Source organism: Serratia sp. TSA_7 (assembly GCF_052692135.1).
The window spans coordinates 1-230,686 of the sequence record NZ_JBQZFU010000003.1 but is presented as its reverse complement, the minus strand read 5'-3'; the positions used below and the strand labels follow the sequence as shown (position 1 = coordinate 230,686).

General features: G+C 56.0%; 207 protein-coding genes, 7 tRNA genes and 1 pseudogene (1 of these 215 cut by a window edge). 112 read left to right on the top strand and 103 right to left on the bottom strand.

The window, feature by feature from the left end; all coding sequences use genetic code 11:
- From ACUTQW_RS13445 to yncE, 10 genes are all read left to right on the top strand, one after another.
- Positions 1–1,266 carry the 3' end of an amino acid adenylation domain-containing protein gene (locus ACUTQW_RS13445; protein ID WP_445654876.1) on the top strand. It extends 6,930 nt beyond the left edge of the window, so 1,266 of the gene's 8,196 nt are visible here — the last part of the coding sequence; the start codon falls outside the window, past its left edge; its stop codon occupies positions 1,264–1,266.
- A 29-nt stretch (positions 1,267–1,295) separates the two neighbouring features.
- The gene (locus ACUTQW_RS13440) at positions 1,296–2,999 is read left to right on the top strand and encodes a thioester reductase domain-containing protein (RefSeq protein WP_231106864.1); all 1,704 of its coding nucleotides are present in this window, start codon (positions 1,296–1,298) and stop codon (positions 2,997–2,999) included.
- A complete protein-coding gene (locus ACUTQW_RS13435; protein ID WP_235196040.1) occupies positions 2,996–4,750 on the top strand; it encodes a fatty acyl-AMP ligase in 1,755 nt (584 codons plus the stop codon). The genes ACUTQW_RS13440 and ACUTQW_RS13435 overlap by 4 nt, the downstream gene beginning before the upstream one ends.
- Positions 4,747–6,489 (top strand): acyl-CoA dehydrogenase family protein, encoded by a 1,743-nt coding sequence (locus tag ACUTQW_RS13430; RefSeq protein WP_041417522.1) that lies wholly within the window; start codon positions 4,747–4,749, stop codon positions 6,487–6,489. Before ACUTQW_RS13435 ends, ACUTQW_RS13430 begins: the two co-directional genes overlap by 4 nt.
- Complete coding sequence (locus ACUTQW_RS13425; RefSeq protein ID WP_006323401.1) at positions 6,479–8,179, top strand: acyl-CoA dehydrogenase; 1,701 nt, start codon at positions 6,479–6,481, stop codon at positions 8,177–8,179. The genes ACUTQW_RS13430 and ACUTQW_RS13425 overlap by 11 nt, the downstream gene beginning before the upstream one ends.
- A 4-nt stretch (positions 8,180–8,183) precedes the next feature.
- Positions 8,184–8,735 carry an NADPH-dependent FMN reductase gene (locus ACUTQW_RS13420; protein ID WP_235196039.1) on the top strand — a complete coding sequence of 184 codons (552 nt, stop codon included), beginning with the start codon at positions 8,184–8,186 and terminating at the stop codon, positions 8,733–8,735.
- 46 nt (positions 8,736–8,781) lie between these two features.
- Positions 8,782–9,039 (top strand): acyl carrier protein, encoded by a 258-nt coding sequence (locus ACUTQW_RS13415; protein WP_202291518.1) that lies wholly within the window; start codon positions 8,782–8,784, stop codon positions 9,037–9,039.
- A 14-nt stretch (positions 9,040–9,053) separates the two neighbouring features.
- On the top strand, positions 9,054–10,277 hold the full coding sequence (locus ACUTQW_RS13410; RefSeq protein ID WP_020438389.1) for a cytochrome P450: 1,224 nt from the start codon (positions 9,054–9,056) through the stop codon (positions 10,275–10,277).
- 44 nt (positions 10,278–10,321) lie between these two features.
- The gene (locus ACUTQW_RS13405) at positions 10,322–11,545 is read left to right on the top strand and encodes a Bcr/CflA family efflux MFS transporter (protein ID WP_231106865.1); all 1,224 of its coding nucleotides are present in this window, start codon (positions 10,322–10,324) and stop codon (positions 11,543–11,545) included.
- A gap of 285 nt (positions 11,546–11,830) precedes the next feature.
- Positions 11,831–12,907, top strand: a complete 1,077-nt coding sequence (yncE, locus tag ACUTQW_RS13400) for a 7-bladed beta-propeller protein YncE (protein WP_037432124.1) — start codon at positions 11,831–11,833, stop codon at positions 12,905–12,907.
- A 31-nt stretch (positions 12,908–12,938) separates the two neighbouring features.
- Here the strand turns inward: yncE and ACUTQW_RS13395 are convergent, their stop codons facing one another.
- Complete coding sequence (locus ACUTQW_RS13395; protein ID WP_006323395.1) at positions 12,939–13,253, bottom strand: hypothetical protein; 315 nt, start codon at positions 13,251–13,253, stop codon at positions 12,939–12,941.
- Between the two features lie 255 nt (positions 13,254–13,508).
- Here ACUTQW_RS13395 and ACUTQW_RS13390 point away from each other — a divergent pair, with 255 nt between their 5' ends.
- The 3 genes from ACUTQW_RS13390 to ACUTQW_RS13380 are packed head-to-tail and all read left to right on the top strand — an operon-like array spanning position 13,509 to position 16,201.
- The gene (locus tag ACUTQW_RS13390) at positions 13,509–14,888 is read left to right on the top strand and encodes a glutamine synthetase family protein (protein WP_062791011.1); all 1,380 of its coding nucleotides are present in this window, start codon (positions 13,509–13,511) and stop codon (positions 14,886–14,888) included.
- Positions 14,889–14,945: 57 nt separating this feature from the next.
- Positions 14,946–15,485 carry a GNAT family N-acetyltransferase gene (locus tag ACUTQW_RS13385; RefSeq protein WP_006323393.1) on the top strand — a complete coding sequence of 180 codons (540 nt, stop codon included), beginning with the start codon at positions 14,946–14,948 and terminating at the stop codon, positions 15,483–15,485.
- Positions 15,486–15,499: 14 nt separating this feature from the next.
- The gene (locus tag ACUTQW_RS13380; RefSeq protein ID WP_006323392.1) at positions 15,500–16,201 is read left to right on the top strand and encodes a trehalose-6-phosphate synthase; all 702 of its coding nucleotides are present in this window, start codon (positions 15,500–15,502) and stop codon (positions 16,199–16,201) included.
- Position 16,202: 1 nt separating this feature from the next.
- Here ACUTQW_RS13380 and sfnG read toward each other — a convergent pair whose 3' ends face one another.
- Entirely contained in the window at positions 16,203–17,294 is a 1,092-nt protein-coding gene (gene sfnG / locus ACUTQW_RS13375; RefSeq protein ID WP_445654875.1) for a dimethylsulfone monooxygenase SfnG, read from the bottom strand.
- A gap of 312 nt (positions 17,295–17,606) precedes the next feature.
- Between sfnG and ACUTQW_RS13370 the strand changes: the two genes are divergently transcribed.
- The 4 genes from ACUTQW_RS13370 (at position 17,607) to yjiA (ending at position 22,646) form a co-directional block, all read left to right on the top strand.
- Positions 17,607–18,806 carry a serine hydrolase domain-containing protein gene (locus ACUTQW_RS13370; RefSeq protein ID WP_261149931.1) on the top strand — a complete coding sequence of 400 codons (1,200 nt, stop codon included), beginning with the start codon at positions 17,607–17,609 and terminating at the stop codon, positions 18,804–18,806.
- A gap of 279 nt (positions 18,807–19,085) precedes the next feature.
- The gene (locus tag ACUTQW_RS13365; RefSeq protein ID WP_013811350.1) at positions 19,086–21,266 is read left to right on the top strand and encodes a carbon starvation CstA family protein; all 2,181 of its coding nucleotides are present in this window, start codon (positions 19,086–19,088) and stop codon (positions 21,264–21,266) included.
- A 191-nt stretch (positions 21,267–21,457) separates the two neighbouring features.
- The gene (locus tag ACUTQW_RS13360; protein WP_004953088.1) at positions 21,458–21,661 is read left to right on the top strand and encodes a YbdD/YjiX family protein; all 204 of its coding nucleotides are present in this window, start codon (positions 21,458–21,460) and stop codon (positions 21,659–21,661) included.
- A gap of 22 nt (positions 21,662–21,683) precedes the next feature.
- A complete protein-coding gene (gene yjiA, locus ACUTQW_RS13355; protein ID WP_235196037.1) occupies positions 21,684–22,646 on the top strand; it encodes a GTPase in 963 nt (320 codons plus the stop codon).
- Between the two features lie 236 nt (positions 22,647–22,882).
- On the opposite strand, the gene ACUTQW_RS13350 is transcribed toward yjiA, so the two are convergent.
- Entirely contained in the window at positions 22,883–24,052 is a 1,170-nt protein-coding gene (locus ACUTQW_RS13350) for an MFS transporter (RefSeq protein WP_064798636.1), read from the bottom strand.
- 104 nt (positions 24,053–24,156) lie between these two features.
- On the opposite strand from ACUTQW_RS13350, the gene ACUTQW_RS13345 reads away from it, so the two are divergent.
- The gene (locus ACUTQW_RS13345; protein WP_064798635.1) at positions 24,157–24,924 is read left to right on the top strand and encodes an AraC family transcriptional regulator; all 768 of its coding nucleotides are present in this window, start codon (positions 24,157–24,159) and stop codon (positions 24,922–24,924) included.
- Here the strand turns inward: ACUTQW_RS13345 and ACUTQW_RS13340 are convergent.
- The gene (locus ACUTQW_RS13340) at positions 24,921–25,955 is read right to left on the bottom strand and encodes a LacI family DNA-binding transcriptional regulator (RefSeq protein ID WP_145917140.1); all 1,035 of its coding nucleotides are present in this window, start codon (positions 25,953–25,955) and stop codon (positions 24,921–24,923) included. The genes ACUTQW_RS13345 and ACUTQW_RS13340 overlap by 4 nt on opposite strands.
- A 285-nt stretch (positions 25,956–26,240) precedes the next feature.
- On the opposite strand from ACUTQW_RS13340, the gene ascF reads away from it, so the two are divergent.
- From ascF to ACUTQW_RS13310, 6 genes are all read left to right on the top strand, one after another.
- On the top strand, positions 26,241–27,686 hold the full coding sequence (ascF, locus tag ACUTQW_RS13335; protein WP_064798633.1) for a PTS cellobiose/arbutin/salicin transporter subunit IIBC: 1,446 nt from the start codon (positions 26,241–26,243) through the stop codon (positions 27,684–27,686).
- Between the two features lie 16 nt (positions 27,687–27,702).
- On the top strand, positions 27,703–29,133 hold the full coding sequence (locus tag ACUTQW_RS13330; protein ID WP_013811346.1) for a 6-phospho-beta-glucosidase: 1,431 nt from the start codon (positions 27,703–27,705) through the stop codon (positions 29,131–29,133).
- Positions 29,134–29,492: 359 nt separating this feature from the next.
- On the top strand, positions 29,493–29,819 hold the full coding sequence (locus ACUTQW_RS13325; RefSeq protein ID WP_235196036.1) for a hypothetical protein: 327 nt from the start codon (positions 29,493–29,495) through the stop codon (positions 29,817–29,819).
- Between the two features lie 176 nt (positions 29,820–29,995).
- Complete coding sequence (locus tag ACUTQW_RS13320; RefSeq protein WP_064799545.1) at positions 29,996–31,426, top strand: DNA cytosine methyltransferase; 1,431 nt, start codon at positions 29,996–29,998, stop codon at positions 31,424–31,426.
- Between the two features lie 8 nt (positions 31,427–31,434).
- Positions 31,435–31,923, top strand: coding sequence for a very short patch repair endonuclease (locus ACUTQW_RS13315; protein ID WP_081274830.1), 489 nt, complete (start codon positions 31,435–31,437; stop codon positions 31,921–31,923).
- A 128-nt stretch (positions 31,924–32,051) separates the two neighbouring features.
- The gene (locus ACUTQW_RS13310) at positions 32,052–33,266 is read left to right on the top strand and encodes a type II restriction endonuclease (RefSeq protein WP_235196035.1); all 1,215 of its coding nucleotides are present in this window, start codon (positions 32,052–32,054) and stop codon (positions 33,264–33,266) included.
- 86 nt (positions 33,267–33,352) lie between these two features.
- Here ACUTQW_RS13310 and ACUTQW_RS13305 read toward each other — a convergent pair whose 3' ends face one another.
- The 3 genes from ACUTQW_RS13305 to ACUTQW_RS13295 form a co-directional block, all read right to left on the bottom strand.
- Positions 33,353–35,377, bottom strand: a complete 2,025-nt coding sequence (locus tag ACUTQW_RS13305; RefSeq protein ID WP_235196034.1) for an AAA family ATPase — start codon at positions 35,375–35,377, stop codon at positions 33,353–33,355.
- Between the two features lie 137 nt (positions 35,378–35,514).
- Positions 35,515–35,763, bottom strand: coding sequence for a helix-turn-helix domain-containing protein (locus tag ACUTQW_RS13300; RefSeq protein WP_235196033.1), 249 nt, complete (start codon positions 35,761–35,763; stop codon positions 35,515–35,517).
- A 173-nt stretch (positions 35,764–35,936) separates the two neighbouring features.
- The gene (locus ACUTQW_RS13295; RefSeq protein WP_062791058.1) at positions 35,937–36,572 is read right to left on the bottom strand and encodes a carbonic anhydrase; all 636 of its coding nucleotides are present in this window, start codon (positions 36,570–36,572) and stop codon (positions 35,937–35,939) included.
- A 527-nt stretch (positions 36,573–37,099) separates the two neighbouring features.
- Here ACUTQW_RS13295 and ACUTQW_RS13290 point away from each other — a divergent pair.
- Both ACUTQW_RS13290 and ACUTQW_RS13285 read left to right on the top strand, forming a co-directional pair.
- Positions 37,100–40,402 carry an STY4851/ECs_5259 family protein gene (locus ACUTQW_RS13290; protein ID WP_235196032.1) on the top strand — a complete coding sequence of 1,101 codons (3,303 nt, stop codon included), beginning with the start codon at positions 37,100–37,102 and terminating at the stop codon, positions 40,400–40,402.
- A gap of 12 nt (positions 40,403–40,414) precedes the next feature.
- Positions 40,415–46,741, top strand: coding sequence for a DEAD/DEAH box helicase (locus ACUTQW_RS13285; RefSeq protein ID WP_235196031.1), 6,327 nt, complete (start codon positions 40,415–40,417; stop codon positions 46,739–46,741).
- Positions 46,742–47,157: 416 nt separating this feature from the next.
- Here ACUTQW_RS13285 and ACUTQW_RS13280 read toward each other — a convergent pair.
- From ACUTQW_RS13280 to lptF, 3 genes are all read right to left on the bottom strand, one after another.
- A tRNA-Leu gene (locus tag ACUTQW_RS13280) sits at positions 47,158–47,242 on the bottom strand.
- Between the two features lie 249 nt (positions 47,243–47,491).
- Positions 47,492–48,562: an LPS export ABC transporter permease LptG gene (lptG, locus tag ACUTQW_RS13275; RefSeq protein ID WP_020438362.1), complete on the bottom strand. Its 1,071-nt coding sequence runs from the start codon at positions 48,560–48,562 to the stop codon at positions 47,492–47,494.
- Positions 48,562–49,656 carry an LPS export ABC transporter permease LptF gene (gene lptF / locus ACUTQW_RS13270; RefSeq protein WP_020438361.1) on the bottom strand — a complete coding sequence of 365 codons (1,095 nt, stop codon included), beginning with the start codon at positions 49,654–49,656 and terminating at the stop codon, positions 48,562–48,564. Before lptF ends, lptG begins: the two co-directional genes overlap by 1 nt.
- Before the next feature lie 281 nt (positions 49,657–49,937).
- Between lptF and pepA the strand changes: the two genes are divergently transcribed.
- From pepA to ACUTQW_RS13250, 4 genes are all read left to right on the top strand, one after another.
- On the top strand, positions 49,938–51,449 hold the full coding sequence (gene pepA / locus ACUTQW_RS13265) for a leucyl aminopeptidase (RefSeq protein WP_062869416.1): 1,512 nt from the start codon (positions 49,938–49,940) through the stop codon (positions 51,447–51,449).
- Positions 51,450–51,534: 85 nt separating this feature from the next.
- Positions 51,535–51,984, top strand: a complete 450-nt coding sequence (locus tag ACUTQW_RS13260) for a DNA polymerase III subunit chi (RefSeq protein ID WP_012005017.1) — start codon at positions 51,535–51,537, stop codon at positions 51,982–51,984.
- 13 nt (positions 51,985–51,997) lie between these two features.
- The gene (locus tag ACUTQW_RS13255) at positions 51,998–54,874 is read left to right on the top strand and encodes a valine--tRNA ligase (protein WP_445654874.1); all 2,877 of its coding nucleotides are present in this window, start codon (positions 51,998–52,000) and stop codon (positions 54,872–54,874) included.
- Positions 54,875–55,077: 203 nt separating this feature from the next.
- The gene (locus tag ACUTQW_RS13250; RefSeq protein ID WP_037432108.1) at positions 55,078–55,581 is read left to right on the top strand and encodes a GNAT family N-acetyltransferase; all 504 of its coding nucleotides are present in this window, start codon (positions 55,078–55,080) and stop codon (positions 55,579–55,581) included.
- Between the two features lie 34 nt (positions 55,582–55,615).
- Here ACUTQW_RS13250 and ACUTQW_RS13245 read toward each other — a convergent pair whose 3' ends face one another.
- A complete protein-coding gene (locus ACUTQW_RS13245; protein ID WP_037432107.1) occupies positions 55,616–56,623 on the bottom strand; it encodes an acyltransferase family protein in 1,008 nt (335 codons plus the stop codon).
- Between the two features lie 402 nt (positions 56,624–57,025).
- Between ACUTQW_RS13245 and ACUTQW_RS13240 the strand changes: the two genes are divergently transcribed.
- Complete coding sequence (locus ACUTQW_RS13240) at positions 57,026–58,633, top strand: GMC family oxidoreductase (RefSeq protein ID WP_006323359.1); 1,608 nt, start codon at positions 57,026–57,028, stop codon at positions 58,631–58,633.
- 18 nt (positions 58,634–58,651) lie between these two features.
- On the opposite strand, the gene miaE is transcribed toward ACUTQW_RS13240, so the two are convergent.
- Positions 58,652–59,416 (bottom strand): tRNA isopentenyl-2-thiomethyl-A-37 hydroxylase MiaE, encoded by a 765-nt coding sequence (gene miaE / locus ACUTQW_RS13235; RefSeq protein ID WP_020438359.1) that lies wholly within the window; start codon positions 59,414–59,416, stop codon positions 58,652–58,654.
- Between the two features lie 162 nt (positions 59,417–59,578).
- Positions 59,579–60,007, bottom strand: coding sequence for a ribonuclease E inhibitor RraB (gene rraB / locus ACUTQW_RS13230; RefSeq protein WP_006323358.1), 429 nt, complete (start codon positions 60,005–60,007; stop codon positions 59,579–59,581).
- A gap of 163 nt (positions 60,008–60,170) precedes the next feature.
- On the opposite strand from rraB, the gene argF reads away from it, so the two are divergent.
- From argF to ACUTQW_RS13185, 9 genes are all read left to right on the top strand, one after another.
- Positions 60,171–61,190: an ornithine carbamoyltransferase gene (gene argF / locus ACUTQW_RS13225; protein WP_004953024.1), complete on the top strand. Its 1,020-nt coding sequence runs from the start codon at positions 60,171–60,173 to the stop codon at positions 61,188–61,190.
- 260 nt (positions 61,191–61,450) lie between these two features.
- Positions 61,451–63,019, top strand: a complete 1,569-nt coding sequence (locus ACUTQW_RS13220; RefSeq protein WP_064799551.1) for an ABC transporter substrate-binding protein — start codon at positions 61,451–61,453, stop codon at positions 63,017–63,019.
- A gap of 288 nt (positions 63,020–63,307) precedes the next feature.
- Complete coding sequence (gene pyrB / locus ACUTQW_RS13215; protein WP_004953017.1) at positions 63,308–64,243, top strand: aspartate carbamoyltransferase; 936 nt, start codon at positions 63,308–63,310, stop codon at positions 64,241–64,243.
- 12 nt (positions 64,244–64,255) lie between these two features.
- Complete coding sequence (pyrI, locus tag ACUTQW_RS13210) at positions 64,256–64,720, top strand: aspartate carbamoyltransferase regulatory subunit (RefSeq protein ID WP_004953014.1); 465 nt, start codon at positions 64,256–64,258, stop codon at positions 64,718–64,720.
- 222 nt (positions 64,721–64,942) lie between these two features.
- A complete protein-coding gene (ridA, locus tag ACUTQW_RS13205; RefSeq protein ID WP_004953012.1) occupies positions 64,943–65,329 on the top strand; it encodes a 2-iminobutanoate/2-iminopropanoate deaminase in 387 nt (128 codons plus the stop codon).
- Between the two features lie 275 nt (positions 65,330–65,604).
- Positions 65,605–67,041, top strand: coding sequence for a circularly permuted type 2 ATP-grasp protein (locus tag ACUTQW_RS13200; protein ID WP_020438356.1), 1,437 nt, complete (start codon positions 65,605–65,607; stop codon positions 67,039–67,041).
- Positions 67,035–67,964, top strand: coding sequence for an alpha-E domain-containing protein (locus ACUTQW_RS13195; RefSeq protein ID WP_006323351.1), 930 nt, complete (start codon positions 67,035–67,037; stop codon positions 67,962–67,964). The genes ACUTQW_RS13200 and ACUTQW_RS13195 overlap by 7 nt, the downstream gene beginning before the upstream one ends.
- Positions 67,961–68,767 (top strand): transglutaminase family protein, encoded by an 807-nt coding sequence (locus ACUTQW_RS13190; RefSeq protein WP_004953003.1) that lies wholly within the window; start codon positions 67,961–67,963, stop codon positions 68,765–68,767. Before ACUTQW_RS13195 ends, ACUTQW_RS13190 begins: the two co-directional genes overlap by 4 nt.
- A gap of 96 nt (positions 68,768–68,863) precedes the next feature.
- Positions 68,864–69,592, top strand: coding sequence for a proteasome-type protease (locus tag ACUTQW_RS13185; protein ID WP_004953000.1), 729 nt, complete (start codon positions 68,864–68,866; stop codon positions 69,590–69,592).
- A gap of 38 nt (positions 69,593–69,630) precedes the next feature.
- On the opposite strand, the gene ACUTQW_RS13180 is transcribed toward ACUTQW_RS13185, so the two are convergent.
- Positions 69,631–72,024, bottom strand: coding sequence for a beta-N-acetylhexosaminidase (locus ACUTQW_RS13180; RefSeq protein WP_064799552.1), 2,394 nt, complete (start codon positions 72,022–72,024; stop codon positions 69,631–69,633).
- 146 nt (positions 72,025–72,170) lie between these two features.
- Complete coding sequence (gene mgtA, locus ACUTQW_RS13175) at positions 72,171–74,879, bottom strand: magnesium-translocating P-type ATPase (RefSeq protein WP_445654873.1); 2,709 nt, start codon at positions 74,877–74,879, stop codon at positions 72,171–72,173.
- 420 nt (positions 74,880–75,299) lie between these two features.
- Between mgtA and treR the strand changes: the two genes are divergently transcribed.
- From treR to ACUTQW_RS13145, 6 genes and pseudogenes are all read left to right on the top strand, one after another.
- Positions 75,300–76,247 (top strand): trehalose operon repressor TreR, encoded by a 948-nt coding sequence (gene treR / locus ACUTQW_RS13170; RefSeq protein ID WP_006323342.1) that lies wholly within the window; start codon positions 75,300–75,302, stop codon positions 76,245–76,247.
- 300 nt (positions 76,248–76,547) lie between these two features.
- On the top strand, positions 76,548–77,699 hold the full coding sequence (locus tag ACUTQW_RS13165) for a tail fiber domain-containing protein (protein WP_006323341.1): 1,152 nt from the start codon (positions 76,548–76,550) through the stop codon (positions 77,697–77,699).
- Positions 77,696–79,972, top strand: coding sequence for an S-type pyocin domain-containing protein (locus tag ACUTQW_RS13160; protein WP_445654872.1), 2,277 nt, complete (start codon positions 77,696–77,698; stop codon positions 79,970–79,972). The genes ACUTQW_RS13165 and ACUTQW_RS13160 overlap by 4 nt, the downstream gene beginning before the upstream one ends.
- 15 nt (positions 79,973–79,987) lie before the next feature.
- Positions 79,988–80,260, top strand: coding sequence for a hypothetical protein (locus ACUTQW_RS13155; protein WP_064799555.1), 273 nt, complete (start codon positions 79,988–79,990; stop codon positions 80,258–80,260).
- A gap of 160 nt (positions 80,261–80,420) precedes the next feature.
- Positions 80,421–81,035: pseudogene (locus tag ACUTQW_RS13150) on the top strand (S-type pyocin domain-containing protein); the annotation flags it as partial.
- Complete coding sequence (locus tag ACUTQW_RS13145) at positions 81,035–81,298, top strand: hypothetical protein (protein ID WP_064799996.1); 264 nt, start codon at positions 81,035–81,037, stop codon at positions 81,296–81,298. The pseudogene ACUTQW_RS13150 and the gene ACUTQW_RS13145, both read left to right, overlap by 1 nt.
- 109 nt (positions 81,299–81,407) lie before the next feature.
- Here the strand turns inward: ACUTQW_RS13145 and ACUTQW_RS13140 are convergent, their stop codons facing one another.
- On the bottom strand, positions 81,408–81,821 hold the full coding sequence (locus tag ACUTQW_RS13140) for an Exc2 family lipoprotein (protein ID WP_064799557.1): 414 nt from the start codon (positions 81,819–81,821) through the stop codon (positions 81,408–81,410).
- A gap of 359 nt (positions 81,822–82,180) precedes the next feature.
- Here ACUTQW_RS13140 and treB point away from each other — a divergent pair, with 359 nt between their 5' ends.
- Positions 82,181–83,596: a PTS trehalose transporter subunit IIBC gene (treB, locus tag ACUTQW_RS13135; RefSeq protein WP_020438342.1), complete on the top strand. Its 1,416-nt coding sequence runs from the start codon at positions 82,181–82,183 to the stop codon at positions 83,594–83,596.
- A gap of 56 nt (positions 83,597–83,652) precedes the next feature.
- Positions 83,653–85,317 carry an alpha,alpha-phosphotrehalase gene (gene treC, locus ACUTQW_RS13130; protein WP_197912204.1) on the top strand — a complete coding sequence of 555 codons (1,665 nt, stop codon included), beginning with the start codon at positions 83,653–83,655 and terminating at the stop codon, positions 85,315–85,317.
- 206 nt (positions 85,318–85,523) lie between these two features.
- On the opposite strand, the gene ACUTQW_RS13125 is transcribed toward treC, so the two are convergent.
- Positions 85,524–86,048, bottom strand: a complete 525-nt coding sequence (locus tag ACUTQW_RS13125; protein WP_064799559.1) for an NAD(P)H-dependent oxidoreductase — start codon at positions 86,046–86,048, stop codon at positions 85,524–85,526.
- Positions 86,049–86,152: 104 nt separating this feature from the next.
- On the opposite strand from ACUTQW_RS13125, the gene ACUTQW_RS13120 reads away from it, so the two are divergent.
- The 4 genes from ACUTQW_RS13120 (at position 86,153) to ACUTQW_RS13105 (ending at position 90,765) form a co-directional block, all read left to right on the top strand.
- The gene (locus tag ACUTQW_RS13120) at positions 86,153–87,058 is read left to right on the top strand and encodes a LysR family transcriptional regulator (protein WP_197912205.1); all 906 of its coding nucleotides are present in this window, start codon (positions 86,153–86,155) and stop codon (positions 87,056–87,058) included.
- Positions 87,059–87,272: 214 nt separating this feature from the next.
- On the top strand, positions 87,273–89,411 hold the full coding sequence (nrdD, locus tag ACUTQW_RS13115; RefSeq protein WP_197912206.1) for an anaerobic ribonucleoside-triphosphate reductase: 2,139 nt from the start codon (positions 87,273–87,275) through the stop codon (positions 89,409–89,411).
- 230 nt (positions 89,412–89,641) lie between these two features.
- Positions 89,642–90,106: an anaerobic ribonucleoside-triphosphate reductase-activating protein gene (gene nrdG / locus ACUTQW_RS13110; protein WP_064799997.1), complete on the top strand. Its 465-nt coding sequence runs from the start codon at positions 89,642–89,644 to the stop codon at positions 90,104–90,106.
- A gap of 269 nt (positions 90,107–90,375) precedes the next feature.
- Positions 90,376–90,765, top strand: a complete 390-nt coding sequence (locus ACUTQW_RS13105; RefSeq protein ID WP_166728537.1) for a VOC family protein — start codon at positions 90,376–90,378, stop codon at positions 90,763–90,765.
- A gap of 243 nt (positions 90,766–91,008) precedes the next feature.
- Here ACUTQW_RS13105 and ACUTQW_RS13100 read toward each other — a convergent pair whose 3' ends face one another.
- Together ACUTQW_RS13100 and ACUTQW_RS13095 are read right to left on the bottom strand one after the other, a co-directional pair.
- Entirely contained in the window at positions 91,009–91,194 is a 186-nt protein-coding gene (locus tag ACUTQW_RS13100; protein ID WP_064799998.1) for a hypothetical protein, read from the bottom strand.
- Between the two features lie 51 nt (positions 91,195–91,245).
- Positions 91,246–92,304 (bottom strand): permease, encoded by a 1,059-nt coding sequence (locus ACUTQW_RS13095; protein ID WP_445654871.1) that lies wholly within the window; start codon positions 92,302–92,304, stop codon positions 91,246–91,248.
- Positions 92,305–92,597: 293 nt separating this feature from the next.
- Here ACUTQW_RS13095 and phnF point away from each other — a divergent pair, with 293 nt between their 5' ends.
- From phnF to phnP, 11 genes are read left to right on the top strand one after another with little or no spacing between them, the layout of a single operon-like run.
- Entirely contained in the window at positions 92,598–93,323 is a 726-nt protein-coding gene (gene phnF, locus ACUTQW_RS13090; RefSeq protein ID WP_187293378.1) for a phosphonate metabolism transcriptional regulator PhnF, read from the top strand.
- Positions 93,324–93,767 (top strand): phosphonate C-P lyase system protein PhnG, encoded by a 444-nt coding sequence (phnG, locus tag ACUTQW_RS13085; RefSeq protein ID WP_006323306.1) that lies wholly within the window; start codon positions 93,324–93,326, stop codon positions 93,765–93,767.
- A gap of 3 nt (positions 93,768–93,770) precedes the next feature.
- On the top strand, positions 93,771–94,352 hold the full coding sequence (gene phnH / locus ACUTQW_RS13080) for a phosphonate C-P lyase system protein PhnH (RefSeq protein WP_006323304.1): 582 nt from the start codon (positions 93,771–93,773) through the stop codon (positions 94,350–94,352).
- On the top strand, positions 94,352–95,437 hold the full coding sequence (locus ACUTQW_RS13075; RefSeq protein WP_004952940.1) for a carbon-phosphorus lyase complex subunit PhnI: 1,086 nt from the start codon (positions 94,352–94,354) through the stop codon (positions 95,435–95,437). Before phnH ends, ACUTQW_RS13075 begins: the two co-directional genes overlap by 1 nt.
- Positions 95,430–96,290, top strand: a complete 861-nt coding sequence (locus ACUTQW_RS13070) for an alpha-D-ribose 1-methylphosphonate 5-phosphate C-P-lyase PhnJ (RefSeq protein WP_004952938.1) — start codon at positions 95,430–95,432, stop codon at positions 96,288–96,290. The genes ACUTQW_RS13075 and ACUTQW_RS13070 overlap by 8 nt, the downstream gene beginning before the upstream one ends.
- Positions 96,290–97,078: a phosphonate C-P lyase system protein PhnK gene (gene phnK, locus ACUTQW_RS13065; protein WP_004952936.1), complete on the top strand. Its 789-nt coding sequence runs from the start codon at positions 96,290–96,292 to the stop codon at positions 97,076–97,078. The genes ACUTQW_RS13070 and phnK overlap by 1 nt, the downstream gene beginning before the upstream one ends.
- Positions 97,079–97,093: 15 nt before the next feature.
- Positions 97,094–97,798 (top strand): phosphonate C-P lyase system protein PhnL, encoded by a 705-nt coding sequence (gene phnL, locus ACUTQW_RS13060; RefSeq protein WP_004952934.1) that lies wholly within the window; start codon positions 97,094–97,096, stop codon positions 97,796–97,798.
- Positions 97,798–98,934: an alpha-D-ribose 1-methylphosphonate 5-triphosphate diphosphatase gene (gene phnM, locus ACUTQW_RS13055; RefSeq protein WP_445654870.1), complete on the top strand. Its 1,137-nt coding sequence runs from the start codon at positions 97,798–97,800 to the stop codon at positions 98,932–98,934. Before phnL ends, phnM begins: the two co-directional genes overlap by 1 nt.
- Positions 98,934–99,503 carry a ribose 1,5-bisphosphokinase gene (gene phnN, locus ACUTQW_RS13050; protein ID WP_004952929.1) on the top strand — a complete coding sequence of 190 codons (570 nt, stop codon included), beginning with the start codon at positions 98,934–98,936 and terminating at the stop codon, positions 99,501–99,503. Before phnM ends, phnN begins: the two co-directional genes overlap by 1 nt.
- On the top strand, positions 99,500–100,102 hold the full coding sequence (locus tag ACUTQW_RS13045; protein ID WP_004952926.1) for a DapH/DapD/GlmU-related protein: 603 nt from the start codon (positions 99,500–99,502) through the stop codon (positions 100,100–100,102). The genes phnN and ACUTQW_RS13045 overlap by 4 nt, the downstream gene beginning before the upstream one ends.
- Positions 100,103–100,115: 13 nt before the next feature.
- On the top strand, positions 100,116–100,898 hold the full coding sequence (phnP, locus tag ACUTQW_RS13040) for a phosphonate metabolism protein PhnP (protein WP_006323298.1): 783 nt from the start codon (positions 100,116–100,118) through the stop codon (positions 100,896–100,898).
- Here the strand turns inward: phnP and ACUTQW_RS13035 are convergent.
- The 3 genes from ACUTQW_RS13035 to ACUTQW_RS13025 form a co-directional block, all read right to left on the bottom strand.
- Positions 100,849–101,487 carry an NAD(P)H-binding protein gene (locus ACUTQW_RS13035; RefSeq protein ID WP_006323297.1) on the bottom strand — a complete coding sequence of 213 codons (639 nt, stop codon included), beginning with the start codon at positions 101,485–101,487 and terminating at the stop codon, positions 100,849–100,851. The two genes, phnP and ACUTQW_RS13035, sit on opposite strands and share 50 nt — an antisense overlap.
- Positions 101,488–101,537: 50 nt before the next feature.
- Positions 101,538–101,972 (bottom strand): YhbP family protein, encoded by a 435-nt coding sequence (locus tag ACUTQW_RS13030; protein WP_006323296.1) that lies wholly within the window; start codon positions 101,970–101,972, stop codon positions 101,538–101,540.
- A 172-nt stretch (positions 101,973–102,144) separates the two neighbouring features.
- Positions 102,145–102,303: a hypothetical protein gene (locus tag ACUTQW_RS13025; protein ID WP_020438333.1), complete on the bottom strand. Its 159-nt coding sequence runs from the start codon at positions 102,301–102,303 to the stop codon at positions 102,145–102,147.
- 701 nt (positions 102,304–103,004) lie between these two features.
- Between ACUTQW_RS13025 and ACUTQW_RS13020 the strand changes: the two genes are divergently transcribed.
- Positions 103,005–103,307 carry a GIY-YIG nuclease family protein gene (locus ACUTQW_RS13020; RefSeq protein WP_006323294.1) on the top strand — a complete coding sequence of 101 codons (303 nt, stop codon included), beginning with the start codon at positions 103,005–103,007 and terminating at the stop codon, positions 103,305–103,307.
- Here the strand turns inward: ACUTQW_RS13020 and ACUTQW_RS13015 are convergent.
- Both ACUTQW_RS13015 and ubiT read right to left on the bottom strand, forming a co-directional pair.
- Complete coding sequence (locus ACUTQW_RS13015; protein WP_006323293.1) at positions 103,294–103,797, bottom strand: GNAT family N-acetyltransferase; 504 nt, start codon at positions 103,795–103,797, stop codon at positions 103,294–103,296. The genes ACUTQW_RS13020 and ACUTQW_RS13015 overlap by 14 nt on opposite strands.
- Positions 103,791–104,312 (bottom strand): ubiquinone anaerobic biosynthesis accessory factor UbiT, encoded by a 522-nt coding sequence (ubiT, locus tag ACUTQW_RS13010; protein WP_004952907.1) that lies wholly within the window; start codon positions 104,310–104,312, stop codon positions 103,791–103,793. Before ubiT ends, ACUTQW_RS13015 begins: the two co-directional genes overlap by 7 nt.
- Positions 104,313–104,539: 227 nt before the next feature.
- On the opposite strand from ubiT, the gene ubiU reads away from it, so the two are divergent.
- The 4 genes from ubiU (at position 104,540) to ACUTQW_RS12990 (ending at position 109,404) form a co-directional block, all read left to right on the top strand.
- The gene (gene ubiU, locus ACUTQW_RS13005; protein ID WP_064798614.1) at positions 104,540–105,535 is read left to right on the top strand and encodes a ubiquinone anaerobic biosynthesis protein UbiU; all 996 of its coding nucleotides are present in this window, start codon (positions 104,540–104,542) and stop codon (positions 105,533–105,535) included.
- Between the two features lie 11 nt (positions 105,536–105,546).
- Entirely contained in the window at positions 105,547–106,425 is an 879-nt protein-coding gene (locus ACUTQW_RS13000) for a U32 family peptidase (protein ID WP_064798613.1), read from the top strand.
- Between the two features lie 1,056 nt (positions 106,426–107,481).
- Positions 107,482–108,738 carry a M24 family metallopeptidase gene (locus tag ACUTQW_RS12995; protein ID WP_006323281.1) on the top strand — a complete coding sequence of 419 codons (1,257 nt, stop codon included), beginning with the start codon at positions 107,482–107,484 and terminating at the stop codon, positions 108,736–108,738.
- A 30-nt stretch (positions 108,739–108,768) separates the two neighbouring features.
- A complete protein-coding gene (locus ACUTQW_RS12990) occupies positions 108,769–109,404 on the top strand; it encodes a CerR family C-terminal domain-containing protein (RefSeq protein WP_006323280.1) in 636 nt (211 codons plus the stop codon).
- Positions 109,405–109,419: 15 nt separating this feature from the next.
- Here ACUTQW_RS12990 and ACUTQW_RS12985 read toward each other — a convergent pair whose 3' ends face one another.
- Genes ACUTQW_RS12985 through ACUTQW_RS12975 form a run of 3 tightly spaced genes read right to left on the bottom strand, consistent with a single transcriptional unit; the run spans position 109,420 to position 112,663 of the window.
- Positions 109,420–110,559, bottom strand: coding sequence for an ABC transporter permease (locus ACUTQW_RS12985; protein ID WP_006323279.1), 1,140 nt, complete (start codon positions 110,557–110,559; stop codon positions 109,420–109,422).
- The gene (locus ACUTQW_RS12980; protein WP_006323277.1) at positions 110,556–111,710 is read right to left on the bottom strand and encodes an ABC transporter permease; all 1,155 of its coding nucleotides are present in this window, start codon (positions 111,708–111,710) and stop codon (positions 110,556–110,558) included. Before ACUTQW_RS12980 ends, ACUTQW_RS12985 begins: the two co-directional genes overlap by 4 nt.
- Positions 111,692–112,663, bottom strand: coding sequence for an HlyD family secretion protein (locus ACUTQW_RS12975; RefSeq protein ID WP_004952888.1), 972 nt, complete (start codon positions 112,661–112,663; stop codon positions 111,692–111,694). The genes ACUTQW_RS12980 and ACUTQW_RS12975 overlap by 19 nt, the downstream gene beginning before the upstream one ends.
- 224 nt (positions 112,664–112,887) lie before the next feature.
- On the opposite strand from ACUTQW_RS12975, the gene ACUTQW_RS12970 reads away from it, so the two are divergent.
- Positions 112,888–113,901 carry a luciferase-like monooxygenase gene (locus ACUTQW_RS12970; protein WP_006323274.1) on the top strand — a complete coding sequence of 338 codons (1,014 nt, stop codon included), beginning with the start codon at positions 112,888–112,890 and terminating at the stop codon, positions 113,899–113,901.
- A gap of 44 nt (positions 113,902–113,945) precedes the next feature.
- Here the strand turns inward: ACUTQW_RS12970 and ACUTQW_RS12965 are convergent, their stop codons facing one another.
- Positions 113,946–115,388, bottom strand: a complete 1,443-nt coding sequence (locus ACUTQW_RS12965) for an MFS transporter (protein ID WP_006323273.1) — start codon at positions 115,386–115,388, stop codon at positions 113,946–113,948.
- A gap of 121 nt (positions 115,389–115,509) precedes the next feature.
- Between ACUTQW_RS12965 and ACUTQW_RS12960 the strand changes: the two genes are divergently transcribed.
- On the top strand, positions 115,510–116,376 hold the full coding sequence (locus ACUTQW_RS12960) for a helix-turn-helix transcriptional regulator (RefSeq protein ID WP_004952881.1): 867 nt from the start codon (positions 115,510–115,512) through the stop codon (positions 116,374–116,376).
- A gap of 8 nt (positions 116,377–116,384) precedes the next feature.
- Here the strand turns inward: ACUTQW_RS12960 and yedF are convergent, their stop codons facing one another.
- From yedF to rlmE, 19 genes are all read right to left on the bottom strand, one after another.
- Complete coding sequence (yedF, locus tag ACUTQW_RS12955; protein ID WP_004952879.1) at positions 116,385–116,624, bottom strand: sulfurtransferase-like selenium metabolism protein YedF; 240 nt, start codon at positions 116,622–116,624, stop codon at positions 116,385–116,387.
- A complete protein-coding gene (gene yedE, locus ACUTQW_RS12950) occupies positions 116,621–117,835 on the bottom strand; it encodes a selenium metabolism membrane protein YedE/FdhT (protein ID WP_445654869.1) in 1,215 nt (404 codons plus the stop codon). Before yedE ends, yedF begins: the two co-directional genes overlap by 4 nt.
- 147 nt (positions 117,836–117,982) lie before the next feature.
- On the bottom strand, positions 117,983–119,950 hold the full coding sequence (locus ACUTQW_RS12945; RefSeq protein ID WP_004952874.1) for a DEAD/DEAH family ATP-dependent RNA helicase: 1,968 nt from the start codon (positions 119,948–119,950) through the stop codon (positions 117,983–117,985).
- A complete protein-coding gene (yrbN, locus tag ACUTQW_RS12940; RefSeq protein WP_223499600.1) occupies positions 119,940–120,014 on the bottom strand; it encodes a protein YrbN in 75 nt (24 codons plus the stop codon). Before yrbN ends, ACUTQW_RS12945 begins: the two co-directional genes overlap by 11 nt.
- A gap of 123 nt (positions 120,015–120,137) precedes the next feature.
- The gene (gene nlpI, locus ACUTQW_RS12935; protein WP_006323270.1) at positions 120,138–121,022 is read right to left on the bottom strand and encodes a lipoprotein NlpI; all 885 of its coding nucleotides are present in this window, start codon (positions 121,020–121,022) and stop codon (positions 120,138–120,140) included.
- Positions 121,023–121,150: 128 nt separating this feature from the next.
- Positions 121,151–123,274, bottom strand: a complete 2,124-nt coding sequence (gene pnp, locus ACUTQW_RS12930) for a polyribonucleotide nucleotidyltransferase (protein ID WP_006323268.1) — start codon at positions 123,272–123,274, stop codon at positions 121,151–121,153.
- 256 nt (positions 123,275–123,530) lie between these two features.
- Positions 123,531–123,800, bottom strand: a complete 270-nt coding sequence (rpsO, locus tag ACUTQW_RS12925; RefSeq protein WP_004933502.1) for a 30S ribosomal protein S15 — start codon at positions 123,798–123,800, stop codon at positions 123,531–123,533.
- 124 nt (positions 123,801–123,924) lie between these two features.
- Positions 123,925–124,869: a tRNA pseudouridine(55) synthase TruB gene (gene truB / locus ACUTQW_RS12920; protein ID WP_004952866.1), complete on the bottom strand. Its 945-nt coding sequence runs from the start codon at positions 124,867–124,869 to the stop codon at positions 123,925–123,927.
- Entirely contained in the window at positions 124,869–125,279 is a 411-nt protein-coding gene (gene rbfA / locus ACUTQW_RS12915) for a 30S ribosome-binding factor RbfA (RefSeq protein ID WP_004952863.1), read from the bottom strand. Before rbfA ends, truB begins: the two co-directional genes overlap by 1 nt.
- Before the next feature lie 68 nt (positions 125,280–125,347).
- The gene (infB, locus tag ACUTQW_RS12910; RefSeq protein WP_004952860.1) at positions 125,348–128,035 is read right to left on the bottom strand and encodes a translation initiation factor IF-2; all 2,688 of its coding nucleotides are present in this window, start codon (positions 128,033–128,035) and stop codon (positions 125,348–125,350) included.
- A 24-nt stretch (positions 128,036–128,059) separates the two neighbouring features.
- On the bottom strand, positions 128,060–129,568 hold the full coding sequence (nusA, locus tag ACUTQW_RS12905) for a transcription termination factor NusA (protein ID WP_004952855.1): 1,509 nt from the start codon (positions 129,566–129,568) through the stop codon (positions 128,060–128,062).
- Positions 129,569–129,589: 21 nt separating this feature from the next.
- The gene (gene rimP / locus ACUTQW_RS12900; protein ID WP_004952852.1) at positions 129,590–130,042 is read right to left on the bottom strand and encodes a ribosome maturation factor RimP; all 453 of its coding nucleotides are present in this window, start codon (positions 130,040–130,042) and stop codon (positions 129,590–129,592) included.
- Between the two features lie 217 nt (positions 130,043–130,259).
- Positions 130,260–130,336, bottom strand: a tRNA-Met gene (locus tag ACUTQW_RS12895).
- 60 nt (positions 130,337–130,396) lie between these two features.
- A tRNA-Leu gene (locus ACUTQW_RS12890) sits at positions 130,397–130,483 on the bottom strand.
- 77 nt (positions 130,484–130,560) lie between these two features.
- Positions 130,561–130,896 (bottom strand): preprotein translocase subunit SecG, encoded by a 336-nt coding sequence (gene secG, locus ACUTQW_RS12885; protein WP_004952849.1) that lies wholly within the window; start codon positions 130,894–130,896, stop codon positions 130,561–130,563.
- A gap of 250 nt (positions 130,897–131,146) precedes the next feature.
- Positions 131,147–132,484, bottom strand: coding sequence for a phosphoglucosamine mutase (gene glmM / locus ACUTQW_RS12880; protein ID WP_004952846.1), 1,338 nt, complete (start codon positions 132,482–132,484; stop codon positions 131,147–131,149).
- A gap of 7 nt (positions 132,485–132,491) precedes the next feature.
- Complete coding sequence (folP, locus tag ACUTQW_RS12875) at positions 132,492–133,325, bottom strand: dihydropteroate synthase (RefSeq protein WP_166728526.1); 834 nt, start codon at positions 133,323–133,325, stop codon at positions 132,492–132,494.
- Between the two features lie 92 nt (positions 133,326–133,417).
- A complete protein-coding gene (gene ftsH / locus ACUTQW_RS12870; protein ID WP_037430164.1) occupies positions 133,418–135,349 on the bottom strand; it encodes an ATP-dependent zinc metalloprotease FtsH in 1,932 nt (643 codons plus the stop codon).
- Between the two features lie 56 nt (positions 135,350–135,405).
- Positions 135,406–136,035: a 23S rRNA (uridine(2552)-2'-O)-methyltransferase RlmE gene (gene rlmE / locus ACUTQW_RS12865; RefSeq protein ID WP_004952836.1), complete on the bottom strand. Its 630-nt coding sequence runs from the start codon at positions 136,033–136,035 to the stop codon at positions 135,406–135,408.
- Between the two features lie 143 nt (positions 136,036–136,178).
- On the opposite strand from rlmE, the gene yhbY reads away from it, so the two are divergent.
- On the top strand, positions 136,179–136,472 hold the full coding sequence (gene yhbY, locus ACUTQW_RS12860) for a ribosome assembly RNA-binding protein YhbY (RefSeq protein ID WP_004933536.1): 294 nt from the start codon (positions 136,179–136,181) through the stop codon (positions 136,470–136,472).
- Positions 136,473–136,586: 114 nt separating this feature from the next.
- Here yhbY and greA read toward each other — a convergent pair whose 3' ends face one another.
- Positions 136,587–137,063, bottom strand: coding sequence for a transcription elongation factor GreA (gene greA, locus ACUTQW_RS12855; RefSeq protein WP_004952832.1), 477 nt, complete (start codon positions 137,061–137,063; stop codon positions 136,587–136,589).
- Positions 137,064–137,319: 256 nt separating this feature from the next.
- Here greA and dacB point away from each other — a divergent pair, with 256 nt between their 5' ends.
- Genes dacB through pmrB form a run of 3 tightly spaced genes read left to right on the top strand, consistent with a single transcriptional unit; the run spans position 137,320 to position 140,485 of the window.
- Positions 137,320–138,753 carry a serine-type D-Ala-D-Ala carboxypeptidase gene (gene dacB / locus ACUTQW_RS12850; protein ID WP_004952830.1) on the top strand — a complete coding sequence of 478 codons (1,434 nt, stop codon included), beginning with the start codon at positions 137,320–137,322 and terminating at the stop codon, positions 138,751–138,753.
- 8 nt (positions 138,754–138,761) lie between these two features.
- On the top strand, positions 138,762–139,424 hold the full coding sequence (gene pmrA / locus ACUTQW_RS12845; protein ID WP_004952828.1) for a two-component system response regulator PmrA: 663 nt from the start codon (positions 138,762–138,764) through the stop codon (positions 139,422–139,424).
- Positions 139,421–140,485, top strand: coding sequence for a two-component system sensor histidine kinase PmrB (pmrB, locus tag ACUTQW_RS12840; RefSeq protein ID WP_006323263.1), 1,065 nt, complete (start codon positions 139,421–139,423; stop codon positions 140,483–140,485). Before pmrA ends, pmrB begins: the two co-directional genes overlap by 4 nt.
- Before the next feature lie 52 nt (positions 140,486–140,537).
- Here the strand turns inward: pmrB and cgtA are convergent, their stop codons facing one another.
- The 4 genes from cgtA to rplU all read right to left on the bottom strand — a co-directional run bounded on the left by cgtA (position 140,538) and on the right by rplU (position 143,390).
- On the bottom strand, positions 140,538–141,710 hold the full coding sequence (gene cgtA, locus ACUTQW_RS12835; RefSeq protein WP_006323262.1) for an Obg family GTPase CgtA: 1,173 nt from the start codon (positions 141,708–141,710) through the stop codon (positions 140,538–140,540).
- A 16-nt stretch (positions 141,711–141,726) separates the two neighbouring features.
- The gene (locus tag ACUTQW_RS12830; protein ID WP_006323261.1) at positions 141,727–142,698 is read right to left on the bottom strand and encodes a DMT family transporter; all 972 of its coding nucleotides are present in this window, start codon (positions 142,696–142,698) and stop codon (positions 141,727–141,729) included.
- A gap of 105 nt (positions 142,699–142,803) precedes the next feature.
- Positions 142,804–143,061 carry a 50S ribosomal protein L27 gene (rpmA, locus tag ACUTQW_RS12825; RefSeq protein WP_004933559.1) on the bottom strand — a complete coding sequence of 86 codons (258 nt, stop codon included), beginning with the start codon at positions 143,059–143,061 and terminating at the stop codon, positions 142,804–142,806.
- Between the two features lie 17 nt (positions 143,062–143,078).
- The gene (gene rplU / locus ACUTQW_RS12820; protein ID WP_004933561.1) at positions 143,079–143,390 is read right to left on the bottom strand and encodes a 50S ribosomal protein L21; all 312 of its coding nucleotides are present in this window, start codon (positions 143,388–143,390) and stop codon (positions 143,079–143,081) included.
- Between the two features lie 269 nt (positions 143,391–143,659).
- Here rplU and ispB point away from each other — a divergent pair, with 269 nt between their 5' ends.
- Positions 143,660–144,631: an octaprenyl diphosphate synthase gene (gene ispB / locus ACUTQW_RS12815; RefSeq protein WP_006323259.1), complete on the top strand. Its 972-nt coding sequence runs from the start codon at positions 143,660–143,662 to the stop codon at positions 144,629–144,631.
- A gap of 49 nt (positions 144,632–144,680) precedes the next feature.
- On the opposite strand, the gene ACUTQW_RS12810 is transcribed toward ispB, so the two are convergent.
- Positions 144,681–145,031, bottom strand: coding sequence for a DNA-binding protein (locus tag ACUTQW_RS12810; RefSeq protein ID WP_013811267.1), 351 nt, complete (start codon positions 145,029–145,031; stop codon positions 144,681–144,683).
- 181 nt (positions 145,032–145,212) lie between these two features.
- Here ACUTQW_RS12810 and ACUTQW_RS12805 point away from each other — a divergent pair, with 181 nt between their 5' ends.
- Positions 145,213–145,473: a helix-turn-helix domain-containing protein gene (locus tag ACUTQW_RS12805; protein ID WP_004952809.1), complete on the top strand. Its 261-nt coding sequence runs from the start codon at positions 145,213–145,215 to the stop codon at positions 145,471–145,473.
- Positions 145,474–145,540: 67 nt separating this feature from the next.
- Here the strand turns inward: ACUTQW_RS12805 and mdh are convergent, their stop codons facing one another.
- Positions 145,541–146,479 carry a malate dehydrogenase gene (gene mdh, locus ACUTQW_RS12800; protein ID WP_004952806.1) on the bottom strand — a complete coding sequence of 313 codons (939 nt, stop codon included), beginning with the start codon at positions 146,477–146,479 and terminating at the stop codon, positions 145,541–145,543.
- A 466-nt stretch (positions 146,480–146,945) separates the two neighbouring features.
- Here mdh and argR point away from each other — a divergent pair, with 466 nt between their 5' ends.
- The 3 genes from argR (at position 146,946) to yhcN (ACUTQW_RS12785) (ending at position 148,473) form a co-directional block, all read left to right on the top strand.
- Positions 146,946–147,416, top strand: coding sequence for a transcriptional regulator ArgR (gene argR / locus ACUTQW_RS12795; protein WP_004952803.1), 471 nt, complete (start codon positions 146,946–146,948; stop codon positions 147,414–147,416).
- A gap of 405 nt (positions 147,417–147,821) precedes the next feature.
- Entirely contained in the window at positions 147,822–148,085 is a 264-nt protein-coding gene (gene yhcN / locus ACUTQW_RS12790; RefSeq protein WP_006323257.1) for a peroxide/acid stress response protein YhcN, read from the top strand.
- A 124-nt stretch (positions 148,086–148,209) separates the two neighbouring features.
- A complete protein-coding gene (yhcN, locus tag ACUTQW_RS12785; protein WP_006323256.1) occupies positions 148,210–148,473 on the top strand; it encodes a peroxide/acid stress response protein YhcN in 264 nt (87 codons plus the stop codon).
- Between the two features lie 191 nt (positions 148,474–148,664).
- Here yhcN (ACUTQW_RS12785) and mpl read toward each other — a convergent pair whose 3' ends face one another.
- The gene (mpl, locus tag ACUTQW_RS12780; protein WP_004952794.1) at positions 148,665–150,044 is read right to left on the bottom strand and encodes a UDP-N-acetylmuramate:L-alanyl-gamma-D-glutamyl-meso-diaminopimelate ligase; all 1,380 of its coding nucleotides are present in this window, start codon (positions 150,042–150,044) and stop codon (positions 148,665–148,667) included.
- 169 nt (positions 150,045–150,213) lie between these two features.
- On the opposite strand from mpl, the gene fbp reads away from it, so the two are divergent.
- The gene (fbp, locus tag ACUTQW_RS12775; protein ID WP_004952791.1) at positions 150,214–151,218 is read left to right on the top strand and encodes a class 1 fructose-bisphosphatase; all 1,005 of its coding nucleotides are present in this window, start codon (positions 150,214–150,216) and stop codon (positions 151,216–151,218) included.
- A gap of 42 nt (positions 151,219–151,260) precedes the next feature.
- On the opposite strand, the gene ACUTQW_RS12770 is transcribed toward fbp, so the two are convergent.
- The gene (locus ACUTQW_RS12770; RefSeq protein ID WP_006323255.1) at positions 151,261–152,814 is read right to left on the bottom strand and encodes a methyl-accepting chemotaxis protein; all 1,554 of its coding nucleotides are present in this window, start codon (positions 152,812–152,814) and stop codon (positions 151,261–151,263) included.
- Positions 152,815–153,070: 256 nt separating this feature from the next.
- On the opposite strand from ACUTQW_RS12770, the gene ppa reads away from it, so the two are divergent.
- Positions 153,071–153,601: an inorganic diphosphatase gene (ppa, locus tag ACUTQW_RS12765; RefSeq protein ID WP_004952787.1), complete on the top strand. Its 531-nt coding sequence runs from the start codon at positions 153,071–153,073 to the stop codon at positions 153,599–153,601.
- Positions 153,602–153,653: 52 nt separating this feature from the next.
- On the opposite strand, the gene ACUTQW_RS12760 is transcribed toward ppa, so the two are convergent.
- From ACUTQW_RS12760 to tamA, 3 genes are read right to left on the bottom strand one after another with little or no spacing between them, the layout of a single operon-like run.
- A complete protein-coding gene (locus ACUTQW_RS12760) occupies positions 153,654–154,001 on the bottom strand; it encodes a gamma-glutamylcyclotransferase family protein (protein WP_004952785.1) in 348 nt (115 codons plus the stop codon).
- 2 nt (positions 154,002–154,003) lie between these two features.
- Positions 154,004–157,822 (bottom strand): autotransporter assembly complex protein TamB, encoded by a 3,819-nt coding sequence (gene tamB, locus ACUTQW_RS12755; RefSeq protein ID WP_235196025.1) that lies wholly within the window; start codon positions 157,820–157,822, stop codon positions 154,004–154,006.
- Positions 157,819–159,555, bottom strand: coding sequence for an autotransporter assembly complex protein TamA (gene tamA / locus ACUTQW_RS12750; RefSeq protein ID WP_020438324.1), 1,737 nt, complete (start codon positions 159,553–159,555; stop codon positions 157,819–157,821). The genes tamB and tamA overlap by 4 nt, the downstream gene beginning before the upstream one ends.
- A 288-nt stretch (positions 159,556–159,843) precedes the next feature.
- On the opposite strand from tamA, the gene msrA reads away from it, so the two are divergent.
- Both msrA and ACUTQW_RS12740 read left to right on the top strand, forming a co-directional pair.
- Positions 159,844–160,485 (top strand): peptide-methionine (S)-S-oxide reductase MsrA, encoded by a 642-nt coding sequence (gene msrA / locus ACUTQW_RS12745; protein ID WP_004952780.1) that lies wholly within the window; start codon positions 159,844–159,846, stop codon positions 160,483–160,485.
- A 187-nt stretch (positions 160,486–160,672) separates the two neighbouring features.
- On the top strand, positions 160,673–162,004 hold the full coding sequence (locus ACUTQW_RS12740; protein WP_004952778.1) for a hemolysin family protein: 1,332 nt from the start codon (positions 160,673–160,675) through the stop codon (positions 162,002–162,004).
- Between the two features lie 136 nt (positions 162,005–162,140).
- On the opposite strand, the gene ACUTQW_RS12735 is transcribed toward ACUTQW_RS12740, so the two are convergent.
- Positions 162,141–162,347 carry a DUF1107 domain-containing protein gene (locus tag ACUTQW_RS12735; protein WP_004952776.1) on the bottom strand — a complete coding sequence of 69 codons (207 nt, stop codon included), beginning with the start codon at positions 162,345–162,347 and terminating at the stop codon, positions 162,141–162,143.
- Between the two features lie 325 nt (positions 162,348–162,672).
- On the opposite strand from ACUTQW_RS12735, the gene ACUTQW_RS12730 reads away from it, so the two are divergent.
- Positions 162,673–163,227, top strand: coding sequence for a YtfJ family protein (locus ACUTQW_RS12730; RefSeq protein ID WP_006323250.1), 555 nt, complete (start codon positions 162,673–162,675; stop codon positions 163,225–163,227).
- A 1-nt stretch (position 163,228) separates the two neighbouring features.
- Here ACUTQW_RS12730 and cysQ read toward each other — a convergent pair whose 3' ends face one another.
- Complete coding sequence (gene cysQ, locus ACUTQW_RS12725; RefSeq protein ID WP_006323249.1) at positions 163,229–163,969, bottom strand: 3'(2'),5'-bisphosphate nucleotidase CysQ; 741 nt, start codon at positions 163,967–163,969, stop codon at positions 163,229–163,231.
- Between the two features lie 256 nt (positions 163,970–164,225).
- Between cysQ and ACUTQW_RS12720 the strand changes: the two genes are divergently transcribed.
- Positions 164,226–166,178 (top strand): bifunctional 2',3'-cyclic-nucleotide 2'-phosphodiesterase/3'-nucleotidase, encoded by a 1,953-nt coding sequence (locus ACUTQW_RS12720; RefSeq protein ID WP_006323248.1) that lies wholly within the window; start codon positions 164,226–164,228, stop codon positions 166,176–166,178.
- A gap of 120 nt (positions 166,179–166,298) precedes the next feature.
- The gene (ytfE, locus tag ACUTQW_RS12715; protein WP_006323247.1) at positions 166,299–166,964 is read left to right on the top strand and encodes an iron-sulfur cluster repair protein YtfE; all 666 of its coding nucleotides are present in this window, start codon (positions 166,299–166,301) and stop codon (positions 166,962–166,964) included.
- 43 nt (positions 166,965–167,007) lie between these two features.
- Here ytfE and fklB read toward each other — a convergent pair whose 3' ends face one another.
- Positions 167,008–167,628, bottom strand: coding sequence for an FKBP-type peptidyl-prolyl cis-trans isomerase (gene fklB / locus ACUTQW_RS12710; RefSeq protein WP_004952760.1), 621 nt, complete (start codon positions 167,626–167,628; stop codon positions 167,008–167,010).
- Between the two features lie 288 nt (positions 167,629–167,916).
- Between fklB and ACUTQW_RS12705 the strand changes: the two genes are divergently transcribed.
- Complete coding sequence (locus ACUTQW_RS12705) at positions 167,917–168,582, top strand: OapA family protein (RefSeq protein ID WP_006323246.1); 666 nt, start codon at positions 167,917–167,919, stop codon at positions 168,580–168,582.
- On the opposite strand, the gene ACUTQW_RS12700 is transcribed toward ACUTQW_RS12705, so the two are convergent.
- The 5 genes from ACUTQW_RS12700 to rpsF form a co-directional block, all read right to left on the bottom strand.
- Positions 168,564–168,938, bottom strand: coding sequence for a DUF488 domain-containing protein (locus tag ACUTQW_RS12700; protein ID WP_004952755.1), 375 nt, complete (start codon positions 168,936–168,938; stop codon positions 168,564–168,566). The genes ACUTQW_RS12705 and ACUTQW_RS12700 overlap by 19 nt on opposite strands.
- A gap of 109 nt (positions 168,939–169,047) precedes the next feature.
- Positions 169,048–169,500, bottom strand: coding sequence for a 50S ribosomal protein L9 (gene rplI / locus ACUTQW_RS12695; protein ID WP_004952751.1), 453 nt, complete (start codon positions 169,498–169,500; stop codon positions 169,048–169,050).
- A gap of 39 nt (positions 169,501–169,539) precedes the next feature.
- Positions 169,540–169,767, bottom strand: a complete 228-nt coding sequence (rpsR, locus tag ACUTQW_RS12690; RefSeq protein WP_002210155.1) for a 30S ribosomal protein S18 — start codon at positions 169,765–169,767, stop codon at positions 169,540–169,542.
- Between the two features lie 4 nt (positions 169,768–169,771).
- Positions 169,772–170,089: a primosomal replication protein N gene (gene priB / locus ACUTQW_RS12685; RefSeq protein WP_004952746.1), complete on the bottom strand. Its 318-nt coding sequence runs from the start codon at positions 170,087–170,089 to the stop codon at positions 169,772–169,774.
- An 8-nt stretch (positions 170,090–170,097) separates the two neighbouring features.
- Positions 170,098–170,496, bottom strand: coding sequence for a 30S ribosomal protein S6 (gene rpsF / locus ACUTQW_RS12680; protein ID WP_004952743.1), 399 nt, complete (start codon positions 170,494–170,496; stop codon positions 170,098–170,100).
- 457 nt (positions 170,497–170,953) lie between these two features.
- Between rpsF and ACUTQW_RS12675 the strand changes: the two genes are divergently transcribed.
- Positions 170,954–171,220 (top strand): YdgH/BhsA/McbA family protein, encoded by a 267-nt coding sequence (locus ACUTQW_RS12675; protein WP_004952740.1) that lies wholly within the window; start codon positions 170,954–170,956, stop codon positions 171,218–171,220.
- Positions 171,221–171,333: 113 nt separating this feature from the next.
- On the opposite strand, the gene yjfP is transcribed toward ACUTQW_RS12675, so the two are convergent.
- Positions 171,334–172,086, bottom strand: coding sequence for an esterase (gene yjfP, locus ACUTQW_RS12670; RefSeq protein ID WP_004952737.1), 753 nt, complete (start codon positions 172,084–172,086; stop codon positions 171,334–171,336).
- Between the two features lie 126 nt (positions 172,087–172,212).
- Between yjfP and bsmA the strand changes: the two genes are divergently transcribed.
- Together bsmA and ACUTQW_RS12660 are read left to right on the top strand one after the other, a co-directional pair.
- Complete coding sequence (bsmA, locus tag ACUTQW_RS12665; RefSeq protein ID WP_004952733.1) at positions 172,213–172,521, top strand: biofilm peroxide resistance protein BsmA; 309 nt, start codon at positions 172,213–172,215, stop codon at positions 172,519–172,521.
- A gap of 111 nt (positions 172,522–172,632) precedes the next feature.
- Positions 172,633–172,908 (top strand): YdgH/BhsA/McbA family protein, encoded by a 276-nt coding sequence (locus tag ACUTQW_RS12660; protein ID WP_006323243.1) that lies wholly within the window; start codon positions 172,633–172,635, stop codon positions 172,906–172,908.
- Here ACUTQW_RS12660 and ACUTQW_RS12655 read toward each other — a convergent pair.
- The 16 genes from ACUTQW_RS12655 to nnr all read right to left on the bottom strand — a co-directional run bounded on the left by ACUTQW_RS12655 (position 172,905) and on the right by nnr (position 191,384).
- Positions 172,905–173,303, bottom strand: a complete 399-nt coding sequence (locus ACUTQW_RS12655; protein ID WP_004952729.1) for a DUF350 domain-containing protein — start codon at positions 173,301–173,303, stop codon at positions 172,905–172,907. The genes ACUTQW_RS12660 and ACUTQW_RS12655 overlap by 4 nt on opposite strands.
- 87 nt (positions 173,304–173,390) lie before the next feature.
- On the bottom strand, positions 173,391–175,019 hold the full coding sequence (locus tag ACUTQW_RS12650) for an isovaleryl-CoA dehydrogenase (protein WP_006323242.1): 1,629 nt from the start codon (positions 175,017–175,019) through the stop codon (positions 173,391–173,393).
- Between the two features lie 116 nt (positions 175,020–175,135).
- Complete coding sequence (gene rlmB / locus ACUTQW_RS12645; protein WP_004952724.1) at positions 175,136–175,867, bottom strand: 23S rRNA (guanosine(2251)-2'-O)-methyltransferase RlmB; 732 nt, start codon at positions 175,865–175,867, stop codon at positions 175,136–175,138.
- Between the two features lie 59 nt (positions 175,868–175,926).
- Positions 175,927–178,422 carry a ribonuclease R gene (gene rnr, locus ACUTQW_RS12640; protein WP_020438322.1) on the bottom strand — a complete coding sequence of 832 codons (2,496 nt, stop codon included), beginning with the start codon at positions 178,420–178,422 and terminating at the stop codon, positions 175,927–175,929.
- A gap of 59 nt (positions 178,423–178,481) precedes the next feature.
- Entirely contained in the window at positions 178,482–178,907 is a 426-nt protein-coding gene (gene nsrR / locus ACUTQW_RS12635) for a nitric oxide-sensing transcriptional repressor NsrR (RefSeq protein WP_004952720.1), read from the bottom strand.
- 233 nt (positions 178,908–179,140) lie between these two features.
- Positions 179,141–180,439, bottom strand: a complete 1,299-nt coding sequence (locus ACUTQW_RS12630; protein WP_004952718.1) for an adenylosuccinate synthase — start codon at positions 180,437–180,439, stop codon at positions 179,141–179,143.
- 97 nt (positions 180,440–180,536) lie between these two features.
- On the bottom strand, positions 180,537–180,737 hold the full coding sequence (locus tag ACUTQW_RS12625) for a DUF2065 domain-containing protein (RefSeq protein WP_004952715.1): 201 nt from the start codon (positions 180,735–180,737) through the stop codon (positions 180,537–180,539).
- A gap of 63 nt (positions 180,738–180,800) precedes the next feature.
- Entirely contained in the window at positions 180,801–181,808 is a 1,008-nt protein-coding gene (hflC, locus tag ACUTQW_RS12620; RefSeq protein WP_004952713.1) for a protease modulator HflC, read from the bottom strand.
- A 3-nt stretch (positions 181,809–181,811) separates the two neighbouring features.
- The gene (gene hflK / locus ACUTQW_RS12615) at positions 181,812–183,071 is read right to left on the bottom strand and encodes an FtsH protease activity modulator HflK (protein WP_004952710.1); all 1,260 of its coding nucleotides are present in this window, start codon (positions 183,069–183,071) and stop codon (positions 181,812–181,814) included.
- A 68-nt stretch (positions 183,072–183,139) separates the two neighbouring features.
- Positions 183,140–184,420: a ribosome rescue GTPase HflX gene (gene hflX, locus ACUTQW_RS12610; RefSeq protein ID WP_166728522.1), complete on the bottom strand. Its 1,281-nt coding sequence runs from the start codon at positions 184,418–184,420 to the stop codon at positions 183,140–183,142.
- A 98-nt stretch (positions 184,421–184,518) separates the two neighbouring features.
- Positions 184,519–184,827, bottom strand: coding sequence for an RNA chaperone Hfq (gene hfq / locus ACUTQW_RS12605; RefSeq protein ID WP_004952704.1), 309 nt, complete (start codon positions 184,825–184,827; stop codon positions 184,519–184,521).
- Positions 184,828–184,941: 114 nt separating this feature from the next.
- Positions 184,942–185,883 carry a tRNA (adenosine(37)-N6)-dimethylallyltransferase MiaA gene (miaA, locus tag ACUTQW_RS12600; RefSeq protein WP_006323238.1) on the bottom strand — a complete coding sequence of 314 codons (942 nt, stop codon included), beginning with the start codon at positions 185,881–185,883 and terminating at the stop codon, positions 184,942–184,944.
- Positions 185,876–187,750 carry a DNA mismatch repair endonuclease MutL gene (mutL, locus tag ACUTQW_RS12595; RefSeq protein ID WP_006323237.1) on the bottom strand — a complete coding sequence of 625 codons (1,875 nt, stop codon included), beginning with the start codon at positions 187,748–187,750 and terminating at the stop codon, positions 185,876–185,878. The genes miaA and mutL overlap by 8 nt, the downstream gene beginning before the upstream one ends.
- A gap of 22 nt (positions 187,751–187,772) precedes the next feature.
- Positions 187,773–189,380, bottom strand: a complete 1,608-nt coding sequence (gene amiB, locus ACUTQW_RS12590; RefSeq protein ID WP_006323236.1) for an N-acetylmuramoyl-L-alanine amidase AmiB — start codon at positions 189,378–189,380, stop codon at positions 187,773–187,775.
- 7 nt (positions 189,381–189,387) lie between these two features.
- The gene (tsaE, locus tag ACUTQW_RS12585) at positions 189,388–189,858 is read right to left on the bottom strand and encodes a tRNA (adenosine(37)-N6)-threonylcarbamoyltransferase complex ATPase subunit type 1 TsaE (RefSeq protein WP_004952688.1); all 471 of its coding nucleotides are present in this window, start codon (positions 189,856–189,858) and stop codon (positions 189,388–189,390) included.
- Between the two features lie 14 nt (positions 189,859–189,872).
- Positions 189,873–191,384: a bifunctional ADP-dependent NAD(P)H-hydrate dehydratase/NAD(P)H-hydrate epimerase gene (gene nnr, locus ACUTQW_RS12580; protein WP_006323225.1), complete on the bottom strand. Its 1,512-nt coding sequence runs from the start codon at positions 191,382–191,384 to the stop codon at positions 189,873–189,875.
- On the opposite strand from nnr, the gene queG reads away from it, so the two are divergent.
- On the top strand, positions 191,383–192,522 hold the full coding sequence (gene queG / locus ACUTQW_RS12575) for a tRNA epoxyqueuosine(34) reductase QueG (protein ID WP_006323223.1): 1,140 nt from the start codon (positions 191,383–191,385) through the stop codon (positions 192,520–192,522). The genes nnr and queG overlap by 2 nt on opposite strands.
- 310 nt (positions 192,523–192,832) lie before the next feature.
- On the opposite strand, the gene ACUTQW_RS12570 is transcribed toward queG, so the two are convergent.
- The 4 genes from ACUTQW_RS12570 to orn form a co-directional block, all read right to left on the bottom strand.
- Positions 192,833–192,908 (bottom strand) — tRNA-Gly (locus ACUTQW_RS12570).
- 55 nt (positions 192,909–192,963) lie between these two features.
- Positions 192,964–193,039, bottom strand: a tRNA-Gly gene (locus ACUTQW_RS12565).
- Between the two features lie 64 nt (positions 193,040–193,103).
- Positions 193,104–193,179, bottom strand: a tRNA-Gly gene (locus ACUTQW_RS12560).
- A gap of 204 nt (positions 193,180–193,383) precedes the next feature.
- A complete protein-coding gene (orn, locus tag ACUTQW_RS12555) occupies positions 193,384–193,929 on the bottom strand; it encodes an oligoribonuclease (RefSeq protein ID WP_004952679.1) in 546 nt (181 codons plus the stop codon).
- Between the two features lie 184 nt (positions 193,930–194,113).
- Here orn and rsgA point away from each other — a divergent pair, with 184 nt between their 5' ends.
- The 3 genes from rsgA to mscM all read left to right on the top strand — a co-directional run bounded on the left by rsgA (position 194,114) and on the right by mscM (position 199,497).
- Positions 194,114–195,163: a small ribosomal subunit biogenesis GTPase RsgA gene (rsgA, locus tag ACUTQW_RS12550; RefSeq protein WP_004952676.1), complete on the top strand. Its 1,050-nt coding sequence runs from the start codon at positions 194,114–194,116 to the stop codon at positions 195,161–195,163.
- 76 nt (positions 195,164–195,239) lie between these two features.
- Positions 195,240–196,136, top strand: coding sequence for an archaetidylserine decarboxylase (asd, locus tag ACUTQW_RS12545; protein ID WP_006323217.1), 897 nt, complete (start codon positions 195,240–195,242; stop codon positions 196,134–196,136).
- A gap of 13 nt (positions 196,137–196,149) precedes the next feature.
- Entirely contained in the window at positions 196,150–199,497 is a 3,348-nt protein-coding gene (mscM, locus tag ACUTQW_RS12540; protein WP_020438316.1) for a miniconductance mechanosensitive channel MscM, read from the top strand.
- Between the two features lie 190 nt (positions 199,498–199,687).
- Here the strand turns inward: mscM and epmA are convergent, their stop codons facing one another.
- Entirely contained in the window at positions 199,688–200,665 is a 978-nt protein-coding gene (gene epmA / locus ACUTQW_RS12535; protein WP_006323202.1) for an elongation factor P--(R)-beta-lysine ligase, read from the bottom strand.
- A 385-nt stretch (positions 200,666–201,050) separates the two neighbouring features.
- Between epmA and frdA the strand changes: the two genes are divergently transcribed.
- The 5 genes from frdA to blc all read left to right on the top strand — a co-directional run bounded on the left by frdA (position 201,051) and on the right by blc (position 204,973).
- Complete coding sequence (frdA, locus tag ACUTQW_RS12530; RefSeq protein WP_006323201.1) at positions 201,051–202,847, top strand: fumarate reductase (quinol) flavoprotein subunit; 1,797 nt, start codon at positions 201,051–201,053, stop codon at positions 202,845–202,847.
- On the top strand, positions 202,840–203,574 hold the full coding sequence (locus tag ACUTQW_RS12525; RefSeq protein WP_006323190.1) for a succinate dehydrogenase/fumarate reductase iron-sulfur subunit: 735 nt from the start codon (positions 202,840–202,842) through the stop codon (positions 203,572–203,574). The genes frdA and ACUTQW_RS12525 overlap by 8 nt, the downstream gene beginning before the upstream one ends.
- A gap of 14 nt (positions 203,575–203,588) precedes the next feature.
- Positions 203,589–203,981, top strand: coding sequence for a fumarate reductase subunit FrdC (frdC, locus tag ACUTQW_RS12520; protein WP_004952662.1), 393 nt, complete (start codon positions 203,589–203,591; stop codon positions 203,979–203,981).
- Positions 203,982–203,993: 12 nt separating this feature from the next.
- Positions 203,994–204,353, top strand: coding sequence for a fumarate reductase subunit FrdD (gene frdD / locus ACUTQW_RS12515; protein ID WP_004952659.1), 360 nt, complete (start codon positions 203,994–203,996; stop codon positions 204,351–204,353).
- Between the two features lie 86 nt (positions 204,354–204,439).
- Positions 204,440–204,973, top strand: coding sequence for an outer membrane lipoprotein Blc (gene blc / locus ACUTQW_RS12510; protein WP_006323189.1), 534 nt, complete (start codon positions 204,440–204,442; stop codon positions 204,971–204,973).
- Here blc and sugE read toward each other — a convergent pair.
- The 4 genes from sugE to efp all read right to left on the bottom strand — a co-directional run bounded on the left by sugE (position 204,967) and on the right by efp (position 206,516).
- Positions 204,967–205,284, bottom strand: a complete 318-nt coding sequence (gene sugE / locus ACUTQW_RS12505) for a quaternary ammonium compound efflux SMR transporter SugE (RefSeq protein WP_006323188.1) — start codon at positions 205,282–205,284, stop codon at positions 204,967–204,969. The two genes, blc and sugE, sit on opposite strands and share 7 nt — an antisense overlap.
- Before the next feature lie 209 nt (positions 205,285–205,493).
- Complete coding sequence (locus ACUTQW_RS12500; protein ID WP_006323187.1) at positions 205,494–205,625, bottom strand: entericidin A/B family lipoprotein; 132 nt, start codon at positions 205,623–205,625, stop codon at positions 205,494–205,496.
- Positions 205,626–205,746: 121 nt separating this feature from the next.
- Positions 205,747–205,878, bottom strand: coding sequence for an entericidin A/B family lipoprotein (locus tag ACUTQW_RS12495; RefSeq protein ID WP_006323186.1), 132 nt, complete (start codon positions 205,876–205,878; stop codon positions 205,747–205,749).
- A 71-nt stretch (positions 205,879–205,949) separates the two neighbouring features.
- Positions 205,950–206,516, bottom strand: coding sequence for an elongation factor P (gene efp / locus ACUTQW_RS12490; protein ID WP_004952647.1), 567 nt, complete (start codon positions 206,514–206,516; stop codon positions 205,950–205,952).
- Between the two features lie 43 nt (positions 206,517–206,559).
- Here efp and epmB point away from each other — a divergent pair, with 43 nt between their 5' ends.
- Entirely contained in the window at positions 206,560–207,588 is a 1,029-nt protein-coding gene (gene epmB, locus ACUTQW_RS12485) for an EF-P beta-lysylation protein EpmB (protein ID WP_006323184.1), read from the top strand.
- Between the two features lie 79 nt (positions 207,589–207,667).
- On the opposite strand, the gene ACUTQW_RS12480 is transcribed toward epmB, so the two are convergent.
- The 4 genes from ACUTQW_RS12480 to ACUTQW_RS12465 form a co-directional block, all read right to left on the bottom strand.
- Entirely contained in the window at positions 207,668–208,012 is a 345-nt protein-coding gene (locus tag ACUTQW_RS12480) for a DUF4156 domain-containing protein (protein WP_004952640.1), read from the bottom strand.
- Positions 208,013–208,258: 246 nt separating this feature from the next.
- On the bottom strand, positions 208,259–209,905 hold the full coding sequence (gene groL, locus ACUTQW_RS12475) for a chaperonin GroEL (RefSeq protein ID WP_004952637.1): 1,647 nt from the start codon (positions 209,903–209,905) through the stop codon (positions 208,259–208,261).
- Between the two features lie 50 nt (positions 209,906–209,955).
- The gene (locus tag ACUTQW_RS12470) at positions 209,956–210,249 is read right to left on the bottom strand and encodes a co-chaperone GroES (RefSeq protein ID WP_004952634.1); all 294 of its coding nucleotides are present in this window, start codon (positions 210,247–210,249) and stop codon (positions 209,956–209,958) included.
- Between the two features lie 186 nt (positions 210,250–210,435).
- Entirely contained in the window at positions 210,436–210,927 is a 492-nt protein-coding gene (locus ACUTQW_RS12465; RefSeq protein ID WP_020438314.1) for an FxsA family protein, read from the bottom strand.
- Between the two features lie 346 nt (positions 210,928–211,273).
- Here ACUTQW_RS12465 and aspA point away from each other — a divergent pair, with 346 nt between their 5' ends.
- The 6 genes from aspA (at position 211,274) to ACUTQW_RS12435 (ending at position 217,121) form a co-directional block, all read left to right on the top strand.
- A complete protein-coding gene (gene aspA, locus ACUTQW_RS12460) occupies positions 211,274–212,710 on the top strand; it encodes an aspartate ammonia-lyase (protein ID WP_004952628.1) in 1,437 nt (478 codons plus the stop codon).
- 125 nt (positions 212,711–212,835) lie between these two features.
- Positions 212,836–214,137: an anaerobic C4-dicarboxylate transporter gene (locus ACUTQW_RS12455; RefSeq protein WP_006323180.1), complete on the top strand. Its 1,302-nt coding sequence runs from the start codon at positions 212,836–212,838 to the stop codon at positions 214,135–214,137.
- Between the two features lie 126 nt (positions 214,138–214,263).
- Complete coding sequence (gene cutA, locus ACUTQW_RS12450) at positions 214,264–214,587, top strand: divalent cation tolerance protein CutA (protein ID WP_004952623.1); 324 nt, start codon at positions 214,264–214,266, stop codon at positions 214,585–214,587.
- A complete protein-coding gene (locus tag ACUTQW_RS12445) occupies positions 214,563–216,269 on the top strand; it encodes a protein-disulfide reductase DsbD (RefSeq protein ID WP_445654868.1) in 1,707 nt (568 codons plus the stop codon). Before cutA ends, ACUTQW_RS12445 begins: the two co-directional genes overlap by 25 nt.
- Before the next feature lie 40 nt (positions 216,270–216,309).
- Entirely contained in the window at positions 216,310–216,885 is a 576-nt protein-coding gene (gene dicD / locus ACUTQW_RS12440; RefSeq protein ID WP_006323175.1) for a division control transcriptional repressor DicD, read from the top strand.
- 160 nt (positions 216,886–217,045) lie between these two features.
- Positions 217,046–217,121: transfer RNA gene (locus ACUTQW_RS12435), tRNA-Phe, on the top strand.
- A gap of 400 nt (positions 217,122–217,521) precedes the next feature.
- Here ACUTQW_RS12435 and ACUTQW_RS12430 read toward each other — a convergent pair.
- The 3 genes from ACUTQW_RS12430 to ACUTQW_RS12420 are packed head-to-tail and all read right to left on the bottom strand — an operon-like array spanning position 217,522 to position 219,793.
- A complete protein-coding gene (locus ACUTQW_RS12430) occupies positions 217,522–218,625 on the bottom strand; it encodes a M20 peptidase aminoacylase family protein (protein ID WP_004953999.1) in 1,104 nt (367 codons plus the stop codon).
- Between the two features lie 24 nt (positions 218,626–218,649).
- Positions 218,650–219,117, bottom strand: a complete 468-nt coding sequence (locus tag ACUTQW_RS12425) for a YjiG family protein (protein WP_006323174.1) — start codon at positions 219,115–219,117, stop codon at positions 218,650–218,652.
- On the bottom strand, positions 219,110–219,793 hold the full coding sequence (locus ACUTQW_RS12420; RefSeq protein ID WP_006323173.1) for a nucleoside recognition domain-containing protein: 684 nt from the start codon (positions 219,791–219,793) through the stop codon (positions 219,110–219,112). The genes ACUTQW_RS12425 and ACUTQW_RS12420 overlap by 8 nt, the downstream gene beginning before the upstream one ends.
- Before the next feature lie 377 nt (positions 219,794–220,170).
- On the opposite strand from ACUTQW_RS12420, the gene ACUTQW_RS12415 reads away from it, so the two are divergent.
- A complete protein-coding gene (locus ACUTQW_RS12415; protein WP_004954009.1) occupies positions 220,171–221,067 on the top strand; it encodes a LysR family transcriptional regulator in 897 nt (298 codons plus the stop codon).
- Between the two features lie 174 nt (positions 221,068–221,241).
- On the opposite strand, the gene ACUTQW_RS12410 is transcribed toward ACUTQW_RS12415, so the two are convergent.
- Together ACUTQW_RS12410 and ACUTQW_RS12405 are read right to left on the bottom strand one after the other, a co-directional pair.
- Complete coding sequence (locus ACUTQW_RS12410; RefSeq protein WP_020438313.1) at positions 221,242–222,717, bottom strand: SulP family inorganic anion transporter; 1,476 nt, start codon at positions 222,715–222,717, stop codon at positions 221,242–221,244.
- Positions 222,695–223,351 (bottom strand): carbonic anhydrase, encoded by a 657-nt coding sequence (locus tag ACUTQW_RS12405; RefSeq protein ID WP_020438312.1) that lies wholly within the window; start codon positions 223,349–223,351, stop codon positions 222,695–222,697. Before ACUTQW_RS12405 ends, ACUTQW_RS12410 begins: the two co-directional genes overlap by 23 nt.
- Positions 223,352–223,403: 52 nt before the next feature.
- Between ACUTQW_RS12405 and ACUTQW_RS12400 the strand changes: the two genes are divergently transcribed.
- Positions 223,404–223,565, top strand: a complete 162-nt coding sequence (locus ACUTQW_RS12400; RefSeq protein ID WP_155728975.1) for a hypothetical protein — start codon at positions 223,404–223,406, stop codon at positions 223,563–223,565.
- 160 nt (positions 223,566–223,725) lie between these two features.
- Here ACUTQW_RS12400 and gltP read toward each other — a convergent pair whose 3' ends face one another.
- A complete protein-coding gene (gltP, locus tag ACUTQW_RS12395) occupies positions 223,726–225,042 on the bottom strand; it encodes a glutamate/aspartate:proton symporter GltP (RefSeq protein WP_006323170.1) in 1,317 nt (438 codons plus the stop codon).
- An 895-nt stretch (positions 225,043–225,937) separates the two neighbouring features.
- On the opposite strand from gltP, the gene acs reads away from it, so the two are divergent.
- The 4 genes from acs (at position 225,938) to ACUTQW_RS12375 (ending at position 230,638) form a co-directional block, all read left to right on the top strand.
- Complete coding sequence (gene acs / locus ACUTQW_RS12390; protein ID WP_006323166.1) at positions 225,938–227,896, top strand: acetate--CoA ligase; 1,959 nt, start codon at positions 225,938–225,940, stop codon at positions 227,894–227,896.
- Between the two features lie 91 nt (positions 227,897–227,987).
- On the top strand, positions 227,988–228,299 hold the full coding sequence (locus ACUTQW_RS12385) for a DUF485 domain-containing protein (protein ID WP_004954024.1): 312 nt from the start codon (positions 227,988–227,990) through the stop codon (positions 228,297–228,299).
- Complete coding sequence (actP, locus tag ACUTQW_RS12380) at positions 228,296–229,948, top strand: cation/acetate symporter ActP (protein ID WP_006323165.1); 1,653 nt, start codon at positions 228,296–228,298, stop codon at positions 229,946–229,948. Before ACUTQW_RS12385 ends, actP begins: the two co-directional genes overlap by 4 nt.
- A 171-nt stretch (positions 229,949–230,119) precedes the next feature.
- Positions 230,120–230,638, top strand: a complete 519-nt coding sequence (locus ACUTQW_RS12375) for an ester cyclase (protein WP_020438311.1) — start codon at positions 230,120–230,122, stop codon at positions 230,636–230,638.
- The last annotated feature ends 48 nt before the right edge of the window (positions 230,639–230,686 follow it).

The window sequence follows — 230,686 nt, the reverse complement described above, 5'->3', positions numbered from 1 at the left end:
AAGCAGGAAAACGAACGTTACGAACTGGTGGCTTACGTTGAAATCAATGAAGCCCAGCAACAGGCCGGCGACTCGGCGAACACCCTGATCGCTCACTGGGGGCAGTTGTGGAACAACGCCTACGAAGAACGCGCCAGTTATGAAGTGCATCATGAGCAGGATCGTCAATTCGCCGGCTGGTTAAGCAGCTATACCGGTGCGCCCATTCCGCCGAACGAGATGCGCGAATGGCTGAACCATACGCTGATCAAACTGCGCGCCTGCGATCGCAGCCATCTGATCGATGTGGGCGTCGGCATGGGGCAAATCATGCGTCACCTGGCGGCGGACAGCCATTCTTATCATGGGCTGGATCTGTCTCAGGAGGCGCTGAACGTCGCTCGCCAGTCACTGCCGCCGGCGCTGCATTCCGCCGCACACATCACCCTGACGCAAGGCGACGCGAAGCGGCTCGAAAACCTGGCCGCGCGGCCAGACACGCTGGTGATCCTGAACTCGGTGATTCAATACTTCCCGGACCTCGGCTATCTGAAAAGCGTGCTGGACGAAGCGCTGCGCCTCACCCAGGACGATGGCGTTATCTATCTCGGCGATGTCCGCAGCCTCGACGATCTGACCGCATTCCATACCGGCGTTCAATTTTATAAGGCAGCGCCTCTGGCCCGCGTGGCGGAAATCCGCCAACAGATCAAAAGAGACAGGGAGGCGGAGAAAGAGCTGTGCCTGTCCCCGCGTTATTTCCAAACGTTCAACGAGCGCCACGGAACCTCGCGCAAGCTGCAACTGGAGCTCAAGCGCGGGCAAGCCGCCAACGAACTGAATGATTTCCGTTATGACGTGATTGTCAGTGGCCGCAAACCGGCCGCCGCACCGCGCTATCTGGACTGGCAAGGGCAACCCCTCGATTCGCACGGGTTGACGGCGTTGACCGCGCAGCTTAGTGACGAAAACCGCGAAAAACATCACATCGTCATTCGCAATCTGCCGAATTGTCGACTGCAACGCGACGGCGATCTGATGACGCTCTTGGCCGAAGCCGATGACGACCAGACCAAATGGGATATCGAGAAACGGTTGTGGGAAATCACCGACCCTAACCCACTGCACCCGGAAGATATCGCCAGTCACTTTGAAGCTCAGGGTTACCGGGTTCGATTGACGCTAACCCCGGAAGAGGGGCTGCGGCTGTTCAATCTCGAACTGACGCTGCACGAAGCTCCGCTTACCGAACGCCGCCAGACCGGCGTTATCGCAGACTCGAAGTGAGTGGCCAAAAAATGGAAAAAAATAACGCAATGAACTCATCCACCGCACTTTCCAACAACCCGCTGGCGCAGGAACGCAACGCTGAGCTGGCCCGGCAACTGCGCGACTTTGTGCGCGGAGAGTTACCGGAAGCCATGATACCGGCCCACGTTGTGGTGATGCAGACCTTGCCGAAACTGCCGAATGGGAAAATCGACCGCAAGCAACTGCCGGCCCCGTTAAAGCAAGAGCGCAGTCAGCAGGCGTATGTCGCCCCCCGTAACCTGAACGAAGAGAAAATCGCCCGCATCTGGCAGGACGTGCTGTCAGTGTCGCAGGTCGGCATTGAAGACAGCTTTTTTGAACTCGGCGGCGATTCGCTGTCGGTGGTGCAGATGGTCTCCAGGGTACGTCGGGAGTTGGATACCGCCGTCAGCCTGCGCTACGTGTTCAAAAACCCGACCATTGCCGCGCTCTCCGCTTATATCAAAGGCAAACACCGCACCGCCTCCGCCGGTCTGCAAAACCTCAGCGACGAAGAGCTCTGCGCCGAAGCCCAACTGCCGGCCGACATTGGCGCCCAGCCAGGGGCCTTGCCCGCCGTCGACAGCGGTTTTCGCCATATCCTGCTCACCGGCGGCACCGGGTATACCGGCGCCTTCCTGTTGCGGGAGTTTCTGGATCGTTCACAGGCGATGCTGTGGGTCGTCGTGCGTTCGGCAAACCCGCAGCAAGCGGTGGAACGCATCCTGAACAACTTGCAACAGTACGGCCTGCAACGCCCGGGCGATCGGGCGCGCATCGTCGGCGTACCGGGAGACGTGGGCAAGCCTTATCTCGGCGTAGACAAACCCACCTGGCGGCAACTGTGCCAGGACGTCGAGATGATCGTGCATAACGCGGCGATCTCCAGCTACGCCATGCCTTATCGCCAGTTAAAACCCACCAACGTGCTCGGCACCCTCGAGGTGCTGCGTCTGGCGGGGCAAGTGCGGGTAAAACCGCTGCATTACATCTCTTCGCTGTCGGTGTTTCCCGGCCAGCCGGGCGAGCACCATTTCCGCGAGGAACCGCTCTTGCACCCCAACGGCCTGGCGGGAGGATACCGTCAAACCAAGTGGGTTTCCGAACGCTTGATCACCCTGGCCGGCGAACGCGGCCTGCCTTGCCGCATTTATCGCCCCGGCCAGATCACCGGCGCGCAAACCAACGGCGCCTGTTCGACGGACACCTACCTCAACGCCGCCATCAAAAGCTGCATTCAACTGCAGACGGAGCTGCCGTTTGACGTGATGCTGGACATCTCACCGGTGGACTTCTGCGCGCAGAGCGTGGCGCATATCGCCCTTTCCGGCGCCGGAGAGCATCGGATTTACCATCTGACGCAGTCAGCGCCGCTACATTGGCGCGATCTCCTCGGTATGCTGCGCCAACGGGGCTACAGGATTGATGCGGTGAGCTACCCCGAGTGGTATCAGCGCCTGGCCGCCGCGCTTGAAGCCGGCGAGCAAAACGCCCTCGGCAAATTCTTCTCGCTGTTTGGTGAAGAGGCGCCGTCGAAAGACGCCGGCGACGAAGGCAGCCTGCCGCACTATGACTATCGCAATCTGCTTCAGGCGCTGGAAGGCAGCGGCATTTCCGCCCAGCCGTTGGATCAGAGCCTGTTGAATCGTTATCTCGACTATTTCATCGCGATCGGCTTTATCCCAACGCCGGATATGGCTTACACCGCTAGCAAAGGATGCCAGTCATGATGCTGAATCCCCCTCGTTTTCCGACCCTGCAAGCGGCGGTGGATCACCATGCCGCCGTCACTCCCGAAGCGCTGGCGCTGATGATGGTGAATCACCCGCACCATGACGAAAAAAACCGTCAGGTCAATTACCGCCAGTTGCGCCATTCGGCTCTGCATCTGGCGGCGGAACTGCGGGCGACCTATGCGCCGAACAGCCGCATTTTACTGCCGTCGTCGGTCAGCGAATATTTTGCGATCGGTTTCCTGGCCTGTATGTATGCGCGAATGATCGCCGTGCCTGCGCCACTGCCAACCCAGTATCAGCATCAGCGTCAACGGCTGACCAATATCATGCATGACGCCGGAATCGTCGCCCTGCTGTATGCCCCCGGCGATGAAGGCGCGATCCGCGACTGGCTGGAACAGGCGGCCATCGCCTGCGATCAGTTGCCGATCGCCGTGCAAAATGAAGCCCCTGCCTTCAAATCCGACGCGTCTGAGGTCAATCTCGACGATCTGGCGCTGTTGCAATATACTTCCGGCTCCACCGGCAACCCCAAAGGGGTGATGCTGACCCACGCCAACCTGGTGCATAACGTCAACAGTTTCCAGCAAACGCTGGGTTATGCGGATGACACGCGTTTCGGCGGTTGGATCCCGCAATATCACGACATGGGGCTGATGGCGCAACTGCTGCCCGCGCTGTTCCTCGGCAGCAGTTGCTACATGATGACCCCGACGCAGTTCCTGAAACGGCCGCTGCACTGGCTGCAAATGATTGAACGCTTCAGTATCAATCATACCTGCGCCCCTAACTTTGCTTTTGAACTCTGTTGCCGACGCATAGCCGCCGAACAACGGCCGACGCTGAATCTCTCGTCGCTGCGTTACCTGATCAACGGTTCCGAGCCCGTGCAGGCCAGCACCATTCAGGCGTTTATCGACGGTTTCGCCGCCGCCGGTTTCAACCCCAGCGCCATGCAACCCTGCTATGGCATGGCGGAATGTACGGTGTTCATTTCCGGCAGCACGCCGCGTCCGCCGCAGATCATCAGCCTGCCGGATAGCCAACAGGCCGGCGGCCCGCAGAAACTGTCGGTCAGTTGCGGTTGCGCGCGCCACTACGACCTGCGGATTATCGATCCGACAACGTGCCAGCCGCTGGCCGAAGGGGAACTCGGTGAAATCTGGCTGCAAGGCGGCAGCGTGGCCAAGGGGTATTGGAACAACCCGCAGGCAACCCGCGACACCTTCGCCGCCTATACCGCTTGCGGCCAGGGCCCTTACCTGCGCACCGGCGACGTGGGCTTTCTGCAACAGGGCGAAATCCACGTCACGGCGCGGATCAAAGAAGTGATTATCACCCACGGAAAAAACCTCTATCCACAGGACATCGAGCACGATCTGCGACGCCATTTCGACGTGCTGGCGGGCCGATACGGCGCGGTGTTCGGCGTAGCGCTGGATACTGAGCAAGAGGCGTTGGTGGTGTGCCACGAATTGCCGGGTTCCTTTGACGACCATGAGCTGGAGCAGCTTTCGGCAGACATTCAGGGCTGGGTGCAGCGCGAATGGGGCGCGCCGCTGGCCGGCGTGATCCTGGTGCCGCCCGGCGAAGTCAGCCGCACCACCAGCGGCAAAATACAGCGCACCGCCATGAAACAACGCTTTCTCAGCCAGACATTGCGCACCCGCCATCAATGGCTTGCCGCCGCCGTCCGCGAACGCATTGCCGGCCAGGATGAAAGCCGCGTCGAGAGGGCCGAATGATGGATTTGCTGCTGCAAACGCTGCAGGCCACCCGCGATGCGCCGCTGACCGCCGAAGCTTACGCGCACTGGCGCGAACAGGCTGAACGGGCCTTTGAAAGCGCGCGACTGATGCAACACGATCGCGATGCCACCTTCCCTCAGGAGGCCGTGGACTGGTTGAATCAGCAAGGCGCTGCCCTGCTCTACCTGCCCTCTCAACACCGGGGCCGCCTGACGGGGCTGGAACAGATCAGCACGCTGTGGCGAGCCTTGGCGGCGCTGGATCTCACCGTCGCCATCGGCCACGGTAAATCCTTCCTGGGCGCGGTCAGCGTCTGGCTGGCCGGTAACGCACGGCAAGTCGAACAGATTCGCCGCGCATTGCTGGCCGATGAAGCCCTGGCATGGGGCCTGACCGAGCGCGGGCGCGGCGCCGATTTAATGGCAACCCGAACCACGGCGGTCAAGCATGCGCAAGGGTGGCGTCTTCAGGGGGAGAAGTGGCTGATCAATAACGCCACGCGCGGCAATATCATCACCCTGCTGGCCCGAACCGACGAACTCGCCGGCGCACGCGGCATGAGCGTTTTGCTGCTGGACAAGCGCCATCTGCCCGCCACGAGCTGGCGCAATCTGCCCAAGGTCAGCACCTACGGCATTCGCGGCGCGGATATCAGCGGGCAGCAGTGGCAGGATGCCGAACTGCCCGATGACGCGCTGGTCGGTGAGCCGGGCCAGGGGCTGGAGATCACCCTGCGCGCCCTGCAACTGACCCGCACCGCCTGCTGCGGGTTATCGGTCGGCGCACTCGACGCCGGGCTGCGGCTGACCACCGGGCTGGTTCAACACCACCGCTTATATGGCCGCCGGCTGTCGGAACTGGATACGGTACAGACGCTGTTGGCGGAATCTCAGGTTGTCTCCTGGATGCTGGAAATCACCGCGTGGACAGCCGCCCGCCACGCCAGTTATCTGCCGCAGGAAATGAGCGTCGTCTCCGCGCTGGCCAAAGCCGCTATCCCGTCATTGGCCGCGCACCAATTGAGCCTGCTGGAAGAACAGATGGGTGCGCGGGGCTTCGTCAGCGATTTATTTGCCGACGGCGCTTTTCAAAAGTTGATCCGCGACCATCAAATCGTGCCCATTTTCGATGGCAGCACCTTGGTCAGCCGCTCGTCCCTGGCACCGCAGTTGCCGACCCTAATCCGGCAATACCGCCGTGGCGCAAGCGACAGCGCCGCGCTGGACCGGCTGGGAAACCGGCATTCCCCCACGCCGGCTGAGCTGCCGTTGAACGCCCTGACGATTTACTCCCGCAGCGGCTGTTCTCTGGTTCAGGCCTTGCCGGCCATGATTGCCCGCGCGCAACAACAACATGCCGGGCAGGTGGCGGCGCAGGATCTCGCCGGGCTGCTGGACGCTCTGCTGCAGGCAAGCCATCGGGTTATCGATGACCTGGCGTCCGCCCCCGTGGTTTACCCACAAGTGCCTCAGCAAACGCTGCTGGGCCTGCAGCGTTATGAAAGCCTATTCATCGCCGCAAGCTGCCTGCTGTTTTGGCTGAACAACCCGGCGCCATCCACGCTCCGATGCCGGCACTGGTTGCCGCTGTGCCTGACGCTTGTCGCCCGCCAATTGGGGCTGCCGGAAACCGCGGAGCCGCACGTCGCCTGGCAAGCGCTGAAAGCGTCTTTTGCCGATCGTCCCTTCACGTCAGCCGACGCCATTCTGCAGCAGGGAACTGACCATGAACGCTGAACATCTTCTTACCGTCGACATGCTTGAAAGACAGCTGACGCCAGCCGGTTGCGACGGCTACGCCGCCTGGACCAACGCGGTACTGACGGCCGACGCCGCCTGCGCGTTGTGGGCGGAGGGCGAAGCCCGGCTCGACGAGGCCGGATTCAACCGCTGCCTGATCCCGCAAGCGATGGGCGGCCAATGGCGCGGGCTGGACGCGCTGATGGATCTGTTCAGGGTGCTCTATCGCAAGGATCCGTGCCTGGGATTGGGTTATGCCGGCAGCAGCTTTATCGCGTGCTGCAACATTTGGGCGGTCGGTTCGCCCACGCAGCAGCGCACCGTTGCCCAGGCGCTGCATCGCAATGAAAAAGTGGCCTGCTCCTACTATGAGCCGGAGCACGGTAACGATCTGTCCGCCGTGGAATTTTCCGCCGACAGGCAAGACGGCCGCTGGGTGCTGGAGGGCGAAAAACAGGTCACTTCCAACATTGCCCGCAGCAGCGTTTTCGTGGCCTTCGCCCGCACCTCGCCACAGCCCGGTAGCCGCAGCCATACCCAAATATTGATAGTGAAGTCGCAACTGCCGGACGGCGCCTTGCAGGAACTGCCGCGCCACAGCAGCGTGGGGATGCGCGGCGTACAGTTGGGCGGCGTACGTTTCGATCGTACCCGCCTGCCCGCCGCGGCCGACGACGAATTGCTGCTGGGGGCGGAAGGCAAGGCGCTGGAAACCACGTTGCGGTCGTTTCAGGTCACCCGCACGCTGCTCCCCGGCATGTTTGTCGGCGTGCTGGACTCCGGCCTGCGGTTGGCCACGCGTTTCAGCCTGCAACGGCAGCTGTATGGCCACCGTCTGGCCGATTTTCCCTCGGCGCGCCAGGTATTGAGCCTCGCGTTGCTCGATCTGCTGCTGGCGGACGCATTCAGCAGACTGGGTGCCCGGGCGCTGCATGTTCATCCTGAATTTTGCTGCCTGTATGCGCCGTCGATCAAAATTGTGGTACCCAAACTGCTGATCGGCGCCATGAACCGTCTGGCCGACCATCTGGGTGCCAGTTTTTACCTCACGGAAAGCGAATTCGGCCTGTTCCAAAAGCTGCTCAGAGACATCAAACCCGCCGGATTCGCACACGTAGGCCGCCCGGCCTGCCAGCTCACGCTGCTGCCGTTGCTGTTCATGCTGGCGCGCAAAAACGCCGCCACGCCGGAAGCGGCCCGGCTTTCACCGACGCTCGCCTCGGACGCGCCAATCGACGAGCCGATAGATTTCAACCGGCTGCAGGTGGCGCCGACGGGGCGCGATCCGCTGCTGGATTCGCTGCTCCACACTGCGCCGCTGCTGGGCGCTGTATTGGCGACACAGGTATTGGCGGCCAGAGAGCGGCTGCTGGACAAGTTGCAAACGCTGGATCCGCGAGACATTTCCGCCACCGCGCCGGCCGGTCACTATCAGCTAAGCACGCTGTACGCCGGTTTGCTCGCCATCGCCGCTTGCCTGCAATGGCATCAGACGGCGGCAGAGAAACTGCCGCTGGCGTTGACGCAATTGATGGTCAAACGCCAACTGGTTCATCTGCAAATCGCCCCGGACGAAGGCCTGGATGAATCGGAAGCCGACTATGTCTGTCAGCGCCTGTTCGACGATTACCGCCGGCGCGTCAGTTTCGACTTAATGCAATACCCGCTACAGGGTTGGGAGGAATAATTTTATGGCACACAAATTTCGTATTTTGGGCATTTCCGGCAGCCTGCGCGCCGCGTCGCTGAACAGCCTGTTTTTACGCGCCATGGCGCAGGTGAGCCCCGCCAGCGTGCAATTCGAGATTTACTCGCACCTGGACGCCATCCCCTTATTCAACGCGGACCATGAAAATCAGGACAATCCGGCCGTCGCCCATTGGCAATCCGCGCTGGCGCAGGCCGATCTGGTGCTGTTGGCCAGCCCGGAATACGCGCATGGCGTGACCGGCGTGGTGAAGAATGCTTTGGACTGGATCGTCGGCAGCGGCGAGCTGGTGGACAAGCCGTTGGCTTTTCCCAACATTTCGGTGCGCGCGGAGCTGGCGCAGGCACAGCTGGCGGAAACGCTGCAGATTATGGGCTGTCGCCTGATTGAAAGTTGCAGCCCCTGCGCCACCCTCGCCGCACCTTATGTCTTGCCGGAAGCGGATGAACAAAGGTTGGTCGATCACCCCGAAATCGGCCCACGTCTGAAAGACCTGTGGCGCAACATTGAACTCGCGCTATCTGAATCGCACTGAAACGACATTGCCGACGTCGGCAGAAAAAACACGCAAGGAAAACAAAATGGCCTCAGTACAAAACGAACTTGAACAATGGCTTGTTGAGCGCGTCGCCGCCTACTGCCGTCTCACGCCCGCCGAGATTGAAGAAGATAAAAACTTTTCCGATTACGGCATGGATTCCGTGTTCACGCTGACCATGATCGGCGAGATCGAAGATCGCTACGGCCTGGAGCTGGATCCCACCGCCATTTGGGATAATCCCTCGGTCGGGCAGCTACGCGCTTTCCTTGAAACCGAAATCAATAAAAACGCGGCCTGAGCCGGGGGAATACGATGATGTTATCCAGCGACGCTAACGCCACGCCACACCTTGAATGCCTGCCCACCCGGCGCACCTGCCCGTTCAATCCGCCGGAAGAGTACCGCTTTATCCGCCAGGAATGCCCGGTGGTTCGGGTGAAAACCCCGCGCGGGGATTTCGCCTGGCTGGTGACTCGCCACCAGGATGTCAAAAAAGCCTTGAGCGACAAACGGTTAAGCTCTGATCCACGATCCGCGGGCTTCCCGACGTATATCTCCGGCGAAGTGCCGCCACCGCCGGGTTTCTTCCTGCAACTTGATGCACCCGACCATACGCGTTTGCGCAAAGCCGTCACGGAAGAATTTCTCAACGCGCATGTGGAAAAACTCAAACCGCAAATGACAGCCATCATTCAGCGCCAGCTCGATGAGCTGCTGTCCATGCAGCCGCCGGTAGACTTCGTCAAAGCCTTTGCCATCCCCGCTTCCGCCAAGATCATTTGCGAACTGCTGGGCACGCCGGTTGAGGATCACCCTTTTGTGCAAAGCAGGACCGATACCGTGTTGGATCGCAGCAGCCCTCCCGAATTGGCCGAACAGGCGGCGATTGAGCTGATGGGTTATTTCGATCGTATCGTGACCGAAAAGGAGCGCGCGCCGGGCGATGATCTGCTCGGCAGGCTGATCCATAAGGCCCAGCAGGAGCACCAACCCAGCCATGAAGAGATTGTCGGCCTGGCCGCGCTGCTGCTGCTGAGCGCTTACGACACCATGGCGTTGGCCATGGGGCTGGGCGTGGTGACCTTGCTGAACAATCCCGCCCAGTTGCAGGCGTTTCTCGCCGATATCGATCTGGGCAACGATTTGGTCTATGAGCTGGTGCGCTATCTGACCATCAATCACGCGGGCCTGCCGCGAGCGGCGCTGGAGGATACCGAGATTGGCGGCCAGCAGATCAAGGCCGGCGAAGGCGTGCTGATCATGCTGAGCTCCGCCAATCGCGATGAGGAGATATTCGAGCAACCCGACGTCTTCAACCTTCACCGGAGAGAAAAGACCCAGTTAGGCTTCGGCCACGGCATTCACAAATGCCTGGGCATGCATTTCGCCCGCGCCGAACTGACCATTGCCTTCCACGCCATTTTCACCCGCATCCCCAGCCTGGCGATAGCCGTACCGCAAGAGACGCTGACCTACCGCGATGAAATGGTGCTGTATGGCCTGAAAGCGCTGCCGGTGAGCTGGCAACCGGCCTGATGCGCAACGATTCTCCGAAAATTCAACTCAATGATGGGGCTACCATGCAAGGTACCAGGAAAGTTTTGTTTTTAATTTACGCCGCGTTGCTGTCCACTATCGGGCTGTTCGCTTCCGACCTTTACCTGCCGGCACTCGCGAACATTCAGCAGTTTTATCAAACTGATGCAGGCACCGTCGGCTTATCGCTGAGCATCTACATGGCGGGATTCTCGATCGGCCAGCTGTTCTACGGTGCCATCTCCGATCAGCTTGGCCGCAAAGCGCCGCTGTTTATCGGGCTGCTGCTGTTTTTAGCGGGCACCCTGGGCTGCATTTACGCCCGCTCGATCGAATTCTTCCTGTTTTGTCGCCTGCTGCAATCCCTTGGCGTCTGCGCCGCCTATGTCCTGTGGCAACCGATGATCGTCGATTTGTTCGACGGTAACGACGTGCAAAAGCTGTTCACCCTGATGATGGCGCTGGGCGGGCTTTCGCCGGCGCTGGCGCCGTTGATCGGCGGCTATGTGACGGCCTACTTCGGCTGGAAGATGGTGTTTGGCCTGCTGCTGGCGCTGACCGTTCTGCTGCTGGCCTGGACGCTGTTCGGCTACCGGGAATCGCTGGCGCCCGCCAACCGTACGGCGTTTTCCGCCACCCGGGTTTTGAAGAGTTACGGCTCGTTCCTGTCCAGCCGATTTTTTATCGGGCATGCCTGCGCCATTGCCTGCGGCATCACGCTGTACCTGGTATTTCTGACCATGCTGCCGTTTATCCTGACGGGCATCGGTTATTCCGCCGACGCCATTGGGCTGATGTATCTGCCGATCGCGCTGACCTTTATTGCCGGGACCGAGGTGGCCAAACGCCAGTATGCCAAATTGGGCGACGCGGGCAGCATGAAAGTCGGCATCTGTTTCGGCATGGCCGGCGCGTTGCTGCTGTTCCTCACGCCACTCTTTTTCTCCGTATCGGCGGCCTGGAAAATCATCGTTCCCTTTTCGTTGATCACCTTCGGCAACGGCTTTTTGGTGCCGACCGGCTCGGCGTTTTTAATCAAGTGTTTCGCCGACCGAGCCGGCGCTTGCGCCAGTTCGATCGGTTTTATGGTGACCACCGTCGCGTTTATCTCCATCAGCGTCGCTTCGCTGCTCGCCGGCCCACTCGGTATGGTGACGGCCATGACGGCGACCATTTTGCTGTTCTCGGCGTTGATGGGGCTGGCATTGCTGTGGGGCCGACATGCGCAAGCCGACAGTCGCGTCTCCTACAGCGCCGACGGCTCTTGAGATAACGTTACGGGAAAACCGGTGCCTCGCTTCTGGCGCCGGTTGTTTATCGCCATCCCGCCCAGCGGCGGGAAAACGCAGCGCCATCCTCCACATTGTGATTTTCCCCCCACCCCCTGCCGAAATAGCTCCCCTCCGCCATGAATAATGATTATTATTCGCAAATACAGGATCGGCGCGCCACGACGCGACCGGCCGGATGTTCCCTTTATTCAATGTTGAGCGTTCCTGGCTCCAGGGCAACCGCCCTGTGGCGATAGGCTTTTTTAACTCCATGGAGAGGTTATGAATTCTGCAACCACCACCAGCCGCCGCTTTGGCGCACGCGCCACCTTCCCGCTGCTGTTGCTCACGTCAATGCTGTTTTCCACCCCGTTGCTGGCCCAGGGCGAACCTGATCTGCTGCGTAAACCGGTAGGTAAAGGCGCTTACGAGATGGTGTACAGCCAGGGCGAAAACGCGCTGTATCTGGCGACCTCGCAAAGCCGTAAGCTGGACAAGGGCGGCGTGGTTTATCGGCTGGATCCCAAGACGCTGGATATCACCCAGGTGATCCACAACGACATCAAACCTTTCGGCGCCGCGATTAACGGCAAGACCGATACGCTGTTCTTCGGCAACACGGTAAACAACTCGGTGACCGCTATCGACGCCAAGACCGGCGAAGTGAAAGGCCGCCTGGTGCTGGATGCCCGCCAACGCACCGAGACGGTAAAACCGCTGGCGCCGCGTGAGCTGGTGGCCGACGCCGCGACAGACACGCTGTACATTACCGGGCTGGGCGAATCCAGCGTGGTCTGGGTGGTGGACGGTAAAGATCTCACCCTGCGCACCACCATCACCGATACCGGCAAATACGGCACCGGCCTGGCGCTGGACGCCGCAGCCGGCCGCCTGTATGTGACCAACGCCGACGGCGAGCTGGTGACTATCGACACCAAAACCAACAAGGTGCTCACCCGCAAAAAACTGGATGAAGCCAAAGAGCACTTCTTCTTGAACCTCAGCCTGGATCCGGCCACCCACCGCGCCTTTATCACCGACTCCAAACAGGCGCAGGTGTTGGTTGTCGATACCCGCGACGGCACTGTCCTGAGCAAAATCGAGGTGCCGGAATCGCTGGCGGTGCTGTTCAACCCGGCGCGCAATGAAGTTTACGTGACCCACCGCAAGGCGGGCGAAGTGAGTGTAATTGACGCCAAAAGTTACAAGCTGCTGAACACCCTCAAGACGCCGACCCACCCGAACAGCCTGGCGCTGTCACCGGATGGCCAGACGCTGTACGTCAGCGTTAAACAGGCTTCCAGCCGCGAAAAAGAAGCCACGGCACCGGATGACGTGATTCGTATCGCATTGAAATAATCAAGACCGGGGGCGCTCGGCGCCCCCGCCTCTACGGCTTACCCAGAAACCCATCGGCTTCCTGAACCACCGCCTTTTGGGTCGCCCGCTGGTAGAGGCACAGCTCTTTGCCCTGCTTGTTCTTCATAAACGGCTGCGGGTAGCGCCCACTTATCAACAGCGCCGAGTAGCCGACTTTGTCATCATAATGAATGATCGCCCCGGCGGCTTTGGCCGCTTTCAATCCGCTGGCCTTCAGGCAGGCGGCCTGCATCGCTTTATCACCCTTGGCCCAGGCCGCTTCGGACGAAGCTGCCGCGTTGAAGGCAGTGATAACGGCGGCAAATACGATAATGACTCTGAGCATGGCTCTCTCCGACTTGTTTTATTCTCCGCAGTATATGCAGCCTTTTATTATTCAGCCATCGGACCGCTGCGTATTATTTACAGCTTTTTTATTCTGGGCGGAAATAAAGTTACGGCGTTTTTACAGACAGTTTTCAGGGCCACGGATAACATCATTACATCGCCGCTATGGCCTCACGAGACGGATGCCTCATGTGTTTATACCCTGCCTTGTTTATTACTGAACCCGCGTTTTTCATTAAGCTCGGGGGCCGCCATGTATTCTAATATTATTGGTTTCAACCCTCTGCTGGCGGATATTCCCGCCTCGCGGTCGCGCTCGTTTCGCAAAGAAGTCGAACAGTATTTACAGCGCTACCCGCAGACCGAACACGTCGATATTTATCTCAACGATCTGAATGGCCAGTTTCGCGGCAAGCGGCTGCCGGTTGCCGAACTGTTTTCGCTGGATAAGGGCTGCTATTTCCCGTTGTCGATTTACGCCATGGATCTCGGCGGGCGGGTGATCGAAGAAAGCGGACTGGGCCAGCAAGCGGGCGAACCGGATCGCTTGTGCCTGCCGGTGCCCGGCACGCTGCGGCCCTGCGCCCGCGATCCGCAACGCCATGCTCAACTGCTGCTGACGATGCAAAATGCCGATGGCGACGCCTGCGAGCTGGAACCGCGCGTGGTGCTGCAACAGGTGCTAGGGCGCTTGCATGCCAAAGGCTATTACCCGGTGGTGGCGGCCGAGCTGGAGTTTTATCTGCACGATCCGCAGCAACAGCCCGCCGGGGCCAACCCCTGTCCAACGCAGAGTTTTTCTGTCGATGCCCCGGAGCGCCACCATGCGCTGCTCAATGAGATTGAGCAGCAGGCCCGGCTGCAGGCGCTGCCGCTGACGGGGATCGTGGCCGAAGCCGCCTCCGGCCAGTATGAGTTGAACCTGCACCACAGTGCGCGAGTGCTGGAAGCCTGTGACCAGGTGCTGGCCCTGAAACGGCTGACGCGCCAGATGGCGGAAAAACACCACCAGCACGCCTGCTTTATGGCCAAGCCCTGCGCGCAGGCCGCCGGCAGCGGTCTGCATTTTCATATCAGCCTGCAGGATGAACAGGGCCACAACCTGTTGGCCGGCACGCCGGGTGAACTGAGTGCCGCCATGACGCAGGCGATCGCCGGGATGCTGGCGCTGATGCCGGCCTCAATGGCGATATTCGCGCCGAACATCAATGCGTTCCGCCGTTTCCGCCCAGGCATGCACGTGCCGCTGCGTGCCTCCTGGGGCCACAACAACCGCACGGTGGCGCTGCGTCTGCCCTGCGCCGACAGCGCCAACCAGCGGATCGAATACCGGTTGGCCGGCGCCGACGCCAACCCTTATCTGGCGGTGGCGGCGATGCTGAGCGGCATGCTGTACGGGCTGGAGCACCCACTGCCGCTGCCCCCGGCGGCCTGCGGCAACGGGTATGAAAACGACGATGCGGCGGCGCTGCCGCTTAACCAGCAAGAAGCGCTAACGCTGTTCCGGCAAAGCCTGCCGCTGCGCGAAACGCTCGGCCCGGCATTTACCGCGCTGTGGCACACCTGCAAAACCGCCGAATTGCGCCGTTTCGAAGAACAGGTCACCGAAGCGGAAATAAGCTGGATGCTGTAACGCCGTGGTTTCTCCCCGGTGACGACCTTATTTATTGGCAATGCACAGAGGACGACGATGAAGTATCAACCTCGGTCGGTAATAGCCGACAATAATAATCAGCCGAACGCAGTAAATGATGGGCCGCTATTCACCTGGCATAAAGGTGCATTGATGATCAGCACCGATCGCCGGCTATTGGACATCGATTTTATTCATCACTTTCTCCGTCATTCACACTGGGCGCAGGGGATCGATCGCGCCACGCTGGAGCACGCCATTCGCCACAGTCTGTGCTTCGGCCTGTACCGCAAAAAACGTCAGATCGGTTTTGCCCGGGTGGTGACGGACCACGCCACCTTCGCCTGGTTGAGCGACGTGTTTATCACGGCCGAATACCGCGGCAACGGGCTGGGGCAATGGCTGATGCACAGTTGCCTGGAACATCCGCTCATGAGCGGGCTGCACCGTATCATGCTCTACGCCAGCCAGGCGCCGTGGCTGTACGCCAAGGTGGGCTATGAACCGGTCAACCAGCCAGACAGGGTGTGGACCATCACGCAGCCCACGATTGATCGGCCCTACGACGCACTCAATATCCCCCAGTCTGTGCACTGAGTAAGGAAAACACCATGTCCCGTTTGGTTTTGATCTCGAACAAGCAGTGTGACAGCAAGGATCTGGCCTGCGCCACGCAGGCCCTTTCGCCCGACGGCGCAAATGAGGCGGATCGGGGATTGTGGCTGGGCTGGAACGGCGATGTGCAGAACTTTGGCGAGCGCCCGGTTTGCTATCGGCACAATGCCGGTTATGAACAGGTGACTTTCCCGCTGTCTGTCGACGAGTTTTGCCGCCACTATCAGGGCTATTATCACGATGGGCTGTGGCCGGTGTTCCACAACCAGCCGGAGAAAGCGCATTTCACGCCGGAGAATTACCGGGCTTACCGGCAGCTCAACCTGCACTTCGCCGACATCGCCTGCGAGTATGTTTGCCCAAGCGACATCATCTGCATCGATGATTACCAGTTGCTGCCCTGCGGCCAGGCGCTGAAGGAACAGGGATTGCTGAACCCGTGCGCGTTCTTCTTCCACCTGCCGTTCCCGTCGGCGGCGCTGCTCAGGCAGATCCCCGAGCACCGCGGGTTAATCGAGTCGCTGTTTTTCTACGATCTGATCGGCTTTCAGACGCTCGATGACCGCAATAACTTCCTCAGCTATCTGGCCAACGAATACCCGCTGGAGATGCTGCCCGACGACCAGTTGCAGGTTAACGGGCACATCTTCGCCACCGGCCTCTTCCCGGCCGGGATCAACGCCAGAAAGATTTACTGATTCAGGCTGCCGCCCGCTGGCGTTCCAGTTCACGCACCAGCGGGATCACTTCTCTGCCGAAGAACTCCACCTCTTCCTGGAAATGCAGGAACGCCAGCAGCATCAGGCTTACCCCGGCCTCTTTCAGCGCGATGATGCGCTCGGCGATCTGCTGCGGGGTGCCGATCAGGTTGGTTTTAAAGCCGTCGTTGTACTGCACCAGATCCTCGAAGCTGGATTTGGCCCAGTTGCCTTCGCCCTCCGGCGAAGCCGCCCCGGCGTTCTTCACCTCATGCTCGAAGCCTTTCACCGCCGCCGGATTGGCGTTGTCGATGATCTCCTGCAACACCGCCTGCGCCGCCTGCTCGGTATCGCGCGCAATGACAAAACCGTTCACCCCGACCTTCACGCGGTGATGGTTGGCCGTCGCCTTGGTCTGGAGATCGTCCACCTGCTGCTTGATGCCCTCGACGCTGTTGCCGTTGGTGAAATACCAGTCCGACACCCGCGCCGCCATGTCGCGCGCCGCCCGCGAGCTGCCGCCCTGGAAAATCTCCGGCAGCGGATCCAGCGGTTTGGGTTTGAGCGAGTAATCGCGGTAGCGATAAAAATCGCCGGCGAAGGTGAAGCTGGGTTCGGTCCAGATGCCGCGCAGGCAGCGGATAAACTCTTCCGAACGCAGGTAGCGCTCCTCGTGATCCAGCCAGGGCTCGCCGATGGCCTTGAACTCGCCGCGGAACCAGCCGCTGACGATATTGACCGCAATGCGCGCATCGGACAGGTGGCTGATGGTGGCGATCTGCTTGGCCGCCAGCGTGGGGTTCCACGGCCCCGGCAGCAGCGCGGCGATCACCTTAAGCCTTGAGGTGGAATCCAGCAGCGCCTGCGAGAACGCTACCGATTCATGCTGATTATCCGCCCCGTAACCGGCGGTGAAGCGGATCTGGGTCAGCGCGTAGTCAAAACCGGCGCGCTCGGCGATTTGCGCCAGCTTGCGGTTGTAGCCGATATCCCAGCCGGTACGCTGCGGGATGTTGCTGATCACCAGCCCACCGGAGACGTTCGGCACCCAGTAGGCAAACTGGATGGGCTGCTGCTCGTTCGATTTGGACATGCTTCCTCTCCTTTTTCTGAATGTCGGTGCCGTTATGCGGTGTTTATATAACCATTATTAATTTATAGATATTTAATCACGCAATTTGGTTATAAACCGATTAGCAGGATGCATGCCAACCGCCTGATCATTCGATCTAATTGAAAAATAAAAGGTTAGCGAGATAAGTAAAACGGAGCCTGTTGCATTGGCAGCAGCGGCTGTCGGGTGAGTGTTGCCCATGCAGCAGCGAGCGACGCTCTCCACAGCTGTACGAAATATAAGCTATCTTGATTGAACGCCCCTTCCGGCGTGTTGATAGAGGACAGCGCCATGCCAGACCATAGCTATCGCCCGCCGACCACCGACCAACTGGATCAATTGCTCCAACAAGCCAGCGCCGCCCAAACCGAGCCTTTCCCAGATGGGGTGGGGATTGCCATCTGCTGGGACGGCGGCGATCTCCCCGGCGCAGGTGGGATTTACCGGTACGGCAATCTGCGCGATTGGGATAACCATTCCATCGCATTCACCGATGACGTGCTGTTTAAAATAGCGTCCTGCAGCAAGACCTTTACCGCCACCGCCTACGCCATGGCGCTGCAAAAAGACATGATTGATGACGACACCACCGTCGGGGATATCGTGCGTCCTTCCACCCTCGGCAGCAATTATCTTGATATTCCCCTGCGCAGCCTGGTGAATTACACCTCGGGTTTTCCGGCCGATAATGTGCCGGGATCCGGCACCCAGCCGACGCCTTTTCCGGTTCCTTATGAAGTTGACGAGATGTTCGGGTTCCTGCGCGGCAATCCCTTTGAACCCGAAGGAACCACGGAGCGTTATACCTACTCGAATCTGGCTTTCTCTTTGCTGGGCTGGTTGCTGGCCGAAAAAATCGGCCATGCCAAATTTGCGCAGCTCATCACCCATTGGATTTTTCATCCATTGGAGATGAACGACTCGCAGTACACCCCACCCTATATCAAGGGTACTTCTTCTACCGAGTCTCAACCGCCCGCTGCACCGAAAATGCTCCCTCGTTGCTATACCTATAGCGCGGGCGACAATGGCAATGACGGCACCTACGAGCTCGCATCGCCCAGTTCCCACAACTTCGACGCCTATTACGGCGGTGGCGGCGTGATGACCTCGCCACGGGATATGCTGCAATGGCTGAGGTTTAATCTGGGCCTGAATAAGAACCTGCCGAAGAGCAATGCCCTGCTGCAAAAACTCCATACGCCCACAACCGGCGTCACCGCCGGTACGTCACAGCTGTGCATGGGATGGTTCATGACCCCGGCATCTGCTCTGTCACCGGCAATGCTCTATAAGGATGGCGACTTGGCGGGCGCCAACAGCTATCTGTTGCTGATAGCCAGCGACGCCCCCGGGCAAATCGCTTCTCCTGCCGGGGTTAGCGTAATGGTGAACGTTAAGGGGTTGACGGTGAATGGCACCACTCTTGCCACCTGGCTCGCCAAAAAAGTGATGGCGATAATGAGCGGCGAGGAAACGCCCCCCGTTTGACTCAACCCATTAAGCTGCTGCATACGGCATCGGCTGCGCTCGATGCCGTTCACCCCGAACACGGCCCCAACCGCTCACCTGCCCATTTCAACCGTTCACCCAGCGCAGGGAACCGCTGACTGAAATTCACATGTCTTCCCCTCTCCAGACCCTTGATGATGAGCTGTTGCCAAACCTACGGCTCCACCGTTATTCGCACCCGGGCCACGCGCCTGAAACATCTTATAAGCGGATTAACTCACTCATTTTTTTTGCAGATTAGAATATTAAGGACACCTCATGAACCGAGAGGGGATTTTAAAACACATTCCGTGGATGCTACTGGGGATACTCGGTGCATCCTGCCTGGGCGTGGTTGCGCTGCGCCGTGGCGAAAACATCAGTGCGCTGTGGATCATCGTCGCGTCGGTGGCGGTGTATCTGGTGGCGTACCGGTATTACAGCCTGTATATCGCCACCAAGGTGATGAAGCTGGACGCCTTCCGCGCCACCCCGGCGGTGGTCAACAACGACGGCCTGAACTACGTGCCGACCAACAAGAACGTGCTGTTCGGCCACCACTTCGCCGCCATTGCCGGCGCAGGCCCGCTGGTCGGCCCGGTGCTGGCGGCGCAGGTCGGTTACCTGCCCGGCACGCTGTGGCTGCTGGGCGGCGTGGTGCTGGCGGGGGCGGTGCAGGACTTTATGGTGCTGTTCATCTCCTCGCGCCGCAATGGCGCTTCGCTCGGCGAGATCATCAAAAAGGAAATGGGCCCGGTACCGGGCACCATCGCGCTGTTCGGCTGCTTCCTAATTATGATCATCATCCTGGCGGTGCTGGCCCTGATCGTGGTGAAAGCCCTGGCGGAAAGCCCGTGGGGCGTGTTCACCGTCTGCGCCACCGTGCCGATCGCGCTGTTTATGGGCATTTACATGCGCTTCCTGCGCCCCGGCCGGGTGGGTGAAGTGTCGGTGATTGGCATTGTGCTGCTGGTGGCGTCCATCTGGTTCGGCGGCGTGATCGCCCAGGACCCGTACTGGGGCCCGGCACTGACCTTTAAAGACACCACCATCACCTTCACGCTGATTGGCTATGCGTTCGTCTCCGCCCTGCTGCCGGTGTGGCTGATCCTGGCGCCGCGCGATTATCTGGCCACCTTCTTGAAGATTGGCGTGATTGTCGGGCTGGCAATTGGCATCGTGATCCTCAACCCCGAGCTGAAAATGCCGGCGGTGACGCAGTTTGTCGACGGCACCGGCCCGGTGTGGAAAGGCTCGGTGTTCCCGTTCCTGTTCATCACCATTGCCTGCGGCGCGGTTTCCGGCTTCCATGCGTTGATCGCATCCGGCACCACGCCGAAGCTGCTGGCCAATGAAAAAGACGCGCGCTTTATCGGTTACGGCGCGATGTTGATGGAATCCTTCGTCGCCATCATGGCGCTGGTGGCGGCGTCGATCATCGAACCGGGCCTGTACTTCGCCATGAACACCCCACCGGCGGCATTGGGCATCACCATGCCGGACCTGCACCGTTTGGGCACCGAAGACGCGCCGATGATCATGGCGTCGCTCAAAGACGTGACCGCCCACGCGGCGGCAACCGTCAGCTCATGGGGCTTCGTCATCAGCCCGGAGCAGATCCTGCAAACCGCCAAGGACATCGGCGAACCTTCGGTGTTGAACCGCGCCGGTGGCGCGCCAACGCTGGCGGTGGGCATCGCCCACGTGTTCCACCAGATCATCCCTGGCGCCAATATGGGCTTCTGGTATCACTTCGGCATTCTGTTCGAGGCGCTGTTTATCCTGACCGCGCTGGACGCCGGCACCCGTTCCGGCCGCTTTATGCTGCAGGACTTGCTGGGCAACTTTGCGCCCTTCCTGAAAAAAACCGACTCGCTGGTGGCCGGTATCGTCGGCACCGCCGGCTGCGTGGGGCTGTGGGGCTACCTGCTGTACCAGGGGGTGGTCGATCCGCTCGGCGGCGTGAAGAGCCTGTGGCCGCTGTTCGGCATCTCCAACCAGATGCTGGCGGCCGTGGCGCTGGTGTTGGGCACCGTGGTGCTGATCAAGATGAAGCGCACTCAATACATTTGGGTCACCGTGCTGCCGGCGGTGTGGCTGCTGATCTGCACCACCTATGCGCTGGGCCTGAAGCTGTTTAGCGACAACCCGCAACTGGAAGGCTTCTTCTTCCAGGCCGGCGAGTACAAACGCAAAATCGCCGAGGGCGGTGCCGAGCTGAGCGCCCAACAGGTGGCGAACATGCAGCATATCGTGGTGAACAACTACACCAACGCCGGGCTGAGCATTCTGTTCTTGCTGGTGGTGTACAGCATCATCTTCTACGGGGTGAAAACCGCGATGGCGGCGTATAAAAACCCGAACCGCAGCGACCAGGAAACGCCGTACGTGCCGGTGCCCGAAGAAGCGCCATCCCACGGCGTAACTGAGGGGGACGTCAAAGTTTCGCCGCAGCACTGATGGTGATTTAACGGATACCCTGCATAATGAAAGTTAAGTAGTACCCAATGGATTTCGGGCCGCAGCAAGGCGGCAAATGAGCGACCCTCAGGAGCTTACACAGGTAAGTGACTGAGGTTCGTGAGTGCAGCCAACACCGTTGCGGTTCGAAAGACGACGGGTACGCAGGGTAATTTTTTTGGGAGAAGGCCATGTTCGGAAATCTCGGCCAGGCGGGGAAATATCTCGGGCAGGCGGCGCGCATGTTGGTGGGCGTGCCCGATTACGATACCTACGTCCAGCACATGAAAGACAACCACCCGGACAAGCCGGTGATGACCTATAAAGAGTTTTTCCGCGAACGCCAGCAGGCCCGCTACGGCGGCGACGGCAAAGGCGGCATGCGCTGCTGCTGATTTGAGTCAATAAGGACCCGACATGAAACCCATCGCCGTCACCATTTTGACCGGCTTTTTGGGCGCAGGCAAAACCACCCTGCTGCGCCATATTCTGAACGCCGACCACGGCTACAAGATTGCGGTTATCGAAAACGAATTCGGCGAAGTGCCGATCGACAACGCGCTGATTGGCGACCGCGCCAGCCGCATCACCACCCTGAGCAACGGCTGCATCTGCTGCAGCAAAGCCAACGAGCTGGCTGACGCGCTGCTGGACCTGCTGGACGGCGTAGACGGCGGCCAGTTGGAATTCGACCGGCTGATCATCGAATGCACCGGCATGGCCGACCCCGGCCCGATCACCCAGACCTTTTTCTCGCACGAGCTCATTTGCGAACGTTTCCTGCTGGACGGCATCATCACGCTGGTGGACGCCGCGCACGCCGACCAACAACTGAACCAGTTCAGCATCGCGCAGGCACAGGTGGGCTACGCCGACCGCATTCTGCTGACCAAAACCGACGTAGCGCCGGACTGCGAGGCGCTGATCCAACGCCTGCAACTGATGAACGCCCGCGCGCCGGTTTACACCGTGACGCACGGCGATATCGACCTGAGCCTGCTGTTCGGCATCGAAGGTTTTACGCTCAACGACAGGCTGAGCCTGACGCCGCCCGCCCCGCTGTTCCGCCGCATTCCGCAGCCGCAGAACAACATTCGGTCGATCGTGGTGTACCACGACCAGCCGCTGGAACTGATGCAGATTTCTGAAGTGATGGAAGGCCTGCTGCTGGAATACGCCGACAGCCTGCTGCGCTACAAGGGCATTTTGTCGATCAGGGGCGAACCGCGCCGGCTGCTGTTCCAGGGCGTGCAACGGCTGTATAACGCCGACTGGGACCGCGAGTGGCTGCCAGAGGAAGAACGGCGCAGTACGCTGGTGTTTATTGGCGTGGATTTGCCGGAGGAGGAGATTCGGGGACGGTTTGCGGCGTTGGGTTGAGAGTGAAAAACCGCATTAATGGGTGCAACCTAATGAACTGCGCCTGATAGTGCCACAGGCGGGAGCCATACAGAACGCCGACACGCCGTGAACCCCTGCGCTCAAGGGGCGGCTAACCTGCAATGGCGCCCACCTGCCTCAAGCTTAGGGTGTAGCGGTAGTAAACTCAGTTAATCACCCCGCAGTCATTCTGCTTTCGTCAATTAACAGCTGGCGAACCCATGCTTACCCGAAGGTTACGCCTGCTCGCTATGGCGTTTACCCAATGTGGCGGTGCGTTCGCCGCGCACCACGGTCCACACCAGCAGCAGCGCGCAGGCGCTGCTCGCCATCAGCACGATGCCCGGCCGCTGCGCCAACCCGGCCAGCACCAGCCCCGCCGCCAGCATCAGGTAATACATCAGGCCAAGGATTGCGCCCGCAGTGCCCATGCAATCCTTATAATTCCGCAGCGCCCGCGCCAGAATATTGGGGATCGCGATGCCGTAGGCCATCACCACCAGCATCATCGGCAGCACGAACCACAGCTTATCCTCCAACAGGAACACCAGGCCGCCGCCGATCAGCGCCAATACGCAGGCCAGTATCAGCAACGGCGTAAACAGCCACTGTTTGGCGATGAGAAACTTGTTGATGGCCGCGCCGATCCCTACGCCGGCGGCCAGCACCAACCCGGTATAACCAAACCACTGCGGCGGAATGCCCAGCGCTTCAAACCGAAACGGCGCCAGTTGGTAATAGCTGAACATGCAGACGTTGAACAGAGCCACCAGCCATGCGCTGCGCCAGATATCGCCGTCTTTCGCCATGCGGCCAAACGTGCCGAAGAAAGAACTTTTCACCACCTGCGCCGGGCGCGTTTCCGGCAACTGCCATGCGGCATAGGCCAGCAGCAAGGCGGCCAACGCCGCCAGCCCGGCGAACACCCCCTGATAGCCCCAGTAATGGGTCAACAGGGCGCCGCTCAGCACCCCCACCGCGGGGCTGACCGCCATCGCAATCCCCATCACGGAAAACACCCGCGCCAGCTCATAGCCGTCGAACCGGTCGCGAATGGCGGTCTGAGTGCCTACGGAGCCCACCGCCGCGCCAAACGCCGCCAGCACCCTGGCCGCCAACAGCAGGGTAAAGCCAGTACTGAAGATGGCGATGATCGACGCCAGCAGATACAGCGCCAAACCGGCCAAAATGGTGGGGCGCCGGCCGATCACGTCACACAAACGGCCCCAAACGACGACCCCGAATGCAAAAGCGAAAAAGTAACAGGACAGGGTTTGCGCCGCGACCTCCGCGCCGACGTGAAAACCGTCGGCAATGTGCGTGAGCGCCGGGCTATAGATCGTTTCCACAATCTGGGGAAACATCATCATCAGTGTCGCCAGGGTGAGGGTCAGTCCGCGTTGCATGATACATCCCGTCTCCAAAAAGAAAGTAGGCCACAAAGTAGCACCTTCCCCATCCTGACCATTACAATATAAAAGACAAAAAAATTATAAAATCGGACACACTTATGGCATGGCTCAGCGCACAGGACGAATTTGATCCCGATGCGATCAACAATAGCGTGTTAGGCATTGCGGCCGAGCTGGCGCAGCATGATTCCGGGCCGCACTGGCACCACATGGGGCAGTTGCTGTTCAGCCAACGGGGCTGTATGCGCATCACGCTCAATGAAAGCATTTGCCTCCTGCCGCCGGCACGCATTGCCTGGATCCCACCAAAGGTGGTGCACCGCGTTCAGGTTACCGGCGTGGCGGGCTATCGCTCGGTTTATCTCGACAACCTGCGCTACCCCGGCCTTTCGCCCCATCTGGAAGTGCTGTCGGCCTCTTCTTTGCTGCGGGAAGTGCTGGAGCGGATCGCCCTCGCCGACTTTGCCACCCAGTGGGAAAGCGGCCCCAGCGCCAATATTCTTGCCGTATGCCTGGACGAAATACGGCATGCGCAGCGCGAACCGACCTTATTGCCGCTGCCCAAGGACCGCCGCTTACGGCAACTGGCCGGCATGGAGGAGGTGCCGCCGCTCAATGAGCTGGCGCGCTACAGCGGCGCTTCGGAGAAAACCATCAGCCGCATCTTTCGCAAGGAGACCGGATTGAGCTACCAGCAGTGGCGCCAACAATGGCGTTTGATCAAAGCCATCGAGCTGCTGGCGGAGGGATACGGCCTGTCGGATATCGCCGGTAAGCTTGAATTCTCCAGCGACAGCGCCTTCTCAACCTTCTTTAAAAATATGACCGGCAGCTCGCCGCGCGCCTATATGCTGATCCGCCGTTAACGGCACGTCTTCTCTGCCGACAAATACGGCCCCGCCGCCACCGAATCGCGCAGGATCAGGCTCGCGGGGAAGGTCGGGCGTTTGCTCAGCTCGCCGCCGTCCAGCATCGACACCAGGCGGTTGATGGTTTCCTTAATCATCTCAGTCACCGGCATTTTCATGCTGGAGAGCGAGGGAATGGTGTAAGGCGCCAGCGGGATATCGTCGAACCCGATCACCGACACGGCGGACGGCACCGGGATTTGGCATTCCGCCAGCCGCTTCATGGCGCCGATGGCCATTTCGTCGTTGCTGGCGACGATGGCGCTGAACGCGTGGCCGCCGGCCAGCAGCGCATCGACCGCCGCCATGCCGCTTTGCGCATTCCACTTCCCTTCGACAATCAGGGCGCTATTGACGGCGATACCCTGTTCCGCCAGCGCGGCTTTATAGCCGGAGAGCCGCTCCAGCCCGGTGGGAGAATCCAGCGAGCCGGTGATGAACGCGATATCGCGATGCCCCAGTTGGATGAGGTGCGCCACCGCCGCGGCACTGGTGGCGTGCTGATCGCTGAAAATGCAGTAGCTGTCGTTCAGCCTCAAGCGGCGGTTGATGACCAGGATCGGCTGTTGGTGTTGGGAGATGATCTCGTCCATTTGCGCGATAGAGAGAAAACGCGGGTAGATGATCACCCCGTCGCAGCGCAGATCCAGCAGGAATTGAATGGCGGCCTTTTCTTCTTCTGCGGTGTGCTTGCCGTCCGCCAGGATCAGCTGACGGCCGTTTTCTTCCATGATGCGGGCGGACTGGGACATCAGCTCGCTGAAGTAGTTACCGCTGTACAGCGTGTTGGTGACCACCAGCCCGATGGTCTGGGTGGTTTTCGTCGCCAGATTGCGCGCCAGCAGGTTGGGCCGATAACCCGTCTCGGCGATGGCTTTATCCACCAGCTCGCGCTTCTCCGGGCTGACATAGCCGCTGCCGGACAACACGCGGGACACCGTCGCCTTAGAAACGCCGGCCTTTTTAGCCACCTCAAGTATTGTTGCCATCTGTGCGCCGTCAAAATCCATTGGATGAGCGCAGTCTACCCAAGACGCCCCCCGTTTGAAATGTTTTCACGCCCGCCGGCGCAAGCGCTCTTGATCTAAAAGTGACCAGCTTCACGAAACGAAAAACCAAAAAATCATAATTCTTGCCAACAACAAAATACACATTCATGATTTTGTGAAACCGGTTTCTTATGGGCGTTTCATTGAGATGGAACGGCGGATCGCCCAGGCAGTAAAAATTCGCCTTTGGGCAATCCGAATTCCTATCTTAAGAGACGATATTTCATGCCGAAGAACTACACAGAGATCTCGCAGGCAATCGTGAAGGCGGTGGGCGGCCCCGGCAACATCGACGCCGTGACGCACTGCATGACCCGCCTGAGATTCGTTGTCAAAGACAAGGCGCTGATCGACACCCCCGCGCTCAAGGCGATTAATGGCGTGCTGGGCGTGGTGCACAGCGGCGAACAGTGCCAGGTGATCATCGGCAACGAGGTATCGAAAGCCTACCAGGCGGTGCTGGCGCTCGGCCTGCCGGGTAACCCCCCTGCCGCCGCGCCCGCAAAACGCAAAATCACCCTGAAAGGCATCGGCGCCGGCATTCTCGATGCGCTGGTGGGCACCATGTCGCCGTTGATCCCCGCCATTATCGGCGGCTCGATGGTGAAACTGCTGGCGATGATGCTGGATATGGCCGGCGTGTTCGAAAAAGGCTCCTCGACCCTGATCATCCTGAACGTGATCGGCGACGGCGCGTTCTTCTTCCTGCCGGTGATGGTCGCGGCTTCTGCGGCGCTGAAGTTCAAAACCAACATGTCGCTGGCGATCGCCATTGCCGGCGTGCTGCTGCACCCCAACTTTATCGATCTGATGGCCAAGGCGGCGCAGGGCCAGGCCGTGGAGTTCGCCTACATCCCGGTGACGGCGGTGAAATACACCTATACGGTGATCCCGGCGCTGGTGATGACCTGGATCCTGTCGTATATCGAACGATGGGTTGACCGCATCACCCCGGCGGTAACCAAGAACTTCCTCAAACCGATGCTGATTGTGCTGATCGCCGCGCCGATCGCGATCGTGTTTATCGGCCCGCTGGGCATCTGGATCGGTAGCGGTATTTCGGCTCTGGTGTACACCGTGCACGGCTATTTGGGCTGGCTTTCCGTCGCCATTATGGGCGCCATCTGGCCGCTGCTGGTGATGACCGGCATGCACCGCGTGTTCACCCCGACCATTATTCAGACCATCGCCGAAACCGGCAAAGAAGGCATGGTGATGCCTTCGGAGATTGGCGCCAACCTGTCGCTCGGCGGCTCTTCGCTGGCCGTGGCGTTCAAAACCAAAAACCGCGAACTGCGCCAGACCGCGCTGGCCGCTGCCGCCTCCGCCATCGTGGCGGGGATTTCCGAACCGGCGCTGTATGGCGTGGCGGTGCGGCTTAAACGCCCGTTAATCGCCAGCCTGATCAGCGGCTTTGTCTGCGGCGCCGTCGCCGGTATCGGCGGGCTGGCCAGCCATTCGATGGCCTCGCCCGGCCTGTTCACCAGCGTGCAGTTTTTTGACCCGACGAACCCGATGAGCATTGTCTGGGTGGGCGGCGTAATGCTGCTTTCCGTGGTGCTGTCGTTTGTGCTTACGCTGATTTTGGGGTTCGAAGACATTCCGGAAAGCGAAGCCACTCCAACGGCGGCTACTGCGCCTGCGGCGAATACCGCTAACGCGACCCATTGAGAAAATTGAGGATTGCATGTCTGATTCAACATTCCCGCAAGGGTTTTTATGGGGCGGCGCCTTGGCCGCCAACCAGTCTGAAGGGGGTTATCTGGAGGGCGGGAAAGGGCTGACCACGGTCGACATGATCCCGCATGGCGCCAACCGCATGCCGGTGAAGCTGGGCCTGGAGAAGCGCTTTACCCTGCGCGAAGACGAGTTTTACCCGAGCCACGACGCGATCGATTTTTACCATCGCTACCGCGACGACATCGCGCTGATGGCGGAGATGGGCTTTAGCGTATTCCGCACCTCCATCGCCTGGAGCCGGCTTTACCCGAACGGCGACGAACTGACGCCTAACCCGCAGGGCATTGCCTTCTACCGCAGCCTGTTCGAAGAGTGCCGCAAATACGGCATCGAGCCGCTGGTCACCCTGTGCCATTTCGACGTGCCGATGCACCTGGTGACCGAATACGGCTCCTGGCGCAACCGCAAGATGGTGGAGTTTTTCACCCGCTATGCCCGCACCTGCTTCGAAGCCTTCGACGGGTTAGTGAAATACTGGCTCACCTTCAATGAGATCAACATTCTGCTGCACAGCCCGTTCTCCGGCGCCGGGCTGGTGTTCGAGGCTGATGAAAACCCCGAGCAGGTAAAATACCAGGCCGCGCACCACGAACTGGTGGCCAGCGCCCTGGCCACCCGCATCGCGCATGAGGTGAACCCCGCCAACCAGGTGGGCTGCATGCTGGCGGGCGGCAATTTCTACCCCTGGTCCAGCAAGCCGGAAGACGTGTGGGCCGCGCTGGAGAAAGACCGCGAGAACCTGTTCTTTATCGACGTGCAGGCCCGTGGCGCTTACCCCTCTTACTCTGCCCGGGTATTCCGCGAAAAAGGCGTGAGCATCGCGATGGAGGAAGGCGACACCGAGATCCTGAAGAACACGGTCGATTTCGTCTCCTTCAGTTATTACGCCTCGCGCTGCGCCTCTGCCGATATGAACGACAACAACAGCAGCGCCGCCAACGTGGTGAAATCGCTGCCGAACCCGCACGTGCCGCGCAGCGACTGGGGCTGGGGCATCGACCCGCTGGGTTTGCGCATCACCATGAACATGATGTACGACCGCTACCAAAAGCCGCTGTTCCTGGTGGAAAACGGTCTGGGCGCACACGATGAGTTCAATGCCGCCGGCGAGATTGAGGACGATTACCGCATCAGCTACCTGCGGGAGCACATCCGCGCCATGGCCGACGCCATCGCCGACGGCGTGCCGGTGATCGGCTACACCACCTGGGGCTGCATTGACCTGGTGGCGGCCTCGACCGGGGAAATGAGCAAGCGCTACGGCTTTGTTTACGTCGACCGCGACGACCAGGGCAACGGCACCCTCGCCCGCACGCGCAAGAAATCCTTCTGGTGGTACAAGAAGGTGATTGCCAGTAATGGGGCGGATTTGGGGTAATGGGGTTGGCGGCAGTAAGAGCCGCCAAGGGTGATAGTTGCGAGCTGGATTCCAGACTTTGCAGTAAGCCCCTGTAATTCCATACAGGCTATTTTTTCGCCTTTCTGCCAGCGCTATAGTCTCCTGGCTGCGGCACAATCCGCAGCCGGAGTTAGCGTTCCGAATCCCCCCAACCCTGCTCGAATATGGTATAAATTCGGGCATGCCGATGCGCACCCAAACAATGGTGGCTCGGGTGGTGCTTCCTCCGGGAAGGCCGGGATCCGTTGGGGCCGGTTACGCTAACTCCACTCGAGCTACCACCCCGAGTTTAGCGTCTCTTCTGGTAGCGGTATTTCTCCCCAATGGAAATGACCGATATGGAAAACATCAGCCACAATACAGGATTAGAAACCGTCACAAGCACCCTCACTCTTTATCGTGAGCTGTTTAATCGAATCGACTTGCATGACTTAACGTCATCACAACTTCTCGATCTGGCTGCACTGTCGGCAGAACAGGCGGAAGGATTGTGCAATGGTTTGATACTGTTCAATGAGCTTCTGCAAAAAAATTCTCGGCCCAATGCCCTAAACTGGGAACATGTAAACGGTTACCTGAATGCAACAGCTCATCTGCTTCCTGTACTGTGTAACCTGCATGGCCGGGCATTGAGAGAAATGGAATTTCACGAAGTCATGAAGTAACTTTCTGGCTTCATGCTAGCAATCAACAACAGGGCAGGTTTTCAACCAGCCCTGTTACATCAGGACCAGGCCACTCATTTACAGGCATTATACTGGATATTTATCCAGACATCTTTCATCTGGGTATAATGAGTGATAGGCTATCACTAAATCATTCCGCATTTGGAAGAGTCATTATGCAAGAGTTGCATGAACGTGCAAAAAATATTCGCGTCGAAGCAGAACAACAACAGTTAGTCCAGCAGGAAGAAGATAAGGCACTCGTCGAAAAACTGGTTGGGATTTACGATCAGAAAGCCATCGCTGAGCTTCTGCGTGAAGTCAGTGGCAGCAGCGAATGGACTCGAGAGTCTCTCAATCGCTGGCTTAAAGGGAAAACACCACAGAAAGTTCTGACAGAAAGAGAAGTGGTGTTCCTGCGATCAATGTTACCAAAACCCTCGCCGTTTCACCCTAACTATAAGTTTCGTTTTATCGACCTGTTTGCAGGTATCGGCGGTATTCGTAAAGGGTTCGAAGAGATTGGTGGGCAGTGCGTGTTTACCAGCGAATGGAACAAAGAAGCCGTTCGTACCTACAAAGCTAACTGGTACTGTGACCCCGCATATCACAAGTTCAATTCGGATATTCGCGAAATAACCCTTAGCGAAAATGATGATATTTCCGATCAGGAAGCGTATAAAAATATCGATAAAGAAATCCCTGATCATGATGTTTTATTAGCAGGTTTTCCATGCCAACCTTTTTCCCTTGCTGGAGTATCAAAGAAGAACTCTCTGGGGAGAGCTCACGGTTTTGAATGTGAAACTCAGGGGACATTGTTCTTTGATGTAGCCCGAATTATTGCAGCTAAAAAGCCGGCAATTTTCCTTCTCGAAAACGTCAAAAACCTTAAGAGCCATGATAAAGGGAAGACCTTCAAAATTATCATGGAAACACTAGATGAATTGGGTTACGAAGTTGCTGATGCTCAGGCTACTGGCGCTAGTGATCCTAAAATCATCGATGGGAAAAATTTCTTACCCCAACATCGCGAACGCATTGTACTGGTTGGATTCCGTCGTGATTTGAATATTCATGGTGATTTTTCACTCAAAAACTTGAGCCAGTTCTTCCCGAAGAAAAGGCCATCATTTGGTGAACTACTACTCAAGGATGTTCCCCCAAAGTATATTCTGACAGAGCATCTATGGAAATATCTTTATAACTATGCAAAAAAACACCAGGCAAAAGGCAATGGTTTCGGCTTTGGTTTAGTGAATCCGAAAAATGAATCAAGCATTGCCAGAACGCTGTCAGCCCGTTACCACAAAGATGGTTCAGAGATCCTGATTGATCGCGGATGGGACATGGAGCTTGGTGAGAAAGATTTTGCAAACCCCGAGAATCAGGAAAATCGACCTCGTCGTTTGACACCAAAAGAATGTGCCCGAATTATGGGATTCGAGACACCCGCTGGCGCAGCATTCCGTATCCCAGTATCAGATACTCAGGCATATCGTCAGTTTGGTAACTCAGTAATTGTGCCGGCATTTGCAGCCGTAGCTAAGCTACTGGAGCCTTACATTGCTTCCGCTGTTTCAAAAGATAAAAGTGAAGCTGCGTAAGGTAAATTATGGCTGACGTACACTCCCCCTCAATCAGAAGCAAGAACATGAGGGCGATACGTAATCAAAATACAGCCATAGAGAAATTGTTATCCCGGATTCTGGACGAAGCCGGGATAAATTATCGCACTCAAGCAACTGATTTACCGGGAAAACCTGACTTCGTTATTGATGACTATAAAGCCACAATTTTCGTTCATGGTTGCTTCTGGCATCATCATGATTGTTACTTGTTCAAAGTTCCCGCAACAAGAACCGAGTTTTGGTTGAAAAAGATCGATTCAAATGTCAGGCGAGATAATGACGTCACCAGACTCTTAACAGAACAAGGCTGGCGCGAGCTGATCATCTGGGAGTGCTCTCTGAAAGGCCGACTAAAACTTTCAACTAATGCATTATCAGAAAGGATTGAAGAATGGTTATGTGCAAGCGACTCACATGCTGTTATTGATTCTAAAGGTATTCATCATTTAAATAGTCAGTCCTTCAGCATTTAGACCTGCATAGAACCTGCCTAGAAACGCACTCCACAGTCAAAAATCTCACGTTCCATCATCGACATCAATCCTACAACGTGGATAATAAAATCATGATAATGATTGATGTAACGATGAGAGGTATCTAAGTGTCTGACTTTCAAAATTGGCTAAACGAAAAATCATCAGGTGATTGGTATATACATATCAAACGACTTTCTGCAAACGATACAGGTGCGACAGGCGGCCATCAGTCAGGTGTGTATTTGCCTAAGAATGCAGCTAACTTTTTATTTCCTTCGATTAACAGAATAGATGAAGAAAATCCCTCAGTAGAGCTTATCGCGAAAACGCTCTCTCATAATGTTAGCGACACTCAAGTTAGGGCCGTTTATTATAATAGTAAACCTAGAACTCGTAACCCTAAAGGCCGGAATGAAACTCGTATTACGTGCTGGGGTGGGAAAAAAAGTCCACTTCAAAACCAAAAAAATACAGGTGCGTTAGCTATATTCTCTTTTTCGGTGCCTGACAAGTTAAAGGACTGTGACCTTGTTGAAGTGTGGGTATGCAATTCCATCGACGAAGAAGATTTAGTTGAAACCATTATTGGTGAAGTTCTTCCAGGCACTTCACTATCAGGTTTATCAACGCAACTCCTTGGTGGTTTCGCTATAGATGATACAAACTGGAAGTCTCGGGACTATGCTATCCCTGAACAGTGGAAGGTAACCTTCCCCAGCGGGAGCGAAATCATAGAGTACTTGCCTAAAATTTTTAACTTTAAGGATGAATCTCCGGATAAACTGCTGCTCGAAAGAAGAGAAAAAGAATATGATCTATTTCGTCAAATAGAAGAAATTCATGTTCTTGATAAAGTTAAAGAAGGATTTGATTCCGTTGAGGAATTCATTGAACTTGCAAACTCAGTAAGCAATCGTCGTAAATCTCGCTCAGGAAAATCTCTTGAAATGCATCTCGAGAGTATTTTTTTGGCAAACGGTTTAGTAAAATTCACAACGCAAAGTATAACTGAGGGAAAAAAGAAGCCTGATTTTCTTTTTCCTTCAGGAGCTGATTATAACAACTTAGCATATCCTGCAGAGAAATTAAGAATGCTTGCAGTTAAAACAACATGCAAAGATCGCTGGAGACAGGCACTTAACGAAGCTGACCGTATTGATAGAATACACTTATTCACCCTCCAAGAAGGTGTCTCAGTCAATCAGTTCCAAGAGATGAAAGATGCAGGAGTAACACTGATTGTTCCCAAGCCACTCCACACCAAATATCCTGAAAAAATAAGAAACGAGCTAATGTCATTATCAGATTTCATAATAGAAACAAAGAATTTATTATCTTAACAACTGATGAATTTAATTTATAAAAATCCGAGAATATATTACGGCACATATTAAAATATATGTGCCGTGGCAAGATTGATAAAGCACTAAAAATCATGATTCTCGACGATAGCATCTACTTTTTTCTTTATCCATTTTTCTACATCACTCACATAACCTTGCCATAATCTATGCCGGGCCGCTAAAGAAATGACTTTATAATATCCAGAGGAATAGTCGATGCCTAGATGATCAATAATGTTAATTATATATCTATGTTGATCTCCAACAAATTCTGTTTGTTTGGCTATAAATACTATTTCTTTTTCATCGTCACTAACTTCATTTTCGTTAAGGTCGCATAATAAACTATGGATGAAATTTTCTGGTCTTGATTCACCTGGCAGATTGAATTGTTTTATTTTATTAATCGCCACATCCCTCAACCCTCTTACCCTTTCATCAGTCCCTGTAAGCACTCTATTTATAGCATCCCTTTTGCTACTGTCCGATTTATATTCGTCACCATCAATCACCACCATAACATTCTCACAATCATCATTCTTCAATAACAATCCAGAAATTATAGTAAAAGCATTGCTAGCAGCGCCATAAATGCTAATGGAAACATGTCTCATAGCTTTCATTTTCGAGCATAAGTACTGAATAATAAATGCTGAAAAAGAATCCTCGACAAATATCTCTATGCTTTTATTTGATTTTCCTGTCAATCGATTAACAGCATCAGGTTTAGTTTCATTAAAACATAATGTTTTTTCTTTTAAATTTACAACATGACGAACGTTAATTAAACCAGATAGCTCCAAAAGACTTTCTCGGTGAGTAGTAAATACTACTTGTATACTTTTTTCATTGGCTCGTTCAACAATTACCTCTATTAACCTTTTTAAGGCTTTATCGTGCAATAACAAATCAATTTCATCTATTAATATTAGTGCATTTTTTCCTGCTGAAAAAACCTTATCAAGTATAAAAAATACTTTTTGCTCTCCTGCACTCATACTAAGGGCGGAATATTTTACCTCGTCCGTTTCAACACCAATACAAGTCTTACCACTTTGCAATTCATGCTTATTAAATGAGCTGTACTTTCTATTTAAAATATCTGAAGCCTTGCGTAACAATATATTCTCATGTTCTCCTTTTAAATTTGTTGTGATGTAGTTAACACTATTATTATTTTTTTCTGACTCGATCATAGGAACACACTGTCCAATTCCCACATAGTATACTTCTCTATATGGCCTCCTAGCATAAATCTTTGTCCAACGAGAACCTTTTTGTTCGGCCTTCCCATAACTATCCGATTCGTTTTCGAACTGTTCTTTACCTTTTCTATAAGAATGAGTAGCTTCAAGATAACTCCCATTCCACTCAGCATCAGGGTTACGAGGGAAAAAGTCTGAAAAACGATAGTTTTCGCCATTATCTTCAGGTTGGAATAAACTAGCCAAAGCATGTAATATTGTTGATTTTCCGCTACCATTGGGTCCAAAAATTGCGGTAACATTCTTTGGCGTAAAGCTAATATTAACTTCTTGCAAACACTTAAGGTTTCTAAAGTAGATATTATCAATTGACTGATTTGTTGTTTTTACTTTTTGTTCATTATTGATTGTCTTTATTGCATTAGTCTTGGTATTCCTTCCTATTTTAGCACCAATTTTACTCTCAACTGACTTACCGAACCCAAAAATATTTCTAAGATAGAGTTCATCGTCAGTTCCAGAAGGTGCTATTATAATAAAAAACTCACCACTCTTAGCTTTTCCAATAAGGAATAAGTCATTTTCCTTCATTTTTGAAGAAACAACGTTTCCCTTATAATACATCCGATACTCAGGCAACCTGTTTCTTTGATTATGACGAGAGTTATACCATGTTAGTTTATCTTCACAATAAACAATGCCACACTCTTCACTATTTATATAAATTAATATTGCATTAAATATCAATTTTTCTCCATTGAGAGGAACTGGTAAAAACCTAGCGAAACCAGCCTTAACCAACCCCCCTATTTCGTGCTGATTCGATCTTTTAGGATTAATATCAACAGCAGAAAGATATTTAATTGCAGCAAAATCTACATTACGAGATAAACTTTCAATCATTGTTCTATCCATATCAATATATGAAATATTACTTATTTTAACATAACATCAAAAGTCTATTAGCGACAAACATTATTCAACGCAATTACCCTTCGAGGTAAACAAACGACTTGAAGCCACACGTAACCGCCTCCCCCTCACCACTCCTGATCCCAGGTTTTGGGATCGACTGGCTTACCGCGCGGAGTCACTTGTAGCTCTAAGTCCAGCGCAGCAAGCAGTTTGAATAACGTCTCCAGCCGTGTGCCTTCCGGGTTGTTTTCAAACGCGGAAACCGTGGCCTGCTTTAACCCAATACTGTCAGCAGTTTTACTTTGGCTTTGGTTACGCTTTTTACGTTCATTGCGTAGCGCATGCGCCAACATCTTTGCCGAGGTGATTTTCATTTTATCCTCCCAAGCGGATGAAATGAGTATTATCCCCTATAACGGATAAAGCAAATATTATCCTCCATAGGGGATAAATTAACCTACTCTGGTTAAGCGGCTCTTTAGACCTACCCATAAAAAATCCACGCCGGAGCGTGGATTCAATTTCATCGCCAAGGCCAGGCATCACGTTATTCGAAGCAAACGTCGGGGTTATCCGCCAGCGAAACGAAATTCTTCGTATTTTTATCCAGCGTGCGGATCTCGCCACTTTCGATGTCGTACACCCAGCCGTGCAAGCGCAAGCCGTTGTTGCGCAGACCCACGGCAACGGACGGGTGAGTCTTAATATTATTTAGCTGGGCTATAACGTTCTCTTCAACCATAGCGTTAACTTTGTCGGTTTCGCTATCCCACGTTTTCTTCTCTACCACCGCTTTTGCCGCGTCCGCATAGTGCAGCCAGTGGGCAACAGCAGGCATCGGGTCAAGGCACTGGCAAGAAGCTATAGCCTTCATGGCGCCGCAGTTCGAGTGGCCGCAAATCACGATATCCGTAACGCCCAGTGCCACAACCGCGTATTCGATGGTCGCCGACACCCCTCCCGGCTCCGGGCCAAAGGAAGGAACGATGTTGCCTGCGTTACGGATAACGAAAAGCTGCCCCGGCTCTTGCTGAGTCACAAGCTCGGGCACCAGGCGGCTGTCAGAACACGAAATAAAAAGCGCTTTAGGGTTCTGGCTGGAGGCAAGGCTGCGGAAGAGCTCCTGACGCTGAGGGAAAATCTCTTTCTGGAAGCTGAGGAAACCTTCAATGATATGTTGCATAACACGCTCTCTGGATCTGTAGTCTCGATAACATGATAAGCATCACTTCCCGTTAGTCCAGTACCTCGTAGGAAAAAGGGGCATTTCAAGGGCCTGGGGGCTAGCCAACCAAGTTAAGAAGTTCAGCAATCCGTTGATGAAGATAAGTCTGGGTAAGATGAGGAAAACTCGTGGGGCAGAATCCCAGGCACAAAAAAACCACCTTTCGGTGGCTTCTTGTTCGCGCGGTACTAATGGTGCCGAAGGCCGGATGATGTGGGCAGTGATGTGCCCTACTTGTAGAAACTTTCCCCTATCGCCCCACCAAGACTTTCAAGCTAGTGAAATCATAATCAGCTAGATAATCTCGCCAAAAACAACCTTTCACCACGGACATGGTGATCTATCCTTGATAATGAGCAAAAATCTGATTTATTCGATCGCACCATTTACGTGTTGTGTTAATGTATTATGAATTTTTTATCATACATTACATATAGTTGCGATTGTAAACTTTTAACAAAATTCTAATTAATGAGAGGTTTGTTGTGAGTCGAACAGAATACATTTATCTAAATAAGTGTACTTCTTGGCTAACTAAATTTCTAACCCACCGTGGATTGAAGATTACAGATAGCCGACCGTTATTTGAGTACCATGCAACCAGTGATGAGTATGAAGAACTAAAACGGTTACTCCGCGATGTAGGGCAGGCTGAAGGACTTAAATACGATAAGGGTTACGCAGCGTGTTTTACGTTATTTAGCGCAGAATGGTACCGAAGGGATTATGAGCGAATTCATGGCTGGAGTTGGGAAGCGATCTATAAAGCTCTGGGTATATCTCTATCCGCCCCGGAACTGAGTCTTATTGTACCGAAAGGTCTTGAAGATTACTGGAGACGCCCTGTTCGCTTTTACGACTCAGAACGACGCAACTTTTTAGGATCTTTGTTCAGTGAAGGCGGCCTGCCATTCAAGCTGTTGAAAGAATCGGATAGCCGTTTCCACTCTGTTTTTTCTAGAATTCTTAATCAATACGACCAATCTCTATCATTAGGTTATTCAGCTTTAGCTTTAGTACAAGCGGTTGTCGATAAGTCGCTGCTTCCAACTGTGTTTAAGGAAGACACCTCAGTTGAGCTGATTGGTCGTATGGCTGATCAGCTTATTTCACTTGTTCAGACTTACGACCTCAGTAATCATTCAGAACCCGTCAAAGAACTTGACCGTGTTCATCCTAAATGGCGGGATAGTTTCCCAATGCCCTTAGATGATGAAACTGGCACCAGTTTCCTTAATGGCCTTTTGCGCACAGCCACTGTTGAAACTAAACCTCGATTACAAAAAAAAAGTAAAACAACTGGCTGTAATTTCTATTGGTCAGAACAACATCCTGATGAGATTCAAGCACACATTTTCCTTCCGAATGAATTAACGTTTGCTATTTCCAGTGAGCCATCAACGACTCGTTTTGAACTTGCTGTTTATGAAGATGGTGAAGAAGTAGCCAGTCTGGGGCCTGCGTATGCCAGGCTTGATAAAACGCAGGCGATAGTCAGGCTCCGTAAAAGTGAAGTGAGATTTGTAAGACAACAAACAACTGCAAGCCTATCGTTGGTCGCTCGAGCGGGTGGCATCATTGTCGGTTCTATCAAACTAGATAGAGGAGAAATTGCAGTTGGAGATGTTCCTTTGACGTTTGTGCGTGACGAGGATCGCTGGTTATTACAAGGTCAGGCTTCCTGTAGCGTGCATAGCAGTGATGTACTCATCATTCTTCCTACAGAAGGCCGTCTGGCTTCGAAGCATGAAGATTGTTCTTCTGATACTCGGGCGTTTGAACACCCTGTTTTGTCTATAAAAGGGCGACAGGACGTCATTTTTGAAGGTAACGAAACGTATCGAATTCGAACAGGTCGTGAGCAGGTAAAATATCCTGATTTAGCTTTACAGGGAAATCAGTTAGCTTGGTTATGCAGCCCCTATGAAACATTTGTTGGAATACCCAGAGTCATTCACAAGTTTGCCACAGCACAAAGAATTGAATACGAACGTTTCCTAAGCGGAAAAAGTATTGATAAATGTGATTTACATGAAACAATGGGGGCACATTACATTTCGATTCGAAATGAAGATAATGAAACATTACTACGCCGAAAAGTAGGGATTTTACCTTCGGATTTTCAGCTAGAAATTAAAAACAGAGAACAAGCAAACGAGGGGGTGATAATTATTTCCACTCAACACCCTTGTTTATATAGATTAAAGGATAAAACGCTCGAAGTTGGACGTAGCAAATCAGAAAATAAAACGGAAATAATTATTAAAGCGGAGGGAGTGCCACCTACTTCCGTTGTATTGCAGGTAACCCCTAATCTTGCTGGTAATCCCATCGATATTATTCTGCCTTTCCCAACAAAGGGTTGTTTGGTACTTGATTTTAATGGCCAACACCTACGCAAGAATATAACAATTAATGATCTGTTGGGGACCAGAGCATTTCTCTTTGGAAAAAATGGCGAGCCAGCCAGATTCCGCCTTGAACTGCGCCTAATGTCCAGAGCGAGACTGCAGGCGTGGTATGAATGGCGTTATACCGCAGGCGAACGTCCAGTTGAACTCAATTTGTATAGTCTAAGAGAACATATTGAGAACTTGCTCTCTCTGGAGACCGGCATTGACCAGATTGTGGAAATGCGTATAGATGGCGCTGGGAGCGTACTTGCCTGGCAAATTCGACGATACAAATACAGTCTTAACTACGACTATGAAAGGCAGGTTCTTTTTAGCAGCTCAGTGAATACTCGCTCCGGGCAGATTCCTTCGCCAGTCATCATGCTGCTAAGCGAACCTGAAAGAAAACCTGTTTCTATCACTTCGCGGATGAGCGAAGGTGTACCAGTTGGTGAATTTGAGCTGAGCTCTGTAATACAGAAGAATGGCCCCTGGCTGGTAGTTCCTGGAAAAGGTGAAGAAGCCGCTTTTCGGCCATGTTTTATTCGCGGCGAACCACCATTACAAACTGAAGTTCACGCCATCCAATCGATGCAAAAAGCGACACAGCTTTTTAACCCTCGGTCAGACGTGCATACAATCACCTTGGTTCTCGATCAAATGGCAAGTAGCCCCTCGCATTCAGGCTGGCAGTTCTTGCGAAGCTTGTACGAGCAATACGGATATTTACCTCTGGCCACTTTCGAAGTATGGCGAGCACTTGTTCAACATCCGCAAGCGTTGGCAATGTCATTGTTTAAATTTGAAATGTCGGTTGAATATCTCAGCCGCATTGAAAATGAGTTTCCTATTTTCTGGGAGTTTTTACCCATTCTTGAGATTAAAGACGCAGCGGATAGATTTCGGGCCTTCTTGGCCCATAAAGGTGCGCCAGAAGAAATGCAGAAAAGATTGCTTAACAAAATGCATCAGCAATTGGGGACTATTTTTCCGACCTATGCCAATGAAGTTCAGAAGTGGTTAAGTTTAGGTATACAACCACGTCCAATACCTCATCCGACGATGAGAGATATTATTCAAGAGTGGTATCAGGATCTTCTGCGTGAGCATAGTGAATCACGCTGGCCTGAATATGGCGGAGTTCAGCTTTGTCACTGGATCATGTCACAAAAAGACTCTGTGATTGATATTTCTCCTGACACAGAATACCGCTACTCCGTTATCTGGCTACCTGTATTTGCTGCCGCTGTTGCTAGCGGAAAAACAACATTTGAAAGTGTTTTTGGCCATGAGCCAGGCACCTTATTTTTCTTAAGACAAGTCAGAGATTTTGACTCGCGTTGGTTTAACTCCATTTTCCAGTACAGCTTATTGCGTAATGTTACCGAAAAATAAAAAGGGACAATAATGATTACACGCTATTTTTCTTCACTCATTGAACAATCACTCTCTCGCTCAACGGAAGCAACGCTTAGCATCATGGGCGTTACGAATCCTCAGCTCCGGAAGCATCTAGCCCAGCAGATGGGGGCAGATTGTGGCAAAGCAGGTTCTTTCCTTGCGTCTCCAGTATTTGAACAGACATTTGGCTGGGAAGAATCAAACTACACCATGAAAATGCTGGCAACTGAAAAAACATTGTTGAGCAAAGAAGTCGTTGATTCTCTGGATAGTGAAAAAAATGGCCGCTATCGTTTTGGTGCTAACTGGAAACCATTTACCCACCAGTTGGCTAGCTGGGAATCATTACTTGAGAAAAAGCATTCGGTTGTTGTTACCAGTGGGACAGGCTCCGGTAAAACGGAATGCTTTATGGTGCCTGTACTCGAGGATCTTTATCGTGAGTTACGCGATTGCGGCAATAAACCACTGGTGGGAGTGAGAGCACTATTTCTCTATCCATTGAATGCTCTGATTAATTCTCAGCGTGAGCGTCTGGATGCCTGGACACATGGATTTGGAACTGGGGTTCGCTATTGCCTGTATAACGGCAATACAGAAGAACTACATTCCTCGGTAAAAAGCGAACAGGCAAACAGGCCTAATGAAGTTTTATCACGTGAGAAAATGCGCGAAGAGCCAGCACCAATACTGGTGACGAACGGTACCATGCTGGAATACATGATGGTTCGTCAGGTTGATGCTCCAATAATTCAGCAATCGAAAGCACAAAAATCATTACGCTGGATAGTTCTGGATGAAGCGCATACCTATGTCGGGTCTCAAGCAGCCGAGCTTGCCCTACAACTTCGTCGCGTAATGACTGCGTTTGGTGTCACGCCTGATGATGTTCGTTTTGTTGCAACGTCAGCCACCATCGCAGGAAATGATGCAGAAAAACAGCTAAAAAAATTCTTATCAGAACTGTCAGGAGTACCACAGGAACGTATTGATGTTTTGGGGGGCAATCGCGTTATTCCAGAACTTGAGGCATGCAAAAATTATCCCGTCACACTTGATGAGCTTGAGCATATACCAGACTTCGATTCCGATAACGAAGGAATTAGCCTTGAGCGTTATAGTGCGTTAACACATTCCCCGGAAGCACGCTATCTACGCGAGATGCTGGTTAGCCAACCTCGCCCCATAAAACTTGATGTAATGACGAAACGCTTAAACGAGCTGACCAATAATCATTACACGCAACAAGAAATTTTACGCTGGATCGATCTCTGCACGGGTACAAGTCCCAACGCACAAGATCCTGCGTTTCTCAAAGTAAGAGCGCATATTTTTCAGCGTAATACCCAAGGGATATGGGCCTGTGCAGATAAACATTGTTCAGCGAAGCACAACACGGCGCTGGAAAAGAATTGGCCCTTTGGCTATGTGTATGTGAATCAGCGACAAAATTGCCAGTGTGGCAGCCCTGTTTTTGAGCTTGCGTTCTGTAATGAATGCAACGAACCGCACCTGTTGGCGAAGGATAAAAAAGGTAAGCTTGTACAATGGGACAATAAAGGCGGGGATGAATTCTCGCTTCATGATGACGTCCCAGATGATTTTGAAACTTCGGGAGAGAAAGTTCAAAAAGAACATATATTCCAGGCTCCGCAAATCATTGCACCAGAATGTAATACTGAGGCTGGATATTTAATCCAGCGGCTCGATCGTATTACTCGCAGTATTGGTGTTGTTCGTGAAGACAGTATTACTCTGGCAATCAACGAAAGTGAACAAATTTGCAGTGCAAGCGATTGTGGCTATAAAGGCGGGAAAGGTCAGTCCCCCTTTAGACGCGCTTTGCTGGGAGGACCTTTTTATGTCACGAATATTGTGCCCACGATGTTAGAATACTGCCAGGATTTCGCCAACGATGAAGGTAAAGAGGGTGTAGGTCCACTATCATTGCCGGGGCGAGGACGACGGCTGATTACCTTTACCGATAGCCGCCAGGGAACGGCACGGATGGCAGTAAGGATGCAGCAAGAAGCTGAACGTAGTCGTTTACGTGGAAGTGTGGTTGACATACTTGCCTGGCACCAGAGAAAACAGGCTGTAAATACTCCTAATGCTCAGGCTGATGTAACGAAACTGGAAGAGATGGCGACACTGGCCAGAGACGAAGCAAAAAACCTGCGTGACTGGGGTATGCCGGAAGAGGCAATTCTCTCTGAAGAAAAAGCGGAACGTATTGAACAGGCCATACAAAAAGCAACAGGCGGAATAGTTAATACTGTTTTCACTTCGCTGTCCTGGCAGGTAATGGTCAATGAGCTTAAAGATAAGGCAGATATTCAAGGCTCGATTCTGCAGTACAACCACTATCTTAAACCTGAGATTTTCACTGAAAACAGCGGACCTCTGAAGCTTTCAGACATGCTTTTATTCCGTGAATTTATGCGTCGACCGAAGCGAACCAATAGCCTTGAAACGCAAGGGCTGGTGCAGGTTGGTTATCAAGGGTTGGAGAAGGTACATAAAACCCCTATCCACTGGCAGGAACAAGATCTAACTCTGGATGACTGGCGTGATTTTCTGAAAGTCACACTGGATTTTTATGTCAGAGAAAGCAACTTCATCCAACTGGATTTAGAACTGAAGAACTGGATTGGCAGCCGTTTCTCTTCGAAATTTGTACGCAACCCTGAATCAAAAGACCCTGACGATAACCAGGTCAAACGTTGGCCACAAATTCGGCATGGCAATGTCTCCCATCGCCTAGTTAAGCTACTAATACTCGGAGCAAAATTCAGCACCGTAAACACGGTTACCATCGATATAGTTAACGCATGGTTGAAAGAGGCTTGGCTCCAATTAACCGGCCCTCTGGCTGTGTTAAAACCTGACGGTAACCGTTTTTACTTGCCGAAAGAACATCTGACATTCTCTCTGGTTCAAAAGGCGAGTATTTGCCCTGTTACCAATAAATTGTTGGATACCACTTTCAAAGGACTCACTCCGTACCTACCCAGACATATCCAGTTGGAACGCCTGACAAATATACAATTTAGTACCTATATGGCCCAAGAGGTCATGCTACCTGAAATCTGGAAACACGATCATTCGCAGTTGGATTATGTCGAAGGATTGGCACAAGTCCGGGAATGGGTATCGCAAGATCCACTTGTGGCTCATTTACGCTCGCAAAACGTCTGGACGGATATTAACGACCGCGTGGTGGAGGGAGGCTTTTACTACCGTACTGCTGAGCATTCAGCACAGCAATCAGCTGATCGCCTGCAAAGTTACGAAAAGATGTTTAAAAACGGTCAGCTTAACGTCCTTAACTGTTCCACCACCATGGAAATGGGTGTGGATATTGGCGGCATTTCCGCAGTAGTGATGAATAACGTCCCTCCTCATCCTGCAAACTATTTACAGCGTGCAGGGCGAGCCGGACGTAGTAAAGAATCCCGCGCCATCTCCTACACGCTGTGTAAAGGGAACCCTCACGATCAGCAGGTTTTCGCCAATCCTCTCTGGCCATTTGAGACCGTGATCCCAGCACCGATGGTGGCAATGAACTCAGAACGTTTGGTACAACGCCACGTTAATTCGCTACTACTGTCAGAATACTTGTGCCATGTAGTGGGAGAAACTAAGAAAGAAAAAACCAATCTGAATAGCGAGTGGTTCTTTGGCGAGGAGTTTGGGCAATCTGTATGTAACAGCTTTAAGATTTGGCTTGAACGCCCCACCCTGACAATTGATGACGCGCTTGAGCGCCTGGTAAAAGGTACCGCGCTACATGGTGCAAGGCCGGAATTATTGCGGGAAAAAACTTTCCATGCGATTACTGGATTACAAAAACGTTGGCTGGGGATTTTCCAAGACCTCATGAAACAGGAAAAGGAATCACAGCCAAATACTCCGTATCGTAAGCGCCTGGAACTGGAGAAAAAACGGCATTGCGATGAATATCTATTGCGCGACCTAGCAGCGCGAACGTTCCTGCCTGGCTATGGTTTCCCGACGGATGTTGTGAACTTTGATAACTTCACTATGGAAGACTATATCCGCGAGAAAACGCATAAAAGCCGTAATAAGAACGACCGTGAAGATAACGTTTCACGTTATAAAGGACTGCCTTCACGCAACCTGTCTGTTGCCATTCGTGAATATGCGCCAGGAGCTGAGATCATTCTGGACGGACGTGTGTTCCGTTCCGCTGGTGTATCACTGCATTGGCACAATCTCAATGCTGATACCAATGAAGCCCAACGGTTGGACCGAGCCTGGCGTTGCCAGAAATGCGGTACATTAGGCTATGAAGAAGGTATTGGTAGCTCTGTAGAATTATTCTGTACCAACAGCGACTGCGGTGAGCGGATTACTCGTGACAACACTCGTCAGGTGCTACAGCCCGCTGGTTTTGTCACCGATGCTTATGATTCGGTAACGAACAACATCGAAACGATGAAGTTTATCCCGGTAGTTCCGGCATGGGTATTTGTTAAGGCGGAGCGTTTGCCGCTACCAAACCCGGAGATGGGCTTTATGGCTTCAGGCGCTAATGGGCATGTATTCCAGCAGAGTATGGGCGAAGGTGGACGTGGTTATGCACTGTGCCTGAGCTGCGGTCGCGCGGAGTCGATGATAAGCGAAAAAGACGTACCAAAATCAATGGAGGCACATTACCCGCCACGTCCAGGAAAAGCCGACCGTGACAGCCAGAATCAGAGAATTATTTGCCCAGGTTCCACCGCATTAAATACCAAAGTCACCTTGGGAGCGTTAGCTCGTACCGATGTATTTGAACTGATTTTACGTCGTCCACAGGACGGTGAGCATATTCCAGATAGTTCGGAAGAAGGGCGTATTGTGGCGATGACGCTAGCCGTTGTGCTGCGTCGGGCGCTCGCAGGTGTACTGGGTATTTCTGCTGCTGAGCTGGGCTATGCGGTACGTCCGGTCAGGTTGGAGAGCGAGGAATCAGTACTGGCAGTTCAGCTTTACGACATCATAAGCGGCGGTGCGGGGTTTGCTTCCAGTGCACCATTGCATATCGAAGCGATACTGCAGGGAATGGTCAAACAGCTAGAGTGCACCCACTGCGATACCGCTTGTAGCGATTGTTTACTCGATTCGCAGACGCGTCACGATCATGACCATCTGGATCGCAAAGCCGCACTGGCCTGGCTGGGAGATGATTTCAGCCACTATATTGGTTTGCCAGACGAGGAGAAATTCTCGCTGCCCGATGCGCAGTATTGCCCTGGTACCATCGAGGATGCAGTCCGTCGCGCAATTAACGAAGGGGCCGATAAACTCACGTTGTGGATTAACGGGCCGATAAACGAGTGGGATTTGTATGCCCGCCAGTTCCGCGCCGCAATCCAGAACTACCGGGTCAAAGACAATGTCGCGGTAGAGCTTGTCATTCCCGCTGGTGTTGGTGATCCGGAGGTATTGCACGAACTGGCCCAATTTGCGGCCATTGGCGTGCGGTTGTGCCATGCCGACCAAGAAGTATCATTCCCCATTGTGGCGCAGATCGCTTTCGCCGATCGAGTCATAACGCTGGTATCACGCAGCCGGCAAGCCACGGTGCCGGGGCCACACTGGCATCAGAATAAAGAACTGGTGGTTCGTAGCCATTGCTATAAACCTGCTGTGCTGCGTGAGTTTATACTACCGGGAATCACAACGAACTACAGTGAGCTGGTGAAAGACATTCAAATTCATAAAGAGTTGAATGGACTGTTTTCACAGTTCGGCCAACGATTCTGGGATGTGCTTTCTGGCGGCCATGAAAAAGCACAAAACCTGATGAAGACAAACCGAATTACCCATATTCACTATACCGATCGCTATCTGCAAAACCCGGTTGCTCTGGCGCTGCTGAGCGCTTTGCTTAAGCCGCTGAAAACATTAATGACCAAAGATGCGGAAGTAGCAATTGATACCTTATTCAAAAACAAAGATCGCCCAGGGAATCGACCGTCCCACGACTGGATGAGTGAAGCTGATTTTCAGGATTTTGCTGACCAGTGGTTTGCTGCATCAATGGGTAAGGCGACTGACATAACGGTGTTCGACTACTCACGAGATATCCCACATCATCGTAAATTGATGGTGAACTTTGACAATGGCCAGGTTCTGAAGATCCGTTTTGATCAGGGAATGGGCTACTGGCGTATCGACTTCCCATATGTCTGGCGCAGCTTTGACTTCAATGATGATGTTACTTCTCAGCTCCACAAAATGGCGAAAGCTTGTTTGGAAGGGAAAGTGATTAACGGAGAGGAAAACTGGTCAACGGATGTGGTAGTGGAGGTGTTAGAACCTTAAGGGATAATAGCTCCCGGCGCGTTGTCGGGAGCTAATATCTTTATGTTTTTTTCACGAGGATTTTTTGACCCGACTCCAATCGATTAATACACCACTTTATTAGTAACATCTTCATCAGAAATGTGAGGACATCCCGTTGCAGAACCAATTTCCAATGAAAAGATCATCAACAGAGGACAGGTCAGGCGTGCCACTCTCTGGCTACCACTTCAAAAATTATTGCTCTTTCTCCTCCTCGGCCTGAACGGCTTTCTTGTTCTCACTAGGATCAACGCCGTTACCCGCAGTTGTATCCGCATCAGTAAGATGATGTAGGCTGACTTAGATTGAGTGAAAAAGTGAGGGAAAACTCGCGGGGCTGAATTCCAGGCACAAAAAAACCACCTTTCGGTGGCTTCTTGTTCGCGCTGTACTAATGGTGCCGAAGGCCGGACTCGAACCGGCACGTATCTCTACGGTTGATTTTGAATCAACTGCGTCTACCGATTTCGCCACTTCGGCACTGCAAGTAGTATGCGGAAAACGGGTGAATTATACCTTTCAGCGATCCGCATGCAACACTTATCCGTTGTTCAATGAGTTAAGTGCTGAAAAAATCGTCGCCGGGGTCACATTGTGCCCATTTTGCGGGCGCAGTATGCAGCGCGCCAACGTCTACCCCACCGTAACCACGCTCCGCCCCCACCAGGCCCCAGAAACAAAAAAGGCGCAACCCAATGGCTACGCCTTCTTAAACTGCCCGTAATGCCGCTACTTGCGTTTCAGCAGCATATACACGCTGATCAGCAGGAATAGCATGCTCGGCAGCAGCGCGCCCAGCACCGGTGGCATGTTGTACACCAGGCTCAGCGGGCCGAAGATCTGGTCCAGCACGTAGAACAGGAACCCGAAGCTGATGCCGGTCACCACACGCACGCCCATCGGCACGCTGCGCAGTGGCCCAAAGATGAACGACAGCGCCATCAGCATCATCACCGCCACAGAGAGCGGCGAGAACACCTTGCTCCACATGTTCAGCTGGTAGCGGTTGGCTTCCTGGCCGCTCTGCTTCAGGTACTTCACGTAGTTGTGCAGGCCGCTGATGGAGAGTGAGGTTGGGTCCAGCGCCACCACGCCCAGTTTGTCCGGGGTCAGGTTGGTTTTCCATTCGCCGGTCAAGGTTTGGGTGCCGGTGACCTGTTTTTCGTTGGTCAGGTCGGAAGTATCCACCTGCGAAAGCTTCCACACACCGTCTTCAAAGCTGGCGGTGGCGGCGTAGCGCACCGTCTCCAGCCTGCGCTGGTCGTTGAAGTGGTAGATGTTCACGCCGGAAAGCTCTTTCTCGCCCGCCACGCGCTCGATGTAGATGAAGTCGTTGCCGTCCTTCGCCCATAGGCCGTTTTTGGTGGAAAGCAGTGAGCCGCCGTACATCTGCTGCGCACGGTAGTTGCGCGCCATCTGGTCGCCCTGCGGCGCCACCCACTCGCCAATCGCCATGGTCAACAGCACCAGCGGGATAGCGGTTTTCATCACCGAGCCGGCGATCTGCATGCGGGTAAAACCGGAAGCCTGCATCACCACCAGTTCACTGCGCGTCGCCAGTTGCCCCAGGCCGAGCAGTGCGCCCAGCAGGGCCGCCATCGGGAAGAACGTCTCGATGTCCTTCGGCACGCTCAGCAGGGTAAACATCCCCGCGCTCAGCGCCGAGTAGTCGCCCTGGCCCACTTTGCGCAGCTGATCGACGAACTTGATGATGCCGGAAAGCGACACCAGCATGAACAGCGTCATGATGATGGTGTTGAAAATCGTCTTACCGATATAACGGTCTAAAACGCCAAACATCAGGCCGCTCCTCTCAGGCGTGCGCGCAGCTTACGCATCGGCACGGTATCCCACAGGTTTAGCGCCAGCGCGATCGCGAAGTACGCCGCGTTGACCACCCACAGCCAGATCATCGGATCCAGCTTGCCTTTGCCGCCGTTAGAGCGCAGCGAGGTCTGCAGCAGGAAGAAAATCAAATACAGCAGGATGGCCGGCAGCATGCTCAGCACGCGGCCCTGGCGTGGGTTCACCACGCTGAGCGGCACCACCAGCAGCGCCATAATGGCCACGGAAAGCACCAGCGTCAGGCGCCAGTGGAACTCGGCGCGCGCGTCCGGGTCATCCGACTGCCATAGCGTCTGCATCGACATCTGCTCGGCCTGGTTGCCGTCAATAGCGACCGCACGGTGGCCCACCACGGCTTTATAATCGTTGAAATCGGTAATGCGGAAGTCACGCAGCAACGCGGTGCCCTCAAAGCGGGTGCCCTTGTCGAGCGTCACCACCTGCGAGCCGTCTTTCATTTGGTTGATCTTGCCGCGCTCGGCCACCACCACGGAAGGGCGCTGGTTGCCGTTCGGCCGCAGTTGCGCCAGGAACACGTCGTTGAAGGTGCTACCCTTGACGTTGCCGATAAACAGCACGGCGTTGCCGTCTTGCGAGGGTTTGAACTGCCCTTCCGCCAGGCCGGCGATGCTCGGGTTGGCTTTCGCCTCGCTGATCACCACGTCCTGATAACGGGAGGCCACCGGGCCGGCCCAGAACACGTTTACCGCCGCCACGGCGGAGGTGATTAGCGCCAGCACCATCGCGGCGATGATCAGGGTGCGTTTACCCAATCCGCAGGCGTGCATAACGGTGATTTCGCTGTCGGTGTACAACCGCCCAAGCGTCATCAACAAGCCGAGAAACAGGCTTAATGGCAGGATTAGCTGCGCCATCTTCGGCACACCCAATGCAAGCAGTGAAAGGACTAAATTTGTCGGGACATTGCCGTCCACCGCATCGCCTAACACCTTGACCAGGTTCTGACAAAAGAAGATCAGAAGCAGGATGAAAAGGATCGCGATTTGGCTCTTTAGCGTTTCCCGTACCAGATATCTTATGATGATCACGCTTATTACGCCTGTGAAAACTTGTCTTTTTGCAGGAAAATCGATAGTTTCATCGCTAATCCGCCATTTATTCTCATCATATGGCAACCGTCATAGCTAAAATAGTATTACAACATCTAGCATTTGGGTGTCCTATAGGAACTTGCCTATAGTCGCCAAAACAGAGCAATTTACGCCGTTCAGGTTAACATAGTTAGTTAACTCAATGGCGGGAGTTCATTACGGAGTTGGGTCATTCTAGCCGTAGCTTCCGCCTTTGTCTTTAAGATTCAGGAGAGTGCATGGAGTTCAGTGTAAAGAGCGGTAGCCCGGAAAAACAGCGCAGTGCCTGTATTGTAGTCGGCGTTTTCGAGCCGCGCCGCCTGTCCCCTATCGCAGAACAACTCGACAAAATCAGTGATGGTTATATCAGCGCATTGCTGCGCCGTGGCGAACTGGAAGGTAAAGTCGGGCAGACATTACTGCTGCACCATGTACCTAACATTCTCTCCGAACGCATCCTGTTAATCGGCTGTGGCAAAGAGCGCGAGCTCGATGAACGCCAGTACAAACAGGTGATTCAGAAAACCATCAATACCCTTAACGATACCGGCTCCATGGAAGCGGTCTGCTTCCTGACCGAGCTGCACGTGAAAGGCCGCAACACTTACTGGAAGGTGCGCCAGGCGGTAGAAACCGCCAAAGAAACGCTCTACACCTTCGATCAGCTGAAAAGCAATAAAGTGGAGCCGCGCCGTCCGCTGCGCAAAATGGTGTTCAACGTGCCGACCCGCCGCGAGCTGACCAGCGGCGAACGCGCTATCCAGCACGGTCTGGCGGTGGCTTCCGGCATTAAAGCGGCGAAAGATCTCGGCAACATGCCGCCGAACATCTGTAACGCCGGTTACCTGGCCTCCCAGGCTCGCCAACTGGCGGACGCCTTCAGCACCAACATCGTTACCCGCGTCATCGGCGAGCAGCAGATGAAAGAGCTGGGGATGAACGCCTATCTGGCGGTCGGCCATGGTTCGCAGAACGAATCATTGATGTCGGTGATGGAATATAAGGGCAACCCGAACCCGGACGCTAAGCCGATCGTGCTGGTGGGCAAAGGGCTGACCTTCGATTCCGGCGGCATCTCGATCAAACCTGCCGAAGGCATGGACGAGATGAAGTACGACATGTGCGGCGCAGCCACCGTGTACGGCGTGATGCGCGTAGTGGCGGAGCTGAACCTGCCGCTGAACGTGATCGGCGTGCTGGCCGGCTGTGAAAACATGCCGGGCGGCAGCGCTTATCGTCCGGGCGACGTGCTGACCACCATGTCCGGCCAGACCGTCGAGGTGCTCAACACCGACGCCGAAGGCCGCCTGGTGCTGTGCGACACCCTGACCTACGTCGAGCGTTTCGATCCGGAGCTGGTGATTGACGTCGCCACCCTGACCGGCGCCTGCGTGATCGCGCTGGGCCACCACATCACCGGCCTGATGTCGAACCACAACCCGCTGGCGCACGAACTGATCGGCGCGTCCGAACAGGCCGGCGACCGCGCGTGGCGTTTGCCGATGGCCGACGAGTACTACGAGCAGCTGGACTCCAATTTTGCCGATATGGCGAACATTGGCGGCCGTCCGGGGGGTGCCATCACCGCCGCCTGCTTCCTGTCGCGCTTCACCCGCAAGTACAGCTGGGCGCACCTGGACATCGCCGGCACCGCCTGGCGTTCCGGCAAGGCCAAAGGGGCAACCGGGCGTCCGGTAGCCTTGCTGTCTCAGTTCCTGTTGAACCGTGCTGGACTGAACGGCGACGATTAAATCTGAGCGGTAATTCAGGTATAATCCCGAGGGGCACAGCATGCTGTGCCCCTACATTTTTTTATAGGCAGCGGTGAATCAGATGATCAAGCAGGCAACGTTCTATCTTATTGAACACGCGGAACCGGCAGGCGCGCTCAGCGCGCATGAGGCCGTGGCCTGCGCCGTTGCCGCCGAACGTTGGCGTTCCGGCAAGCGGGTGTTGATCGCCTGCGAGAGCCAGGAACAGGCCCAGCGGCTGGACGAAGCGCTGTGGCAGCGCGATCCGCACCAGTTCGTGCCGCACAACCTGGCCGGCGAAGGCCCGCACTACGGCGCGCCGGTAGAATTGTGCTGGCCCGGCAAACGCGGCAACTCCCCACGGGATCTGCTGATCGCCCTGCTGCCGCAGTTTGCAGATTTTGCTACTGCTTTCCATGAAGTGGTAGACTTCGTCCCTTACGAAGACACCCTGAAACAGTTGGCGCGCGACCGATATAAAGCCTATCGCAGCGTCGGCTTCCATTTGACCACGGCAACGCCGCCAACTCACTGAACAACGATATAAAATGGAAAAGACAAACAGTCATCTCGATACCGCATACGACCCGAAAGAGATCGAACAGAAGCTGTACGATCACTGGGAAAACCAGGGTTACTTCAAGCCAAACGGCGATACCAGCCAGGAAAGCTTCTGCATCATGATCCCGCCGCCGAACGTCACCGGCAGCCTGCACATGGGCCATGCCTTCCAGCAGACCATCATGGACACCATGATCCGCTACCAGCGCATGCAGGGGAAAAACACCCTGTGGCAGGCCGGTACCGACCACGCCGGTATCGCTACCCAGATGGTGGTTGAGCGCAAGATCGCCGCAGAAGAAAACAAAACCCGCCATGACTATGGCCGCGACGCGTTCATCGACAAAATCTGGCAGTGGAAAGCGGAATCCGGCGGCACCATTACCCGCCAGATGCGCCGTCTGGGCAACTCCGTCGACTGGGAGCGCGAGCGCTTCACCATGGACGAAGGCCTGTCCAATGCGGTACGCGAAGTGTTTGTCCGCCTGCACAAAGAAGATCTGATCTACCGCGGCAAGCGTCTGGTGAACTGGGATCCGAAACTGCGCACCGCCATCTCCGATCTGGAAGTGGAAAACCGCGAGTCCAAAGGCTCGATGTGGCACCTGCGCTACCCGCTGGCTGACGGCGCCAAAACCGCCGAAGGCAAAGACTATCTGGTGGTCGCCACCACCCGTCCGGAAACCGTGCTCGGTGATACCGGCGTGGCGGTGAACCCGGAAGATCCGCGCTACAAAGACCTTATCGGCAAAGAAATCATTCTGCCGCTGGTTGGCCGCCGCATCCGCATCGTCGGCGACGAACACGCCGATATGGAAAAAGGCACCGGCTGCGTGAAAATCACCCCGGCGCACGACTTTAACGACTACGAAGTCGGTAAACGTCACGGCCTGCCGATGATCAACATCCTGACTTTCGACGGCGATATCCGTCAGGAAGCGGAAGTGTTCAACACGCTCGGCGAAATCTGCACCGACTACTGCAACGAAATTCCGGCCCAATACCGTGGCCTGGAGCGTTTCGCGGCGCGTAAAGCGGTGGTTGCCTCCTTTGAAGAGCTTGGTTTACTGGAAGAGATCAAACCGCACGACCTGACGGTGCCTTACGGCGACCGCGGCGGCGTGGTGATCGAGCCGATGCTGACCGACCAATGGTACGTGCGCACTGCGCCGCTGGCGAAAGTGGCGGTGGAAGCCGTTGAGCAAGGCGAAATTCAGTTCGTGCCGAAGCAGTACGAAAACATGTACTTCAGCTGGATGCGCGACATTCAGGACTGGTGCATCTCCCGTCAGCTGTGGTGGGGCCACCGCATTCCAGCCTGGTACGACGTGAACGGCAAAGTCTACGTTGGCCGCAGCGAAGAAGAAGTACGCAGCGAAAACAACCTGGGCGCCGACGTGGTGCTGAACCAGGACGAAGACGTGCTGGACACCTGGTTCTCTTCCGGCCTGTGGACCTTCTCTACCCTGGGCTGGCCAGAGCAGACCGACGCGCTGAAAACCTTCCACCCGACCAGCGTGATGGTCAGCGGCTTCGACATCATCTTCTTCTGGATTGCGCGCATGATCATGCTGACCATGCACTTCATGAAGGACGAAAACGGCAAGCCGCAAGTTCCGTTCAAGACGGTCTACATGACTGGCCTGATCCGCGACGACGAAGGGCAGAAAATGTCCAAGTCGAAAGGCAACGTCATCGATCCGCTGGACATGGTTGACGGCATCTCGCTGGAAGATCTGCTGGAAAAACGTACCGGCAACATGATGCAGCCGCAGCTGGCGGAAAAAATCCGCAAGCGCACCGAGAAGCAGTTCCCGAACGGTATCGAACCGCACGGCACCGACGCCCTGCGCTTCACCCTGGCGGCGCTGGCCTCTACCGGCCGTGACATCAACTGGGACATGAAACGCCTGGAAGGCTACCGCAACTTCTGTAACAAGCTGTGGAACGCCAGCCGCTTTGTGCTGATGAACGCGGAAGGTCAAGACTGCGGCTTCAACGGCGGCGAGAAAGTGCTGTCGCTGGCGGACCGCTGGATCCTGGCCGAATTCAACCGCACGGTGAAGGCTTACCGCGAAGCGCTGGACACCTATCGCTTCGATCTGGCCGCCAACATTCTGTATGAATTCACCTGGAACCAGTTCTGCGACTGGTATCTGGAGCTGACCAAGCCGGTGGTGAGCAACGGCAGCGAAGCGGAACAGCGCGGCACCCGCCACACGCTGATCACCGTGCTGGAAGCCCTGCTGCGCCTGGCGCACCCGGTGATCCCGTTCATTACCGAAACCATCTGGCAGCGCGTGAAAACCCTGACCGGCGAAACCGCAGACACCATCATGCTGCAGCCGTTCCCAGAGTACGACGCCGCGCTGGAAGACACGCAGGCACTGAACGACCTGGAGTGGATCAAACAGGCGATCACCGCGGTGCGTAACATCCGCGCCGAGATGAATATCGCCCCAAGCAAACAGCTGGACGTGCTGCTGCGTAACTGCAACGCCGACGCCCAGCGCCGCGTGCAGGAGAACCAGAGCTTTATCGAACGTCTGGCGCGCCTGGCGTCTATCGCCCTGCTGCCAGCGGGTGACAAAGGCCCGTTATCAGTCACCAAACTGGTAGACGGTGCCGAGCTGCTGATCCCTATGGCCGGCTTTATCGATAAAGACGCTGAAATCGCGCGTCTGTCGAAAGAGATGGGCAAGCTGGATGCGGAAATCGCCTCGATCGAAGGCAAGCTGTCGAACGAAGGCTTTGTGGCGCGCGCACCGGAAGCGGTGGTCGCCAAAGAGCGTGAGCGTCTGGCGGCCTGCAAAGAAGGCAAAGTGAAACTGCAAGAGCAGCAGGCGAGCATCGCCGCGCTGTAATCTGTCGATTCGCTGCAACAGCTGAAAACAGCGGGGAGATCCCCGCTGTTTTTTTATCGCCGTTGCATCCGGCCCGGTTAAGATGTTATTACAAGGTATTAATGCCGCATGGACGCCGCCAGGGAATAAACCCGGCGCCTTTTGTGCTGCGATAAAAATGAAATTCCGGGGTTGTAATGACCCCTTCTATGGCGAGTGTAAACATGACAACAGCAACCCCAGTGCGTCTTCTGGTGCGCCCAATAACGGCTGACGACAATGCCGCTATTGCTAACGTCATTCGCGAAGTCTCCGCCGAGCACGGTTTGACGGCGGATAAAGGCTATACCGTTTCCGACCCCAATCTGGACGTCTTGTATCAGCTCTACAGCCTGCCGCGCAGCGCTTATTGGGTGATAGAAGTCGACGGTCAGATTGCCGGCGGCGGCGGCATTGCCCCGCTGCAGGGCGGTGAAGACGATATTTGCGAATTACAGAAAATGTATTTTCTGCCGGTTTTGCGCGGCAAGGGCCTGGCGAAACGCCTGGCGTTAGAAGCCCTGGAGTTTGCCCGTCAACAGGGCTTCCGCTGTTGTTATTTAGAAACCACCGCCAGTCTGACGCAGGCCATCGGGCTGTATGAGCATCTGGGCTTCGAACACATCGACTGCGCCATGGGCACCACCGGCCACGTCGACTGCGAAGTTACCATGCTGAAAACGCTTTAATCAGACTTCTGAACAGGGGCCGCATGCAGTGGCCCTACTCAGAAGCCCGCACTTTTCCCCTCATTCCCCCCTTGATCGCCCACTCAATCCGGCTCAGTACCAGGCTGGTGAGGTACGACACCAGGATCAACAGCAGCAGTACCAGCGGCGTATAGCGCGGCGCAAAAATCAGTTTCTGGGTGAAGTAATAGCAGTAGAAGCTGTGGGTCAGCCACATGTACATCGAATGTTTGCCCAGCTCAACCACCACCTTGTTCACCCTGCTGCCCAGCGCGTCGGCGGTTTTCATCATCGCGATAATAAACAGCGGCGTCACCAGCAGCAGCCCCGGATTATGGGCAACGATAAACACCGCCACGGTTACCACCAGCAAGATCAACGGATGGGTGCGCCCCAGCGTGGCTATCAGCTTCGCCGGCCACGAGCCCGCCGGGGCCTGTTGGGTACGGCCAAACACCATGCCAAAACCAAAAGGCAGCAGCCAGGTGCAATACTCGATAAGCATCTGCGGTGCCCAAGGGAAATACTGCAATCCCCTGCCGCACAGCGCCGCCGCAAACAGCAGCCCCAGCAAGGTCGTCGTATTCAGTTTCGACAGCAGCGGCAGCGAGAGCACATACAGAACATAAAGTTTGAAGAACCACCACTCGCTGTTGTAGGTGGATTTGAGGCCAATCAGGTTTTCGATAAACAGCGACGGCGAAAGGGAATATCTTTCACCCGGAAAGAAAATAATGCCGATCGGCACAAAGATAAACAACACTATCCAGTAGCTGATATATAAATTCTTCAGCTTGCCCCAGATATATTTAAAAGAAATTTCTTTTTTAAGTGAAAAACCGTAACCGGACAAGAACAGGAACATCGACACGCAAATCTTGCCGAACAGGCCAAGATACATCTCAATATTTATCCCGCTAACGATATAATACACCGGAATATCAGGGCTAATTCGACTTGGATAGGCAAACAAGTGGTGGATCAACATCAGAATGATGGCAATCCCTTTTAAATAATTAGACTTATTAATTGAAATTTCCATATTTCTTAATATATTATCCGCTAACAAGTGTCGTCATCATATAGCAGCCCCACTTCCCTGACACTTTCTTTCTAATCAGATTAATCCCATATTTAATTTCTCGGTAAAAAACAAAGACGCAGCGATTTTATTAACGCGTTTCTCCCAGGCTCGTTACCGTTTTTTGCTATCCCACGGCCCCAAAACCCTGCCAGAAGCGACGCACTCAAAATCATTAACATGGTCATGTTTTAATTTACTTATATAAAAACAATAAAATCAAAGAAATAACAAAAAACAAAAGTCAAAAAATCATATTTTTTGTGATATTCATTAACAAATTAACGATTGCAAATTGACCTCTTGCCGCCTTGCGATACTCTGCCCTGACAGGCTTATGCCGCATTCGCACGGGGAACAGTCATGTCGGAAAACGCTTTTGATTACATCATTGTCGGCGCAGGCTCCGCCGGTTGCGTACTGGCCGCGCAGTTAATCCGCCGCACCCAGGCGCGGGTGCTGCTGCTGGAAGCCGGCGGCGACGACAATAACCTGTTCATCAAGATGCCGGCCGGCGTGGCGAAGATCATCGCCAAAAAAAGCTGGCCGTATGAAACCGAACCGGAACCGCACGCCAACAACCGCCGCATGCAAATTGCCCAGGGCAAAGTGTTGGGCGGCAGCAGTTCGGTCAACGGCATGATCTACATTCGTGGCCAGCGGCAGGATTACGACGAATGGGCCGAACGTTACGGCTGCGTCGGCTGGGGCTATCAGGACGTGCTGCCCTACTTCAAACGCGCCGAGGCCAACGAGAGCCTGTCCGACGCTTATCACGGCGGCGAAGGGCTGCTGCCGGTCAGCGAGAACCGCTACCGCCACCCGCTCAGCATGGCGTTTATCCGCGCCGGCCAGGAACTGGGCCTGCCTTACCGCAACGATTTCAACGGCGACAGCCAGCACGGCGTGGGCTTTTATCAGACCACCACCCACAACGGCGAACGCGCCAGTACCGCCCGCACCTATCTGAAAGCGGTGCGTAACGAGCAACGGCTGGTGGTGAAACTGAACGCGCTGGTGCATCGGGTGCTGTTCGACGGCAACATGGCCACCGGCGTGGTGTATAGCCAGAACGGCGGCGGCGAAGTCACCGCGCAGGCCGCAAAAGAAGTGATCCTCAGCGCCGGCGCGGTAGGCTCGCCGAAGATCCTGATGTTATCCGGCATTGGGCCGCGCGAACACCTGCAACAACTGGGGATCGAGCCGCGCGCGGACTTGCCGGTGGGCAAAAACTTTCACGATCACCTGCATATGTCGATCAACGTCAGCACCCGCGAGCGGGTCAGCCTGTTCGGCGCCGATCGCGGCCTGCAGGCGCTGCGCCACGGCACCGAATGGCTGGCGTTCCGCAGCGGCGTGCTCACCTCCAACGTGCTGGAAGGCGCCGCCTTCTCCGACAGCCTGGGCGACGGCCGGCCGGACGTGCAGATCCACTTTCTGCCGCTGCTGGACAGCTGGGACGACGTGCCCGGCGAGCCGCTGCCGAATATTCACGGTTTCACGCTGAAGGTCGGCTACCTGCAACCGAAGGCGCGCGGCGAAGTGCTGCTGCGCAGCCGCGATCCGCGCGATCCGGTCAAGCTGCACGCCAATTATCTCGGCCACCCGGAAGATCTGGCCGGCAGCGTGCGCGCGGTGAAGTTCGGCCTGCGCTTCCTGCAAACCGCCGCCCTCAAGCCGATCGTCAAAGATCTGCTGATGCCGCAGCCGGCATGGCTGAACGATGAGGCGCAACTGGAGGAGTTCGTGCGTAACTTCTGCAAAACGGTGTATCACCCGGTAGGCAGCTGCCGCATGGGCCAATCGCCGCAGGACTCGGTGACCGATCTGCAACTGCGGGTACACGGCTTTGAACGGCTGCGGGTGATCGATTGCTCGGTGATGCCGCAGGTGACCAGCGGCAACACCAATGCACCGACCATCATGCTGGCGGAAAAAGCGGTGGATTTGCTGCTGGGCGCGCCGACGTGAAAACCGGGCGCCCGGCAGTCAGACGGCGGCGGGCACGCCGCTGTGGAAACGCAGCTCGCTGTCCGGCGACAGGATCAGCTCAGCTTCAATGCGGCCGAAGTGAGCCACCCGCTCGCTGATGTCGCCGCCGGCAATCTGCTCGGCCAGCGTCAGGTAATCCTGATAATGCCGTGCCTCGGAGCGCAGCAGCGAGACGTAGAAACGGTTTAACTCGTCGTCCAGATGCGGCGCCAACCGGGCGAAGCGTTCGCAGGAGCGTGCTTCGATATAGGCGCCGCAGATCAGCTTATCGATCAGCGTGGCCGGATCGTGGGTGCGAACCTCGCGGATCATGCCTTTGGCATAGCGGCTGGCGGTGATTTTCTTGTAGGGAATGCGCCGCGCCTGCATGATTTCCAGCACCTGCGAGAAATGGTGCAGCTCTTCTTTGATCAGCAGCACCATCTTGTCCGCCAGATCCTGCCCGTAGGCCGAACCGTTTTTCGGCAAGATTTTCCTGGTGAACTGGCCCTGGCGGAACAGCGCTTCCGGCTCGCCCTGCGCTTCATGCAGAAAAGCCTCGTAGGGCCTGAGCAGCGCCAGCAAGGCATCGCCGCTCTCTTTGTCCGCCACGTAGCGGCGAATCAGCCACATGCCGGTCTGCGCCGCTTTCAGCTCGCACACCATATGGTCGGTCAGCAACAGCGGCAGGTTTTCCGGACGCCGCGCAGCGTCGATCCAGCCATCGGGCGTTTCGCAGTGCAGGAAGTTTAAAATCGGGGATAACAGGGATTGGTATTTCATCAGCTTAATAGCCCTATGGCTTTCAAGTTGCAGCTAGGCAACCAGCTCGCTCATCCCCAGGCGCTTACTTCAGTAAGTGACTGGGGTGAGTGAGTGCAGACAACAACGCTGCGGCTTGAAAGACGACGGGAGAGGCCGGCTTGCGCCGGCCCACAGCATTAATCAGTGGCGTTTGCCGTCGTCATCTTCGTCGATCAATTCACCGTCTTCTTCATCATCCTCACCGTCTTCACCGTTCGGATCTTCATAGTAGGTGCCCCAACCGTCGTAGTTAACGCCGCAACGTTCCGCCAGCGCCAACAACTGCTCTACCTGAGTGTCGATCAGTTCGGCATTCAGGCCGACTTCGCTGATCACGTCGCAGCACATGACCAGCGTGCCGTCTTCCACTTCCAGTTCTTCGGCGTCGGTCACTTCGTAGCCCAGCTTGAAGGCTTCGACAGCAGCCTGCTCCAGCACTTCAAACTTTTCAGCAGAGAGGTGGTGTTCGATGGTGTAGAGCGCATCCGGATCGCTGCCGTCTTCCAGCAGTTCTTCGATGATCAGGCGGGTCTCTTCACGTTGTTCTTCCAGCTGTTCGCGGTTTGCCATGCCTATATCCTCAAGTCAAATGGCCTGTATTCCTTCTATTTTCACACACCGCCGCCATAGCTGCCACGATAAACGTGAAAGATTTCTGCTTCGGGGTTGAAATTGAATATTCATACATATAAAGTGAATTTTAATTCAATTAAAACGATCAGGACATGCGGAAATGAGTACGATGAACCCGTTCTACAAACGTCACTTTCTGAGATTAATGGATTTCACGCCGACAGAGCTGCTGGCGCTGCTGCGGCTTTCGGCCGAATTGAAGCAGGCCAAAAAGCAGGGTAAGGAAACGCGGCGTCTGCAGGGCAAGAACATCGCGCTCATCTTCGAAAAAGACTCGACACGCACCCGTTGCTCTTTCGAAGTTGCCGCTTTCGATCAGGGCGCCCAGGTCACCTATCTCGGCCCCAGCGGCAGCCAGATCGGCCATAAAGAATCGATGAAAGACACCGCCCGCGTGTTGGGCCGGATGTATGACGGTATTCAATACCGCGGTTACGGCCAGCATCTGGTGGAAACCCTGGCCACCCACGCCGGCGTGCCGGTATGGAACGGGCTGACCAATGAATTCCACCCCACCCAGTTGCTGGCGGACCTGCTCACCGTGCAGGAACAGCTGCCGGGCAAACCCTTGAGCGAGGTGAAATTCGCTTACCTCGGCGACACGCGCAACAACATGGGCAACACCTTGCTGGAAGCGGCCGCGTTGGCGGGCATGGATCTGCGCCTGGTGGCGCCGAAAGCCTGTTGGCCGCAGCCGGAGCTGGTGGCCGAGTGTCAGGCGCTGGCGCAACAGACCGGCGCCAAGATCACCCTGACCGAAGACATTGCCGAAGGGGTGAAAGACGCGGATTTCCTGTACACCGACGTGTGGGTGTCGATGGGCGAACCGAAAGAAACCTGGCAGGAGCGGATCGCGCTGCTGAAACCCTATCAGGTCAATATGGCGATGGTGAAACTGACCGGTAACCCGAACGTCAAATTCCTGCATTGCCTGCCGGCGTTTCACGACGACCAAACCACCCTCGGCAAACAGATGGCGGAACAATACGGGCTGCAAGGCGGCATGGAAGTCACCGATGAAGTGTTCGAATCCGCGCACAGCGTGGTGTTCGATCAGGCCGAAAACCGCCTGCATACCATCAAGGCGGTGATGGTCGCCACGTTGAGCGAAACGATTTAAAGCATATTGCCGGGGCGCGTCACGCACAGGCAATGGGGCGCGCAGGTCTGCCGGCTTGCGTGCCCCACCCCCCTTCCCCGCTCTGGCCCCCCCGGCCGGCGCGCCTAATATATTCTTGTCATATCAAATAGCCGATTGACCTTTGCCAGCCTTGGGCAAAGGTTCTACCGTGGCAGACTAACGGCAAAACTGCCGTGAAAACTAACGATAACAACTACTTCTCAGCACTGCCGTGCAGTGCCTTCAGGGGATACGCACCGATGAAAGCCAAAGTCCTGCCGCTGTTAATGCTTGCCGCCCTGTCCACCTCTGCGCTCGCCGCCACCCCGGCCAACACGCTGGTGGTGGTGCAATCGCTGGACGATATCGTCAGCCTGGATCCGGCGGAAGCCAACGAGCTGTCCAGCATCCAGACCGTGCCCAGCCTGTATCAGCGGCTGGTGCAGGCGGATCGCGATGATCCGGCGAAAGTGGTGCCGGTGCTGGCGGAAAGCTGGCAGGGCGATGCGGCGGCAAAAACCCTGACCGTCAAACTGCGCCCGCAGGCGACGTTCGCCTCCGGCAACCCGCTGACCGCCGACGACGTGATTTTCTCCTACAGCCGCGCGGTGAAAATGAACAAATCGCCGGCGTTTATCCTCAACGTGCTCGGCTGGCTGCCGGACAACATTGATGCGCACCTGAAGAAAATCGACGAGCACAGCCTGCAACTGAGCTGGACGGCAGACGTCAGCCCGGCGGTGGCGCTGAATATTCTCTCCACGCCGATCGCCTCGATCGTCGACAGCAAGGCGGTGCAGCCGAACGCCAAAGACGGCGACTACGGCAACGCCTGGCTGAAAATGCACTCCGCCGGCAGCGGGCCGTTCAAAATGCGCGTCTACCAGCCGCATCAGGCGATCGTGCTGGACGCCAATCCAACCTCGCCGGGCAGCAAACCCTTGCTGCACAGCATCATCATTAAAAGCGTGCCGGACCCGGCCACCCGCCGCCTGCTGATCCAGCAGGGCGACGCCGATGTGGCGCGAGAGCTTGGCCCGGACCAGACCCTGGCATTAAAAAATCAACCGGGCGTGAAGGTGTTGGAAATTCCGTCCGCCGAGCAGAACTATTTAGTGTTCAACACCGGCAACGCCGCCAATCCGCTGCTGAAAAATCCGGCCTTCTGGGAGGCGGCGCGCTATCTGATCGATTATCAGGGCATTACCAAGGATCTGCTGAAAGGCCAGTATTTTGTGCATCAGAGCTTCCTGCCGGTCGGGCTGCCGGGCGCGCTGGAAGACAACCCGTTCAGCTTCGATCCGGCCAAGGCCAAGGCGATCCTGGCCAAGGCCGGCATCACCAACGCCACCCTGACGCTGGACGTGGAGAACAAGCCACCGTTTATCACCATCGCCCAGGCGTTGCAGGCCAGTTTTGCCCAGGGTGGCGTGAAGCTGGATCTGTTGCCGGCCGCCGGCAGCCAGGTGTATTCGCGGGTACGCGCCAAACAGCACCAGGCGGCGATCCGCCTGTGGATCCCGGATTATTTTGATGCGCATTCCAATGCCAGCGCCTTCGCCTATAACGACGGCAAAACCAGCACGGTCGCGGGCCTCAACGGCTGGCAGATCCCGCAGTTGAGCAAACAGACGCTGGCGGCGGTAGCCGAAGCCGATCCGGCCAAACGCACCGCGCTGTACACCGCCATGCAACAGGAGCTGCAACGCAGTTCGCCGTATGTGTTTATCGATCAGGCCAAAACCGAAGTGGTGCTGCGCGAGAACGTCAAAGGCTACCAGCAGGGCCTGAACGCCGACATGGTCTACTACGATCGCGTCAGCAAATAACCGGCAAGCGGCCATCGCCGGCCAATCGATTGCGAAGCGGCAAAAATCGGCGTTTTAGCGCTTGCAGTGGCGAAAAGCGCGAGTATAATGCGCGACAATTTGCCAGGAGAAAGCATGAAAAACGCCATGTGTTTTGTTAGCCGCAACCGACAAAACCGACCGCCAATCGGCGGCCAACTGCCGTTGTTTCTCCTGTTGCTAAACCGATCGTTTCAAGCCCCTCGTTGAGGGGCTTTTTTTTGCCTTAAAAAGCCCCGCGCCACGGGCACGAGTCGAGGAGAGTGAAAAATGGCCAACCCGCTGTATCACAAACATATCATCTCTATTAACGATCTCAGCCGCGAGGATCTGGAGCTGGTGCTGCGCACCGCCGCCAGCCTGAAAGCCACCCCGCAGCCCGAGTTGCTCAAGCACAAGGTGATCGCCAGCTGCTTCTTCGAAGCCTCGACCCGCACCCGCCTGTCGTTCGAAACCTCGATGCACCGCCTCGGCGCCTCGGTGGTCGGCTTTGCCGACGGCAGCAATACGTCGCTGGGCAAGAAAGGCGAAACGCTGGCCGACACCATCTCGGTCATCGGCACCTACGTAGACGCCATCGTGATGCGTCACCCGCAGGAAGGCGCCGCGCGGCTGGCGACGGAATTTTCCGGCGGTGTTCCGGTGCTCAACGCCGGCGACGGCGCCAACCAGCACCCGACCCAAACGCTGCTCGACCTGTTCACCATCCAGGAAACCCAGGGCCGCCTGAACAACATCAATATCGCCATGGTCGGCGACCTGAAATACGGCCGCACCGTACACTCGCTGGCGCAGGCGCTGGCCAAGTTCGAAGGCAACCGCTTCTACTTTATCGCCCCGGATGCGCTGGCGATGCCGGCTTACATCCTGAAAATGCTCGAAGAAAAAGGCATCGAGTACAGCCTGCACAGCAGCATTGAAGAAGTGGTGCCGGAGCTGGATATTCTCTACATGACCCGGGTGCAGAAAGAGCGCCTGGATCCTTCGGAATACGCCAACGTGAAGGCGCAGTTCGTGCTGCGCGCGGCGGATCTGGCCGGCGCGCGCGCCAATCTCAAAGTGCTGCACCCGCTGCCGCGCATCGACGAGATCACCACCGACGTGGATACCACGCCGTACGCCTACTACTTCCAGCAGGCAGGCAACGGCATCTTCGCCCGCCAGGCGCTGCTGGCGCTGGTATTAAACGCAGATTTGGCTCTTTAAGGGGGAACCGTCATGACTCACGATAACAAACTGCAGGTTGAAGCGATCAAGTGCGGTACGGTGATTGACCATATTCCGGCGCAGGTGGGCTTTAAGCTGCTGACGCTGTTCAAATTGACCGCCACCGACCAGCGCATCACCATCGGCCTGAACCTGCCCTCCAACGAGCTGGGCCGCAAAGACCTGATCAAAATCGAGAACACCTTCCTGACCGAGCAGCAGGCCAACCAGCTGGCGATGTACGCGCCGAAAGCCACGGTGAACCGCATCGACAACTACGAAGTGGTGCGCAAGCTGACTCTCAGCCTGCCGGACCATATCGACGGCGTGCTGACCTGCCCGAACGGCAACTGCATCAGCCGCAGCGAGCCGGTGGCGTCCAGCTTTGGCGTGAAATCCCGCGACGGCGAGGTGCACCTGAAATGCCGCTACTGCGAGAAAGAGTTCGACCATCAGGTGGTGCTGCAGGCGGATTGAAATATACCCATTTGCCGGGAACGACGCTGTTAATCCGCTCGTCACTCCCTATAATGAGTCCCTGAAGATAATCTACCCACGTTGCTACCCAATGGATTTCGAGCCGCAGCCAGGCGGCAAGTACGGGAGTCCCCAGGAGCTGACTCAAGTCAGTGACTGGGGTGAGCGTACGCAGCCAACAACGTTGCGGTTTGAAAGACGAAGGGTATATCAGGAGAAAAAATGTCACGTAACATCAGCACTGAACTCGCCCCGGCAGCCATTGGTCCTTACGTGCAGGGCGTTGATCTGGGCAGCATGATCATCACTTCCGGCCAGATCCCGGTGGATCCGAAAACCGGCGCAGTGGCCGACGACGTTTCCGCACAGGCACGCCAGTCGCTGGAAAACGTTAAAGCGATCGTTGAAGCCGCCGGCCTGAAAGTCGCCGACATCGTGAAAACCACGGTGTTCGTGAAAGATCTGAACGATTTCGCCACCGTAAACGCCGCTTACGAAAGCTTCTTCACCGAGCACAACGCGCCGTTCCCGGCCCGTTCCTGCGTCGAAGTGGCCCGTCTGCCGAAAGACGTGAAAATCGAGATCGAAGCCATCGCCGTTCGTCGTTAATGCCACGACCGCCGCGCCCAACGGTCAGCCATCGGCTGGCCGTTTTTATTTGTCCCGCCTGAAGCAACGATCCGTTAGGGTGCGCTATCAGGGATCATAGTTAACCCAACGCACCACAATTTCGCCCCATTTTAAGGCAACGCCCGTCGCGCCTGCACCCAAATCGCGCTTTTCCCTGCCTTTTTCCTGCTTTTTACGCCGGTTTTCGCCTCTTTCACATTTTGGCACATTTTATGCTCGATCTTGTTACAGCCTGCAATGTCAACGAGGTGACGATGCTAAATATCGACCTGTCCGCTTCACCGTTTTTTGATGAGATGCTTCTGGCTGAGGGTAAACACCGGGGCCATTACGAAGCTTACTGGCATTGGCTGCAACAGGCCGACCAAAAGGCTATTCAGCGTAAAAGAGAAGAGGCTGCACTGCTGTTTCACCGGGTGGGCATTACCTTTAATGTTTACGGTGAGGATGACGGCGCCGAACGGCTGATCCCGTTCGACAGCGTGCCGCGCATCATCCCCGCCGCCGAATGGGCGATGCTCGATCGCGGCATTCGTCAGCGCGTACAGGCGCTCAACGCCTTTCTGCACGATATCTACCATCAACAGCATATTCTGAAAGCCGGGATTATTCCGGCAGAACAGGTACTGGCTAACGATCAGTATCAACCCTGCATGCAGGGGGTCGATCTGCACCGCAATATTTACGCGCACATCGTCGGCGTGGATATGGTGCGCGGCGGCGACGGCCAGTATTACGTGCTGGAGGACAATCTTCGCACCCCATCCGGCGTGTCCTACATGCTGGAAAACCGCAAGATGATGATGCGCCTGTACCCGGAACTGTTCGCCCAGCAGCGCATCGCCCCGGTGGAGCGCTACCCGTCGCACCTGCTGCAAACCCTGCGCGAAAGCTCGCCGATTAACGATCCCACCGTGGTGGTGCTGACGCCGGGCCGTTTCAACAGCGCCTATTTCGAGCACAGCTTCCTGGCCCAGCAGATGGGCGTGGAGCTGGTTGAAAGCGCCGATCTGTTCGTCAAGGACGGCGCGGTGTTTATGCGCACCACCGCCGGGCCGTGCAAGGTGGATGTGATCTACCGCCGGGTGGACGACGCCTTCCTCGATCCGCTGGCGTTCCGCCCGGACTCGATGCTCGGCGTGCCGGGGCTGCTTTCCGTCTACCGCGCCGGCAACGTGGTGCTGGCGAACGCCATAGGTACCGGCGTGGCCGACGACAAGTCGATCTACCCGTACGTACCGGACATGGTGCGCTTCTATCTGCAGGAAGAGCCGATCCTCAACAATGTGCCCACCTGGCAGTGCCGCCACAAGAATGAGCTGTCGTACGTGCTGGCGAACCTGGAACAAATGGTGGTGAAAGAGGTTCACGGCGCCGGCGGTTACGGCATGCTGATTGGGCCGGCAGCGACCAAAGACGAAATCGCCCACTTCCGCGCGCTGCTGCTGGCCAAACCGCATAACTACATTGCGCAGAACACGTTGGCGCTGTCGACCTGCCCGACCTTTGTCAACGATGGCCTGGCGCCGCGTCATATCGATCTGCGGCCGTTCGCCCTGAGCGGCGCGGAAATTCGCCTGGTGCCCGGCGGCCTGACGCGCGTAGCGCTGGCGCAAGGCTCACTGGTGGTCAACTCGTCACAGGGCGGGGGAACCAAGGATACCTGGGTGTTGGAGGATGACGCATGCTGAGCCGAACTGCCAGTGAACTCTATTGGATGGCCCGCTATCTGGAGCGGGCGGAAAGCATCGCTCGGGTACTCGACGTGACCAACAAGCTGTCGATGATGCCGATCCGCGACAGCGAAGATCATGATCTGCAGGTGCCGCTCAACCTGACCGGCACCGGGCAACTGTACGCCGCCGCCTATCCCGATTTGACGATGGCCAACCTGGTGAGCTTTTTTGCGCTCGACAGCCGTAACCACAGCAGCATCTACAGCTGTCTGCAAATGGGCTGGAACAACGCCCATGCGGTGCGCGGCAGCCTGTCTTCCGAGGTCTGGGAATGCATTAACGCCACCTGGATCGAAATGAAGCTGATCCGCCGCCAGGGCATAGGGTCGGTGGGCGCCGACGGCTTCTTCGACTGGGTCAAGGAGCGCTCGCACCTGTTTCGTGGCGCGATGTTCGGCACCCTGCTGCGCAGCGACGCGATGTGCTTTATCCGCCTCGGCACCCTGCTGGAGCGGGCAGACAGCACCGCACGCCTGCTGGGGGTAAAAAACGAGTTGCTGGATAACGACAACGATCCGGTGCGCGAGTATTACCGCATGGACACGCTGCTGCGGGCCGTCAGCGCACGCGAAGCCTATCACAGCATCTACAAGCAGCAGCTCAGCCGGGAAACCATTGCCGAACTGATGATCCTGCGTAACGAAATCCCACGCTCCCTGCTGGCTTGCGTCGGCGATATGGTGCAACAGTTGGAGCAGATTGGCGGCAACAGTGCCAATGAACCGCGCCGGCTGGCGCACACGCTGCACGCCGAACTGCGTTTCAGCAGCATGAAGGATCTGAACAAGGTGGGGCTGAGCGACTGGCTGGGTTTATTCCTCGGGCAGATCAACGGCATCGCGGAAAGCATCCATCACACTTACCTGGAGGCGCAATGAAACTGAATATTGAGCACAATACCCATTATACCTACGCCCAGCAGGTGAAGCGCAGCACCCAGTATCTGCGTTTGACGCCGCAGGATTCGCAACACCAGCGCATCATCTCCTGGCAGTTAACGCTGCCGGAAGACGCGGTGTGCACCACCGATGCCTTCGGCAATGTGCTGCACGTGCTGACGCTGGATCACCCGCATCAGGCGATCACCATTCAGGCTCACGGCGTGGTGGAGATTGAAGACGGCGTAGAAGACCCGACGATGGGGCATCTCTCGCCGCTGGTGTTCCTGCGCCATAGCCCGCTGACCCAGCCCGACAGCGCCATCCAGGCCTTCGCGCTGCGCTATTACCAACCGGAAACGCTGCTTGCCGGGCTGGAAAAACTGATGGGCGATCTGTTGCTGAAAATGCCTTACACGCCGGGCGCCACCGAGGTGACCGACAGCGCCGCCCAGGCGTTCGCTTCCGGCAACGGCGTCTGCCAGGATCATACCCACGTCTTTCTGGCCTGCTGCCGCAGCCTGAACATTCCGGCGCGCTACGTCAGCGGCTACCTTTACAGCGAAGATTCCGCCCACGTCGCCACCCACGCCTGGGCGGAAGCCTGGGTGGACGAACGCTGGCACAGTTTCGACGTCACCAACAACACCCGCCTGCCGAATCAGCACCTTAAGCTGGCGGTGGGGATCGATTATCTGGATGCCTGCCCGGTGCGCGGTATCAGGCTCGGCGGCGGCAGCGAAGATATGCAGACGGTGGCCGCGGTGCAGATGATGCCGACCGGCCAGGCTCAGGGGCAATAACATCCCCTTGCCGAATGCAGCGGTTTGCGGCACGCTGGGTTTTTCCGGCGTGCCGTCATCGAGCACGGTGTTATTTCGCGTTTGAAGGATTTTGGTATGACCTATTGTGTGGCCATGCGCTTGTCATCCGGGCTGGTGTTTGCTTCCGACTCCCGCACCAATGCCGGAGTGGACCATATCTCCACCTTCCGCAAGCTGCACGTGTTCCAGCAGGACGGTGAGCGCACGCTGGTGCTGCAAAGCGCCGGCAACCTGGCGACCACCCAGAGCATCATCAGCCTGCTGCTGCGCCGCAGCAAGGATGCCGATCGCCCCAACCTGCTCAACGTGCCCAACCTGTATGAAGCCGCCACGCTGGTGGGCGAAACGGTGCGCGAAGTGATCCTGCGCGACAGCGAAGCCCAACAGAGCGGCAGCACCACCGATTTCAGTTGCAGCCTGCTGCTCGGCGGCCAGATTGACGGCGAAGAGATGCGGCTGTTCCATATCTATCCGCAGGGCAACTTTATCGAAGCCACCCGGGATACGCCCTATTTCCAGATTGGCGAAAGCAAATACGGCAAGCCGATTATCGATCGGGTGCTGAATTACGATACCCCGCTGGAGCAGGCGATGCAGTGCGCGCTGATTTCTCTCGACTCCACGTTGCGCAGCAACCTGTCGGTCGGCCTGCCGCTCGACGTGATGATCTACCCGCGCGACAGTTTCAGCAGCCAACAGCAGTACCGCATTACCGAAGATCACCCGCACTTCAGCGCCATTCGCAAAGGCTGGGGCGAAGGGCTGGTCAGCATTTTCAAACAGCTGCCGCCGTTGCAGTTGTAAGTTTTAGGGCTCAGCATGCCGAGCCCTAAATCCCCCCTTTATTCGATCGCGCAGGCGCGCAGCAGCGCCTCCAGCGGGTAAACCGCCGCAATCACCACTTCGTCACGCACCTGTGCCGCGGCATCCAATTGCTGTTGTATCTGCCCGGCTTCGGTTTTACTCAACGGCTTACCCTGCTGATAGCGCTCCAGCAGCATCAACCCCAGCGTGGACAGCGCACCGACGTCCTGCGCCACCGGGGCCAAATCCTGCAATACCCGGTTACCGGCGATGGTCGTTTTCACCGTAGCGGTATTCAATTGCCAGCGCTGCAAACGCTCGCGGATCGCCTGCGCCGCTGCGCGATCGTTTTTGTCCTTCAGCAGCGCCTCAACCTGTCGCCCCATGTCGCGCACCGCGTTGCTTTCCGGCGGCAGCGCGTCGGCAAAACGGTTCAAAGGTTCGAACTGATGATAATTGCCGGCCTTGAATTTCAGGTGCTGGCGAGTGTAGTACTGCCCCGGCTCCACCGCCTCGGCAAGCATTTGCAGCGGCAAGATCTCCACGCTGTTCGCCAGCCGGGTGAATTCGCGGGCGGTTTCGGCATGCTGCTGCAAGCCCACCGACACCACTGACCAGGCATCCACCGCCGCCAACCGTTGGTACATGTTGTTTTCATCGGTCACATCCTGTGCCGACCACAGCCGCTCCGCCACCGCGAAGGCCCGCGGCCACAGCTTGAGATCGAGGATCGGCGCACGGACGTTTTCCGCCCACAGCGCCTCCTCGCCGCCGAGAATATTGGCCTGCTGCTTCGCCCCCGGCACCACCGGCATTTTGCCCGCCGGGATCGCCGCCAGCCTGCTGCCGCTGGTCGGGTAGCGCACGTTGCCGATCAGCATATAGCCGCTCAGTTGGTCCTGTTGCAGCCTGAATACCGGGCGCGTCTCGCCCATCCAGCTGTCGAGGCGGAAGGTCACCTGCTGCGGCGAACGCCAGACGATATCGTGCAATGCACGGCGGGATTTGCCGTTGAAGTCGATAAAACCGCGCCAGCCCTGCTTGCCTTCGATCAAAGTAAAACTGCCTTCTACTGCGCTGCCCTTCAGACGCGGCATGCTGAACTGCCAGCTCTGCGCCTGCTCGGCGGGCCGCACTTCGGTATCGACCCCCAGCGGCTGGGGCAAAATTTCGTTGCGATAGTGATAGGCGGCGCTCTGCGGTTGATCGAGGTAGAAACCGGTGGACAGAATGCCCTGGTAACCGTCCTGCGCACTGGCGCCAAGCGAATCCGGCCCCTGCCAGGACTGGATGACAATGGTACGCGGCAGCGACGGGTGATAAATCTCATCCCAGCCGACCATGCGCCGCTGGTGCCGTTCGAGGATTTTTTCCAGCTTCTGGTTGAAGTAGGCTTGCAGCGCATGGGTATCCGCCAGCTGATTTTTTTGCATAAACGCCTGAATCGAGGCCGATGCCTTCCACTGGCTGGCATCGACCTCGTCACCGCCGATATGCAGGTAGGGATCGGGGAAAATCGCCGCCAATTCGCCGATGATAGCGTCAACGAATCGATAAACCTCGTCGCGGGTCGGATCGAGCGTCGGCTTGTGCACGCCCCATTCGCGCTCCATCGGATACGGCCCCGGTGCGCTCATCAATTCCGGGTAGGCCACGGCGATGCTGGAGGCATGGCCCGGCAGATCGATTTCCGGCACCACCCGGATGCCGCGCGCCGTGGCGTAGGCCACCACCTGCTGCATCTGTTCGCGGGTATAGAACTGGCCGTCGCTGGCCAGCTGTTGCAGTTTGGGGTAGCGCTCAGAGGCAAAGCGCCAGCCTTGGTCGTCGGTCAGATGCCAATGGAAGACATTGAGTTTGGCCGCCGCCATGCCGTCGAGCTGGCGCAGGATATCCGGCAGCGGCAAGAAATGGCGCGCCGAATCCAGCAGCACGCCGCGCCACGGGAAACGCGGCACATCGGTAATCGTCACCAGCGGCAAGAAGGTGTTTTGGCCGTCGGTCTGCATCAATTGCAACAGGGTTTCCATGCCGCGCAGCGCGCCGAAGCGGGTATTGGCGGTCAGTGTGGCGCCCTGCGGCGTCACCGCCAGCTTGTAGCTTTCATCGCTGCCGGGCAGCGGCTGAGCGGCCACTTTGTCTTTGATATTCACCTGAATCGCCGCCCCCTCGGCTTTTGCGGTTTGCGGCGCCAACGTCCAACCGGTCTGCAGTTCGATGCGTTGCCGCCAGCGCAGCTGCGCCGGTGCCAGATCGTCGCCCTGCACGTTAAGCGTGAGGCGGTGATCCAGCACCAGCCTGCCCGCCGGCTGCGTCAGTTCGACCTGCTGCGGCCAGGGCATCAGCGGCAGCGAACCGGCCGGTTGTGCCAACGCGCCGAAGGAAAGCAATAACGATGAAACCAGTAGCGTATAACGGAGCGGTCTATGCATCAGAAATTCCTCGAAGGAAAAAAATCAATAAAAACAGCGAAGCTGTCAATAAAGACTGAGCATAGTTCAGATGTCCAACCGCAAAGATGAAAAGCCGGGGTGGATCACAGAGGCCCTCTCTTGCAGCGCAGAGAGGGCTTGAGGGATTACTGCCAGCCGTAGCGGCGCACGAACCAGCCTTTCACGCACTGGGTCAGCACCATGTAACCGGCCAGGATCAGCACCAGCCACGGGAAATAACCGAGCGGCAGCGCCTGCAGTTGCAGGAAACCGGCCAACGGCGAGAAGGTCAGGCCGATGCCGGTGGCAATCACCGCCAACGTCATGATGCACAGCGGCCATGAAGGGCGGCTCTGGATAAACGGAATTTTGCGCGTGCGGATCATATGCACAATCAGCGTTTGCGACAGCAGCCCTTCCACAAACCAGCCGGACTGGAACAGCGTCTGCATTTCCGGTGTATTGGCCTTGAAGACCCACCACATCAGGCAGAAGGTCAGCACGTCAAAGATCGAGCTTATCGGCCCAAAGAACACCATAAACCGCCCCAGATCGCTGGAGTTCCAGCGCTGCGGTTGGGTAATTTGATCGTCGTCGACGTTGTCGAACGGAATGGCGATCTGAGAAATGTCGTACATCAGGTTCTGGATCAGCAGATGCAGCGGCAGCATCGGCAGGAATGGCAAGAAAGCGCTGGCGATCAGCACGCTGAACACGTTGCCGAAGTTGGAACTGGCGGTCATCTTGATGTATTTCAGCATGTTGGCAAAGGTGCGGCGCCCCTCGATCACCCCCTCCTCCAGCACCATCAGGCTTTTTTCCAGCAGGATGATGTCCGCCGCTTCCTTGGCGATATCCACCGCCGAATCGACGGAAATGCCGATATCCGCCGCCCGCAGCGCCGGGGCGTCGTTGATGCCGTCGCCCATAAAGCCGACCACGTGCCCCTGCTGACGCAACAGCTTGACGATGCGCTCCTTGTGCATCGGCGTCAGTTTGGCAAACACCGTGGTGCGCGCGGCCGCCTGCGCCAGTTGTTCGTCCGTCATCCGTTCGATTTCACTGCCGCACAGCACGTGATCTGCCGCCAGCCCGACGTCTTTGCAGACCTTGCCCGCCACCAGCTCGTTATCGCCGGTGAGGATCTTCACCGTCACGCCGCTTTTCTTCAGCGCCGCCAGCGCCGGTGCGGTGCTCTCTTTCGGCGGATCGAGGAAGGCCACGTAGCCTTCGAGGATCAGATCGGATTCATCGGCCACGCCGTATTCATGCGCCTGCGCCGGCAGGATCTTGCTGGCCACCGCCACCACCCGCAGCCCCTGCTGGTTAAGATCGTCGGTAATGCGCCGAATGCGCGCCAGCAATGCATCGCTGAGTGGGATCACTTCATTGTCCTGACGCACGTGGCTGCAAATCGCCAGCATTTCCTCCAACGCGCCCTTGCAGATCAGCTCGTGATAGTGCGCGTCGTTGGCGACCACCACCGACATGCGGCGGCGTTCAAAATCAAACGGGATCTCGTCCACCTTGCGGTAATGCTGCAGCGCATCCGGCTGCCGGTTCTGCTCCGCGCAGCTCAGCACCGCCACGTCGAGCAGGTTTTTCAGCCCGGTCTGGTAGAAGCTGTTCAGCCAGGCGTAACGCAGCACCCGGTCGCTGTTGGCACCGAACACGTCGGTGTGGCGTTCCAGCACGATTTTATCCTGGGTCAGGGTGCCGGTTTTGTCGGTGCACAGAATGTCCATGGCGCCAAAGTTCTGGATCGCGTCCAGGCGTTTGACGATCACTTTCTGTTGCGACAGCTTCACCGCCCCTCTGGCCAGGGTGGTGGTCACGATCATCGGCAGCATTTCCGGCGTCAGCCCCACCGCCACCGACAGCGCGAACAGCGCCGCTTCCCACCAGTCGCCCTTGGTGTAGCCGTTGATCAACAGCACGATCGGCGTCATCACCAGCATAAAGCGGATCAGCAACCAGCTGACCTTGCTGATGCCGCTCTGGAAGGCGTTCGGTTGTTCATCCTGGCTGGTGACGCGCTGCGCCAACTGGCCGAAGTAGGTGTCGCCGCCGGTGCCGATCACCATCGCCAGCGCGGTGCCGCTCACCACGTTAGTGCCCATAAAGCACAGGTTCCGGCACTCCAGCGGATCCTCCGCCCCCCCGTGCGGTTCGGCGATCTTCTCCACCGGCAGAGATTCGCCGGTCAGCGCCGCCTGGCTGATAAACAGATCCTTGGCCGACAGTACGCGCAGATCCGCCGGGATCATATCCCCCGCCGCCAGCTTGATGACGTCGCCCGGCACCAACTGGGCAATCGGCAATTCAAGGTGTTCGCTTTTACCGGTGATGGCGTCGCTGCGGATAACCGTGGCGGTATTGCTGACCATCGCTTTCAGCGCATCCGCCGCCTTGTTGGAACGTGCTTCCTGAATGAAATGCAGCAGTGTGGAGATCAGCACCATCAGGCCGATCACCAGTGCGCCGGTCAGGTCTTCGGTGGCGTAGGAGATAAGCCCAAGAACCGTCAGCAGCAGGTTGAACGGGTTGCGATAGCAGTGCCACAAATGGCGCCACCAGGACTCCACCTGCTGGTTATCAATCACATTGGCGCCAAAGCGCTGGCGCAGCTGTTCCGCCTCATGCGCGGTAATGCCTTCCGGGTGGCTGTGGAAACGCTCGTAAAGCTGGGTCACATCGGCGGCGGCGCATTCCAGCCGCTGCTGGGCCATGTTTGCGGGCAGTTCATGCACCGCGCCGCTGACGCCTTCCAGCAGGGGATCGCGCCGAATCAGCCGGCGCGGCAAATTGCGGCTGAGCAGGCCCAGCAGCTGACGGGGGATATTTTTAAGTTTCATTATTCGCACCTCGTCACCCGCAGCCTCATGGCGGCGGGTAAACGCACAATCGCGCCCGGGCGAAGCTTTCGGACACGCCAAAAAGCCTCTGCCGGGGCAGATTCTTGTATTTTTAAAAGCAGCAGGAGCGAACGACAGAGCGCGCGCGACCGGTTACCGTTGACTTCACCGGTAAAACAGCAGCGCAAAAGCGGAGAGGTTTTACCGGAACACCGAATGGGTGTCTATTGGGGTCGGATCGGGATCCATACGGGTAATAACCTCCGGTAAATAAAAAGATCGAACGACAAGAGCGGCCGTTCAGCGCAGTACGAAGATCCCCGCATTGCGCCAAGATCCATACTGGAAAATAGGCTATGCTGACGGGCATTCATCGCAGGCGGCCAGATTACGCCTTTTAACCTAAACGATAAGTAAACCATGCAAAACCGGCTGACCATCAAGGACATCGCCCGCCTGAGCGGCGTGGGGAAATCCACCGTATCGCGCGTATTGAACAACGAAGGCAGCGTGAGCCCGCAAACCCGTGAACGGGTAGAAGCGGTGATCCGTCAGCAGGGGTTTACGCCGTCCAAATCGGCGCGCGCCATGCGCGGGCAGAGCGACAAAGTGGTGGGGATTATCGTTTCCCGCCTCGATTCGCCGTCGGAAAACCAGGCGGTGCGCACCATGCTGCCGCTGCTGTATCAGCAGGGTTACGACCCGATCGTGATGGAAAGCCAGTTTGAAACCCGCCTGGTGGAAGAGCATCTGCACGTGCTGCAACAGCGCAACGTCGACGGGGTGATCCTGTTCGGTTTCACCGGCCTGACGGCGGCCATGCTCAGCCCCTGGCAGGAAAAAATGGTGGTGCTGGCGCGTGAATACGAAGGTTTTTCATCGGTTTGCTACGACGATGATGGCGCAGTCCGGCTGCTGATGGAACGCCTGCAACAGCAGGGCCACCGGCATATCAGCTATCTGGGGGTGCAACTTGCCGATGCCACCACCGGCTTGCGCCGCCATCAGGCTTATCTCGACGCCTGCCGCCAGCAGCAGATTACCCCGAGCGTCGCCTTGGGCGAACTGAGCTACCAGAGCGGTTTTCAACTGGCTGCCGAAGTGATTGGCCCGCAGACCACCGCGCTGGTGTGCGCCTCCGATACCATCGCCCTCGGCGCCATCAAATACCTGCAACAGCAGCATATCGCCCCGCTGCAAGTCTGCGGCATCGGCAATACGCCGCTGCTTAACTTCCTGTTCCCCGAGACGTTTTCGGTCGAGCTGGGCTACGGCAGCGCCGGGTTGCAGGCCGCCCAACAGCTGCTGGGCCAGCTCAGCGGCGAACAGGGCATCCGCCAAATCATCGTGCCCAGCAAACTCGCCTGACGGCGGGGTTTGCCCCCATCAATCCCCCTACCCGCCATCCCCGGTTCTTGCCCACTCAAGTGGGCATAAGTTCGTCGCCATTTTGTATCAGCCACCACACAACAACGGATAGCCTTTCCTGATTGACCTCTGTCGCCTACAGCAACAACATACTGGTTAAACATACAGTATTTATTGTGTGTTCCAGCGGTTTGGCAGCGCACGGAACGTGAACGCCGATAGCCATTAGCCAGAATGGGCGGAAGGATACCGGATGCTGTTAGCCATCAAATAACAGAGTGTCAAAAAGGAAGATTCATCATGGCTGAAGAAAAGAAAAATGCTCAAGTGCTTAACGGCATTAATGAAGACATCACTGAACTGAAATCACTGTCCACATTGCGTAAACGCGTTGTCAGCGACGGTGAGATTGTTTCCCGCTCCGAAATCGGTTTTCGCCTGGCAAATGGCAATACCGGCGTGCTCCTGCGCAGTGACGGGCTTAACTTCTCCGCCCTGGTTACCCCTGACGGGCAGGCGCAGAACGGGCAGTGGAACACGCTGCGTCCCTTCTCCTTCAACCTCTCTACCGGCCGCGTGGCGCTGCGTAACGGCGTGGATGTCTCGGGCGGCGCGCTGGTGTCGCATAACGCAGGCATTGGCGCGGTCACCACTGGCCCCGCTTCTCTTATCAGCGGGCAGACGTACGGCGCACCGCCTGTGCATACCGATTTTACCAGCGGCAACGTCACCACCACGATGATGATGGGGTCACGGGTCGTCCCCGGTAAAGAAGATTACGGCCTGCTCTCCTACCGGGATTGGCAGGGAAACTGGAATGAACTTCAGGTAAGAGCCAACAGCGAGTTTTCGGTTGGGCAGTTGACCAAACGCAACCCCGATGGATGGATTTGGGCGACGGGAAACCGTAGCGTCGAAAATGATAAAGAACGTATTACCAATGGGTTGCATTTGCAAGGTCGTGGGGACCTGTATGCCAATTTCTATCACCATGAAGTTGTCGGCTCTCACCATTCACTGGTATTGAACGTCGCCAACGGCGGCGCACAAGGCTGGTACGAATTCCGCAATGGCGGCAACGCCTACACCAACGGTGCCTGGCTCAGCAGCTCCGATGCCCGCATGAAAACGGAGATCGTGAAAATTGAGGGCGCGCTGGAGAAGCTGGGGAAAATCAGTGGCTATACCTACCTGAAACAAGGCGTTCCGGAAGCCGGGGTAATCGCCCAGGAAGTGGAAAGCGTATTACCTCAATCCGTCACCACCACCGAGCTGAAATTAAATGACGGCAGCGTTCTGAAAGATGCCCGTGGAATTAATATCAATGGCGTAGTGGCACTTTTGATCGAAGCGTTAAAGGAAGAACGCGCGTTTCGAGAGGCTGAGCACAAAGCTTTTGAAGTGCGGCTGATTGCTTTGGAAAAGACAGAATCTAAAAGGAACAGCATATGAGTGGCGGAGATGGAAAAGACAGCCGTGGCCCATCTGGTGGTGCAATTTCGCATCCCGGTTTTAGTTACGATGGAACGGATGCAAACGGTGAAGAGCATTACACAGTAAATGGCAGTTCAGATAAAGGTAGTAACTTTGGTAGTGACTCAAGAGGAAGCGGTGGTCGTGACTCGTCATCGAGTGGTTCTGATGGGAATCGTGGTGGGTGGGCCAGCGATGGCCCTGTTAATTCAGCTTTGATTAATGCAGCAATCGATGAAGCTATCAAAAAGGGGCTGCCACAAGGTACGGTTGCGGCAACATCCACTCCGGCATATAAAGCTATGCGGGCAGCCATTGATAATCTTCCTCTCGATAAGCAGCCCGCAGCACGGGCACAGGCTGCTCAAGCCTGGCAAAAAGCACACGATGCAATGCCGGATAAAGTGACGACCAGAACGGAGACAGGTGGTAGCAATAATAATCGCACGATTATAAAAATCCATGATAACGAAGCAAAAAAAACTCAAGCAAAGGCAGTTTCCCAGGTTACAGCTGATTTGGAAAATGCATGGAAAAAAAACCAGGAAATAGAGCGCCAACGGCAGTCTGAAGAAGCCCGTAAAGCTGAAGAAGCCCGCAGAGCTGAGGAAGCCCGCAGAGCCGAAGAAGCCCGCAAAGCCGAAGAAGCCCGCAAGGCCGAAGAAGCCCGCAAGGCCGAGGAAGCCCGCAGAGCCGAAGAAGCCCGCAAGGCCGAAGAAGCCCGCAAGGCCGAGGAAGCCCGCAGAGCCGAAGAAGCCCGCAGAGCCGAAGAAGCCCGCAGAGCCGAAGAAGCCCGCAGAGCCGAAGAAGCCCGCAAGGCCGAAGAAGCCCGCAAGGCCGAAGAAGCCCGCAAGGCCGAAGAAGCCCGCAAGGCCGAAGAAGCCCGCAAGGCCGAAGAAGCCCGCAAGGCCGAAGAAGCCCGCAAGGCCGAGGAAGCCCGCAGAACCGAAGAAGCCCGCAAGGCCGAAGAAGCCCGCAGAGCCGAAGAAGCCCGCAAGGCCGAAGAAGCGAGGAAAGCGCTGTTCGCCAAAGCTGGGGTTTTGGATGCCCCGGTTTACACGCCTGAAAAAGCGAAAGCGGCCACTGCGGCGCTGGCTACCGCAGGAACAATGGCACTCAACCGCGCCCCCGCAATGCTACAAGCGTCGACGGTTGCACAGGGTGTTATGACGACATCCAGTGAACTGGCCGGCTGGGTATCGGGCGCACTGTGGCGAGCGGCTGCGGAAGTCGGTAGCATACGTGCCGGTACCGCTGTCGCCGCAGGGTCAGTACTCGGTGCATTTGCTATCGGCTTCATTCCGACAGCAGTTGGAACGGGCAGTGACCAGGTTCCCGGTCGTGATATCAATATGTTTGCCTTCCAGGCAAGTCTGGCGGCCGTCGGCGAAACCGCAATCCGGCCAGGGATGACCTCGGTCGATTTGCCGGTGCGCGGGTTTATCACCACTGACGACGATGGCAAACAAAGTGTAAACTTTGTCAGAACGGGCATCGGCGGCGTATCTGCCAGCGTGCCGGTGTTCAGACCGGTTCGTGATGAGAAAACGGGGCTTGATAAAATCACGCTGCCCGCAATGGAAGGGGTCCCCGCCCGGACTATACTGATAAACCCGGTACCGACGGGCCCTGCAGCACCTTCGCATACCGGCAACGGTTCGCCGGTACCCAGGACGCCAGTACATACCGGCACCAATGTCAGGCAGGCTGATAGTATCGTGGTCACGACCTTCCCTGCGGATGTCGTCCAGGAGCTGCAAGATTTTATCTTGTGGCAGCCGGATGCAACGGAAGTCGGTGTTGAAGCTATCTATGTGATGATCAGCAAGCCTTATGGAGAAAGCAATGCCAAAGGCAAGTACAGCGGGCGCGACTTCCATACGGAGAAAGCCGGCGGGCCTATCCAGAATCTGGACTGGAAAACCACTAAAATTGACCGTGCAGGTGTAGACAAGGTAAAACTGCATGCTGGACGTTTTGAGGGGGCACCGGAGAACCAAGTGATGATTGACCGCCTGGAGAAAATCCTGAAGGGTGAGCTTGCTGCCACCGATACCGACAAGCGTTTTTATACGCATGAAGTCAGGGAATTGGAACGGTATAGAAATTTAGGAGTAAAAGACGGTCAACTTCCTGAAAATGAAGGTGAAGTCTGGAATAATACCCATACTGCCACTTTGGAAGACTATAAATTAAGCTCTGATGACGCACTTTTATATACCCCAGATGCGTTAGATTCAGTGAATAAATAATCGAGGTACTTGAACATGGTAAATTTCGATGAAATGGTAATACGCGAGGAGATGAAAGACGTTATCTTGTTCTTGATTGGACGCAGAGAACAAGGCATGTCTCATCCATCGTTAGATAGATTTTTTAATTTGCACAAAGCAGATGAAAAATATGAGTCATACAATACGAAATTAATCTCAGACACCAAAGTTCTTATCAACCAAGGTGAGATCGTTTCTGGATATAAAAAAGGCCCTAACTGGAAAGCCCCAAAGTTCGTGACCGAGAAAAAATACGGTATCGAATAACCTCCGGACTCTTCCTGTAAATTTAATTTAAGCAACGCCCAACAAATTCTCGTTTGTTGGGCGTTTTTGTTGATGGCATCTGTATTGTGCATATGATTTATCGCCATACCGAAAACTGACGTTGAAGCTATCCATGTAATACTGAGTAAGCTCTACCGGCAACGGTTCGCCGGGCCCCAGGACGCCAGTACATACCGGCACCAATGTCAGGCAGGCTGATAGTATCGTGGTCACGACCTTCCCTGCGGATCTCGTCCAGGAGCTGCAAGATTTTATCTTGTGGCAGCCGGATGCAACGGAAGTCGGTGTTGAAGCTATCTACGTGATGGTCAGCAAGCCTTATGGGGAAAGCAATGCCAAAGGCAAGTACAGCGGGCGCGACTTCCATACGGAGAAAGCCGGCGGGCCTATCCAGAATCTGGACTGGAAAACCGCTAAAATTGACCGTGCAGGTGTAGACAAGGTAAAACTGCATACAGGCCGGTTTGGAGAGCAAGCCGATAATAAGGTGATGGTCGACCGTCTGGAGAGAATTCTGAAAGGAGAGCTTGTCGCCACTGATACCGATAAACGCTTCTATACGCATGAAGTCAGAGAACTTGAGCGTTATCGGAATCTGGGGGTTAAAGATGGGGATATACCAGAAAATTATGATGAAGTTTTGAATAACACTCATACAGCAACTCTGGAAGACTATAAAGTTAATGAGATAAATGAGCCTTTGTATACGCCTGAAGCCGAAGAGGCGTATCGAAAATCAGAGGAGGGGAAATGATGTTAGATCTTGAAGGTATTTACAAAAATGAAAGTGTAGAGGATGTTCTTTTGCATTTTGCCCCACGGACACCATATCCTAGTATTGATCGGATGTATGTTCGTTACAAATTTGACGTTATTGCAAATGGTGAGTTATTAAAAACACACCAACGATTGTTTAAAGAAGGAAAATTGAAAAAAACCGGAAAACCATTACCGGAAAAAGGCCCTAACTGGAAAGCCCCAAAGTTCGTGACCGAGAAAAAATACGGTATCGAATAGCCTCCGGACTCTTCCTGTAAATTTAATTTAAGCAACGCCCAACAAATTCTCGTTTGTTGGGCGTTTTCATTAATAGCCTCTCACTATGCTATCCACTTATCTATGCCCTTCAAGGCCGCCCTTCGTAACCATCCCAGTAGGTGGCAACGGCTGAATCCAGCAGGATCTGTCGTTGTTTTTGCGGATTATCCGTCGAATATTTGCGATTGATAAATATCCCTTTTTGCCCTACGTCACTGAGGAATTCAGGGCTGCGGAACTCAGCCTCCCTCTGCTGTGCCTGCTGGCGCGTCATGCCATTAGCCCGATCGGTTTTCCCTATCTGATAGAACTGGTCAAAAAACGGAATGGACGATTTTATCGAGTCCGAAATCTGCGTACGGGTATTGGGATCAAAGTGCACCTGGGCCAGTTGATGAATGGCATGCCGGGCGTGACGTTCAGGGCTGGTTTGCTGGCCGGCGCAAGCGCTCAGGAACAGCGCGGAACACAAGATAAGGGTACGGGGGGCTATCAGGATCATTATTCTTCCTTGAAAAGTCTATTGCGATACCGCCACCGGCATCACGTTGAAAAAGCATTGAGTATCGATGTCTTCAACCGACCTCTTGCCCGATAAGGGAAAACTAACTCTTTGTTATTAAGGTACAGGATAATACAAGCAGCCGGAGTCTGCAGGATGTTTTGGCGGCTTTGCCGGCGCCCCCCTTGATCCGAGATTGTTGCCCCTGGCAGAACGCATAATGCGGTCATTTTTTTATCGTTTTGTGATCGTCGCCCCAAACCGGGAACGTTCCCATTCCATAAAAAAAGGGGAATGACTAAGCTTTGATCATTACTCAGCCAACACCTCTGCGCCTTACCCAAAAAAGGTACTTTATAATGAGCAAAGTTAAGCAACAGGATATCGACCGCCTGATTGTACTGGTGGGCGGACGCGATAACATCGCCACCGTCAGCCATTGCATTACCCGGTTACGTTTCGTCCTTAACGACCCCGCCAAAGCCAACCCAAAAGAAATAGAAACCTTGCCGATGGTCAAAGGCTGCTTCACCAACGCCGGTCAGTTCCAGGTGGTGATTGGCCCGGAGGTCGGCGATTACTATCAGGCGTTGATCGCCACCACCGGCGTCAACGAAGCCGACAAGGAGCAGGCCAAGGTAGCGGCGCGCCAGAACATGACCTGGAGCGAGCGGGCTATCTCCCACTTCGCCGAAATCTTCTTCCCGCTGCTGCCGGCGCTGATCAGCGGCGGTCTGATCCTCGGCTTCCGCAACGTGATCGGCGACATCCCGATGTCCGGCGGCCAGACGCTGGCGCAAATGCACCCGGCGTGGAAAACCATCTACGATTTCCTGTGGCTGCTCGGTGAAGCAATCTTCATGTTCCTGCCGGTGGCCATCTGCTGGTCGACGGTGAAAAAAATGGGCGGCACGCCGGTGCTCGGCATCGTGCTGGGCATCACGCTGGTCTCCCCGCAGTTGATGAACTCTTACCAACTCGGGCAGCAAGTGCCGGAAGTGTGGAACTTCGGCTGGTTCGCCATTCAGAAAGTCGGCTATCAGGCGCAGGTGATCCCTTCCATGCTGGCCGGTATGGCGCTGGGCTGGATTGAAACCCGCCTGAAAAAGATCGTGCCCGATTACCTGTATCTGGTGGTGGTGCCGGTCGTTTCACTGCTGCTGGCGGTATTCCTGGCGCACGCGCTGATCGGGCCGTTTGGCCGCATGATCGGCGACGGCGTGGCCTGGGCGGTGAAAGCCGTCATGACCGGCAGCTTCGCCCCGATTGGCGCCGCGCTGTTCGGCTTCCTGTATGCGCCGCTGGTGATTACCGGTGTACATCAGACCACGCTGGCTATCGACATGCAGATGATCCAGAGCATGGGCGGCACCCCGGTTTGGCCGCTGATTGCGCTGTCCAACATTGCGCAGGCTTCTGCGGTATTGGGCATTATCATCGTCAGCCGCAAGGCCAACGAGCGTGAAATCTCGGTACCGGCGGCGATTTCCGCTTACCTCGGCGTCACCGAACCGGCGATGTACGGGATCAACCTGAAGTACCGCTTCCCGATGCTGTGCGCGATGATCGGCTCCGCCTTCGCCGGCCTAATCTGCGGCCTGGACGGCGTGATGGCCAATGGCATCGGCGTCGGCGGTTTGCCGGGTATTCTGTCCATCAAACCGCAGTTCTGGCTGGTTTACTCGGCGGCGATTGTGGTGGCCGTGGTGATCCCAATGCTGCTGACCATCATGGTCTATAAGCGCAAAGCTGCCCGCGGCGAACTGCCGGTCTGATTGAAATGTAGGGGCCCGGTACACCGGGCCCGTTGTCACGATTCAAAGGTATAATTATGAGCAATCCAATCCCCTGGTGGCAGAACGGTGTCATCTACCAAATCTATCCGAAGAGTTTTCAGGACAGCACCGGTAACGGCTACGGCGATCTGGCCGGTGTGACCCAGCGGCTGGACTATCTGCAGGAACTGGGCGTCGACGCCATCTGGCTGACGCCGGTGTATGTCTCCCCGCAGGTGGACAACGGTTATGACGTGGCGGATTACTGCGCCATCGACCCGGCCTACGGCACCATGGAGGATTTCGACAGTCTGATCGCCGCCGCCCACCAGCGCAGCATCCGTATCGTGATGGATATGGTATTCAACCATACCTCGACCGAACACCCGTGGTTCCAGGCTTCGCAAGATCCTGACAGCCCGTTCCGCCCGTTCTATGTCTGGCGCGACGGCGAAGGCGATGCGTTGCCGAACAACTGGCGTTCCAAGTTCGGCGGCAATGCCTGGCAGTGGCACGCCGACAGCGGCCAGTATTACCTGCACCTGTTCGCCACCGAACAGGCGGACCTCAACTGGGAACACCCGCCGGTGCGCGAGGAGCTGAAAAAAGTGTGTCAGTTCTGGGCGGACAAGGGCGTCGACGGCCTGCGTCTCGACGTGATCAACCTGGTCTCCAAGCAGCAGGATTTCCCGTCCGATCCCCAGGGCGACGGCCGCCGTTTCTACACCGACGGCCCACGCATTCACGAATTTCTGCAAGAGATGAGCCGCGACGTGTTCCAACCGCGTGGCCTGATGACCGTCGGCGAAATGTCCTCCACCACGCTGGAACATTGCCAACGGTATGCGGCGCGCAACGGCGAAGAGCTGTCGATGACCTTCAACTTCCACCATCTGAAAGTGGACTACGCCGGCGGCGAAAAATGGACGCTGGCGGCGCCGAACTACGTCGAACTGAAGCAGATTTTCCGCCACTGGCAGCAAGGCATGCATAACCGCGCCTGGAACGCGCTGTTCTGGTGTAACCACGATCAGCCGCGCATCGTCTCGCGCTTCGGCGATGAGGGCGAACTGCGGGTGCCGGCCGCCAAGATGCTGGCCATGGTGCTGCACGGCATGCAGGGCACGCCGTATATTTATCAGGGCGAAGAGATTGGCATGACCAACCCGGGCTTTAGCGCCATCGGGCAGTATCGCGATGTGGAAAGCCTGAACATGTATGCCGAACTGAGCGCTCAGGGCAAGAGCGACGCCGATCTGCTGGCGATCCTGGCCAGTAAATCACGCGATAACGGCCGCACGCCGATGCAGTGGAGCGCCGCGCCGAACGCCGGTTTCACCCAAGGCACACCGTGGATCGGTTGCGCGGAAAACTACCCGCAAATCAATGCCGAAGCGGCGCTGGCCGATCTGGATTCGGTGTTTTACGCCTACCGCCAGTTGATCACCCTGCGCAAGCAGTATCCGCTGCTGACCCACGGCGACTACCAGGATCTGGCGCCTGCGCACCCGGCGCTGTGGTGCTACCAGCGTAGCTGGAACGGGCAGCGTTTGCTGGTGGCAGCCAACCTGAGCCGCGAACCGCTGGCCTGGGAAGCCGAAGGCGTGGAGCCCTCTAACCAGTGGCGCCCGCTGATGGGCAACTACGCCGATGCGGCGGACCAACCGCAGGCGATGACCCTGCGGCCGTTCGAAGCGGTATGGTGGCTGTTGGAGGACTAAATAACTGCGTTTAATACCGCTACACCCTAAGCTTGAGGTGGGTGGGCGTCATGGCAGGTTAGCCGACCGTTGAGCGCGGGGATGCGCGATACGAGCCCCCAGGGACGGGTTCACGGCGTGTCGGCGCTCTGCATGACCCTGTAGCACTATTCGGCGCAGCTATTTAGCAGCCACTCTGTGGGCACAGTGCGGCAACCCGCTGCGCCCTACAATTTTTGCAGCAACTTCACCACCCCGGCAGCCTCTTGCGCCAGGCGTTCATCGCTCATATCAAACACTCCCTGCACCAAATGCGGCGGCAGATAATCCATGCCGGTCAGGTTGGCCATGGCATTGAACGGACGCAACAGATCCGCCACCGGATAGCGGTTGTAGCCTTCCGGCGTATAAGCCTGCGGATTGCCACCAGTGGTCACCACCAGTTGCAGCGGTTTGCCGTGCAGTTTGGTGCCTTCGCTGCCGTAGGCGAAACCGTAGGTTAATACCGCATCCTGCCATTCGCTGAGGATCGCCGGCGAGCTATACCAGTAAAACGGGAACAGCATCACCACCGCGTCGTGGCTTTGCAGCAGTTCCTGTTCGCGGGCCACGTCGATACGGTAATCCGGATAAGTGCGCATCAGTTCATGCACGGTAACCTTGGGCTGCGTGTTCAGCGCTTCGATCAGCGCCTTGTTGACGCGTGAATCATCGGGAAAGCGGTGAGCGGTTAACGCTAAAATACGTGACATACGAGATCCTCGGTTGAAAATTGATATCGCATTTTTCCATTTCCTTCGCCCAGGGTGTAGGCTGTTCTTTGTCACTTCAATTTCAACTGAAAGTATCAACCACTATGTCGCTGCCCTTTGACGTGCATCGCCTGCTGCCGGCTTTTCTCAGCGCCGCCCAGGCGCAAAACTTTTCCGCCGCCGCCCGTCAGTTAGGCGTTACCCCGGCGGCGGTCAGCAAAAATATCCGCGTACTGGAAGAAAAGCTGGCGCTGCGTCTGTTCCAGCGCAACACCCACAACGTGGTGCTGACCGACGAAGGCAAAGCGCTGCTGGCGCAGGTGGCACCGCTGTGGCAGGCGCTGTCCGCCACGCTGGAAAACGCCGGCGGCACGCAGCAAGATCCCTCAGGCACCGTGCGCGTCAGCATGATCCCCGGCTTCGGCCGCCAGATGCTGATGCCGTTGATCCCGCAGTTCCTTGAGCGTTATCCGCAGATCGATCTCGATCTTTCGCTGGATGCGCGAGTCGTCAATCTGGTGGGCGAAGGCTTTGACGTGGGTATCGGCAGCCGGGTCGATCCCGACAGCCGGCTGGTGGCGCGGCCGCTGTATCAGATGCAGATGGTGTTGGCGGCGTCACCCGGTTATCTGGCGCAGCGCGGCACGCCGCAGGATCCTGACGATCTGTTGCGGCATAACTGCCTACTGCACCGCAATCCGGCCAACGGCCGTAGCGTAAAATGGCCGCTGCGCCGGCACGGCGAAACCAAACCCCTGGAGTTGCACGGCCGCCTGGTCGCCAGCCGGCCGGAGATGCTGCTGGACGCCGCGTTGGCCGGGCTGGGTATCGCCTGCCTGGCGCGCTGGTACACAGAGCCCCATTTTGCGCAGGGTACTCTGCAACCGGTGCTGCCGGATTGCTGGCCGCAACCGACGCAGCTGTGGCTGTACTACGCCTCTGCAGACCTGCCGCCACGGGTGCGCGCCTGGGTCGACTTCCTGCTGGCGCATTTTCGCGATCGCCCGTGAGCAGATTGACGTCTGTACAGCTTGCGCACGCTCTTCCGCTTTCCTTGTCCTACATCAAAAGAACCCCGCCAATATCTATATATAGTGTTTAAAGAAAACAAATAACCTATATATGGTAGTTATCCACAAAGTCATCCACACGCTGCCGTAGCCCTTGTGCGCTGCGGCGTTGCCCTGTGGATAACCTATCCTTCGGGGAACAAGGAGTCGCAACGTGAAACCAATAGTGATTAAACGGGACGGTTGTCAGGTCTCTTTTGACGAGGCACGTATTGGGCAAGCTATCGAACGGGCCGCACTGGCCGTCGGGATTGTCGATGCCGATTACTGCGCAACCGTGGCCCGGGTGGTCGCTCAACGGATGGCGCAACAGCCGCGCGTGGATATCCATGACATTCAGCAGGCGGTGGAAAATCAGCTGATGGCTGGCGAATACAAGCAGCTGGCGCGCGCCTATATCGAATACCGCCACGATCGCGACGTGGCGCGCGAGCTGCGCGGGCGGCTGAACCAGGAGATCCGCGGCCTGGTCGAGCAAAGCAATATGGCCTTGCTGAACGAGAACGCCAACAAGGACAGCAAAGTGATCCCCACCCAGCGCGATCTGCTGGCCGGGATCGTCGCCAAACACTACGCCAAGCAGCACATTCTGCCGCGTGACGTGGTGCTGGCGCATGAGCGCGGCGAGATCCACTACCACGATCTCGACTATTCGCCGTTCTTCCCGATGTTCAACTGCATGTTGATCGATCTGAAAGGCATGCTGACCAACGGCTTCAAGATGGGCAATGCCGAGATCGAACCGCCGAAGTCGATCTCCACCGCCACCGCCGTGACCGCCCAAATTATCGCGCAGGTGGCCAGCCATATTTATGGCGGCACCACCATTAACCGCATCGACGAGATCCTCGCGCCTTTCGTCAGCGAAAGCTTCGAAAAACACCGCCAGGTGGCAGAACAGTGGCAGATCCCGGACGCGCAGGGCTATGCGATGGCGCGCACCGAGAAAGAGTGTTACGACGCCTTTCAGTCGCTGGAATACGAGGTTAACACCCTGCACACCGCCAACGGCCAAACGCCGTTCGTCACCTTCGGCTTCGGCCTGGGCACCTGCTGGGAATCGCGGCTGATTCAGCGTTCAATCCTGAAAAACCGTATCGCCGGGCTGGGCAAGAACCGCAAGACCGCAGTATTCCCCAAACTGGTATTCGCCATCCGCGACGGCCTGAACCACCAGTACGGCGACCCGAACTACGACATCAAGCAACTGGCGCTGGAATGCGCCAGCAAGCGCATGTACCCGGATATTCTCAATTACGATCAGGTGGTGAAGGTCACCGGCTCGTTCAAGACACCGATGGGCTGCCGCAGCTTCCTCGGCACCTACGAGGAAGATGGCGAACTGGTGCACGACGGCCGCAATAATATCGGCGTGATCAGCCTGAACCTGCCGCGCATTGCGCTGGAAGCGGCCGGCGACGAGGCGCGTTTCTGGCGTCTGCTGGATCAGCGGCTGCTGCTGGCGAAAAAGGCGCTGATGACGCGTATCGCACGCCTGGAAGGCATCAAGGCGCGTGTTGCCCCGATCCTGTATATGGAAGGTGCCTGCGGCGTAAGGCTGAAGGCGGACGACAATATCGCCGACATCTTCAAAAATGGCCGCGCGTCGATTTCTCTGGGCTATATCGGCCTGCATGAAACCATCAATGCGCTGTTCGGCAACGAGCAACACGTTTACGACAATGCCGCGCTGCGCGCCAAAGCGGTCGCCATCGTCGAACGCCTGCGCACGGCCACCGACAGTTGGAAAGCAGAGACCGGCTACGGTTTTAGCCTCTACAGCACCCCAAGCGAGAACCTGTGCGATCGCTTCTGCCGGCTGGACACCGCCGATTTCGGCGTGGTGCCGGGCGTTACCGACAAGGGTTATTACACCAACAGCTTCCATCTCGACGTGGAAAAAAAGGTCAATCCATACGACAAACTGGACTTTGAGGCGCCTTATCCACCCTTGGCCAACGGCGGTTTCATCTGTTACGGCGAATACCCCAACCTGCAACACAATTTGAAAGCGCTGGAAGACGTGTGGGATTACAGCTACAGCCGCGTGCCTTATTACGGCACCAACACACCGATCGATGAGTGCTACGAGTGCGGCTTTACCGGCGAATTCGCCTGTACCAGCAAGGGCTTTACCTGCCCGAAATGCGGCAACCACGAGCCGTCCAAGGTGTCGGTCACCCGCCGGGTGTGCGGCTACCTCGGCAGCCCGGATGCCAGGCCGTTCAACGCCGGCAAGCAGGAAGAGGTGAAGCGCCGGGTGAAACACCTCGGCAATGGGCAGCTCGGCTGAAAAATGCCGTTAAACCTATGCATAAGCCTGTTCATCAGGCGTTATTGTCGCCGCCAGTTTGTCTTCGGCCAGCGCGTAAAAACCGGAGCGTACACGCAGTACGTGAGGATTTTATTCGCGTTGCTCACCCTACGGGCCGCCCTCTGTAGGGCGTTCAAAATGCAATGCATTTTGTTAGCACTGCCCGGAGGCAAAATGGTAAGTAAAATAGCCTGATGGGCAGGCCTCAGATGAATTATCACCAGTACTACCCTATCGATGTGGTCAATGGCCCCGGCACCCGCTGCACGCTGTTTGTCGCCGGTTGCGTGCACCAATGCGTCGGCTGTTACAACAAAAGTACCTGGCGGCTGAATTCCGGCCGGCCTTTTACTCAGGAAATGGAAGACCGGCTGATTGCCGATCTCAACGACGCGCGCATTCCGCGCCAGGGGCTGTCGCTGTCCGGTGGCGATCCGCTGCACCCGGCCAACGTCCCGTCGATTTTGCAACTGGTGAAACGGGTAAACGCCGAGTGCCCCGGCAAGGATATCTGGCTATGGACCGGCTACCGGCTGGCGGAGCTGGATGCGCAGCAGATGCAGGTGGTGGACAGGATTAACGTATTGATTGACGGCAAGTTTGTGCAGGATCTGAAAGACCCGGCGCTGATCTGGCGCGGCAGCGCTAACCAGGTGGTGCATAAGCTGCGTTGACCCAACAACACACGGCTCAACCTGTATTAGCCCAGACTCGACCTGGCGCAACTCAGCATAGAGCCAATCTGACAGGCAACTCTGTGCCAAAAGAGGACGTCGCTAAGTCCGCATTGCAATAATTATTGGGGGGCAGGTCAATGGACCTGCGTGAATGATTTCACGCAGGAATAGCATTGGCATAATCACCTGTTCTTATGCCAAATCAAACATCATGCGGTGATTGAATGTTTTACTGCATACTCTTCTTTGCTGACAGGAGTATAAGAATGATTGATCACACCGGATTCAGCGTCACCAATCTTGAAGACAGTAAACTGTTTTACACAAGTGTTCTGGCAAGCCTTGGTCATATTGCACGGCTTGAAATCCCGGATAAAGCGGTAGGTTTTGGTCCTGCCAGACCCGATGAAGGGTCAGATCCGGGAGGCGCGTTCTGGATCGCACAGGGCACGCCCGCCACGCCCCGGATGCATCTTGCCTTCAGTGCAAAAAACAAAGAGGAAGTGGACGCATTCCACTCTACCGCCCTCCGGGCTGGTGGAAAAGATAATGGTGCACCGGGATACAGGCCTCAGTATCACCCTGGATATTACGCCGCGTTTATCCTTGATCCTGATGGGTACAATATTGAGGCTGTTTACCACGAGACACGATAATGACTCGCGGCTCGGAAGTTTCTGGATTACCAACGGCTATGCATCTTTTATAAAATAACATTTCTATTTAGGTGTGAATAAAGAGTGTAAGCCAATTGATGAGTTTGACATTACTGCAACAGTATCAGGAAAGCCTTACATCATTTACTGTACGTCCGCTTCTCGCTCAAAGCCGACTGCCAGATAAAATTTTGTTCTATCGTAGAAACTGTCAGTTCAGCTCTTAGCGAGTACAGCTCAACATTATCGTCGATAACGAGCCCGGATTTTCGCTTTGAATATAGCCATTCTTTTTTCTACATCGGAATGGCTTATATAAACCGCTTTACCGGTTCTTAAACGTTCAAAGGCGGCATCCACTCTCTCGCGCAACTCTTCCTCTTGGGGCATAAACTTCGCGTCCATTTCAGGTTTATTCCTCTGTTCCATTTTCATCTCCTCCTTTGAGACATCATCGGGCCACCAATAACCAGCAATAGACTACATCAATCCCATTCCCACCAGACCCGTCACGATCCCGCACAACACCACCAGCGCAGCCGTCAGGCACAGCGCTTTGGCGGAGAAGACTTTGTTCAGCATCAGCAATGAAGGCAGGCTGACCGCCGGCAGGGTCATCAGCAGCGCCAGCGCCGGGCCGGTGCCCATGCCCGCCAGCATCATGGTCTGCACAATCGGGATTTCCGCTGCGGTGGGGATCACGAACAGGCAACCGGCGATCGCCAGGGCGATAATCCACAGCAGGCTATTGTCTATCGCCCCATCGGCATGCGGGAACAGCCACACGCGCGCCGCACCCAGCGCCAGCACCGCCACAATGTAAACGGGAATGGTCGCCCAAAACAGCGCCCACAGCGCTTTCAACCAGCGACCGAGGAACGGCCGCTCCTCGGTTTTCACCCGCGGCACCGCCGACGCTTGCAACGCGGCCGGCTGCGGATCCCTGGCGGTGACCCGTTGCACCAGCCAGGCGACGCCCAGCACCATAATCACCCCGGCCACCAGCCGGATAGCGGCAAACGGCCAGCCGAGCACAAAACCCATAAAAATCAACGTTGCCGGATTCAACACCGGGTTGCTCAACCAGAACGCCATCGCCGCGCCGCTGGAGACCGACTGACGCCGCAGCCCGGCGGCCACCGGTGCTGCACAGCAAGTACACATCATGCCCGGCAGCGCGATCGCCGCGCCCAGCAGGGTGCCGGAGAAACGCGGGTGGCCCAGGGTGCGCACCAGCCAGTCGCGTGGGATCAGCACTTGCACCAACGAGCCCAGCAACACGCCGAGCACCGCCGCCTTCCACACCGCAGTGAAATACACCAGCGCATAGTGCCAGGCCGCCAGCCACGGGCTGCTGTCGGCATTGGCCAGAATCGATTTGCCGATGGAGTGCGTGTCCGCCGCCAGAAAAGCCTTGCCGTAATAAGGCTGCCATTTGACGTAGTAGAGGCCGATAGCCACCACCAGCAGGAACAGAATCGGTTTCCACAACGGCCAGGCGCGAGCGGTATTTTCAGGAGCGGTCAAAGGTTGCGGCATAGGGTTGGCTCAGGTCAGTGCATCAATAGCGCTAGCTTAGCGCGCCGTCGGCCCCTGCGCATCATCGGCCTGTCCAAAATAGTTCATCTGTTCGCCACCGGCACGTAACGCGATTGTCATCTGGCGGCGGCAACATAATGCCAACTTGAAAGCCACAGGACATACCCGTCGCCTTTCAAGCCGTAGCGTTGTTAGCTGCAATTTGAAAGTCATAGGGCAAGCACCAGCACTGTAAGAAATCCTGATAAATCATAGAGTTTAATAGGTTCCGGCACGCCGAGGTTTTTATTATGATGGACTTATCTAGACATCCGACCAGTTTTCCCACCCGTTACCAGCAGATCGCCGCGCAGCTGGAGCAAGAGTTGCGCACCCAATACCGCTGTGGCGACTATCTGCCTTCCGAGCAACAGTTGGCGGATCGCTACCAGGTCAATCGCCATACCCTGCGCCGCGCGGTGGATCAGCTGGTCGATCGCGGCTGGCTGCAACGCCGGCATGGCATCGGCATATTGGTGCTGATGCGCCCCTATGACTACCCGCTGCATGCCAATACCCGCTTTAGCCAGAACCTGTTCGAGCAGGGCAGCCACCCCACCAGTGAGCGCTTACTCGCTGTGTTACGCCCGTGCAATGGGCATATCGCCAGCGCGCTATCGCGTGAAGAAGGCGAAACGGTGATCCACCTGCGCACCCTGCGCCGGGTCAACGGCGTGCCGATGAGCCTGATCGACCATTATCTGCCCGATCTGGACTGGTGGCTGGCCCTGCAACAGTTCCACAACGGCTCCCTGCACGAATTTATCGAACAGCATATCCACCAGCCGCTGACCCGCAGCCAGACGCGCATCAGCGCCCGCCGGGCCCAGGCCAAAGAGAGCCGGCTGCTTGAGATCGCTACCCACGCGCCGCTGCTGTGCGTACGCACCCTGAACGTCTGCACCGGCAGAGACAACGTGGCGGAATACTCCGTCAGCCTGGCGCGCGCCGACATGATTGAACTGACGATGGAGCACTAAATGCAAGCCTTACAGCCGAGACAACGCTGGATGTCGGTACTGGCGCACAGCCAACCGGCCCAGCTGCGCAGCCACTGGCAGGCGCTGAACCTCAGCCCGCGCTACCAAAGCATTCGCGCGCCGGAAATTGGCCTGGCGCAACTGCAAGGGCGCATGGGTGCCACCGGCCGCCGCTTTGTGCTGGGCGACATGACCGTCACCCGTGCGGTGGTGCAGCTGGAAAACGGCGGCTATGGCTACAGCTATATCGCCGGGCGCGACAAGGCCCACGCCGAACTCTGCGCGCTGGCGGACGCCCTGCTGCAACAGCCGGATCAGACCGAATTGCTGCAACAGCGGCTGATTGAACCGCTGGCCGCCTTGCTGCACGAACAACGCCAGTTGCGCGCCCGCTCTGTCGCCTCCAGCCGGGTCGACTTCTTTACGCTGGTTCGGGGGGATTGACCGATGAGCCTGTTAACCGGATTTGAACAGCCGATAGAACAATCGCAGCACGCTTTCCGCCTGATTCTCAAGGCGTTAAGCGAACCCGGCCATACCGTCACACTGCAAGGCGGCCCGGCCTGGGGCGCACTGAACGCGGCCAGCACCGCCGCGTTACTGACGCTGGCGGATCAGGAAACCCCGATCCAGCTGTGTGAAGCCTTTAAAAGTGAGCAAGTGCTAACAAACATACGCTTCCACAGCGGTGCGCCATTGGCGGTGCAGCCTGAAGAAGTCTTTTTTGCGCTGTTCGACGCACAGCTGCAGACCGCCGATTTACTGGCGCTGCCGCACGGCAGTGAAATCTCGCCGGAATTCGGCGCTACGGTCATCGTGCAGCTCAATGGGCTGGAACAAGGCACCCCGCTGCGCCTCACCGGCCCCGGCATTGAGCGCCAACGCAAGGTCTCACCGCAGTTGCCGCCGGCGCTGCTGGATTTTCTCATTAACCGCCCGCTGCGCTTTCCGCTGGGGCTGGATATTTTGCTGACCTGCGGCGATCGCCTGCTGGCGCTGCCGCGGACCACCCGCGTGGAGGTGTGCTGATGTACGTAGCCGTTAAAGGGGGCGAAAAAGCCATTGAGGCCGCCCATCAGTTACAGGAACAGCTGCGGCGCGGCGACGACGGCGTGCCGGCGCTCGGCATCCGGCAGATTGAACAACAACTGGGGCTGGCGGTGGATCGGGTGATGACCGAAGGCGGCATTTACGATCCCGAACTGGCCGCGCTGGCCATCAAGCAGGCGAGCGGCGATCTGGTCGAGGCGATTTTCCTGCTGCGCGCCTACCGCACCACCTTGCCGCGTCTGGCGGTCAGCGAACCGCTGGCGACCGAAAACATGCGGCTGGAACGCCGTATCTCGGCGGTTTACAAGGACTTGCCCGGCGGGCAGGTGCTGGGCCCAACCTACGATTACACCCACCGGCTGCTGGATTTTGCCCTGCTGGCGGAAGGTGAAGCACCGCGCGCGCCGCAGGCCGACGAACCGCTGCCGGAAAATTGCGCCCACGTGTTTGATTTGCTCAGCCAAGAACAGTTGGCACTGGCGGAACTGGACGACGGCAGCGTGCCGGACGACATCACCCGCAACCCACCGGTTTACCCTTGTTCACGCTCGGCGCGGCTGCAACAGCTGGTGCGCGGTGACGAAGGTTTCCTGCTGGCGCTGAGCTACTCCACCCAACGCGGCTACGGCCGTACCCACCCGTTCGCCGGTGAGATCCGTACTGGCTACGTTTCGCTGGAGATCGTGCCTGAAGAGCTGGGTTTCGCGGTAGATATCGGCGAAATTCTGCTGACCGAATGTGAAATGGTCAACGGCTTTGTCGACCCGGAAGACCGGCCGCCGCACTTCACCCGCGGTTATGGCCTGGTGTTTGGCCGCGCCGAGCGTAAAGCGATGAGCATGGCGCTGGTGGACCGCGCACTGCAAAGCCCCGAGTACCAGGAAGGCGTCGCCAGCCCGGCGCAAGATGAAGAGTTCGTGCTGGCCCATGCCGACAACGTCGAAGCCGCCGGCTTCGTTTCCCACCTCAAACTGCCGCACTACGTTGACTTCCAGGCCGAGCTGGAGCTGCTCAAGCGCCTGCGGCAGGAGTTCAGCGAGCGTCAGGAGGCCCGCAATGAGTGAAGTATTGACCGGCTATAACCTTGGCTATCTCGACGAGCAAACCAAACGCATGATCCGTCGCGCCATCCTCAAGGCCGTGGCGATCCCCGGCTATCAGGTGCCGTTCGGCGGCCGCGAGATGCCGATGCCTTACGGTTGGGGCACCGGCGGCATTCAGCTGACCGCCAGCGTGATTGGCCGCGCCGACGTGCTGAAGGTGATCGACCAGGGCGCCGACGACACCACCAACGCGGTGTCTATTCGCCGCTTCTTCCAGCGCGTTGCCGGGGTAGCCACCACCGAACGCACGCCGGAAGCCACGCTGATCCAGACCCGGCACCGCATTCCGGAAACCGCGCTGCACGAAGACCAGATCCTGATTTATCAGGTGCCGATCCCGGAGCCGCTGCGCTTTATCGAACCGCGCGAAACCGAGACCCGCAAAATGCACGCGCTGGAAGAGTACGGCGTGATGCAGGTGAAGTTGTACGAGGACATTGCGCGCTACGGCCATATCGCCACCACCTACGCCTATCCGGTGAAGGTCAACGATCGTTACGTGATGGACCCTTCGCCGATCCCGAAATTCGACAACCCGAAAATGCACATGATGCCGGCGCTGCAACTGTTCGGCGCCGGGCGCGAGAAGCGCATCTACGCCCTGCCGCCGTTCACCAAGGTGGAAAGCCTGGACTTCGACGACCATCCGTTCAGCGTGCAAAAGTGGGATGAACCCTGCGCGCTGTGCGGCTCGCGCCACAGCTATCTGGATGAGGTGGTGCTCGACGACCAGGGCAACCGCATGTTCGTTTGCTCAGACACCGACTACTGCCGGCAGCAGCTGGCGCAACCTTCGCAAGAGGCGCAGCACTGATGATTTCCCAACCCCTGAGCACCACGCCGCTGTTGTCGGTGGCCAACCTCACCCATTTGTACGCGCCGGGTAAAGGTTTTAGCGACGTCTCTTTCGATATCTACCCCGGTGAAGTGCTGGGCATCGTCGGCGAATCCGGCTCCGGTAAAACCACGCTGCTGAAATCCATCTCCGCACGGCTGGCGCCGCAGCACGGGCAGATCCTCTATCGCCCGCAGGCCGGGCAACAGCACGACCTGTACGCGATGGCGGAGAGCGATCGCCGCCGCCTGCTGCGCACCGACTGGGGCGTAGTGCATCAGCACCCGCTCGACGGGCTGCGGCCCAAAGTATCCGCCGGCGGCAACATCGGCGAACGGCTGATGGCCATCGGCCAGCGTCACTACGGCGACATCCGCCGGCAGGCTGCCCAGTGGCTGGAGGACGTGGAGATCCCGGTGTCGCGCCTTGACGATCTGCCGACCACCTTCTCCGGCGGCATGCAGCAGCGGCTGCAAATCGCCCGCAACCTGGTGACCCACCCGAAGCTGGTGTTCATGGACGAGCCGACCGGCGGGCTGGACGTCTCGGTGCAGGCACGGTTGCTCGATCTGCTGCGCAATCTGGTGGTGGAAATGCAGTTGGCGGCGGTGATCGTCACCCACGATCTGGGCGTGGCGCGCCTGCTGGCGCACCGGCTGCTGGTGATGAAAGAGGGCCAGGTGGTGGAAAGCGGCCTGACCGACCGGGTGCTGGACGATCCGCACCATCCTTATACCCAGCTGCTGGTTTCTTCGGTGCTGTCGTAACACTAGGGGATAACAATGACGATTCAAATCCGGGTTGAACACCTCAGCAAAACCTTCGTGCTCCACCAGCAGCACGGCACGCGCCTGCCGGTGCTGCATGACGCCAACATGACGGTCAGCAGCGGCGAATGCGTGGTGCTGCATGGCCACTCCGGCAGCGGTAAATCCACCCTGCTGCGCTCGCTGTACGCCAACTACCTGCCCGACAGCGGCCATATTTGGGTCAATCATCAGGGCGAATGGCTGGACATGGTGCAGGCCGAAGCGCGCCAGATCCTGGCGGTCCGCCGCCACACCCTCGGCTGGGTCAGCCAGTTTCTGCGGGTGATCCCGCGCATCAGCGCGCTGGACGTGGTGATGCAACCGCTGTTGGAACAGGGCGTCGACCGTGCCGAATGCCGCGAGCGCGCCGAGACGCTGCTCAACCAGCTCAACGTGCCGCAGCGCCTGTGGCAGTTGGCACCCTCGACCTTCTCCGGCGGTGAACAGCAGCGGGTGAATATCGCGCGCGGCTTTATTGTCGATTACCCGATTTTGCTGCTGGACGAACCGACCGCCTCACTCGACAGCCGCAACAGCGCGGCGGTGGTCGGCCTGATAGAACAGGCCAAGCAGCGCGGCGCAGCGATCGTCGGCATTTTCCATGACGAAGGCGTTCGCCAACAGGTCGCCGACCGGTTATACGACATGCAAGCGCCCCAGGCGCTGGAGATCTTCTGATGATCATCAATAACGTGAAACTGGTGCTGGCAGACCAGATTGTCGAGGGTTCGCTGGAGATTAACGACGGCGTGATCCGCAGCTTCGCCGATACGCCGAGCCAACTGCCGCAGGCGCTGAACGGTGAAGGCGGCTGGCTGCTGCCGGGGCTGATTGAGTTGCACACCGACAATCTGGACAAGTTTTTCACCCCGCGGCCCAACGTCGACTGGCCGGCGTATTCGGCAATGAGCAGCCATGATGCGCTGATGGTCGCCAACGGCATCACCACGGTGCTGGACGCAGTGGCGATCGGCGACGTGCGCGACGGCGGCCACCGGCTGGAGAACCTGCAAAAAATGATCGACGCGGTGATCCACAGCCAGCGCGCCGGGGTCAACCGCGCCGAGCATCGGCTGCACCTGCGTTGCGAACTGCCGAACGAGAGCACCCTGTCGCTGTTCGAGCAGTTGATGGACAAACCGGGGGTATCGCTGGTGTCGCTGATGGACCATTCGCCGGGCCAGCGCCAGTTCGCCTCGCGTGAAAAATACCGTGAGTATTATCAGGGCAAATATCATCTCAATGACCAACAGATGAGCGAGTACGAAGAGCAGCAGATCGGGCTTTCCGCCCGCTGGGCCACGCCGAACCGCGAGGCGATCGCCGCCCACTGCCGGGCGCGCAAAATTTCCCTCGCCAGCCACGACGACGCCACCGCCGAACACGTGGCCGAGTCCTGCGCGCTGGGCAGCGCGATTGCCGAGTTCCCAACCACCGAGGACGCCGCCCGCGCCTCGCACCGGCAGGGGTTGCAGGTCCTGATGGGCGCACCGAACATCGTGCGCGGCGGCTCCCATTCCGGCAACGTGGCAGCGCACCATCTGGCAGCGCTGGGGGTGTTGGATATTCTGTCTTCCGACTATTACCCGGCCAGCCTGCTGGATGCGGCATTCCGCATCGCGGCCGACGAACGTAACGGCTACGGCCTGCCGCAGGCGGTGCAGATGATCACCAGCAACCCGGCGAAAGCGCTGGATCTGCACGATCGCGGCGCCATCGCCGAGGGGCTGCGGGCGGATCTGGTGTTGGCGCGGCCGCACGGCGAGCACATCTACGTGCAGAACGTCTGGCGCCAGGGCAAGCAGGTGTTCTGATGGCGCAGCTTATCTACTTGATGGGGCCTTCCGGCTCCGGCAAAGACAGCCTGCTTGCGCAGCTTAGGGCCGATGCCGACAGTGCGCCGCTGGTGGCGCACCGTTATATCACCCGGCCGGCGGATGCCGGCTGCGAAAACCATATTGCGCTCAGCGAACCTGAGTTTCTGCGCCGCCGTGCCAAGGGACTGTTCGCTCTCGACTGGCAGGCGCACCAGCAGCATTACGCGTTTGGGATCGAAGTGGATCTTTGGCTGTTGCAGGGGATCGACGTGGTGGTCAACGGTTCGCGCGCCCATCTGCCGCAGGCGCAGCAGCGCTACGGTGCGCAGCTGTTGCCGGTCTGCCTGCAGGTCAGCACCGAAGTGCTGCGCCAACGCCTGCAAAACCGTGGGCGTGAAGACGCCGCGCAAATCGAACAACGGCTGGCGCGGGCGGCGGAGTACCAGCAAAGGCTGCCCGCCGGTTGCCGCCTGCTGGCGAACGATGGCGACCTGCAAGACACCCTGACGGCGCTGCTGGCGCTGTTACCGGCTTCAACCAAATACCCCCAGGACGCCACGCAATGAACGACTTTGCACAACCGAGAATCGGCGACAACGTGATCCTTAACCGCACCCGGCTCGGCCAGTACGTACATTTGGCCGACGATGCGATCCTCGAAGAGGTGGAAATGGGCGACTATTCTTATACCGCCGGGCACAACCAGATTTTTTACGCCACCCTCGGCAAGTTCGTGTCGATCGCCTCTTACGCACGCATCAATCCCGGCAACCACCCAACCTACCAGCGCATCGCCCAGCACCACTTCACCTACCGCGCTTCCGAGTACGGTCTGGGGGAAGATGACGAGGCTTTCTTCGACTGGCGGCGCGAGCACCACGTCACCGTCGGCCACGACGTGTGGATCGGCCATAACGCCATCCTGATGCCCGGCGTGAGCGTCGGCAACGGCGCGGTGATCGGCAGCGCGGCTGTGGTGACCAAAAACGTCGAGCCTTATGCGATCGTCGCCGGGGTAGCGGCTAAAAAGATCGGCATGCGCTTTGACGATGCCTTGATTGAACGCATCGAACGCAGCCAGTGGTGGCACTGGGATCATCAGACATTGCAGGAACGATTGGCGGATTTCCGCGATATCAACGCCTTTGCGGAGAAGTATCTTTAAGCGGGGAGGATGTATGCAATTGACGTTTCTCGGCACCGGCGGTGCCCAGCAGATCCCGGTTTTCGGTTGCGATTGCCTGGTGTGCCAGCGGGCGCGGCGCGAACCGGCATTCCGGCGGCGGCCATGCAGTGCGATGCTCAAATTTCAGGGGGAAACGACCTTGCTGGATGCGGGATTGCCGTCGCTGGAACGGCGCTTTTCGGCGGGGGAAATTCAACGTTTTTTACTGACACATTACCACATGGATCACGTTCAGGGGTTATTTCCTTTGCGCTGGGGGTGCGGAAATTTCATTCCGGTGTACGGCCCGGCGGATGAACAAGGCTGCGACGATCTGTTTAAACACCCCGGTATTCTGGCGTTTCAACCGCCGTTAACCCCCTTCGAAAGGGTTGAACTGGGTGGGCTGCATATCACCCCGCTGCCGTTGCAACATTCCAAACCGACGTTGGGTTATCTGGTCCAGGCAGAAGGCTACGCGCTGGCCTATCTGACCGATACCGTCGGCCTGCCGCCGGACACCGAGGCTTTCCTGCGCAATATAACGCTGGATCTGCTGGTGCTCGACTGCAGCTTGCCGCCACAACCCCAGGCGCCGCGCAATCATAACGATCTGACCCGCGCTCAGGAGACACAACAACATTTGCAGCCCGGCCGCACGCTACTGACGCATATCAGCCATCATCTCGATTTATGGCTGATGGACAACGAACTGCCGCCGGGCATGGAACTGGCTTTCGATAATCTCAGTGTACATTGCCATAGCGATGCAGTTGGTCGGACTCCAGCACCGTAACGCCGCTGCCGGGGCTGAACGCCTGCTCCAGCAGGGTCTGCGCCACGTCTTTGGCGGCAACCGAGCGCCACTTGCCCGGTAGCAGTTTGAACAGCGGCGCGGTGAGCCGCTCCAGTAAACGCGGCGACGGGCGGTTGCCCAACAGCATCGACGGACGCACCAGCGTCAGGCGTGGCCAGTTCTGCTCACGCAACGCCTGTTCCATTTCGCCTTTGGTACGGTTGTAGAGGAATGACGAACGCGGGTTAGCCCCCACGGCGCTGACGACCAGACAATGCTGCGCCCCCAACCGCCGCCCGGTCAGCGCGCTTTCGACGACTAACTGATAATCGACATAGCGGAAATTGGCATCGCTGCCAGCCGCTTTACGGGTAGTGCCCAGGCAGCAGAAAATAATATCGATGGGTTGCTGCAGGCCACTCAGCAACGCGAGCAGATCCTCGCCCACCGGGTTATCTGTTTTTTCGTTTGCGGGCAGCGGTTGGCGCGTCGGCGCCACAATCGCCGTCACCTGCGGATCGTCTTGCAACTGTTGCAACAGCTCGCTGCCCACCAGCCCGGTGGCCCCTACGATTAATACCCGTGCCATGCGCTTCCCCATGCCGATTGATGACTCTGAAAAAGTATAGTGTGTTGCGTTCAGGCCCGCGTCCAATGCAGTTTCTTACCAAATCCAAGGGTGTTGTCGGTCATCTTCACTTCCTGCAAATTCAGCTGCCACACCGGCGCTTTCATCATTTTGGCAACCGGGAACCGCTTGCAGTAACGGGCGCGCGCCAGCGCCTCTTCATCGCCGCTCAGCATCACCGCCTCGGCGCGGTACTGCACGCCGCGGATCAGCGCGATGGTCTTTGGCTTTGGCGCAATAGTGCCCACCACACGGGCATTTTGCAGCATCAGCTCGCCGTGGCGGGTGTGGGTTTCGGTCATCAGCCACAACGCCATCTGCTCGGCGTCAAACACGTAAAAACAGTTGGCGCACCACATGTCCAGGCCGTTGCCGGCGCACAGCGTCAGCACATGCTGCTTGCCGATAAAATGAGTAATAAGCTGCTGCTGTTCAAGATTGTTCACATCACTTCTCCCCTTCAGTGGCGCTATCTTATATCGATTATGGAAGGGCTGCAGCGTCGACAAAAACAACAAAGCCATCAACTCGCGTATCAAGTTGATGGCTTTGAAATTGTGTATGACCCGACAACCTCAGGATGCTGCCGAGTGAGGCACAAGCTAACGCATTATATTATTATGGGTGGTTACCTGGATCATCAATATCGATACATTCACCGTTCGGCCAACAAATTATATTTTCTTTATGTTCTACACGGTCAAACTTAGACAGCTCAACAGCGAAAGCAGAGCCGTTAGCGGCTAACAGCAAAGCGCCCATCAGAAAGTATTTCATAGTAACTCCATTTAATTGAGTGATTAATTAACTTGCTCTCATGCCCTGAGAGTGAAATCAATTTATTACCTGGTGATTTAATCCTCAATAAAAACATCATTAAATTAATGAATTTTAATAACTTCAATTAAAAAAACACATCTTAATTTTCATTAATTACCATAAAAATCAGCAAATTAAAAACAAATCGCACACATAAAAAATAAACCTTATCTTACCTTATTTTCAGGTTTATTTTAAATAACAATGCCACCAAAAAAGACTGCCAAGTTTATTTTGGTTTATATTCGGCTTAATAATCTTGCTAATTAATAAATAGCCATGGAATTTAATGCATTGTCTGTCGTAACCTTGATCTTTTCAAGCCACAGTATAAATACGTTCAACTTAATGAAAAATAGCAAAATGCAATTATATTTCCATCGGTTTTGAAACGGCCTTTACGGCAGTGAACACATCGACTCCATTTCTGCAGCCATGCCCAGCTTTCTAAGCTGCCTGTACGGCAGTGAACCGTTGAAGATTAGCGCTAATCAGCTGATTATTGAAGAGTAACATCACGATTCCCCCCAAAAGGCTTTTTTCAGCCTGCCCATTCTGCATGTTTAAAATCAACAAGTTAAAACATGTCGAAAAAAAAGGGTTCAGCGGCAGCCTGACGTTGCCTATAGTAACGCTCAACTCTCAACGGGGACCCAATGATGGACATTCCAACCTGGCACCTCTATATGCTGCGTTTGCCGAACGGCATGCTGTATACGGGCATCACCACCGACGTAACGCGGCGGCTGGCACAGCATCAGGCGGGCAAAGGCGCCAAGGCGTTACGGGGAAAGGGGGAGCTGACTCTGGCGTTTCACTGCCGGGTGGGGGATCGCTCGACGGCGCTGAGGCTGGAATATCGGGTAAAGCAGCTGAGCAAAATACAAAAAGAGCGATTGGTAAGTCACCCGCCGCCCTCATTGGATTATTTACTGCCGAGCGCTGAGGTTAAAGCCGGTTAAACGGCTCGGAATATTCCACCGCCCCGCTCACGTCGTTCAGCGCGTCTTCCGCCAGCGGATAAACCTGGAACGCGGCTTCGGCACCCGGCCAGCGGCAATGCAAGCCATAGGCAGCGGCCGGTTTAAAGCCGAAACGGCCGTAGTAAGCCGGATCGCCCAGCACCACCACGGCGGCGTAACTGAACTCGTTCAGGGAATCCAGCCCTTCGTAAATCAGCTTTTCACCCAGCCCCTGGCGACGCAAGCTTTCATCCACCGCCAGCGGCGCCAGACCGACCCACTGCCGGTCTTCTCCGGCGACATCAACCGGGCTGAACGCGGCATACCCCACCACGCCGCCTTCGTCGTCGGTGGCGACAATGCCCAGGGTCAGCAGGCCGTCTTCGCGCAGTTGCTGCACCAGATCGGCCTCGTCATCTCGCCCAAAGGCGCGGCGCAGCAAGGCATCGATCCCCGCCGCGTCTACCGGAATTTCTACGCGGATCAGCATGCTACCGGCACACGGGAAGTCTGCACCGTGCCCTCCTGCAATCCTGCTTCCACAAATTCAGCCAGTTGCAGCAGGCCAATGCGCAACGGCGCAGGCATGGCTTCCAGCTCGATGGCGTCCATCAGATTTTTTACATACAGGCCCAATTCGGTGTCCCCTTCAATCTGCAGCCGACGCTGAAAGAACAGCGTATCGGGATCTTGCTTACGCGCTGCGATCAGAATCAGATCGTTGGCGTCGCCGCTGAAGCTGACATCAGCTTCGGCGTGGTGGCTGACAACCAGTTTGTCGTTTTCTACCGTCATAAACCAGTGTAGCGCCAGATCGCGAACTTCGATCTTCAACCAGCGCGATTCGAGAAAAGCCAAATCGCCATCCGCCAGCGCCTGGCGGAATTGCCAGCCCAGCACCTGTTCCAGAAGCTGCCGCTGCAAAGCAAACGGCGTGAATTTTAGCGGTACGCGCAGCAGCGACGGCCCTTGGCGCACAATGCGTGCTCGTAGTTGTTCCAACACTGTCGTTCACTCCTTTCAACACAGACTAGCGCTATTTTGCCACATCGGCGCGCACCTGAAGCGGTCTATATCAACAAATAGTGCATTTGGCCGCCAGCTTTATCAATACGCCAGAAGCTGCCTCAAATCAAAACCTGTTCGCCGCGCTTTCACTAAAATTGCTTCCCCGATGGGCGCTTGCCGGTTGAATACCGCCGCCGACAGCCCTTGTTAACCAGGATAAATCTATGGAGCTGCTTTGTCCCGCCGGTAACCTTCCGGCCCTGAAAGCCGCGGTGGATAACGGCGCAGACGCCGTGTACATCGGCCTGAAAGACGATACCAACGCGCGCCACTTTGCCGGCCTCAACTTCACCGAGAAAAAGCTGCAGGAAGCGGTCGATTACGTGCACCGGCACCGCCGCAAACTGCATATTGCCATCAACACCTTCGCCCACCCGGACGGCTATGGCCGCTGGCAACGGGCGGTGGATATGGCGGCGCAACTGGGTGCGGACGTGCTGATCCTGGCCGATTTGGCGATGCTGGAATACGCTGCCGAACGTTATCCGCAACTGGAACGCCATGTCTCTGTGCAGGCTTCCGCCACCAACGAAGAGGCGATCCGCTTTTATCAGCGCCATTTCGACGTCAGCCGGGTCGTGCTGCCGCGCGTGCTGTCGATACATCAAGTCAAACAGTTGGCGCGCACCAGCCCGGTGCCGCTGGAGGTGTTCGCTTTCGGTAGCCTGTGTATCATGGCCGAAGGGCGCTGTTATCTCTCTTCCTACCTGACCGGTGAATCGCCGAATACCGTCGGCGCCTGCTCCCCGGCGCGCTACGTGCGCTGGCAGAAAACCGCACAGGGCATGGAATCGCGCCTGAACGACGTGCTGATCGACCGTTATCGGGACGATGAAAACGCCAGCTATCCGACGCTGTGCAAAGGACGTTATCGGGTGGACGGCGTGCGCTATCACGCGCTGGAAGAACCCACCAGCCTGAACACGCTGGAGCTGTTGCCGGAGTTGCTGGCCGCCAATATCGCTTCGGTGAAGATTGAAGGGCGCCAGCGCAGCCCGGCCTATGTCAGCCAGGTGGCGCACATCTGGCGCCAGGCGATAGACCGCTGCCAAGCCGACCCGGCCACCTACCGGGCAGACGCAGGCTGGATGGAGGCCCTCGGCGCGATGTCCGAAGGCACGCAGACTACGCTCGGCGCCTATCACCGCAAATGGCAGTAGCAGGAGAGACCATGAAATACGCATTAGGCTCGGTGCTGTACTACTGGCCGAAAACCGAGATTGAGAAGTTCTACCGGCAGGCGGTGAACAGCAGCGCGGAGATTATTTACCTCGGCGAGAGCGTCTGCACCAAGCGGCGCGAAATGAAGGTGGGCGACTGGCTGACGCTGGCGCAGGAGATCGCCCGCAGCGGCAAGCAGGTGGTGATTTCCACCCTGGCGCTGTTGCAAGCGCCGTCGGAGCTGAACGAACTGAAACGCTATGTGGAGAACGGCGAGTTTCTGATTGAAGCCAACGATCTGGGCACGGTGAACATGGCGGCGGAGCGCGGCCTGCCGTTCGTCGCCGGGCATGCACTCAACTGCTACAACGCCTACACCCTACGCCTGCTGCACCGCCAGGGGATGGTTCGCTGGTGCATGCCGGTTGAGCTTTCGCGCGACTGGCTGGCCAATCTGCTGGCGCAATGCGACGAGCTGGGTTTCCGCCATCAGTTCGAAGTGGAAGTCTTGAGCTATGGCCACCTGCCGCTGGCCTATTCGGCACGCTGCTTCACCGCTCGCTCGGAGAACCGTGGCAAGGACGAATGCGAAACCTGCTGCATCCGCTACCCGCAAGGGCGGATGATGCGTTCGCAGGAGGAACAGCAGGTGTTTGTGCTCAACGGCATTCAGACGATGAGCGGCTACTGCTATAACCTCGGCAATGAGTTGCCAAGCATGCAAGGGCTGGTGGATATCGTGCGCCTTTCGCCGCAGAGCGCAGAAACGCTGGCGCTGATCGATAACTTCCGCGCTAACGAACAGGGCGCGCAACCGCTGGTTTTGGCCGATAAAGCCGACTGCAACGGCTACTGGCGCCGGGTTGCGGGGTTGGAGCTGGTACAGTAGTGGGATAAATCAAAGGGATGCCGACAACTTTTCTGCTGCCGGCATCTTATTGCTTCTCGTTAAATCGCATTACTTTCCATTGTACCAATGGTAAAAACTCACGCACATCAGGCAAAAACTTCTGACGCCCAACCCCACAAAAACAGCAATAGCCGCATTCGCTAAGTGTTCTCTTGGAGAACCAGCGAGTAATAACGGGTGATAAAGCAACTGCATGGTTATCATCAGCCCGATAAAAGTAGCAAAAGACTTGGCGAGCTTACCTGGCCCCATAGTCAGCACCTATTCTTAAAACTTTAAAAGTAATATAAATGAGTAATTACCAGCGGCACTGACCATTTACGCTATTAGCGTTTCTATTGCCATCCAATGCCCCTTTATTATCACCGTTATTCTTTGACTGACTATTTCTATCACAACCAACAATCCCGGTTAAGGCGCCAGCGAAAGCCATACCAAGCATCCCAGGCGGGCCGCCAGGCATACCCGTAAACGCCCCGATAATCATGTAGGCACCTGTTTTGTTTGCGCAGGTGTCAGGCGCACTGGGTCGGTTCTGTCACGGTCACCGCCGTTATTTCCATCCCCGCAACCGCCAATCAACTTCATCTCGTCTAACGTCAATTCCCTTATTGTTGACATAATATTTTTCCATTTAACAAATGATTTAATATGTTTAATTAACATTGACCGAAGGTTGAATAACTGCAAACCACCACACAATCAATAAACAATAATTATCAGCAACAATAAACAAAGTCAAATTTAATCAATATTAATCAAAAACGTTAATTGTAGATTTTAATTATTTAATTAAAAAGAAACAATAATAATTAAAATAATAAAGACCTCGGGTCCGGCGCCTTTATTGATTCATTGTTCCGCCGTTTGCGGAAGATTCTGCTCACAACTCCCACGCCGCAACCCAACAGGCCGTTAATGCTCTGCCACCGCAGAATCTGGAACCTCATCGCTGCGTTCAGAATTTAAGCATTGATTAATTCATTTGAATGAATTAATTTCAAGCTTCCCTGACACGCAACAAGGAGTCACACCATGTTGATACCGCCAAAATCGTTATCCCACACCGAACGTGACCGCCGCTGGCAACTGGCGCGCGACATTATTCGGACGGAGGACCTGGCAGCCCTGATCGTGTATGGCGATCGAGAGGCCGCCGCACCTGCCGGTTTCGCACCGGATTGTTATTTCACCAACGACCGCCCCGGCTCTATCGTCGTATTTATCGGCGATGAACCCCCGCGGGTTTACACTTTCGCCTCACTGATGGTGGCCGATCATCTTCAGGCATCATTACGCGGTGACTTGCAGTGGATCGACGCGGAGCAGCTGTTTGTCGGCAAAACAGGCTCCGACGTCGGGGCCTGGCTGGCCAGCCGCCGGTTGGAGGGAACACGCATCGGCATTATCGGGCTAGAGCCCTATCCGCCGTTCTACTTTGACGGCGCCATGCCCGCTCGCACCTTTCAAGGGCTGGCAGACGCCCTCCCGACGGCAACCTGGGTACCGGTATACCGTGAATTCTTCCGGCGTGCGTCGGTAAAAAGTGAAGAAGAACTCGCTTTGGTACGCTATGCCGCGCACATCGGCGAAACGATGTGTGAGGCTCTACGAGCCACGGCACGGCCTGGCGCTTCCGAAGCGGATCTGGTGGCGGCGGTGACCGCAACCTGCTTTTCGATGGGCGGTTACACCGCCGAGCTATTGCTGGGTTCCGGACCCGAATACGTCGGCTGGGGGCCACCGGCCTGGCAATACCGCGCACAGGCGCCACGGGTGTTGCAGGAAGGCGATCTCGTGCTGTCGGAGATCTTCGCGCTGTACGGTATGATGGAAACACAGCACCAGGCCGCTGTCGCCATCGGCGAAGTGCACCCGGAGATCTTGCGCGCCGCCGAGGTGGCCAGGGCGAGCTATGAAGCAGGGTTGCAAACGCTACGCACGGGCAATACCTTCGGCGATGTAGTCGATGCCATGGAGCAGCCGTTATTGGCCTCCGGGGGCTGGCATGTGCATCCCTTGGTCCATAGCATCAACCCTTACGGCCCAGTAGGCTTCGGTACGGCACCTGGCATAGAATCCTTGCCCGAAGCGGCTCGCTACGCGCAGCTCAAACGGTTGCCGACCGTAGGGCGCGATCTTCCGCTGCAGGCGGGCATGTGCTTCGCCTTCGAGCCTAATTGCGCCTTCGGTCGGCACATGGCCAATATCGGCGGAACGGTATTGGTCGGGGACTCGGGCGGTGTGGCGCTTAATGAAAACTCTACGCGGTTGATGCTGGCAGACGGCTAGGCGAACCTATTATCAGGAGATGATGAATCCATGCAAGATCAGGACAGGCTCAGTGAACGAGCCCGCGAAACCCAGGAGCGGCTTATTCGGGCTGGATTGAGCCTGTTCAGCAAACAGGGGCTGGAAGGCGTACGCACCCGGCAGCTGGCCGACGAAGCGGGCGTGAATCAGTCCGCCATTCCGTACCATTTTGGCGGCAAAGAAGGTGTGTATTTAGCGGTACTTGAACACGTTGCCAACGGCATCGTTGAACACCTGGCATTGCCTCGTCTTTTGAGCGACTCACCCTCGCCGGCAGCAGCTTTGCAAGCGCTGATGCAGGATTTCGTCCGTGCCTTGCTGGGGTCTGAAACCTCTACAGCCAGCAGTCTGCTATTAGCGCGCGAACAACTCCAGCCCAGCGCTGAGTTCGATGCCTTGTATTCGCGCCTGTTCTTGCCGCTGCATCAGGCCGTTAGCGAGTTAGTCGCGGCGATCCGCGGTCAAGACCCGGCCCTGCGGGAAAATATTCTGTGCGCTCACGCCATCCTCGGCCAGGCGTTAGCCTTCTCCGTGGCGCGGGAGGCCCTGCTGCGTCGACTTGGCGAAAATGCATTGCGGCCGCAACAGGTGGCGCAGATTGCAGAACTGGTAGGCGTTATGTCGGTCGCCGCCGCACAACACTAGATACGGCGGCATAGGCTATGCACTCCGCTTGCGAAACAGGCTGCGCAGCGCCACGCTGTTGCGCAGAAAGCCCACGCCTACACCCAGCAAGGTATAAATAATCCCCAGGACCAACAGCATCACCACATCGCCCCACACTTCGTTAAGCGACAGCCCCATCTGGTTAACCCCGGCTATCGCCTTGGTGGCCCAGGTGGAGGGGATGCAATAGGAAATGGTTCGCACCCAGCCCGGCATCGCCTGCAGCGGCCAGATGGTGCCGGAGAGGTAGAATATCGGCGTGGTGATAAACGCCAGCGTCAGGTAGATCATCTCGACGCTGCGCAGGCACTCGGTCACCAGCTTGCCCAACCCCAGCACCGCCAGCAGGAACGGGAAGGTCAGCAGCAGAATTTCCGGGATGCCCGCCGTCTGGCGGTAACCCAGCACCCACGGCCACAGCACAAACAGCACGATCGACAGGAATAACCAGATCGGCAGCAGCGCCGTCAGCCCGCCCAGATGCGCCGCCAACGGTGCTTTACCGCCCGGCGTACTCTTCATGGCGATGCTGACGCGTATGCAGGCGATCAACAACGAGTGCTGCAACAGCATGACCAGCAGGCCGGGGAAGATGATTGCCGCAAAGCTGATGCCGGGGTTGAACACGTCCAGCGTCTGCCCCACGATCGGCGTCAGGATCACCTGCGCCTGCCGTTCGCTGAAACCGCTGCGCAGCAGCAGCCCGTTGTTGTACTGGCTCAACAGTTGTTGATAAGCCGCCACTACGTCCTGCTGGATCTGGCCGTTGGCCAAGCGGTTGGTCGCGTCGCCGTACACCGGCACCACGATATTCTGCCCGCTCAGGATCTTCTTCTCCAGATCCACCGGCATGATGATCACCGCAAACAGCTTGCGCCAGCCAAGGTCTCGCTGGGCCTGCTCCTGGCTGTCGTAGGTCTGGATCGCGATTTTCGAGGTGGCGTCCAGTTGGCGGATCAACTGGCGGCTGGCGGTGCTGTGGTCCTGATCGACCACGCCGACCGGCAGATCCCACACCGTGCGGTTGGCATACACCATGCTCATGATGCACAACGACAGGAGCAGCATCAGCCACATCGGTCGTTCCAGCATGCCAAGCAGCACCCGGACAAAGGTTTGCCAATAGATCTTCATCCCGCGCCCCCTTCCTTCAACAACCGCTGCAACAGGCGGTTACGCACCAGCAACGCGGTAACCAGCGGATAGACCGCCAGCAGCGCACAGACGCTGAAGATGGCACTGGCCGGCACCTGCCGCAGGAACACGTCGAACATGGCATACAGCGCATGGGTCAGCGGCTCGATATTGGAGATAATCCGCGCCGGCAGCGGCATCGACAGCTCCGGCACCGCCATGCCCGAGAAGGTCAACGCGATACTCACCAGGATGCCGATCAGGCTGTAGGCAGTGATAGTGCTGCCGGTAAAGGTAAACAGCAGCAGGCCGACGCTCTGCGCCGCCATCACGTAGAAAAAGGCGATCATCAGCATAAACAAGGGATTGCCGCTGACGCGAGCGTCAAAAATCCCCACCAGCGCCGCGATCTCCACCATCAGCAGGCTGGTGAAACACAGGGTGTAAGGCGCCAGTTTGCCGAGCAGCGCCAGGCTGAACGGCCTGGCCTTCAACAGCGACTTGCTGCGCGCCAGCACGTAAATCATGCAGGTCACCACAAACAGCTGCAGCAGGTGAATGGTGGCCGCGAACTGCTGATAGTAAATATAGCTGCCGCTGGCGTTGAACAAACTGCCGTACGACAGCGTGACGTCCGCCAGCGGCGGCAGCGTTTTGCCCATCTCGCCGGCGATGATGCTGCGGGTACTGGCGTTGATTTCAGTCATCAGGCCGCTGAAATCCTGAGTGGAATACAGCCCGGCGCCGTAAAACAGCGCGTTGTAATACATCACCACGCTCGGCTGCTTGCCCGCCAGCGCGTTGGCCTCGAAATCCGGCGGGATGTAAAGCAGCGCATAATCCTGCGCGCTGCGCAGGCGGTGCAGCGATTCATCCAGCCCGCCATCGTAGGCCTCGACGTGGGCATGGGAGCCAGCATCCAGCTTGCGGGTCAGCGATTTGGACAGAGAGCTGTGATCGCTGTCCACCACCGATACCGGCAAATCGAGCAAGGTGCCCTCCGAGAAGTTGCTGCTGATCAGGCCAAACAGCATCAGCGGGAAGATCCAACTTAGCCAGTGCACCACCGGGCTGCGAAAGGCGATGCGGCACTCGTTGTCAAACGCGTGGCTGAAGCAGCGCCAACCGGCCTTTACTCTTTCCATAGCCATAGGCTGCTCATCCCCGGACGCAGACCGTCCACCGGCTGTGACGGATACAGGCGCACTTCAAAGGTTTTCAGATCGAAGTCACCGGTGGCGCGGGTGGCGCGTTTGGTGGCGTAATCGCCCAGCGGCGCGATGTAGCGCACCTCCGCCTCAATCATTTTGTTCTGCAGCGCCGGCACCCGCATTTGGATCTTATCGCCTTTGCGTACGTGAGCCAGAATGTCTTCGCGCAGGTTAAACACGAAGTAGGCATCCGGTACGCGGATCAGCGTCACCAGCGGGCTACCGGCATTCAGCAGTTCACCCACTTCCGCCGGGATCGGCCCCACTTCGCCGTCCACCGGCGCTAAAACCCGCAGATCGTCGGTTTGGGCTTTCACTTCCAGCAGGTTCTCTTCCGCCGCCCGCAGCGCCGCGGCGTATTGCTGCCGCAGTTCGATACGGTCGCCGTTGACGCCTTCGTCCAGATTGGCCTTGGCGGCCTGCACCTGTTGGAAAGCGGTATCGCGCGAACGGCGCGAGCTGTCCAGTTCGGACTTCGAGATATATCCTTTGCCGGCGATACTCAGGTTGCGATTGTAATCATTCTGCGCATTGCGGTATTCCGCCTCGGCCTGCGCCAGGCTGGCGCGCAGATTGCGGATGCTCTCTTCACGCGTGCCATGCAGCGACTGCTCAAGCTGCGCTTTGGCCTCATCGCGCGTCGCCTGTGCGGACCGCAACTGCGCCATCAATTCCGGGCTGTCGAGCTGAATCATCGCCTGCCCGCCCTTTACGTCATCGCCACGCTCCACCAGGCGCTCGATCACTCGCCCCTTGGCTTTGGAGGCCACAATCACTTCCGGCGCATCCACCTCACCCTGCAACAGCAGATCCTGATTATGCGCGCGGAACAATATCGCCAGAGCGATCGCCACCACCATCAATAACAGGGTAAACAGCGTCTTTTTTTTCATTATTCAGGCTCCCGGAACGGTAAGCGGCAGGTGGGGATCATCACGTCCATATTTTAATAGGCTCTAAAAAGACCATTTTTCTCATAAGGATATCACAAGCACATATATCCTCTTTTATAACCTTAAATTGGATTATGCTTTTAACGCTAAAGCACATTCGACTTTGTAGTTTGCAGACTCCTGCAATCGCCCTTTAAGCGATCACTCCTCTGATGGACGATGTCATGACTGAAAAAACCGTGGTACCGCTTTCGGTACTGGACTTATCCCCCATTCCGCAAGGGGCCAAACCGCGCGATGCGTTTCACGCCTCTTTAGATTTAGCACAACATGCCGAAAAATGGGGTTATCAGCGCTATTGGTTGGCGGAACATCACAATATGACCGGTATCGGCAGTGCGGCCACCTCTGTGCTGTTGGGCTTTCTGGCCGCCGGCACCCAGAGCATTCGCCTCGGCTCCGGCGGCGTGATGCTGCCTAACCATGCGCCGCTGGTGATCGCCGAGCAGTTTGGCACGCTGGAATCGTTGTATCCGGGGCGTATCGATCTGGGCCTTGGCCGCGCGCCCGGTACCGATCAGCGCACCATGATGGCGCTGCGCCGCCACCTGTCCGGCGAAGTGGATAACTTCCCGCGTGACGTGCAGGAACTGCAGCATTATTTCTGCGACGCGCAGCCAGGCCAACCGGTGCAGGCCGTGCCGGGCCAGGGCTTGCATGTGCCGATCTGGCTGCTGGGCTCGAGCCTGTACAGCGCTCAGCTGGCGGCACAGCTTGGTCTGCCGTTCGCCTTCGCTTCCCACTTTGCGCCGGAAATGTTGTTCCAGGCGCTGAAGCTGTACCGCGAGAACTTCAAACCTTCCGAACAATGCGCGCAGCCGCATGCCATGGTGTGCGTCAACGTGGTGGCCGCCGACAGCGACGAAGAGGCCCGCCGGCTGTTCACCTCGATGCAACAGCAATTCATTAACCTGCGCCGCGGTTCACCGGGCCCGCTGCCGGCGCCGGTGGACAATATCCACGCGCTGTGGAGCGCCGGGGAGCAATACGGTGTCGATCAGGCGCTGCGCATGTCGATAGTCGGTAATGAAAGCACCGTTCTCCACGGGTTGCAGGCGCTGCTGCGTGAAACCGGCGCGGATGAAATCATGGTCAACGGCCAGATCTTTGATCATCAGGCGCGGCTGCATTCGTTTGAGATTGTCGCCGGAGTGAAAGGCGATGTGGTGAAAGGCTAAATGAAAAGTGGGGGAAATGGCTTCCCCCACTTTTAACCGGGCCGTCAGGCCTGTTTTATCGCTTCCTGCGCCTGCCGGCGGTGATCGGCACGCAGAAACAGCAGCGTGCGGCTCAGCAACACCAGCATCAGGCAAAATTCGGCCGCAATCGCCACCAGCACCGCATTCAGGTAATTACCGGGCGCCAAATGCAGCATCTGCACCAGCAGCGTGCCCAGCAGGATCGGCCCCAGCCCCAACGCCGTCTGTTGCACCGTAGCCAGCATGGCACTGCCGGAACCGGCGTGCTCTGTCGGTACGTCAGACAGGCCGATGCGAAAGAAACTGCTGACGATAAACGCCTGCCCGAAGCCAATCAACACCGTCGCCGGGATCAAATTCCACAGCCCCGGATGCGGCCAGACCAGTTTCAATGTCAGCATCAGCGCCAACAGACCCACCATCTGGATCAGGCAGCCAAACATCAGCGTCCACACCTTGCCGAAGTGCTCCACCACCGTGCTGCTCAGCAACGATGAAAGAAAATAGGCCGCCCCGAGCGCGATAAACGCATTGCCTGACTGGAATGAGCTCAGCCCCGCGCCGGATTGCAGCGTCAGCGCCATCACAAACATAAAGCCGCTCCAGCAGGAGAAGAACAGGATGGCGATCACCAGCCCGAAGCGCACGCTCGGCAAGCGCAGCAGCGCCGGCGGCAACAACGGGAAATTACGCCGTTGCTCCTGCCGCCGCTCGACCCGCCACAGTAACCACAACAGCGGGATGCTGGCCGCCAGCAGCACCAGGCAAGGCCACGGCCAGTGCCATACCGGCCCCAATGCCAGCGGGAACAGCAGGCAGGCGATGGTCAATCCAAGCAACAGCGTGCCGGGGAGATCGACATTCACCCGCTTCTCCCCACGGGTATTCGGCACCCAGCGGTGGGCGCAGGCCAGCACCAACAGGCATACCGGAATATTAATCAGGAATACGCTGCGCCAGCCGCTGCCGGCAATATCAAGGGTGATCAGCAACCCGCCCAGTACCTGGCCGACGATAAACGCCAGCCCACCGATAGCCCCGTACATCCCCAGCGCCTTGGTATGTTCGCGGCCCCGCAGGCACACATGAATGGTGGCCAGGATTTGCGGCACGATAAACGCCGCGCCAACCCCCTGCAACACGCGAGCCACCAATAACAGCCAGACGGAGTTCGCCAACCCGCACATCAATGAAGCCACGGCAAATATCCGCACGCCCCACAGGAACAGGGTGCGCCGCCCCAGGTTATCCCCCAAGCGGCCGCCCATCGCCAGACAGACGGCGAACGCCACGCCGTAGACCGCCACAATCAGTTCCAACTGCGCCGGGCTGGCTCCCAGCGACTGCGCTATCGCATCCAGCCCGACATTCACGATGGAAAAATCGATCATCGGCAGCAACTGCCCCGCCAATAAAATAATTAACCCCGCGCGGCCCAGCTTGGCCGCCGTTGATGGTGCGTTCATGCTTCTCATCCATTGTGTTAACCCAGGAATGTGATTAGCATCACCTTTAAAGCAAACGGGTACCAGTTCTTGATTATCATGGTATAAAAACTACCGGTCTTGTTGCAGGAGTAAATTATTCATGCCCGTAACTACCCGCACTACCTCTGGCGTTCACGCCGATAACCGCAAGCTGTTGGGCGCTTTTCTGCGCACGCGCCGCGAGAGCCTGGATCCCAACCGGTTGGGGCTTGCGCGTATGCGTCAACGCCGCACGCCCGGCCTGCGTCGTGAAGAAGTCGCCCAGTTGGCCGATGTAGGCATCACCTGGTACACCTGGCTGGAACAGGGGCGGCCGATTCAAGCCTCGCCAAAAACGCTGACCGCGATCGCCAATGCACTGCAATGCAACGAAGCGGAAACTCACCACCTGTTCAGGCTGGCGGGACAAAGCTTGCCGGCGTCTACGCAAAACGACGGCTGTGAGCCGTTGTCGGCATACGGGCAAAAAATCCTTGATCAGCTCGACCCGCTGCCGGCAATCATTTCCAACGCACGCTTCGATATCCTGGGTTTCAACCGGGCCTATTGCCTGCTGATGGGCGTCGAACTGGCCGAACTGCCGCCGGAAGATCGCAACTGTATCTATTTGGCGTTCACCCACGAGCACTGGCGTGCCAGCCAGTTGGACTGGGATGAAGTGATGCCGAAAATGGTGGCGCTGTTTCGCGCGCAGATGGCGGAGCATTTGGGCGAACCGATCTGGGAGGCGCAACTGGCGCGCTATCTGGCAGTTTCTGAGGATTTCCGCACCCTCTGGGAGAGGCATGAAGTGCGCAGCATCGACAACAACGTCAAACGCTTTCGCCATCCGTTAGTCGGGGTGATGAGCCTGCGGCAGAATAACTGGTGGTCGGCGCCGCGCAACGGCGACCGGATGCTGGTGTACGTACCGGCAGATGAGCAGAGTGAACGCCGCCTGCATCAGTTGACCGGCGGCGCAGAGTAACCTTGGTGTCAGCGTTGGATAAGGTAGCGGATGGTCGGACCGTCCTGCTGGATATCCAGCACCTTGTAACCATGGTTGCGCGCATCGAGCGGAATGTTGTTGATCGACTGCGGGCAATCGCTGATCACCTCCAGAATTTCTCCCGGTTTCAGCTGCGGCATGGCTTCCAGCGTCGCCACCGCCGGGTAGGGGCAAGGCTCGCCGAGCATGTCCAGCCGGTAATCCGGCACTATCGCCGCCTGTTTCATGACACTCTCCTTAAATTAACCACCTGTGCGTCGGGTTTGGCGCGGAAAAAGCGTTTCTCCCACCACAGCATCGCGGCAAACGCCAGCGCCAGCAGCAGGTAAGTGACCAGCAGGCCGCCGAACGGCCCGAAGGTGTCCAGCAGGTTGACCTTGTCGTAGTCGGTAGCCAGCGCCGGGGCCAAATCGTCCCAGTAGTAAGCCAGCAGCGTGGCACCGATGATATTGCCCAGCCCGACCCACCAATAATGCACCTGCCCTTCCACCGCGCGGTACATCCAGCCGGTCTCGCAACCGCCGGCCAGGACGATGCCGAAGCCGAACAACAGCCCGCCAATTACCGCATTGGGGCCGGCCCACATGATTTTAGGCGCAACGCCGAGCTGCACGTAACTGAAAATACCGATGGCGCTGACCGCCATACCGATAATGATCGCTTTCGCCATGTGGGTGCGGCCGGTGATCCACAGATCGCGGAACGCCGAGGTGAAGCAGATCTGCGCCCGTTCAATCAACAAGCCAAAACCGATGCCGAACAGCATGGCGATACCCAGCTTAGGCGCATCAAACAGCGTCCATAGCGACCAGGCGATCGACAGGCAAAAAATCACCATTCCCAGGCGGAAACGACGACGCGCCTGCTCTGGCTTTTGCGTCAGCGGCGCGGCAGCCTGCACTTTTTGCAGTTTTATCGGAATACGAAACAGCGGCAGCAGGGTAAATTTGGCGCCAAAGTAAGAACCGGCTGCGATCGCCAGCGCGAAGAACCAGGCGTGCAGCGAGAACTGCGGAATGCCGGTAAAGAATGCCGCCAGGTTACACCCCATCGCCAACCGTGCGCCAAAGCCGGCGATAATGCCGCCCAACAGTGCCTGCACAATGCGGATACGGTGCTGTGGCCGGCGTAGCTTGATGTTGTTGGCCCACAGCGCGGCGGCGATACAGCCGGCGAACATACCGATGATCATCCGGCCATCGATGCGTTGCAGCGGCGTGCCCTCAAGGCCAATGACCTTAAAGTAACCCCATTGTTCAGGATGCAGACCGAACGCCTGCAACAGATGGCCGCCCCAGCGGGTAAATTCGCCGGTTACCGCCCAGAAGGTGCCGGTCATGCCGAAGTAGTAAGTCGAGAGTATCCCGGCGGCAATCACCGCCGGCAGTGGCGCCCAAAAGCGCACCAGGTATTGAGATTTAAATTGCTGCCAACTCATGGCATCTCCTGTGCGTAGTATCCATAAGAAAAAACCTTATAAAGGATACGCCATTTAACCGCGCTTAACGGCAAATTTCAGGCATAAAAAAACCAGCCCGAAGGCTGGTTTTTCAGTGTGACTAACCGCGAACGGTTAAATCAGACGTTATGCATCACCGAAACGGCGACGTGGTGCAGCCGGAGCGGCATCATCACGACGCGGTGCGCGTTGACCGTCACGGCTGGCGTTGCCACGACGTTCGCCAGTTGCAGCTGGAGCACCGCCTTCGCGACGCTCACTGAAAGAACGACGCGGTGCGCCGGCACCTTCACGACGTTCGCCGTTGAACGGACGAGCACCGCCACGACGCTCGCCACCTGCACCTGGAGCACCGCCTTCGCGACGCTCACGACGTTCATGCGGCTGTGCATCGCCCAGCAATTGCATGTTCATCGGCTTGTTCAGGATGCGGGTACGGGTGAAGTGAGACAGGATCTCGCCCGGCATGCCTTTTGGCAGTTCGATGGTGGAGTGGCCAGCAAACAGCTTGATGTTACCGATGTAACGGCTGCTGATGTCACCTTCGTTAGCGATCGCGCCAACGATATGACGAACTTCCACACCGTCATCACGGCCCACTTCAATGCGGTACAGCTGCATTTCGCCAACGTCACGACGTTCGCGACGTGGACGCTCGGCACCACCGTCACGGCTGTCTGGACGCGCGTCACGGCGACGGTCGTTGCCACGATCAGAACCACGATCGTCACGGTCGTTGAACTCACGACGTTGACGCGGTTTGAACACCGGATCCGGTGGCAGAATCAGAGGACGTTCGCCCTGCGCCATTTTCAGCAGTGCTGCGGCCAGGGTTTCCATTTCCAGCTCTTCTTCCGGCTGCAGTTTAGCCAGCAGTGCGCGGTACATGTCCAGATCGCTGCTTTCCAGCTGTTGCTGTACTTTAGCGGCGAACTTGGCCAGACGACGCTCACCCAGCAGCTCTGCATTTGGCAGCTCAACTTCTGGAATGGTCAGCTTCATGGTGCGTTCGATGTTGCGCAGCAGGCGGCGTTCGCGGTTTTCCACGAACAGCAGCGCGCGGCCGGCGCGACCAGCACGACCGGTACGGCCGATACGGTGAACGTAAGACTCGGAATCCATAGGGATGTCGTAGTTCACAACCAGGCTGATACGCTCAACGTCCAGACCACGAGCGGCAACGTCGGTAGCGATCAGGATATCCAGACGACCGTCTTTCAGACGCTCCAGGGTCTGCTCACGCAGTGCCTGGTTCATGTCACCGTTCAGTGCGGCGCTGCTGTAACCGCTGCGCTCCAGCGCTTCAGCCACTTCCAGGGTCGCGTTTTTGGTACGCACGAAGATGATCGCCGCATCAAAGTCTTCAGCTTCCAGGAAACGCACCAGCGCTTCGTTCTTGCGCATGCCTTGCGCAGTCCAGTAGCTCTGGCTGATGTCCGGACGGGTAGTGATGCTGGACTGAATGCGCACTTCCTGCGGATCTTTCATGAAGCGACGGGTAATGCGACGGATCGCTTCCGGCATGGTTGCAGAGAACAGCGCGGTCTGATGTTCAGCCGGGATCTCCGCCATGATGGTTTCTACGTCTTCGATAAAGCCCATGCGCAGCATTTCGTCGGCTTCATCCAGCACCAGACCGCTCAGGTTAGAGAGGTTCAGCGTGCCGCGTTTCAGGTGGTCCAGCAGACGGCCTGGGGTACCCACTACGATTTGTGGGCCCTGACGCAAGGCGCGCAGCTGTACGTCGTAACGTTGGCCGCCGTACAGGGCAACAACGTTAACGCCAGTCATATGTTTAGAGAAATCAGTCATCGCTTCAGCAACCTGAACCGCCAGTTCGCGGGTCGGTGCCAGCACCAGAATCTGTGGTGCTTTCAGGGAAGCGTCAAGGTTGTGCAGCAGTGGCAGCGAGAACGCTGCAGTTTTACCGCTACCGGTCTGTGCCATGCCCAGCACATCACGGCCGTTCAACAGGTGAGGAATACACTCAGCCTGGATCGGTGACGGTTTTTCGTAGCCCAGATCGGTCAGGGCAGAAATGATAGGAGCAGACAGCCCCAGGTCAGCAAAAGAGGTTTCAAGCTCAGTAGTCATGTACACGTGCCTCATTAATAATGGCAGCCAGTCTACATAACTCGTCGAGAAAATTTTCAGTCATTTTCATTGAAAAGTGTGAACCGGCTCAAATTAGATTATAAAACGAACAAAGAAGCCCTCGCCCGTTAAGGCGATAACTTTGGCTATAAAACCAATGTATATCAGGCTGATAGTTGTTCGTCAGCTATTGCTGGTCCGATTCCGATAGGTCGTCTTGTTCTTGGCCCAACAGCGCCAATTCCAACAATGCATAGCGGTGCTCAACGAAATTATGAACGTTGTTAGCAACCGTCAGTTTGAACAGCGCCGAAGCGGTGTCCTTGTCCCCCAGACTCAGGTAGTGTTTACCCAAATAGAAGTCAGTTTCACTGAGATGCTCAGCGAGCGAAGTGTTATCCGTTGCATCTGCCTTGAGCTTTTCCATCAGCGTTTTTTCACTGATGTTGCCCAGGTAGAATTCGACAATATTCCATCCCCATTGCCCTCGGTTCGCTTTGTCATAACGCTGCTGGAGCGCTACGTCAGCCTTCTTGGGATCGATTTCTCTTTCCACAAGATACAGCCACAACGAACGGAAGGGATCGTTTGGGTCGTCTTGATAAAACGCCTGCAGATCATCCTGCGCCAACGGGAAGCGGCCGCCATAATACAGTGCGATGCCCCGGTTTAAACGCGCGTAATTGTAAGTTGGATCAAGCTCTAGTACAGAATCAAACGCTTCATAGGCAGCATCAAAATTGCCTGCCTGCGTTAAGTAAATGCCCAGGTAGTTGAAAACTTCTGGCATATCAGGACGCATCGCCAGCGCTTGCGAGAAATCATTGCGCGCCAGTGCACGTAGCCCGAGGCTATCATACAGCACACCGCGCTCATATAAAAGCTGCGCACGCTCATCGTCCGTCAGTGCCCGGCTGGCAAGTATTTGTTCCATGCGCGCCAGGATCACTTCCTGCTGCAGCGTTGGCTGCAACGGGATCGCCAAAACTTCGTCTTTACGCCAATCATGGTTGCTGCATCCTGCCAGCATGAGTGCTGTCGCAACGTAACACCAGCGCAAGAAAGGCTTCATTTCCCACTCCCGAAGACAAACATTGGATGAACATCCTGTCATCCGTTTGCTAATACGCAGGCATCCTACCCGCGCGATACGAACAGCTCCCAACCCCATGGCGGGGAGCTGTAAATCTATCTATACAGTTATTCTGCTTCAGGCGCAGGTGCAGATGAACCTGCTTCTGGCGCTGTAGCTTCTTTGATGCTCAGACGCACACGGCCCTGACGGTCAACTTCCAGTACCTTAACCGGTACTTCCTGACCCATCTGCAGATAGTCGGTCACTTTCTCAACGCGCTTGTCAGCGATTTGAGAGATGTGCACCAGACCTTCTTTACCGCCGCCGATCGCCACGAATGCACCGAAATCAACGATACGGGTCACTTTACCCTGGTAAATACGGCCCACTTCGATCTCTGCGGTGATCTCTTCGATGCGGCGGATAGCGAACTTGGCTTTCTCACCGTCGGTAGCAGCAATTTTAACCGTACCATCATCTTCGATTTCGATGGTAGTACCGGTCTCTTCGGTCAGCGCACGGATGACAGAGCCGCCTTTACCGATCACGTCTTTGATCTTGTCCGGGTTGATTCGGATAGTGTGGATACGTGGTGCGAACTGAGAGATATCGCCACGCGGGGTGCTGATAGCCTGTTCCATCACGCCCAGGATGTGCAGACGCGCGCCCTTGGCCTGGTTCAGTGCCACCTGCATGATTTCGCGGGTGATGCCTTCAATTTTAATGTCCATCTGCAGCGCGGTAATACCGTCACGGCTACCGGCTACTTTGAAGTCCATATCGCCCAGATGATCTTCGTCACCCAGAATGTCGGACAGAACGACAAAGTTATCTTGTTCTTTAACCAGGCCCATTGCGATACCCGCAACGGCTGCCTTGATTGGCACGCCTGCGTCCATCAGCGCCAGAGAGGCACCGCAGACAGAAGCCATTGAAGAAGAACCGTTGGATTCGGTGATCTCGGAAACCACACGCACCGTGTACGGGAAATCTTCTGGTTTAGGCATCATAGCCAATACACCGCGTTTCGCCAGGCGACCGTGACCAATTTCACGACGTTTAGGCGAACCCACCATACCGGTCTCACCTACGGAGTACGGAGGGAAGTTGTAGTGGAACAGGAAGCTGTCGGTTTTCTCGCCCATCAGCTCGTCCAGGTTTTGCGCGTCACGGGCGGTGCCCAGCGTTGCAGTAACCAGAGCCTGAGTCTCGCCACGGGTGAACAGTGCGGAACCGTGGGTACGCGGCAGCACGCCGGTGCGCACGTCCAGACCACGGATCATGTCTTTTTCACGGCCGTCGATACGCGGCTCGCCACGCAGCACGCGGCTACGTACAACGTTTTTCTCAACGCTGCCCAGGATGTCCTGAATTTCAGACGCGTCCAGGGTCTCGTCCTGCGCCAGCAGGGCTTCAACTACGCTGCTCTTGATCGCATCTACCTGAGCGTAACGCTCTTGTTTTTCGGTGATGTGATAAGCGTCGCCCAGACGGCTTTCTGCCAGTTCTGCAACGCGCGCGTGCAGCGCTTCGTTGATTGCAGGTGCCTGCCAGTCCCACTTAGGCTTACCGGCTTCGGCAACCAGGGAGTTGATGTTTTCGATAACAATCTGCTGTTGCTCATGGCCAAAGACCACAGCGCCCAGCATCTGATCTTCGCTCAGAACGTCAGCTTCGGATTCAACCATCAGCACTGCGCCAGCGGTACCGGCAACCACCAAGTCCAGGCTGCTTTCTTTCAGCTCGTCGGTCGTTGGGTTCAGCACGTACTGATTGTTGATGTAACCCACGCGTGCAGCGCCGATTGGGCCGTTGAACGGAATACCGGACAGGCTCAGGGCAGCAGAAGCGCCGATCATCGCAACGATGTCCGGGTTTACCTGCGGGTTAACGGAAACTACGGTCGCGATCACTTGCACTTCATTCAGGAAGCTGTCCGGGAACAGTGGACGGATCGGACGGTCAATCAGGCGTGAGGTCAGGGTTTCGCCTTCGCTCGGACGGCCTTCACGACGGAAGAAGCTGCCCGGGATACGACCAGCAGCGTAAGTACGCTCCTGATAGTTAACGGTCAGTGGGAAGAAGCTTTGGCCTGGCTTGGCTTTTTTCTGGCCAACTACGGTAACGAATACTGCGGTGTCATCCATGCTCACCATAACGGCGGCGGTGGCCTGACGAGCCATCATACCGGTCTCGATGGTGACGGTATGCTGGCCATACTGGAATTTGCGAATGATCGGTGTCAGCAAAATTATATCCTTGATTAACGGCGCGCAATCGTATTGACGACTCGACACGCCAGTGACTCGATTTGCCTTCTCACTACATCCTCGCGACTAATGACAATCCTTATCTCAAGCCTGAGACAAAGCCTCTCATTAGCCGCGCGAACCTCTGTAACGGAAGAACCTGTTTGGAAACATCAGTAATACATTAACCTGATTTGCTTATGCTTCCTAGAAGAAAGGGGCCAAAATAGGCCCCTTTCCGCTGAAACTTGCTAGATTAGCGACGCAGACCCAGACGCTCGATCAGGCTGGTGTAACGTGCTACATCTTTACGCTTCAGGTAATCCAGCAGCTTACGACGCTGAGAAACCATACGCAGCAGACCACGACGGCTGTGGTGATCTTTTTTGTGTTCTGAGAAGTGGCCTTGCAGATGGTTGATCTGCGCAGTCAACAGGGCAACCTGAACTTCGGTAGAACCGCTGTCGTTAGTACCACGACCAAAATCAGCTACGATTTGAGCTTTAGCTTCAACACTTAGAGACATTGTCATACTCCAGATTATAGATAATAAATACAGGCGCCGATCTCTAATTCAGCAACCCAATGCATAAGCTGCGCCATTCTACTCTTAGCGCAGTGCGATCGCAAGGCAGTGCGTTTTTCCACCCTCAGTCGAAATGTTCGACCACCAGGCGGCGCGGCGCTACGCGACCGTCATCGGCGATGTCACCTACGCCGATAAATTTACGCTCTTCACCTTCGGTCATTCGCACCATGCCCGAAGCCGGTGCGCCGGCAACCTGTACCGGCTGCCCCTGCTTGACGTAACCCGCAACGACCGGCAGCAAATTCACTTCCGGGTAGTTTTCTACCGGGCTGTCCATCGGCATCAGCAACGGATCGAGCAACTCGCCAGGCGCGATTTCCTGCGCCTGGGCTTGCTCCAGCAACGCGTTCAACTGCTCAAGCGTGACCATGCGTTCGATCGGATAAGTCGCTACCTGCAAACGGCGCAGATAGATCACGTGCGCGCCGCAGCCCAGCAGTTCACCGAGATCATCGGTGATGGTGCGGATGTAGGTGCCTTTCGAACAGTGGATTTCCAACTCCAGCTCGTCGCCTTCCCAGCGAATGAACTGCAGTTCATAAACCGTGATGCTGCGCGCTTCACGCGGCACTTCGATACCCTGGCGCGCATACTCGTAGAGTTTCTTGCCCTGGTACTTCAGCGCCGAGTACATCGACGGCACTTGCTTGATATCGCCGCGGAAGCTGTCCAGCGCCGCATCGAGTTGCGCCTGAGTGAAATTCACCGGGCGCTCTTGCACAATCTGGCCGTCCGCATCCGAGGTGTCGGTACGCTGACCCAGCTTGGCAATGACACGATAGCGTTTATCGGAGTCGAGCAGGAATTGCGAGAACTTGGTCGCCTCACCCAGGCAAATCGGCAGCATGCCGGTCGCCAGCGGGTCGAGCGCGCCGGTGTGGCCCGCGCGATTGGCGTTATACAGGCGTTTCACTTTTTGCAGAGCGTCGTTGGACGACAGACCCTGCGGTTTGTCCAGCAACAGTACGCCGTGAATATCACGGCCGCGGCGACGAGGGCGACTCATTAAGCCTCCTCGTCATCGCCTGATGCAGAACGGCGTTCGGCGTCATTCTTCACGACGTTGGTCACCAGGTTGGACATGCGCATGCCTTCCACCAGTGAGTTGTCGTACGCGAAGGTCAGCTCAGGCACTACGCGCAGGCGCATGGCTTTACCCAGCAGCGTGCGGATGTAGCCGGAAGCGTCTTCCAGAGCTTTAATGCCTTTAGGCACCAGATCCGGATCGGCGTTTTCGGTCAACACGTTCAGGAAGGTGACGTAAACCTTGGCATAGGCCAAATCACGAGAAACTTCTACACCAGAAACGGTAGCCATGCCGATACGCGGATCTTTGACTTCACGCTGCAGAATGATAGCAATCTCTTTTTGCATCTCTTGTGCCACGCGCTGACCGCGGCTGAATTCTTTTGCCATTATGGATTCTCCAGACAAATCGGGGGGCACAAGGCCCCCCGGAACAGACTTAAGCAGATGTGCAAGCGTTAAGCGATGGTGCGTTGAATCTCAATGATTTCGAACACTTCGATCATGTCGCCGACGCGCACGTCGTTGTAGTTCTTAACGCCGATACCACATTCCATGCCGTTACGGACTTCGTTAACGTCATCTTTGAAGCGGCGCAGGGATTCCAGCTCGCCTTCATAGATAACCACGTTGTCGCGCAGAACGCGGATTGGGTTGTGACGCTTGATCGTCCCTTCGGTAACCATACAACCTGCGATGGCACCAAATTTCGGAGATTTGAACACGTCACGCACGGCGGCCAGACCGATAATCTGCTGCTTGTACTCAGGCGCCAGCATACCGCTCATCGCCTGCTTCACTTCGTCGATCAGGTTATAGATGACGGAGTAGTAACGCAGATCCAGGCTTTCAGCTTCAATCACGCGGCGCGCAGAAGCGTCGGCACGGACGTTGAAGCCCAGGATGATAGCGTTGGAAGCCGCTGCCAGCGTTGCGTCGGTTTCGGTGATACCCCCTACGCCGGAGCCGACAATCTTCACTTTCACTTCGTCGGTAGAGAGTTTCTGCAGTGATTCGGAAATCGCTTCACAAGAACCCTGTACGTCAGATTTCAGTACGATGTTCAGCTCAGAAACTTCACCGTCGGTCATGTTAGCGAACATGTTTTCCAGTTTAGATTTCTGCTGACGCGCCAGTTTAACTTCGCGGAACTTGCCTTGACGGTACAGCGCAACTTCACGCGCTTTCTTCTCGTCACGCACCACGGTCGCTTCATCACCAGCGGCAGGAACGCTGGACAGGCCCAGGATCTCAACCGGAATAGAAGGACCCGCAGAGGTCACTTCGCGACCCAGTTCGTCACGCATGGCACGTACACGGCCGTATTCGAAGCCACACAGAACGATATCGCCTTTGTTCAGCGTACCTTCTTGTACCAGCACGGTAGCAACCGGACCACGGCCTTTATCCAGGAAGGATTCGATAACCACGCCGCTGGCCATGCCGCTGCGTACGGCTTTCAGTTCGAGAACTTCGGCCTGCAACAAGATAGCGTTCAGCAGTTCGTCGATACCGGTACCGGCTTTCGCAGATACGTGAACGAACTGTGCTTCGCCGCCCCACTCTTCCGGCATAACGCCGTACTGGGACAGTTCCTGCTTAACGCGGTCCGGATCGGCTTCCGGCTTGTCGATTTTGTTCACTGCAACCACCAACGGCACCTTCGCTGCTTTCGCATGCTGAATAGCTTCGATGGTTTGCGGCATCACGCCGTCGTCGGCTGCAACAACCAGAACAACGATGTCTGTCGCCTGAGCACCGCGGGCACGCATTGAGGTAAAGGCTGCGTGGCCTGGGGTATCCAGGAAGGTGATCATGCCGTTGTCGGTTTCTACGTGGTAAGCACCGATATGCTGGGTAATACCACCGGCCTCGCCTGCTGCCACCTTGGTGGAGCGGATGTAGTCCAGCAGAGAAGTTTTACCGTGGTCAACGTGGCCCATGATGGTCACGACAGGTGCACGTGACTCGGCGGCAGCACCGGTATCACGGTCGCTCATCAGCGCTTCTTCCAGCTCGTTCTCACGACGCAGGATAACTTTGTGGCCCATCTCTTCGGCAACCAGCTGTGCGGTTTCCTGGTCGATGACCTGGTTAATGGTGGCCATTGCGCCCAGTTTCATCATCGCTTTGATGACCTGAGAGCCTTTAACCGCCATTTTGTTAGCCAGTTCGGCTACGGTGATGGTTTCGCCGATCACAACGTCACGGTTAACCACCTGAGCCGGCTTGTTGAAGCCCTGCTGCAGAGTACTTGGCTTACGCTTGCCTTTACCGCCACGGGTAACGGCGCGCGCTTCTTCACGGTCTGCTTTAGACTCGGAAAGCTTGTTGCCTTTCTTCTGCTTGGTCGCTTTACCGCCACGAGTGCGGGCGCGGCGTTCGCCTTCAACTTTGGCGTCGTTTTCGTCTTCGGCTGCACGGGCGTGCTGAGAGGTGGTCACGTGGTAATCGGCTGTTTCAACCGCAGCGCTTGCTGCTTCAGCTTCAGCCCACTTCTCGCCGTTCTCTTCGGCCATACGGCGCGCTTCTTCCGCTACGCGTTTGGCGTCTTCTTCAACCTTGCGGCGCACTTCCTCTTCCGCTTTACGTTTCAGTTCTGCGGCTTCGGCTTCACGGCGTGCTTTTTCTGCCTGAGCTGGCTTGGTCATTTCGTCGGTATGTTGATTGGTCACTTTTTCTTTTTCCGCTGAATTACGCTTAGCAATCTCCGCGGCCTCACGTTTGGCTTGGTCTTCGGCTGCGCGCTTTGCTTCTGCTTCGCGTTTCGCCAGCTCTTCCGCTGCGCGCTGTGCCTGCTCTTCCGCTTCACGCTGTGCCTGCTCTGCCGCTTCAGCCTGTTGGGCTTCTGGCGTATCGCGATTTACATAAGTGCGTTTCTTGCGGACTTCGATTTGCACCGATTTACTTTTACCGCCGGTGCTCGGAATATTCAAGGTGCTGCGCGTTTTGCGCTGCAACGTGAGCTTACCCGGCGCACTACCGTGTTCACGGTTAAGGTGCGCCAGTAAGGCTTCTTTCTCGTGCTGGGTCACAGAGTCTGTCTCAGACTTGTTAATCCCTGCATCAGCAAACTGCTGTACCAGGCGATCAACTGGAGTCTGAATCTCTGCTGCCAGCGATTTTACGGTTACATCTGTCGTCATGCTGTTCCTTCCTGCTACAGTTTATTACGCGTTGTCGCCAAACCAACAGATATTACGTGCGGCCATAATCAGCTCGCCGGCTTGCTCATCGCTAAGCCCTTCAATATCCGCCAGATCGTCAACACCCTGCTCGGCAAGATCTTCCAGCGTACAAACCCCACGCGCGGCCAGTTTAAAGGCCATGCTGCGCTCAAGACCCGGAAGGTTGAGCAAATCGTCAGCAGGTTTTTGGTCGCCCAGGCTCTCTTCTTGGGCCAGGGCAAGCGTGGTCAATGCAGCTTTGGCGCGATCGCGCAACGCTTCAACCATATCTTCATCCAGACCGTCAATTTCCAGCAGCTCTTTGATTGGCACGTAAGCCAACTCTTCCAGAGTAGAGAAGCCTTCTTCGACCAGTACGGTGGCGAAATCTTCGTCGATATCAAGATACTTGGTGAAGGTATCAATGGCGGCATGAGCTTCGGCCTGGTGCTTGGCCTGCAGATCGTCCGCCGTCATCACGTTCAGTTCCCAACGGTCATCGTCACGATGCTGTTTTAACAATTGGGAAGCCAAACGCACGTTTTGGCCATTACGGCCGATCGCCTGTGCCAGATTGCTGGCTTCGACGGCGATATCCATGGTGCAATTATCTTCATCAACCACGATCGAGGCAACGTCTGCCGGCGCCATGGCGTTGATGACGAACTGCGCAGGGTTATCATCCCACAGGATGATATCGATACGTTCGCCGCCGAGCTCGCTCGAAACGGCCTGAACGCGCGCACCGCGCATACCTACGCAAGCGCCGACCGGGTCGATGCGTTTGTCGTTGGTTTTCACAGCAATTTTTGCACGGGAGCCAGGATCACGGGCTGCCGCTTTAATTTCAATCACTTCTTCGCCGATTTCCGGCACTTCGATGCGGAACAGTTCTTTCAGCATCTCTGCGCTGGAACGGCTGACGAACAGCTGTGCGCCACGAGCTTCAGGACGGACGGCGTACAATATGCCGCGAATTCGGTCGCCCGGACGGAAGTTTTCGCGCGGCAGCATGTCTTCACGGCCAATGACCGCTTCTGCGTTGCTGCCCAGGTCCAGCGCAATGCTGTCACGGTTAACTTTCTTCACCACGCCGGTGACGATTTCACCTTCGTGCTGACGGAAAGCGTCGACGACCATGGCGCGTTCGGCTTCACGTACTTTCTGTACGATAACCTGTTTCGCGGTTTGGGTGGTGATGCGGTCAAAGGTCACAGATTCGATCTGATCTTCAATGTACCCGCCCAACTCGATGCCCGGCTCTTCATACTGAGCGGCTTCCAGCGTGATTTCACGCGTTGGCTGGGTCACTTCATCTACGGCGACCCAACGACGGAAGGTATCGAAATCGCCGGTTTTGCGGTCAATACTGACGCGAACCTCAATTTCCTGCTCGTATTTTTTCTTGGTTGCGGTGGCTAATGCGGTTTCCAACGCTTCGAAAATCTTCTCACGCGGAAGGGATTTTTCGTTGGAAACAGCTTCAACAACAGCCAGAATCTCTTTATTCATCCTAGTTGCCTCATCCAAACTTTAAAAGTGGGGTACCAGGTTCGCTTTCTGGATGTTGCTCAGCGCGAACACTTCATCTTTCCCTTCCACAGTAACCGTGATCATTTCGCCATCGACAGACTTGATAATGCCCTGCCATTTGCGACGGTTCTGTACGGCCATGCGCAGGACCAAGCTGACTTCTTCACCGAGGAAACGAGTATAGTGCTCAGCGGTGAACATCGGGCGATCAAGGCCAGGAGAGGAGACTTCCAAGTTGTAAGCGACTGTGATTGGCTCTTCGACGTCCAATACAGCGCTGACCTGGTGGCTGACATCAGCACAATCGTCAACATTGATGCCGTTTTCACTATCAATATAGATACGGAGCGTCGATTGGCGCGCACGAATAAATTCGATGCCTACAAGCTCAAAGCCCAACGCTTCTACCGGTGCCGAAAGCATCTCTGTTAATTTTTGCTCTAATGTGGACAAGCCCACCCCCAAGACATAAAAAAAGGGCCTAATAGCCCAGTGATTCTGTTGCCAAATAACAAAAAACCCCGAAAATTCGGGGCTTTATGCAACTGGACCCTGTTTGCCGCAAAGCGGCTTCGGTGCAACTTTCTAACAAGTGTCATTTTCAAATGTTGTTCGAGAAAAGCGGAATTCAATCGAAAAGTGTATTTGAAAATAAACACTTAAAGGAAAGTGGTTGCGGGGGCCGGATTTGAACCGACGACCTTCGGGTTATGAGCCCGACGAGCTACCAGGCTGCTCCACCCCGCGTCCGAAAACGTGGCAAATATTACGCCGATAATTGCAAAATTGCAAGTTATCTCTGGGATTTGGTACCGAGGATGGGACTCGAACCCACAAGCCCGTTAGGGCACTACCACCTCAAGGTAGCGTGTCTACCAATTCCACCACCTCGGTACTGATTCTTGCTGCTAACGGCTGTTATTTTATTGAGGTAACAACAACCGTTTTCAAACTCTGTGACTGCTTGCCGCTTACTGTGGGATATCGCTGCTCGGCTTGGTTGGTGCTGCCGGTGCGGTAGTCTGCTCAGATTTCACTGGCTGACCCAGGTTTTCCCACTCGCTGCCTTTCTTGCTCTGGTTGGTGCTCAGGTTGCCCAGGATCAAACTGATGACGAAGAACAATGCCGCCAGAATAGCCGTCATGCGGGTCATGAAGTTACCGGAACCACTCGAACCGAACAATGTGCCAGACGCACCTGCTCCGAATGAGGCTCCCATATCAGCGCCTTTACCTTGCTGCAGCATAATCAGAGCAACAAGCCCGATTGAGATCAGCAGGAAAATTACCAGAAGAGCTTCGTACATAGTTGTACCCGTATCCTTGCGGCTTCACCGCGTGCCAAATGCTTCACACCCCAAAGGCTTCTTTTCTATTAAGAAGTCGCAGGCGTTGTATCAAACTGCCCACTGAAGCGGGTGTGAATACTAACCAAAGCCGCTAACCCGCGCAAGGGCAATTTGCAGCAGCCGGCGTGTTTGCGGAAAAAAACACCAATAAAATTCGCAGGCTGTGTTTTCCGGGGGCCCCAAACAGCCCCCGGCTCTCGGCAATCCGTTAACCGGCCGCCTTTACAGCATCGGCGATACGGTGCGCCAGCGCGGTAACCTGCTGTTCATCCTCACCTTCCACCATCACGCGGATCAAGGGTTCGGTACCTGATTTACGCAAAAGAACGCGGCCACGGCCAGCCAACTCGGTTTCAACCTGCTCGGTGACTTTACGCACATCGTCAGACTCCAACGGGTTGTGCTCGCCGACAAAACGCACGTTAACCAGGATCTGCGGCAACAGTTTCATGCCACTGCACAGGTCGTGCAAACTCATGCTGTTACGCACTATCGCGGTCAGCACCTGCAGGCCGGCGATGATGCCGTCACCCGTTGTGGTTTTATCCAGCAGGATCACGTGGCCGGAGTTTTCTGCGCCAATGCGCCAGCCCAGCTCCTGTAGCTTCTCCAGTACGTAGCGGTCACCCACTTTTGCGCGGGCAAACGGGATACCAAGCTGCTTGAGCGCCAGTTCCAGGCCCATGTTGCTCATCAGCGTACCGACTGCGCCACCGCGCAACTGGCCCTGACGCAACCCCTCACGGGCGATGATGTACAAGATCTGGTCGCCATCCACTTTGTTGCCAAGGTGATCAACCATCATCACGCGGTCGCCGTCACCGTCAAACGCCAGACCGACGTGCGCTTTTTCCAGCAGTACGCGTTCTTGCAGTTGGCGAACGTCGGTCGCGCCGCATTTCTCATTGATGTTCATGCCATCCGGCTCAACGCCGATAGCAATCACCGTAGCGCCCAGCTCTCGCAACACGCTCGGTGCGATGTGGTAGGTCGCGCCGTTGGCGCAGTCCACCACGATTTTCAGGCCCTTCAGGCTCAGTTCGCTCGGGAAGGTGCCTTTGCAGAATTCGATGTAACGGCCGGCGGCATCGATAATCCGGCTCGCCTTACCCAACTCGGCAGACTCCACGCAGGTCAGCGGTTTTTCCATTTCGGCTTCAATGGCCTCTTCGACATGATCCGGCAGCTTGGCCCCATCAATGGAGAAGAATTTAATACCGTTGTCGTAGAATGGGTTATGTGATGCAGAGATCACGATACCGGCTTCGGCACGGAAGGTACGCGTCAGATAAGCCACCGCCGGCGTCGGCATCGGACCGGTGAAAGAAGCGGATAACCCCGCAGCGGCCAGGCCGGCCTCCAGCGCCGACTCCAGCATGTAGCCGGAAATGCGGGTATCTTTACCGATAATGATTTTGCGGGAGCCGTGACGTGCCAGTACCTTACCCGCAGCCCAGCCAAGTTTCAGCACGAAATCCGGGGTAATAGGGCTATCGCCGACTTTGCCACGAATGCCGTCGGTACCAAAATATTTGCGCTCGCTCATGTCTCTGTCATCCCTTAGCTGAAAGTGTTGCCTCGACGACACGCATCGCCTCGACGGTTTCTTTAACGTCATGCACTCTGACAATCTGTGCGCCCTGCATAGCGGCGATCACCGCACAGGCCACGCTGCCGATAACCCGCTGTTCAGGGGGGACATTCAGCAGCTGTCCAATCATCGACTTACGCGACATCCCTACCAACAGCGGCAGGCCAAAGTGATGAAACTCTGACAATCTGGCCAGCAGTTGATAATTGTGAGCCAAATTCTTACCGAAACCGAATCCCGGGTCGAGCAGCAATTTCTGATTTGTAATGCCGGCGGCATTGCAACGTTCGATATGCCGCTGGAAAAATGCATTCACATCGGCGATCAGGTCGTCATAATGCGGCGCCTGCTGCATGGTGCGCGGTTCGCCCTGCATGTGCATCAGGCACACCGGCAGCCCGCTTGCCACGGCAGCCTCCAGCGCACCCGGCTCCTGCAGCGAGCGAACGTCATTGATCAGATGCGCACCCGCTTTAGCCGACTCGCGAATCACCCCCGCTTTCGAAGTATCCACCGAGATAAAGACTTCAAAACGCCGGGCAATTGCTTCCACCACAGGCACCACGCGTGCGATCTCCTCCTCTTCGCTGACCTCCGCGGCTCCCGGCCTGGTCGACTCTCCGCCCACGTCAATCATGGTCGCACCGGCTGAAATCAGCGCATGCGCATGCAACAACGCCTGATTCAAGGTGTTGTGACGGCCGCCGTCAGAGAAAGAATCCGGGGTTACATTGAGGATCCCCATCACCCGTGGATGGGAGAGATCGAGAGTCATGTCTCGCACGGTTAACTGCATCGCTAATTCACCTTACTGTCGCCTGGATCACTGCCCGCCGGGCAATAAAAAACCCCGGCATGCCGGGGTTCGATGTTATTACACAGCCGAAGTTACTTGTCTAGCTGTTCAGACAGGGTATTGCCTGGGTTTGGCGTGCGCGGCTCATCTACCGGCGTCGGGGCTTTTGGGGTGCCGCCGTTGTCGGAATTGCTGCCCTTGTTCACATCGTCCCAACCCGCTGGCGGACGCACGTCTTTACGGTTCATCAGATCGTCAATCTGTGGCGCATCGATGGTTTCATACTTCATCAAGGCATCCTTCATTGAATGCAGGATGTCCATGTTTTCCATCAACAACGCACGCGCACGGATATAGTTGCGTTCGATCAGGGATTTCACTTCCTGGTCGATGATGCGCGCAGTTTCGTCCGACATGTGTTTCGCTTTGGCCACGGAACGGCCCAGGAACACTTCGCCCTCTTCTTCCGCATACAGCAGCGGCCCCAGCTTCTCGGAGAAGCCCCATTGGGTCACCATGTTGCGGGCAATCGAGGTCGCCACTTTAATGTCGTTCGACGCACCGGTAGAGACTTTCTCTGGCCCGTAAATGATCTCTTCAGCCAGACGACCGCCGTACAGCGTAGAGATTTGGCTCTCCAGCTTCTGACGGCTGGCGCTGATTGCATCGCCTTCCGGCAGGAAGAAGGTAACGCCCAACGCACGGCCACGCGGAATAATAGTGACCTTGTGCACCGGATCGTGCTCAGGAACCAGACGGCCGATAATGGCGTGGCCTGCTTCGTGATACGCGGTCGACTCTTTCTGCGCTTCGGTCATCACCATGGAGCGACGTTCCGCGCCCATCATGATTTTGTCTTTGGCTTTTTCGAACTCAACCATCGACACTACGCGTTTGTTGCCGCGGGCGGCAAACAGCGCCGCTTCGTTGACCAGGTTAGCCAGGTCCGCACCGGAGAAGCCCGGGGTACCACGTGCAAGCACAGAAGCATCAACGTCTGGCGCCAACGGCACGCGACGTGAATGCACCTTCAGGATTTGTTCACGGCCACGCACGTCCGGCAGACCCACCACGACCTGACGGTCGAAACGGCCTGGACGCAGCAACGCCGGGTCAAGCACGTCCGGACGGTTGGTCGCAGCGATGACGATAATGCCTTCGTTGCCTTCAAAGCCGTCCATCTCAACCAGCATCTGGTTCAGCGTCTGCTCACGTTCATCATGACCGCCACCCAGACCGGCGCCACGCTGGCGACCGACGGCGTCGATTTCATCGATGAAGATGATGCACGGTGCCGCTTTCTTCGCTTGCTCGAACATATCGCGCACACGGGAAGCACCCACACCGACAAACATTTCCACGAAGTCGGAGCCGGAAATGGTGAAGAACGGCACTTTTGCTTCACCCGCGATGGCTTTCGCCAGCAGGGTTTTACCGGTCCCCGGCGGGCCAACCATCAGCACGCCTTTCGGGATCTTGCCGCCCAACTTCTGGAAGCGGCTCGGCTCGCGCAGGTATTCCACCAGTTCGCTCACTTCTTCTTTTGCTTCATCGCAACCGGCAACGTCGGCAAAAGTGGTTTTGATCTGGTCTTCCGTCAGCATACGGGCCTTGCTCTTGCCGAAGGACATCGCGCCCTTGCCGCCGCCGCCCTGCATCTGCCGCATGAAGAAGATCCAAACCCCAATCAGCAACAGCATCGGGAACCATGAAATGAAGATAGAAGCCAGCAAACTCGGCTCTTCAGGCGGTTCACCAACAACTTTCACATTTTTCGTCAACAACGTATCAAGCAACTTAGGATCGTTGACAGGGATGTAGGTCGTGTATTTGTTACTGTCTTTCTTGGTAACGTTAATTTCACGTCCGTTGATTCGCGCTTCGCGAACCTGGTCCTGGGTCAGCTCGGACATGAAGGTAGAGTAATCCACCCTACGGCCATTCGACTCGCTGGGCCCAAAGCTCTGGAATACAGACATCAACACTACCGCGATGACTAACCAGAGAATTAGGTTTTTCGCCATGTCACTCAAGGGATTAACCTCATATTACAACTGTGTTAACAAACAGCGTTAGGGTACTACAGCTTGCGCCCTGTCGCTACAATGTACACTTCACGCGAACGTGCGCGGGAAGCGTCTGGCTTACGAATCTTAACCTTCGTAAACAGGGAGCGAATTTCCCGTAGGTACTCGTCAAAGCCATCTCCCTGGAACACCTTCACCAGGAAACTTCCGCCTGGCGCGAGGACATCACGACACATTCCCAGTGCTAATTCCACCAGATACATCGATCTCGGAATATCGACGGCCGGAGTGCCACTCATATTCGGGGCCATGTCAGACATAACCACCTGAACCTTACTTTCACCTACACGTTCCAACAGAGCTTTAAGGACCAGTTCATCACGAAAATCGCCCTGAAGGAAATCGACACCAACGATAGGATCCATTGGCAAAATATCACAGGCGATGATACGACCGTTACCGCCGATCTGCGTTACTACATACTGCGACCAACCGCCCGGCGCTGCGCCTAAATCCACTACGGTCATGCCGGGTTTAAATAGCTTGTCACTTTGCTGTATTTCATCAAGTTTAAACCAGGCGCGCGAACGCAGCCCTTTTTTCTGCGCCTGTTGCACATATTTATCGCTAAAGTGTTCTTGTAACCAGCGACTGGAGCTAGCAGAACGCTTTTTATTAGCCATCTCGTTTTCCAACTATCATAAAAAGAGTCTTATGTCAGGTTCGCTGCTCACGTAGACTCACACCGGTGAAGACCGATTTGGTGATATACATGAGATGGCGGTAGAATGTACCGTTTTCAATCCCAACTTAAGCAAAAAAGACAATGAATCTGAATAATAAACAAAAACAGCACCTGAAAGGCTTGGCGCATCCGTTAAAACCGGTTGTCATGCTGGGTAATAACGGTCTCACCGAAGGGGTGCTGGCTGAAATTGAACAGGCTCTGGAACATCATGAGCTGATCAAGGTAAAAATCGCTGCTGAAGATCGCGAAACCAAAACCCTGATCGCCGACGCTATCGTGCGTGAAACGGGTGCCTGCAACGTACAAGTCATCGGCAGTACGCTTATTCTTTACCGCCCATCGAAAGAGCGCAAGATCAGTCTACCGCGTTAATAAGCATTAGGTTAACGAAAAGGTGCCATGCACCTGATTCAGATAAAAGGCCGCATGCGGCCTTTTTCCTTTCTTTACAAAACCCTGGCGAATTTCTGAGCGATTGGGCGTATATCAGAGATATTCAACCTTCAAGATCTCATAATCTACATCGCCGCCCGGGGTTTTAATGACGACCACATCGTCCTGCTCTTTACCGATCAAACCGCGTGCCATAGGTGAATTTACCGAAATCAGATTTTTCTTGAAGTCGGCCTCATCGTCACCCACGATTCGGTAAGTCACTTCTTCTTCGCTATCCAGATTCATCACCGAAACGGTGGAGCCAAAAATCACGCGGCCATTGTTTGGCATCTTGGTGATGTCGATCACTTGCGCGTTCGACAGTTTGGCTTCAATTTCCTGAATACGCCCTTCGCAAAAACCTTGCTGCTCACGAGCCGCATGGTACTCTGCGTTTTCTTTCAAATCGCCGTGTTCACGGGCAGTCGCGATGTCCGCAATGATTTTAGGACGGCGCACACCCTTCAGATATTCAAGCTCTTCGCGCAGTTTTTCAGCGCCAAACAAAGTCATCGGGATCTGTTTCATATAGTAAATACCTCTAAATCTTCCTGTTCAAATAGCCGTCGTCCTGACGTGTTCGAATGAAAAAACGGTGGGTGTATGCCCCCCCGCCTCCAGGCGACAAACAAAAGAAGCCTGACTCGGGACATTCGCCCAAGTCAGGATCGATTTTGCATTTTGATACGCATTTTAGCGTAGAGTTCCTTGAGGGTCATCGTTTACTTTCTCCCTGAATGCACCGTAGTATGACGGCACGTTATCCAGCTGTTATCCCGAGATTATGCGTTTTTCACGAATTGTCAGTGCATTGGCTTGCGCATTTGTTCTGAATGCAAATGCGGCCCCGGTGGAAGATTACACACAATATTTGCCTGATGGGGCCAACCTTGCCCTGGTAGTTCAGAAGATCGGCGCCGATGCGCCGACCATCGATTATCATTCACAGCAAATGGCGTTACCGGCCAGTACCCAAAAGGTGCTGACGGCGCTGGCTGCCTTGTTGCAGCTCGGCCCCGACTATCGCTTCACCACCACGCTGGAAAGCCAGGGCGACATCAGTGACGGTGTGCTGCGCGGCAATCTGATCGCCCGCTTCAGCGGCGACCCGACCTTTAAACGCCAAAGCCTGCGTAATATGGTGGCGATCCTGAAAAAACAGGGCGTGCGCCAGATTACCGGCGACGTGCTGGTCGACACGTCGGTATTCGCCAGCCACGACAAGGCCCCAGGTTGGCCGTGGAACGATCTGACGCAGTGCTTTAGTGCACCGCCGGCAGCGGCGATCGTCGATCGCAACTGCTTCTCGGTATCGCTGTACAGTGCGCCAAACCCAGGCGATATGGCCTTTATACGCGTAGCCTCTTATTACCCGGTCAACATGTTCAGCCAGGTGCGAACATTGGCGAGAGGCTCTGCGGACGCCCAATACTGTGAGCTGGACGTGGTGCCGGGCGAACTGAACCGCTTTACCCTGACCGGCTGCCTGACCCAACGCAGCGATCCGCTGCCGCTGGCGTTCGCCATTCAGGATGGAGCCAGCTATGCCGGGGCTATCCTGAAAGATGAGCTGACGCAAGCCGGCATCCAGATAGATGGCCACCTGAAACGCCAGACTCAACCTGGCCTGGCCGGTACGGTGATTGCGCAGACGCAATCGGCACCGTTGCACGAATTGCTGAAAATCATGTTGAAGAAATCGGACAACATGATCGCCGATACCGTGTTCCGCACTATCGGCCATGAACGTTTCGGCGTTCCGGGTACCTGGCGCGCCGGCGCGGATGCCGTACGTCAGGTGCTGCGTCAAAAAGCCGGGGTCGATCTGGGCAACAGCATTGTGGTGGACGGCTCTGGCCTCTCGCGTCATAACCTGCTGGCCCCGGCGACCATGATGCAAGCGCTGCAATACATCGCGCAGCATGACAGCGAACTGAACTTTATTTCGATGCTGCCGCTGTCCGGCTACGACGGCACGCTGCGCTACCGTGGCGGGCTGCACGAAGCCGGTGTCGATGGCAAGGTTTCCGCCAAAACCGGCGCACTGCAAGGCGTGTATAACCTGGCGGGCTTTATCACCACCGCCAGCGGCCAACGTTTTGCTTTCGTGCAATACCTGTCGGGTTATGCCGTGCCGCCGGAAGATCAGAAACAGCGTCGCGCTCCTCTGGTGCGTTTCGAAAGCCGCTTGTACCGGGATATTTATCAGAATAACTGAGGGTCAGGATGAAACTGCTGATTGTTGAAGACGATGAGCTGTTGCAGCAAGGGCTGGCGCTGGCATTGGCCAACGAGGGTTATGCCTGCGACTGCGCCGCTACGGCGGCGCAAGCCAATGCGCTGCTCATTACCAGCCAATACAGCATGATCATCCTCGATCTCGGTCTGCCCGACCAGGACGGCGCCAGCCTGCTGCGGCAGTGGCGCCGTCAGCAAGTCGACTTGCCGGTGCTGATCCTCACCGCCCGCGACGCACTGGAAGACCGTGTCGACGGGCTGGACGCCGGTGCTGACGATTACCTGGTGAAGCCCTTCGCGCTGGTTGAGCTGCAGGCGCGGGTGCGCGCCTTAATCCGCCGCTATCAGGGCCACAGCGACAACCTCATGCAACTGGACGATCTCCAGCTCAATCTTTCCAGCCAGCAGGTTTACGTTCAACAACAGCCGGTTGAAGTCACGCCAAAAGAGTTCGCTATCCTGTCTCGCCTTATGATGCGCGCCGGGCAAACGGTCAACCGTGAACTGCTGCAGCAGGACCTTTACACCTGGCAGGATGATTTAGGTTCCAACACGCTGGAAGTGCATATCCATAACCTGCGCCGCAAATTGGGCAAGGATCGCATCCGTACCGTCCGCGGTATCGGTTATCGCCTGGAATCCTCATCATGATCAGCATGCGCCGTCGTCTGTTGTTGATGCTGGCGCTGATCCTCCTGGTCACCCAGCTTATCAGTGCCTTTTGGTTGTGGCATGAAAGCCAGGAACAAATCAGCTTCCTGGTGGATGAAACGCTGTCGGCCAAGATCCGTACCGAGCGCGTCGACACCGAAATCGCCGAAGCGATAGCTTCGCTGCTCGCTCCTTCCCTGATCATGATGATCGTCACGCTGCTCGCCTCATTCTGGGCCATTAGCTGGGTTATCCGCCCACTCAATCAGCTGCAACAACGGCTGGAAAAACGCTCCGCCGATAACCTGACCCCACTGCCGCTCAACAGCGACAGCCTGGAAATGAAAGCGGTCACCACGGCACTCAATCAGCTTTTCTCACGCCTGGACAACACCATCCAGCAAGAGCGGCTGTTCACCGCCGACGCCGCACATGAACTGCGCACGCCGTTGGCAGGGATCAGACTGCACCTGGAACTGATGGAAAAACAGGGTATTGCGCAAAGCAAACCGCTGATTACCCGCATTGACCAACTGATGCACACCGTCGAACAGCTGCTGATGCTGTCGCGCGCCGGGCAGGATTTTGCCAGCGGGCACTATCAACGTTTTGACTGGGTGAAAGATGTGATCCAGCCACTAAAGGATGAGCTTGAGGAGCTGGCCGCTCAACGCGAACAAAAGTTGCTTTGGCGACTCCCTGCGGAGGCGCAAATCCATGGCGATCCGGTGCTGTTGCGCCTCTTGTTGCGCAACCTGGTGGAGAATGCGCACCGCTACAGCCCCGAAGGCAGCCTCATTCAGGTTAAGCTTATACCGCAGGACCGCGGCCACCTGCTGCAGGTGATCGATGAAGGCCCGGGCGTTAAAGAAAAGATGGCGGGTGAACTCACCCAGGCGTTCCGCCGTATGGATCAGCGTTATGGCGGCAGTGGGCTAGGACTGAACATCGTAACCCGTATCGTGCAGTTGCATCAGGGGCACCTGACGCTGGAAAATCGACAGGATGCCAGTGGGCTGAATGCCCAATGCTGGCTACCCGAAAACGTGCTGAACAAATAACGTCGATAAAAAAAGGCCCAGTATTGTGAACTGGGCCCTTCTCTTCGCAAGATTATTTCTGGTAAACGATCTCGACGCCTTCGTCGTCATCTTCGTCCCAGTCGTCATCCCAATCGTCATCCGCTTCGGCTTCCACTTCCGCGAGCTGTTCACGGTGGTAATCGTCCCACATGAACTCGACTTTCTCAGGTGCGCTTTCTTCGATCGCCATAGCTTTCGGTTGGCTGTTGATAAAGTTCATCACGTCCCAGCACAGCGCATTGACACCTTCGCGGTTGGCGGCGGAGATCATGTAGTACTTACCTTCCCAACCCATGCCCTCTGCGATAGCCTTGGCACGTTCGGCCGCTTCTTCCGCACCTACCAGGTCAACTTTGTTGAACACCAGCCAGCGTGGCTTCTGCGCCAGATTTTCGCTGTATTGGTTCAGCTCGTTGATGATGACTTTGGCATTTTCTACCGGATTGGATTCGTCGATCGGGGCGATATCCACCAGGTGCAACAGCACGCGGCAACGCTCCAGATGCTTCAGGAAACGGATACCCAGGCCAGCACCGTCGGATGCACCTTCAATCAGCCCCGGAATATCGGCAACCACAAAGCTCTGCTCGTGATCCATACGCACCACGCCGAGGCTTGGCACCAGAGTGGTAAACGGATAGTCGGCAACCTTTGGCTTGGCGGCGGAAACCGCGCGGATAAAGGTCGACTTGCCGGCATTCGGCAGACCAAGCATGCCGACATCGGCCAGCAGCAGCAGCTCCAGCAAGATGTCGCGGGCTTCACCGGCAGTACCCAGCGTCTTCTGACGCGGTGCACGGTTAACCGAGGATTTGAAACGGGTGTTGCCCAAACCGTGCCAACCGCCTTTAGCGACCATCAGTTGTTGGCCGTGGCGGGTCATGTCACCGAGGATCTCGCCGGTGCCCTGATCCTGCACGCGAGTACCGACCGGCACCTTGACGGTAATGTCTTTGCCACGCTTACCGGTACAGTCACGGCTCTGGCCATTCTGACCGCGTTCGGCACGGAAAGATTTCTCAAAGCGGTAGTCGATCAACGTATTGAGGTTTTCGTCCGCCAGCAGATAGACGTCACCGCCGTCACCGCCGTCGCCGCCATCCGGCCCACCGTTCGGGATATACTTTTCGCGGCGGAAGCTGACACAACCATTACCACCGTCACCTGCAACGACCAAAATCGCTGCTTCATCTACAAACTTCATTTACCGTCTCCGTAAATCATTCACCGGGCTGCTTTAAAGGAGCAACCAGGTTGGTTTCTGCCCGTCGCGGCCACCACCGGTGACCAATTGCGGAAAACATGGCGCCCGCTACCACCACGAAAGCACCGATATAGCCGACGACATTCAATGCCGGGGCGGCGAATACGTGTGGCCAGGCCAGCGCCAATAAATCTGAAAACAGCAGGGTAAACAGCGGCGTCAGCGTGATTAACGCACTCACCTGCGCCGCCTGCCAGCGCGCCATGGCTTCCGCCAGTGCGCCATAGCCAATCAACGTGTTGGCGCCACAAAACAGCAGGCAGGCCAATTGCCAACCGCTGAGCTGGGAAATCAGCTCTGGCCGGGCCAGAGGGAACAGCGCCACTGCACATAAAGTGTACAACATTACCAGGATCTGCGGCGAGGCCAATCGGCGCAGCAATACTTTCTGCGCAACGCCATAAGTCACCCAAACCATCGCCGCACAGACACCCAACAGCACCCCAAGGGTGTAATCCGTCAGGCGGGTGAAAATCTCAATCAGACTGACATTGAAAAACAGCATCAGTCCACAGATCAACATTAGCGCGCCAATCACTTGGGTGATACGCATGCGTTCTTTTAAAATCAACACGCTGGCGAACATCATACCCACCGGCGACAGCTGGCCGATCACCTGCGATGCCGTCGGGCTGAGATACTGCAGCGAAGAACTGAAGAAGATAAAATTCCCCAACAGGCCCGCAGTGGCGACAGCCAGTATTAACAACCAGCGCGGCTGACGGAACATTTTTACCGGGGGCAGCCTGCCGCGTATCGCCAGAATGGTCCCCAGACCGAGAGCAGCAAGGGTAAATCGATACCAAACGATGGTAAATGGATCCATCACTACCAGCACTTCTTTCATCGCAATCGGCAACGCACCCCAGCAAATCGCCGTAGTCACCGCCAGAGAAATGCCAATTCCGACCTGCTGTTTCGTTTCCATCTTACCTTTGCCAACGCTGACGGGCCGGTACATAAGCAGCCCATAAATGTAAAAAGCCCCGCAACGAGTTGCGGGGCTTACATCTATTTAGTAAGGCTCGGAAAATTATTCAGCTTCGATGCTGATGAATTTACGATTGCTCGGGCCTTTAACTTCGAACTTGACTTTACCGTCTTTCAAAGCAAACAGAGTGTGGTCTTTGCCGCAACCCACGTTGGTACCAGCGTGGAATTTGGTGCCGCGCTGACGAACGATGATGCTGCCTGCCAGTACTGCTTCGCCGCCAAAGCGTTTTACGCCCAGACGTTTAGCTTCTGAATCGCGACCGTTACGAGTCGAGCCGCCAGCCTTTTTGTGTGCCATTAATCCGCTCTCCTAACTTAAGCGCTGATGCCGGTGATTTTAACGTCAGTGAACCACTGACGGTGGCCCTGCTGCTTACGGTGGTGCTTACGACGACGAAACTTAACAATCTTAATTTTCTCGCCACGACCGTGAGCAACTACTTCAGCTTTGATCTTACCGCCATCGACGAAAGGAACGCCGATTTTGATATCTTCGCCATTAGCGATCATCAGAATCTGGTCAAACTCAACCGCTTCACCAGTTGCGATGTCCAGCTTTTCCAAGCGAACGGTCTGACCTTCGCTTACTCGGTGTTGTTTACCACCACTTTGGAAAACCGCGTACATATAAAACTCCGCTTTCCGCGTGCCCAACTGTTTAGTACAGAGCGCGCTATAAATATTCACAATAGGGCGCGAATTCTACGCAATAATCCCGCGTATGACAAGAGCAGAATAAGACCAGAAGCAGAAAAAAGAAGAAAAAAAGCACAGTTTCTTTCATGGCGTTTATCTGAGCCGTTTTTCAAGTACAATCAGGAGGACAGTTACCGCCATGTACCGATGTGAGCAGCGATCTCAACGCGGTGAAGAGAAACACAGCTGAAAAAAATACAATGAACCTAGAGCAAATTACCGAGTTAACCGCGCAAGATATGGCGGCCGTGAACGCAACAATTCTCGAACAGCTGAATTCCGATGTCACACTCATCAATCAGCTTGGCTATTACATTATCAGCGGTGGCGGTAAACGCATCCGCCCGATGATCGCCGTTCTGGCGGCGCGGGCATTGCATTATCAAGGTGATAAGCACATTACCGTTGCTGCGCTGATCGAATTCATTCATACCGCGACTCTGCTGCATGATGACGTGGTGGATGAATCCGACATGCGACGCGGCAAGGCTACCGCCAATGCCGCGTTCGGCAATGCTGCCAGCGTGCTGGTGGGCGACTTCATTTATACCCGCGCTTTCCAGATGATGACCAGCCTGGAATCACTCCGCGTGCTGGCGCTGATGTCCGAAGCGGTCAACGTCATTGCTGAAGGTGAAGTGCTGCAGTTAATGAACGTGAACGATCCGGACATCACCGAAGAAAGCTATATGCGGGTAATCTACAGCAAAACCGCTCGTCTGTTTGAAGCGGCGGCGCAATCGTCAGCGATCCTTTCAGAGGCCAGCGAAGCAGAAGAAAAAGCGCTGCAGGATTACGGCCGTTATCTCGGCACCGCTTTCCAGTTGATCGACGATCTGCTCGATTACAGCGCCGACGGCAGCACCCTGGGTAAAAATACCGGTGACGATCTGAACGAAGGGAAGCCCACACTGCCCTTGCTGCACGCCATGCGTAACGGCAACAGCGCGCAAACGGCCATGATCCGCGAAGCCATTGAGCAAGGCAGCGGCCGTCATCTGCTGGAACCGGTTTTACAGGCCATGCAACAGTGCGGTTCGCTTGAATATACCCGCCAACGCGCCGAAGAAGAAGCCGATAAGGCGATTGCCGCGCTGCAAGTTCTGCCGGAATCCCCTCATCGCTCCGCGTTGGAAGGATTAGCGCACCTTGCGGTTCAGCGAGATTTTTGAGAAACAAAAAACTTAAGCAGTTTCTACAGACCCGCAGCGCGGGTCTGTTTCACTTCCCCTCTGTAATACGCGCCAGCAGGCTACCTATGCCTTCACGCATCAGGAACGCCAATACTTTGTCACGCTCGGTTTCCGTCAGGTGATAGTAATATTCAATCCATACCGCCAACGGATCCTTTCGCTCGATGTCATAAATAGCCGGATCTTCTTTCATCATCAGTAAGTTGCGCGTACCTGACGGTAAGCTGTCAATATGATATTCCAGCGCCTTTCCCTGCACGCCTTTACGCCGGCGGCTGATCCAGCCATCACGACGCGCCATCAAATTTATTCCCTGTGGTGAAGAGGGTAATCCTGCAATGCCTGTAAGTTCCTTGGCGGCAAACCACTCTTTTTTCATAGCCATGATCTCTGAGGAAAATGTGCAAAGATATTTTTTAGAAATTAATGAGATATTTTTTTGGAAATTTAGTGGTATTCTAATTTCCGTATAAGCGTTTCATGTTGTTCAAACGATTAATCTTGACCTGTTAGTTATACCACTAACAGAACTTTCGCTAATCAAAAAAGGGAATGCAAACATGAATTCAAGGAACAAGGACTGGCACCCGGCGGATATCATTGCAGCTTTACGTAAGAAGGGAACGACACTGGCGGCGGTATCCCGCAAAGCGGGGCTTAGTTCATCAACACTGGCAAACGCGCTATCTCGGCCCTGGCCAAAAGGGGAATGGCTGATTGCCGAAGCGCTGGACATCCATCCTGCCGAGATCTGGCCAAGCCGCTATTTCGACCCGCACACCAACGACCTGCTGAATCGAAAAGCCCGTATCAGGTCATGATTCGGGCATAAAAAAACCGCCGGTGCGATGTCCGGCGGCTTGTGCATACTCATGCGTCCTGGGTTGATCAGTTATTGATAAACTTTTCGCCCAGTTCGATATCTTTATGCAGAACATCCAGCATCTCTTCCAACGCTTTCTGCTCGAACGCGCTCAGAGTACCGATGTCTTTACGTTCTTCTACGCCATTTTTGCCCAGCAGCAGTGGCTGTGCGAAGAAGCGGGCATATTTGCCGTCACCTTCCACATAAGCGCATTCCACCACGCCCGCTTCGCCTTGCAGCGCACGAACCAGAGACAGACCGAAACGCGCCGCCGCCTGACCCATTGACAGAGTTGCGGACCCGCCGCCGGCTTTGGCTTCAACCACTTCAGTACCCGCATTCTGGATACGCTTGGTCAGATCCGCCACTTCCTGTTCGGTAAAGCTCACGCCCGGGATCTGTGACAACAGTGGCAGAATGGTCACGCCAGAATGCCCGCCGATAACCGGCACGTTCAGCTCTTCCGGCTGCTTGCCTTTCAGCTCAGCCACGAAGGTGTTGGAACGGATGATATCCAGCGAGGTCACGCCAAACAGTTTGTTTTTGTCGTAAACACCGGCTTTCTTCAGCACTTCTGCCGCGATTGCCACGGTGGTGTTTACCGGGTTGGTGATAATGCCGATGCAGGCTTTCGGGCAGGTTGTTGCCACTTGCTGGATCAGATTACGCACGATGCCTGCGTTGACATTGAACAGATCTGAACGATCCATACCAGGTTTACGCGCAACGCCGGCAGAAATCAGCACTACGTCTGCACCATGCAGAGCCGGAGTAGCATCTTCGCCGCTGAAGCCTTTGATTTTAACTGCGGTAGGGATGTGGCTTAAGTCGACGGCAACGCCTGGGGTAACGGGGGCAATGTCGTAGAGAGAGAGTTCAGAACCTGAAGGAAGCTGGGTTTTGAGTAGAAGGGCGAGGGCCTGGCCGATACCGCCAGCAGCACCGAGAACTGCAACTTTCATCCTATACTCCTTTATTATCTTAAATATATAAAGCGCCGTGAATATGTTGGTTACGGACCTTAAATTATTACACCTTTAAAAACAATCTCTTAACAGTCTGTTTGAGAACTGGCGCAATAAAACAGCCGATGTCGCGCTCATTTTAAATTAAATGGCTTACACATTAAGGGCATAGCGCACATTAATCAAAAATAGTGCGAGGTTATTCACAAGCAAGTTAACCGGCGGTTACATTACACCCTTACACAACATCAGAACAACATCATTTTAATAACATTTTCTTTACCGCCACGGGCCGCTTTTTCGGTCGCTGAAAGGGCATATTCATGGGGTACGGATTTTGTTAAAATCCCGCCCTTTCCTCATTGTCCGGGCAGCATTGTTTTCTTCGGACGTCCTCTTATTGCATAAAAATTCATTTATATGCATAATAATCACTTCTATTGTCAACATTCCACGGTGCAAAATGCGTAATCCCGCAAAGCAGGAAGATCTGATCAAGGCGTTTAAAGCGTTATTGAAAGAAGAAAAATTCAGTTCTCAAGGCGAGATCGTTTTGGCGCTGCAAGAAGAAGGCTTCGAAAACATCAACCAATCCAAAGTATCGCGCATGCTGACCAAGTTCGGCGCGGTGCGTACCCGCAATGCCAAAATGGAAATGGTGTATTGCCTTCCAGCCGAGCTCGGCGTGCCGACCACCACCAGCCCACTGAAAAATTTGGTGCTGGATGTCGATCACAACGATGCCGTAGTGGTCATCCATACCAGCCCCGGCGCCGCACAGCTGATCGCCCGCCTGCTGGATTCCCTGGGTAAATCCGAAGGCATACTCGGCACCATCGCCGGTGACGACACCATTTTCGTTACCCCAGCCAGCAGCTTTACCGCTCGCCAGTTGTACGAAGCCATTCTGTCGCTGTTCGAACAAGAGTTATGATGCTCAACGCTAACAAAATGCGGCTGACGGTCGCGTTTTGTTAGCGCTTCTTTAACTCTGTCTTTACCTTTCCCCCGCGCCCTACCACGTTTAAAACCTGATTTCCGCCTTGTTACGGCACATTCCAATGACATTTATATAAAGCCAGCGATAGCTGCTGCCCTTTTCCGCACATTTGGTCAAAAACACTTACCTTATTGAAATTACATAAATTTAACATCAAAAGAACGTTTTATGAGCGTTTTTTATTCCATATGGTTATTAAAAATAAGAGACGCCATAATAAAGTTTCACTAGAAACTGTTAGCCAGCTATTAATTTTTAGAGTTACTAGATGTATACTCATTTCCGTGACGTAAATCACAGTTCATTGGAACTGATAAAAGAATACGATAAGGTGAGATCATGAAAATTAAAGCTACCGTTGCAACACTAAGCCTCCTGTCTGTGCTTTCCTTTGGCGCATTTGCAGCACAATCCGTTGATGCAGATCAGGCAGCCAAACTGCAGTCCGCAGGCACCATTACCGTCAGCGGCATTGCCGGCACCCCTTCAGATATTCGTCAGGCGCTGTCTGAAAAAGCCGATGCCCGTGGCGCGACCGCTTACCGCGTGATCGAAGCGCGTAACGAAGGCAACTACCACGCTACGGCTGAAATTTATAAATAAGACCCCGGCATTACCCGGCAACGGGCAATAAATCTCTGGAAACCAGCATTACCGATAACAGCTTTCAAGAATAATAAACGCTGTAAAGCCCTTCCTGGCTGTTATCGCAACAGGACCCACGACCATGAACATGAAAATGACCCTCGCTGCAATGAGCCTGATGTCTGCCCTTTCGTTCGGCGCTTCAGCCGCTACGTTGATCACCAATGACCAGACCGGCGATCTTCAGTCTGTCGGCACCATTACCGCCAGTGGCGTAACCGGTGCACCTTCGGATATTCGTCAGGCGTTGTCCGACAAAGCCGATAAGCAAGGCGCTAAAGCGTACCGAGTGATCGAAGCCTACGAAAACGGCAACTGGCACGCGACTGCCGAAATCTACAAATAACAATTCAGAGAGCGCGGTTGCCGAACTGATTACCCTCGTCACTGCCACTGCCGAGTTCCGTGGTAACCGCTGATTCTCTGAAGAAGTCTCGTCGTCCTATCCGACGAACCCCGTTGCCCTCGCTCGCGAGGGCTTTTTTATAGGCGAAAAAAAGGGCCGCAAACGGCCCTTTCTCGAATCAACCCTGTCGATCAGTAGGTGACTTTCGGCTCTGGCTTGTTGGCCAGAGCTTCCAGCAGCCGATCGTGGATCCCGCCGAACCCGCCGTTGCTCATCACCAGGATATGGTCACCCGGCTGGGCGGTTCTCACAATCATGTCCACCAAGGTGCCGAGATCGGCACTCCAGTGGGCCGGCTGCACGCAGGCTTCCGCCACTTCCGCCACCTGCCAGGGAATATGGTGCGGCTGGAACAGGAATACCTCATCGGCACGGCCAAGCGATGGCGCCAAATCGTTCTTGCTGATACCCATTTTCATGGTATTGGAGCGTGGTTCAAGCACCGCCAGAATACGGGCGGTGCCGCCCACTTTACCGCGCAGAGCGGCCAGGGTCGCCAGGATCGCCGTTGGGTGATGCGCAAAATCGTCATACACCGTGACGCCATTGGCTTCACCGCGCAACTCCAGGCGGCGACGGGCATTGATGAAATCGCCGAGCACGGCGCAGGCGTCCGCAGGCTGCACGCCAACGTGACGTGCGGCAGCAATCGCCATCAGGCCATTATGCATATTGTGTTCGCCCACCAGCGCCCATTTCACCTCGCCCGCTTTTTCGCCATCGAGGAACACTTCATAGTGGCTGGCGTCCGGCGTCAGCTTGTGCGCCCGCCATGCGCCTTCTTCCCCGACCAACTCCTGCTCGCTCCAACACCCCATCGCCATCACCTGTTTCAGGTGGTTGTCGTTATCAGGCAAAATGATCTTGCCCTTGCCCGGCACCAGGCGCACCAGATGATGGAACTGCTTCTGGATCGCTTTCAGATCGTCGAAAATATCGGCATGATCAAACTCCAGATTGTTCATGATCAGCGTACGCGGGCTGTAATGAACAAACTTGGAGCGTTTGTCGAAGAACGCACAGTCGTACTCATCGGCCTCGATCACAAAGAACGGGCTGCCGCCCAAGCGTGCGGAAACGTCGAAGTTCCCCGGCACGCCACCGATGACAAAACCGGGCTGATAACCACAGGCTTCCAGGATCCAGGTTGCCATGCCGGCGGTGGTGGTCTTGCCGTGGGTCCCGGCAACCGCTAACACCCAGCGATCGCGCAGTACATAGTCATGCAGCCATTGCGGGCCGGAAACGTATGGGATGCCTTGCTCCAGCACCGCTTCCACGCACGGGTTGCCGCGCGTCATGGCGTTGCCGATGATCACCAGATCCGGCACGGGATCCAACTGAGCCGGATCGTAACCCTGGATCAGGTCGATCCCCTCTTTCTCCAGCAGCGTGCTCATCGGCGGATAGACATTAGCGTCAGAGCCGGTCACCTCATGTCCCAACGAACGAGCCAGTACCGCAAGCCCGCCCATAAAGGTGCCACAGATCCCAAGAATGTGAATGCGCATAGTTTTCTCAATTGAGTACGTCGAATGTTACCTTATTCTACCGCTCAGAATCGTCCAGAAGAAATGGATTTGCCTATGAATAGCGCTCATCTTTGGGCTACACTGCTCGCGAATACGTTGGCGGTTTGTTAACAAACCGCTACCCATCCGTAGATTCAGGGATTGTGTCATGAAAACGTTAGGCGAATTTATCGTCGAGAAACAGCACGACTTCTCTCACGCCACCGGCGAGCTGACAGCGTTACTTTCTGCAATTAAACTGGGCGCCAAAATCATCCACCGCGACATCAACAAAGCGGGTCTGGTTGATATCCTCGGTACCAGCGGCATTTCCAACGTACAGGGTGAAGTCCAGATGAAACTGGACCTGTTCGCCAACGAAAAGCTGAAAGCTGCGTTGAAAGCGCGCGGTGAAGTTGCGGGTATCGCTTCTGAAGAAGAAGATGAAATCGTGATTTTCGATGGCGAGCGGGCTGAAAATGGCAAGTATGTGGTGTTGATGGATCCGTTGGACGGTTCGTCCAACATTGATGTCAACGTCTCGGTCGGTACTATTTTCTCTATCTATCGTCGCATCACCCCGGTCGGCACTCCCGTGACCGAAGAAGATTTCCTGCAGCCAGGCAGCGCCCAGGTTGCAGCCGGCTACGTGGTTTATGGTTCATCCACCATGCTGGTGTACACCACCGGTTATGGCGTGCATGCCTTTACTTACGATCCGTCTCTGGGCGTGTTCTGTCTCTCCCATGAGAAAGTGCGTTATCCTGCCACCGGCAATATGTATTCGATCAACGAAGGCAACTACATCAAGTTCCCTCGCGGCGTGAAGAAATACATTAAGTATTGCCAGGAGCAGGACGAAGCGACACAACGCCCTTACACCTCACGCTACATTGGTTCACTGGTTGCCGACTTCCACCGCAACCTGCTGAAAGGCGGCATCTACATTTATCCAAGCACCGCCAGCCACCCGCAAGGTAAGCTGCGCCTGCTGTATGAATGCAACCCGATGGCGTTCCTGGCGGAACAGGCCGGCGGTAAAGCCAGCGACGGTAAAAACCGTATTCTGGACATTACCCCGGTGAAACTGCACCAGCGTGCGCCGTTCTTCGTCGGCACCAAATCCATGGTTGAAGACGCCGAGCGCTTTATCGCCGAAAACCCGGACGAGTAAAGCCTCTCTTCAGGGGGCGGCATGCCGCCCCCTGTCACGCCATCATAATTTGAACGCCGCCATGCTCTGGGCCAGCAATTGAGCCTGCTCCTCCAGCGAACGCGTCGCCGCCGCGGACTCTTCGACCAACGCAGCGTTTTGTTGCGCCACCTGATCCATCTGCGCCACCGCCAGATTCACCTGCTCAATACCGCTGCTTTGTTCCCGGGTAGCCGCCGAAATTTCCCGCATCAGCGCCGTCACGCGGCCCACTTCACCGGTAATGCCGTTCATGGTTTTCGCCGCAGACTCCGCCATTTGCTCACCTTCCTGCACCCGATTCTGCGACGCTTCGATCAACCCTTTGATCTCTTTCGCCGACTGCGCACTGCGCTGTGCCAGGCTGCGTACCTCGCCGGCCACCACCGCGAAACCGCGCCCCTGTTCACCGGCGCGGGCCGCTTCGACCGCCGCATTCAACGCCAGAATATTGGTCTGGAAGGCAATGCCGTCCATCACGCTGATGATATCGGCGATGCGCCGCGAGCTGTCGGTAATCGCCTGCATCTTGTCCATCACCTGGCTGACCACCTCACTGCCTTGGTTGGCGATATCGGATACGCTCAGCGCCAGTTGGTTTGCCTGCTCGCAATTCTCGGCGTTCATCTTCACCGTCGAGGTCAGCTGTTCCATGCTGGCCGCCGTTTCCTCCAGCGAGGCTGCGGACTCTTCGGTACGCTGCGCCAGATGCAGGTTACCGGCAGCCAGCTCACGTGAGCCGGTATCAATCTGGCTGCTGGCATCGCGCACCTTGCTGACCGAACCGACCAACGCCTGTTGCATGCGTTGCATAGCGCGCACCAGACGGCCCATCTCGGTATCCCCTTCGCCGGTAATTCGGTGCGTCAGGTCACCGCCGGCGATATATTCCAGTTGGTTGATAGATTCATCGAGGGGGCGCAGGATTATCACCCGCAGAGCAAACCAGGCCAGTATCGCCAACAGCACGCTGAGCAAACCGGCGACCACGATCAGGGTGATTTTGGTGCTGGCATTATTTTCCGCCTCATCCACCCGCTGCTGCCCCACCTTCATGGCAAAGCTGCGGAAATCGCTGAGGTCTTTTTCGAAGGCGATACTCAGGGCCGAAATACGGGTTTCCTGAATCTCGTAATAGTCATCGACCTTGCCGGCCTTGATGGCGTCAGCCATCGGCCTGACCCCCTGTTCCAGATAGGCCCGGTAGCTGTTTTGCAAACGGCTAGACAGTTCACGCCCGCGTTCCGTGACGGTGCCGACGCTGACGAAGCGCTCCATTTCGTGCTTCGACTGCTCGAGGTAATCATAGATACGGCCTACCGTAGCGTCGGAGACCTCAATCTGGCCGATTTCCCGCTGACGCACCGCCAGCGAAGCGGCGGTTCTGGCGCGCAGCGTCAGGTTGGAACTGCTGGCCAGCGATCCCAGTTCCTCCCCCAGGATCTGGTTCAGTGTATGTAGCGAGCGCGACCCTTCATTAATCGCGTTGACGCCGATCGTGCTGACCATAATCAGCAACAGCGTCGTCAGGCTCAGCAGGGCAATCAGCCCGGCCTTCACCGTAATCTTTTTTAGCATGAGTTCTTCCCGGCTTCAGAAATTGTGAGATCAAACGTAGGGGAGGTAAAACGCAGAGCCAGACTTCGCCGGCTCATTATTATTTGATGAAGTTATCGGCAACCGCGGGAGAAACTTAACCTTGTTGGAGGATTAATCTGGAAATGGGGCGGATGGCTCCCCTCGGGGGAGTCGGTGATGAAAAGGGCAGGAAATCGCAAAAGAGTCCGCTATAATAGCCGCCACTCCATTTCTGGTTTGATTAAAGGAAACCGACATGAGCTTGAATCTGGTCCCAGCTGGCAAAGACCTGCCGGAAGACATCTACGTTGTTATCGAAATCCCGGCTAACGCCGATCCGATCAAATATGAAATCGACAAGGACACCGGCGCGCTGTTCGTTGACCGTTTCATGTCCACCGCGATGTTCTATCCGTGCAACTACGGTTACATCAACCACACCCTGTCTCTGGACGGTGACCCGGTTGACGTGCTGGTACCGACCCCGTATCCGCTGCAGCCGGGTTCTGTGATCCGCTGCCGTCCGGTAGGCGTGCTGAAGATGTCCGACGAAGCCGGTGAAGATGCAAAACTGGTTGCCGTTCCGCACAGCAAGCTGACCAAAGAGTACGATCACATCAAAGATGTGAACGACCTGCCAGAACTGTTGCGTGCCCAGATCGCCCATTTCTTCGAGCATTATAAAGATCTGGAAAAAGGCAAATGGGTGAAAGTGGAAGGCTGGGCAGACGCTGCCGCTGCCAAAGCTGAAATCGTTGCCTCTTTCGAACGCGCTGCCAAGAAGTAATTCTTGCCGCCGTCCGATGAAAAAACACCGCTCAATGAGCGGTGTTTTTTTATTACTTTTCGTCGAGACGCTTCAACCAGTCGCCGCTGTTAATCCGCGGGTAACCGTCCACACTGTGTTTATACAGGTAGATCCACGCACTCCCATAAGGCGTCTGAATCAGCTCGCGCTTATAGTCCTTGGTGTTGCTTTTCAGTTCGTCCAGCTCTGCCAGAATCGATGAGTTAATACGGTACACCTCACAATGTACCGAGCCCTCTCCAGGGATCGCCGCCGGGTAATGGCCCAGATTATAAATCTGATAGCCCTCGAGCTCATGCTCGCCGAGCCATTGGGCGTTGGTCATCCAATGGCTGTTTCCCTGTTTGCGTCGTAAACTGCCGTAGACAATTATTCGCATCGCTAAAACTCAAACTGATAGAGCAAATCTAATGCCTGGTCGATACCAGACACCGCTTCAAGATACAACTTAGGCATCAGGCGGTAACGCAACGTCAGCGTGGCCAGCGAGTCGAAAATGCCCACCCCATATTTTACTTGTAAGCCAGGGAGAACATAGCCGCTCACGACAACCTGAGAGCTGTCGCCAACCCCCTGAGTGTCCAGGGCCAAATTACTTACGCCAAACGCCTCGCCGATTTTACCCACAAGTTGACCACTTTGTGCAACCCCCATCCCAATTAACATTGAGGTCATGGCGTTGCCGTCGGCGCCGGAACTGCCCAAACCCTGCCCGCGCAGCAGATAAGACAAGGCTTCCTGCTGCGATTTAGTCGGGTCTGAGAACACTTCCAGCTTAGGTGCATCCGCCAACCCGGTGACGCGAACCCCGGCGGTGACGCCGTCTTCGGTCGAGTCCGGATTACGGATCGCCTCGATGTTGAGTAACGGCTGATCCGGCGGCCCAGAGAAGAGCAGTTGGCCCTTGCGGACAATCAGATCCTGACCATAAGCATGGAAGCGACCGGACGGGATGTCAATCTGGCCATTCAGGCCCAGGCCGTTCTTGTCCTGCACCACTTTCAAGTCGCCCTTCAGTTTGGCTTTCAGGCCAAAGGCATCCAGGCGTACATCGTTGCCGACGTGGATCATCAGGTTGCTGTTGATCGGGATCGCAGCGGTTTTTGGCTGGATCGGTTTCAGTTGATCATCCAGCATCACTTCATCGGAAGAGACGCCTACCGCACTTTCCGGCAGCTCCTGCACCGTTATGCGCGCCCACGGAATATTGACTGAGCCGTTGAGCGAGAACAGTTGCGGCGTCGCCTCAAAGACCAGATCCGGAGAAACGTCGATGCGGATCATCGGCGGCACCGTCACCCGCAGCTTGTCGCCCTTGGCGGCGATACGGGCGCGCCAGGCGTTGATGTCACGCCAGTCGGCGTCACCGGACAGATTCAGTTGCCCGCGGGTCGTCCCGATCAGCCCCTCCAGCGTCGAGGTCATGCCATCGAAGTTCACCACCAACCGGCCGTCAGTCATGTCAAACGGCATCCAGTGGCCATCGATATCCACCTTATCCAGCGCTAACCGGCCGTAAACCAGCGGTTTCTGCGCGCTGCCGCCCAAACGCAGGTTGGCGTTCAACATGCCCGCCGCTTTTTCCCCATCCATCAGCGCCGGGTTGATCATCGCCAGCGAGATATTGGTGATATTGACATTACCGCTGATATTGCGGCGCACCTGCGGGTCGGTGACCTGAATGTTGCCGTTAAACTGGCCATTCTTGTTCAGCTTGATCAACCAGTCCGCCTGAGCGCGGCCATTGGTCAACCCGGCGTTGAGATTCAGCGTATCGAAGGCGATCGGCAGCGCATTGCCCTGTACCTGCTGCACCACTTTCACCCCGTTGCCCACCAGCGCGACTTTCGCATCAGGCAGTGCGCCGCCCGGTTTCCAGCTAACATCCGCCCGGCCGGAGAATACGCCGCTCAGGGCCGTTTCCGGCCCCAGGAAAGGTTTCACCATCGCCAGATCAAAGCGGTTCAGCACTACGCTGGCCTGGCCGCTCGGGCCGGCTTCAATGGTTTTCGGCACGCACAGTTCAGCGTTCGGATTCTGCCAGCAATGCGGCCCGATACTGATTTTCTGTGCGGTATTCAGGTAGTCCAGCGTAATGGCGCGCGTTAACCGCCATTCGCCCACCGGGGTATCGAAACGGGTATTGTTCAGGTTGGCGCGCCAGCGCTGCTGCTGGCGATCGAAACTGCCCTGCAGCGCCAGTTGGCCGGATACCGGCTTGCCGTTGATCTTCAGTTGCAGCTGATGCTGTTTTTCGCTGCCTTTGGCATCCAGCGTCAGCTGGCTGATCTCCAGAGCATCCTGCTTCAGTTGTTCAACCCGTACCGCCAGTTGCCCCTGAATCTGATCGCTGGAGCGCACGTCGCCGTCAATTTTAACCCGATTGATGCGCAGCGCCTGCCACTGCAGGCCGGAAGCGGTCAGGTCGGCCAGCAACTGAGGCGCCTGCAGGTTGCCGCGCAGTTTAAGCAGGCCTTTCGCCGTACCGCCCAGCCCCGGCAGCGCGCCATCCAGGCGCGGTGCGTCGATGTTCGCATCCAGATTCCAACTTTTCTCGTCCAGTTGGCCTTTGACGTTCAGTTGGTTACGCCCCAGCGTCAGATCGATACCGGGGATTTTCCACTGCCCGGCAGCGTTGCCGCTGAGCGAGCCGCGCGCGGTGACCTTATTTTGCTTCACGTTGCCGTCGAGCTGCAGCACCGGTACCTGCAATTGCCAGCTGCCGCCGTGCAGGCTACCGCGAGTGGTGATCTTCCCATCCAGCTTCGCCGGCCATTCCGGCCACTGTTTGGCGGTGTTAATGCCGCTTAACATCAGCTGTGAATTCCAGCTGATGGCCTTGCTCCAGTCCACCAGCGCGCTCAAATCGGCATTGCCCTGCAGGGCGGCCAGCCGCAAGCGATCCAGTTTGAACTGTTCGACGTTGCCTTTGCCATCCAGCGTCAGCACCGCCGGCGGCAGATCCTGGCCTTTGATGTTGGCGCGCGTCGACAGCGCATAGTCGGTCGCCTTGCCGTTGAAGCGCAGGCGGAAATCGTTGATTTGGTATTGCGCCTCGCCGCTCAGCGGCCATTTCAGCTGTTTGCTTTGCAGCGTCAGTGCCAACGGCAAACCGGCCTCGGCCAGTTGAGTCTGCACATCCAACTGCACGCCGACCGGCCCGGACAGGTTGAGCGCCACTTTCAGCTCTTCACGCAGCCCGCCGCCGAGGTTCAGTTTGACCTTCTCGCCCTTCAGCGGCTCAATATTCAGCGTGCCGTTCGCCACCATCTCCACCGGCCAGTTGCCGGTCAGCGTCGCCTGCCCTTGGGCGGACAGCGTGCCCTGCGGCGATTTCACATCAAAGTTGTCCAGCTGGATATGCTGGTCTTTGGTGCTGGCCTGCAGCAGCAGGCTGGTGATCAATACCTCGGTGTCGCCCGTCAGCCGCAGCTGTTCACCGCTGATTTCCTTGACGGTGATATCCAGCGGCAGACGAATGTCCGGCAGATCCGGCAATAGCGGTTTGGCGAACAGTTCTTTCAGCGTTTCGCCCAGTGGCTTCTCTTCTGGCTGTGGCGCAGGCTTGGCAGCCTCTTCGACTTTTTCGCCGACCTTTTTCGCCACCTCAACGACCGGCTGTACGGCTTCCGGCAATGGGTTTTGCGGCGTTTTCGGCAGAGCGATCAGCAGTGAGCTGATTTTAGTCGGCAACAGGGTCAGCGCGCGCTCTTGCCACTGTGCACCGGTGCGGAACTCGCCCAGTGAAATCGCCGTGTCGTCGACGCTGACCTTGACGTTGTTCAGCGCCAGCATGCGCAAGGTAATCGGGTACGGCGTACTCAGATTCGTGGTCGGCTCGCCGGTCTCTTCCACCGGTGCCGACGGCGTCATTTCTTTGGTTTTCACCACCACGTCCACGTCCTGCGCAGTCAGGGCGTTAACGCACAGCGAACTGCGTTTAAAGCACGACAAATCCAGCGAAAGATGGAACTGCCCGGCATTCACCGTCACGCCCGGCATCTGGTATTTCACGCCCTTTAGCGTCAAATCGCGCCAACCGCCGCTGACGCCGGCAATATCCAGCCCCGGAACCCAACGCGCAGCGCCGTTGATAACCGTATGCAGGCCGCTGGTGGTGCCGAGCAAATAAGCCAACCCGCCAATCAGCAGCAACAAGACGATCAGGAATCCCAGACAAATCTTTTTAATCAGGCTCATAATTCAGGCCCCAAACCAATATAGAACTGCACCCCGTGGGTCTCTTTATCCCCAACCGGAGCGGCGATATCCAGCTTCACCGGGCCGACCGGCGACTGCCAGCGCACGCCGAAGCCGGCGCCGGTCTTGACGTTGCTTTGCTTGATATCGTTCACCGCTTCGCCGGAATCCACGAACAACGCGCCCCACCATTTGCCGGTCACGTTGTATTGGTATTCCAGCGAGCCGGTCAGCATTTTGGAAGCGCCTGTCAGCTTGCCGTCATCGTCACGGGGTGAAATGCCTTTGTATTTGTAGCCGCGAATGCTGCGATCGCCACCGGCGAAGAAACGCAGATCCGGCGGCACTTTTTCAAAGTTATTGGTTTCGATCCAGCCAACCTGCCCGCGTGCGACAAACCGGTGTTTGTCGGCCAAGGTGCGGATCCAGACGTTCTGCGCCTGTATCAGCGCAAAGTCGACGCCGGAACCCCAGGTGGTATCGGACACGTCGAGAGAATAACGCTGGCTGTCGCCCCAGGTCGGCATCAAACCGCCGCGCGAGCGGGTACGGTTAACGCTGACGCCGGGATACAGCAGCATGGTGGTGTCGGTGACGGTACCCTGGGTAAAGTGGTCCAGACGCCAGGTCAGGTTCAGCGCCCGTTGCCAGCCGCTGGAGAGATCCCAGTTGCGGGAAACCACCGCTTTTGACGTAACGGACTTGGTATCGTTGAGATCGACGTTCTTGAAGCCGCCCTGCAGCAGGTAATACTGCTCCAACGGGTTCTTCAGCAGTGGGATTTTATAGGTCAGATCAAGCTGCTGTTCCGGCGCGGAAATGCTGGCGCTGGTTTCCAGGCTATGTCCGCGATCGTTGAGCCACGGTTTTTTCCAGGTACCTTTTATCCGCGGGCCGACGTCGGTGGAATAACCGACCCCGGTTTCGATGGTATTGCGGGTGCGCGGCGTAACCAGCGCATCTAACGGCAAAATCTTGTTCTCTTTGGAATCTTGGAAATCAGGGGACACCACCACCGAGTTAAACCAGTTGGTGGCGGACAAACGACGGTTCAGCTCGGCCAACTCTTCCGAACTGTAATAATCCCCCTGATGAAAGGGCACCAGATTTTGCAGGTAGTCTTCGCGGATTTGCGAACCTTGGAACTTCACCTTGCCGAAGCGGTAGCGCTGCCCGCTGTTGAAGTCGATGTCCCAATAAGCCTTATGCAGGTCCTCCGCCACGCCCAATTGACTCTTGGTCATATCGGCATCGAAATAGCCTTTGCGCAGCGCCATGCCGGTCAGAGAACCTTTGAAGTCGTCGTATTTGCCGTGATTAAGGATCTCGCCTATCGTCGGCCGGCCCTTTTTGACCAATTGCAGATAGTCTTCGTCGGTTTTCGCGCCGCCTTCCAACTGGATATCGGCACCGGCAATCCGTACCGGCTCGCCCGGGTTCACCTTGGCATACAGCACGGGGCGCGCCAGCCCTGGGCGGTCATCCAACGTAAAATCGATGGTGGGCTGATAATAGCCCAGCGCACGCAGCCCCTGACGGACAGCTTCATCCACGCGCGCGCGGAACCGTCCATCGGTGCCGACTTCCTCCGGCGTAATGGAAGACAGCCGTACCCGGACGTTTTTCTCCAATTCTCCGCTGAGTCCTTCTACCTGCAGCCGCACATTCGCCGAAAACGCCGCGGGCGTCGCGAGCAGCGCACAAAAAAAGCACAGGGCACGGTATCGTGGCACGCGTTCTCCTTAATTTATTTTACTTTCCTGTATAACAACGCTCTCTGGTGCCAGGGCAGACTCCGCGCTATCAAGACGGCAGCCCTCTTCAGCGTTATTCCAGACGCCGCGTGTTACCGTTTTACTGTCGCCGTAAACAAGCGCATTCTTCTCTTTTGGCGCTCAAAATACTGCGTTAAGCTTACACTTATACCTCAATAGGCAGCTTATTGTGAGCAAAGTTGCGGTTAGATACAACCGAACCGCTGCGTCTTGGGCCAATTCTTACTGTGACAACAGGAGTCAACCGTGGTGCCATTTTTTGATAAAACCCAAACCGTCGACAAGGCGAACGCACTGCCTGGCCGCACGACGCCGATGCCTGTTGCGACGCTCAACGTGGTTACCGATCATTCGATGACTCACGTCCCGGATGGCATGGAAGTGGCAATCTTCGCCATGGGGTGCTTCTGGGGCGTCGAGCGCCTGTTCTGGCAACAACAGGGCGTCTACAGCACCGCCGCAGGCTACAGCGGCGGCTACACGCCAAACCCGACCTACCGCGAAGTGTGCAGCGGCCAGACCGGCCATACCGAAGTGGTGCGCGTGGTGTTTGACCCGAAAATCGTCAGCTATAAGCAACTGCTGCAGGTGTTCTGGGAGAACCACGACCCGGCGCAGGGCATGCGTCAGGGCGGCGACGTCGGTACCCAGTACCGCTCGGCGATTTACACGCTGACGCCGGAACAGCAGCTTGAAGCCGAAAGCAGCCGGCAACGTTTCCAGCAGGCGATGGATGAAGCCGGCGACAAGCGCGCCATCACCACCGAAGTGACGCCGGCGCTGCCGTTCTACTATGCCGAAGACGACCATCAGCAATATCTGTATAAAAATCCTGAGGGCTATTGCGGCCTGGGCGGGATCGGCGTTTGTCTGCCGCCACAGGGCTAACCTACTATTTTTTAACCGCTGGCGGCCCCTGTGGGGCTGCTGCTATACTGTGCTGGGTCGCATTTGCGGCCCTGCTTTTTGATAAAGCTCTGGCGGGCGCGATATGCGGCCCCCTACAATTCTTTTTTTACAAGGTACGACCCTTCCTCAAGAGCGCCGTCATCCCGTCGGCACGTATGGATAGAATATGTTAAACAGTATTTTACTGATTCTTTTTCTGATCGCCGTGAGTGCGTTTTTCTCACTGTCGGAAATATCTCTGGCTGCATCACGCAAGATTAAACTGAAAATGATGGCTGACGAAGGTAACGTCAACGCCGCCAAGGTGCTCAAACTGCAGGAAACGCCGGGCCTGTATTTTACCGTAGTGCAAATTGGCCTGAACGCCGTGGCCATCCTCGGCGGTATCGTGGGCGATGCGGCTTTTTCTCCGACGTTCAAACTGCTGTTCGATCGCTTTCTGTCACCGGAACTGGCGGAGCAGGTTAGCTTTATCTGTTCGTTCGTGTTGGTGACCAGCCTGTTTATCCTGTTCGCAGATTTGACCCCGAAGCGCATCGGTATGATTGCACCAGAGACGTTCGCCGTCCGGATCATCAACCCGATGCGTTTCTCAATCATGCTTTTCCGGCCGCTGGTGTGGTTCTTCAACGGCATGGCAAACCTGATCTTCCGCCTGTTCAAGCTGCCGATGGTACGTAAAGACGACATCACCTCCGATGACATTTATGCGGTGGTGGAAGCCGGCGCCCTGGCGGGCGTGCTGCGTAAACAGGAACATGAACTGATCGAAAACGTGTTCGAGCTGGAATCGCGTACCGTTCCCTCTTCGATGACCTCGCGTGAAAGCGTGGTTTACTTCGATCTGCGCGAGAGCGAAGAAAGCATCATTCAGAAGGTCTCGACCCACCCGCACTCCAAGTTTCTGGTGTGCGATGGCAACATCGATCAGGTGGTTGGCTACGTCGACTCCAAAGACCTGCTGAACCGCGTGCTGGGCAACCAGAGCCTGGTACTGAGCAGCGGCGTACAGATCCGCGCGGCGCTGATCGTACCCGACACCCTGACGCTGTCTGAAGCGCTTGAAAGCTTTAAAACTGCCGGCGAGGACTTTGCCGTTATTCTCAATGAGTATGCGTTGGTGGTGGGCATCATTACGCTGAATGACGTAATGACCACGCTGATGGGCGATCTGGTGGGCCAGGGCCAGGAAGAGCAGATCGTGGCGCGTGACGAAAGTTCATGGCTGATTGAGGGCGGCACGCCGATCGAAGATGTGATGCGCGTGCTGCACATTGACGAGTTCCCGCAGGCGGGCAACTACGAAACCATTGGCGGCTTTATGATGTACATGCTGCGCAAGATCCCGAAACGCACTGACTTCGTTAAGTACGCCGGTTATAAATTTGAGGTGGTGGACATCGACAGCTACAAGATTGATCAGCTGCTGGTGACCCGGTTGAGCGACAAACCTGCCGCGGTGCTGCCAAAAGCGCCGGGGGACAACTCCCCAGCCTGACCCCTGCCGGCAAAAACGTCAGCGGCCCCATCGGGGCCGCGATAATTGGGGCTTTTGCAGATACACAAAATTTACCCTATGAATTTCAAATTGCAGAAAACAACGCTGCCGCTTGAAACACGACGGGTATAGCGCATTAACCCATCTCAGATTGCAGCAACAACACCTGCCGGTTCACCTCTGACATCACACTGAAGTGGCGTCTGTCACGAATTTTCGGTATCAGGATTTTCCCTTCGTCGAACTCAAACGCGCCTACATCTTTGATATACAGCCGGCCACGAAACAGGGTCTTTACGTACTTCGCCACTTTCAATGGGTTATAACGCTGGAAGATTCTCATTCTTTTACTCTCCTCCGTTTGGTCCATGCGCTCAGCGAGCCGCCAAGGTGGTAGCCTCTAAAGTAAGAACGCAACTTGATTGCCATGTAGTAGACCTAGTAAAGACCATATCGTTCACTTCCGCTCGGTCATCTTCACTGGATTTACACTTTTTGACAGAATTGTATATGATAATATATAACTTTCTCAGTATATCCCTTCAAAATAAAGGTATTACCCCCCAAAAGAAAAAACTGCGATCCGGCTAACAGGACAGACCTCCGATCACCACCTATGCTTTAGGCTGTTGGGTGCTGTCGGCACCGTCCCCTTCCAAGGAGAAGGCATGAAAAAAAGTAGCATGCTCATTGTATCCCTGCTGTTTGCTCCCCTTTTGGCCTCTGCGCACAACTTCCAGCTCCAGCAACGCGTCGCGCCGGTCGGCGTCAGCGATAAGGGAGAGTTAAATTACGCTAATGATAAGTTTAGCTATAAAAACTGGAATAGCGCGCAGCTCAGTGGGAAAGTGCGAGTGATCCAGCATATTGCCGGCCGCAGCTCCGCCAAGGACATGAACGACCCACTGATAGAAGCGATTAAAAAAGCTAAGCTACCGCACGAACGTTACCAAACGACGACAATAGTCAATACCGACGACGCCCTGCTCGGCACCGCGATGTTTGTTCGCAACAGCATTGAGGACAGCAAGAAAGAGTTTCCGTGGTCGCAGTTTGTGGTCGACAGCAACGGTAACGTTCGCAAAGCCTGGGATCTACAGCCGAAAGGATCGGCCATTGTGGTGCTGGATAAACAGGGCAAGATCCAATTCGCCAAAGACGGCGCGCTGACGCCGGAAGAGGTGCAGCAGGTCATGACCCAACTGCACCAACTCCTGAACTGAATCAGAACAGCGAAACCCGGAAGCCGGGGTTGAGGAAAGATTCACGCGGGGCATAAAGCAAAGGCTGCCCCTGCCAGTCGTGGATCTGCGCCCCGGCGGCCACCGCGACGGCATGGCCGGCGGCGGTATCCCAGATATTGGTCGGCCCAAAACGCGGATAGAGCTGTGCCTTTCCTTCCGCCACCAGGCAGAACTTCAACGAAGATCCGACAGAAACAGTCTGATGTTCACCCAGTTGGTTCAGGTAATCCTTCAATTCTTCGTCGCTGTGGGAGCGGCTTACCACCACCAGCGGCGGATGAGCATTGCTGACGCTGATCGCCTGGCGTTGCCCTTTCTCTTCTTTCCAGGCTTTACCGCGCTCGGCCAGGTACAGCACGTCGATCGCCGGAGCGTAAACCACGCCCATTACCGCCTGGCCGTCTTCAATCAGCGCGATGTTGACCGTAAACTCACCGTTGCGGTTGAGGAATTCCTTGGTGCCGTCCAGCGGATCGACCAGCCAATAACGCGTCCAGTTCCGACGCACCTCCCAGGCCGGCGGATCTTCCTCCGACAGCAGCGGCACGTCCGGCGTTAACGCCGCCAGCCCGCGTTTGATAATATGATGCGCCGCCAGATCGGCCGCCGTCACCGGTGAATCATCTTTTTTCTGCGCGACATCAAGCGGTTGTTCACCGTCATACACCGCCATGATTGCCGCCCCCGCCTCGCGGGACAGTTGGCAAATTTGCTCTAACATCATTCACCTCAGATATGCAGTTCCATGGGTCATTTCCCCTTCCTCATTGCTAGCAGCCTAGTTTTTTTTGCATGGAATATCCATCACAACGGTTTAACCATCGGTATTTATTCAAGTCTTTGCCGTCACAACTATGACATTTCCTGCGTAACCTCGGCCAATTTTCTGCCACACTTCACAGTTTGGTGAGACAACCAATGTTAATTACATGTCCCTCTGCGATAAAACTCGAAAAATGGAATGGAGAAAGCCAAAAATGATGAAGCGTCCGCTGACGTTGTCCGCCCTCGCTATGCTGGTTTGCGCCTCAACGCAGGCGGCAACGGTCGATCTGCGCGTACTGGAAACCACCGACCTGCACAGCAACATGATGGACTTCGATTACTACAAGGATAAACCGACCGATAAATTCGGTCTGGTGCGCACCGCAAGCCTGATCGAGCAGGCGCGTCAGCAGGCCACCAATGCGGTGCTGGTGGACAACGGCGATATTATTCAGGGCAGCCCGCTGGGCGACTATATGGCGGCCAAGGGGCTCAAACCGGGTGACGTACACCCGGTCTACAAGGCGATGAATACGCTGAATTACGTGGTCGGCAATATCGGCAACCATGAATTCAACTACGGGCTGGACTACCTGAAAAACGCCATTGCCGGCGCCAAATTCCCGTATATCAACGCCAACGTGATCGACGCTAAAACTCAAAAACCGCTATTCACACCTTATATTATCGTCGATACGCCGGTAAAAGACCGTGACGGCAAGGAACATACTTTACGCATCGGCTATATCGGCTTCGTCCCCCCGCAAATTCTGGTGTGGGATAAGGCCAATCTGCAAGGCAAGGTGACGGTTAATGACATTACCGAAACCGCCAAACGCTACGTGCCTGAAATGCGCAAACAGGGTGCCGACCTGGTGGTGGCAATCCCGCACTCCGGCCTTTCCAGCGAACCCTATAAGGCCATGGCGGAGAATTCGGTGTACTACCTCAGCCAGGTACCGGGCATTGATGCCATCATGTTCGGCCATGCCCACGCGGTATTCCCGAGCAAGGACTTCGCCGCTATCAAAGGCGCAGATATTGAAAAAGGTCTGCTGAATGGCATACCGGCAGTCATGCCGGGCCAATGGGGCGATCACCTCGGCGTGGTAGATCTGCAACTGAACAACGACTCCGGCAGTTGGAAAGTGGCCTCCGCCAAAGCGGAAGCGCGGCCGATCTACGACAAAGAAAACAAGAAATCGCTGGCGGCGGAAGACGCTGCGCTGGTAAAAGTGCTGGCAGAAGATCATAAAGGCACGCGAGACTTCGTCAGCCAACCGGTCGGCAAGTCTGACGACAACATGTACAGCTATCTGGCGCTGGTGCAAGACGATCCGACGGTGCAGATCGTCAACAATGCGCAGAAGGCCTATGTTGAACACTACATTCAAGGCGATCCGGATCTGGCCGACCTGCCGGTGTTGTCAGCCGCAGCGCCGTTTAAAGTCGGCGGGCGCAAAAATGACCCGGCCAGCTTCGTGGAAGTGGAAAAAGGCCAGCTCACCTTCCGCAACGCTTCCGATCTCTATCTCTACCCCAACACGCTGGTGGTGGTGAAAGCCAGTGGCAAAGAGGTGAAGGAATGGTTGGAATGCTCGGCCGGGCAGTTCAAGCAGATCGACGTCTCCAGCAACAAACCACAAGGCCTGATTAACTGGGACGGCTTCCGCACCTATAACTTCGACGTGATTGACGGTGTGAATTACCAGATCGACGTCAGCCAACCGGCGCGCTACGACGGCGAATGCCAGTTGATCAATGACAAGGCGGAACGCATCAGGCAGCTGACGTTCAAGGGCAAGCCGATCGATCCGAACGCCACTTTCCTGGTTGCCACCAATAACTACCGCGCTTACGGCGGCAAGTTTGCCGGCACCGGCGACAAGCACATCGCCTTCGCGTCGCCGGACGAAAACCGTTCAGTATTGGCGGCGTATATCGGTGCCGAGACTAAAAAACACGGCGCGGTACGGCCACAGGTGGACAATAACTGGCGCCTGGCGACGTTCAGCAGTGCACAGCCGCTGGATATCCGCTTCGAAACGTCACCCAGTGAGAAAGCCACGGCGTTTATCAAAACGCATGCGCAGTACCCGATGAAGGCTGAGGGTACGGACAGCATAGGTTTTGCGGTTTATCAGATCGATTTGAGCAGTAAATAAGCACCAGGCCGGGGGGAAATACCGTCCCTCGGCTACCTACCCCTTTTTCTCTCTGGCGCGCCCTTTAAATTGCATTTAAAATACATGTTATAGAATTCCTTCATTTAAAGAGGCACTACCATGGATTATCGCAATCAATCCCTAGGCGCACTCGCCATCGCCATTCCCCGGGCATCCCGCCTGTTTCGTCTGAACGATCTGGATTATTGCTGTGGTGGCAAGCAAACGCTGCAACGCGCCGCCGAGCGCAGAGGGCTGGATATCGCTCGGCTGGAAACCGAGCTGGCCGCCCTCGCCGCCAAACCGGAACAAACCCGCGACTGGCGCACTGCGCCGCTCAGCGAAGTGATTGACCACATTCTGCCGCGCTTCCATCAACGGCACCGTGAACAGTTGGCCGAACTGGTGCTGATGGCAGAAAAGGTTGAGCGGGTACATGCAGATAAACCCACCTGCCCGCGCGGCCTGGCTAAACAGCTGAACCTGATCCGGCTGGATTTGGAAAACCACATGATGAAAGAAGAGCAGATCCTGTTCCCGATGATCAAACAGGGCATGGGGCGCCAGGCCGCCGGGCCGATCTCGGTGATGGAGCATGAGCATGACGAAGCGGGCGAACAGCTTGAGGTGGTGAAATTCCTCACCCATAACGTGACGCCACCGGAAGGGGCATGCAATACCTGGCAGGCGCTGTATGGCGGCATCGACGAGTTCATCGACGACCTGATGGAACACATCAATCTGGAGAACAACCTGCTGTTTCCGCGTGCGCTGAGCGGCGCATAAAACAAGGGCGCCATTAAGGCGCCCAGAAAAATCTGTTATTGAATTACAGAATTTCCAACAGCTCGACGTCAAACACCAGCGCGCTGAATGGCGGGATGGATGCGCCGGCTCCGCGCTCGCCGTAGGCCAGATCGTGCGGGATATACAGCTGCCATTTGGAGCCGACCGGCATCAGGGTCAGCGCTTCGATCCAACCTGGGATCACGCCGCTAACCGGGAATTCTGCCGGTTGGCCGCGCTCTACGGAGCTGTCGAACACGTCGCCGTTAATCAGACGACCGGTGTAATGCACGCGCACGCGATCCTGACGGGACGGGATTGGGCCATTGCCCTGCTCCAGCACGGAGAACTGCAGGCCGGATTCGGTCAGCGTCACTTCGTCACGCTTGGCGTTGTCTTCCAGGAACTGCTGACCTTCAACGGCCATCGCCTGCTGGCGTTCACGACGTACGGCATCCGCACGCTCGTGGATTTCACGCAGCGCACGGTGCACTACGTCTACCGGAACCGCCGGGGCATTCCCTTCCAGCGCGTCGCGCAAACCTGCCAGCAAAGCTTCCGGTTGTAAACCTTCCAGACCGGACTCTTGCAACTGCTGGCCGACCTGTAAACCAATCCCGTAACTTGCTTGCGCTTCAACGCTGTCAAAAGAAGGGGTTGTCATGGGGTTTTCCTTTAGTCTGTAAAAAGTCGAAGGCGCAGCATAACAGTGCCGGAAAGCCGGGTAAAATCTTGTGTGGAGAATGATGACTTTTGTCGTAGAAAAAGAAACAATGGCCCCCTGTTAACGCCCGTTCCCGCGATCCCAGGCTCATCGCCTGCCGCGACAGCCATTGAATTGCTGCTGCCTTTCACTTCAAACAGTTAGCGGACTATACTGAAAGCAGGAAATCGGGCCGGCGGTACACCATGTTGTACTGTGGCATTTTTACGCAGTTGAAGAGAGGTCACCATGGGCAGAATCTCGCCCAGGAGAAGGAAAACCACCCGTATCTACCAGCCGTTGCTGCGCACCTGGCTGAACTTCAGCCAGCGCCTGAAACCTGGCCCTGCGCCAGAGGCGGCAGAAGATCCGGATTCAGAGCAACCGCCGGTAAACGGCAAAGGACAGGGAATAAAAGCGTTACTGCTGAAGATCTGGCACCTGCCGGACAGCTTCGGCTGGATGGAACCGCTGCCCTATTTCCATCGTCGCTGGACCCTTATCTTCGGCGTGATTCTGCTGTTGGCGCTGTTATGGCCTTACTCGTCAGAGAAGCAGCCATTCCCGGTCACCCAGCAGGGCAGCGGCATACCGCTGCAGGCCGATCTGCAAGATAATGGCCAGCAGCAAGCGGCCGAACCGGAACCTGAGGGCAATTGGCAACGCTATCAGATCCAGCCTGGCCAAACGCTGGCGCAGCTATTTCGCGATAACAGCCTGCCGGTGAACGAAGTCTTCGCCATGGCGCAAGTGGAAGGGAGCGACAAACCGCTCAGCAACATGAAGGTAGGTCAGGAAGTGCGTATCGAACGTGATGCCAACGGCGTGATTACCGCGCTGTCGGTCACCACCGCAGACAATACCCAGGCCCTGTTCCGCCGTCAGGCCGACGGCGGCTATCGCCGCGAGCGGTAATCCGCCAGTTGAGCCAACAGGAAGTCACGCAGTACAACGCCCTGGTTGTGCTGTGTGTCTTTACTGCCGTACAGCAAGGTCAAGGCCTGCCCCTGCCGCAATAACGTCACCAGCGGCTGCCAGGCTTCGTTTTCCGCCAGTTGCAATCGGTAGCGGCGTTCAAACTCTTCCCACTGATCGACGTGTTGATGAAACCACTGTCGCAGTGCGTTATCCGGCGCAACCTGTTTCAGCCACTGCACGCCCAGCAACCGTTCCTTGCTAACCCCGCGCGGCCACAGCCGATCAATCAGGTAGCAGTTCTCCGGCGCAGGACCGGTAAAGTCATACACGCGCTGTAAATTGATATCGGCCATTTACTGCCTCTCCTCACCAGGGGTAATCGCAGGGTAGCGCGTTTTACCGGGCGCAGAAAAGCAAAACGCCAGCACAAGGCTGGCGTTTTAACTTGGCCGGCAGGAGCGATTAAGCTTCTGCAACCACAACTACATTCAGCTTAGCGAACACGTCGCTGTGTACCTGGAACTCAACTTCATGTTCACCAGTGGTACGCAGAACGCCGTTCGGCAGACGAACTTCGCTCTTGGCAACTTCAACGCCTGCCGCAGTAACTGCGTCAGCGATGTCGCGGGTGCCGATAGAGCCGAACAGTTTGCCTTCGTCGCCTGATTTAGACGCGATGGTTACTGAACCCAGTTCGTTGATCTTGGTTGCGCGAGCTTCGGCAGCAGCCAGAACGTTAGCCAGTTTGGCTTCCAGTTCAGCACGACGTGCTTCGAAGAACTCTACGTTTTTCTTGGTAGCAGGAACAGCTTTGCCCTGTGGTACCAAGAAGTTACGGGCGTAGCCCGCTTTAACGTTAACCTGATCACCCAGGCTGCCCAGGTTTGCTACTTTATCAAGCAGAATAACTTGCATTACCTTATCCTCTTAAAGTCGTTAATAGACAGCGGCCGATTACTGATGACGATCAGTATATGGCAGCAGGGACAGGTAGCGAGCACGCTTGATGCAGCGAGCCAGCTGACGCTGGTATTTTGCACGAGTACCGGTGATACGGCTCGGGACAATTTTACCGCTTTCGGTAATGTAGTTTTTCAACGTTGCGATATCTTTGTAATCAATCTCAACAACGCCTTCCGCTGTGAAACGGCAGAACTTGCGACGACGGAAATAACGTGCCATTAGGCTAGTCTCCAGAATCTATCAATTCAATCTGCTCGGCATGCAGAACCAGTTTGTTCAGCCCGTTGCGCCCTTGATGGCAACTTACGAAGCCTTGCACGGTTATCTGACTGCCGACCGTTAATCTTTGAGTTAGTGCTTGTGACTGTTGTCCACTGACAACCACGGGCATTCGGCACCATGCTTGTCTGCTGAATCCGGCTTCAACCTGCTGCGAACGGTGCTCTAGCACAAATTGGCAGTGGGGGATCCCGGAAGGACTCACCTTTCGAACCGGTGCCTTGCACACAGTGCCCGACAAAACCAGACGATTAGACGTCACAGCAGCAATTACTCTTCAGAATCCCCAGCATCTGCATCATCTGAGGTTTCGTTAGCGAAGTCTTCGCGGCGATCGCCACGACGTTCGTCTTTCGCTTTAACCATCGGAGATGCTTCAGTTACCGCGTGCTTAACGCGCATAACCATGCTGCGGATAACGGCGTCGTTGAAGCGGAAGTTTGTTTCCAGCTCATCGATCGCTTCCTGCGGAGCTTCAACGTTCAGCAGAACGTAGTGAGCTTTGTGCAGTTTGTTGATCGGGTAAGCCAGTTGACGGCGGCCCCAGTCTTCCAGACGGTGAATCTGACCGGCAGCGTTAGTGATGGTAGCACTGTAACGCTCGATCATGCCCGGAACCTGTTCGCTTTGGTCAGGGTGGACCATAAAAACGATTTCGTAATGACGCATCGAATTGCTCCTTACGGATTATTCAGCCTCCTGTCAGGGTCAACCGTGGCCCATGGAAGCAAGGAACGTGTATGTGTGTACGGCTGAAAAAATGACGCGTAATCATACTTGCGGAGGTTGAAAAACTCAAGGACAGCGTGGGGTTTATTATCGGTAATGCGGGGCTGATTCAAAAATAGCACGATTTGCTCTCTGCGGAACCTATGTATGCAGATCCATCAGTTCCAAAAATCTTTCAATAAAATCATCATCGACGCGTAAATTTTATTCATTTTTTTTGAAAGAGGCTATCAAAACCACACACTTTTTAATCCGGCCGGAAGGTCTAAAATTGTACTTATCCGCCGCAGACAGCGCGACGAAAAAGATTTGAAGTTATTCAATGTATATAAATAACTTTTTGCTGCACTGGCACCCGCTGTCAGGCCGTTGAAGCAAACGGTTAAGAGAGGCAAATATGAAACGCATTACCATCGCCACCGCCATTGCTTTACTGTTTTCCGCCAACGTCATGGCCGCCACCGAAATCACTTCGCATGAGGCCGACCAGCGCCAGAGCGTCGGTTTCGTAACTCTAAACCAGAACGTGGTATCGCCGGATGACGCCACCAGCCAGGTGAGCAAAATAGCCGACCAGCGGGGTGCCACCGCCTACCGCATCATTGCCCTGCATGAGCCGGACAGCAACAGCACCATTCACGTCAGCGCCGAGCTGTATCGCTAAGCGAAAAATGCAATGCCAGGGAACGAAGCCGCGCCAACAAGCGGAAAATGAGAACAGGCGACTCTCTCGCTGAACCGAAATACCTTGCCCCCTATTTTTCAGGGGGCTTTTTTTTACAGCACGCGGCGGAAAAAATCCGCAGTCGCGGACAACGCCAACGGCGTGATGCGGTGCTTGACGCCCGGCTCGGTAATAAACGTCAGTTGACGATCCCAGCCACTCTGGCGCAGTTCGGTCGCCAGGCGCAGGCTTTCCGCCGCCGGCACCACATCGTCCGTCTCGCCGTGCCACAGCAGCAGCGGGCGATCGGTAACCTTTTCCAACTGATACTCCAGGCCGTAATCCGCCAGAACGGCGATGCGCGCCGCAAAACCGGCGGCCGTCAACAGGTTGCCCTGTTCATCCAACGGCGGAAACAGCGTCTGGGCCAACGAGGTGTAATAACCGCTCCCCATCAGGCTGGCAGCCGCGTTAACCCACGGATAGCGCGCAAAACAGCCCAAGGTGGTCATGCCACCCATTGAGGCGCCGGCCACGCCGATCCGCCCGTCGGCAATCAGGCCACGCTGCTCAAACTGCGCTTTGAGCGCCGGCAGTTCGTCGATATTGCGTTTGAGGATCTCCCAGAAGCTGGCCAAGCGCCGCTGTTCATTACCGTCAAAGCGCTCGCCGTGCAGATCGGCATCCGGCAGCACCACGCGAAAACCCGCCCTGGCCAACGCATAGGCAAAGTAGGCGTACACTTCTTTCGACGAGGTGTAACCATGGTAGAAAAACACCGTCGGCAGCGGCTGATGATACTGCCCCGCCGGCACAGCATGGATCACCGCAACCTCGCCCACCCGTTCGTCATGTATTTCAATCATCCGTTTTTCCCTCTGCGTACCTGTTGCCTTCATAATGGCAAACTTGAGCTAAAAGCATTAGCTCAATCTGTTCCACTTTATATTGGGTTACACTGAAGCCATGATAGCGGTTTCCCAGAGGTATCCATGAAACTTTCCCGCCTGCTGCTCCCCCTGACGCTGGCTGCATCGCTTTCCGCCTGCGGTATCATGACCACGACACCCAAAGCCCCGCCGCCGCCTACCGATCGGGCGCAGGAGATCACCCGGGCGCAAACTTCTGAGTTGGTGAAGATAGGCACCACCAGCGCCCTGGTTTACGGCAGCCCGATGGATGTGGAAGCGGAGATCAACAGGAAGGCCAACGCCAGCGGCGCACGTTATTACATGATCATCATGAACAGCGAAACCGTCGTTCCCGGCCAATGGTATTCGCAGGCGATCCTGTATCGGTAAGCTGAGGCGTTTTAACCATATTTACAATGGCTTTGCACAGACTGAAGTTGGATATTGCACACTGGCGGTCAACCTGCCGCAATCTGCGGTCGTTCGACGAAGGGGAACGCCATGAAACGCTCCGCCGCACTCACCACCCTCCTGCTCTCTATGGGGCTGCTCACTGTCAGCGCCCAGTCTGCCGAACTGGCGCCCGCAGACCGTGTCACACCGCTCAGTGAAATTGCGCAAATCACCCTGGATAATCTTTCCGGCTCGCCTCAGGACGTCGAACAGGTCATTGCCCGCAAGGCTGATGAGCATGGGGCAAGCTATTACCGTATTCTGCAGATGGAGGAACAGGCGCATCAGCCCGGCTGGCGCGCCTCGGCGATTTTTTATCTTTAATAACTCATGCAAGCCGCATTTAGCACGCCGCCGCTGATCGAAACGCCCCCCAGGAAAATCCCGGCGGCCAGATGATTGGACTCAATCTTGTCGCTGATGCGCGGCATGTAGATTTTCACCGCAGCGAACAGCAACAGTTGCACCACCAGCGCCACTACGCCCCACAGCAGGTAGTCCAGCAGGCTGATCGAGTTGATCGCCGCGCTGGCCAGCGGGATCACATACCCCAGGCAGGCACCGACGAACCCGATGGCGGCTGACGGGTTATCGGCCTTGATCAATGCCCATTCGTCATGCGGCGTAATGCGGGTGTAGACAAACAAGAACACCAGAACCATGGCAAAGCCACTGAAGAAGTAAGAGGCGAATGCCGCCAATGCGCTGAGAATATCCATGTCATGTTTCCTGGTCAGAGGTCAGTATCCCTTACGGGCCAAGTGCTGAATTAAAAAGCTTTTTCTGTTGCGACGCCACTGTTTTCCCTAGCCGCCCATCGCTCTGGCAAACAGCATATCGCACAACCGATCGGGCAGTATCCGTTCGCCACGGGCGTCGAGCGTCATTTGACACCAGGCTTCCGCCAACGGTGGTGAACTGTAGCGCAGAAGCTGTGCCGCCACGAACAAATTGAATAACGTGCTGGTGACCGCTCGCCCCTGTTCTTCATGGGGTTTACGCATCAGTTGGCTCAGGCGTCGCCACTGGAGGTCAAAATGTCGATTCTGCCCTTTCACCTCACCAAATTCACGCTCCAGCGCTTCCTGTACTGCCGGTAATCTTCCCCAGGCTCGCATCACGTCCAGGCACATAATGTTGCCGGAACCTTCCCAGATGCTGTTCACCGGCATTTCACGATAGAGTCGCGGCAGTTCGCTCTCTTCGCAGTAACCCAGGCCCCCCAGCGCCTCCATGGCCTCTCCCACAAAAGGGATCCCTTGTCGGCAGACCTCAAACTTCGCCGCCGGGGTCAGCACCCGACACAATGCCTGCTCAAGAGGATCGTCGGCGCTGTCATAAGCCCGAGCCAGGCGCATCAGCGCCGCCGTCTGCCCTTCCAGCCGCAACGCCATACGTCCCAATACCTGACGCATCATCGGGTGCTCGATAAGCGTTTTGCCAAATGCCTGCCGCTGCAGGGTATGGTACAAGGCTACCGATAACGCGCGACGCATCAAGCCGTGGCTGCCCAGCGCGCAGTCAAAGCGCGTCAGCCCCCCCATTTTAAGAATATGCCGCACACCATCCCCTTCCTCACCCAGCAGCCAGGCGGTGGCATCCTGGAACTCCACCTCGCTGCTGGCGTTGGAACGGTTGCCCAGCTTATCTTTCAGCCGTTCCAGCCGTATCGCATTGCGCGTACCGTCGGGCAAAATACGCGGCAGGAAGAAGCAGGACAGGCCGCCTTCGGTCTGCGCCAGCACCAGATGCGCATCACTTTGCGGCACCGAGAAAAACCATTTGTGCCCCACCAACCGATACGCTTCCCCAGAACCGCGAGCCGTTAACGGGGTGGCGGTGGTGGTATTGCTCAGCACGTCGGATCCTCCCTGCTTTTCGGTCATTCCCATACCAATCAGCAAACCGCGCTTTTGCCCACCCGGTGACAAATGCGCATCGTAGCGGTCGGAAAGCAGCGGCGACAGCCAGGATTGAAATTCTGACGGCAGCAAACGTTGCAGCAGAGGAATAGCGCCAAAGGTCATCGTCACTGGGCATAAGGTGCCGGCTTCCACCTGTGCATGCAGCACAAAGCGCGCAGCACGCGCTACGAACGCACCGATACGGGCATCCTCCTGCCACGGCAGGTTATGCACCCGGTTGGCGATCAGCCCCTGCATCAAAATATGCCAGGCGGGATGGAAACGAACGTCGTCCAGGCGCTGCCCGGTGGCATCATAACGCAGCAGTTCAGGAGGATTAGCGTTGGCGAGTCGCCCCAGTTCCAGCGATTCCTGGGTGCCCAGCTGTTGGCCCAGCGAGGCCAGTACGTCTGTGTCCCAACCAGCCTGCTCGCGCTGTATCGCCTCATGCAGTGGCGTATCAGACAGGAACAGATTGCTGTTGCCCAGCGGCTTGGGTTGATTGAAAACGGTATGCGTTGTCCAGACCATCGTCTTGCTCCCTGATAAAGGCTTCAGGAGTAATTATGGTCACAAGGGGGATTTTTGCCGGAGGTGGGATCACAAGGTGGGAAATTGACGGAGGCGCAAGCGCCCCCGTGGATAAATCAACTACGCTGACGCACCGCTTCGAACAAACAGATGCCGGTGGCGACAGAGACGTTCAGAGAAGAAACCGTCCCCGCCATCGGGATGCTGATCAGCTCATCGCAGTGTTCGCGGGTCAGGCGGCGCATGCCTTCGCCTTCAGCCCCCATCACCAACGCCATCGGGCCGGTCATTTTGCTTTGGAACAGCGTATGGTCGGCTTCGCCGGCGGTGCCGACGACCCAAACGTTCATTTCCTGCAGCAAACGCAAGGTACGCGCCAGGTTGGTAACGCGGATCAGCGGAACATTTTCCGCCGCGCCGCAGGCCACTTTCTTGGCGGTGGCGTTCAACTGGGCGGAACGATCGCGCGGGACGATAACCGCATGCACGCCGGCCGCATCCGCGCTGCGCAGGCAGGCGCCGAGGTTGTGCGGGTCGGTCACGCCGTCCAGCACCAGCAGGAATGGCGTGTCTATGCCTTCGAGCAGGCCAGGCAAATCGTTTTCCTGATACTGACGCCCTTCGCGCACTCGGGCGATGATGCCCTGATGTACTGCGCCCTCGACTTTCTCATCCAGCCACTGACGGTTCGCCACCTGGATAACAATGCCGGTCGCTTCCAGCTCGGCGATCAGCGGTTGCAGCCGGCGATCGTCGCGCCCTTTCAGAATAAACACTTCCAGGAAGCGCTGCGGATCGTTATCTAACAGGGCTTTGACGGCATGGATGCCGTAAATAATTTCGCTCATGATGCTCTTTTTACTGTGCGGCGGGCAAATGCCTGCCGGTGATAATAACGTGCGGCAGGTTAAGCCTGCTCGGCACCTTTCTTCTTGCCGGCGCGCTTGGCCTTGGTGGCCGCCGCTATTTTCCGGGTTTTGTCAGACGCTTTCTTGGCTTTCGCCTTTTTATCTTTCTTCACCTGGTCAGCCGGTTTGGCTTCGTCTTTTTTGCGGAAGGCGCTGTCCGGCTCAAAGTTGGCCGGTGGCTTGCCACCACGGCGCTTGTTGCGCTGCGATGCCGGAGCGCGGCCTGCACCGGCACCGTCACGCAAGGTGCGTTGGCCGCCGTTCTTGGCGCGATCGCGTTCGGTTTTACCTTCGCCGCGCGGTTTGCGGGTGCTGGAGACCAGGGCAAAATCAATCTTGCGCTCGTCCATATGCACCGCTTCAACACGGATCTCCACCGTATCACCCAAGCGATAAACCATGCCCGAGGATTCGCCGATCAGGCGCTGGCCGATATTATCGTAACGATAATAATCGTTATCCAGCGTTGAGACGTGCACCAGACCGTCGATGAACAAATCGTTCAGGCGCACGAAGAAGCCGAAGCCGGTTACGCTGGCGATAATGCCGCTAAACACTTCACCGACGTGATCCTGCATAAAGTCGCATTTCAGCCAGTCGGCAACGTTACGCGTCGCTTCATCAGCGCGGCGTTCGGTCATCGAGCAGTGTTCGCCGAGCTGCAGCATTTCTTCAAACTCGCTGTGCCAGCCGCCGGTCGGCGTCCAGCGCTCTTTCGGCTGGCCGTGCTCTTTAGCCAGCAGATATTTGATCGCGCGGTGCAGCGCCAGGTCCGGATAGCGGCGAATTGGCGAGGTAAAGTGGCCATAAGAGGCCAGCGCCAGGCCAAAGTGCCCGCGGTTTTCCGGATCGTAGATCGCCTGTTTCATCGAACGCAGCAGCATGGTTTGCAGCATTTCGCGGTCAGGGCGTTCGGCCACTTCATCCATCAGGGTGGCGTAGTCCTTCGGCTGCGGCTTGTTACCGCCCCCCAGCGTCAGACCCAGTTCACCCAGCACGCTGCGCAGTGCGGTAATGTGATCGTCGCTTGGGCGATCGTGCACGCGGAACAGTGCCGGTTCGTTATGCTTCTCGACAAAACGTGCAGCGGCGACGTTCGCCATGATCATGCACTCTTCGATCAGCTTGTGCGCGTCGTTGCGTACCGTTGGCTCAACGCGCTCAATACGGCGTTCGGCGTTGAAGATAAACTTGGCTTCTTCGGTTTCGAAGGCGATGCCGCCACGTTCTGCGCGCGCCTGATCCAACACCTTGTACATGGTGTGCAGTTCCTGCAGGTGCTTGACCAGCGGGTGATAATGCTCACGCAGCTCCTCATCGCCCTGCAGAATGTGCCAGACTTTATTGTAGGTTAAGCGGGCGTGGGAGCTCATCACCGCTTCATAGAATTTGGACGTCGACAGGCGGCCCTGGGCGGAGATGGTCATCTCACACACCATACACAGACGATCAACCTGCGGATTCAACGAGCACAGGCCGTTGGAAAGTACTTCCGGCAGCATCGGGATAACCTCCGACGGGAAGTACACCGAGGTGCCACGGTTGCGCGCTTCGTCATCCAGCGCGGTACGCGGGCGCACGTAGTAGCTGACATCGGCGATGGCTACCCACAGGCGCCAGCCGCCTCCGCGTTTTTTCTCGCAGTAGACGGCGTCATCGAAATCGCGCGCGTCTTCGCCGTCGATGGTTACCAGCGGCAGCTGACGCAGGTCGACACGGCCTTTCTTGGCGGCCTCGGGTACCTGCTCGCTGAGATCGGCAACCTGTTTTTCCACCTGCGGCGGCCAGACATGCGGGATCTCATGGGTACGCAGTGCGATGTCCACCGCCATGCTGGTGCCCATTTTATCGCCGAGGATCTCAACAATCTTGCCTACCGCCTTGGTGCGACGGGTCGGGCGTTGGGTCAGTTCAACCACCACCATAAAGCCCATGCGCGCACCGCTGACGGCCTCGGCGGGGATCAGGATGTCAAAGCTGAGACGGCTGTCGTCCGGCACCACAAAGCCGGTACCCGCGTCCATAAAGAAGCGGCCGACGATTTGACTGGTTTTCGGCACCAAAACGCGCACGATACGCGCTTCACGGCGGCCCTTACGGTCGGCAGCCATCGCTTGCGCCAGCACCACATCGCCGTGGATCGCCATTTTCATCTGCTCAGCCGACAAATACAGGTCGTCTTTGCTGCCTTCAATACGCAGGAAACCAAAACCGTCGCGATGACCGATTACGGTACCGCGCAGCAGATCCAGACGTTCCGGCAGCGCATAGCACTGGCGGCGAGTAAATATCAATTGGCCGTCACGCTCCATCGCGCGCAGACGACGACGCAACGCTTCTAGCGCCTCTTCACCGGTTAAATCCAGCTCTTTGGCCAGCTCTTCGCGGCTGGCCGGCGTTTCTCTTTTCGCCAGATGGGCCAGAATGAATTCACGGCTCGGGATTGGGGACTCATATTTTTCTGCTTCTCGTTCCAGGAATGGATCTTGTGACATTGCGGTTCCTCCGTTGTCATCAGCAGGGTGCCGCTGAGCCTTGTCTTCTCAGCGACGCTTTATTCGACAAGCAATAGCTTGTAGAGGGGTGGATTGTCTTCGACCATATCGGCCAGCGTGTGGCTATCCAGCTCTTCAAGGAAATTCTGTACGCCCTGGTGCAGCACCTGCTTCAGGCGGCAGGCAGGGGTTATGTGGCAAAAATCACTGTTGCAGTTAACCAACGAGAGCGGCTCCAGCGCTCTTACCACGTCGCCGAGGCGAATGGTTTCGGCCGGTTTGCCCAAACGGATGCCACCGTTCTTTCCGCGCACTGCGGTCACAAACCCAACCCGGCTTAACTGATTGATGATCTTCACCATATGGTTACGGGACACGCCATAGACTTCGGTAACTTCCGAAATGCTGGTCATTTTGTCCGGTGGCAGCGAGGCCATGTAGATCAACGCCCGCAGGCCGTAATCAGTAAAACTTGTTAACTGCACATCTACCTCTGGGTCTCTTTCTACCCGTCTTACAAGCCGATTTTCGGCATTATTCAAAAGATTACTTATTGGATAATAAACCAGCCGGAGAGTTCGCCGCTAATTATTTAGCGTATCTCAGGCTCTGGAGCGGGTTAAAGAAAGGATTTTTTGACGTGAAACCGCAATCGGGGAGAATAATGATAAAAACAAACCGGGACATGCCCGGTTTGTTTTGGTGTAGCAAAGCCGGATTATGCGTCGAACGGGTCGCGCAGGATCATGGTCTCGCTACGATCTGGGCCAGTAGAGATAATGTCTACCGGTACGCCAGTCAATTCTTCAATACGCTTGATGTAGTCCAGCGCCGCCTGTGGCAGTTTGCTGTGTTCTTTCACGCCAAAAGTGGTATCGCTCCAGCCAGGCAGGGTTTCGTAGATTGGCTCAATGCCTTCCCAACCTTCCGCAGCCAGCGGCGTGGTGTCCATTTCGCGGCCGTCAGGCATGCGGTAACCCACGCAGATCTTCACTTCTTTCAGGCCGTCCAGCACGTCCAGCTTGGTCAGGCAGAAGCCGGACAGGGAGTTGATCTGCACTGCGCGGCGAACCGCTACGGCGTCCAGCCAACCGGTACGACGACGACGGCCTGTGGTGGCACCGAACTCGTTACCTTGTTTACACAGGTATTCACCGGTTTCGTCGAACAGTTCGGTCGGGAACGGACCTGCACCTACACGGGTAGAGTAGGCTTTAACGATGCCCAGCACGTAGTCCACGTAACGCGGACCAATACCTGAACCGGTAGCAACGCCGCCAGCAGTGGTATTGGAAGAAGTTACATACGGATAAGTACCGTGGTCGATATCCAGCAGGGTACCCTGAGCGCCTTCGAACATGATCAGATCGCCACGCTTACGCGCGCCGTCCAGCAGTTCGGAAACGTCAACAACCATTGCGGTCAGGATATCGGCGATGGACAGCACGTAATCCAGAGTCGCCTGGTAATCGACGGCTTCGACTTTGTAGTAGTTAACCAGCTGGAAGTTATGGTAATCGATGATTTCTTTCAGCTTAACGGCGAAGGTTTCTTTATTGAACAGATCGCCAACGCGCAGACCGCGGCGGGCAACTTTATCTTCGTAAGCCGGACCGATACCGCGACCGGTGGTGCCGATAGCTTTAGCACCACGCGCTTTCTCACGCGCGTTATCCAGCGCAACGTGATAAGGCAGGATCAGCGGGCAGGCTTCGGACAGTAACAGACGTTCGCGTACCGGGATGCCGCGCGCTTCAAGTTCACCCATTTCTTTCATCAATGCGTCTGGAGCCAGAACTACACCGTTGCCGATGATGCTGGTCACGTTATCACGCAAAATGCCTGAAGGAATTAAATGAAGGACGGTTTTCTCACCGTTAATAACCAGAGTGTGGCCAGCGTTATGGCCACCTTGGTAGCGCACAACATATTGAGCCCGTTCAGTCAGCAGGTCTACGACCTTGCCCTTACCTTCGTCACCCCATTGGGTGCCCAGTACGACGACGTTCTTACCCATTTTCAAAATCACCGGTTGCTTAAAAATGGATTCTACCACCGTAATTTTCGATTTTCAGCACTTTCAGCACACGATTGCGTCTTTTTTAGACTAAACTTTAAACCCCCACGCGGCTACGCAACATGTAGTAGATTACGCAGCCCGCAACCACTATTCCACCGCCAAATCGCCGCAGCGTAGCGTCAGGCAACTGGGTCATCGCCAGTATCATTTTACGCCAGGCCTGTGGAAACAGCATTGGCCCCAGCCCTTCCAGCACCAAAACCAGCCCAAGCGCCAGCCAAATCGTTGAATTCATGCCTCACCCCAAAAAAGAAAGGGCCCGCGATTAAACGGGCCCCCAATAATTTACCTGTCGCTGTTACTTACGCGTGGAATCAGGCGACTTCATGTAGCGGAAGAAATCGCTGTCCGGGCTCAGTACCATCACGTCCTGGTTGTTGCTGCTGAAACTGGTTTCATAAGCACGCAGGCTACGGATAAAGGCATAGAAGTCCGGATCCTGGCTGAATGCGGCAGCAAACAGTTTGGCCGCTTCGGCATCGCCATCACCACGGGTGATACGCGCCGTACGCTCGGCTTCCGCCAACGTACGGGTCACTTCGTAGTCCGCCGTTGCGCGCAGCTTCTCAGCTTCTTCCTGGCCTTGTGAACGGTGACGACGAGCTACCGCTTCACGCTCGGCGCGCATACGCTGGTAGATTGCGTCAGACACTTCCGCCGGCAGGTTGATCTGCTTGATACGCACGTCGATCACTTCAATACCCAGTGCAGCCATGCTGTTCGGGTTAACCTTCGGCAGATTGCCGGTGGTTTCCTTCTCAACGCGAGCCGCCGCGGAAGCAATGGCATCATCAGCTTCAGTAGTCACCACTTCTTCGCCATCACCGACGGTACCGGTGTTCAGCGCGTCACGTACGTCAGACATCAGCTTGCCGCGCGAGTCGGTCACGATGTCTTTCACATCCAGACGACCAATCTCGGAACGCAGACGGTCACTGAATTTACGTTTCAACAACACTTCGGCTTGCGAAACGTCACCGCCGCCGGTTGCCAGATAGTAACGGCTGAAATCGCTGATACGCCATTTCAGGTAAGAATCGACGATCAGGTCTTTCTTCTCGCTGGTTACGAAGCGGTCAGCCTGGTTGTCCATGGTCTGGATACGCGCGTCCAGCGTTTTCACTGATTCGATAAACGGGATCTTGAAGTGCAGACCCGGCGCATACACCAGCGGTTTGTTGTCGCTGTCACGCAGTACCTTGCCGAAACGCAACACGATGCCACGCTGGCCTTCCTGCACCACGAACAGAGATGCGTACAGCGCCACCAGCACCGCAAGGACGATAACTATAAAAGACTTACGCATTGATTATTCTCTCCCTACGCGAGTGGTGTCGTCACGCTGCGCATTAGCCCGACGTTGGTCCATGACCGAGCCGCTGTTGCTACGCTGGCTGTTCGAGCTGGCGCCGCTGCTGGCGGACGGAGCGGGGTTGAGACGAATCAGGCTGGTGTCTTTATTGCCTTCCCCCGCCGTGCCGGCCGGGCCACGCAGCATTTGCTCAAGCGGTAACACCATCAGATTGTTGCCTTTGTCATTGACCAGCACCTTGCGGGTGTGGCTCAGGACTTTTTCCATGGTTTCGATATACAGACGCTCACGGGTAATTTCCGGTGCGGACTTGTATTCCGGCAACAGTTTGGCAAAGCGCGCTACCTCACCCTGAGCTTCCAGGACGGTACGATCTTTATACGCCTTGGCATCTTCCAACAGACGCTGCGCCTGGCCGTTAGCACGTGGCTGAACTTCGTTGGCGTAAGCTTCTGCCTCACGGATGTACTGCTGCTCGTTCTCACGCGCGGCAATCGCATCGTCAAATGCGGCTTTCACCTCTTCCGGCGGACGGGCTGCCTGGAAGTTGACGTCCAGCAACGTGATCCCCATGTTGTACGGACGAATGGTCTCTTCCAGCACGCGTTGGGTATCGCTACGTACGATAGTACGGCCTTCGGTCAGGATCTTGTCCATGGTGTACTTGCCGATAACGCCACGCAGGGCACTGTCGGTGGCCTGGCTTAAGCTGTCATCGGCACTGGTCACGCTGAACAGATACGCTTCCGGGTTGGTCACGCGGTACTGCACGTTCATTTCCACGCGCACCACGTTCTCATCGGAAGTCAGCATCACGCCGGAAGCCGCCAGTTCACGCACGGACTCCACGTTGACCGGACGAACTTCGTCGATGAAGGTCGGCTTCCAGTTCAGACCCGGTTGCACCAGGTGGCTGAACTTGCCAAAACGGGTGACTACGCCGCGTTCGGCTTCTTTGATGGTGTAGAAGCCGCTGGCGGCCCAAATCACCACCACCGCAACCGCAGCAATGCCGATAATACGGCTGCTGAAACCCGGACCTGAGGTACCGGTGCCACCACCATTATTGCTGTTGGAACCTTTGCCCCCGCCCAAGCCGCTCAGTTTTTTGCTCAGCTTGCGGAAGATATCGTCCAAATCAGGAGGTCCTTGCTCGCGACCGCCTTTATTGTTACCGCCAGAGTTGCCGCCATTATTATTGCTGCTCCCCCACGGGTCGCGGTCCTGTCCGTTATTACCGGGCTGATTCCACGCCATGTTTTAGCTCCATATTCTGTGATTGGGTACTTCAGGCTTACGCGAAGCTCAAATGTAACAGGATATGATCATACTATAAAGTTAATCAGGTCCTGTTCCTGTTTACAGAGGCGACGCCATTCGACAATTGGCATACGAATCACCATGCCGATGCTGCCGTCTTCTTCGTTCCACTCTTTCTCAATTGCCTGAAGCTGGTAAAAACGGCTACGAAGACGGCCTGCCTGTGGCGGTAAGCGCAGCTCATATTGTGCGATTTCCCCCGATAAGCGCTCCGTCAACGCCTGATACAGCAACGGGATACCTTCACCGCTGGCGGCGGACAGCCACACCCGGATCGGTAAGTTTTCATCGTTGCGGTCGATACGCGGAACAAAATCATCCAGCATATCTATTTTGTTCATCACTAACAGTGTAGGGATCTCATCCGATTCAATCTCTGCCAGCACGGTGTTTACCGCTTCAATGTTTTCATCGACGCGAGTATCCGCGGCGTCGATTACATGTAACAGCAGAGACGCCTGGCGCGTTTCCTGCAGCGTCGCCTTGAAGGCGGCGACCAGATCGTGCGGCAGGTGCCGGATAAAGCCTACGGTATCCGCCAACACGGTATCGCCCACGTCCGCCACGTCAATACGGCGCAAAGTGGGATCCAGGGTGGCAAATAGCTGGTCCGCCGCATACACATCGGCAGACGTTATTCGGTTAAACAGGGTAGATTTGCCGGCGTTGGTGTAGCCCACCAGCGATACGGTCGCCACGTCAGCACGGGTACGCGCACGTCGGCCCTGTTCACGCTGCTTGGCTACCCGCTCCAGGCGGCGCAAAATCAAGCTGATACGGTCGCGTAACAGACGACGGTCGGTCTCTAACTGGGTTTCCCCCGGCCCGCGCAGGCCAATCCCCCCTTTTTGGCGCTCAAGGTGCGTCCAGCCACGAACCAGACGCGTGGCGATATGACGCAACTGCGCCAGCTCTACCTGCAGCTTACCTTCATGAGTACGGGCACGCTGGGCAAAGATGTCTAGAATCAACCCGGTGCGATCGATCACCCGGCATTCACACAGGCGTTCAAGATTTCTCTCCTGCGCCGGGGAAAGGGAATGATCAAACAGGACAACAGATGCGCCACTGGCTTTTACCGCATCTGCAATTTCTTCGGCCTTTCCTTCGCCTACAAAGTACTTGGGATGTGGGGCTTTGCGGCTACCAGTAACCACTTGCAAAGCTTCAACACCCGCGGAGGACACCAGGGACTCGAACTCACTGAGATCTTCCGTATCTTTGTCTTGCGAGAAATAGATATGAACCAGGACGGCCTGCTCACCGGCTTCATAACGGTCAAACAAGCGTGCAACCTCTCAAACGGACAAAAACCGCGAGTTTGGGGGACATAAACAGCCCATGGCTGCTTATGCTCCCCGTCATGGTTGACTCGCAACGCGCTTTATTCAGCGTCATCGCTTTCCTGCTGCGGCTGTTGCGGCGCAGACGGGTTGTTACCATGGTGATAGTTACTGGTGCCGGCGCTCGGATTGTTGCTATGGTGCGAAACCGGGCGTGACGGAACAACGGTAGAGATAGCGTGCTTATAAACCATCTGGCTCACCGTGTTTTTCAACAGGATGACAAACTGGTCAAAAGACTCAATCTGGCCTTGCAGCTTAATACCATTCACCAAATAAATAGAAACCGGAACACGTTCACGACGCAATGCGTTCAGGAACGGATCTTGCAAAGATTGCCCCTTAGCCATTCTATCTTTTCCTTATTTGCTTGTTGTTTGTAACTAAGAACCTGTCGGCTCTAAAATAAACGACCTAAAAAATTTGCGCGCTGAATACTCATCAATTGTACACAATCACTCAACCTATGCACTAACAACCTGTATTACCGAGTCCAAAGCCTCTCCCGGCTTCTCGCTGTCCAGCCAATGTACCGAGTTCCAGCCCCGTAACCAGGTCATTTGGCGCTTGGCCAACTGACGCGTTGCGCAAATACCACGATAAACCATCTCATCGTAACTAATTTCGCCAGACAAATATGACCACATCTGGCGATAACCGACACAGCGAATGGAAGGCAAATCCGTATGCAAATCACCCCGTGCAAAAAGTGCACGCGCTTCCGTCTCAAAACCTGCCGCCAACATTTGATGGTACCGCAGCTCGATTCGTTGATGGATCAACTCACGGCTGGTCGGCGCTATCGCAAATTGGTGAACATGATACGGCAACGATTCACCCGAAATTTTAGTCAGTTCCGTTAAAGTTTTACCCGAAATAAAAAAAACTTCCAGTGCTCTGGACAGTCTCTGCGGATCATTCGGATGAATTCTCATTGCCGCAACCGGGTCAATCTCTTGTAACTGACGGTGTAAAACGTCCCAACCCTGCTCAGCCGCCTGCTGTTCGATGCGTTCTCTCACTGCCGGATCGGCGGAGGGCAGCGGCGATAATCCTTCCAACAGCGCCTTGAAGTAGAGCATGGTGCCCCCCACCAGCAGCGGGATGCGGCCTGCGGCGGTAATCGCCGCCATCTCTTTCAACGCGTCGGCACGAAAATCCGCTGCGGAGTAGGCTTCTGCGGGATCGCGGATGTCAATCAGCCGGTGCGGAGCCTGCGCCAGCTCTTCGGCGCTCGGCTTGGCGGTGCCGATATCCATACCGCGATAAATCAGTGCGGAATCCACGCTGATCAGTTCCACAGGCAGGCGCTCACGCAGCGCGATCGCCAGAGCGGTTTTGCCGGAGGCGGTCGGCCCCATGATAAAAATAGCCGGGGGACGTGGTGTCATTTCAGTTTCAATCATGCTTAAGGGCTGTCAGTGCAGCCTGTAAATCAACAGGTTGTAAAAGTCCGCTCGGAGGTGATTTGACCAGCTGCGGGCAAAGTCGTTCAACGTCGGTCAGCAATTGTATCGCTTGCGAGGTGTTCCACTGTTCGTGCTCGCTGCCTAAATGGCGGGCGATCCAGGTGGCTAACACCGCGGGCGACATCTCCTGATGCTCGGCCAGATAGCCTAACAGTTCGGGTATCAGTTTTTGTAAATTTTGTTGGCGTAATGGTAAAGGTACTGCGCGCAGCGTCACACGCCCATGATCCGACTGCAGATCCAGCCCCATTTTGACCAGCAGCGGTTGGTGGCGTACGCAGGCAGCCACCTCGTTTTTGTTCAACGTCAGCTTGATGGGAATCAACAACGGCTGTGGCCGCAGGCCCTCTTCCGATGGGCTAAGCTGCGCCTGACGCAGCCAGCGTTCAGCCACCGGCAGGTTCAGCAACCTCAGTTGCTGGCGGCTTTCTATCAGCGCGTAGCACGGTGGGTGAATCATCAGTACCCGACCAAAGCTGTGCTGGCTGCCCGCCAGCGGTGTTTCCCGCTCGATTTTCACCGGTGGGAACAGCGGCTGTTTCGGCGTTTCCTGGTGCGGTTCGGCGGCGGGAGCGGCCTGCAGCAGCTTGCCATACAGCTCACCTTCGCGCTTTTGATAACCGCTGCCCGCGTGATAGGCCGGCTGCGGCGCAGGTTCGCGCGCAACCGCAGGTGCAGCTGGTTGAACCTCGCGGCGTGGCGCAGGCTGCGAGAAATGGTTGCCGCCGGCAGCGACGCGGTTTTCCGGCTGCCAGGCCGGAGCGGGTTCCTGGTCCTGTTCATCCGCCAACGGCAACGGCGCAGTGCCAACCTGCTGCAGCACGGTGGTTACCGCCTGATAGATAAAATCATGTACCAACCGCGCCTGATGGAAACGCACCTCATGCTTGGCTGGATGAACATTCACGTCGACCTGATGAGGATCTACTTCGAGATACAGCACATAAGCGGGCTGCTGCTCATCTTTTAATTGATCCTGATAAGCCTGACGAATGGCGTGGTTGATCAGGCGATCGCGCATCATGCGGCTGTTGACGTAACAATACTGCATTTCGCCCAGTTGGCGGGCGCCGGCGGGATCGGCCACCCAACCGCGAATGGTCAGATCGCCGTGTTGCCAGGAGATGTTCAACGCATGCTGCAAAAATGCCGGCCCACAAATGCTGCCCAGACGGCGTTCATGCTGGCTCTCGTCTTTCGCTGCGCGGTATTGGCGGATCAGTTTGCCGTTGTGGCTGAGGTTTATCGCCACATCGAAACGCGCCAGCGCGATGCGCCGCACGACTTCATCAATATGACCAAATTCGGTTTTCTCGGTGCGCATAAACTTGCGGCGCGCCGGGGTGTTGTAGAACAAATCCAGCACTTCCAGCGTGCTGCCTATCGGGTGCGCCGCCGGCTTGACCGTCACCGCCTGATCGCGGCCTTCGGCATAAGCCTGCCAGGCTTCGCTTTGTTCTGCCGTGCGTGAGGTGAGCGTCAAACGGGAAACCGAACTGATGCTGGCCAGCGCCTCGCCGCGGAAACCAAGGCTGACAATCGCTTCCAAATCGTCGAGGGTACTGATCTTACTGGTGGCGTGACGAGCCAACGCCAGGGCCAGATCTTCCTTGCCAATACCGCAGCCGTTATCGCGGATGCGGATCAGCTTGGCGCCGCCGCGTTCGATGTCGATATCGATGCGCGTCGCCCCGGCATCCAGGCTGTTTTCCACCAGCTCTTTCACCACCGACGCAGGCCGTTCGACCACTTCGCCGGCGGCAATCTGGTTGGCGAGCTGTGGCGGTAACACCTGGATGGGCATACTGGCTCCTGTCATGTTGGCGCTAGGCCTGCGGAATGGTCAGCGTCCGATCCAGCGGCGCGACGTCCGACTTCAGTTTATTCACGCGCTTCAGATCGCTGACGCTGACGCCATAACGGGAAGCAATGGATGACAACGTATCACCGCGCGTCACTTTATGTTTTGACGCTTTCTTCACGCTGGATTTCGCCTTGGCGACCGTGCGGGTTGGGGTCGGGGCTGAAGTGTTAACCGCCGCTGCGACGTCCAGCGGACGGTTTTCCACCTTTGGGTCGGCTTGTAGCGGATGCGCCAGGAAATAACTGCGCAGGCCATTGTGGATCGCCCTGGCAATTTTATCCTGATACGCGCTACTGCCTAGCAGCCGCTCCTCCGTGCTATTACTGATAAACCCTGTTTCCACCAGCAATGATGGGATGTCCGGCGAACGCAGCACGCCAAGGCTGGCGTGTTCCGGGCGGCGTTTATGCAATGAACCCACGCTTTGCAATTGCTGCAGGACTTTTACCGCAACATCGTAGCCCACTCGCTGCGAGTGGCCGAACTGCAAATCCAGCACCGCCTGGCTCAGGTAAGGATCGGCCTGGCTGTTAGCCAGCAAATCACCCGCACCGCCAAGCAGCTCAGACTGTTTCTCATGCTGTTCCAGCCAGCCTGCCATCTCACTGTTGGCCCGGCGATTGGACAGCACCCAAACCGAGGCCCCGTTGGCGCTGCGGTTTGGCGCGGCGTCAGCATGAATGGAGACCAGCACGTTGGCACCCTGTTTACGCGCCACGTCAGAACGCCCCATCACCGAGATGAAGTAATCGCCGGTACGCGTCAGCACCGGTTTGAACTGCGGATCGGCATCCAACATGGCCTGCAAACGGCGCGCGATGCCGATGGTAACATTTTTCTCTTTCAGGCCGTTCGGGCCGATAGCGCCCGGATCCTGCCCGCCGTGACCGGCATCAATCGCCACCACCACCCGATCGCCGGAACCCACGGAAACGCGGCTGCTGCGCGGCGTAATTTCCGATGCGGTGCCCGATACTACAGTCGGCTTATTGGTGAAAGGATTCGAGCCGCTCGGCGCTCTTCGCACCGGTGCCGATTCAGCTTCGGATTCGGATTCAGGTTCACTCATCACCGGCGCTTTGCGTACCGGGTCGCGGACCACTACAGGGGCCGGCGCGGGAATGGCCGCCGGCGTTCTGCGCACCACATTGGTGTTGGCGCTGCCCTCGGCGGCAATGGTAAATACGACGGTATAAATGCCGCCGTTCTGGCGCGTAGCGACGCGAGTTTTCGAGCGCTGAGTCAGATCAAACACCAACCGCACGCTCTGAGCGTCTTTCGGCGTACTGGAACGGATGCTTTTTACCAGGTTCTGTCCGCTAAAACTCAGCGGCAGGCCGCCAACCTTGCCTTTCTGGTTAACGTCCAAGACCACGCGGTCCGGGCCATGCAGCGGGAAGAAGGCGTAATCCGGCGGACCATTGAAGCTCACCGATACCGTGGCTTCTCGCTGGGCATTGGACACTTTGATATCAGACAGCGACGATGCCGCCAGCGCACTGGCCACACCAAAAGGCCCCAATACGGCGATCAGGGTGATTACGAGTAATTTTTTCAACGCATACGTCATTGCGGCGTCATTCCTGTGGCCCGTGGATACGGTCTAAAAGCTGGCTACCGTAGGCGGAAACCGCCTGAATTTTTGCCTCTCGCCCCTGATCCTGATAGCTGAGGTGCAGCTCCAGATCCGGATCCGGCAACACGCCAGTGCCCTGCTGCGGCCATTCCACCAGGCAAATGGCATCCTGCGCAAAATAATCGCGAATGCCCATAAATTCGAGTTCTTCCGGATCGGCTAACCGATACAAATCAAAATGGTATACCGCCAGTGGCAACAGCGCATACGGCTCCACCAGCGTATAGGTTGGGCTTTTAACATTGCCCTGGTGCCCCAAAGCCTGCAGGAAACCACGGCTGAAGGTGGTTTTACCGGCGCCCAAGTCACCGTAAAGATAAATTACGCTGGCGCGATCGCACGCCTTGGCCAAGGCGGCACCCAATGCGACAGTCGCTGCCTCATCCGGCAGAGGTAAAACGAGTTCTTTCATTCGATAGTTTCTATTTATGCCAACTCAGGATTAACGTAATAAGGGATTTCCGGCAATAGATCGCTCGCCAGCATCCCTCTTGTTCCTTGTCTTGCCGCCACGCGATCGGCCGCAGCGCCATGCACGACACACCCCGCGCAGGCTGCATCATACAGCGAGAGCTTTTGCCCCAGCAAACCACCGATAATGCCCGACAGCACGTCGCCCATACCACCGGAGGCCATGCCCGCATTACCGACGTCCGCGATCGCCATCTGGCCCTGCTCATCCGCGATCAGCGTACCGGCGCCTTTCAACACCGCCACGCCACCGTAATGCGCCGCCAGTTTGCGCACTGCAAGTAAGCGATCACTCTCAATATCAGCGGTACTGCACCCCAATAAGCGTGCAGCCTCCCCAGGGTGCGGGGTAATCACGCGATTCTGACGCTTCTCGGGATTTAATGCCAGCAAGTTCAGCGCATCGGCATCCCATAACGCCGGTTTATCACTGGCTTGCAGCACTTTCAGTGCATTCCGACCCCATTCGCCCTGGCCCAGTCCCGGCCCCACCACCACCACATCCGCCCAATTGAGCGCCTGTTGCAGCGTATCGTCGCTCAGACGTTGCACCATCAACTCAGGACGGGCGGTAAGCAGCGGCCCGACATGCTCAATGTGAGTGAGCACTCGCACCAGGCCTGCGCCGCTGCGCAGTGCGGCCTCTGCCGCCATACGTATCGCCCCGCCAAAGCCGTGATCGCCGCCCACCAACAGTAAACGCCCTTGCTCGCCCTTGTGCGAACAAGGGCGGCGCGGCTTCAGCCACAACGCCAGAGATTCTGCGGTAACCCGATGAATCTGCGCCGGTTGCCTCGCCAGCCAGCCAGATAATCCTAGCGTACTCTGATGAAGTTGCCCGACCCAATCGCGGGCCTGGCCGGTTAACAGGCCCGGTTTTAGGGCGATAAAGGTGACGGTGTGCGTAGCGCGGATGACCGCACCAGGCGTAGCGCCACTTTCGGCCAGCAGGCCTGAGGGGATATCAAGTGCGATAACCGGCGCTGAACTGCGGTTAGCGGCCTCAATCAAGGCATTGTAAGGCGCTCGCGGTGCGGTCCCCAACCCGGTGCCGAGCAGGCCATCGATAATCAGATCGATACTTTCCGGCCAGCGGCTGTCAGCCGGATGAATTTCACCCCCGGCGTTCAACCAGGCCTGCCGGGCGGCGGCAGCCTCAACGGGTAAGGACCGCGCGCCCTCGCAGGCAATCAACGTAATCTTTACGCCGGCTGCAGCAGCCAGTCTGGCGACCACGTAACCGTCGCCGCCGTTGTTGCCGTGGCCGCACAGTACCAGCCAATGGCTGCCTGCCGGGTATTGGTCGCGTGCCAGGGCGTAAGCCGCCTCACCGGCACGCTGCATCAAATCGTAGAGTGAAATGCCGAGCGAGGCGGCGGCGGCAGGTTCTGCCTGTCGGATCCCGTCCGCAGACCAGACAGAGTGTGATAAACTGTCGGTGTATTGTTTTTCACTGTGGCCCGTCATGACGCACCCCCTCGATCTCAATCAACTCGCCCAACATATCAAGCAATGGGGGCAATCGCTAGGATTCCAGCAGGTAGGCATTTGTGATACCGATCTGAGCGCCGAAGAACCCAAGTTGCAGGCATGGCTGGACAAGCAATACCACGGCGAAATGGAGTGGATGGCGCGCCACGGCATGCTGCGCGCACGGCCGCATGAGCTGCTGCCCGGTACGCTGCGGGTGATCAGCGTGCGCATGAACTACCTGCCGGCGAAAGCGGCCTTTGCCAGCACCCTGAATAATCCGCAATTGGGTTACGTCAGCCGCTATGCGCTGGGGCGGGACTATCATAAATTGCTGCGCCAGCGGCTGAAAAAGCTCGGCGACCAGATCCAGGCCTACTGCGGCGAGCTGAACTTTCGTCCCTTTGTCGATTCGGCGCCAGTGATGGAGCGTGCATTGGCCTCCAAGGCCGGCATCGGCTGGGTTGGTAAACACTCACTTATTCTCAATCGCGAAGCCGGTTCCTGGTTCTTTCTCGGAGAACTGCTGATCGATCTGCCGCTACCGGTGGATGAACCACAGCCGGAACAGTGTGGCCGCTGCGTCGCCTGCATCACCACCTGCCCAACCGGTGCGATTGTCGCGCCTTACACCGTGGACGCGCGCCGCTGTATCTCCTACCTGACCATCGAGCTTGAGGGTGCCATCCCGGAAGAGTTCCGCCCATTGCTGGGTAACCGCATTTACGGCTGTGATGACTGCCAGCTTATCTGCCCGTGGAATCGCTTCTCCCAGCTCACCGACGAAGATGATTTCAGCCCGCGTGCTGCGCTTCATGCGCCTCAGTTGATTGAACTGTTCGGCTGGACGGAAGAGAAATTCCTGCGCATTACCGAAGGTTCCGCCATTCGGCGTATCGGCCATTTGCGCTGGCTGCGCAATATCGCCGTAGCGCTGGGCAATGCCCCTTATCAGGATGCCGTGGTGATAGCGCTACGCTCCAGGCTGAGCCAGGACCCCATGCTGGACGAGCATATTGACTGGGCGCTTGAGCAGCAGTTGGCGCGACGTGAAGCGCAGGGCATAGAAGTGCAGACAACGCAGAAAAAACGATTGATACGGGCCGTGGAAAAAGGATTACCGAGGGATGCCTAAAACCCCTGCCGGATCCGTTGTCCAGACCCCGATAGTCGCTCTGTGGATTTGTGCATAAAAATAAAAATGCTTTGTCTTTCAACTGCAACAAAAAGAGCAAGTGATCGGCATAACGTTTTCTTATAAAAAAATATAGCTATAAATCAATAAATTACATATTTGATTTCGGTGGTGTTGATTTTTTGAACTGAGGGTATTATGAGCGCTATCTGTGGATAACTCTGTTCACAACATTTCGACAGGGTGTGTATGGAGAGACAAAGAGCCCCGCCGGCAAAGGCGTTGAACTGAGTTTAATCGAAGATAAAATTGGAGCGGGAAACGAGACTCGAACTCGCGACCCCGACCTTGGCAAGGTCGTGCTCTACCAACTGAGCTATTCCCGCATTGAGATGCTTTGAGCACCTGGCCATCAAACAACAACATGGCCTTTGAATTTTTTGGAGCGGGAAACGAGACTCGAACTCGCGACCCCGACCTTGGCAAGGTCGTGCTCTACCAACTGAGCTATTCCCGCGTCGCATGGGTACTGCTTGATACTTTTTTTATTCATCACGCCGCATAAGCAGCATTGTTGAATTTGGAGCGGGAAACGAGACTCGAACTCGCGACCCCGACCTTGGCAAGGTCGTGCTCTACCAACTGAGCTATTCCCGCCCGGCGTATCGATGTCGGAACTAAACGAAATTCTTCATCGGTACGGGGTGCGCATTATACGAGAAATCCTTTTTGTCGCAAGCCCCTGAAAGCAAAAAAACGCGATTTTTGTTTGATTGCCGATTAAAGCGCCAAACTGGCTAATTAAGCGGCGGAATCGAGTGCTTTCACAGTATAGGGCCCCCAAAGGGGCCTGAGCCGCCATCACAATTGGATGAAATGCTCGCGGTAATAGGCCAGTTCAGCCACGGACTCGCGGATATCATCCATCGCCTGGTGGGTCCCCTGCTTTTTAAAGCCGCTGAGAATTTGCGGTTTCCAGCGGCGTGCCAGCTCTTTCAGCGTACTGACGTCCAGATAACGGTAATGGAAGTAGGCTTCAAGCTCGGGCATATAGCGGAACAGGAAACGGCGATCCTGACCGACGCTATTGCCGCAGATTGGCGATTTGCCCGCCGGCACCCATTGCTGGAGGAAGGCGATGGTTTCCAGTTCAGCGGCGCGATCGTCGAAGCGACTGGCCTTCACCCGCTCCACCAGCCCGCTGCCGGTATGGGTACGCACGTTCCAGTCATCCATCAGGCCGAGCTGTTCGTCGGATTGATGGACGGCGATGGTCGGCCCCTCAGCAAGAATGTTCAGATTGGCGTCAGTGACCAGCGTGGCGATCTCGATAATGCGATCGCGCTCCGGATCCAACCCGGTCATCTCCAGATCGATCCAAATCAGGTTGTTTTCGTTTCCTGTCATGATATTTCCTGCGTAAAAGCCGAAAGATAAACAAAGCGTGGGCAAGGCGGCGACCGGCGCTGGCTGTTTGCCGGCGGCGATACGCGGTGCGTAGCGGCTAACAACGGTTATTTAATATAAAATAGCGTGTATCATAGCCTTTTTGGTCGCCACGAGCGATAAAAGCCGATTCAAGTGAGGCGCAGTGACTAAGAACAAACTGTCCAAAGGTCAACAACGCCGCGTACAGGCGAACCATCAGCGTCGCCTGAAGCGCACTGATAACAAACCGGAACTGGATGATTCCCAACTGGGCGAGCCGCAAGACGGCATCGTTATCAGCCGTTTCGGCATGCACGCCGATGTTGAAGCCGCAGATGGCACCCAGCATCGCTGCAACATTCGCCGCACGTTACGTTCGCTGGTAACCGGCGATCGCGTAGTGTGGCGTCCCGGCGTGGGGGCCCATGAAGGGGTCAAGGGCATCGTCGAGGCGGTGCATGAACGCACCTCGGTGCTGAACCGCCCCGATTTCTACGACGGCGTGAAGCCGATCGCCGCCAATATCAATCAGATCGTTATCGTTTCGGCGATCCTGCCGGAGCTTTCGCTGAATATGATCGATCGCTACCTGGTGGCGTGCGAAACGCTCGAGGTCGAACCGCTGATCGTTCTGAACAAAATCGATCTGCTGGATCCGCCGGCACGCAAGGTGGTCGACGGCATGATGGCGATTTACCGCCATATCGGTTATCGAGTGCTGGAAGTCTCCAGCCAGACGCGCGAAGGCATGGAAGCGTTTGAACAGGCGTTGGCCGATCGTATCAGTATCTTCGCCGGCCAGTCCGGTGTGGGCAAATCCAGCCTGCTGAATGCCCTGCTGCCGCCAAGCGATAAGCAAATTCTGGTAAATCAGGTTTCCGATGTCTCCGGCCTGGGGCAACATACCACCACCGCCGCGCGGCTGTACCACTTCCAGCACGGCGGCGATGTGATCGACTCTCCGGGTGTCCGTGAATTTGGTCTGTGGCATCTGGATCCGGAACAAATCACCCAAGCCTATGTCGAATTCCGTGACTATTTAGGCGGTTGTAAATTCCGCGACTGCCGCCACGACACCGACCCAGGCTGCGCCATCCGCGCGGCGGTGGAAAAAGGCGATATCGCAAAAGAGCGTTTCGATAACTACCACCGCATTCTGGAAAGCATGGCGCAAGTGAAGGTTCGCAAAAACCTCACGGACGCCGCAGACTGATCGTTGCGGGCGGGCGTTGACAGTGGCGGCGCCACCGTTACAATGCGCGCCCTTTACCCTGATTCAAGAGGTTAACGTGCTGGATAGCATCAAAATTAAATTGCAGTATTGGTTGCCGAAGCTGGCGCTGACCCGTCTGGCCGGCTGGGGCGCAGACAAACAGGCCGGTTGGCTCACCCAGCTTGTCCTGAAGGGGTTCGCCCGCTACTACCGTGTGAATATGCAGGAAGCGCAACAGCCAGAGCTGTCCTCCTATGCCACCTTTAACGAATTCTTCGTTCGCCCGTTGCGTGACGGCGCACGTCCCATCATCGGCGAAGCCAACTGGCTGGCGCTGCCTGCCGACGGCGCTATCAGCCAGCTCGGCCCGATCCGCGAAGACCAGATCTTCCAGGCCAAAGGCCATCATTACAGCCTGGAAGCGCTGCTGGCCGGCAACTACATGCTGGCGGAGCCCTTCCGTAACGGTCTGTTCGCCACCACTTACCTGGCACCACGTGATTATCACCGCGTCCACATGCCGTGCGCCGGCGTGCTGCGTGAAATGATTTATGTACCGGGCGATCTGTTCTCCGTGAACCCGCTGACCGCCGCCAACGTGCCGAACCTGTTCGCGCGCAATGAACGCGTGATCTGCGTATTTGATACCGCCATTGGGCCAATGGTGCAGATCCTGGTGGGCGCCACCATTGTCGGCAGCATTGAAACCGTTTGGGCCGGCACCGTAACGCCGCCGCGAGAAGGCATCATCAAACGCTGGACCTATCCGGCAGAAGGCGCTGAAGGCGCAATCGCACTGGAAAAAGGCGCTGAAATGGGCCGCTTCAAGCTCGGCTCCACGGTCATCAACCTGTTTACCCCAGGCAGCGTGCAGTTCGCTCCACAGCTGAATAACGGTACCGTCACCCGCATGGGTGAAGCCTTCGCCGAAATCCCGGCTGCGCCAACTGCCACTGAAACACCGCAGATCTAAAGGAATTGACGCCGTGCGCCTGATTATCACGCTATTGCTCGGTTGTTTACTGTCTCAACCGGTGCTGGCCGCTGCGGTGCCCACAGAGACTCAGCTCAAACAGGAGCTGAAGCAGGCAGAGAGCAACAAAAACGCGCCTAATCAGGCGGAAACCACCGAGGCGCTGCAGAGCGCCCTCAACTGGCTGTCGGAGCGCCAGGAGTCGATGACGCGCTCCGAACAGTATCAGCGGGTGATCGATGATTTCCCGAAGATGACGCAGGAACTGCGCCGTCAACTGACGCTGGAAGACAACAAAATCCTGCCAAATGGCGACAACCTGCCCGCCAGCGATCTGGAACAACAGATCCTGCAAACCAGCAGCCTGTTGCTGGAACAGGCGCGTCTGCTGCAACAGGAACAGGAGCGCACGCGGGAGATCAGCGATTCGCTCGGCCAGTTGCCGCAGCAGCAGACCGACGCCCGCCGCTCGCTCACCGAAGTACAGCGTCGTCTGCAAGCCCAACCCGCCAACCCTACGACCCCGCATGCCCAGGCGGCTCTGGCGCTGTTGCAGGCAGAAGCCGCGGCGCGCAAAGCCAAGGTAGATGAGTTGGAATTGGCGCAACTGTCGGCCAACAACCGCCAAGAGTTGGCGCGGATGCGCGCCGAGGTATACAAAAAGCGCCACGAGAAGATCGACGTTCAGTTGCAGGCCCTGCGCAACAACCTTAACGCCCAGCGCCAGCGCGAAGCCGAACTGGCGCTCGAAAAAACCGAGCAACTGGCCGAACAAAACGGCGACCTGCCGAAAAGCATCAGCCAACAATTGCAGATCAACCGTGAACTCTCCGCTGCCCTGAACAATCAGGCGCAGCGTATGGATCTGATCTCATCGCAGCAGCGCCAGGCCGCCGCGCAAACGCTGCAGGTACGTCAAGCGCTGAGCACCATTATCGAACAAGCGCAGTGGCTCGGTTCGTCGTCGGCGTTGGGGGAAACCCTGCGCGCCCAGGTGGCGACGCTGCCGGAAATGCCAAAGCCGCAGCAGCTGGATGGCGATATGGCCCAGCTGCGTGTACAGCGCCTGCAGTTTGAAAGCCAGTTGGAGAAACTGTCGCAGCGCGAGTTCAAACGCGACGACGGCAGCGAACTGACCAGCGCGGAACGGCGTATCGTTGAGGCACAGCTGCGCACCCAGCGTGAGCTGCTGAATTCGCTGCTTTCCGGTTGCGATACCCAGATCCTCGAGCTGACCAAGCTGAAAGTGGCCAACACTCAGCTGATTGAGGCGTTGAACGAGATCAAAGACGCCACCCACCGTTATCTGTTCTGGGTCCCGGACGTCAACCCGATCACCCTGTCTTATCCGATTAACGTGGCGCACGATCTGACACGCCTGCTGTCGCTGGATACGCTGGCACAGCTGGGCGGTGCCTTCATGATGATGGTGACCAGCAAAGAAACGTTGATCCCGATTTTCGGCGCCCTGCTGCTGGTGATTTTCAGCATCAGCTCACGCAAGCACTATCACGCCTTCCTGGAACGCGCCAACAGCCGGGTCGGCAAGGTAACGCAGGACGAATTCTTCCTGACGATGCGCACCGTGTTCTGGTCGATTCTGGTGGCATTACCGCTGCCGGTACTGTGGGCCGCGCTCGGTTTTGGCCTGCAGAGCGCCTGGAACTACCCCGTGGCGGAGGCGATTGGCAAGGGGGTCACCGCAACGCTGCCGATCCTGTGGGTCTGCATGATCTGCGCCGCCTTCGCACATCCGCAAGGGCTGTTTATCGTGCACTTCCGCTGGCCGGTGAAACAGGTTTCGCGCGCCATGCGGTACTACAAGATGTCGATCTGGCTGATTGTGCCGTTGATCATGGCATTGATCACCTTCGACAGCCTGAAAGAGCGCGAGTTTGCCAATACCCTGGGGCGGCTGTGCTTTATCTTGCTGTGTTTGGCGCTGGCCATCGTCACCAAGAGCCTCAAACGCGCCGGCATTCCGCTGTATCTCGACAAGAAAGGCTCCGGCGAGAACATGGTCAACACCGCGCTGTGGGGGTTGCTGCTTTCAGCGCCACTATTGGCCGCGCTGGCCTCCGCCGTCGGTTACCTGACCACCTCACAGGCGCTGCTGGCGCGGTTGGAAACTTCGGTGGCGATCTGGTTCTTCCTGCTGGTGATCTACCACATTATTCGCCGCTGGATGTTAATCCAACGGCGACGCATCGCCTTTGACCGCGCCAAACAGCGCCGTGCCGACATCCTGGCCCAGCGCGCACGCGGCGAGGAGGAAACGACGCACACGCCAAACAGCACCGAAGGATCGATGGATGTGGATGATTCGGAGATCGATCTGGATACCATCAGCGCCCAGTCGTTGCGGTTGGTGCGTTCGATTCTGACGATGATCGCGCTGGTGTCGGTGATTGTGCTGTGGTCAGAGATCCACTCCGCCTTCGCCTTCCTGGAAAACATCTCCCTGTGGGACGTGACCTCGACGGTCAACGGGGTGGAAACGGCGCATCCGATCACGCTCGGCGCAGTGTTGATAGCCATACTGGTGCTGATCGTCACCATGCAACTGGTACGTAACCTGCCGGCGCTGCTGGAGCTGGCGGTGTTGCAGCATCTGGATCTGACGCCAGGCACCGGCTACGCCATCACCACCATTACCAAGTATCTGCTGTTGCTGTTCGGCGCCATCCTCAGTTTTTCCTGGATCGGTATCGAATGGTCGAAGCTGCAGTGGGTCGTGACCGCGCTCAGCGTCGGGTTGGGCTTCGGCATGCAGGAGATTTTCTCCAACTTCATCTCCGGCCTGATCATTTTGTTTGAGAAACCGATCCGCATCGGCGATACCGTGACGATCAGAAACCTGACCGGCACCGTCACCAAGATCAACACTCGCGCCACCACCATTTCGGACTGGGATCGCAAAGAGATCATCGTGCCGAACAAGGCGTTCATCACCGAGCAGTTCGTCAACTGGTCGCTGTCGGATAACCTGACCCGTGTGGTGCTGACCGTGCCTGCCCCGGGCGAGGCCAACAGCGAAGAGGTGACCAAGATCCTTCTCAACGCCGCCGAACGCTGCTCGCTGGTGCTGGACAACCCGGCGCCGGAGGTTTATCTGGTCGACCTGCAACAGGGTATTCAGATCTTCGAAATGCGTATTTACGCGGCCGAGATGGGCCATCGCATGCCGTTGCGCCACGAGATCCACCAATTGATCCTGGCAGGCTACCGCGAACACGGCATTACCCTGCCGTACCCGCCGTTCCAGGTTCGCAGCGAAACGCTGTCGCGCCTGACCAGCAATGGCCGCACCCCACCGTCAACGCCGCCGCCAAACACCAAGCGCGAATCGGGCGGCTTGTAAGCGCATAATGCAAAAAGGGTTCGGCGTGCAATGCAACACCGAACCCTTTTATCACCACAATATATCCTATGGCTTTCAAGTTGCAGCTAGGCGCCCAGCTCGCTCATCCCCAGGCGCTTACTTAAGTAAGTCACTGGGGTGAGCGAGTGCAGGTAACAACGCTGCGGCTTGAAAGACGACGGATATACGGTTACGCGCGCCCTACCGGGAAGGCAAGCACTTCGCTCAGGCTCTCGGCACCCAGCGCCAACATGACCAGCCGATCAACCCCTAACGCCACGCCGGAAGACTCCGGCATACCGTGCTGCAAAGCGTCCAGCAGATTGTTATCGATCGGGTGCTGCGGCAGACCGCGTTCCGCACGTTTGCGGTTATCCTGATCAAAACGCTGGCGCTGTTCGCGGCTGTCGGTCAGCTCGCGGAAGCCATTCGCCAGTTCGATCCCCTTGAAATACACCTCAAAACGCTCCGCCACGCGGTGATCTTCGGTGCTGATCTCCGCCAATGACGCCTGGCTGGCCGGGAAGTGATAAACGAACGCCGGCTTGTCACGCCCGATGTAAGGCTCCACGCCGACGGTGAACAACAATTGCAGCAGCGTATCGCGGTCTTCTTCAGTATCGGCAATGTTGCTCAGATCGAGCTTGGCCGCCGCTTCACGCAGTTGCGCTTTCTCTGCCGACAGCGGATCGATATCCAGATGGCGCAGGAAAGCCTGCTGATAGGACAAGGTTTCCGCACTGCCGCAATCCAGCACCTGCTGGAGCAAATCATCCACCTCATTCATCAGCCGGTACATGTCGTAATGTGGACGATACCACTCCAGCATGGTGAATTCCGGGTTGTGATGGCGACCGGCCTCTTCATTACGAAAACTGCGCCCCATCTGATAGATCGGGCCGCTACCTGCCGCCAGCAGGCGCTTCATGTGATATTCCGGGCTGGTCATCATGTACAGCGTCAGGCCATCCGCCGCACCCGGGCCGACAAAACGCGTCTGGAACGGGAACAGGTGGATATCGGTAACCGTCGCCTGGCTCATGGTTGGCGTCTCAACTTCCAATACGCCACGATCGGCGAAGAAACGCCGGATCTCAGTCAGGATCGCTGCGCGTTTCAACAAATTGGCGATGGGTGCACTTGGCTGCCAGCTTGCCGTTTCGCTCATGGTAATTACTCCGAAATCAAACAGGGGATGCAGTCTACTCGTATCCAGGCATGCAAACAAATTCTTAACAGCCGGGTGCCTTTAACGGCGGTAATTCCTCACAAACGAGTAGCAATAAGGTTAATAAAAGGTGAATAAACGTTAAATATCCCTTGCAGGCAATAATTCCTCCAACCAACAGCTAAAAGACAAAACAATCGATCACATCAAATTTCTTCTACTTAACTTTAGGTATAGTTAATTCCACATAATTGGTGGGAGATATCTATCCTCAGTCTTTATGCAATATCAATCGGTTCAATTAGTTAGTACCCGAAGCGTTTTTGTAAATATTAAGCATAGATATTTAATTCGCCGTTCTTAATAAGAATATTGGAGGAATGCAGTGCAAACCTTTAACGCCGATCTTGCCATTATTGGGGCCGGGGGTGCTGGTTTACGTGCAGCGATAGCCGCAGCGGAAGCCAACCCTCAACTGAAAATCGCCCTGATTTCCAAAGTCTACCCGATGCGCAGCCATACGGTGGCCGCCGAAGGGGGCTCCGCCGCCGTCACTCAGGATCATGATAGCTTCGATTACCACTTCCACGACACCGTTGCCGGTGGCGACTGGTTGTGCGAGCAGGATGTGGTCGATCATTTCGTCCACAACTGCCCACGTGAAATGGCGCAGCTTGAACAGTGGGGCTGCCCGTGGAGCCGTAAACCGGACGGTTCGGTCAACGTGCGCCGCTTTGGCGGCATGAAGATTGAACGCACCTGGTTCGCCGCCGACAAGACCGGCTTCCATATGCTGCACACCCTGTTCCAGACCTCGCTCAAATACCCGCAAATCCAGCGTTTCGACGAACACTTCGTGCTGGACATTCTGGTGGATGACGGCCAGGTCCGTGGTCTGGTGGCGATGAACATGATGGAAGGCACCCGCGTGCAGATCCGCGCCAATGCGGTGGTCATGGCTACGGGCGGCGCCGGGCGCGTATACCGCTACAACACCAACGGCGGCATCGTCACCGGTGATGGCATGGGCATGGCGTTCCACCACGGCATTCCGCTGCGCGATATGGAGTTCGTGCAGTATCACCCGACCGGCCTGCCGGGCTCCGGCATCCTGATGACCGAAGGTTGCCGTGGCGAAGGCGGCATTCTGGTGAACAAGGACGGCTATCGTTACCTGCAAGATTACGGCATGGGCCCGGAAACGCCGCTGGGCGAACCGAAAAACAAATATATGGAACTCGGTCCGCGCGACAAGGTTTCGCAGGCCTTCTGGCACGAATGGCGCGCCGGCCGCACCATCGCCACCCCGCGCGGCGACGTGGTCTATCTGGATCTGCGCCATCTGGGAGAAAAGAAACTGCTGGAACGTCTGCCGTTCATCTGCGAGCTGGCGAAGGCTTACGTCGGTGTCGATCCGGTGAAAGAGCCGATCCCGGTACGCCCGACCGCGCACTACACCATGGGCGGCATTGAAACCGATCAGAACTGCGAAACCCGCATTAAAGGGCTGTTCGCCGTCGGCGAATGCTCTTCCGTCGGTCTGCACGGCGCCAACCGCCTCGGCTCTAACTCGCTGGCGGAACTGGTGGTGTTCGGCCGCGTAGCCGGCGAGAACGCCGCCCGCCGCGCGCTGGAAAGCAACCCGGCCAATGGGAGCGCACTGGATGCTCAGGGCCGTGATGTCGAAGCCCGGTTGAGCAACCTGATGAAGCAGGAAGGCAACGAGAATTGGTCAAAAATCCGCGATGAAATGGGCTTGTCGATGGAAGAAGGTTGCGGCATCTACCGCACGCCGGAGTTGATGCAAAAGACCATCGATAAACTGGCAGAACTGAAAGAGCGCTTCAAGCGCGTCAAAATCGCCGACAGATCCAGCGTGTTCAATACCGACCTGTTGTACACCATCGAATTGGGCTACGGGCTGGACGTGGCGGAATGCATGGCGCACTCCGCCTTCAACCGTAAAGAATCGCGCGGCGCACACCAGCGCCTGGACGAAGGCTGTACCGAACGCGACGACGTGAACTTCCTGAAGCATACGCTGGCGTTCCATAACCCGAATGGTGCACCGCGACTGGAATACAGCGACGTGAAGATCACCAAATTGCCACCGGCCAAACGTGTGTACGGCGCAGAAGCCGAAGCGCAGGATAAAAAGGACAAGGAGCAGGCAAATGGCTGAGATGAACACCCTGAAAATCGAGGTCATGCGCTATAACCCGGAACGCGACGCCGAGCCGCATTTCGAGACCTTTGCAGTGCCTTATGACGAGCAAACCTCGCTGCTCGATGCGCTGGGCTACATCAAGGATAACCTGGCACCCGACCTTTCCTACCGCTGGTCATGCCGCATGGCGATCTGCGGCTCGTGCGGCATGATGGTTAACCGGGTGCCGAAACTGGCCTGCAAAACCTTCCTGCGCGAATACACCGGCGGCATGAAGGTGGAAGCGCTGGGCAATTTCCCGATCGAGCGCGATTTGGTGGTCGATATGACCCACTTTATCGAAAGCCTGGAGGCGATTAAGCCCTATATCATCGGCAACAACCGCAAACCGGAAGATGGCCCTAACGTGCAAACCCCGGCGCAAATGGCCAAATATCACCAGTTTTCCGGCTGCATCAACTGCGGTCTATGCTATGCCGCCTGCCCGCAGTTCGGTCTGAACCCGGAATTTATCGGCCCGGCGGCGATCACCCTGGCGCACCGCTATAACCTGGATAACCGCGATCATGGCAAGAAGCAGCGCATGGCGCAGCTTAACGGCCAGAACGGCGTCTGGAGCTGTACCTTTGTCGGTTACTGCTCTGAAGTGTGTCCAAAGCACGTCGACCCGGCCGCTGCCATCCAGCAGGGCAAGGTGGAAAGCGCCAAAGACTTCATGATCGCCATGCTGAAGCCGCAATAAGGGAGAGAACCGCAATGACAACACAACGTAAGCCTTATGTGCGCACCATGACGCCGACCTGGTGGCAAAAGCTCGGTTTCTATCGCTTCTATATGCTGCGTGAAAGCACCTCGGTGCTGGCGGTGTGGTTCAGCATCGTACTGATTTACGGCATTTTTTCGCTGAAAGGCGGTGTGGATAGCTGGGCCGGCTTCGTCGGTTTTCTGCAAAACCCGCTGGTGCTGCTGATTAACGTTATCGCCCTGCTGGCGGCGCTGCTGCATACCAAAACCTGGTTCGATCTGGCGCCGAAAGCCGCCAATATCGTGGTCAACAACGAGAAAATGGGGCCAGGGCCGATAGTGAAAGCACTGTGGGTGGTGACGCTGGTCGCCAGCGCGATCATTTTGGCCGTAGCCTTGGTGTAACCCGGAGGAAATATGATAAATCAAACACCTAAACGCTCCGACGAACCGGTTTTCTGGGGGTTGTTCGGCGCAGGCGGCATGTGGGGAGCCATTGTCGCGCCTGCCATCGTGCTGCTGGTCGGCATTCTGCTGCCGCTGGGCCTGTTCCCCGGCGACGCGCTGGGCTATGACCGCGTGCTGGCGTTTTGCCAAAGCCTGATCGGCCGCCTGTTCTTGCTGCTGATGATTATCCTGCCGCTGTGGTGCGGTTTGCACCGAATCCACCATGCGATGCACGATTTGAAAATTCACGTGCCGGCCGGTAAATGGGTGTTCTACGGCCTGGCGGCCATTCTCAGCGTGGTGACTCTGATTGGGGTAGTCACTCTGTAAGCCCCTTGGCGGCCAGCCCCCGTTGGCCGCCAACCTTCGCTTTCGGCTACACTGTTTATCTGAGCCCGGTAATACAGGAGTAACCAATGCGTTTATGGTCAAAGCTTTGCGTGATTTTTTCCGCCCTTCTTTCCGTCGCTTGCAGCGTCACGCCCCCCAAAGACGTCAAGGTAGTGACCCCCTTCAATAGCAAAGGCTATCTGGGCACCTGGTATGAAATCGCCCGTCTCGATCACCGCTTTGAGCGTGGTCTACAACAGGTTACCGCCAACTACAGTCCACGGGCTGACGGTGGCCTGAAGGTGATCAACCGCGGCTTTAATGTGCAAAAACAGCAATGGCAAGAAAGCGAAGGCAAAGCCTATTTTATAGGTTCACCGCAGGTAGCCGCTCTGAAGGTTTCGTTCTTCGGCCCCTTTTATGGCGGCTATAACGTGATCGAACTGGATGCGGAATATCGTTACGCGCTGGTCTGCGGCCCTAACCGAGATTATTTATGGATCCTGTCGCGCACGCCAACATTGGACGCCACCACGCGCGACAGGCTGGTGCAAACCGCCAGGAGTTACGGGTTTGCTACCGATAAACTAATCTGGGTACAACAAGCCACGACTCAGTGACTGCTGAACTTCAGCCCGAGGATGCCGACGACAATCAGGCACAGGCTGAGAATGCGCGCGATATTGGTCGATTCGCCGAGCAGCACCATCCCCATAATTGCCGCCCCTACCGCGCCGATACCGGTCCAAACCGCATAAGCCGTGCCGGCAGGCAGCGTTTTCATGGCATGCGCCAACAGCAGCATGCTGACCACCATGGCGGCGACAGTGATAATGCTGGGTGTCAGGCGGGTAAAGCCGTGGGTATATTTCAGGCCGATAGCCCACACCACCTCGAGCAAACCGGCAATAAGCAGAATAATCCAAGCCATGAACAGGCTCCGTTACGATGGGGTCGTCCCCGGAAGCTGATGCGTAAACAGGTCGTCCCGTTTAGCCTTGTGAAAATGCCCGGGAATTATACCCGCGCCTGGGAAGGATAGCAGCACAAAGGTGGCGTTTGCCAAGATCGGAGGTGAAGCGGTATCCCACGGTGAGGGGGGGGGGGTACGTGGAATACCACAAGAGGCAAAAAGGCAGGTTATTCTGCACTGCGCTGGATGGCTTCCCCGCCGGCCTGCACGTCTTTACCTACGCCTTTGGTGGTGTTGCATGCGGTCAATGAGGTCAGGATCATCAAAGAGAAAATCGCGATAATACTTTTCTTCAGCATATGAAAGTCCTTATTTGTCAGTGACGAAAAAGTACGGCTTTCTAAGCTTAGTAAATATTAACGAGAGTTGCTGTTTAAAACGCGTTTATTTTGCACAATTACATTACTGAAATTAATGATTTTAGCTGGCCGTGCGTGAAATAGCGCCGCCGAGGTGCTGAACATCCTCACCGAACCCGCGGAAAGTATTACAACCGCTAAGGGAGACAAGTAACAACAGGGAGATCACGGCCAACAGAGTTTTCTTCATCATGCAGAGTCTGCCAACGATATGCGGAAAGGGATAAAGCAAAGGAGCCACTCAGGGCTCCTTTGTTTGGAAACTTATTTTACGCGTGAAACGTATTCGCCAGAGCGAGTATCAACACGGACAACTTCGCCAATCTGTACGAACAATGGCACTTTTACCACGGCGCCAGTGCTCAGGGTCGCAGGCTTGCCGCCGGTACCGGCAGTATCGCCTTTCAGGCCAGGATCGGTATCCGTGATTTCTGCTTCGATAAAGTTCGGTGGCTGAACGGCGATTGGGCGGCCGTCCCACAGGGTAACGATACATTCCGCGTTATCTTGCAGCCATTTTGCCGCGTCAGAAACGGTTTTTTCTTCAACCCCGTGTTGCTCGAAAGTCTCAGGGTGCATGAAGTGGTAGAACTCACCGTCGTTGTACAGGTAGTTCATGTTGGTATCTACAACGTCTGCGCCTTCGCAAGAGTCGGTAGATTTAAAGGTTTTTTCTACGCGGCTGCCGGTCAGCAGACGGCGCATTTTAACGCGCGCAAACGCCTGGCCTTTGCCCGGTTTAACGAACTCGCTGGATTCGATGGCATAAGGCTCGCCTTCGAACATGATTTTAAGACCCGGACGGAAATCGTTGCTAGAATAAGTCGCCATGATGGCCCCTCTGAATATTTAAACTGGTAGCTTAGCCAAAAAAATGGCACACATTATAACCCAAAATACGGCATATAGAGAAGATTGGTTGCATCAACTCGCCGATGTTATTACCGATCCTGATGAATTACTGCAGCTTTTATCACTGAACACGCATCCGGACCTGCCGCAGGGCCGCGAAGCCCGTCGATTGTTCGCGCTGCGCGTTCCTCGCGCCTTCGCAGCGCGCATGCGCCCCGGCGATGCCAATGACCCGTTGCTGCGCCAGGTTCTGACCGCCAGCGAAGAATTCATCAATGCCCCCGGCTTCACTACCGATCCGCTGGACGAACAGCGCAGCGTGGTGCCAGGTCTGCTGCATAAATACCGCAATCGCGCTCTGCTGCTGGTCAAGGGTGGCTGTGCGGTCAACTGCCGCTACTGTTTCCGCCGCCATTTTCCGTATCAGGACAACCAGGGCAACAAAGCCAACTGGCGTCAGGCGCTGGATTATATCCGCCAACACCCGGAACTGGATGAGATTATTTTCTCCGGCGGCGATCCGCTGATGGCGAAAGATCATGAACTCGACTGGCTAATCGGCGAGTTGGAAGCCATTGCGCACCTGAAACGCCTGCGTATCCACACCCGCCTGCCGGTAGTGATCCCCGCGCGCATTACGCCGGAGCTATGCCGTCGGCTGTCCGCTTCGCGCCTGCAGGTGCTGATGGTGACGCACATCAACCACGCCAATGAAATTGACCGCGAGCTGCAGGCCAGCATGGCGCAACTGCGTCTGGCAGGTGTCACGTTGCTGAATCAAAGCGTGCTGCTGCGCGGTATCAATGACAACGCCGACACGCTGGCGGCGCTGAGCAACGCGCTGTTTGACGCCGGCATTCTGCCCTATTACATCCACGTACTGGATAAGGTGCAGGGGGCGGCGCACTTTATGGTCAGCGACGACGAAGCGCGCACGATCATGCAGGCGCTACTGAGCAAGGTTTCCGGCTACATGGTGCCGCGTCTGACGCGTGAAGTCGGCGGCAAGCCAAGCAAAACCCCCCTCGATCTGCATCTGATGCAAAGCTGATCGACTGCCCGTTCCAGATACAAAAAGAGGCATGCCTGGGCATGCCTCTTTTTTGTGTTATACCCTGCTCGTTACTGCGTTAGGGGCACTTGTAAACCTGGCCAATCATTTTGCTGTCCAGCGGGGCAAAGCTTGAAAGCAGGTTCTGCGTCGGGCTGGTTGCGCCATAGATGACATTGCCACCCATTGCCGCTGCCTTGTTACGCAGGTCGTTTGCCGCACCGCGCATAGAGCTGCCTTCACCACCGTTACCGGACAACCAGTTGCTCTGGGAGCCGGTCACTTCGCCCACCAGCTGGCATTCAGCCGCCGGTTTGGTGTCGGTAAATTTGACCTGCTGGCCTGCGGCGGACAGTTCGTTGGTGCTGCTGCAACCTGCCAGCAGCATAGCTGCCGAAAGACCCAGTAAGGCTTTAATCCGCATCTTGTTCCCCATATGATATTGAGAATTCTGCACAAGCTTATCAGAAAGCGTTGCTATCTCTTAAGCATCCGTTGCCACGGGTACCGGGTCAACGCCTTGAGCGACAGCTGATGAAATATCAGTTTACCAGCTAAATCACTCCGGGCTGCAAAAATATCATCAAATACAGTGCGGCAAAGAGCACAGAATAAAAAAACCCCGGCCAATTGACCGGGGTTCTCAGCACACAGACAGTGTGGGGGATGATTACATCATGCCGCCCATGCCACCCATGCCGCCCATACCGCCAGCGCCGCCTAAATCAGGCGCATCGCTTTTCGGCAGGTCGGTCACCATGCACTCGGTGGTGATCATCAGGCCAGCCACAGAAGCCGCGTACTGCAGAGCAGAACGGGTTACTTTGGTTGGATCCAGGATACCCATCGCGATCATGTCGCCGTATTCTTCAGTTGCTGCGTTGTAACCGTAGTTACCTTCGCCCGCTTTCACGGTGTTGGCAACAACAGAAGGCTCTTCGCCGCAGTTCAGAACGATCTGACGCAGTGGTGATTCCATTGCGCGCAGCGCAACTTTGATACCCACGTTCTGATCTTCGTTCACGCCACGCAGATCGCTCAGTTTGGACGCAGCGCGAATCAGCGCAACACCACCACCGGCAACTACGCCTTCTTCTACCGCTGCACGGGTTGCGTGCAGAGCATCTTCAACGCGAGCTTTCTTCTCTTTCATTTCAACTTCGGTAGCAGCACCGACTTTGATTACCGCAACGCCGCCAGCCAGTTTAGCTACGCGCTCTTGCAGTTTTTCACGGTCGTAATCAGAAGTTGCTTCTTCGATCTGCTGACGAATCTGGGACACGCGGCCCTGGATCGCAGGTTCTTCACCATTGCCATCGATGATGATAGTGGTGTCTTTGTTGATAACGATGCGTTTAGCCGTACCCAGGTCTTCCAGAGTCGCTTTTTCCAGCTCCAGGCCAATCTCTTCAGAGATAACGGTACCGCCAGTCAGGGTAGCGATATCCTGCAGCATGGCTTTACGACGGTCGCCGAAACCAGGTGCTTTAACCGCAGCCACTTTCACGATGCCGCGCATGGTGTTGACCACCAGGGTAGCCAGTGCTTCGCCTTCAACATCTTCAGCGATGATCAGCAATGGCTTGCCGGCTTTCGCCACGGCTTCCAGTACTGGCAGCATTTCACGGATGTTGGAGATTTTTTTGTCAGCCAGCAGGATGAACGGGCTTTCCAGCTCGATAGAGCCGGTTTCTGGTTTGTTGATGAAGTACGGGGACAGGTAACCGCGGTCGAACTGCATACCTTCAACGACGTCCAGCTCGTCTTGCAGGCCAGTGCCTTCTTCAACGGTGATGACGCCTTCTTTGCCCACTTTCTCCATGGCTTCTGCAATCAGTTTGCCCACGGTTTCGTCGGAGTTTGCAGAGATGGTGCCTACCTGAGCGATAGCTTTGGAGTCAGAGCAAGGTACGGACAGTTTTTTCAGCTCTTCAACAGCGGCGATAACCGCTTTGTCGATACCGCGCTTCAGATCCATCGGGTTCATGCCGGCGGCTACTGCTTTCAGGCCTTCGGTGATGATGGATTGAGCCAGTACGGTTGCAGTGGTGGTGCCGTCGCCCGCAGCGTCGTTCGCTTTGGAGGCCACTTCTTTCACCATCTGCGCACCCATGTTTTCGAACTTGTCTTCCAGTTCGATTTCACGGGCAACGGATACGCCATCTTTAGTGATGGTAGGAGCGCCGAAGGATTTATCCAGCACTACGTTACGGCCTTTCGGGCCCAGGGTCACTTTTACTGCATCAGCGAGAACATTCACGCCGCGGAGCATTTTCACGCGAGCGTCATTGCCGAATTTTACGTCTTTAGCTGCCATTGGTATTTCCCTTCAACTCGTTTCGTTCAGTTCAGAAAGATAAAGCGTAATTACGCTTCAACAATTGCCAGAATGTCGCTTTCGGACATGATCAACACTTCTTCATTGTCGATCTTCTCTGCTTTCACGCCGTAGCCGTCGTTGAAAATCACGATATCGCCAACTTTCACATCCAGCGGTTGGATGTTGCCGCTTTCCAGAACACGCCCTTTACCCACTGCCACAACTTCACCACGAGTAGATTTACCCGCTGCAGAGCCAGTCAGAACGATGCCGCCAGCAGATTTTGATTCAACTTCTTTGCGCTTGACGATAACGCGGTCATGCAATGGACGAATACTCATTGAACGCTCTCCTGTAAGAAGGTTTCTATCAGATTTAGGGTTGTCACCGGATTGTTGTTACCGGCCTCGTGGGATTTGAAATGGGGGCATTCCATCCCCCTTCAAGGGGCCAGTCAAAAAAATTTTCGCTTTTGACGGCAATCCAGAGGAGCAAAATGTGAAAAACGCGGCCGAGGCCGCGTTTTTTCAACGATCGTTGCGCTTGTCATGATCGTCCGACTGGTTTCCCAACGTATAACGATCGTCGTCCTTACGCTGAAACTCGCCATCGAAGGTGTTGCCGTTGGCGGCATCGCCGCCCTGGCTCCAGCCGCCGGGACGGTAGACCGAAAGATGTGGCATCAATTTCAGCGTCAGCGATTTTTGCACCGGCGGCAACAGCAGCAACAGGCCAAGGAAATCGGTGAAGAATCCCGGCACCAACAGCAGGAAGCCCGCCAGCACCAGTGAAACGCTTTTCACCATTTCCGCAGCCGGGCTTTCTCCGGCGGCCAGTTTCTGTTGCATTTGCACGAAGGTTTTCATGCCCTGGTTGCGCACCAGCGAGATACCGACGCAGGAAGTGAACACCACCAGCAACAGGGTTATGGCCACGCCTAATACGGCGGCGACTTTGATAAATAGAGATATTTCGATGTAAGCCAACAGAAATATCAGCAGTAACGGTAACCAGCGCACCTGGTTCTCCTATAAGTAACGGCACGTTCCCGCACGGTGGCGGCAAGGTGAAAAGGGGGGCCGGTAAACGGCCGACACCATTACAATGGGGTCATCCCGCCGTCATTTCAACCAACGGCCTTTTTTATTGCTAAAGTTAACAAACGTGAATGAGATCACAGAACAGGAAAAGCGTGATTCCAGAAGGCTCAGAAGGTGATCTGGATTCAGTCATTTATTACTAACCAGCATATGATCTGGGCTGCAACGGGCGCTATGGTTAATCGTTTCATGCCTGAAGCCTTCGGCAACATAATTTGATTCCCTGACTATTAATTAATTCGGCAGCAATATAAAGAAGGTTCTCATGTCAAACAACATTCGTATCGAAGAAGACCTGTTAGGAACACGTGAAGTCCCCGCAGAAGCCTATTACGGTGTTCATACCCTGCGTGCGATTGAAAACTTCTATATCAGTAACAGCAAAATCAGCGATGTGCCCGAGTTTGTCCGTGGCATGGTAATGGTCAAAAAAGCCGCAGCGATGGCGAATAAAGAGCTGAAAACCATTCCGCGTAAAATTGCTGATGTCATCATTCAAGCCTGTGACGAAGTGCTGGATAAAGGCAAATGCATGGACCAGTTCCCGGTCGATGTGTTCCAGGGCGGCGCAGGTACCTCGCTGAACATGAACACCAACGAAGTGCTGGCGAATATCGGTCTGGAACTTATGGGCCATCAGAAAGGCGAATATCAGTATCTGAATCCTAACGATCACCTTAATAAATGCCAATCCACCAACGACGCCTACCCCACCGGTTTCCGCATCGCGGTTTACGCCTCCAACCAGAAACTGATCGACGCCATCAACCAACTGCGTGAAGGCTTTGATCGCAAGGCGAAAGAGTTCGAAACCATTCTGAAAATGGGCCGCACCCAGTTGCAGGATGCCGTGCCTATGACTCTGGGTCAGGAATTCCACGCGTTCAGCGTGCTGCTGAAAGAAGAAACCCGCAACCTGCATCGCACGGCAGAACTGTTGCTGGAAGTGAACCTGGGTGCCACGGCGATTGGTACTGCGTTGAACACGCCGGAAGGCTACCAGCACCTGGCCGTACAAAAACTGGCGGAAGTCAGCAACCTGCCGGTAGTGCCGGCCGAAGACCTGATCGAAGCCACTTCCGACTGCGGCGCCTACGTGATGGTGCACAGCGCGTTGAAACGTCTGGCGGTGAAACTGTCCAAGATCTGTAACGACCTGCGCCTGCTGTCCTCTGGTCCGCGCGCCGGCCTGAACGAAATCAACCTGCCGGAACTGCAGGCGGGCTCCTCCATCATGCCGGCCAAGGTGAACCCGGTGATACCTGAAGTGGTCAATCAAGTGTGTTTCAAGGTGATTGGCAACGACACTTGCGTTACCATGGCCGCCGAAGCGGGCCAGCTGCAGTTGAACGTGATGGAGCCGGTGATTGGCCAGGCGATGTTTGAGTCAATCCACATCCTGACCAACGCCTGCTATAACCTGCTGGAAAAATGCATTAACGGCATTACCGCGAATAAAGAAGTCTGCGAACACTACGTGTTCAATTCTATCGGTATCGTCACCTATCTCAACCCGTTCATTGGCCACCACAACGGTGACATCGTCGGGAAGATCTGCGCCGAAACCGGCAAAAGCGTACGTGAAGTGGTACTGGAACGCGGTTTGCTGACGGAAGCCGAGCTGGATGACATCTTCTCCGTGGAGAACCTGATGCACCCGGCCTATAAAGCCAAACGCTATACGGATGAAAATGAACAATAACAGATACACCCGGTAGCCCTAAAAGGCACGCTAAATCCTCTGGATAGCGTGCCTTTTTACTTTCTGTCGCCCACAAATTTTTAACTTTTCATTTTCAAATAATCTTATTTTAAGGAGTAGACACTATGTTAGCCGTAGAATTGGTTATCGTTCTGCTGGCCATTTTTTTAGGGGCCAGATTGGGCGGTATCGGTATCGGATTTGCAGGCGGGTTGGGGGTTTTGGTCCTGGCGTTGATTGGCGTTAAGCCGGGCAGCATCCCTTTCGACGTGATTTCCATCATCATGGCGGTGATTGCCGCGATCTCGGCCATGCAGGTGGCCGGCGGTATGGATTATCTGGTCCAGCAAACGGAAAAACTGCTGCGCAAGAACCCTAAACACATCACGATTCTGGCGCCGATCGTCACCTATTTCCTGACTATCTTCGCCGGTACCGGCAATATTTCGCTCTCCGCACTGCCGGTCATCGCCGAAGTGGCGAAAGAACAGGGCATCAAGCCTTGCCGACCGCTGTCCACCGCCGTAGTAGCTGCGCAGATCGCCATCACCGCCTCGCCGATTTCCGCCGCCGTAGTGTATATGTCTTCGGTGATGGAAGGTCATGGCGTCAGCTATCTGCATATGCTGATGGTGGTGATGCCGTCCACCTTCTGCGCCGTGCTGTTGATGTCGCTGCTGGTGTCCTGGCTGTTTGATTCCAAACTGTCTGACGACCCGGTTTACCTGAAACGCCTGGAAGAAGGCCTGATTACCCTGCGCGGCAACAAGGCGATAGACATCAAACCGCGCGCCAAAGCCTCGGTGCTGCTGTTCCTGCTGGGTGTGGTCTGCGTGGTGGCCTACGCCATCATCAACAGCCCAGGCCTTGGGTTGGTGGCAAAACCTTTGATGAACACCACCAATGCCATTTTGATCATCATGCTGAGCGTCGCCACGCTGACCACTCTGCTGTGCCGCGTCGATACCGATATGGTGCTCAACTCCAGTACCTTCAAAGCCGGCATGAGCGCCTGTATCTGTATCCTGGGCGTGGCCTGGTTGGGCGATACCTTCGTGCAGGCCAACATCGACTGGATCAAAGAGACCGCAGGCTCAGTGATTCAATCCCATCCGTGGCTGCTGGCGGTAATTTTCTTCTTCTGTTCTGCGCTGCTGTACTCGCAGGCCGCCACCGCCAAGGCGCTGATGCCGATGGCGCTGGCGCTGAACGTCTCGCCGCTGACCGCCATCGCGTCCTTCGCCGCCGTTTCCGGCCTGTTCATTCTGCCAACCTACCCGACACTGGTCGCGGCGGTGCAGATGGACGATACCGGCACCACGCGCATCGGGCGTTTCGTGTTTAACCACCCGTTCTTTATCCCCGGCACCATCGGGGTAGTATTGGCGGTGCTGTTCGGTTTCCTGCTGGGCAGCGTGATGCTGTAATCTTTTGACCGGGGCTGCAGCCCCGGTTCTCCCCCGAACCTCGCCTCACTGGCGATAAACTCGCCTTCTAGCCAACTCGCCTTCAGGGTATAGTGCCTACTGATAATCTGGATGAGAGGGCTGAAGATGTCTGATTGCGAAGCTGTCGTCATACTCTGTACCGCGCCCGATGAGGCTACCGCACAAGAACTGGCGGCCCGGGTTTTAGGGGAAAAGCTGGCGGCCTGCGCCACGCTGCTGCCCGGCGCGACATCGTTATATTACTGGGAAGGGAAACTGGAACAGGAGTACGAAGTGCAGATGCTGTTCAAAAGCGATCGCCGCCATCAAGATGCCCTGCTCAGCACCCTGAAACAACATCACCCGTATCAAACGCCCGAGCTGTTGGTGCTGCCGGTGATGGCTGGAGATAAAGACTACCTGTTATGGATCAACGCCTCATTAAATTAATCTTCCTGATCTGCAGCCTGTTTTTTTTGCCGCAGGCGGCTCAGGCATCGCTGTTCGGTCAAAGCGGCGGCAGCCAGTTCGTGCCCGTCGATCAGGCATTCGCCTTTGATTTTAAGCAGCAAGATCGCCAGTTGGCCCTGAGCTGGCAAATCCGCCCCGGTTACTACCTCTATCGTCAGCAGATCAAACTGGTGCCGCAGCAGGCGACGCTAGGCGCCTTTACGTTGCCCGAAGGACTGAGCCACAAGGATGAGTTCTTCGGTGAAGTCGCTATTTTCAAGCAACAGCTCGCGCTGAACATTCCACTGCAACAAGCGGCCAACGGCGCCAGCCTGAGCGTAACCTATCAGGGCTGCGCGGAAGCCGGTTTCTGCTACCCGCCTGAAACGCGTGTGATCCCACTGGATGCGGTGAGTGCCGCCGCAACCCCGCCCGCTGACGCGCCAACGGAACCCGCGCCAGCCAACCTGCCGTTTTCGCCACTTTGGGCCCTGTTGATTGGCATTGGCATTGCCTTCACCCCTTGCGTGCTGCCGATGTACCCATTGATTTCCGGCATCATTCTGGGCCGCGAAAAGCCGCACAGCAGCGGACGCATTCTGGCGCTGGCGGTGGTTTACGTACAGGGCATGGCGCTAACCTATACCCTTCTGGGTCTGGTGGTCGCGGCCGCCGGGTTGCAGTTCCAGGCGGCGTTGCAGCACCCGTACGTGCTGATCGGCCTGTCGGTGCTGTTTATCGCGCTGGCGCTGTCGATGTTTGGCCTGTATTCGCTGCAGTTGCCCTCTTCGCTGCAAACGAGGCTGGCAGGCTGGAGCAACACCCAAAAGGGCGGCTCGCTGCCTGGGGTGTTCCTGATGGGCGCGCTGGCCGGATTAATTTGTTCGCCCTGCACCACCGCGCCGCTCAGCGCCATCCTGCTTTACATCGCCCAGAGCGGCAATATGTGGGCCGGCGGCGGCACGCTGTACTTGTACGCGCTGGGGATGGGTATTCCGTTGGTGCTCGTCACCCTGTTCGGCAATCGTCTTCTGCCGCGCAGCGGGCCGTGGATGCAGTATGTAAAAGAAGCCTTCGGCTTTGTGATCCTGGCGCTGCCGGTCTTCTTGTTGGAGCGGGTAATCGGCGATGCCTGGGGACTGCGGTTATGGAGCCTGCTCGGGGTGGCATTCTTCGGTTGGGCATTCGCGCTGAGCCTGAAAACCTCGCGCGGCTGGGCGCGTGCATTGCAGTTGCTATTGCTGGCAGCGGCGGTGATCGCCGCAAGGCCGCTGCAAGACTGGGCCTTCGGTGCCAATGACGCCCAGCAGAGGGCGCCGGCGCACCTGAACTTCGCGCGAATTAATAACGTAGAACAACTCAATCTGGCGCTGCAGCAGGCACAGGGGAAACCGGTGATGCTGGATCTGTACGCCGACTGGTGCGTCGCTTGCAAGAAGTTCGAAAAATATACTTTCAGCGATGCGGCAGTTCAGGCTAAGCTGGCCGATGCCGTGCTGCTGCAGGCGGATGTGACCGCCAACAACGCCGAACAGGCGGCGCTGCTCAAGCACCTGAAGGTCCTTGGGCTGCCGACCATTCTGTTCTTTAACGGCGCGGGCCAGGAAGTGCCGGCCGCACGCGTCACCGGGTTTATGAATGCGCCTGCGTTCAGCGCGCATTTGCAGAAAACAGTGCGGTAAACGACACTGTGGATCAGAACCGAATTTGGAGGGAGCACAAGTGCAACGCGAACACGTCCTTGATACGGCACTGGGGCTGTTGGAACAACAGGGCCTGGCGACCACCACATTGGAAATGCTGGCAAACAAACTCGACGTGCAGCCGGGCGACCTTAAACGCTTCTGGCCGGATCGCGAGGCGCTGCTGTACGACAGCCTGCGCTACCACGGCCAGCAAATTGACACCTGGCGCCGCCAACTGCTGTTGGACGAAACCCTGAGCCCGCAGCAAAAGCTGCTGGCGCGCTATGACGTTCTGGCGGAGTACGTCCGGCACGATCGTTATCCCGGCTGCCTGTTTATTGCCGCCTGCAGCTTCTTCCCGGAGGTGGATCACCCGATACACCAATTGGCGGAGCAGCAAAAGCTGACGTCGCTGGAGCTGACCCGCGACCTGCTGCGCCAAATGGACGCCGACGACGCCGATATGGTGGCGCAGCAGATGGAGCTGATTCAGGAAGGCTGCCTGAGCAAACTGCTGGTAAAACGCCAGCTCCAGGATGTATCCGTCGCCAAACGGCTGGCGGAAGATATCTTGCAGGTAGCGCAGTGCCGCAGAAACGGTGCTTTAGGCTGATTGAACGGCGATAGGCTGGGCTGACGAGGCACTTTCGCAACCAAAATGGGCGTACTTTTGCGCGCCTTGCCTGAAAAGTCAGCAACCGAATGCTTTTTCAGGTATTTCACGCATAAAGCCGTTGACGGCCCCCGCCCAATACGGTTTAATGCTGCGCGTTGCCCGGATAGCTCAGTCGGTAGAGCAGGGGATTGAAAATCCCCGTGTCCTTGGTTCGATTCCGAGTCCGGGCACCATATTTAGAAGAACCCGCCTATGGCGGGTTTTTTGCTTTCTGGGTATGGACTCTCCATCGAACAAGTTCGATTATTCGGCCTGAAGGCCTCACCCTGCGGGCCAACGCTGAAGCGTTGTTCAACACGGCGCAAGCGCCGGCTGTCCGAGTCCGGCCGCCCTATTTAGAAGAACCCGCCTATGGCGGGTTTTTTGCTTTCTGGGGTATGGACTCTTCCTGCGGACCCAGGCTGAAGCGTTGTTCAATCCGGCGCAATCGCCGGTTGTCCGAGTCCGGTCGCCCTATTTAGAGAACCCAGCCTATGGCTGGGTTTTTGCTTTTCAGGGTATGGACTCTCCATCGAACGAGTTCGATTATTCGGCCGAAGTGCCATGGACATCAAGCGACGCAGCGTCGCCGGCTCACCCCAACACATCCTGAACACAGGCTTTAAACACTTTAACGCCGAGCGCCAGTGCGTCGCGATCAAAGTGCATTTCCGGGTGATGCAGCCCTGGCGTCAGGTTGGCTCCCAGCCCCCAGAAACCGCCCTTAACCTGCGGGCGCAGACGCAGGTAGTGGAAGAAATCTTCACTGCCCGGTGTCGATTTTGGCGCGGTCAGCCCGGCGTCTCCGAACACGCTGCGAATAGCGCGGGAGACAACTTCGGTTGCCTCGTCATCAATGATCGCTGCCGGCATTTCTTTCATAATACGTATTTCAGCCCGTGCGCCGTAGGCTGCCGCACTACTCTCGATAGCGCGCAACACCTGCGGTTTTAACGCATCCATGGCTTCGTTTTCAGCCGCACGCAGATCCCAGCACACTTGCGCTTTGTCCGGAATAGAGTTGGTGACCCCGGCGTCGCAGAGAAAACGCGTGGCTTTCGCGCTCCAGGTCAGCGATGGCGCAAGGTGAATACCGTTGACCGCCTGTACCGCGTGAGCGGCAGCATCTAGCGCATTCACGCCAAGATGAGGGCGCGCGGCGTGCGCTGCTTTTCCATGGAATATAACTTCAACGGTGGCTGAGGCTGAGTAATACATCGCCGGCACCGCCTGCCCCAGAGAGCACTCTTCCAACGGGCGCAGGTGGAAACCGAGCAGCATATCAACATCCTCCAGTACGCCGCCTTCGGTCAGGGCTATTGCACCGGTGCCCAGTTCCTCGGCCGGCTGGAAGATAAACTTCAGTTTCCCCTTTTTCACCAGGCCCTCCGCCATCACTTCCTGGGCGGTGGTCAGCACCACAGAGGAGTGACCATCGTGGCCGCAGGTATGGCGCGCCACATGCTCGCCATCAATAATATGTCCGAGCGCATCCATATCGGCACGCAGCGCCAACACTGGCCCCGGTTTGCCGCTATCCAGAACGGCCATGATACCGGTAGTTCCATTAACCTGGCGCGTGACCTGGTAGCCCACTGCCTCCAGTACCCCCGCGATATAAGCGGAGGTTTTATATTCTTCGAACCCGAGTTCCGGGATCTGATGCAGGTAATTAAAGTGATCTAGTGTGCGTGACACGTCTTACTCCTTAGTGTGCTTCATTCAAGCAATAACTCGCATTACCAGCATAGAGATAACCGCGTTGAAAATGCTGACGACCATCAGTAGCGGCCAGTACTTCTTCGGGACATCGGCTACCCCCAAAAGACGGCCCATATATTGTAGCTGTGAACCCATTAAAAAAATGGCGGGTGCGAGGATGGTGATCTGCCCGATATCCAGCGTGCCTTTGCTCAGTAGGCTGATAGCAACGCCAGTGCCTGCCGACGACGAGAGCCAGGCAGTCAGCAACACGGTGATAGCTTCGCCCGGCAGGCCGAACACCCCCATTAACGGCGAAAAAATATGACCAATGGCCTGCATCACGCCGAGTAAATTTAGCATTTCAGCAATCACATACGCCATTAATACATTCGGCATCAGATTATTGATGGCGATATTAAATCCTTTACGCGCACCAATAATGAAAATATCGAACGGGTTACCAGAGACTCTTGTGGTATTACTCATTATCGAAATCCCTCTTATATACAGTATTTAATGTCAGGCGAACTATGACGGCGCCAACAAACTTCATAACGAACATCAGCACCAATGGAATAATTATCGGGATGGTCAGCGAAGCAAACATAGCCGAACCAATGGAGAAATAGTTGTTAATTAATCCGGCACCTGAATATTGCCACGCCCCCATAATCACCACGTCTTTACGAGTAATTTTTTCGCTGTCATACAGCTCTTTAGTAAGTGCCGCGCCGGCATCGGTACTTTGCAAATCGGTGATCAACGCCAGCCCGGTATAACCCGGAATACCGAGCAGCGGTTTCAGGAGCGGTGTCAGCAATTTATGCGCCGCACGGATCGCTCCGTAGTGGGTAAAAATTTCCAGCAACCCCAGCGCCAGCATCACCGTGGGCACCAACGATAGCGCAAAAAGAAAACCAGCTTTCGCGCTGATACCGCCACTGCCGATAAAGGTGTTGGTTTCCGGTGACTTCATGGTGCCGAATGCACCGCCAAGCGTAGTGAAGTCAAACGCCCCCAGCCACGCCATACCCTCGACTTTAAAAAAGAAGCCGGAGAAAACCAGCAGGACAATAATCAGGGAGAGCCAGGCACCAGGCCCGACTCTCCACTCATCAACAAGCTCTTTCTCGGGCTTCTCCAAAATTTTCGATTCGCTCATAACATCTCTCTTCAAAATAATCAGATGACAATCCCCTGTTACTAAGCAGGATCCGTGCCTGAATAGCTGGCAGATAAAATTAAAACCTTTCGCTAAAATTTTTTACGCGACAACCCCCTCCCATAAAATACAGAGAACAAAAATAAAAAATTAACGAAAAATTATTTAAATAAAACCCGAACACGCTCTAATAAAATGCCACTTCACCATTACCTGGCCCCCTTTTGGGGCAAATCAATTTCTTTTCATAAATGTATTTTCATTCATATCAAGAAGTGAGCGGTTAATTCGATTATCACTATTCAATCATGATGATAAATATCCGATTAATGATATTATTGTTGCCCTCAGGTCAACGATCGGGGAGGAAGGTAAAAATGTATCAGGACAGACAGGTCGGCTATCTGTATGAAGTGGGCAACCAGGGAGGTATCCGCCGTGCGGCAGATATTCTTGGCGTTAATCCGTCGGTGATTAGCCGACAGATTGCCCAACTGGAGCGGGCTCTACAATTACCATTGCTGGAGCGGCGTGGGCGAAATGTGGTATTGACCGAAGCGGGCCGCCTGCTGGCAGAGGACCATCTTACCAGCCGCCAGAGACGTGAGAAGTTGGAAAGTCAGCTCAAAGACCTGCGCCATATGCGCGGAGGTACAATATCCGTGCGCATCGGCGGCGGGCTTATCACCGCATTTATCGAAGGGGTGATGCGTGAGTTTGCCCGGTCTTACCCTCAGGTTTTTGTCGACATTGTGGTCGGCAGCCTGCAGGAGATGCTCAACGATATTGTCAGCGGCGAAGCGGATATGGCTCTGGCATTCGGACCGATTGGCACGCCGGAACTTAAACGGCACAGCTTTCAGTGGGGGCCAATCTGCGCGGTAGTCTCGCCGCAGCACCCGATTGCCGGGCACAGCAGCATTACCATTGAAGAGCTGGTCGATTATCAGCTGATTGCGCTGACGGAACATTTCGGTCTTCAACGGCATATGAATGCGATGTTCAAAAGTCTGGGCTTGCAATTTCACCCGGCGTATCGCTGTAATCAGTTTTCCACCGCCATGGGACTGAGTCAGGCAGGGCTGGGGATTTCGTTTATGACTGCCTCTGCCGCCGCCGATCCTGTCCGGCAGGGTTCTCTGGTGGCAGTGCCGCTCGATCACCCAATCGCCAGCAGCGCCCAGTGCCATCTGCTGCGCAGCTCTGACCGGCGCTTTACCCCGGCGGCTCATCATATGTGGCAACTGCTGCACAATGCATTTCGCGACAAGTAACGTACTGTGATATCAGGGCTTGAGGGCCAACGCTGAAGCGTTGTTCAACCCGGCGCAAGCACCGGTTGTCCGAGCCCGGTCGCCCTATTTAGAAGAACCCGCCTATGGCGGGTTCTTTGCTTTCTGGGGTATGAGCTTTCCATCGAACGAGTTCGATTATTCGGCCTGAAGGCCTCACCCTACGGGCCAACGGCTCAGTTGGATCCCCCGCTCGGCCGCCCCGGCGCCGAAATCAGCCAACACCGCCCTCACATCCGGGTCGATATAGTCGGCGTTATCATGCTCGGCGATCACTACGCAGTTATCGGGGATCTGCGCCAGCAGGCTTTGCAGACGCGGATTATGCAGAAAAGTCAGGTTCTGGTGAAACCGCACCACATAATGATCGTCGTAACAACTCAGTTGCAGCGCATTGCGGTGGCTTTTGTAGGTACTGCACAACAGTTGCGCCATCAGCCCGATAGCAATGCCCGCCAGCATGCCGAAGATAATGATGCCGGAAACGGTGAGGATAAAGGGAATAAACTGCGGCAACCCCTGGCGCCACTGGGCGATAAACAATGCCGGAGAGGCCAGCTTATAGCCGGTATACAACAGTACCGCCGCCAGGCTGGCTAACGGGATGGTGTTTAGCGCATCGCTGAAGAACAGGCCGCATAACAGCAGCAGCACACCGTGCAGCAGAATCGACATGCGGCTACGCGCTCCGGCATTGACGTTCACCGAACTGCGGACAATCACCGCAGTGATCGGCAGACCGCCGAGAAAACCGCTCAGCATATTCCCGACGCCCTGCGCGCGCATTTCCTTGTCCGGCGAAGGTGCCGGCGTTTGGGATTTCAGTTTTTTCAGCGCCTCCTGACTCAGCAGGGTTTCCAGGCTAGCTACCAGCGCCAACGTCAGCGCGATGAGATAAACCGAAGGGTTGCGCCAGGCACCTTGCCAGTCCGGGCGGCTGAGCTGCTCGCCCAGCGCCTCGGCGCTACCGAATTTAGGCAGTGAAATGCGTGGCATGGCGCCGATGCTTTCCGGCATCCACCGCTCGCCAAAGACCACGGCCAGGCTGCCCCAGAGCACCGCCACCAACGGACCAGGGAGATAACGGGCCAACGGGATCCGTTTCACGGGTGCGGTGGTCCACAGCCACATGATCAACAGGGCACCCAAGGCAACCAGCGCCGAGGCGGGCGACAACAGCTCGGCCCCCTCTGCCAGCAACGCCTTCAGGCTCGCGTCCCCCTGTACGCCCAACGCTACCGGCACCTGCTGCATGATCAGCAAAATACCGATGGCCACCAGCATGCCCTGGATCACCGTACCGGGCACCAGCGCGATCCACCGTCCAGCACGCAGCAGGCCGAAAATAAGCTGCAACGCCCCCGCCAGCATCAGCGCCACCAGCAACAATGAAAACGAACCCAGCGTTTCCATGGCCGCGGTAACAATGGTGACCAGGCCGGCCGCAGGCCCGCTGACAGCGTAGCGCGAAGGGCTCAACAAGGTGACCACGATTCCGCCGATGACCCCGGTCAGCAGCCCGACAAAAGGCGGTAAGCCACTGGCCTGCGCAATGCCAAGGCTGAGCGGCAATGCCACCAGAAACACCACTATGCCGGCGGGAATATCATTACGCAGAGTGCTGAAGTTCATGACTCACCTCCGCAGCGTTCTGATGGATGAGTTCCTTCAAATGCCCTTCTTGCAGATCGTACACACAGCCAAAAACGTCCAGCATCTTGCCCTGTTCCCAGTGTCGGCGTACCGGTTCGCTGGCAATCAAATGGGTGAACTGGGTCACCACGTGCGCGTCGATAAGCCGGTTCAGACGCGTAGCATCGTCATCCTCTGCCTGCCGATAATCTTGCAAGTTATGTTCCAGCGAATATCGCAAATGCGCCATCCGCCGCGCCAACGCGCTGTCCTCCCGCGCCAGCGGCATTTCCGGTAGCGCCACCGCGGCCTGTACGCCGCCGCAACCGTAATGGCCGCACAAGACAATGGCGGAGACGTGCAGATATTCCAGCGCATATTGCAATACGCTCATCAGACTATCGTCATCCTCAAGAACCATATTGGCGATATTGCGATGAACGAAAAGCTCACCAGGGTGTGCGCCGGTCAGTACCTCGGCCGGGACACGGCTGTCGGAACAGCCTATCCACAACGCCAGCGGCTGCTGACCGGCGACATGCTTGCGGAAGTAATGCGGGTTGCGCTGGCGCTGCTGTAGCGCCCAACTGCGGTTTCTGGCTATCAGGGGTTTAAGTATCGTCACGGCATGCATCTCTCTGTTGGGGACAAACAGGCTCTCGCCTACCCGCCCAGGAGCCAATTACATGAATCAAAATGATGGTTTTATCCCAAATCCAAAATTGGCATGGGGCATTTTTTACACGCACAGCGCCGTTCCTCCATCAGGAAAGGCCCCTATTAACCATAGAAGCAGCAACGAATCTGACAAGGGAAAACAGCCGGGAACTTTTAACAAAAAAAAGTAAACACATTGATTTTGTTGGTTAATAAATCACAGCAGGCATATTAAAAAACTAAAGTAACTCCAAAGAGATCATTCTTTACATTCGCTGCCTGGCCCGCCAGAAACCGGGCATAAAAAAACCCGCCGTAAGCGGGTTTTCTAATAATTACACAAGCAGACTGTTAAGACTCGCTTGCCTGTTTGGCATTGCCTGACAAGAACTCTTTCTCATAAGCCAGCGCTTTTTTACTGTCGAACTGATGTTCCCATTTGGCAATGACCAGTACCGCCAGCGCATTACCCACTACGTTCAAAGCGGTGCGCGCCATATCCAGGATACGGTCGACGCCGGCAATAAACGCCAGCCCTTCCAGCGGAATACCGACGCTGCCCAAGGTCGCCAGCAGCACCACGAACGAAACGCCGGGTACACCTGCGATCCCCTTGGACGTGACCATAAGCGTCACCACCAGCACAATTTCCTGGCCTAAAGACAACTCAATCCCGTACAACTGCGCAATAAAGATGGCGGCAATGCTCTGGTACAGCGTGGAACCGTCCAGATTAAAGGAGTAACCGGTGGGCACCACAAAGCTGGTGATCGCCTTCGGTGCACCGTAGGCTTCCATCTTTTCAATAATGCGTGGCAATACGGTTTCCGAACTGGCGGTGGAATAAGCCAGGATCAGTTCGTCCTTCAGGATGCGGATTAGCGTCCAGATACGCAGGTTGCACAAGCGGGCGACCACACCCAGCACCACCAGAGCGAAAAAGGCGATGGCGAAGTACACCAATAACACCAGTTTGGCGAGCGGCAACAGCGAAGCGAAACCGAAGTTGGCTACCGTCACTGAGATCAGACCAAATACCCCAATTGGCGCATAACGCATGATCATATGGGTGACTTTGAACATGCTTTCGGAAACGGCTTTAAACACCTTCAGCAGCGGTTCTTTGGTTTCTTTCGGCAATGACGACAGGCCAAGGCCAAACAGCACCGAGAAGAAGATAATCGGCAGCATGTCGCCTTTGGCCATGGAGGCAAAGACATTCGACGGAATCAACGACAGAATGGTCGCCACCAGACTATGCGAACCGCTTTGCACTTGCTCGGTGGTTTTTTCATATTGGGAGATATCGACCGCCGTCAGCGTCGACATATCGATGCCGTGACCGGGTTGAAAAACATTAGCCAGCGTCAGCCCCACCACAATGGCGACAGTGGTAATCACTTCGAAATAAATAATGGTTTTCAATCCGAGGCGGCCTAACTTTTTCGCATCACCGACTCCGGCGATACCTACCACCAACGTAGAAATAACGATAGGCACGACAATCATCTTGATCAAACGAATGAAGATATCACCGGCCGGACTAAGAATATTACTGACCAGCCACTCGCGTGACTCCGTCTGATTATGAAGTACCGCGCCGACGATAATACCTAGTACCAGCGCTATCAGGATTTGCCAAGCAAGGCTAATTTTTACACTTTTCATACCCAAAGAGTCCTCAAAAGACTCCTTTCAACGTATTTAATTGCAACACGAAGAAAAGAATAATTAATCATTTAATACGGGCTTATGTTCATTACGAGAAAGCGTCCACCTGCCCTTAGTGTGACGTTGCTTAAATCAGTACCATTTGAGCGACCTTGTCTGCAACCCTTGTTTTATCAGGCTTGTGCGCTGAATCGAATCATAAAAATTATTCACTCCAGCGTCACATAGCATAATTACTTGTTATTAAAAACATAATTTTATGTGCAGTAAATCACACATTAATCCGATCGATTGATTTTTAGCCATAATAAAAATGCGTTGTTTTTCGCAGAATCTGCATATTTAGTCCACTAACGATGTTTATATTATGTTGCACAAAGGTTTTTAAAATGAAAACAAAAAACATTTCGCTTGGTAATTATTTTATTGATATTTTTCGCTGGGAACACAAATGAGAATTATTCTTCTAAAACCAGTCTTCAACAAAGTATTTATCAAACACGACAACGCCCAGGCAGGATTATTAAGCTAAGAGTGGTGATAATAACTCCACTATTAATAGTGGCAGGTATACTAATAGCCAGCATACGTATAAATGATTTAGCAGAAATTAATACACAAAGTTTTATATTCGCTATGCTCTATAGGAAGTGCGTTTAATCCGGGACTGTTTATTCTTTTTGGTTCTTTAGATAGCCTTTTCTGACAAAAACCACCTATTTGGTCCCTTTTTCCCGTCAAGCAGATAGATACACAGCGCAAATGAGACAGAACTATTACAAATCAATATCTTTGTTGCGTGATCTGCCGCGCAAAAAAGAAACAAAGAATCATAGCAAACTATACTTAACCTTCAGTTGACATATCATTAACAACTTCAAGGAGAAAAGCTATGAGCCAAGTGCATAAACACGCTATTCCCTCTGCAATTGCAGAACACGCCCTGATTAACCCAGAACAATACCAACAATATTATCAACAGTCTGTGCAAAACCCCGAGGCTTTCTGGGGCGAGCAAGGAAAAATCCTGGACTGGATCAAACCTTATAGCCGGGTAAAAAACACGTCGTTCGACCCGGGCCATATCAGTATCCGCTGGTTTGAAGACGGTACCCTGAACCTGGCGGCCAACTGCCTCGACCGCCACTTGGCCGAACGCGGTGACCAGACCGCCATTATCTGGGAAGGTGACGATCCCACCCAGTCGAAACAAGTGACCTACAAACAACTGCATCACGATGTCTGCCAGTTCGCCAACGTACTGAAAAAGTTGGGCGTCAAAAAAGGCGACGTCGTGGCTATCTATATGCCCATGGTGCCGGAAGCCGCGGTCGCCATGCTGGCCTGTGCACGTATCGGTGCGGTGCACTCGGTAATCTTTGGCGGTTTCTCGCCAGAGGCGGTCGCCGGCCGCATTATCGACTCCAATTCCAAGCTGGTTATCACCGCTGACGAAGGCCTGCGCGCCGGGCGCGCCGTACCGCTGAAAAAGAACGTCGACGACGCGCTGAAAAACCCTGGCGTGAAAAGCATCACCAACGTGGTCGTTTTCCAACGTACCGGCAAGCCAGGTTATTGGCAGGAAGGCCGTGATTTATGGTGGCATGAACTGACCAACGGCGTTTCCGCCGACTGCCCACCGGAAGAGATGAATGCGGAAGACCCGTTGTTTATCCTTTATACCTCCGGATCGACCGGCAAACCCAAGGGCGTGCTGCACACCACCGGTGGCTATCTGGTGTATGCCGCCATGACCTTCAAGTACGTCTTCGACTACCACGACGGTGACGTGTACTGGTGTACGGCCGACGTCGGCTGGGTTACAGGCCACAGCTATCTGCTCTACGGCCCGCTGGCCTGCGGCGCCATCACCCTGATGTTCGAAGGCGTGCCGAACTACCCTGGCGTCAACCGCCTGTCGCAGGTGATTGATAAGCACCAAGTCAATATCCTGTATACCGCCCCCACCGCCATTCGTGCGCTGATGGCCGAAGGCGATAAAGCGATTGAAGGCACCAAACGCGATTCGCTGCGCATCATGGGTTCGGTCGGGGAGCCGATCAACCCGGAAGCCTGGGAGTGGTATTACAACAAAATCGGTAACGGCAAATGCCCGATCGTCGACACCTGGTGGCAGACCGAAACCGGCGGCTTTATGATCACCCCACTGCCGGGCGCAACCGAGTTGAAAGCCGGCTCTGCCACGCGCCCGTTCTTCGGCGTGCAGCCTGCGTTGGTCGATAACGTAGGCATACCGCAGGAAGGTGCCTGCGAAGGCAATTTGGTGATCACCGATTCCTGGCCGGGCCAGGCGCGTACGCTGTTTGGCGATCACGATCGTTTTGAGCAGACTTACTTCTCCACCTTTAAAGGCATGTATTTCAGCGGTGACGGCGCACGCCGTGATGAAGATGGATATTACTGGATCACAGGTCGCGTCGATGATGTGCTGAACGTTTCCGGGCACCGTCTGGGTACCGCAGAAATCGAATCAGCCCTGGTCTCGCATCCGAAAATCGCCGAAGCGGCGGTAGTCGGTATTCCTCATAACATTAAAGGCCAGGCGATTTACGCCTATATCACGCTGAATCATGGCGAAGAACCTTCACCGGAACTTTATACCGAAGTTCGTAACTGGGTGCGCAAGGAAATAGGGCCGATCGCCACGCCAGATGTGCTGCACTGGACAGACTCTCTGCCCAAAACGCGTTCCGGCAAGATCATGCGCCGTATCTTGCGCAAAATCGCGGCGGGTGACACCAGCAATCTCGGGGATACCTCAACCCTGGCGGACCCAGCCGTAGTAGACAAGCTGTTGGAAGAAAAACAATCCATGAAAGTACCGTCGTAATTTCCGCCGTCTCCGGCCGTTCGTCAGGAAATCACCCGATGGACGGCTGTCAGCGCGGCGTTCTCGATCAATACCTACTGGAGACGCACTGATGAATGACACCATTTATCAAAGGATTGAGGAAAACCCGCGTTTTAAAGAGCTGGTACGAAAACGCGGCCGCTTCGCCTGGCTGCTTTCGTTGATTACGCTGGTGCTTTATGTTGGCTTTATTTTACTGATCGCTTTCGATCCGCAGTGGCTTGGTACGCCGATCGCTGCCGGATCGACCATTACCCGTGGGATCCCGGTGGGCGTGGGCCTGATCGTGATCTCTTTCGTTCTGACCGGGATCTACGTATTCCGCGCCAATGGCGAGTTCGATCGTCTGACTGCAGAAATCTTGCGTGAGGTGAAGAAATGAGGCGTTTACTCTCCACCGCCGCTCTGCTGGCTCTACCGGGGTTGGCCTTTGCCGACGCCATTGGCGGTGAAGTACAGCGCCAGCCGTTGAATATTCAGGCGATCGTCATGTTCGTGTTGTTTGTCGGCGCCACGTTGTATATCACCTATTGGGCCTCCAAACGCACCCGCTCGCGCCAGGACTACTATACCGCAGGGGGGAGAATCACCGGCCTGCAGAACGGCCTTGCCATCGCCGGTGACTTTATGTCGGCGGCCTCTTTCCTGGGTATTTCCGCGCTGGTGTATACCTCTGGCTATGACGGACTGATTTACTCTATCGGCTTTTTGATCGGCTGGCCGGTCATTCTGTTCCTGATTGCCGAGCGCCTGCGTAACCTTGGCCGCTATACTTTCGCTGACGTAGCCTCTTATCGTCTGAAGCAAAAACCGATCCGCACACTCTCTGCCTGCGGTTCACTGGTGGTGGTCGCGCTGTATCTGATTGCTCAGATGGTTGGGGCCGGCAAGTTGATCCAGTTATTGTTCGGGCTGAACTACCACGTGGCGGTGATTTTGGTCGGTATTTTGATGGTGTTGTACGTACTGTTCGGCGGCATGCTGGCCACGACCTGGGTACAGATTATCAAAGCGGTGCTGCTGTTGGCCGGTGCAAGTTTTATGGCTCTGATGGTGATGAAATCAGTCAACTTTGACTTCAACACCCTGTTTGCCGAAGCCGTGAAAGTGCATCCGAAGGGCATCGCCATTATGAGCCCGGGTGGTTTGGTCTCGGATCCTATTTCGGCACTTTCCCTGGGGCTGGCGCTGATGTTCGGTACCGCCGGGTTGCCGCATATTCTGATGCGCTTCTTTACCGTGAGTGACGCCAAGGAAGCGCGTAAGAGCGTGTTCTATGCTACCGGTTTTATCGGTTACTTCTATATCCTGACCTTTATTATCGGTTTTGGCGCTATTTTGCTGGTCAGCCCTAACCCGGCATTCAAAGATGCCACCGGTGCATTGCTGGGTGGTACCAACATGGCGGCAGTGCATTTGGCCAATGCAGTTGGCGGTAACTTCTTCCTTGGCTTTATCTCGGCAGTGGCCTTTGCCACCATCCTTGCGGTGGTTGCCGGCCTGACGCTGGCGGGTGCATCTGCGGTATCTCACGACTTGTACGCTAGCGTGGTTAAAGATGGCAAGGCGACCGAACGTGATGAGCTGCGGGTTTCCAAAATCACGGTAGTGATCCTGGGGATCGTGGCAATCGCGCTGGGAATTTTGTTTGAGAAGCAGAATATCGCCTTTATGGTGGGGCTGGCCTTCTCTATCGCTGCCAGCTGTAACTTCCCGATTATCATTCTTTCAATGTACTGGTCACGCCTGACTACCCGCGGAGCGATGATCGGCGGCTGGCTGGGCTTGCTGACCGCGGTGATCCTGATGATCCTGGGCCCGACGATTTGGGTGCAGATCCTTGGCCATGAAAAACCGATCTACCCTTATGAATATCCGGCGCTGTTCTCCATGTTGGTGGCGTTTGTGGGTACCTGGCTGTTCTCAGTCACCGACAGTTCGCTAGCCGGGCAGCAGGAACGCGAACGCTTCCGCTCTCAGTTTGTACGTTCGCAAACCGGATTGGGCATCTCTCAGGGTAGCTCGCATTAACCAAATAATAAGTGAAAAAAAGCAAACACCCCCTAATCAAAGGCCCTTCGGGGCCTTTTCTCGTTCTGTCAGTTGTAAATAATCGTTGAAGGTTCATCGCTGATATCGGGGTTTTTCATTCGAACAGCAAGAATCAAGATAGATGCTCTGAACAATATAAGAGACAGAATCATGAAACAGCCTACGGCCTTACTATTGCTGGTCTTTGCCGGCAACGCACTGGCAACACCGCTTATCGAACCACTGCAGTTGATTAGCGACCACACCCTGCCGACCGCACAGTTGCAGGCGCAGATACTTGCCGCCAAACGCTACGACAGCTTCTGGAATACCGGCGATGAAGCGCTGGCAAAACAGGCGCTGGCCAGCGACTTTACCGATATGACCTTACCCGCCGGCAGAATACAGGGCATCCGCGGTGCGTTACAGGCCTCGAAAACCTTCCGCCAGGCCGTCCCGGATTTACGTTGCGAGGTAGCGCAGATGATTGTCACCGGCGATCGCGTCGTGGCGCATTTGCGCTTTAGCGGGCATTTTACCGGCCGTTTTCAGGGCAAACAGGGAAAGGGACAACCCATTGATTTTATTGCGACAGATATCTATCAGATCAAGCAAGGCTCAATAACCGCCAATTGGCATATTGAGGATAATCTGACGTTATTACAGCAGTTGGGGATCGTGAAAATGTAGATTACTGAGGCGCAGCGTAGCTGCGCCCGGTATTTCCTGGCCCCAAAG

Coding starts and splice junctions, on each gene's coding strand:
- ACUTQW_RS12480 (WP_004952640.1), bottom strand. CDS start 208,012: ATGCGGATTAAAGCCTTACTGGGTCTTTCGGCAGCTATGCTGCTGGCA.
- treB (WP_020438342.1), top strand. CDS start 82,181: ATGAGCAAAGTTAAGCAACAGGATATCGACCGCCTGATTGTACTGGTG.
- nnr (WP_006323225.1), bottom strand. CDS start 191,384: ATGACGGGCCACAGTGAAAAACAATACACCGACAGTTTATCACACTCT.
- yedE (WP_445654869.1), bottom strand. CDS start 117,835: ATGAGTTGGCAGCAATTTAAATCTCAATACCTGGTGCGCTTTTGGGCG.
- cysQ (WP_006323249.1), bottom strand. CDS start 163,969: ATGTTAGAGCAAATTTGCCAACTGTCCCGCGAGGCGGGGGCGGCAATC.
- epmA (WP_006323202.1), bottom strand. CDS start 200,665: ATGAGCGAAACGGCAAGCTGGCAGCCAAGTGCACCCATCGCCAATTTG.
- ACUTQW_RS13245 (WP_037432107.1), bottom strand. CDS start 56,623: ATGGAAATTTCAATTAATAAGTCTAATTATTTAAAAGGGATTGCCATC.
- ACUTQW_RS12995 (WP_006323281.1), top strand. CDS start 107,482: ATGTTGATACCGCCAAAATCGTTATCCCACACCGAACGTGACCGCCGC.
- ACUTQW_RS12960 (WP_004952881.1), top strand. CDS start 115,510: ATGCCCGTAACTACCCGCACTACCTCTGGCGTTCACGCCGATAACCGC.
- ACUTQW_RS12495 (WP_006323186.1), bottom strand. CDS start 205,878: ATGATGAAGAAAACTCTGTTGGCCGTGATCTCCCTGTTGTTACTTGTC.
- ACUTQW_RS13240 (WP_006323359.1), top strand. CDS start 57,026: ATGTCGGAAAACGCTTTTGATTACATCATTGTCGGCGCAGGCTCCGCC.
- phnL (WP_004952934.1), top strand. CDS start 97,094: ATGACGATTCAAATCCGGGTTGAACACCTCAGCAAAACCTTCGTGCTC.
- ACUTQW_RS12445 (WP_445654868.1), top strand. CDS start 214,563: ATGGATCAACGCCTCATTAAATTAATCTTCCTGATCTGCAGCCTGTTT.
- amiB (WP_006323236.1), bottom strand. CDS start 189,380: ATGACGTATGCGTTGAAAAAATTACTCGTAATCACCCTGATCGCCGTA.
- hfq (WP_004952704.1), bottom strand. CDS start 184,827: ATGGCTAAGGGGCAATCTTTGCAAGATCCGTTCCTGAACGCATTGCGT.
- ACUTQW_RS12630 (WP_004952718.1), bottom strand. CDS start 180,439: ATGGGTAAGAACGTCGTCGTACTGGGCACCCAATGGGGTGACGAAGGT.
- truB (WP_004952866.1), bottom strand. CDS start 124,869: ATGAGTCGCCCTCGTCGCCGCGGCCGTGATATTCACGGCGTACTGTTG.
- ACUTQW_RS12405 (WP_020438312.1), bottom strand. CDS start 223,351: ATGCATGCCGTGACGATACTTAAACCCCTGATAGCCAGAAACCGCAGT.
- ACUTQW_RS12375 (WP_020438311.1), top strand. CDS start 230,120: ATGAAACAGCCTACGGCCTTACTATTGCTGGTCTTTGCCGGCAACGCA.
- ACUTQW_RS12410 (WP_020438313.1), bottom strand. CDS start 222,717: ATGAACTTCAGCACTCTGCGTAATGATATTCCCGCCGGCATAGTGGTG.
- ACUTQW_RS12625 (WP_004952715.1), bottom strand. CDS start 180,737: ATGAATTCAACGATTTGGCTGGCGCTTGGGCTGGTTTTGGTGCTGGAA.
- rpsO (WP_004933502.1), bottom strand. CDS start 123,800: ATGTCTCTAAGTGTTGAAGCTAAAGCTCAAATCGTAGCTGATTTTGGT.
- ACUTQW_RS12385 (WP_004954024.1), top strand. CDS start 227,988: ATGAATGACACCATTTATCAAAGGATTGAGGAAAACCCGCGTTTTAAA.
- ACUTQW_RS13190 (WP_004953003.1), top strand. CDS start 67,961: ATGAAACTGAATATTGAGCACAATACCCATTATACCTACGCCCAGCAG.
- ACUTQW_RS13320 (WP_064799545.1), top strand. CDS start 29,996: ATGCAAGAGTTGCATGAACGTGCAAAAAATATTCGCGTCGAAGCAGAA.
- sugE (WP_006323188.1), bottom strand. CDS start 205,284: ATGGCTTGGATTATTCTGCTTATTGCCGGTTTGCTCGAGGTGGTGTGG.
- ACUTQW_RS12420 (WP_006323173.1), bottom strand. CDS start 219,793: ATGAGCGAATCGAAAATTTTGGAGAAGCCCGAGAAAGAGCTTGTTGAT.
- ACUTQW_RS13360 (WP_004953088.1), top strand. CDS start 21,458: ATGTTCGGAAATCTCGGCCAGGCGGGGAAATATCTCGGGCAGGCGGCG.
- ACUTQW_RS13070 (WP_004952938.1), top strand. CDS start 95,430: ATGAGTGAAGTATTGACCGGCTATAACCTTGGCTATCTCGACGAGCAA.
- ACUTQW_RS13300 (WP_235196033.1), bottom strand. CDS start 35,763: ATGAAAATCACCTCGGCAAAGATGTTGGCGCATGCGCTACGCAATGAA.
- argR (WP_004952803.1), top strand. CDS start 146,946: ATGCGTAATCCCGCAAAGCAGGAAGATCTGATCAAGGCGTTTAAAGCG.
- ACUTQW_RS12980 (WP_006323277.1), bottom strand. CDS start 111,710: ATGGCTATGGAAAGAGTAAAGGCCGGTTGGCGCTGCTTCAGCCACGCG.
- mdh (WP_004952806.1), bottom strand. CDS start 146,479: ATGAAAGTTGCAGTTCTCGGTGCTGCTGGCGGTATCGGCCAGGCCCTC.
- rnr (WP_020438322.1), bottom strand. CDS start 178,422: ATGTCACAAGATCCATTCCTGGAACGAGAAGCAGAAAAATATGAGTCC.
- ACUTQW_RS13140 (WP_064799557.1), bottom strand. CDS start 81,821: ATGATCCTGATAGCCCCCCGTACCCTTATCTTGTGTTCCGCGCTGTTC.
- phnP (WP_006323298.1), top strand. CDS start 100,116: ATGCAATTGACGTTTCTCGGCACCGGCGGTGCCCAGCAGATCCCGGTT.
- ACUTQW_RS12470 (WP_004952634.1), bottom strand. CDS start 210,249: ATGAGTATTCGTCCATTGCATGACCGCGTTATCGTCAAGCGCAAAGAA.
- ACUTQW_RS12970 (WP_006323274.1), top strand. CDS start 112,888: ATGACTGAAAAAACCGTGGTACCGCTTTCGGTACTGGACTTATCCCCC.
- rraB (WP_006323358.1), bottom strand. CDS start 60,007: ATGGCAAACCGCGAACAGCTGGAAGAACAACGTGAAGAGACCCGCCTG.
- ppa (WP_004952787.1), top strand. CDS start 153,071: ATGAGCTTGAATCTGGTCCCAGCTGGCAAAGACCTGCCGGAAGACATC.
- cgtA (WP_006323262.1), bottom strand. CDS start 141,710: ATGAAGTTTGTAGATGAAGCAGCGATTTTGGTCGTTGCAGGTGACGGT.
- rlmB (WP_004952724.1), bottom strand. CDS start 175,867: ATGAGCGAAATTATTTACGGCATCCATGCCGTCAAAGCCCTGTTAGAT.
- yhcN (WP_006323256.1), top strand. CDS start 148,210: ATGAACATGAAAATGACCCTCGCTGCAATGAGCCTGATGTCTGCCCTT.
- ytfE (WP_006323247.1), top strand. CDS start 166,299: ATGGATTATCGCAATCAATCCCTAGGCGCACTCGCCATCGCCATTCCC.
- gltP (WP_006323170.1), bottom strand. CDS start 225,042: ATGAAAAGTGTAAAAATTAGCCTTGCTTGGCAAATCCTGATAGCGCTG.
- yhcN (WP_006323257.1), top strand. CDS start 147,822: ATGAAAATTAAAGCTACCGTTGCAACACTAAGCCTCCTGTCTGTGCTT.
- rplU (WP_004933561.1), bottom strand. CDS start 143,390: ATGTACGCGGTTTTCCAAAGTGGTGGTAAACAACACCGAGTAAGCGAA.
- ACUTQW_RS13370 (WP_261149931.1), top strand. CDS start 17,607: ATGCCAGACCATAGCTATCGCCCGCCGACCACCGACCAACTGGATCAA.
- yncE (WP_037432124.1), top strand. CDS start 11,831: ATGAATTCTGCAACCACCACCAGCCGCCGCTTTGGCGCACGCGCCACC.
- ACUTQW_RS12400 (WP_155728975.1), top strand. CDS start 223,404: ATGAATCAAAATGATGGTTTTATCCCAAATCCAAAATTGGCATGGGGC.
- ACUTQW_RS13440 (WP_231106864.1), top strand. CDS start 1,296: ATGAACTCATCCACCGCACTTTCCAACAACCCGCTGGCGCAGGAACGC.
- ACUTQW_RS12830 (WP_006323261.1), bottom strand. CDS start 142,698: ATGGAAACGAAACAGCAGGTCGGAATTGGCATTTCTCTGGCGGTGACT.
- rbfA (WP_004952863.1), bottom strand. CDS start 125,279: ATGGCAAAAGAATTCAGCCGCGGTCAGCGCGTGGCACAAGAGATGCAA.
- ACUTQW_RS13405 (WP_231106865.1), top strand. CDS start 10,322: ATGCAAGGTACCAGGAAAGTTTTGTTTTTAATTTACGCCGCGTTGCTG.
- ACUTQW_RS13200 (WP_020438356.1), top strand. CDS start 65,605: ATGCTAAATATCGACCTGTCCGCTTCACCGTTTTTTGATGAGATGCTT.
- ACUTQW_RS12700 (WP_004952755.1), bottom strand. CDS start 168,938: ATGGCCGATATCAATTTACAGCGCGTGTATGACTTTACCGGTCCTGCG.
- rpsF (WP_004952743.1), bottom strand. CDS start 170,496: ATGCGTCATTACGAAATCGTTTTTATGGTCCACCCTGACCAAAGCGAA.
- ACUTQW_RS13250 (WP_037432108.1), top strand. CDS start 55,078: ATGACAACAGCAACCCCAGTGCGTCTTCTGGTGCGCCCAATAACGGCT.
- ACUTQW_RS12760 (WP_004952785.1), bottom strand. CDS start 154,001: ATGCGAATAATTGTCTACGGCAGTTTACGACGCAAACAGGGAAACAGC.
- secG (WP_004952849.1), bottom strand. CDS start 130,896: ATGTACGAAGCTCTTCTGGTAATTTTCCTGCTGATCTCAATCGGGCTT.
- mgtA (WP_445654873.1), bottom strand. CDS start 74,879: ATGAAACTTAAAAATATCCCCCGTCAGCTGCTGGGCCTGCTCAGCCGC.
- treC (WP_197912204.1), top strand. CDS start 83,653: ATGAGCAATCCAATCCCCTGGTGGCAGAACGGTGTCATCTACCAAATC.
- ACUTQW_RS12810 (WP_013811267.1), bottom strand. CDS start 145,031: ATGAAAAAAGAGTGGTTTGCCGCCAAGGAACTTACAGGCATTGCAGGA.
- ACUTQW_RS13195 (WP_006323351.1), top strand. CDS start 67,035: ATGCTGAGCCGAACTGCCAGTGAACTCTATTGGATGGCCCGCTATCTG.
- ACUTQW_RS13025 (WP_020438333.1), bottom strand. CDS start 102,303: ATGAAATACTTTCTGATGGGCGCTTTGCTGTTAGCCGCTAACGGCTCT.
- rpsR (WP_002210155.1), bottom strand. CDS start 169,767: ATGGCACGTTATTTCCGTCGTCGCAAGTTCTGCCGTTTCACAGCGGAA.
- phnF (WP_187293378.1), top strand. CDS start 92,598: ATGGACTTATCTAGACATCCGACCAGTTTTCCCACCCGTTACCAGCAG.
- ACUTQW_RS12415 (WP_004954009.1), top strand. CDS start 220,171: ATGTATCAGGACAGACAGGTCGGCTATCTGTATGAAGTGGGCAACCAG.
- ACUTQW_RS13145 (WP_064799996.1), top strand. CDS start 81,035: ATGTTAGATCTTGAAGGTATTTACAAAAATGAAAGTGTAGAGGATGTT.
- ACUTQW_RS13345 (WP_064798635.1), top strand. CDS start 24,157: ATGGCATGGCTCAGCGCACAGGACGAATTTGATCCCGATGCGATCAAC.
- ACUTQW_RS13015 (WP_006323293.1), bottom strand. CDS start 103,797: ATGCTGATCCGCGTAGAAATTCCGGTAGACGCGGCGGGGATCGATGCC.
- hflC (WP_004952713.1), bottom strand. CDS start 181,808: ATGCGTAAGTCTTTTATAGTTATCGTCCTTGCGGTGCTGGTGGCGCTG.
- epmB (WP_006323184.1), top strand. CDS start 206,560: ATGGCACACATTATAACCCAAAATACGGCATATAGAGAAGATTGGTTG.
- ACUTQW_RS13075 (WP_004952940.1), top strand. CDS start 94,352: ATGTACGTAGCCGTTAAAGGGGGCGAAAAAGCCATTGAGGCCGCCCAT.
- ascF (WP_064798633.1), top strand. CDS start 26,241: ATGCCGAAGAACTACACAGAGATCTCGCAGGCAATCGTGAAGGCGGTG.
- ACUTQW_RS12985 (WP_006323279.1), bottom strand. CDS start 110,559: ATGAAGATCTATTGGCAAACCTTTGTCCGGGTGCTGCTTGGCATGCTG.
- ACUTQW_RS13285 (WP_235196031.1), top strand. CDS start 40,415: ATGATTACACGCTATTTTTCTTCACTCATTGAACAATCACTCTCTCGC.
- ACUTQW_RS13020 (WP_006323294.1), top strand. CDS start 103,005: ATGGACATTCCAACCTGGCACCTCTATATGCTGCGTTTGCCGAACGGC.
- ACUTQW_RS13160 (WP_445654872.1), top strand. CDS start 77,696: ATGAGTGGCGGAGATGGAAAAGACAGCCGTGGCCCATCTGGTGGTGCA.
- ACUTQW_RS12975 (WP_004952888.1), bottom strand. CDS start 112,663: ATGAAAAAAAAGACGCTGTTTACCCTGTTATTGATGGTGGTGGCGATC.
- ACUTQW_RS12425 (WP_006323174.1), bottom strand. CDS start 219,117: ATGAGTAATACCACAAGAGTCTCTGGTAACCCGTTCGATATTTTCATT.
- nusA (WP_004952855.1), bottom strand. CDS start 129,568: ATGAATAAAGAGATTCTGGCTGTTGTTGAAGCTGTTTCCAACGAAAAA.
- ACUTQW_RS13380 (WP_006323392.1), top strand. CDS start 15,500: ATGTCCCGTTTGGTTTTGATCTCGAACAAGCAGTGTGACAGCAAGGAT.
- ACUTQW_RS13410 (WP_020438389.1), top strand. CDS start 9,054: ATGATGTTATCCAGCGACGCTAACGCCACGCCACACCTTGAATGCCTG.
- ACUTQW_RS13425 (WP_006323401.1), top strand. CDS start 6,479: ATGAACGCTGAACATCTTCTTACCGTCGACATGCTTGAAAGACAGCTG.
- miaA (WP_006323238.1), bottom strand. CDS start 185,883: ATGATTGAAACTGAAATGACACCACGTCCCCCGGCTATTTTTATCATG.
- ACUTQW_RS13420 (WP_235196039.1), top strand. CDS start 8,184: ATGGCACACAAATTTCGTATTTTGGGCATTTCCGGCAGCCTGCGCGCC.
- cutA (WP_004952623.1), top strand. CDS start 214,264: ATGTCTGATTGCGAAGCTGTCGTCATACTCTGTACCGCGCCCGATGAG.
- ACUTQW_RS13100 (WP_064799998.1), bottom strand. CDS start 91,194: ATGGAACAGAGGAATAAACCTGAAATGGACGCGAAGTTTATGCCCCAA.
- groL (WP_004952637.1), bottom strand. CDS start 209,905: ATGGCAGCTAAAGACGTAAAATTCGGCAATGACGCTCGCGTGAAAATG.
- nrdG (WP_064799997.1), top strand. CDS start 89,642: ATGAATTATCACCAGTACTACCCTATCGATGTGGTCAATGGCCCCGGC.
- aspA (WP_004952628.1), top strand. CDS start 211,274: ATGTCAAACAACATTCGTATCGAAGAAGACCTGTTAGGAACACGTGAA.
- blc (WP_006323189.1), top strand. CDS start 204,440: ATGCGTTTATGGTCAAAGCTTTGCGTGATTTTTTCCGCCCTTCTTTCC.
- infB (WP_004952860.1), bottom strand. CDS start 128,035: ATGACGACAGATGTAACCGTAAAATCGCTGGCAGCAGAGATTCAGACT.
- tsaE (WP_004952688.1), bottom strand. CDS start 189,858: ATGAAAGAACTCGTTTTACCTCTGCCGGATGAGGCAGCGACTGTCGCA.
- ftsH (WP_037430164.1), bottom strand. CDS start 135,349: ATGGCGAAAAACCTAATTCTCTGGTTAGTCATCGCGGTAGTGTTGATG.
- ACUTQW_RS12650 (WP_006323242.1), bottom strand. CDS start 175,019: ATGGTCTGGACAACGCATACCGTTTTCAATCAACCCAAGCCGCTGGGC.
- ACUTQW_RS13105 (WP_166728537.1), top strand. CDS start 90,376: ATGATTGATCACACCGGATTCAGCGTCACCAATCTTGAAGACAGTAAA.
- ACUTQW_RS13220 (WP_064799551.1), top strand. CDS start 61,451: ATGAAAGCCAAAGTCCTGCCGCTGTTAATGCTTGCCGCCCTGTCCACC.
- ubiU (WP_064798614.1), top strand. CDS start 104,540: ATGGAGCTGCTTTGTCCCGCCGGTAACCTTCCGGCCCTGAAAGCCGCG.
- ACUTQW_RS13315 (WP_081274830.1), top strand. CDS start 31,435: ATGGCTGACGTACACTCCCCCTCAATCAGAAGCAAGAACATGAGGGCG.
- tamB (WP_235196025.1), bottom strand. CDS start 157,822: ATGAGCCTGATTAAAAAGATTTGTCTGGGATTCCTGATCGTCTTGTTG.
- ACUTQW_RS12500 (WP_006323187.1), bottom strand. CDS start 205,625: ATGCTGAAGAAAAGTATTATCGCGATTTTCTCTTTGATGATCCTGACC.
- ACUTQW_RS12455 (WP_006323180.1), top strand. CDS start 212,836: ATGTTAGCCGTAGAATTGGTTATCGTTCTGCTGGCCATTTTTTTAGGG.
- ACUTQW_RS12770 (WP_006323255.1), bottom strand. CDS start 152,814: ATGCTAAAAAAGATTACGGTGAAGGCCGGGCTGATTGCCCTGCTGAGC.
- pepA (WP_062869416.1), top strand. CDS start 49,938: ATGGAGTTCAGTGTAAAGAGCGGTAGCCCGGAAAAACAGCGCAGTGCC.
- ACUTQW_RS13340 (WP_145917140.1), bottom strand. CDS start 25,955: ATGGCAACAATACTTGAGGTGGCTAAAAAGGCCGGCGTTTCTAAGGCG.
- phnM (WP_445654870.1), top strand. CDS start 97,798: ATGATCATCAATAACGTGAAACTGGTGCTGGCAGACCAGATTGTCGAG.
- phnK (WP_004952936.1), top strand. CDS start 96,290: ATGATTTCCCAACCCCTGAGCACCACGCCGCTGTTGTCGGTGGCCAAC.
- mpl (WP_004952794.1), bottom strand. CDS start 150,044: ATGCGCATTCACATTCTTGGGATCTGTGGCACCTTTATGGGCGGGCTT.
- lptG (WP_020438362.1), bottom strand. CDS start 48,562: ATGTTTGGCGTTTTAGACCGTTATATCGGTAAGACGATTTTCAACACC.
- pmrB (WP_006323263.1), top strand. CDS start 139,421: ATGATCAGCATGCGCCGTCGTCTGTTGTTGATGCTGGCGCTGATCCTC.
- ACUTQW_RS12675 (WP_004952740.1), top strand. CDS start 170,954: ATGAAACGCATTACCATCGCCACCGCCATTGCTTTACTGTTTTCCGCC.
- ACUTQW_RS12735 (WP_004952776.1), bottom strand. CDS start 162,347: ATGAGAATCTTCCAGCGTTATAACCCATTGAAAGTGGCGAAGTACGTA.
- ACUTQW_RS13185 (WP_004953000.1), top strand. CDS start 68,864: ATGACCTATTGTGTGGCCATGCGCTTGTCATCCGGGCTGGTGTTTGCT.
- ridA (WP_004953012.1), top strand. CDS start 64,943: ATGTCACGTAACATCAGCACTGAACTCGCCCCGGCAGCCATTGGTCCT.
- ACUTQW_RS13165 (WP_006323341.1), top strand. CDS start 76,548: ATGGCTGAAGAAAAGAAAAATGCTCAAGTGCTTAACGGCATTAATGAA.
- ACUTQW_RS13430 (WP_041417522.1), top strand. CDS start 4,747: ATGATGGATTTGCTGCTGCAAACGCTGCAGGCCACCCGCGATGCGCCG.
- dacB (WP_004952830.1), top strand. CDS start 137,320: ATGCGTTTTTCACGAATTGTCAGTGCATTGGCTTGCGCATTTGTTCTG.
- ACUTQW_RS13255 (WP_445654874.1), top strand. CDS start 51,998: ATGGAAAAGACAAACAGTCATCTCGATACCGCATACGACCCGAAAGAG.
- ispB (WP_006323259.1), top strand. CDS start 143,660: ATGAACCTAGAGCAAATTACCGAGTTAACCGCGCAAGATATGGCGGCC.
- pyrI (WP_004953014.1), top strand. CDS start 64,256: ATGACTCACGATAACAAACTGCAGGTTGAAGCGATCAAGTGCGGTACG.
- ACUTQW_RS12740 (WP_004952778.1), top strand. CDS start 160,673: ATGTTAAACAGTATTTTACTGATTCTTTTTCTGATCGCCGTGAGTGCG.
- treR (WP_006323342.1), top strand. CDS start 75,300: ATGCAAAACCGGCTGACCATCAAGGACATCGCCCGCCTGAGCGGCGTG.
- ACUTQW_RS12720 (WP_006323248.1), top strand. CDS start 164,226: ATGATGAAGCGTCCGCTGACGTTGTCCGCCCTCGCTATGCTGGTTTGC.
- ACUTQW_RS13180 (WP_064799552.1), bottom strand. CDS start 72,024: ATGCATAGACCGCTCCGTTATACGCTACTGGTTTCATCGTTATTGCTT.
- acs (WP_006323166.1), top strand. CDS start 225,938: ATGAGCCAAGTGCATAAACACGCTATTCCCTCTGCAATTGCAGAACAC.
- ACUTQW_RS13305 (WP_235196034.1), bottom strand. CDS start 35,377: ATGATTGAAAGTTTATCTCGTAATGTAGATTTTGCTGCAATTAAATAT.
- ACUTQW_RS13435 (WP_235196040.1), top strand. CDS start 2,996: ATGATGCTGAATCCCCCTCGTTTTCCGACCCTGCAAGCGGCGGTGGAT.
- frdD (WP_004952659.1), top strand. CDS start 203,994: ATGATAAATCAAACACCTAAACGCTCCGACGAACCGGTTTTCTGGGGG.
- ACUTQW_RS13120 (WP_197912205.1), top strand. CDS start 86,153: ATGTCGCTGCCCTTTGACGTGCATCGCCTGCTGCCGGCTTTTCTCAGC.
- rpmA (WP_004933559.1), bottom strand. CDS start 143,061: ATGGCACACAAAAAGGCTGGCGGCTCGACTCGTAACGGTCGCGATTCA.
- folP (WP_166728526.1), bottom strand. CDS start 133,325: ATGCAGTTAACCGTGCGAGACATGACTCTCGATCTCTCCCATCCACGG.
- sfnG (WP_445654875.1), bottom strand. CDS start 17,294: ATGTCCAAATCGAACGAGCAGCAGCCCATCCAGTTTGCCTACTGGGTG.
- yhbY (WP_004933536.1), top strand. CDS start 136,179: ATGAATCTGAATAATAAACAAAAACAGCACCTGAAAGGCTTGGCGCAT.
- pmrA (WP_004952828.1), top strand. CDS start 138,762: ATGAAACTGCTGATTGTTGAAGACGATGAGCTGTTGCAGCAAGGGCTG.
- yjiA (WP_235196037.1), top strand. CDS start 21,684: ATGAAACCCATCGCCGTCACCATTTTGACCGGCTTTTTGGGCGCAGGC.
- ACUTQW_RS13000 (WP_064798613.1), top strand. CDS start 105,547: ATGAAATACGCATTAGGCTCGGTGCTGTACTACTGGCCGAAAACCGAG.
- greA (WP_004952832.1), bottom strand. CDS start 137,063: ATGAAACAGATCCCGATGACTTTGTTTGGCGCTGAAAAACTGCGCGAA.
- yedF (WP_004952879.1), bottom strand. CDS start 116,624: ATGAAACAGGCGGCGATAGTGCCGGATTACCGGCTGGACATGCTCGGC.
- hflK (WP_004952710.1), bottom strand. CDS start 183,071: ATGGCGTGGAATCAGCCCGGTAATAACGGACAGGACCGCGACCCGTGG.
- orn (WP_004952679.1), bottom strand. CDS start 193,929: ATGACAGGAAACGAAAACAACCTGATTTGGATCGATCTGGAGATGACC.
- fklB (WP_004952760.1), bottom strand. CDS start 167,628: ATGACAACCCCTTCTTTTGACAGCGTTGAAGCGCAAGCAAGTTACGGG.
- ACUTQW_RS13155 (WP_064799555.1), top strand. CDS start 79,988: ATGGTAAATTTCGATGAAATGGTAATACGCGAGGAGATGAAAGACGTT.
- phnG (WP_006323306.1), top strand. CDS start 93,324: ATGCAAGCCTTACAGCCGAGACAACGCTGGATGTCGGTACTGGCGCAC.
- ACUTQW_RS13045 (WP_004952926.1), top strand. CDS start 99,500: ATGAACGACTTTGCACAACCGAGAATCGGCGACAACGTGATCCTTAAC.
- efp (WP_004952647.1), bottom strand. CDS start 206,516: ATGGCGACTTATTCTAGCAACGATTTCCGTCCGGGTCTTAAAATCATG.
- ACUTQW_RS12805 (WP_004952809.1), top strand. CDS start 145,213: ATGAATTCAAGGAACAAGGACTGGCACCCGGCGGATATCATTGCAGCT.
- yjfP (WP_004952737.1), bottom strand. CDS start 172,086: ATGATTGAAATACATGACGAACGGGTGGGCGAGGTTGCGGTGATCCAT.
- ACUTQW_RS12660 (WP_006323243.1), top strand. CDS start 172,633: ATGAAACGCTCCGCCGCACTCACCACCCTCCTGCTCTCTATGGGGCTG.
- ACUTQW_RS13390 (WP_062791011.1), top strand. CDS start 13,509: ATGTATTCTAATATTATTGGTTTCAACCCTCTGCTGGCGGATATTCCC.
- queG (WP_006323223.1), top strand. CDS start 191,383: ATGACGCACCCCCTCGATCTCAATCAACTCGCCCAACATATCAAGCAA.
- ACUTQW_RS13330 (WP_013811346.1), top strand. CDS start 27,703: ATGTCTGATTCAACATTCCCGCAAGGGTTTTTATGGGGCGGCGCCTTG.
- ACUTQW_RS13125 (WP_064799559.1), bottom strand. CDS start 86,048: ATGTCACGTATTTTAGCGTTAACCGCTCACCGCTTTCCCGATGATTCA.
- frdC (WP_004952662.1), top strand. CDS start 203,589: ATGACAACACAACGTAAGCCTTATGTGCGCACCATGACGCCGACCTGG.
- phnN (WP_004952929.1), top strand. CDS start 98,934: ATGGCGCAGCTTATCTACTTGATGGGGCCTTCCGGCTCCGGCAAAGAC.
- rlmE (WP_004952836.1), bottom strand. CDS start 136,035: ATGGCTAATAAAAAGCGTTCTGCTAGCTCCAGTCGCTGGTTACAAGAA.
- ACUTQW_RS12655 (WP_004952729.1), bottom strand. CDS start 173,303: ATGGATATTCTCAGCGCATTGGCGGCATTCGCCTCTTACTTCTTCAGT.
- ACUTQW_RS12705 (WP_006323246.1), top strand. CDS start 167,917: ATGGGCAGAATCTCGCCCAGGAGAAGGAAAACCACCCGTATCTACCAG.
- ACUTQW_RS13385 (WP_006323393.1), top strand. CDS start 14,946: ATGAAGTATCAACCTCGGTCGGTAATAGCCGACAATAATAATCAGCCG.
- argF (WP_004953024.1), top strand. CDS start 60,171: ATGAGTACGATGAACCCGTTCTACAAACGTCACTTTCTGAGATTAATG.
- miaE (WP_020438359.1), bottom strand. CDS start 59,416: ATGAAATACCAATCCCTGTTATCCCCGATTTTAAACTTCCTGCACTGC.
- ACUTQW_RS12965 (WP_006323273.1), bottom strand. CDS start 115,388: ATGAACGCACCATCAACGGCGGCCAAGCTGGGCCGCGCGGGGTTAATT.
- ACUTQW_RS12525 (WP_006323190.1), top strand. CDS start 202,840: ATGGCTGAGATGAACACCCTGAAAATCGAGGTCATGCGCTATAACCCG.
- phnH (WP_006323304.1), top strand. CDS start 93,771: ATGAGCCTGTTAACCGGATTTGAACAGCCGATAGAACAATCGCAGCAC.
- nlpI (WP_006323270.1), bottom strand. CDS start 121,022: ATGAAGCCTTTCTTGCGCTGGTGTTACGTTGCGACAGCACTCATGCTG.
- actP (WP_006323165.1), top strand. CDS start 228,296: ATGAGGCGTTTACTCTCCACCGCCGCTCTGCTGGCTCTACCGGGGTTG.
- ACUTQW_RS12730 (WP_006323250.1), top strand. CDS start 162,673: ATGAAAAAAAGTAGCATGCTCATTGTATCCCTGCTGTTTGCTCCCCTT.
- pyrB (WP_004953017.1), top strand. CDS start 63,308: ATGGCCAACCCGCTGTATCACAAACATATCATCTCTATTAACGATCTC.
- bsmA (WP_004952733.1), top strand. CDS start 172,213: ATGAAACTTTCCCGCCTGCTGCTCCCCCTGACGCTGGCTGCATCGCTT.
- ACUTQW_RS13365 (WP_013811350.1), top strand. CDS start 19,086: ATGAACCGAGAGGGGATTTTAAAACACATTCCGTGGATGCTACTGGGG.
- ACUTQW_RS13295 (WP_062791058.1), bottom strand. CDS start 36,572: ATGCAACATATCATTGAAGGTTTCCTCAGCTTCCAGAAAGAGATTTTC.
- ACUTQW_RS13395 (WP_006323395.1), bottom strand. CDS start 13,253: ATGCTCAGAGTCATTATCGTATTTGCCGCCGTTATCACTGCCTTCAAC.
- glmM (WP_004952846.1), bottom strand. CDS start 132,484: ATGAGCGAGCGCAAATATTTTGGTACCGACGGCATTCGTGGCAAAGTC.
- ACUTQW_RS12945 (WP_004952874.1), bottom strand. CDS start 119,950: ATGACTACTGAGCTTGAAACCTCTTTTGCTGACCTGGGGCTGTCTGCT.
- ACUTQW_RS13350 (WP_064798636.1), bottom strand. CDS start 24,052: ATGCAACGCGGACTGACCCTCACCCTGGCGACACTGATGATGATGTTT.
- ACUTQW_RS13325 (WP_235196036.1), top strand. CDS start 29,493: ATGGAAAACATCAGCCACAATACAGGATTAGAAACCGTCACAAGCACC.
- ACUTQW_RS13415 (WP_202291518.1), top strand. CDS start 8,782: ATGGCCTCAGTACAAAACGAACTTGAACAATGGCTTGTTGAGCGCGTC.
- ACUTQW_RS12990 (WP_006323280.1), top strand. CDS start 108,769: ATGCAAGATCAGGACAGGCTCAGTGAACGAGCCCGCGAAACCCAGGAG.
- mutL (WP_006323237.1), bottom strand. CDS start 187,750: ATGCCCATCCAGGTGTTACCGCCACAGCTCGCCAACCAGATTGCCGCC.
- ACUTQW_RS13095 (WP_445654871.1), bottom strand. CDS start 92,304: ATGCCGCAACCTTTGACCGCTCCTGAAAATACCGCTCGCGCCTGGCCG.
- fbp (WP_004952791.1), top strand. CDS start 150,214: ATGAAAACGTTAGGCGAATTTATCGTCGAGAAACAGCACGACTTCTCT.
- rplI (WP_004952751.1), bottom strand. CDS start 169,500: ATGCAAGTTATTCTGCTTGATAAAGTAGCAAACCTGGGCAGCCTGGGT.
- ACUTQW_RS13035 (WP_006323297.1), bottom strand. CDS start 101,487: ATGGCACGGGTATTAATCGTAGGGGCCACCGGGCTGGTGGGCAGCGAG.